The organism is Methylosinus sp. shoA (assembly GCF_059718125.1).
In genome coordinates, this window is the sequence record NZ_AP046091.1 from 2,551,709 (window position 1) to 2,782,394 (window position 230,686).

Sequence of the window (230,686 nt, forward strand, 5' to 3'; positions counted from 1 at the left end):
CGACTCTCGGGCGGTCTGGAGGACAGCGGCTGCAGAATGTCCGCGGCCGACGGCGAGCGCATCGTGCGCCTTGTCGCCCATCATGTCGGCGCGGAGGTCCATCCGGGATCGCCGCGGGTCTCGGCGGAACTGCCCGAGACGGGGGAGAGGTTCGAAGGCCTTCTTCCTCCCGTCGTCGCAGCGCCTGCCTTCGCGATCCGCAAGCCGGCCGTCGCCGTGTTCACGCTCGACGACTATTCCATCGCTGGCGTCATGACGTTCCGACAGGCCGACATTCTGCGAAAGGCCGTCGCGGACCGCAAGAACATACTGGTCGCCGGCGGCACGTCCACCGGCAAGACCACGCTCGCCAATGCGCTGCTCGCCGAGATCGCGCATACATCCGATCGTGTCGTGCTGATCGAGGATACGCGCGAGCTGCAGTGCCGCGCGCCCAACCTCGTCGCTCTGCGCACCAAGGATGGCGTCGTCTCCCTTTCCGATCTCGTGCGCTCGTCGCTTCGACTGCGGCCCGACCGCATTCCGATCGGCGAAGTGCGTGGCGCGGAAGCCCTCGACCTTCTGAAGGCCTGGGGCACCGGACATCCCGGCGGCATCGCCACCATTCACGCCGGCACGGCGCTCGGTGCGCTGCGCCGTCTCGAGCAGCTCATTCAGGAAGCCGTGATCACCGTGCCGCGCGCGCTGATCGCCGAGACCATCGATGTCATCGCCGTTCTGCAGGGCCGCGGCGGCGAGCGGCGCCTCGCCGAGCTCGCGACCGTCGACGGACTCGATCCATCCACCGGCGATTACCGAGTCCTTTCGATCGCTGCACATGTCGCAGGAGACCAATCATGACGCCCATTGCACCAAATAGCCGATTTGGCCGACGCATCGTCACTCTTACCGCCATCGTCGCCTGCGCAGTGATCTTCTCATCGTCGGCCCGAGCCTCGGGCTCTTCGATGCCCTGGGAGACGCCACTCAATCAGATTCTGGAATCGATTCAGGGGCCGGTCGCCAAGATCATCTCGGTCATCATCATTACGGTGACCGGCCTCACGCTCGCCTTCGGCGACACATCGGGCGGCTTCCGCCGCCTGATCCAGATCGTCTTCGGACTGTCGATCGCTTTCGCGGCCAGCTCCTTCTTCCTCTCCTTCTTCTCCTTTTCCGGCGGAGCGCTGATCTGATGAGCGGATTCAACAGCGCCGAGGACGTCCCCGGCTTCTTCGTCCCCGTGCATCGGGCGCTGACCGATCCGATCCTGCTCGGCGGAGCGCCGCGGGCGGTCGCGATCGCCAATGGCACGCTCGCCGCGGCGATCGCGCTCGGACTCCGGCTCTGGCTTCCCGGCGCTCTCTTCTGGGCCGTCAGCCACAGCGCCGCGGTCTGGGCGGCGAAGCGCGATCCGCTATTCGTCGAGGTCGTGCGCCGCCACCTGCGCTATCCCGCCTATTTCGGCGTGTGAGGCCGCCATGCTGAACCTCGCCGAATATCGCGGCCGCCCGACGAGCCTCGCCGATTTCCTGCCCTGGGCCGCCCTCGTCGCCGAAGGCGTCGTCCTCAACAAGGACGGCTCGTTTCAGCGCTCGGCGCGCTTCCGCGGCCCCGATCTCGACAGCGCGACGCCGGCCGAGCTCGTCGGCGTGACCGCCCGCCTCAACAATGCGCTGCGCCGCCTCGGCTCCGGCTGGACGATCTTCGTCGAAGCCGATCGGGCGCCGGCGCAGCATTATCCGCACGACCGCTTTCCCGACGCGGCCTCGGCGCTCGTCGACCTCGAACGACAGAACGCGTTCGAGGAGGCGGGCGCGCATTTCGAGAGCCGGTATTTCCTGACGCTCCTCTGGCTACCGCCGGAGGAGGACGCGTCTCGCGCCGAGAGTTGGCTCTATGAAGGCCGCGCGCAGGACGGTGTCGATCCATGGGAGCTGCTGCGCGGCTTCATCGATCGCACCAATCGCGTGCTGCAATTGGTCGGGAGCTTTATGCCGGAGGCGGAATGGCTCGACGACGGTGAGACGCTGACCTTTCTGCATTCGACGATCTCGACACGCCGGCAGCGTGTCCGTGTTCCCGAAACGCCGATGCATCTCGACGCGCTGCTCGCCGACGAGCCGCTCACCGGCGGGCTGGAGCCGCGGCTCGGAAACGCACATCTGCGCATTCTGACCATCGTCGGCTTTCCGAGCGTGACCCATCCCGGCATACTCGACGAGCTCAATCGTCTCGCCTTCCCCTATCGCTGGTCGACGCGCGCCATACTGCTCGACAAGACGGAAGCCGTTCGGCTGCTGACGAAGATCAGGCGGCAGTGGTTCGCCAAGCGCAAATCCGTCGCCGCCATCATCAAGGAGGTGATGACCAACGAAGCCTCGACCCTCGTCGACTCCGATGCGGCGAACAAGGCCGCCGACGCCGATGTCGCGCTGCAGGAGCTCGGCGCCGACGATGTCGGCGAAGCCTATGTCACCGCCACCGTCGCCGTCTGGGACGAAGACCCGGCGATTGCGACCGAAAGGCTGCGTCTCGTCGAGAAGACGATCCAGGGCCGCGACTTCACCTGCATAGCCGAAGGCGTGAATGCGGTCGAAGCCTGGCTCGGCTCACTTCCCGGTCACGCCTACGCCAATGTCCGCCAGCCGCCGATCTCGACGCTCAATCTCGCCCATATCATTCCACTCTCCGCCATCTGGGCGGGAGCAGACGGAGACGAGCATCTTCGTGGCTCTCCCTTGCTCTTCGGCAAGACCGAGGGATCGACGCCCTTCCGCTTCTCGATGCACGTCGGCGACGTCGGCCATACGCTGATCGTCGGTCCGACCGGCGCCGGCAAATCCGTGCTGCTGTCGCTGATGGCGATGCAGTTTCGTCGCTATGCGCGCGCGCAAATCTTTGCCTTCGATTTCGGCGGCTCGATCCGCGCGGCGGCGCTCGCCTGCGGCGGCGATTGGCACGATCTCGGCGGCGGCCTGTCGGCCGGCTCCGAGGACAGCGTGTCGCTGCAGCCGCTCGCCCGCATCGATGACGCGGCCGAGCGCGCCTGGGCGGCGGAATGGGCAGCCGCGATCCTCGCCAAGGAAGGCGCCGCCATCGACCCGAAGGCGAAAGAGCATATCTGGTCGGCGCTCACGTCACTCGCCTCGTCACCGCCCGGTGAACGCACGCTCACCGGTCTCGCCGTCCTGCTCCAATCGACCGCCCTGAAGCAGGCGCTTCAGCCCTATTGCGTCGGCGGTCCGTTCGGGCGGCTGCTCGACGCCGAAGAAGAGCGCCTCGGCTATTCCAATTTCCAGGTCTTCGAGACGGAAGGCCTCATCGGCGCGGGCGCTGCCGCAGCCGTCCTCACCTATCTCTTTCATCGCCTCGAACAGCGCCTCGACGGAAGGCCGACCTTGCTCATCATCGACGAGGGCTGGCTCGTCCTCGACGATCCCGCCTTCGCGCGCCAGCTGCGGGAATGGCTGAAGACCTTGCGGAAGAAGAACGCCTCCGTCGTCTTCGCCACGCAGTCGCTCTCCGACATCGACAACAGCCCGATCGCGCCGGCGATCGTCGAGAGCTGTCCGACCCGCATCTTCCTCCCGAATGAGCGGGCGATCGAGCCGCAGATCACCGCGATCTATCGCCGCTTCGGCCTCAACGATCGCCAGATCGAGATCATCGCTCGCGCGACGCCCAAGCGCGACTATTACTGCCAATCGCGACGCGGCAATCGCCTCTTCGAATTGGGACTGGGGCCGATCGGCCTCGCCTTCTGCGCCGCGTCCTCCAAGGCCGATCACGCCGCGATCGAGCGCATTCGCGCCGAGCACGGGCCGGACGGCTTTCTCCACACGTGGCTGATCGAGCGCGGCCTCGAATGGGCCGCCGATCTCATCCCCGACCTCACCAATCTGGAGTTCTCCTGATGGCTGCTCGCTCTTTTCGCCGCGCGGGCCTGTTCTCCGCCGTGGCTTTCTCGCTCTCTCTTGTCGCGAGCCCAGCGCCCGCACAGCTCGTCGTATACGATCCGAGTAATTTCTCGCAGAACGTGCTCACCGCCGCGCGCGAGCTGCAGCAGGTCAATAATCAGATTCAGAGCCTCGCCAATGAGGCGCAGATGCTGACCAATCAGGCGCGCAATCTCGCGAGCCTGCCGCTCTCGACGCTGAGCCAGCTCCAGACGTCGATCCAGAAGACGCAATCGCTGCTCGCCCAGGCGCAGCGCATCGCCTTCGACGTTCAGCAGATCGAATCCGCCTTTGCGACGACCTATGGTTCGGCGTCGACCAGCGCCTCCAGCTCGGGACTGATCGCCACGGCGCAGACGCGCTGGCGGAACTCCGTCGCCGCCTTCGAGGATTCCTTGAAGGTGCAGGCCGGCGTCGTCGGCAACATCTCGAGCAACGGCTCCGCCATGTCGTCGCTGACCTCCGCCAGCCAGACGGCGACGGGCGCGCTGCAGGCGGCGCAGGCCGGGAATCAGCTGCTCGCGCTGCAATCGCAGCAGCTCTCCGACCTCGTCGCCGTCGTCACGGCGAAGAGTCGCGCCGATGCGCTCGAGCAATCGCGCGTCACGGCGACGGAATCTCAAGGGCAGGAGCAATATCGGCGCTTTTCGACCCGCTCTGGCTATCAGCCAGGCAATGTCACCATGTTCCACGGCAATTGAGGCGCGGCCATGGAACGATGGGACATATGGCGCGCCGGCGCGATCCTCGTTCTGATCGCCACATTGATCGCGACGCTCTCGGCGATCGATCTCGACGCCCCTGCGCCGATGATCCATGACGCCGGCCGCGCCTTCGCCATCGCTCCCGACGATCTTTCCGCCGAGCTGCGCCGCTGCGGCGCGCTCGGTCTCCAGGATGCCGAAGACCAGCGCTGCGAGGCGGTCTGGACGGAGAACCGCCGCCGCTTCTTCGGCAGGCCGGCGCGGCCGACGCCTCCCACGGCCGCGCCGGCCGCAGCTAAATCGAAAGGCGCCGCGCCATGAACAATGTCGGCGTCATCGACACATTACTCAACACTTTCACGACCTATATCGATTCCGGTTTCGGCCTGCTGAAGGGCGATGTCGCCTATCTCTCCTCCACGCTGATCGCGATCGACATCACGCTCGCCGGCCTGTTCTGGGCCTGGGGCGCCGACGAGGACGTGATCCAGAGGCTCGTCAGGAAGACGCTCTATATCGGCTTCTTCGCTTTCCTCATCACCAATTTCAACAAGCTCTCGGGAGTGGTCTTCAACAGCTTCGCCGGCGTCGGCCTGAAGGCCGGCGGCTCTTCGGTGTCGACCGCCGATTTCCTGCGGCCCGGCCGTCTCGCCCAGGTCGGCCTCGACGCCGGCCAGCCGCTGCTCGACGCCGCGAGCCAGATGATGGGCTTTGCGTCCTTCTTCGCCAATTTCGTTCAGATCGCCGTGCTGATGATCTCCTGGCTGCTGATCATCATCGCCTTCTTCATTCTCTCCGTGCAGCTCTTCGTCACGCTCATCGAGTTCAAGCTGACGACGCTCGCCGGCTTCGTGCTCATTCCCTTCGCGCTCTTCAACAAGACCGCTTTTCTCGCCGAGAAAGTGCTCGGCAATATCGTCGCCTCGGGCGTGAAGGTAATGACGCTCGCCGTCATCGTCGGCGTCGGCTCGGGACTCTTCTCGCAATTCACGACGAGCTATGGCGGCGAGCAGCCGACGATCGAGCAGACGCTCTCCGTCGTGCTCGCCGCGCTCGCCATGCTCGGCCTCGGCATATTCGGTCCCGGCATCGCGACCGGCCTCGTCTCCGGCGCGCCGCAGCTCGGCGCGGGCGCCGCAGTCGGAACCGGCGTCGCCGTCGCGGGCGCCGGAATGGTCGGAGGCGCCGCGCTCGGCCTCGCCGGAAGGGGAGCGACGGCCGCCGCCTCGGGAGCCGCCGCCACCGCACGCGGCGGCGCGAGGCTCGCCGGCGGAGCGACGTCGGCCTATGCGCTCGGCTCGGCCGGCGAGTCCGGGCCGTCGGCTGTCGCCGCCGGACTCGCCGGCGTCGGCCGAGCGGCGGGCGCCGGCGTGGCGGCTCCGTTCCGGCGCGCGGCCGCACGCGCGACGAGTTCCTTGGCCGAGAACTATTCCGCCGGCGCGCGCGCCGCCTTCGCGGCGACGGGCGGCTCGTCGACCACAGGCGCGGCCAGCGACGGCGCAACCAGCGCTTCGCCAGGGAATGCGCCGCCCGCCTGGGCGCGGCGCATGAAGCGCAATCAACTCGCGAGCCACGGCGCGGCGACCGCCGCGCATGTCATTCAGTCCGGCGACAGCCACGGCGGCGGCCATTCCGTCGATCTCTCACAGGAGGAATAGACCATGTTCCGACGCGCCTCGGTGCGCTATGGCCGCACGCCCGAACCGGAGACACCCTATCAGCGAGCCGCCCAGGCCTGGGACGAGCGCATCGGCTCCGCGCGCGTCCAGGCGAAGAATTGGCGCCTGATGGCTTTCGGCTCGCTGCTCTTATCCTGCGGCCTCGCGGCAGGTCTCGTTTGGCAGTCGACGCATGGGATCGTCGTCCCCTGGGTCGTGGAAATCGACCGGCTCGGCGAGGCGCGCGCCATCGCGCCGGCGACCGCCGATTACGCGCCATCCGACCCGCAAATCGCCTGGTATCTCGCTCGCTTCATCAAGGATGTGCGCGCCGCTCCGGCCGATCCGGTCGTGGTCCGGCAGAGTTGGTTGCAGGCCTACGACTTCACGACGACGGCGGGCGCCGCGGCGCTCAACGACTACGCGCGCGCCAACGATCCCTTTACCAAGCTCGGCAAACAGCAGATCGCTGTCGACGTCTCCAGCGTCATCCGCGCCTCGGCCGACTCGTTCCGCGTCGCCTGGATCGAGCGCCGCTATCAGGACGGCGCGCTCGCCGACACGACGCGATGGACGGCGATTCTCACCATCGTCATCCAGCCGCCGACCGACGCCGACCGCCTCCGCAAGAATCCTCTCGGCGTCTACGTCAACGCCATCAACTGGTCCAAGGAGCTCGGACAGTGACCCGGCCGAATTTCCTGAAAGCCGGCGATCCGGCTTCGCACATTGCCGTGAACATGCAGTTCCGGAAAGACGGAAGAGCGTCTTTCCGTAAAGCCGGCTTTGCTGCTCTGCTTTTCTCCGCCGCGTCGCTCGCGGGATGCACGAAATTCATTCCGCCCGACATCGATTACGACGACGCCGCGCCGGCGCGACTCTCCGCCGATCCGCCGGCGCCGGTGAAAATCGTCACCCTCGCCAAGCCGCTTCCCTTGCCTGGGCAATTGAAACCGCTGCACGCCGGCAAGGCGCCGCCCGAACCCGCCGATCCCGCCCTGCGCGTCAATCAGGCCAACGCCGCCGCCCGCGTGCAGCCGGTGCGCGATGGATTCATCAATGCCGTGCAGGTCTATCCTTTCTCGGGCGGCGCGCTCTATCAGGTCTATGCCGCGCCGGGACAGATCACGGACGTCGCACTGCAGGAGGGCGAGCAGCTCGTCGGCTCCGGACCGGTCGCGGCCGGCGACACCGTGCGCTGGATCATCGGCGATACGGAGAGCGGCGCCGGCGCGACGAAAAAGATTCACATCCTCGTCAAGCCGACGCGGCCCGACCTCGTCACCAATCTCGTCGTCAACACCGATCGGCGCACCTATCTGCTCGAGCTGCGATCGACCGAGAAGACCTATATGGCCTCTGTCTCCTGGCAATATCCCGAGGACCAGCTCATCGCCTTGCGCCGTCAGAACGCGGTCGCGGAATCCGCCGCGCCGATCGCGACGGGCGTGGACGTCTCCGCGCTGAATTTCCGCTACGCGATCCAGGGCGACAGTCCGGCCTGGCGGCCGCTGCGCGCCTTCGACGACGGATCGAAGGTCTATATCGAATTCCCGACCGGCATTCGCCAGGGCGAGACGCCGCCGCTCTTCGTCATCGGCCCGGCCGGCGGCTCGGAGCTCGTCAATTATCGCGTCAGCCGCAATTACTACATCGTCGATCGCCTCTTCGCCGCCGCCGAGCTCCGCCTCGGCGACGCGGATAGCGAGCGGCGTGTGCGCATCGTCCGCACTGACGGAAGGCCGCGGTCATGACGCCGGACGCGAATGACGAGCGGTTCGTCGCATCGTCGCCGATCACGCCGGACCTTCGGCTCCGAGGCGAACGCCCGCGCGTGACGCGGCTGTCGCGCAAGGTGCTGATCGGCATGGCGAGCGTCGCCGCCCTCGCGATCGCCGCCGCGCTCGGCTACGCCCTGCAGCCCCGCGACAGGACCGGCGCGGCGCAGGAACTCTACAACACGCAAAACCGTCCTGCCGCCGACGGCCTCGCGAGCCTCCCGAAGGACTATACCGGAATGCCGCGCCCGGCGCCGCCGCTCGGGCCGCCGCTCCCGGGCGATCTCGGGCGGCCGATTTTGAATGCTGGCGCGGCTGGCAACACGACGATCGTCGGCGCGTCGGCGTCCGATCCCGAGGCGCAGCGTCGCGCGCAGGAAATCGAGGCCGCGCGCGTGAGCCGGCTCTTCGCTCAGACGACCGAGCGCGAGAGGCCGATCACGCCGATCGCTCCGACCGCGATTTCCGCGGCCGACGCTGGCGCCGCCGCTCCGCCCTCCGTAGACGCCGGCTCTGCTCAGAACATGCAGGATCGCAAGACAGCTTTTCTGACCGCTGCGACCGATCGGCGCACTGTTAGTTCCGATCGGCTCGCCAAGCCTGCGTCGCCTTACGTCGTTCAGGCGGGAACGGTCATCCCGGCGGCGCTCATCACCGGCCTCCGCTCCGATCTGCCGGGACAGATCACCGCCCAGGTGATCGAGGCGGTCTACGACAGCCCCACGGGGAAATTTCTGCTCATCCCGCAGGGCGCGAAGCTCATCGGCCAATACGAAAGCTCCGTCGCCTATGGGCAAAAGCGCGTGCTCCTCGCCTGGACCCGGCTCATCATGCCTAATGGCGCCTCGATCGTGCTGGAGCGGCAACCCGGCGCCGACGCGGCCGGCTATGCCGGCCTCGAGGACGAGGTCGACAATCATTGGGACATGCTGCTCGAGGGAGCCGCGCTCTCGACGCTTCTCAGCATCGGCGCCGAAGCGGGAACGACGGGCAGCGAGAACAGCCTCATCCAGGCGATCCGCCGCGGCGGCTCCAACAGCGCAAGTCAGACCGGGCAGCTGCTCGTTCAGCGCCAGCTCAATGTCCAGCCCACTCTCACCATCCGGCCGGGCTTCCCCGTCCGTGTGCTCGTGATACGAGATCTCATGATGGCTCCTTACAAAGAAGGGACGGCGCCGTGACGAAACTGAAGCTCGGTCCGCTCGCCGACGACAAGCCAGTCAAGATCACTGTCGAGCTTCCCGCCTCTCTGCATCGCGATCTCGTCGCCTATGCGGAGGCGCTCGGCCGAGCCAATGGACAGACCATCGCGGAGCCGGGCAAGCTCATCGTTCCGATGCTTCAACGCTTCATCGCGACCGACCGCGGCTTTTCCAAAGCGCGATCCAAGCCGAAAGCTCAACCCGGGGCCGCGGAAACGGAGAGGTCAGGATAGCGATCACGGAGCAGATCGAGGAACGGCGCCAGGGTCGGGTTGCTGTTCCCGTCCCGCCAATAGGCCGCGAAGTGAAGCCGGGTCGGCCCACCGTCGTCATGCAGCTCACGATAGACGACTCCCGCATAAGAAGCCCCCGTCGCGCCTTCGAGCACGGGCGATACGCCGTAGCCCGCGCCGACCAGGCTCAACAATCGATCGAAGCCGGCATCCTGATAGGAGACTCGTGGACCGGCGCTCAGGATTTTCGCTCTCAGAAGCTGTTCGAGTTCCGGATCAACGCCGCGTTGTGTCAGCAATATGCGTTCGTTCGACAGCTGCGGCCAGCGGAGCACCGGATGCGCGCTCAACGGATGTTGCTCCGGCAAGGCGACGATCACCCTTTCGCTCCATAGCGGAAGCACGCGGTCGGGCCATTCGATAGGGTGGGCGGCCGTCATGATTGCGACATCCAGCGCGTCGGCGATCAATTCTCCGAGAAGACTATCGCTCGCGCCGTCGACGATACGGAGCTCGACTCCTTGGAAGCGTTGTCGGTGGTCGATGAGCGTCGCGCGCAGATTGCCTGCGGAAAGCGATGCGTGGACGCCTATTCTCAATTCCCCATTCTCACCGCGCCCCCGTGTTCGCAACCGGCCGAAGGCGCGATCGGCTTCTTCGAGAAGGCGTTGCGCCGCTCCGATAAACTCTCGACCGATCGGAGTCGGTTGCGTGCCGCCATTGGTGCGGTCGAACAACGCAGCTCCGACGTGGTATTCGAGATCGCGAAGACAGCGGCTCAATGACGATTGACGGATGTTCAACGTTTCCGCTGCCCTGCGGAGGCTACGATGTCGAGAAGCTGTTATCGCCCATTTCAAATGCCGAAGCTCGATGTTCATCGTGTCGCTCGCAATCTCGCATAGCGTTTCGAATGCGACGCTGCCTACGTGGGAGCGGCGTCATGAAAGCAGCCCGGAGCGGAGCCAAGAGGTTCGTCAGCAGACAACAAACATTCGAATAGGTTTGAATATCACTCGTTTCGACGAACCTCTTTCCGCTCCTCACTCCGACTCAAATCGCACAGTTCTGTTCCGCCAGGGCCTCCAGCCGCCAGGGAAACCGAACAGGCTACACTTCGCGCTCTTCATCTCCTGAGATCGAAAGAGATGATGACGCTGTCGCAGAAATGTCCGCATCGAACGCGTAGAGCCGCCTTCTTCATCGCGGCCGGCGCCCGGCGGGCGCTCGGATCTCTCCCGCGTCCTCGACCGTAGGCGGCGCGACGTCGGGCAAGGCCGCGCTTTCTCGAGATCATTCATCACGCCCTCCCTGCTTCGCTCTGGCTTCGACCGCGAAGGGCGTGCCGCGTGGCGCCAGCACCGGCGCCACAGTCTCGAACCTCCCGCCCTGATGATCGAAGGCGATGCGTTTCAGCGGTACGCTATAGAGCTGCGTCAGATTTTCTTCAGTCAGCATCTCCGCCGCCGGTCCCCTGAGATAGTCGTTCGCGCCGCACATCAGCAGGACGTCGTCGACGACGGCGAGCGCATGATGGGGATGATGCGTTGTCATGACGACCGTCAGGCCGTCGTCGCGCGACAGCGACGCAATGCGCTCGAGCACGATAGCCTGGTTCTCGAGGTCGAGCGCCGACGTCGGCTCGTCGAGGATCAGAATCTCTGCTTCCGCCGCGAGCGCCCGCGCAAAGATGACGAGCTGCCGCTGACCGCCCGACATCGTGTGGAACGGCCGCCCGGCGAAATCCGCCATGCCGAAGCGATCCAGAGCGGCGAGCGCCGCCTTCTCGTCCTCGCGCGAGGGTTGCGAGAACAGGCCGATCCGCCGCGCGCGGCCCATCAGCACCATGTCGAGCGCGGAATAGTCGAAGCTCACCTGGAAGAGCTGCGGCACAAAGGCCGTTCGCCCGTTCACCCTCACCTTGCCCTCGCGCGGCTTCAGCGTGCCGATGAGCAGATGCAGCAGCGTCGTCTTGCCGCGGCCGTTGGGCCCGAGCAGGGCGAACACGTGTCCCCGCGAAATGGACGCTTCGAACCCGCGCAGCACCCATGCGTCCGGCTGGTAGAAATAGCCGAGGTCGGAGAAGGAGATCGCCGGCTCACTCACGCGCCCAGCCTTTCGATTGTGTTTTCCAGAACAGGAGGGCGAAGATCGGCGTGCCGACGGCGCTGGTCAAAAGGCCGATGGGGATTTCCTGCTCGGTGAGGCTGCGGGCGATGTCGTCCATGGCGAGGAGATAAATCCCGCCGAGGAAGGCCGCCGTCGGCAAGAGCCGCGTGTGTTCCGGGCCGACCATCATGCGGGCGAGATGCGGCACGATGAGGCCGACCCAGCCGACGCCGCCGCTGACCGACACCTGCGCGGCGACGAGGACGGCGACCAGACCCATCAGGACCCAGCGTAACAGCTCAACGTTGACACCAAGAGCCTTGGCGTCGGTCTCACCGAGCGAAAGGAGATTGATGCGCCAGCGCAGGGCGAGCAACAGCGTGCCCGCGACGAGCGTCACGCCAGCGACGATCGCGACTTTTTCATAGGTTGCGCCGGCGAAGCTGCCGAGTAGCCAATAGACGATGGAGGGCAGTTTCACCGTCGGATCGGCTAGTATCTGCAAGAGGCCGACGAGCGCGCCGCAGAAGCCGCCGATGATGACGCCCGAGAGCACGAGGGCGAGTGTGCTGCCGTGCCCGGAGATCCGCGCCAGCGCGAACGTGGCTGCGAGCGCGAACAATCCCGAGCCGAAGGCGAGGCTGACGATGGCGAGCGGCGGCCAGGAGAGCATGATGGCGGCGACGCCGCCGAGGGATGCCCCGGAGGAGACGCCGGCGATCTCCGGCCCGACGAGCGGATTGCGAAACACGCCTTGCATGGCGGCACCCGATATCGCCAGCCCCATGCCACACAAGGTCACGAGCAGAATGCGCGGCATGCGCACGATCTCGACGACGACCCAGGACGCGTTCTCGTAGTCGCCGACCGCATTGACAGGGAAGGTCGTGAGGACGATGCGTGCGACATCCACCAAGGGTACTGGATAGCGCCCCAGCGTCAGCGAAAACAGCATAAGAAGAATAAGGACGGCGAAGAGAAGAACGGATAGGATGTCGGCAATGCTGCGACGAGCTGTGCCCATGCTATCGAGAGAGATCGTAGGCAAAATTCTCAATCCCTGCTCATCATCGAGTAGGCATCTGGACGCTCTGAATCTCTGCTTGAAAAGCGTGCATATCCCGACGAATTTCGGTTTTCGACGACGAATAGAATCTTATCGATTTCTTGTTCCGTCATATCGTAGTGGTACGCTTTCTTATAGAGGTCTTGATAGGCGGCTCGCGTCGTCCACGGCATCGCGGCGGGATGGAGAACTTCCGATAGCCACGTCGCGAGCAGCGGCTCGTCGACAGCCGGATTGTTGATGAAATACCTGGGTACGGTGTACACACGGTGATCGCGAACGGCGCGCAGCGATCGCCAGGCCGGTGAGTCGTAAAGGGTCTGCGGCACGGGGCTGCGAGTGTCCGTTGGAGGATCTAACAGAATGACCTCCGGATCATAGCGAATGATCTGCTCTATGCCGGCGTTCAGATCGAAAGCCGCGCTGCCGGCGAGATTGACGCCGCCCGCCGATCTAATGAGATCGTTCAGATTATTTCTGGCCGACACGAAGGCCCAGCGGTTGTCGCCGTAGCTCCATGCCCAGAGGACACTCGTCGGTCTCTCGTCGATCTTCAAAGGATTTTCCGGCGTTCCCAACGCAACCGACCGAAGCGAGAGTAGTTCTTCGGCTCGTTCGCTCTTGCCGACGACGGTTCCGAGGAGACGCCACATTCGCAGCTGCGCGATTTTATAATCTTTATCCGAGTAGTCGATCTCGACGACGCCTTGAACGCCGATTTTCTTGAGAGCACTGCCGGTCGACTTCCATAGGATGGTTGCCTCCGAATGCAAGAGCAAGGATTGTTCAGGCTCTGGGAAAACGAAGCGCCCGCTAGAGGGCAAGCTCTCCAATTGAGGAAAAATCCGCGCCATCGCAGACTTCCGTATCTCCGAACGAATATAGTCGGGTATGGATGCGAGCCGATCCACCGTTCCGTCGATCGCAGCGAAAGCGATTTGAAAGGGTGGGTAGATTGTCACGCTCTCGGGACGGCGTGCGAAGCCCACTTTGCGACCACTCATGTCTTCGATGACCAGCGCGTTCGGCGTCGGCGTAATCCTTTCGGCGACCCTGGCAGGATATAGGCCTAAAGCGAGCGCGGCGAATGCGAAGCCGCCACACAGCCAGATCGGCAGACACCTCATTCGTGGGCTCCCAAGTGTATGCCAGAGAATCCTTCCTGGCGCGCCTGCTTTTCCCGGCCCCACGTTCTCTGCTGGAGACGACCTTATCGTCTGACGCCACGGTTGACGATGGCGTAGAGCTGCGCCAACGGCGTCGGCTCGTCGAGGACGACCTGCGAGCCGTGATCACGCAACCAACGATTCGCCGTATTTGTCGAGAGCGCGCCGAACTCCATTTCGGACAGGCAGCGGCCCGGACGAATAACCGCGGGATGCATAGCGCTGAGCGGCTCGTTGGTCGTGATTAGCACCATGACCCTCAGACCCTGACCCATCAACCCGTCGGTCAAATTCAGCAGTCGGGACAGACCTTGGCCTGACGTCGCACGTGCTTCCGTCGTCATCAGCTCACCGGCGTCCTCGAGGATGATAAGTTTGCTGCGCTTGTTTGCCTCGCTCGCTGTTCGGCCGCTTCTGAAATTTGCAACCTCGAAGAGATACCGCGGCGAGCCTCCAATGAATCGCTCCGCATCTGTGATAAACCCTGCGTCGCACCAGCTCTGCCATTCACGCAGGAGTGCGCGTAGCGCATGCGTCTTTCCGGTCCCTGCTGGCCCGTGCCAGAGGATCAGACGTTCTTTCGGACATTTGTCGAGCGTAAAGAGCCGTTCCATCCCTTCCACGACAGACGTGTCATAATTTCCCGACAATTCAGCCCATCGCGGCGCTTCGAGCTTACGCACCATCGGCACCGGGATTTTCTCAGGATCGGTCGCCCAGAATGTGATCGGCACGACGTCCGTGTTGTCTGTGGCGACCTGCTTGGCGATCGCAAAACAGGTCTCCTCCACGGCTGCATAATCTCTTCCGGCCGTAACGACCTCCACCAGGCCGTCCACCAGCTCGACCAGAGAGATAAGGTATTCGTCGTGTCGCAACAGCCACGACTTGCGGTATCCTTCTTGACTTTCGCTGGCCTCAAGCTGCCGGCCGAAATGGCCGAGGAGATCGAGCGACCAACCGCTGGCCGTCACCTTCTCACGAATGATATGTCGGAGCAGCTTTCCTTGCACTTCACGAAAAAAGAATGCAACCGGACTATCGTGAAGCCAAGGCAAGTTGCGTACGTAGACACCAGCTCCAGCCATTTGATTGTGGCCGCCGATGCCTTGTTCTGTCTGTTGCATAGTTTTCCTTTCCTGTTCGGGGGTTTTTGTGCTTAGAACTTGATCGTCGCGGAGAAGCTGACTGCTCTCGGTAGGCCCATCGTCACGTTCGTGTTTTGGCCGATCCAATAATGCTCGTCGGAGACGTTCGACACGTTCAGACGAGCAATGAAGTTCTTGTCGTAGACCTTGGTCTCGTATCGTAATCCGATATCTCCGATGAGGAACGCCGGCGCGATATGCTCGTTGGTCGTATCAAGAAAGACGCTCCCGGTGTAGCTTGCTCCGCCGGTCAGATAGAGGCCGTCCAAAAACGGCAGACGATATTCCGCATAGATCGACGCCTTATTTCTCGCTACTGCAGTCGGGGTTTTTCCTTCTGCTGCAGAAGTATTGCTCTTCTTGATTTGTGCATTGAGGAAAGTGGCACCACCGACGACTGTCACATCGTCGGTGATCTTACCAGTGGCGGTCAACTCGATCCCTTTGTGGACCTGCCGTCCGTCCTGCGTCATCGTGCGCGTGCCGTCTGCATTATATTTGTCGTAGTTGTTCGCCTTATCGATTTGAAATATCGCTGCGGTGAGAAGGGTGCCGCCGATCTCCCCTTTCGCTCCGAACTCGATCTGCTTACTGATCGTCGGCGACAATATCTGGCCGCCATTCGTATAGGCAGGGGTCACGCTGTCCGACACGATCGGCCCTTGCTCCATGGATTCCATATAGGTGCCATAGGTCGAAATATTGCTCCAAGGCTTGTAGATGAGCGAAAACGACGGAGTGAACGCCGATTTGTCATATTTGCTCGTCAGGTCACCGGTCGCCGTGTACGATTTCGCGCTCATATTCGAATAGTTCACACCGACAAGAGCGGACAGCTGGTCGTTGATTCTGATATCGTCTCCAATGACGACGTTCGTGTTATCGAACTTGCTTTGCAGGTAGCGAGGTTTGACGCCGACGGTCGGCCAAGCGTACTCGGGAGCGTTCATGGCCGCCTGAATGCTCGGATAAAAATCTTCAAAATAGACGCTGTTGTCCTTGTGGGGCCAGAGTTCATAGCCACCAAAATTCGTTCCCACTGTAAGTTTATGGTTGATAGAAAACGTCTCGAATGTCCTATCTAGATAAACGTATCCTCCTGTGGTGTGGCTCAACGCATCGACTATTTTTTGATTTCCGAGCCACACCGTTCCGTCTGCCTGAAGCCATAGCGCAGTTGGAATCGCTGTGCTCCTTCTCTCTTCGAGATAGAGAAAGCCGCCGCGCAGGGCTGTCGAATGATCGATATCCCATCGAGCGGTGGCGCCTGCACGGTTGGCATCGATCGACTGATGCCCCCAGCTTGGAGTCAACGACCTCTTGTTATCGAAGTCGGATGCAGATGGATACTGTTGTATGCCCCACAACGCGAATGAGCCCGACGATCCAAACAGCTTATACTCGCTATGTGCCGCATTGACCTGGAAAAGGAGATTTTCTGTTACGTGCCAATCAAATGCGCCGCTCGCAAGCTTTCTGTTAAGCGACTGATTGACCACAGCCAAGCTTCCATCAGTATTCAGAAAATTCAATCTGTAAGCAAACTTTCCTTCCTTATCTATAGGTCCGCCCAGATCGGCATGCACGAAATACTGGCTACCGCCGTAGTTTCCTCCGGTCAAATTGGCCAACGGCTCCTTCGTCGGACGTTTGCTGACTTGATTGATCAATCCGCCGACATTGCCGGACCCGTACAAGAAGCCCGAAAGCCCGGTCAGGACTTCGATACGCTCAAGGTCCTCAACATCCGTGCTGATCCAGGAGTAACGGACCGGAATGCCGTCGCGCGTCACGTCTGTGGCAACAAATCCCCTCAATGAGGTCGACAGATAACCCCCTACGGTGGACGGCAATCCCGCCTTGATGAGCGGGTTGAATTTGAGGAACTGATCCGTCGAGCCGGATATCATATTCTCTAGCAATTCCGACGATGTGGAATGGACTGAATAGGGAGTATCAAGAATCGACTTGTCACCCCAGAGACCCGTCGTCTTTGCAGTCTCGGGCTTGTAGCCTGCTTCGGCGCTTCCTTCCTTCGGATTTGCGTTCTTGTCGGATGCCGGCTCACGACCGGCGGCTACGTCGATCGGCGGCAGCGGCGTCGGATCTTCCGCGCGAGCCGTTTCGGAGATCGCGAGCAGCGCGATCGACCCGCATCCCATGCGAAGGAGAATAGAGATCGCACTCGTGTTCAGGAGTAGATGTTTCATCGTCACGTTCCGTCTGTCTTATTACTGTAGAGTACGAGAACCGCATCGCAGCGGCCTTGGAAGCGCACGCAACCCATCGCTCTCGCCGACTCGTGTCGACGGCGCGCAATTCTGGGCAATGTCTGAAAATTGGTGGACGCGTCAGATGTTCATCATCCGCCTCCGGTCGCCCAGGGCGGCTTGACGAGCTTCGACCATGGCGCGTTGATCGTTCGATCGAGCATCGCGGCCAAACAGGCAAAGCCGTCATATGTCCAAAAGGCGTTACCCCATCGATCAGAGAGAGGCGTCAGGGCTGGAGTTCTCTGTCCGCGCTTGCGCCAATCGAATTCGTCCCTGCCACTGCCGAGGACGAGATCCGGCCGGGCTTCGGCGACGTATGAGTCCAAGGCTTTGTCGCTCGGAGAGCTAGAATCGCAGACGAGGCGCGGCTTGCGCCAAATACCGGATTTGCTCGGCCATCCGCTGACATTGCCGATCCTGAAGCCTAGCAGACGATAAGGCTCAAGCTCCTCCTCTGTCATATAATAGAAGTGAACGACAAGCTTGCCTTGCAGGAGAGGTCGATAGCGCTCGATGACTTCCGCGATCCGTTGACGATTGGTTGCAATCGTCCGTTCGGCGCGAATTCTTATTGTGGGGTCGAAATGAGCGGCGATAGCTCGTAGAGAAGCGTCGGTCGACGAAGGCCCAACGAAGCAGGCCCATTCGAGCGGGATATCGAACCACGCCTTCAGGAGACGCGCGTGTCCGCCTCGAAGAAAATCAGCGGGTACATCGAGCACGCTGGCGAAGCCCACGACGATCTTACATCCACGGATGCGCGCCATGTCGTTCGTAGAAGAGCCGGTCAACTCATGAATCGGATTGAGCCCAATGTCGCGCAAGAGCTTGTCGATGAGCCAGACTAGACCGGTAGCTTCTCGACAATAGGGCAAAGCGACATCGTAGCGCGTTGCGTTTGTCGGCTTCTCGGTCTGCCATGCAGTCTTCAGCGCGCCAGCGACACCGACGGCGGTCCACGATACTCGTATCGATTCGCATGAGCAGGAAACAATCAGTTGCTGGAGTTCTTTGGTCTTCATCTTCGCGAAACCATTCACGTTCGCATCGATGATCGCGATCGGGTCCTCGCTCAGAATTGTGACGCCACGCGCGAGCGGGAAGAGTTCCAGACATTCTTCGAACGCGCGTGCGAGCCTCGCGTCCCCGCCGTCCTCGAGATCGTCTTCCGTTAAATTCGTGCATGCGTGAAGTGCGGTAAAGATCTCGACGCCCTGCGCGAATCCGGGCGCGTTCCAACGCGACGCCTGCGTGAACACGCCGCAACCGACGGGACCATGTGCGAGAGCCAACATATCGAGATTGCTGCCCCACCCTGAATTGGACTCCATGAAGAACGAGCCGATTTCATGGCTCAAGATTCCCGCATTCGCACACTCTCGCGGAGGCCGCATTCGACGTGATCCCGAGGGGTAACGCTCGCTTCGCGCAGCTTGAGGATTTTGGCTTTTGGGCTTCCGTCCACGCGGATCCTTCGTATAGCCGGATTGTCCGCTCTGAGAGATTGCGCTCGAAGCGTTCAAGTCTTCGGCGACCTTGACTTCGGGCACGCCGACAGTGCCGGCTGCGGAGCCCACTCGCCAACGGATCGACGAGGTCTTCGGCAGGAAGGGATTGACCGCGGGCTTACGCAAAGCAGAGACCCCATCATCATGTAGGTATCGTATATAACGATATCTAAGCACCTGAATGTCAATGATTTTTTATTTGTCCGTTTCTATACAAATTATTGTTATTATAACGACGTCGTTTTGAGCATTTCGTCCAGTCCCTTGCGTCCAATCGTTGGGCGCAGATGCAATCCGGAGTGTGCAGAGAGCGCCTTCGAACGTCCGACATTGCATATCGAGCTGGCATATTTTGGCATCGGTGCCCGATCGAACGGCAATCCCGCATGTGATGCCTCTGGGACGTAGCGTCGCGAAAAACGCGGGGGCCCAGCGCGAACGCCCGTTTAGCGTCGATAATCGAAAAGGCTTCGGCGGTCATCGATCTTGCACAGAAGCAAACGGGCCTTCACAAGAGCGACCTTCCGTCGCGCTGATCTACGCGCACTGTAGGTTTGCTACATGGCGTTGGCTTCTCCTCGCTCTACCGAGCCGGTGTCGCCGACGCCGCTTCGGATGTTCGCTTCGTGAGCGATATCGCCGCTCTCCGGCGCCCGAAATTTTCGAAGGCATGGTCACATGATGTGTTCAAATATCAGAAGGTCGCTCGTCATCACAGCGATGGTGGCGACCGTCGCGCAGTCCCTGGCCGCGGCGGACAACGACGAAGAAAGAATCCGCGTCTTCGAAACCTCGCTGCGCCCGGCGGTGAGCGTAGAAGGGAGGCCAGAAGATCGCTGGACACTGCAAGAGCGAATGGCGCACTGGAAAGTGCCCGGCCTCAGCATCGCGGTGATCCGCAATGGCGCGCTGGCCTGGGCGCGCGGCTATGGCGTGCTGCAGGCCGGCCGCGAGGAGAAAGTCGACACGCAGACCGTCTTTTCCGTCGGCTCGGTGAGCAAGGTTGGAGCCGCCGCAGTGACATTGCGCTTGATCGACGCCGGGCGATTCGACCTCGATCGGGACGTGAATCGCTATCTACAGGGATGGAAGATTCCCGATAATCCCTACACAGCCGCCAGTCCTGTAACATTGCGCGAAATATTGTCTCATACGGCCGGCCTTTCCGTGCATGGATTCGCGGATTTTCAGCCGGACGAGGCGCTGCCCACCACCAAGGAGGTGCTGCAGGGCCGTCCGCCGGCGAAGAACGAGCCGATCCGCGTGATCTATACGCCGGGCGCGCGCGTTCAGTATTCGGGCGGAGGTACGATGGTCGAGCAGTTGATCGTCGAGGAAGCGACGGGCCTCGATTTTCCAACCGCCGCGCAGCATTATCTCTTCGAGCCGCTCGGCATGACGCGCAGCACCTATCGCAATCCTCTCCCGCGCTCTCACGGCAATATCGCAAAGGCGCATGGGCCGGACGGACGGCCCCGCGCCCTCCCGCGCGGCTATGAGAGCATGCCTGAAACGGCTCCCTCCGGGCTTTGGACCACGCCGTCGGATTACGCACGGCTGGTGATCGCGCTCATTCGATCCTATCGCGGCGAACAGGGCGCCTTCCTCAGCGGTCCGCTCGCGCGGCAGATGATGAGCGAAGTCGATCCCGGCGACTTCGGACTGGGCCCGATGCTGAGCGGCCAAGGTCGGGCGCGCCGCTTTTCGCATGACGGCGCGAATGATTCCTATATGGCCTTGATGGAAGGCCATCTCGCCACGGGCGATGGCGTGGTCATTTTCTCAAATGGCAGCAATGGCTCGGCGCTCAACGCCGAAGCTCGCCGTGCAGTGGCGTTGGCCGAGGGATGGAGCGACGGCTTCGCCGATCACGTCAGCGTTCCGGCGATAGAGCTGACAACCGCTGAACTGGACGAACGCGCCGGCGTCTATGTCGTGCAGGATTCTTTCACGGTGTCGGGCGCCCGATACGGCAGCGACGAAGAGCCTCCGTTTCGGATCGTGCGGCGAGACAATGGCCTGTACCGGCTCCGGCGGCGCGGCGACGGCGACCCTGTTCCTCTGATGCCGATGGATACGATGCACTTCATCGACGACTCCGGCAATGTCATCGAGTTCATTCGCGACCATACGGGCGTCATACAGAGTTTGCTCATCGAGGGGCTCCGAGGCAAGAAGAGCATCCTGCGGGCGCGGAAAATCATGAGCGGCTAGAGCCCTCCATATCCGTTGGTCTGAAGGACGCCATGAATCCTTCGAGAATCCGCTCGGCTGCGCCTCGTTGCTGCGGCGATGATAGATCACGATGTATGTACAGGGCTCAGCGGTAATCCGCGTCCCTCCGCGACCGCGACAAACGCCGCCTCGCGTCGGCGTCCGAATCTGCTCGAAATAAGCCAGGAACGAGCGCTCGTCGAGCGCGTCATCGATAGTCATCTGCGCGTCGATCCGGTCGACGCGCAGAGCGTCGGCCTCGACTGATCGGCGGACCTTGCGCCATTGCGTCTTGGCGGCGTCTTCGTCGTCCTGCACGAAGGCTGTGGCGGTCGGCGCTGAAACGACGCGCCTGCCGCTTTTGCTAGCTTGGGCAAGCGCGCCGCGCATGAAATGCACGCGGCGGCGCTTCATCACCTTGGCGATAGCGGCCTTCAACCCCCACGTGGGCGTCGGAAAGAGATATTCGCTGATCTACCTCGAAGCGCTTCCTCGGCCGCTCCGCCCAGTCAGCCTGAAGCACGCGAATGGAATTCACTCGATCAACGATGTTGCCAAAATGTTCTTGCAAGAGTACGCTCCTAACGCTGCAATTTGATGAGCAGCGGCCGAACGAGATGCTGAGAACATCCCGCCCGGCCTGACCACAACCCAAGCTTACAGGAGCCTGGATCATGGCTGATTCTAAAGATAGCACGACTCCGCCTGCCGTTAGCTGGCGCGCAATCTTGCGAGGAACCGGCGCCTTGCCGTCCGGGAAGAAGACGGGAGGGGCACCGTCCGACCCTGCGCTGCAACTCTGGCGGAGCTGGCAAGCCAATCACGCGCAGGTCGTCGCGCTGACGCGCCAGTGGCAGAGCATCGAGACACAACTCGTTCATTCGGTCGGCTTCCCCGAGGTCACGATCCGCCTTTCCGGCGAGGAGGAGCCGAAAGTCGCTCATTCGGTCGACGAGATCGAGGATCTGCTCGCAGACGAGCCAGAAACCGAGAGAGAAACGCTGATCGCGGCATTCGACGAGCAGCAAAAGCGATGGGACGAGGCGGCGGCAGCGCTCGGCTTCGACGCCGTCGACGCGGAACTCGAATCCGCTCTCGATAAGGAGCGCGATTTCACGGCTTCAGTCCCGATGACGAAAGCCGCCAGCCTGCCGGGCGTTGCGGCCAAGCTCTCCATCGTCATTCAGCTCGGCGAGCCGAGCCCGAAAGACACGGAATTTCCTTGGCCGGAACTGCGTTCGGCCCTGGCGGATATCGTCCGGCTGGCGTCGCCAGAAGCGGCGGTCTCGCCGATGTGACGCTCGTGCTCGGGTCCATGGTCGCTCGGCTATGGACCCGGCTTCTTTCGAGCAGCCCGCCTTTGCGCAGGCCGCTGGCCTTTTCGAGCTGGCTTTACGTCGTTTCGGGCCGGCGACATCGCGCTGGCGCCTTTCCCGGACGCGGAAGACGACGACTTCGCCTCCGCACTATCGTTCGAAGGCGTCAGAAGCTCGAGCGCCGGGATGCCGAGAGCAGCCGCGAGACGCTCGACGGCATCGACCGTCGCCGAATAAACGCAGCGTTCGAGCGAACTGATGTAGGTGCGATCCAGCTCCGCCCGATGTCCGAGCTCCTCCTGCGACAGGCCCTGAGCCCGCCGATATTTCCTCAGATTGCGCGCCAGCGTCTCTCGCATTTCCATGACGAGAGCCAGCCAGCTTGAAGAGTATATATCTACGGAGTATACTCTACAGATTGTTGCCTCTGGCCCGAGGATAGGGAAGCGGCAGCGCGGCAGAAGGGCCGAAGTTGTTCGACGGACGTCGAGCATCGACGCAAACCGACCGAAAGCGCGAACATGCGTGAGAAGCACCTGGGCGACGCGGTTTCATTGGCGAGGATACTGTTGAGCACACGCGAGCAGTTCGCTCGCGCGCTACGTGACGCTGCGATGGCGAGCATCAGAGCGAGATCGAAAGGCGCTCGTTCCGACCAGCCTGTCATTTCCCATAATTTCCTGGAGTCGCACATCGACGACGCTCTTTACCTGATCGGAAGAGACGGGCCCGACTCGCTCGAAAGCACAGTCCGATTTGCGGTCGACGAAATGATACGAGAGGTTTTGGAAAACGTCAGAATGCCCCGAGCGGACAATTAGTCGGCGGCCCCGCGAAACTCTGCCCGTCCAGCCGAGGGGCATCACGAAATGATCGCATTCGCGTTCCCGCTTCGTCGGTTGCGGCGTGCGGACGTGCGACCGCGCCGTAGCTGGGCCGACTACGCCATCGCCGTCGCCTCCGTACAGGAGCTGAAATTCCCGTCCGGCAGCACGATTGGCATCGGTCACATTTCAACGAATTTTGTTTTGGGAGCGATTGTCGTGGAAAGACGAATAACTCTTACTGATGTAGACCACCCTGGAGAGGCGCTCGAAGTCGCCATCATCGCCGCCGACGAGACGTCACTGACGCTGGCGGTGCCGAACACGTACGTGCAATTTCAATTATTCCGCCGTAGCCGCGGAGCTCCCTATAAAGGATCATTGGGTGGGCGAAGCTTTTGCTTCGTTCCGCTTGCTGTCGAGGCTAAAAGGACCGTCGGGAAAAGTAGAAAATAGAGAACCTTGATTGCCGTGCAATCAGTCGCGGCGGGCATCACAATCCTCAATCGATCGTGCTGATTGCAAGAAAAAAGGCCTCGGCGCCGCAAAGGCGATCAAGGGTTCGGCGAGACCACGCTCGCAGCCCGATGGTCGGCGAAGCTTCGAACCCTCAGCGAGATATGGCGATTGGTCGGATAGACCGTGAATCGCAAGATCCGGCCAATCTGTGTTCTTGGCTCACTGCCGCCGAAACGCTTCTTTGCCTCCTCGGTGGCGGGCGTGTAGAGCGAGAAGGCAAAGAGGCGTTTCACTTCCTGAGCGCAGCGATACTCGTGGCCAAAAACTCCGCCACCGCCTTCACCTTTGCCGATGGTTGAGGCCCCTGCGGAAACACGGCGTGCACGTCGACCGACGCCAGAGCATGATCGGGCAATAAGCGGACGAGCGCGCCGCTCTTCAACGCCGCCTCGGCGGCGACGTCAGAACTGAGCGCGACGCCGAGCCCTGCGATCGCCGACGCGATCACGCCCGGCCCCGAAAGCGTTTGCATGCGCCCACGCACCTCGACCGATGTCACAGCCGTGTTCCTCGTGAACACCCAGGCGTCTCGGCCAAATCCACCGGGACCGAGGATGGCGTCGTGTTCGGCCAGATCAGCGGCGCGCTTGGGCGCGCCACGCTTCTCGATGTAGCTCGGCGCAGCCACCACGTAACGCTGCATGACTTCGAGCTTCCGCGCGCCCATAGCGGAATCCGCGAGTTTGCCCGTGCGCACGGCGATGTCGACGCCGTCGGCGACGAGATCCTGGAAATGATCCGCGATGATGAGGTCGATGCGGAGATCGGGGTGCCTGTCCATCAGCGCGGGGAGCACCGGAATGATGCGCACCGTGCTGTAAAGCGTCGGCGCCGCGATCCGCACCGAGCCCTGCAGCGAGTCCACGCCGCGCGCGGCGTGCTCGGCTTCATCGAGATCGGCCAGAATGCGCCGTGCGCGTTCGAGGAAAATGCCGCCGGCGTCCGTGAGCATGACCTGCCGCGTCGTGCGCAACAGCAGCTTTACGCCGAGCCGATCCTCCAATTCGCTCACGATGCGCGAAACAGAGGGTTGAGACAGCGAAAGCTCCCGACCAGCGCGCGAGAAGCTGCCGCTCTCTGCCGCGCGCACGAAAACCTGAAGCTCCTGGACCCGGTCACTCATTTGCTATTCAAATAAGTCTTCTTCGACTTTGCTGTCTACTGCTCAAGCAGCGAATAGACAAATCTCCGGGCGTGACCAGCCGCTGGAGACGCCCATGGCCCTGCAAGACCGCCTCGACGCCCTGAAAGCCGACTTTGAAGCCGGCCGCTTTCCGCTCGTGCCTACCCCCGAACAACTCGCCGTCATGGCCCGTAGCAGCCAAGCCCTGATCGATGGCGGCCAGGCCCAACGCGCGCTCGAGGCCGGCGACCGCGCCCCCGACTTCACGCTGCATGATGGCGATGACCGCCGCGTCAGCTCCCGCGACCTGCTTGCGCGCGGCCCGCTCGTCGTCTCGTTCTATCGCGGCGTCTGGTGTCCCTACTGCAATCTCGAACTGCAGGCCCTGCAAGAGGCGCTGCCCGAGATCAGAGCGCGCGGCGCGGACCTCGTCGCCGTCTCCCCACAAATGCCGGCCAACAGCCGCAAGTCCCAGCGCGACAATAAGCTGGCCTTCCCGATCCTGAGCGACATCGGCAGCCAAGTCGCTGACACGTTCGGCGTCAAATTCGCGCTGAGCGACGAGTTGATCGCGCTCTACAAAAGCCTCGGCAACGACCTGCAGGGCTTCAACAACGATCGCGCCTGGGTGTTGCCGATGCCGGCGCGCTACGTGATCGGCCGCGATGGCGTGATCGCCTACGCCGAAATCAATCCCGACTACACGCGCCGTCCCGATCCCACCGAGCTCCTGCCGGTGCTCGACCGGCTGAACGCCCGCACGGCGGCGTAACGCCCGCACGTCTCGCCTTCCTCAACCCCTTCAAACCAAGGAGAAAGATCATGTCCCGTAAACTCGAAAACAAGATCGCCGTCGTGTTGGGCGGCAGCGCCGGCATCGGCTTCGCCGCCGCCAGGCAGTTCGTCGACGAAGGCGCTCATGTCTTCATCGTCGGCCGCCGCCAGGCGGAACTGGAGAAGGCCAAGGCCGAACTCGGACCGAACGCAACCGCCTTGCAGGCGGATGTCTCCAATCTCGCCGACATCGACCGTCTCTATACGCAGGTCGAAGCCCAGAAGGGGCGGATCGACGCGCTGGTGCTGAATGCCGGCTTCGTCGAAATCGTCACGCTGGCGGACGCCACGCCCGAGCATTTCGACAAGACCTTCGGGCTCAATGCGCGCGGCGTCTTCTTCAGCATGCAGCGCGCGCTGCCGCTGCTCGCCGATGGCGCCTCCGTCGTGATCATATCGTCGGGCGCGCATCTGAAGGGCATTCCCTTCTACACGACGTATTCGGCGACCAAAGCAGCACAGCGCTCGTTCGCGCGATCCTGGGCCGCCGAACTCGCGCCGCGCGGCATCCGCGTCAACACCCTGTCGCCGGGAGCGACCGACACCACGATCATCGACGGGCAGGTCGGCTTCGACAAGGAGAAGGCGGACTCTCTCCGGGCGAGTTTCGCCTCCGGCACGCCGCTCCAGCGCATCGGCCGGCCGGAAGAGATCGCCAAGGCCATTCTGTTCCTGGCCTCGAGCGACGCGAGCTACGTCACCGGCGCCGATCTCGTCGTCGACGGCGGCCTCACTCAGATTTGAAACCCCAGCGCCGCGTCGCCGCTCAGGCGGCGCGGCCTCCCCAGCCAGGCGGCGACTTCGACGGCCCGCGCGAGCCCGGGCGTGTCGCGCATCCGCTTCGCGGATCGGCGATCATGCTCAGCATGCGAATATAGGCCGCCCGCGCCACATGGACGAAGCCAGTGGCGTCATGCACAGGACGTTTTATGGCTTGGACAGAATTTACTCGTGAGGGGGCGAGCGCTGCATTGGCTACAGCTGCCGATCTGCCTGCCTGGGAACCCGCACTTGGCGACTTTCGTCCGAGCGCATAGATTTTGCTTGGAGTGGTGAGCGGTCCCGTGCTCTAAGCAGAAACGGCTCCCGAAGAGCCGTTTCTATCTACCTGAATTTACCTGAGATTTTTTGGAGCGGGCGAAGGGATTCGAACCCTCGACCCCAACCTTGGCAAGGTCAAGATGAAACTTCTCCAGGGTATCCGGCAGCGCGCATGAGTGCGATATCTATATGAAATAATGTCAATAATCTAGGCGTTTCGTTCTCCATCCTATCCGGCCATGCGCCAATTTGCCATTTCGCGTGCTTACAAGCTGCTTACAATTCGTCGTTGGCGTGCTAGTGTAAGCATGTCTCCAATTGACGATGAGCTGGCCGTGAGCAAATTGACGAAACGGGCGGTCGACGGCCTCATTCCGCCGCCAAAGGGGCAGGCGTTTCTATGGGATGGGGAGCTCCGCGGCTTTGGCGTGCGTGTGATCCCCTCCGGACTGAGAACTTTCATTCTTCAGTATCGAAACGGCGAAGGACGCAGCCGACGCATCGTCATAGGCCGCTACGGCGTGCTGACGGTCGAAAACGCTCGGGAGCAGGCGCGCATCAGATTGGGCCAAGTGGCCGCGGGCGCCGATCCGGCAGAGGAAAGCTCTGCCTCTCGCGGATCCATGACCGTCGACGAAGTCTGCGATTGGTATCTGCGTGAAGCGGAAGCCGGCCGTATACTGGGTAGGCGTCATCGGCCGATCAAGAAGTCGACGCTCGAAATGGACCGGAGCCGGATCGAGACGCATATCAAGCCGTTGATCGGCCGCCGGCAGATTCGTGCGCTCAAGCTCGCCGACGTTGAAGCCATGCAATCGGATATCGCCGCAGGCAAGACAGCCAAGGTGAGACGCGCCGGCCGTGGCGGAGCGACCACTGGGGGCCGTGGCGTCGCTGCACGGACAATCTCCACCCTACGAAGTCTATTGGCGCATGCGGCGCGGCTCGAAATAATCGCTCACAATCCGGCCGAGGGTGTTCGAAAGCTCGCCGGAAAGAAGAAAGAACGCAGGCTGAGTGTCGCTGAGATCAAGAAACTCGGCATGGCGATGCGATCGGCAGAGCAGAGCGGAGAGAATCCGGTCGGGCTTGCTGTCGTGCGTTTCCTGCTCCTGACGGGGTTTCGGATTTCGGAGGGGCAAGGCCTGATGAAAAGCTGGCTTCACGCTGATCTCGGCTACGTCCATTTTCCGGATACCAAGAGCGACGATCAAGTGCGGGCGATCGGACCCTCCGCAGCCAAGCTCGCAGCCGGCCAAAAAGGGAGCAGGGCTTCACCTTATGTTTTCCCGGCCGATGTCGGCGCCGGCCATTTCACGGCCGCGAAGGGGTGTCTGACCCGCCTATGCGCCTCGGCAAACATCGAAGGCGTCACGCCCCATACGCTGCGGCACACTTTCGGCAGCGTCGCAGGCGACCTCGGCTTTTCCGAACTGACGATCGCCGCGTTGCTCGGCCATGCAGCCAGAAGCGTTACTCAGGGTTACGTTCACATCGACGAGGCGCTCAAACTTGCCGCGACGCGGACCTGCGAAGAGATCGTCTCTTTGCTGAACGCTGGCTTGGAAGATACGACAAGCCAGAAGGATGCTGCATGACTCATGCTGCACCATAGACGCTTTGCTCCGATAGACCTCGGCCTGCGGGGGCGTGAACTTTCGTTCGCGCCTCGACTTCGAGGTGCGAACTTGAATATTTGCGGCCCAGACTCTGAAGACATCAATACCAGACCAATTGCCTTGATCTGTCAGCGGTCCTGCCCGACAACGATGTACTTCGGCGATGCACCATAGCGTATGTGAAATAGCCATTTGGGTAGGTCTTTCAGGCTCATGAATAGCTCAACATTTGGCTCGCTCATGCGTTGTTTTAACTTCGAGGGCCAGTACCAAGTCATGCAGACGGTCCACTGCGGCCTTCCAGTTCACGAACGTCGGATAGGAATTGATAAACCACGAGAGAGTGCCTTCGACTGCGACAAATGTCGCAGAGATTTGCATAACAGCACCTAGAGTAATAGAGTTCGAGAAGTATTGTGGAGCGGTCAGGATATACGCCACAATCGCTCCAAACTGGCCGTATGTGCTCGTGAATGAACCAAGTAAAGCTTGTCGAAGAATGAGCTGTTTCCAGTTGCTTGTGATAAGCATAAATTTACGATCGAGGAGTAGTAAGTTATGTTGTTCGTCATTGGTGTTCTCATTTACAAGAGCACCGTCGTAAACTCGCATCAACACCGATCGGAAATCCGCTTCACGCCCCTGCCTTGTTACGTTCAAAGAAATAAGCGTCCGCCCTATCAAGTGCGTTGAGAATGAGCCGACGACAGCGTATAAGACGGCAGCAAAAGCCATAAACGCAGGAATCGTAACAGATCCAATTGTTACGGAGGTCGACAGAGACAAGAGTAGGGAGCCGAATGTCAGTAATGTGAGTGTTGCATTGAACAAGCTGACCGCCAATTCTAATGTCAGCCCCGTTGCGCTATCAACGTCCTCGGACAGGCGCTGATCGGGGTTGTCGAGTTGACGAGAAATAGCGCGCAAGGCTTTGGTCTTGCCGTCGGAGACCCACTCTCGGTAGAGTTTTGCACTGAGCCAAGCGCGCCATTTGATATGAAGCAACCGGCGGAAGTAGGTGGAGATCGATGAAGAAAGACACCAAAATATAACTAGCAAGGAAAAGCGCGCCAGCTGTTCGGTGAATGCCACGATATTCCGATCCTGAAATGCGTTGAAGAATTTTTCTCTCCAGTCATTCAGCTGAAAATTCAAATAAAGCGTTGCGAAGGATAATACTCCTATGGAGAGCACGAGAACCCAGGCGTTTCGGCTTTCGTAGGACTGCCAGAATTGCGACAGCACGAAGGTTGGATTAGGGATTGCTCGAAACTTGGGGTGCGCCATCACCTCAGATTCCTTCTGCGCCGCCGCGGAACGATACTTGTTCAACGGCGGCGAGTTCTTCAACAGTCAGGCGACTTGGCGGAGCAACCCAGTGAGTCGCGAGGTCACGAAGGACCTACGAGTTTCCAGGTTGCGCGTCAGACGGTCGAGATTGGGAAACCGGCTCCGCCACGTGGAATCCGCTGATCGAAGTTCGAACCATGACAAGACGCACACGATCGCTATGTCTGCGAGCGAGAATTCGTTATTCACGAGATACTGGTTGTCGCCGAGATTTGCGGACATCCAATCGATGGAATCAACCGTGCGTTTTTTGAGGGTTTTTGCGTGCGATTCATCGAAGCTCGCGGAAATTTGAATATCCGCGAAACCGTCGGCGAGCGCTTCCCACGTGCGGATGGCGGCCCGTTCCTCGACACCGCGGCCGAGCAGCCGTGGAGTCGGATATTTCGCTTCGAGGTATTCGACGATCACATTGGAATCGAATAGCGAACGCGAATTCTCGAGAACCAGCACAGGCGTTTTGCCCAATGGCGTTGCAGCTTCCGGCGCAGCCAAAGCACGCCCGTCCTCGGCCAGGACTTGCTCGCAGGCGACGCCCTTTTCGACCATCGCAATCTTGACCTTTCGCGTCCACGGGGAACCGAGCGAGCCATAAAGCGTAAGCGTCATCTGTTGTCTCCTCTTTGAGTGTCAAAACTTTCGAAGACATAAGAGAGGCTATTCAAGATCGACTTGGAGAGATGCTTTGACCGTCAAAGGATCTCCGAGCTGATACATGTAAGCCCAGTATTTCCGGTCGAAGGCGTTTGAAATATTGATGCGACCGACAGCTCGTCGATCGAACAGCTTCGACTCGTATTTCACTCCCAGATCGACGGTCGCGTAGGGCTTGATCACCGAGACAGGGTCTATTGTATATTTTGCCGGGGTGACCACGATGTCTCCTGTGTAATAAATTCCTCCATTCAAGGTTAGTCCAGGAATCTGTGGCACGTCATATTCAACGAAAAGTCTTGCAGTTCTGTCGGGTATCCCTTGCGCTCTGCTGCCATCGTAAGAGGATCCTTTGTATACAGCTGAGTGTAGGAACATAAAGCCACCGAATATTTTCAGGTTGTCCGTGATCTTTCCGGCGACAGTCACCTCAAGCCCCTCGTTCTTTTGCTGCCCATCTTCTGTGGCGGTATATGTGAGCCCAGCGGGCTTCTTGTAAAAATTTGGCTGTCTCATTTGGAAGACTGCCGCTGTTGCTTCCAGGCTGGACCCGATTTCAGCTTTTACACCGACTTCGTATTGCGTGCTCACATAGGGAGATAGAAACTGGCCATAATTGGTGGCAGCTGGGTCGTTGATAAACGGGCCTGCCTGATAGGATTGGACATAGCTCGCATAAAGCATGAGGGGTTTTATCGGACGAACGTAAACGCCGACCTGCGGTGCCCATTTCTTGCCGCCGGCGAAACTGCCCGGGTTGGTCGGGCTCACCGTTTGATAGGAGTGTTGGTATACGGTCGGGCGAGCGATACCTGCCACAACTCCGACGGTGTCATCGAAGAGCTTGATGAAGTCACTAAAGAGTGTATTTGTAATGTAATAATGCGTAACGTTGAGGCCGGTCTGCCAATTTCGTGCAAAATAGGGTTCTGCACTGTAGAGCGGCGCATACAGCGAGGAAAAACGCGCGGGCACGCTGGAGAAGAAGTTGTTCGCCGGATCGTAAATGAAGTCTGAAAAGCTTTCGCCGACGCTCAAGCGATGTTCGCTGGGGCCGATTTGAAATTTTCGTGTCAACATCGAATCGACGCTGCCTATATTGTACGGTTGAGGCAGAGAAGATATCGGTGTATACTTTAGGCTTCCGTCCAAGCTGAGCGCAGAGCCTCCAGTGATCTCGTAGCTGTATGTCGTCTTGCTCGTTGCGCCGGTCGCGCGAAACTCCCAGTCCTTGTCTTTATATTCGACGCCGAGTTTTCCTATGAGATTTTCGCTCGTATAGTAGAACCAGGGCTGTCCGTAGTTTCTCGTCAGGCTAGGCGGCGAAGGTATCGTTCCCTGCAATGCGCTGAGGGTGATAATGGACTGAGGTCCGTCCAGCCGGCGATAGGCATGCGAGAAATCTCCCCAAAATTTGAGTTCGTTTATGGGCCTCCACTCGATCGACAAGCCCTCTACATTACGAGTAATTTTTTGATTTTCGATCGGAAAATTGCCATTCTCCGCTCCAATGTTAATCCGGACGCCAATCCGATCTTCCGGACCGAACCGCCGATTGAAGTCGATCGCCTGTCCGAATGCGGATTTGCTCGTGTAGCCCAGAGTCAGCCGGGTGAAGGGGCTGTCCAGTGGCTTTTTCGTTACAAAATTAACGACGCCGCCAGGACTTACGAATCCGTAGAGGAAGCCGTCGAGACCTTTATAGAGGTCTACCCGTTCCAGCAGCTCCGGAGGGGTCGGCCCATTGTAGCGAAACACGGCGCCATCCTGCCGATATCCCCAGTTGAAATCGACCGGCCATCCACGAATATATATGGCGTCTGTCTGCGAGTTGTTTGTCGTATAGGCGCTGATAGCGGCGTCATTGCGCGTGATCTCGTACAGGCCTTTGGCCTGTTGATCCTGGATGATCGTTTGAGAGATCGAATTTAGCGAGAACGGAATATCTTTGGCAGGAAGGGCCCCAAGCGGTCCAAAGCTCTGATTGGGAACATACATCCCGCCGCTGGCCTGAGAAGCGGTTCCGAGGTCCGCGGAGCCGGCTCGCGCCGGCCCGTCGGCATCCGACGCAGTCTCCTCTTTCAGCCGGTCTGCTTCGACTTGAACGTCTGGAACGGGAGTGGCCGATCCGGATTGCGCTCGAGCGACGTTCCCATCGATCGCAACCATGAAAACGAGCCCGCTCAATAGCGCTGTTCCGTATGAGACATCGCGTCCAGTCATTGGGTTTCCCTCTTTGGTTCCTATCTGATCTCAGGATGCAGGAGCTCCACTCGTACGCCAGCCGGGATCTGTGGCGCGGAAGGAAGCCCGTTCGGAAAGGTGTTTCGTGAACCGATCCAGATTCGGATACCATTTCCGCCATTTATATTCTGGATTTCGAGCCTCTATCCAAAGAAGAACGCAGCATACAGCTACATCTGCCAATGAGAAGACATTGCCATATATATATGTTTTGCCATTCAAACCTGATGAAATCGAGAGGAGAGTATTGGATGCGAGGCTATGAAAGCGGGAGGCGATCTTAACGTTTGTTCTCGGCGCCACAATGATGTCCGCCAAGCCATCGGCAAGGGCCTCCCAGCGGCGCACGACTGCGCGCGCTAACGGTGTTCGAGGAACCATTTCAGGCTCCGGCCACACATTTTCTATGTAATCCGTTATGACAGACGAGTCATAAAGAGGCTCTCCGCAGTCTGTCACAAGCACCGGCGTCTTAGAGAGCGGGTTTACTTCCTTTGGCAAAGGACGCCCCGCTTGACCCTCGCTATCATACTGGGATTCGATAGTTTCGAAGTGAATACATTTTTCTAATAGGACGATAGTTACTTTTCTCGTCCAAGGCGAGTGGTTTAACCCATATAGAGTCATGGATACAGCCTCTTAACCCAACAGTCAAAACCGTTAGGTGTCTGCTACACAGTACGTAATGACTTTATGGACGCTATCTAGAGAGTCAAGGGACAAAATGAACAAAATGTTATGTAATATAATATACAAAAATGTTATCTAACAAACAAAAGCTTTTATTTTAAGCAGATATATGTGAATTCAGCCTACTAACAAGGCATTTGTGAAAGGCTATGTGATACGATCTGAACAAATTGTTTATCGTCAGTCCGCGCAATCTCAAGGCTCTTGGGACATCGAGCGCGAGGTCGGGCATATCTCGAGGAGAGATCTCTCGATCGTCAGCTAGACAATATGCCGATTTGTTGGGCACATACGAAAAAGTACTTGGACATGTAAGTGACTTATATGGAAACGATGGAAAGTTTTCGTGGGGCCGATGTGCGCCTGCCCCGACGAGATTTTCGCGCTTGCGTGTCCGGCCCAATCGCGCCAGCAGCGAAGGCGTCACCGCGAACGGTAACGCTCACGACTCGCAGGTCTGAGGTGAGACGACCCGCCCTCCTGGCTCTTTTATTATTATTGCGCCTTCGCACGGCAGCGGCCTTTATGTGTCATTTCCAATAATTACTGATTATTAGAATTGGCGCATATGAGAGAGTTATGTGTCACTTCCAATATTGACGAATTATCGGGACTGACGCATGGTCCGGCCAGGAAACAAGATGTCCGACCTTGCCCGCACCCCGAACCAGCTCGGCGCCATTATCCGTCGCAACCGCAAGCGGCTCGGCCTGAGCCAGAGCGAGCTGGGCGATCGGGCGGGCCTGCGACAGGAGACGATCTCGCTGATCGAAACCGGCAATCCGGCAACCCGATTGGACACCATGCTGGCCGTGCTGGCCGCGCTCGATCTGGAGTTTCAGATCGCGGCGCGCAGTCGCAAGCGCGATATCGAGGGCCTGATCGGATATGGCCAGAACCCGCCGACACCCGCCCCTGCGGGTCTATCAGAACAACCGGTTGGTCGGACATCTGCTCAAGGAGCCGAGCGGCGCTATCGAGTTCCGCTATGACGAGGATTGGCTGAGCCGAGAAACGGCCTTCCCCGTTTCGCTCTCGTTGCCGTTGCGCGAAGACGCGTGGCGCGGTGAGCGGGTCATAGCCGTGTTCGAGAACCTATTGCCCGACACAGACGCCCTACGAAAGCGCGTGGCCGACAGGGTGGGCGCCGCAGGGTACGACGCCTATAGCCTGCTGGCGGCAATCGGCAGAGATTGCATCGGCGCATTGCAGTTCATCGCCGGTGACGCCGAGGCGCCGGACGACAGCACAGCGATTTTGGGGGAGCCGGTCGACGAGGCGGCCATCGAAAAACTGCTCGAGAACTTGGCCCAAGCCCCGCTCGGACTTTCCCGTGACGACGATTTCAGAATCTCCGTGGCCGGCGCTCAGGAAAAAACCGCCTTGCTTCAGGTCGACGGCCAATGGTTCAAGCCGCACGGCGCGACACCGACCACCCATATTTTCAAGACGCAAATCGGAGAGCTGCCCAACGGCATCGACCTCTCGAACAGCGTCGAGAACGAGTTTTATTGCCTGCGGCTGCTCGAGCTTCTCGGCCTGCCGGTCAATCATGCGCAGATCATGACGTTTGGTCGGATCAAGGCGCTGGTCGTGGAACGGTTCGACAGGGCGTGGAGCAATGGCCGCTTGATCCGCCTTCCCCAAGAAGACTGCTGCCAAGCGCTGTCGGTCCCGCCCGCTCGCAAATATCAGAGCGACGGCGGCCCCGGCATGCTGGATAGCAGACCTGCTCAAGGGCAGCGACACGCCAGCGGACGACCACAGCACACTGTTCCAGGCGCAGCTGCTCTTCTGGCTGATCGGAGCAACAGACGGGCACGCTAAGAATTTCAGCATATTCCTGCATCCAGGTGGCGGCTATGCCCTCACACCGCTGTATGACGTGATGACCGCCCAGCCGAGTCTCGAAGCGCGCCAAATCGAACGTAAGCAGATGAAGCTCGCCATGTCGGTCGGGGATAACAGGCACTACCGCATCGATGAAATCACGCCACGGCACTTTTTCCAGACGGGCGAAAAGGCGGGCCTGTCAAAATCTCTGTAAGCGCCGTTGCGACCCCATTGATTCTTCGGGTTCGGAAGGATTTTCGGATGTGAGATTCTTCTGAGGGACAGCCATGTCTCTGGAAGGATCCGAAGATGAACGAGAATGCGACGATCGAAACGGCTTTTGGCGCAGGATTTGTCGGACGTGTGGATTTTCGTCGTTCACGTTCGGGCAATCGGCTGTGGTCGAAGGAGCTGAAGGGCCGGATCGTACGAGAGAGTCTCGCGCCTGGAGCGCGCGTCGCCGACGTGGCCCGCAAATATCGGATATGCGCGCAGCAATTGACGCAGTGGCGCCGCCAGGCGCGCACCGGGCGGCTCGCGCTGGTGACCGACGGTCCCGCGGAGTTCGTGGAGATCGAGCTCGAGCAGCCCTCCGTTCGTAACGAGAGCGATGCGAAGATCGAGATCGTCGTCGGCAAGGTCGTGTTACGGCTGGATCAGGACACCGCGTCGACGCGCATCGCCGAGATCATGACGGCGCTGGAGCGCGGCGCGTGATCATTCCGTCGCAAGGGTTGCGGATCGTGCTCGCCGTGCGTCCCGTCGATTTCCGCTGCGGGCATGACGCGCTGGCCGCTCTCGTGCAAAACAAGCTCGGACTCGATCCGCATTCCGGGCTCATCGTCGTGTTCCGCTCGAAGCGAATGGATCGCTTGAAGATTTTGCTGTGGGACGGAACCGGACTCGTGCTCGTCTACAAGCGTCTCGGCGATAGCCGCTTTTCTTGGCCGCAGATCAGCGACGGCGTCCTGCAATTGAGCCGGGTGCAATTCGAAGCTCTATTCGACGGGCTCAACTGGAAGCGCGTCGGCGAGCGGATCGTGGCGACGCCGACCGCGGCGAACTGATCGCAACTTCGGCTTCATTCGGCGCCTCGCTTGCGATAGATTCGCCGACGTGACGCCGAGCTTCGATCCCTCCAGACTCGCAGAGCTGCCTGCCGAACTACGCGCATTGTTCGAAGCTCAGCGCGCCATGCTCGAAGCCGAACGCATCCGCGCCGATCATGAGCTCGCCGCGCGCCTTCACACCGAGAGCGAGCTCGCAGCGTCGAAGGAGACGGTCGAACGTCTGCAATTGCTCGTCAAGGAATATGAACGCGCGCGTTTCGGCAAGCGTTCGGAGAAACTCGATCCCGATCAGTTACAGCTCGTTCTGGAAGATATCGAGATCGCCATTGCCGAAGTCCAGGAGCGGGAAGACGATCGCGCGCGCCGCTCGGGGCGCCCGGCGACCAGGGAGCGCGCCGCCCGCGCCGCGCGCGCCTTTCCTGCTCATCTGCCGCGCGTCGAGCGCGTGATCGAGCCAGAAAGCCTCGCCTGTCCCTGCGGCTGCGGCCTGATGGTTCGGATCGGCGAGGACCGCTCCAGCCGCCTCGACGTGACGCCGGCGCAATATCGCGTCATCGAGACCGTGCGGCCCCGCTACGCCTGTCCGACAGGATGCGCGGGCGTCGCCCAGGCGCCGGCTCCTGCGCATCTGATCGAGGGCGGCGTTCCCACCGAGGCGCTGCTGGCGCAAGTGGCGGTCGCCAAGTTCAGCGAGCACATGCCGCTCTACCGTCAATCGCAGGTCTTCGCGCGCCACAGGATCATGCTCGACCGCGCCGTTCTGGCCGATTGGATGGGAACGACGGCCTTCCACCTCGCGCCGATCGTCGAGCGCATGAGCGCGCTGATGAAGCTGTCCGGCCGTCTATTCATGGACGAGACTCGGGCGCCGGTTCTCGATCCCGGCCGCGGCCGGACGAAAACTGGCTATCTCTGGGCGGTTCTGCGCGACGACCGCGGGCACGGCGGCGCCGATCCGCCGATCGTGGTCTATCATTACGCGCCGGGTCGCAGCGGCGAGCACGCCGAGCGGATGCTCGAAGGATTCGACGGCGTTCTCCAGGTCGACGGCTATGGCGGCTATCATCGTCTGGCGCGCGCCGAGCGCAAAGGTGGCGCCCCACTGCGGCTCGCCTGGTGTTGGAGCCATGGCAGGCGCGAGATCATCGCCGCCACGCCGAAAGCGGGCTCGCCCATCGCCGAGGCGATCCTGGCGCGCATCGCCGCGCTCTATGCGATCGAGGCGGACATCCGGGGCAAAGAGGCGCCGATCCGGCAGAGCGTTCGCGCCGAGCGGTCGCGGCCTCTTGTCGTCGAGCTCGAAGAGTTTTTGCGCGCCCAGGCCGCTCGCCTCTCCGGCCGCAGCGACATGGGCAAGGCGGTCGCCTATCTTCTGAATCATTGGGCCGGGCTGACCCTGTTCCTCGACGATGGACGCGTCGAGATGGACACCAACCTCGTCGAAAATCAGATTCGGCCGCTGACTCTCACGCGCAAGAATGCGTTATTCGCGGGGCACGATGAAGGTGGACGTTCCTGGTCACGTCTCGCTTCGCTCATTGCGACATGCAAGTTGAACAGCGTCGATCCCTATGCCTGGATGAAGGCGACGCTCGAGGCGATCGCCGATGGCCATCCGCAGTCGCGCATCGACGAGCTGATGCCCTGGGCCTTCAAATCCTCGTCGCCGACGCCAGCCGCCTGATCGCTCACCATTGCGCTGAACCAATCGCTGACAAAGCTTTGCGCCAAAGGCTTGCAATGCCTTGTCGCAACGAATTGCAAGCTATTCTTCCATTCCAGCGGCAATGGGACGACAACGGCGCTTACAAATCTCTCATCGGCAAAGCCGTCGAGACGATTGCCGCCAACATGGACGAGGCGATTGCCGCACTCGAAACCGAATTGCCCGCCAACTTCCCGCAAGAGCTGCATGAGGCCGTGAAAGCCGGCATTCGAGGCCGCATGCGGGCGCTCGAAGGAGGGCTTCACAAATAGCACTTCGAGCGCCTCAGATTTCTGATTTCTGCTACACGGCAGCCGCCGTTGGTCTAGCATGTGAATAGGCTCGACGAGGTGACCCAATCTGCTTCGACTTCATCAACAAGATGGCACGCATATCGGCGTCGGCACCCCACGCCGATTTTCACTCGGTCATTGCCGGAATTCGATTTTGAGGCTTGGATCGGTTTCGAATTCTTCGACAATCTCGTTGTATCGGTTGACGATCGCCGCAACTGCGATGCGCCGCCCGTCGGCAGCGAATTTGCCGAGTTCGTAGAGGTTGAGCGCCACAAACTGTTCGATCTCGAAAACGTCGATACGGTCACCGATTCCTGCGTTTTCGGCCAGCGCTTCCGCGACCGTGAGTCCGCGTTGCATCGTGACCAGCATCGGCCGAAAGCCGTCATTCAAATTTTCCCGACACCGTTCGATCACGGCTTCGCCGGGCGAGGTCGTCACATGGATGGCCACGTCGCCGATAAAGAAATCCCCGGCGCGGCCCGTCTGGGCGTCGGAGGTCGAAAAGCTGTTGTGCTCCACCGATCCGGCCCCGAGGGCACATTCCAGCTTGGCCCCGACCAGATGCTGAAGAACGCCGCCGACGTAATTCATGCCCGGCGTGTTTTTCTGCCGTTCCTCGGCTTGTTCGAGCACGTCGCGCACCACGGTGCGCAGGCTGCGCGACGCATCAAGTTTGATCTTGAAAGGCTTTGCTGCGAAAAACGCGTGCACCCGCTCGATCCAATAGTTCTCGACCGCTTCGAGATCGACAGTCCCCGATCCCGCGAGCGCATTCAGGAAGCTCACATATTCGCGCATGTTGCCGATGCTGCCGCGGCTTGTCCTTCCACCTTCCGACGCGAGAACGCGGGTAATGCCATGCTTGCTGAGGATGGTTTGGACGGCGCTTTTTCCCAGACCCAGAACCTGCCCGCCGCCCTCGGTCAGGAGACCGCCGGAATCGAGCGGCAGGCCGGAGTCACGCGCCGTCCGCGTGATTACCAGGGCAACGCAGAGCGGCCCCTTTCCGATAAATTTTTTCTCTTTGGTGAAAGCGTCGAGCCGGTCGCGCAGGCTGTGGTTCATTTACGCCGCCGTCTTCTCCGCTGCGAATATCGGCGCAAGGATCGGCTCAAAAATATTCTCGGCCAGGAAGCGAACCACGGGGACCGCGACGCCGTCGCCAGTCAAGTGATACGCTTCATTGTAGTTCTCGGGCAAAATGTAATCGTCCGCCAACCCCATCACGCGCGCCGTCTCGCGGCTGGAAATCAACCGGCTACGCACCTTGTTCCCCTCGACAACGATAATCAGTTGACGACTTGACCCTCCTGCAGGCGTCCGCAGGCAACCGGCGACCTCGTCGAAGCGCACTTCCGCGCGCTGCGCCTTGCAGCCATGCTCGTCGACGCGCGTGCGCCTGTAGACCGTTCCGACCATCCGCCGCCCGGCTTTTTTCGCCGTATCGACCTTTGCGAGATTAACCGGGCTCATCATGCCGAGCAGTTCACGAGTCTTGGACGGCGCATGCCAAGCCACATCCGCCGGATCATCTTCCAGGACATCCGCGAAAGTCGAATTCCGCAGCGGGGTCGAAGGAAGACGCCACCATATCCAGTTCTCCTGGCATTTGTGCGAAAGCCCTTTCTGCGCCTGCACCAATGCCGTGGTATGCCAGTCCGCAACAGGCCCGGCGACGCGCATCGCCTGCGGAATCGGAACATCTTCCCGGATGCCGACGATGAAGAGCCTCGGTCTCGACTGTGGCAGGAAGCGCGCCGCGTCGATCACCACCGCGCCGAAGCGATAGCCTTCGCCCGAAAGCGCCGCCGCGATAGCCGCAAAATCCTTTCCACCATGGGAGGTCAACGCGCCGCAAACATTTTCCAGCGCCACGATCTTCGGCGCCCGGCGTTCGGCGGCGAGGCTCTTTACGAGATTCCAGAACGGCCAGAACGTCCCCGAGCGTTTCCCCTCGAGTCCAGCGCCCGCTCCTGCGAGCGACAAATCCTGGCAGGGAAACGAAGCCCACGCCAAGTCGGCGTGATCCGACAACTCGGCGGTGGTCACATCGGCGACATCGCCAATCTTGAGGCGCTGGCTTCCCCAGTTCGCGGCATAGGTCGCGGCCTTTTTCGGATCAAAGTCGTTTGCAAACAAGCACGACCACGTGGGGCCTAGTCCTGCCCGGACCATGCCGCCACCTGCGAAAAATTCGTAATATCCGCCTGAACTCATCACCGTCCTCTCGCCGCCATTGTCGTGGAACAGCGGCCAAATGCAGACCCCGAACTTTCAAGCTTGCGTGGTTATCCACGCCTTAGAGCGTCGGCCACAACCTTCCCATGCGAATCGGGAAAGCGAAGCATGCCCCGCGAACCGTTTTACAAAGCTTGCCACAGCCCAAGAATGTTCTCAATATGTTCCTACGCGAGCTTGTCGCGCCCAAATCTGGTCCGGCAAGATTGCATCGATTGGCGTTCCCTGCGAAAAGCGCCCAGAAACTCGTAGAGTGTACGGGCCTATTTCGGCAACGCCCGCCACGCCTCTGGCTGCAGTTGAAGCGCGTCCTCCAGTGGCGGCCTTATTGTGAAGATTCGTGGCGTCTGCAAAAACAGGTGTACTCGATATATCCGCCAATCTGAGGCGCGCGCTTTGGCCGTTTCGTATTCGTTGCGGGTGAGGAAAAAAGGGGTTCGCGCAGCTCCGTTCGTGGTCTTAACTTCGATAAGCCGTTCCCGTCCGCTCGATTCGAACGACAGGACATCGTAGCCTGCACCGTCGCCATCCTCCATCGCGACCCAGCGAACTTTCCTCGCAAGATCGGGGCGTTCGGCTTTCGTGAGCTTCCACCGCTCAACATCGAGGACAAATTTCTCTCCGGCCTTGCCGAGTTCCCGATTGCGAAAGTCCCTCTCCACGGGATCGAACTTGCGCGCGAGTCGCTCAAGCTGCCAAGGTCTCTCCGGCGCAGGCGATAAATTCGGCGGGTCGGTGAAAACTGCTCCATCGTCGGCCACATGAAGGACAGGGCTCGGAGCTTGCTGGTAGGCAGTATCTCCGTGTGCTGAGAGATAGCGATCGATCGCGCCGAAGATCGCGGCCTGATAGTTGCGTTTGGGCTTGTAGCCCGGAATCCAAGGCAAGCCTAATTCCTCAAGCACAGCGGATATGTTCTGGTGCTTGAATTCGACGGAGAGATGGGTCCGCCCGATTTGCTCCATGAGCGCGGCGCTGTGGTGCGATTTCACATAAGGTCGACGCGCCAGCTCGTCAGCGAGCATCGCGAAGTAGTCCGCCACGATGGCGTCGAGCTCATCGTCGTTCCAAGGCGTGCCTATCTTTGCTTCGTCCGCCAATGCTCCCTCCATTTACAATTCTCGGGGAATTGTCCGGACTTGTCAGCGAAATTCCGCTTGGCGGAGACTTGCCTTTCAATGCCTCGAGCGCGTCGGCCCGGCGGGCCGGCCAGGTCCTTATGAGCCATCGGCATCGAATGATGTGCCGGAGCCGTTCGGGCTGATCGAGGTGATAGAGCGCGAACAACGAGAATCCGCGCTGCTCATTCCGCATCGGCTTGTGACCCCGCGCATTCGGCTTAAATGAAGATGCGTGACGGCACAAACGTGCCTCGGCGCCGATGTCAGATCACATCGGCTGCTGGCCATCCGAGCCGGCGTCGACTGAGCCAACCTTGATCGCCGCAGTCATCCACGCAGGTGACAGTCGATCCTCGCCGGCGTCGCCGACTTTGGCTGCGTGTTCGCGGCGGGATTTGCATTCGGCATGGAAGGACCGGCAATTCTTCTCGGCGAGACCGTCGCCGAGGCGATAGCGTTTCTTGTCGCAAAACTACGAAAAACAAATTCAATTTCGATTTATGGCTCGCGCTCGATTGCGAGCCGCTTCGTTCCGCCGCCCGGCCGCCGGCCGATCCGTGTCGTCGGCGGGAGCCGGCTCGAATCCGAACACGCTCCGGCCGGCGTATTCATGCGAGCGCCGCATCTCCTCGGCCACGAATTCCGGCAGTGACGGACCCGTGACGCTCCGCTCGACGCGCCTCGCTTGCTCGTCGAGCCGACGGAGCGCCTCGAGCCTGTCCTCGTTTCCGAGCTTGGCCCTCGCGACCGCGCTCTTCAGAACGTCGATCGTCTTGTCGTACACATCGAGAGGAACCGGGTAGGGATGCCGGTCCTTGCCGCCGTGAGCGAGCGAGAAGCGCGCCGGATCAGCGAAGCGGCAAGGGGCGCCATGCACGACCTCCGCCACCATGGCGAGCGACCGAACCGTGCGGGCGCCGACGCCCGGCGCGAGCAGCAGATCGGAGAAGTCTTTCGGACCACGGTCCGCCGCGGCCGCGAGCGCGCCATGCAGCCGGCGCAGCATCACATCCTTCGGGCGCACGTCGTGATGGGCGGGCATGACGAGATGCGGGAGCAAGGGCTGCGCGGACGGAGCGTCGGTCTTCCCCTTGATCGCGGCCGTCTCGCGAACGATCCCGTCCGGCCCGACATCGCGCAGAAGATCGAGCTGACGCAGACGCGACGTTCGCGCCCGGCGGTTGGTCAGATTGACGATCTCGCCCTGGTTTTCGCCGTCGATCGCCGTGTGCGGCGCTTCGACGAAGTCCTTCAGTCCTTCCGAGAGCCAATGATAGCGGCGGGCGAATCGCGTCTCGCCGTTCATGCCCTGCTGAACGACGACCCATTTGCCGTCGTCCGTCACGATGAAGCCATGCAGATAGAGATCGAAGCCGTCCTGCACGGCGGCGCTGTCGACTTTGGCGACCAGCCGGCTCGCTTGCGCGAGCGCGTCTCCATCGAAGCCGACGCGCTCGCCGATGGCCGTCAACTCCTGCGGCGTTCGGAGGGAATGCCGGCCGCGGCCGCCGCAGACATGGACGCCGAGTTCGCCCGAGAGCGGCTCGAGGCCACGTTTGAGCGCGCCGATCACGCTCGTGGTGACGCCCGAGGAATGCCAGTCCATCCCCATGACGGCGCCGAAGGACTGGAACCAGAAAGGATGGGCGAGACGGCGGAGGAGCTCGTCGCGGCCGTAATGATGTGCGATCGCTTCGGCGATCACCGCGCCGAGCGTCGCCATGCGCCGGCCGAGCCATGCGGGAACCCGGCCGTTGTGAAGGGGCAGATCGGCGCTGCCTGACCGTCGAGCCACGAAGCCTCTCCAAAAGCGGATCGCCAACCAAAATGCGCCCGCGCTGGCGGGCATGCAACTATTGTGGGGATTCGCCCCTTCATCGCGCCGTCTTGACTCTGGTTTTTCCGAGCTTCTTCTGCGGAGAATTCGCGCGCCTCGCCGTGCTCAGCACGCCATAGCCCGTCTTCTCCGTCTTCACTTCGGATTTCAGTTTTTGTTGCTGCTTCCAACTTTCCGGGTCCTCCAGCCGCGTCCAGCGGTCGATGGGTGGCGGAGAAGCCGGATCGTCGCCGGCGAGTTCTTCGAGCCTCGCGAGCTCCTTGGCGCAGACGCGATAAAGCTCGCTCTCGATCTTGCGATAGAGCCGCAACACCTCTTCCCCTCTCGGCGTGAGCTGCGAGCCGCCAGAGTGCCGCCCGCGCTTCGTCGTGTAGAGTTCGCCGAATTGCTCATTCATGGCCTGCGCCGCCGACCAGACCTGCTGAAACGACAAGCCCATCGCTTCCGCTGTCGTCGTGATCGATCGGTATCTGGCAATGCCTTCCAGAAAGGTCGCACGAGAATTGCCTATATTGGCCCCGTTGGCGGCGGTAAGATTGATAAAGGCCCATATGGCCATGTCGCCTCCCCCTTCGAAACAGTGACATATCGGCAGGCCGATGAAATCCTGTTCGGCCCGTTGGCCGACATCATCGCTCTTGTGGTGATGGAACTCGGTCGATGAAGCCGACGCAGCTCAGAAGCAAGTGAGATCGGCCACTGTGGATCGCCAAGAAGCATGATGCGTGTTCAGCTCTTCATGCAACGTCGCCTTCATTGGGCCATTTGATGACCGTGAGATGGGACTCGGCAATCCGTGTTTCGACGCGAGATCCCAGGAGATCGATCTTCGCGCTCATGGCGTCGATCTTGGCGCTCAACTCGGCATGGACGGCGTCGATCTTCGCGTCGAGCTTCCCTTCCACGGCTTCGATCTTCGCGTCGAGCCGTCCTTCGATGGCGGCCAAGGCCGGACGGCGGCAAGATCGGATGACGTCGCCACGGATTACGTGAGCGCCGCGCCGAGGGCTTCGGCGGAAGCGCGCGCTTGCTCATCCGTGAAGCCGCCCGCCTTGAGCCGATCCGAATAAGCGAACTGATTGAAGAGAATCTGCGTGGTCATAAGATGAAAATATCACAAAGCCGTCCCCGCTGCGTGAGCCCTTATTGGAGGGGAAGGATGAGCGCGCCAGCCCTTTCTCTCGCGTGCGGGAAAAACATGGCTTGGCTCGCGCCTTTTGCCTTTCTCGGCTTGGCGGCGATCGCACTCTTACGATCAGGGCCACAATTTCCACCGCCGGCGGATAGCCGCATCGTGCGTGACGCAAGTGCCAAAGAGGTCGCGATTCCAATTCCGCTGCCCGGGGTGATTGGCTGGCCGACAAGCTTTCTGCCGATGACTCATACACCTGAAACGCTGACTCGGATTGTCGACATAGACCGAGAGAGCTTTGGCCATTCGACACTCGGCAGGATTTATCCTCAGCTGAAAAGCAAGAACAGCCTTTGGAATATGCCATCCAATCCCGAGGCTCTCCTGGCGGAAGATGTCAGAGGCGTCTATTTCCACCGTGGCGAGGGCGACAGCCGATTTGGAATGATGGTCCTCGTGATGTCGTGGGCGCCGGGTCGATCGCAAGACCAGATGGTCGAAACGATGGCGCATGTGATGACCGATGTCATCGGCCGGCAAGACAGAGGCGAGACGTTTCTTGCCAACTATCGTCGAGCCTGGACAGACCTCGAGCAGGCGCTTCGATCCAAGAATTCGGGTTCACGACCGCGTGGCATATTTCTCGTGTGTGACAACGAGAATTGGTCTCGGCTTTCCGCTCAAAGCCCCGATAGACTCGTAGATGTCAATAGAATTGGCGTATCGGACGGCACGGACGGCTTCATGGCGATGGGTCGCGAAGGCGATTCTGAGCGCCTCCTGGCGATGAATCCAGACTTCATCCTTCTTGTGGGGAGCGTCAAAGGCTTTTTCAGCGACCCGCGTTTTGGAGCATTGAAAGCTGTCCAGACGAGGCAAGTGTATGGCGTCCTCGATCGTTCGATGACTTGGCCATGGGACATCGACAATGTGCCTCTGGTGGCGCGATGGGTGGCCGAGATCGCACACCCGGAACGCCTGCAGCCGAAGCTGCGCGAGCTGATGCGCGATCATTATCTGGAGGCCTATGGCTATCGCCTGAGCGACGACGAGATCGACGATCTGCTGAGCGTCGCCAGCAATTCAGATTCGGCAGGCTACGAACGATTCACACGCGAGGCGATCACAAAAGACGCGCCCCTTCTCCCGCTTGCGGGAGAAGGTGGCCCGGCGGAGCCGGGTCGGATGAGGGATCGCTGATGCTGCAACAGTCCCTCGCCAGTCGCACCCTCACCCGTCTCGCTTCGCGATCCACCCTCTCCCGCGAGCGGGAGAGGGGGAGCGCCACCAGCTCGCCGGCTCTGCTTCTTCTGGTGCTGGCCTTCATTGCGGCCATCATCGGCTCGCTCTGCATCGGCGCCTTTCCAATGTCCTTCTTTCAGGCGGGACGGATCGTGCTGCATCTCGGCGCGCCGTTTCCCTTGCCCGACGATCCGCCCTGGACCTTGAAGGAGCAGGCGGTCGTCGAGATCATCCGCCTGCCGCGCGTTTTGCTCGCAAGTTTCGCAGGACTGGCGCTCGGCATGTCCGGCGCGGCGCTGCAAGGGATGATGCGCAATCCGCTCGTCGGCCCTGATCTCGTCGGCGTGTCATCGGGCGCGGCCGGCGGCTGCATGCCGGCGATTCTGTTCAATCTGTCGCCTGCCGGCGTCATCGCCGTCGCCTTCTGCGGCGGCCTGCTTGCTATGATCTGCACTTTTGGACTGACCAGGGCCGCCGGAGGCCGCACGGACGGAATCGCGCTCATCATGGCGGGCATATTCGTCGGCACCTTCTTCATGGCCTGCGTGAGCCTCGCGCTCTTCCTCGCGAACGACGACCAGCTCGGAAACATGATGTTCTGGCTCTACGGCAATTTCGCCCGCGCCGAGCCGAAGACTGTGTGGATGATCGCGATCCCGACGCTCGTCGGCGGCTCCGTGCTGATGCTGCTGCGATGGCGGATCAATCTTCTCTCGCTCGGCGAGCTCGACGCGACATCGCTCGGCGTCAATGCCCATGCGCTGCGCTGGTTCCTCATCGCCATCGTCTCGCTGATCGTCGCGTCGCAGGTCGCGGTCTCCGGCATGATCGGCTGGATCGGCCTCGTCATCCCGCATTGCGCCCGCATGCTCGTCGGGCCGGATCACCGCAAGCTGCTGCCGGCTTCGGCGCTGCTCGGCGCGCTGTTCACGCTCGGCATCGACGATTTCACGCGGGTCGTTATCCGGTCCGATGTCCCGATCGGCGTCATGACAGCGCTCATCGGCACGCCGATCATGTGCTTCCTGTTCTGGAAGACGCAGACGAAAGGCTGGAGCGATGACTGACTCCGTCATCCACGCCGCGCCGGAGGCGCCCGGATCGCAGCCGAATGGAAAGCGGCTTCGAGAGGCGGCTCCTTTCGTGCTGGTGGTCGTCCTCTGCGTGGCCGTGGTCGCCTCGCTGCTGATCGGCGCCTATCCCATGTCGATCGGCCGCGCCGCCGATATTCTGTTTCACCTCGTCTGGCCCTTCTCCTGGCCGTCGCATCCGGAGTGGGACCTTCGCGAGGTGACGGTCATGGCGATCATCCGGCCGCCGCGCGTGCTGGTCGCGACATTCGCCGGCGTCGCGCTCGGCATGTCGGGCGCGGCGCTGCAGGGCATGATGCGCAATCCGCTCGTCGGCCCCGATCTCGTCGGCGTGTCGTCCGGCGCGGCGTTCGGCGCCGTGCTGGCGATGGTCCTGGGTTGGCCATCGGTCGGGACGATCGGGCTCGCGTTCGGCTTCGGGCTCATCGCCGCGGTCTGCGCCTTCACGCTCGCTCGGGCGGTTCAGGTTCGAACGGACGGGATCGCTGTGATCCTCGCCGGCTTCTTCGTCGGGTCCTTCTTCCTGGCCGGGATCGGGTTGCTCGAATATGGCGACAAAGGCCGCGCGCCCGGCATCACCTACTGGGTCCTCGGCGTGTTTCGCGGCGCCGATCCCGCCAAGGCCTCGATCATCGCCGTCTCGACGCTCGCCGGCGGCGTGGTTCTCATGGGCCTGCGCTGGCGGCTCAATCTGCTGTCGCTCGGCGATCTCGACGCGGCCTCGCTCGGCGTCGACGTCCGCTTCCTGCGCTGGGCGATCATCGCGACCGTGTCGCTGATGGTCGCGTCGCAAGTCGCGGTCTCGGGAATCGTCGGCTGGGTGGGGCTCATCGTCCCGCATTGCGCGCGCATGCTCGTCGGGCCGGATCATCGCCACCTGCTGCCGGCCTCCGCGCTGCTCGGCGGGCTCTTCACGCTCGGCCTCGACGATCTCACCCGCACGGTGGTCTGGGCCGAATTCCCGGTCGGCGTGCTGACCGCCCTCGTCGGCACGCCGCTTCTCTGCTTCCTGTTCTGGAAGACGCAATCGAGGGGGTGGACCGATCGCTGAAGACGACATGGAAGCGGACCTCGCTCGCGGTCCTTTCGGAAGAGACGAAACTCACAGTTCAGTCAGTCACGGAGACATGATGATGAAGAAGACGCTGCTCTCGACAATGGCGATCCTGCCCCTGGCCACCTGCGCATGGGCCGCCGATCTGCCGCCCAAGCTCGCTCCGGTCGTTCCCCCGCCGCCGCCCTTCACCTGGAGCGGGCTCTATGTCGGTGGCCAGGTCGGCTATCAGTGGACGACCGATTCCTCCGGCTCGGTCTATGTGCTCGCGCCCGGCGCCGTCGTGGGCGCGCAGCCGAATTTCAACCAGGCGGGCGTGCTGGGTGGCGGCCATCTCGGCTATAATTATCAGCTCGGCTCGGTGGTGCTGGGTCTCGAGGGCGATATCGAAGGCTCGACCTTCACGGGCCAGGGTCCCTATGCCGGCGGCGCCTTCCCGGTTCAAGACCGAGAGCAACATCCAGGAGTCGATCAGGGCGCGTCTGGGCTTCGCCTGGGATCGGCTGCTGTTTTACGGCACCGGCGGCGTCGCCTTCGCGTCGATCGACAATTCCTATACGGCCTATCCCGGAGGCACTGCGGCGGGCTACGACAAGCTGTCGTCGGACCGCACGGGCTGGACGGCCGGCGGCGGGTTCGAATATGCGTTCCGGCCCGACTGGTCCGTCCGGCTGGAGTATCGCTACAGCGATCTCGGCACGAAGGACGAGATTCTCGTCGCCTCCTCGTCCGGGAGGCTCGGCGCGCACCGGCCTGCGACATGGAGCGCGGTGCGGGCCGGGGTGAGCTATCACATCAACCTGTTCGCGCCGGGACCATTCCTCGCGAAATATTGAGTGAGGGACGAAGCGCCGGGGCCGGCCGCCGTCGCGGCCGGCGCGCCGGGCTCTTTCGCGGATGAGCAGGCTCGGACGATCACGCCACGACAGGACGTCCTCGCCGGGACTGCGGGAGCGCCTCGGCGCATTGCGCTATCTGCTCCGGCTCTTTCGCGAGGTCTGGACGACGAGTCCCGCGCTCGTGTCGGCGGCGTTGGGGCTGCGGCTGGTCTCGGCGTTTCAGGCGGTCGTGACCTTCTATGTGGGAAAGCTGATCGTCGATGAGATCGTGTCTCTCACCCAAGCGCCGGGCGCCGGTCAGGACTTCGCCGAATGGCTGCCGTCCGGACGGCTGGACCGGCTCTTGCTCTATGTCGGATCGGAGCTCGCCCTCACGCTCTGCTTCGACGCCATCGGCCGCGTCGTGGCCGTCGCCGACGGGCTGCTGTCCCAGAAACATGCCAATCGAATGAGCGTCGCGCTGATGGTTCACGCTTCGAGCCTCGATCTGCGGCATCTCGAAAGCAGCGATCACCAGGATCGGCTGGAAAGGGCGCGTGGCCAAGCCGGCTGGAGCAGCAATCTGCTGTCGAATGTCTTCGGGCAGTTCCAGAACCTCGCGACGCTCGTGACCTTGGTCGCCGGATTGGTCGCCTATGCGCCGATCCTGATGCTGCTCCTCCTCGTCGCCTTGCTGCCTGTCCTGTGGATCGAAGCGCGCTTCAACGCGATCTCCTACAGAATCGAGTTCGATCGCGTCGAGGACCGCCGCCAGCTCGACTATCTCCGCCATATCGGCATCAATGCGGAGACGGCGAAGGAGATCAAGCTGTTCGGGCTCGCCGATTTCCTGATCGACCGTTTCGCGAGACTTTCCGGCGCATTCTACGCCGTCGATCAGAGGCTCGCGGTCGAGCGCAGCCTCTGGACCGCGCTCTTCTTCGCCGTGAGCACGATCGCCTATTACGTCGCCTACGCCATCATCACCTGGCGAACGGTGTCGGGCGCCTTGTCGCTCGGCGACCTGACCTTCCTCACGGGATCGTTCATGCGGCTGCGCCAGCTCGTCCAGACCGTGCTGGTCAGCGCCGCGTGGATATCGGCGCGCGCCATCGAGCTCAAAGACCTGTTCGGATTCTTCGATGTCGAGCCGAGCATCACATCGCCGGAACATCCCATCCCCTTCCCGAAGATCGAACGGCTGGGCATCGAATTTCGAAATGTCGGATTCCGCTACCCAGGGTCCGATCGTTGGGCCGTCCGCAATCTGAGCTTCACATTGCGCCCTTCCGAGGCGATCGCGCTCGTCGGCGAGAACGGAGCGGGCAAGACGACGATCGTCAAATTGCTGACCCGGCTCTACGACCCCGACGAGGGCTGCATCCTGGTCGAAGGCGTCGACCTGAAGTGCTTCGATCTCGCGGAGCTTCACCGGCACATCGGCGTCATCTTCCAGGATTTCATCCGCTACGAAATGACGGCGCACGAGAACATCGCGGTGGGGCGGATCGATCTCGCCGGCGACATATCGAAGGTCGCGGCCGCTGCGAGCCGCAGCCTGGCCTCTGAAGTCATCGAGACGCTGCCCTTGGGCTATGAGCAGCCGCTCGGCAAGAGGTTCAGCCATGGGCGCGATCTGTCGGGCGGCGAGTGGCAGAAGATCGCGCTCGCCCGCGCCTATATGCGCGACGCAGACTGCCTGATCCTCGATGAGCCGACCGCGGCGATCGATGCGCGGGCGGAGGCCCAGGTTTTCGAGCGGTTCAGGCAGATCTGCGAGGGCCGCTCCGCGCTCCTGATCTCGCATCGCTTTTCGACGGTCCGCATGGCCGACCGCATCCTCGTCCTCGAGCATGGACGCGTCATCGAGCAGGGTCGCCATGGCGAGTTGCTCCGACAACGGGGACGCTATGCCGAGCTCTTCGAGATGCAGGCGAGAGCCTACAGATAGGCGACGCCGAAAGGGAAAGGCCATGAGACCATTCGCCACGATATCGATCGTGATCCTCGCGGTCCTGGCGCCGACAGGAGCCTTTGCCGATGTGACCGTTCGCTTCATCCATCCCGAAACCTACAGGGACTTCCGATCCGAACCTGTCTTACAGCGCGACGAGATGTTGGGCGAGCTCCGGAAGACGCTCGAGACAGTCGGCGCTCGATATCTCGAGCCCGGGCAGAGCTTGAGCATAGACGTGCTCGACGTGCAGCGCGCAGGGATTTTCAGGGACGCCACGCCTTCGCACACAGCAATCCTGACGCCGAACACGCCGCCACGATTCGAGGTTCGCTACGCGCTGCGTGAAAAAGGCAAGATCCTTTCGCAGGCTCGCGAGACAGTGACGGATATCGATTATTTCATCGATCCGACCTCGCATCTCTCGAGCGATCGCCTCGTCTATGAGAAGCAGGTCCTGACGGATTGGCTCCGGAAACGTTTTCACGACAAGGCGCCGTCGCCCGATCAATGATCCGGCGGACGCCAAGGCATCACCTCCCGCTGCTGGATTCGAGCGCCCTCGAGACAGCCACACAGACTCGAGAGAAAAGGCAATGCTCGATCAACCAATGAACGGAACCGTCATCTCCCTTTCGGGAGTCGGCCATGCCTACCGGCCGGGCGTCTGGGTCTTCCGCGACTATTCCGCTTCCATCAAAAAGGGCCGGGTCTTTGCGCTCCTCGGACCGAACGGACGGGGAAAGACCACGCTGCTCAAGATTCTGCTCGGCGCGTTGAAGCCGACGGAAGGAGGACTTTCCGTCGAGGGACAGACCTCCTTCGTGCCGCAGCTCTTTCAGGTGAGCTTCGACTATTCGGCGCTCGACATGGTGCTGATGGGCAGAGCCAAGAAGGTCGGGCTCTTCTCACAGCCTTCGCTCCAGGACGAGGAGGTGGCGCTCGCCGCGCTCGATCGATTCGGCATGGCCGATATGGCGCATCGGCCCTTTCACGAGATGTCCGGCGGACAGCGCCAGCTCGTGATCTTCGCCCGCGCGCTCGTGGCCGAGGCGGACATTCTCATCCTCGACGAGCCGACCTCCGCGCTCGACCTGAAAAACCAGGCGCAGGTGCTCGGCTGGATCGAAGCGCTCTCGCGCAAGGACGGGCTCACGGTGATCTTGACCACACACCATCCGCATCATGCGCTGGCGGTCGCCGACGACGCGCTCTTGATGCTGGGCGAGCGCGACTACGTCGCCGGACGGGCCGAAGACGTGCTGACGGAAGAGAATCTCTCCTTGCTCTATGGCGTGCCGTTGAAGCGCATCGCCTATGAGCATGACGGCTCGCAACACGAGACGATTGCGCCCGTGATGATCGCGCGAGGGCCGCGTGATGCCTCCCACGACCTCGGGACAAAAATCAGCGGAGCCGGCTGATGGATGCAGCCGCGACGAAGGAGGCGGAGCTCGATCCTCTGTCCGGTTCGGCGGAACTCCCGGCGCTCGATGTCTCGGAGCCGCCAGGAGAACTTCGAGGCGTGCGCGCCGAGCGTTGCGGCGAGGCGCGGCCTCCGTGGCTGCGGCCGGCGGCGACGATTCTCGCGACCGGCGCGCATGTGGCGGCGATCGCCGCATTCCTGATCACCGCTCAGGCGGTGACGCCGCTCGACGAGATACGTGTCGAGATCATTCCGCAAGGCGAAACGGTGACGGAGACCAGCGTCACGCCGACGCCGGAAGCGGCCCCGACCGTCAGCGACGATCCGGCGCTCGCCGCGTCGCCCGACCCGACAGTCCGCGAAGACCCCGATGTGTCCAAGCCGATGGAGCAAGTGGCGCGAGCCGCGACGGCGAGCGAGCTCGCGGCGCCGCTGCCCAAAATGCAGTCGCCCGACGCCCCGCCGCTCGCGGTGGAGCGTCCAGCGCGGGAGACATTGGAAAAGAGCCTACGCCAGGAAGAGGAGCGCAAGAAAAAGAAGCGTCAGCTCCAAGAGGCGCGGCGCATGGCGGCGCAGCGTGTGGCGGAGAAATGGGAGAAGGCGCGGGCGCGCCAGCAGGCGGCGTATAGCCAGATGGGCGCCGCCGCGGTTCGAGCGGGCGTGCGGGAAGGCGCCGGAGACGCGCCGCGCATGTCCAACGCCGCCTATGCGGCGCTGGTCTCGGCGGAAATTCACCGCCACAAGCATTATCCGACGAGCGCTCAGCAGTCGGGGACGACTGGCTCGGTCAGCGTCTTTTTTTCGGTCGGCCCGTCGGGGGCGATCGTCAGCCATTCCATTACGCGCTCGTCCGGCAACAGCGCGATCGACGCCATCGTGCATCAAATGCTCGCCGCTTCGCATGCGCCGCCGCCGCCGGGCGGATATTTCCAGGGGAGCATCGTCATTTCGTTCGATCTGACGAGGTGATGCTCGATGCGCCATTTGTCCTGGCTTTTTCGAGAAGCGCTCGAAATTCGGCCAGGACTGAGACAATTGACGAGATGTGGATATGCGCGTTGCGTTTCATAGCGTTTGGCGAAGAGGCCGCCGGAATTCGTCGTCGGGAATGGACCCGCTCGACAGCTTCATCTCGGTGTCCCAGGCGCTCGTCGTCGCCGATCATGGAAGCATCAGTCACGCAGCCCGGCTTCTCGGCGTCCGCCAGTCCGCGGTCAGTCGACGCATTCAGACGCTGGAGAACGAGATCGGCGTCTCGCTGTTCGAGCGTCACTCGAACGGCGTTCGGCCGACGAACGCCGGCAGGCGCTTTTTCGAGCTCATCCGCGCCGCATTCGCGGACATGGATTACGCGTTCGCGAATGCGGCGGCCGCGGGACGCGGCGTCGACGGCCTGATCTGTGTCGGCGTTCTTCCGTCGGTGTTTCCAGGCTTTCTGTGTCGTCTCGTCGGCGCATTCCACGAGGCGCATCCGGGCATCGTGTTCGAATGCTTCGAGAACGATCCGCAAAGGCTGATTTCCTGTATCATGGACCGTCGCCTCGATGTCGCCTTCATCGTCGCCGGAACACCGGCGAAAGGCTGCGATTCCGAAATCCTCTGGAGTTCCGACGTGTGCGTCGCCCTATCCGCCGGCCATCCACTTTCGGGCTGTGAAGCGATCGACTGGGAGTTGCTGAAAGACACACATTTCATTTTCGGCCGGGAAGCGACGGCGGCGGGATACGACCGGCATGCGAGCGAGAGATTGTCGATGATCGGCGCGCGTCTGTCGTCGGCGAGATATGATCTTTCGCAGGAGTCGGTCATGCAATTCGTCGCGCTCGACTTCGGCTTCAGCCTGTTGAACGGCTCGTCGACCGGAATTTCCTATCCGGGCGTGGTGTTCAGGCCGCTCGCGGGAGACAATCGATTGTCGTATAGCGCGGTCTGGCTTCCCGGCAACGACAATCCGGCTTTGCGGCGCTTCCTCAGTCTGGCGCGCTCGATGTCGGCAGAGAAGCCGGCGCCGAAGCCGTAGCCTTCCTGCAGGAGCCTCGCGCTTTCGCAAAGCCGCGGTCGCCGGCGATGAATTTTTCCAGCATCGGCGCGATCAGCTTCGTGGGCTCGATCTTCTGTGCGCTTTCGCGCTCGAGAATTTCCGCATTATTCGGACTCTTTGTCCGTGTCTCATCTCCGGCAGCCCACGTCGAACTATTTGGCGGCGTCCCAGTTTTCCATTCTCAGCGGTTCGGGAACACGAGAGAACGCCTTGTCCTTCGTAACCAGTACGGCGCTCGCGGCGACGGCATGGCCGGCGATCATCATGTCGAGCGGCGCGAGCGACACGCCCTTCGCTTCGCACGACGCTCGAAGATCGGCGTAGGCCCGCGTGACATCGCTATCCCAGGCCAACACATCGACCCGCAACAGAAACTGCCTGACGCGCTCGGTCAGGACAGCAGGGTAGTTTCGCCTGGCGAGGCCATAGAACAGTTCGCCTTGCGTCACGGCGGATATGGCGATCTCCTCCATCGGGAGCGAAGCCAGCCGAAGGCTTATTTCCAGCCGGTCTCCCTTGATGACATGGCTCGCGATATTGGTGTCGAGCAGATATAAGCTCATTCCTTCCAGCCCTCGAAGGGATCGCGGACGGAATCACGATCCTGGCGCGGCTGGTCGCGGTCGGCCGGTCCCATGAAGTCGCCGGGCACGTCGCCTTTGCCGTAGAGCTCGAACAGGCCGTCCCATGAATCCGGCTTGCTGGAGAGGATCACGTCGCCCGTCTTCGGATCACGGCGCACGAAGACCTCGCTCCCCTCGAAACGGAATTCCATTGGAAGCCGCACGGCTTGGCTGCGTCCTGTCATGAAGAGTTTGGCGGTTTTCGTTCCCATCGTCGCCTCTCACATATCTGATAGCTACCATGATATATGGCAATAGGCGGTAGACATCAAGATAGGCGCCGATCGGCCGCCGCCCATTCTGGCGGAACAATGAACTCGACGACACAGCCCCGAGCAATGCGTCCCAAGTGATGTTCGACCGCCGTTTTCAGGCCGGCTTGTCGGGGTCCGGACGTCCTGCGCCGCTCGTCGGGCGGGCTGGTTCGACGGCGCCTTGCCGACGGGGTTTTCCACGCTCGGATTGTGCGCGCCGGCTGCGGTAGCCGCGGTCCGAGCGGATGAAGGATTCGAGCATATGAGGGATCAACGTCGCTGCGTCGACCGGCCCATAGAGCCGGCTGTGCTCGGCCGCATAGTGCTCGAGCTCTTCCTTCAGAGGCTCCGAGATGCTGATCGTCATGCGGACGAGACCAACTTTCGGCAAGCGGCCGAGTTTCAGGCCGGCCATGCGCTGCCTCCCTCGGCAAATGCGACAGAGACATGTCGACTGTTCAGATAATTGGCTAGGCGACCAGATCGCCGTGGAGCGCCGCCGGCAGGGCGACAGTGAGTCTCACGGGTTCGTCGTCGGGGGACGGAGGCAAGTTTCAGCTTGGTCATTGGTCGAGCTCGCTCGTTTTGATTGCAGCGGGCGACGGATAGGTCGAGAGAACCAAGTCGAGGGTAATGATGACTCGCACCGGAAAGCCGGGACGGATGGTGAGCGTCGGCTGGATGTTGAGATTGCGGCCGACGATTTGCTGGCCTGTCTGGTTGAAGCTCTGGGTGCCGCCGCGGCGCAGCGCCTGCATGAGCGCGCTCTCGTCGCCGGTCGTCCCGAGCTGTGTTCCGACGCCGAGAATGGTCGAGAGCGCGGCGGCTCCGGCCAGTCTCAACCAATGATGGTCGACCTCGTCCTCGAGGCCCGAGAAGCCGGCGGAGTCGGCGCCGGGCTGGCGTTCGAGCACGATGGAGCGGCCGTCGGGCAGGATGAGGCGATTCCAGACCAGCAGCACGCGTGACTGGCCGAAAGCAATCTGCGAATCATAGACGCCGATGAGTTTCGATCCCTGCGGGACGAGCAGAAAGCGGCCGGTCGGGCTGTCGTAGACATTCTCTGTCACCTGCGCGGTGATCTGGCCGGGAAGATCGGAACGAATGCCGGTGACGAGCGCCGCGGAAATGACGGCCCCGGCCTGTAGGACATAGCGCGACGCCGGAGGCGCGAGACGATCAGAGCTCACCGTGCGGCGATCGATCGGCGCGTTGACGAAGGCGAGCTTGCGGTCCTGCATGTTCTGGATGGCGTTCGGGTCGATCGGCGGCGCTTCTCCCGCTGGCGGCACGATGGACGGAGAAGTGGATAGCGAAGCACCTTCGCTCGGCGCCGGCCGTTCGCGCGCATTCGTCATCGCGAAGAGCTTCGCCGTGCGCGCGGCCTCGCGCTCCTGGCCGATGCGCTGTTCCTCCGGATCGACGGGCGCGGGCGCCGGAAATTGCCCTTGCGCGGCGAGGATCGGCCGTCCGAGATCGCCGGGTAGCGGCGGCCCGAGCTTCGGGACGTTTTTGGGCAGAGCCGTGTAGTCGCGCGGCAGCGACGCGAGCCCGTCGGCGGTGGTTTTGGCCTCCGTACTATAGAGTTCCGACGGAGGCGAGGCGCGCCCTCTCGATTGGAGGGCGTAGACGGTGAGGCCAAGAATAGTGGCGGCGGACGCGACGGAAAGTGCGATCAGCGCGCGGCGCGAGAGGCGCGTCACCGGCGTGCGCTCGGGATGGAGCCGCAGTTGCTCGGCGAGCTTCTTCTCGTGCTCCGGCGGGCTCATATCGACGGTCTCCCGTCGCTGCGCACGATCCGCACGACCTTTTGCGGATCGGCGCCGAAGCGCAGCTCCGCAGCGGCGAACAGCCGATCGACGATCATGTGATGGCCGCGCACGCGGTAGTTGACAAGCTGGCTGTCTCCGGCGGTGCCGGTGACGAACAGCGGCGGCATTTCTCCTTGCGAGATTCCGCGCGGAAATTCGATATAGACCTTGCGGCCGTCGTCGAAGGCGCGCAGTGGTCGCCACGGCGCGGCGTCGCCCTCGACCGTGTAGCGGAAGTTCAGACGGGAGATGTCGAGACCCGTGTCGACCGGGGCGACCGCCTCGGCGACGACATTCTGCCGACGCAGCGCGATGAGCGTGTCCTGCGGATATTGCCAGGACACCGAGGCCATATAGGTCTTCTCGGTCGAACGCAGCTCGAGATGATAGGTGCGTCGGTCGGTGTTGATGACGAGATTGGTCATCAGATCGGCGCGCGTCGGCTTGACCATGATGTGGGTTTTCTTCGTCACGCCGGAGCCGCTCTCCGTATCGCCGATGACCCAGCGCACCGTGTCGCCGGCGGCGACCGGGCCGGAGCCGACGAGCTGTTCGCCCTCCTGCAAGGCGATGTCGGTGATCTCGCCCGGCGCGGCGTAGAGCTGATAGAGCGCGCCTTCCGTGAAGGGATAGATCTGGACCGCGTTGATGTAGCCGGCGCGCCGTGGCTCCATGCGCGCCGCGGCGTTGGCCTGCTCGATGCGCGCCTTCGGGTCACTCGGCTCCGGCGGCTCTCCTTTGCCGCGCGCCAAGGGCTTGAGCTGGCCGGGAAGCGGCAGGACCTTGGGAACCTCGACGATCCTGACGGGCGCCGGCGGCTCGCTCTGCAGCGCGGCCGGCGCGGGGAAATCGTCATAGTCGATGTCCGGCGGCTTGAAGCTCGAGCAGGCGCAGAGGTTCGACGAGCCGAGAATAGTGAACGCGAGCGCGTGAATGGAATGAGGTCTCATTGTCCGAGCTCCTTCGACCAGTTGACGGCATGGATGAACAGGCCGAGCGGGTTTTTGCGCAGGCGCTCGGGATCGCGCGGCGGCTGCACGACGATCGAGAAGATCGCGGTCCAGCGCTCGGTCGCGGCGAGACTGGCGTTCTCGTAGCGGCGTTCGGTCCAGGCGATGCGGAAGGAATCGTCGGAGGCGCGGATGACGCTCGATACTTCGACCGCGACCTGAACCAGGCCGATCTTGGCGAAGGGATCGTCGGCGCGGGCGTAATCGTTCAGCGCCAGCGCGCCCTTGTCGGTCACGAAATCATAGGCCTTCAGCCAGTTCTGGCGGACGATGATCGGATCGGCGGGGATGGAGCGCACATATTCGATGAAGCGCGCGAGGTGCCAGGCGATCTGCGGATCAGTCGGCTTGTAGTCGGCGACGGCCGGCGCGATCGCCTGGGCTTCGCCGAGCTTGTCGATCTCGACCACAAAGGGGACGATCGAGCCGCGGGCGCTCTGCCAGACGAGCGCGGCGGCGAAACCGCCGGCGAGAAGCAGATTACCGAAGGCGATCAGCCGCCAATTATAGGCCTGCACGCGAGCCGAGCCGATGCGCTCGTCCCAGACCTGCGCGGCTTTCTGATAGGGCGTTTCGGGCTCGGGCGTGCGCCCGTAACGGATGGAAGAGCGTTTGAACATCAGCGCGCCTCGGAAAGGTTGATGGAAGCTCCGCCGCCATGCGAGTCGCCAGAGCGGAGCGCATGGGCGGCGAGCGACAGGCCGTGCGCGACGCCTTGACGGTTTTTCAGGCGTCGCGCCCATGCGGGCGCCTCGGACGAGGAGGAGACGGGACGCGCGGCAGCGGCGGCGGAGACGCTTGACGCGGCGGCGCCCGTTCCGGGGCCGATCGGCGCGCTCGCTCCGCCTCCCGGCCCTCCGTTACCTCCGGACGACGGCGATCCGACCGCTGACGGGTCGGGAGATCCGGGACCCGGCCCCGGCGGGATCGTCGTGGCGGCGACAGTGTCGCGGCGGACGGCGAGGCTCGAGATCGCTCCGCCGGCGAGGCGCGCGGCGCCGAGGCCGACGGCGCCCGCGCCGGCCACCACGAGGCCGGTTCCGACTACGGCTCCGGCGCCGAGCTGCGGGCCGCCGGAGATAATGCCGTTGGCGATGCCCGGGCCGAATATGCCGAGTCCGAGCAGGGAAAGAGCCGCGAGGGCGAGCGACATCGCGTCTTCGATCATCGGCTGCGCGCCGCCGGCGCCCTGCGTGAACTGACTGAACAGCGTCGAGCCGATGCCGACGATGACGGCGAGCACCAGCACCTTCACGCCCGACGAGACGACATTGCCGAGCACGCGCTCGGCGAGGAAGGCGGTCTTGCCGAGAAGGCCGAAGGGAATGAGCACGAAGCCCGCAAGCGTCGTCAGCTTGAATTCGATCAGCGTGATGAAGAGCTGGATCGCGAGGACGAAGAAGCTCAGGACAACGACGAGCCAGGCGAAGGACAGCACCGCGATCTGCACGAAGTTCACGACGACGGACACATATCCCATCAACCCGGAAATGGCGTCGAGCAGCGGACGGCCGGCGTCGAAGCCGACCTGCGCGACGCGACCGGGCCGCAGAAAGTCGGCGGTCGACAGGCTGCTGCCGGCGGCTTTCAGGCCGAGGCCGGAAAAGCTCTGAAAGACGATGCGGGCGAGCGAGTTCCAATTGCCGATGAGCCAGGCGAAGACGCCGACGAACATCGTCTTCTTCACGAGCCGGGCGATGATGTCCTCGTCGGGCCCCATGCTCCAGAAGAGCGCGGCGAGCGTGACGTCGATGACGACGAGGGTGGAAGCGAGGAAGCTCACCTCGCCGCCGAGCAGGCCGAAGCCCGAATCGATATAGGAGGTGAAGGTCTCCAGGAATCGATCGATGACGCCGGTTCCGCCCATGGCTCATTCGTCCTTCGGAATTTGCGCGCCCGGCGGCGTGATCATTTCCGGCGCCTCGCGACGCAGCGAGAATGCGTCGAGCGGCGAGTTCGCGTGTTCGACCAGATTTCCCGGTGCCGCAGCCCTGCGACATTCCGGCGCCGACAAGTCCCGGCAGCTGTCGGCGCGCGCTCTTTCGACGATCACGGCTCCGCGTCGCGACAGCGCTTCGTCGTTCGGCGCGAACGGAAACGACATGGATGCGGGCGTCGCGACAGTCGTTCGCGCGCGGGCTTCCAGCTCGCAAGAGCTCGACGCCTGAAACGCGAGAATGGCGACGGCCCCGATCGCGACGCCGAGCGCCACGAAGGCCAGATCTTCGGAGTCGACCCAGCGCTCGATCTTCATGGCGGCCCCCCTCAATTGTGAAACATGGAGACATTGCCGGGCTGATAGCCCTGTCCCGGCGCAATGAAGCGGCGCAGCTGCTCGCGCGCCTGCTCTTGGGCTGCAGCGTTTCGCGCTGTTTCGAGGGACTGCGCGCGGCCCTGGGAAGCGAGCAGCGCCGCCACATCGGCGAGCTGCTTGCTTTGCAGGGCGAGAAGCTGATTTCCGGCCTGGGAGGCCTGCAAGGCGCCGACGGCGGACTGGCTCGAGGAAACGAGCGCGCCGGCCTCCGAGCGCGTCGTGTCGATCGCCTGCACGATTCCGGCCTGCACACGAAGCGCGTCCTGCAGCGCCGCGACGGAATTCTGCCAGCGCTGCTGCGCGCCGGCGATCAGATCCGCGGAACTGGCTGAAGGGCTCGCCGCGCCATAGTGCGTGGCGAAGGCGCGATCGATCTGCTGGACGTCATAGGCGATGCGCTGCGCCTGTTGCAAAAGCTGCTGGGTCTGCGCGATCGACTGCTGGATCGTCTGCAAAGAGGAATAAGGAAGATTGGCGAGGTTCTTCGCCTGATTGAGCAGCGAACGCGCTTGGTTCTGCAGGCCGGTGATCTGATTGTTGATCTGCTGCAGCGTGTTCGCCGCCGTCATGACGTTCTGGGCGTAATTCGTCGGATCGAACACGACGAATTGCGCACGCGCCGACGGCGACGACAGGGAGACCGGAGACGAGAACGATTTCGTCCGTGGTGGGGAGCTGCATGATTTCGCCGGGCGTCAACAGCGGCCGTGCGGTTTCCTGGCGCGACACCATCAAATGACCAAGCCAAGGGCTGAGCCTATGACCGGCGTAGTTCTGCATCGCGCGCAGCTCGGTCGCCGTGCCGAGCGCATCGGAGACGCGCTTCGCCGTGCGCTCGTCATTGCTCGCGAAGGATACGCGCACATGGCAATTGTCGAGAATGGCGTTGTTCGGCCCATAGGCCTTCTCGATCTGATTGAGCGATTGGGCGATGAGGAAGCTTTTGATCCCATAGCCCGCCATGAAGGCGAGCGCGGACTCGAAAAAATCTAGCCGGCCGAGGGCTGGAAATTCATCGAGCATCAGCAATAGGCGATGGTGGCGATTCGTGGAGTCGAGCTCCTCGGTCATCGCGAACAGTCGGCGTGCGGATTCGGGTGAGCCTCTCGACGCAGGCGACAGTCGGAGCTGGCGAGATTCGGGAGCCGGTTCGAAACGCGGCAGGGCGAGGAAGCGTCGCGCCTCGTCGGCGACATCGCGGAAATTGGAGAGGCGACAGCTCGCGCGGATAATGTCGAGCAGATCGCCATGTTCTGCCGATTCCGCGTCGACCCATTTCCCTGCTGCGCCTTTGCCGCTTTCGGTTCCGGTCAGCCGTACGAAGAGGCTGCGTCCCGGCATGTTCCGGACGTCGCCGACCAGCCAATAGCGGCCTTCGCGCCGTCCATTGGAGAGATAATGGCGACACACTGCCTCGGCGTCACACGCGAGACGCCGCGCCAGCTCGGCCGGTGAATCGAACATCGGCGTTCTCCGAAAGAAAAGGGACCCGCCATTTCTGGCGAGTCCCTCGGTCGGCCCTTGGGAGGTCTATTCGGCGGAGGTCTCTGGATCGTCCGTCGACGCGCCCTCAGCGTCGCTCTGCACCGTGTCTTCGTCGATAGCCGTTTCGCTTTCGATCGCCGCCATTTCTTCGATCGGCGCTTCGTCTTGGGGAACCGCGTCCACCATGTCAGACTGCTGGAACATTCGGCCGGGCGTGCGCAAGGGCTCGGGAAGCCAGCCCGTTCCGACGAGAAGCTGCTCGGCCTGCATCGCCAAGTCGCCTTTCTTCAGATGCTCGATCTGTCGCGCCGAGGCCTCGCCCTTCGCCTCGCGAACGGCGCCCAGGATGCGAGCCTTGGTCACGCGGCCGAGAAAATTATCGACGGTCGGCGTCCAGCCCGTCGCGGCGATGTCGAGCGACAAGGCCTGCGCGAGACGATCGGCGTGGGCGACGGCTCTGGGCCGCCGGTTCCAGGCCTCGTGAACAGCGTTGACGGTGAGCGAGACGCAATGAGCGAAAAGAGCCTGCCGCGCCTCGACATCGAACGTCGTCAGCGTGTCCCACAGATCTCCGGGTTCCGCGGGCAGTTGCGAAGACCAAACGCGATGCCGGGCGTCGACGGCGGCAGCGAGCGATGTGTCGCCGAGGCCCGGCGCCAGGCTGCCGAAGGCGACGTTCTTCGGCTCGATCTCCAGGCAGGAGTCCGAGCCGTAGCGGTAGAACAGCTTAAGGCAGAGAACATGCAGCGCGGCGAGAAAGGCGATGCCGGGATCGTCGCCGATGGCCCGGCGCAGCGCGAGCGTACGATGGGCGGTGAGCTCGGTCAAAAGCTTGTCGGGAAGAGGCCGAAGTCTTTCGTCCTCTTCCTCCGCCGGCTCCGATCGAACCATATTGCCGCCGTCGGACTCGGTCGCCCTGGATGCGGCCGACGTTACTACCGCAGAAGCGTCGGCGTCGGTCTCGTCGTCCGAATCGCCGACGGTCGGCTCGGCCAACTGTACGTCGTCTTCGGGACGAACATAACCTCGCTCGACGCGCAGCCGGCCGGAGCCGTCGATGCTGACGAAGGCGCCCGCTCGGGAGACATCGTCAGGATCATAAGCCGCCGGACGGCCTTCGATCTCCGCGATGGCGGTTTCGATCTCGCCGAGACGACGATCCGCATCCTCGGGAATCTGATCCTCGTCCGCGAAAGCGGCTTCGATTTGCTCGGCTTCGGTCCGCAGGGATTCGAGCGCGGCTTCTCCCTCCGGCGTCAGCGGCGGACGTTCGCCTTGGATGCAACGCAGCCCGTAGGTGTGGCCGTAAGGAAAATCGGTTGCGACCTCCACCCACTTCCAACCCTCGGCGCGGACGGTCTCCGCCTCGCGCTCGAGCTTCTCGGCGACGAGACGATCAAGAAGGCCGACATCTTGCAGCCAGCCGCCATCGTCGCTCTGGAACAAGTCGCGCATGACGGCGCCGCCGGCCGCGGCATAATCGTCGCCAGCAAATTGCGCGCGCTTGTCCGAAGCGCGGACAGCGCCTTCGGTCAGCAATCGGCGAATCTGGTACGCCTCTTTATTGTAGGAACGCTGAATGGCGTCCCAGACCTGCTCCTGCCGCTCGTGATCGGGGCTCACGGTGAAACCCATGAGCTGATCGAGCGTTATGCCGTCTTCGGCATAGACATCGAGCAGCTTCGGCGACACGGAAGCGAGCCGCAGGCGCTGCTTGACGATGGGAACGCCGACGAAGAAGGCGGCGGCGATCTCCTCCTCGCTCTGGCCTTTCTCGCGCAGGCTGAGGAAGGCGCGGAACTGGTCGAGGGGATGCAGCGGCGCGCGCTGGACATTCTCGGCGAGACTGTCCTCCACGGCCGTCCCATCGGTGCGCACGACGCAGGGGATCGGAGCGGTGCGCGCGAGGCGCTTCTGCTTCACCAGCAGCTCAAGCGCTCGATAGCGTCGGCCGCCGGCCGGAATCTCGAACATGCCGGTCTCCGAGCCGTTATCATCGAGCACCGGCCGGACGGTGATGCTCTGCAGCAGCGTGCGGCGTGCGATGTCCTCGGCGAGCTCTTCGATGGAGACGCCGGCCTTGATCCGGCGGACATTCGATTGAGAGAGGACGAGCTTGTTGAAGGGAATATCGCGCGAGGCGCTCAGACGGATTTTCTGAACCGCGGTTGCCATGGGAGTGAACTCCGCGACGAGCGGCCGAGAGCCTTTTTCTCGATCCTACGACTCGTCACGAAGAGCGGCGCAGCCCTCTACCTCTCGGATTCGGGCCGCGCCAGCAATGTCGTCGAGGCGCTGCGCCGAAAACGTCCGGCGCAGCGATATCGGCTCGTTAGGCGGCGCGCGCCAGAAGCGCCTTAGCCCGGCCTTCGAGCTCGAGGCGCGCGTCCTGATGCGGCTTGGCGCGGGCGACAGCCGTGATCCCCTGCACAAAATCGAAAATGCTCTCCGGAGGCCGCCCTTCCTCCTCGAGAACCGTCGCGATCACTTTCGCCGTTTCCGTCTTGCTGAATCCGCGCTTGCGCAGGAATGTCTCCCGTTCCTCGTCGCTGCGGGCGACGATGCGTTCGCGCGCCGCCTTCACGCCTGCAATGAAAGGAGCGGGCGACGAGCGCGCGAAATTCTCGAGCGCCGGCGCCGCCTCATGGGCGAAGCGCTGCGCCGCGAATTTGCTGTGCCGGATGCTGATCTCCTCGAAGTCTTCGACGCCAAAAATGTTGCGATTCATGCAAACCGCCCGAAGATAGAAGGAGGCGATGCCGAGCGTCTTCGATCCGACTTCGCTGTTCCAGCAGAAAAAGCCGCGGAAAAATAAATCCGGGTCGCCGTTCGCCAAACGGCCGGCCTCGATCGGATGAGTGTCGTCCACGAGGAAGAGAAAAACGTCACGGTCGCTGGCGTAGAGCGTCGTCGTCTCCTTGGCGACGTCCACGAATGGATTATAGGTCATGGTCGTCCAGTCGAGAACGCCGGGAACTTTCCAACGTGTGTCGCCCGTGCCGTTTCCGGCGATTTTCATCACGGCGGCGACAAGTTCGTGGTCCCATATCCGGCCATAGTCCGGGCCGGTGACCGCGCGAAGCTCGATCCGGCCGTCATCGGCTTCGAGCGTCTTGACCAGCTCGGCGCGATGCGACAACAGGCCGTGCTGGAGATTGACGCCGGCAAGCGGCGGCGGCAGCTCGCGCAGATAGCCCGCTGGCGCGCCGACCAATGAGCAGAGCTGACCGAAACTCCAATGCGTCGGCGCCACCGGCGCAGTCGCGCCGGGCAGCACGAGCGTCAGGCGCTCGGCGTCGGCGCGGCGCGCTTCCACTCGGATCGCTGCGCTCTCCGCCGTGCGGGTCCGGCTGCGCTCGGCGCGACCGCGAACGGCGGCGAGAAGATCGGACAGCGACAGGAAGCGCTCGTCATCCGGCCGGGAGAACCATTCGGATGAGACGCGGCCGACACGAGCGCCGCGAGACAGGTCGACCTTGAAACCCGAGGAGACGCCAAACTCGGAAGCGCCGCCCACATCGGCCGTAGCCTTCGAAACTTCGGTGTTCATGATCCAGGACTCCGCGACGGGTGCCGCGAGACTCTCTCTCGGCCATCGACCCGTCGACGCGCCAAGGCCGATCTCTACCTCTTCGAACAGCATGGGGATCGCGAGCGGGCCCGCTGAAATTGCGACCGCGCCTTATCCTATCGCCTTCTCGCCCGCGAAAGGCGGCTCGCTCCACGATCGCGGATAACAAAGGAGCATTGCCTGCTTGGATTCTTCAAACCGGCGCTGTCGCGCCTCAATGGCGCGGCCTGCGGAATTGGGACCGCGGCCGCGCGACGCCTCGCCGAGCAGGGCGCGACATCGGTCTTGTCAGATGGATATGGCCAATGCGTCAGCAGGTGACTGTCACATCCATGCCCGGGCAAGCGGCTGGATCGCCACGTGACGCTCCCGCCTTCGCGAGCCGCAGCTCACACGGCGATGGTCCAGGGGTCGATCACAGCGAGGCCGGCAGCCGTGAACGCGCTGGTGTCGCGAGATGCGATCATGAAGTCGTGCGAGGCGGCGATCGCGGCGATATAGCCGTCGGGCGTGGGAAAGCCCTTTCCCGCGGCGCGCGCCTTTACGGCCAGATCGGCATAGCGGCGCGCCGCGCTGGTGTCGAACGGCAGGATTCGTTCCACGAACAGCCCCAGCGCGCCATCGAGCGCGGCGCTCAGCTTGTCCTTGCGCTTGCCGTCGGGAAGCGCGCCGATGCCGAACAACAGCTCGGCGACGGTGACGCTGGAGAGGTAGAGCGTCTCCGCCACCTGTTCATCGAGCCATTTGCGGACTGCCGGATGCGGCTCGGGCTTCATCGCCTCGGAGACGACATTGGTGTCGAGCAGGATCATTCGAAACGCAGCGGCTCGGCGGGCTTGTTGCTGCGCGCCTGTTCGAGGGCCTCGACATCGGCGTTGGTGAGCCCGATCTTCCGGCTCATGTCCGCCAGCGCGCTACCGAGGCGGAGACGATCGGCTGGGCGCACAGCGGCTTCCAGAATGTCACGCATTTCCGCTTCTGTGCTGCGGCCGTGCTGCGCCGCTCGGACCTTCAGGGCGCGATGCGTCTCTTCGGAGAGGTTGCGGATGGTGACGGCGGGCATGATGGCGATCCCCTGCTGGATGATAGCATTGCCATCAATATAGCGCGCGTGATAGCCATAAACAAGGATGGTGGCGCTTACACGCCGCCGCAGCTCTTTGCCTCCGAGAAAATCACCATGCGCCACCTCGGCGGTTCCGAGCCGCCCATTGCCGAGCCGCTGACTTGCGGGGATACTCGGGCGCTGTGACGGTCGGCTACGTGTCGTAACTGGGGCCCAGGGCCAAACGCCCCGCGGGCGAGGCATCGCTCAGCCGCGATCCGCTCCGCGAAAACAGACCGGCCGCGATCAAGAGGAGCGCCAGTCCTTCCAGGAGCTTCTCCGAAATCTCGGAAAGATCAAAGACGGTTTCTTTTGAATGTTCCTCGTCATCGGGGAGTGCGATCAAAGCCTGCGAAGGGCAATCGAATCGCCCGAGATCGAGTGTGTGACCGCCGATTTGGTCGAACACCAGATACGGTTCCTGCTTTTTTCCGTCGTGCCGTGCAAAAAAGGCTCTGCGTCCATCCAATTCGTTCCGTCCACCGACAGCAACGAAAATATTGTCACAAAGTCCGGCCCAAGACTGGAACGGGATACCGACCTCCGCAATGAACGCCTCGAGCGCTGTAGGAGTCGACAACGCGCTCTTGAGCGTCTCCCAATCGGCGAGTCGGGCGCGGGCTCCGTATTCGGCCGCGATCTTCTCCTGCACATCGGGCGTGGGTTCATAGGGCTTGGGCGTCAAGACGTATTTCATTCCACCATAGTGAAAACCGGGACCGGGCGGGATGAGCGCGCATTGCGACGAAGCGGGAAGGCTCGATCCGAGAAGGATGAGAAAAGCGATGCGAGCGATTGTGATGCTCGTCCAAATCCGTCGCACGCCTGCTTTGTCCATCGCCTCATCCTTCAATCTCGCGCTCTCGCGCGGTAACGTAGTCCGGGCGGCATCTCGGCGGCCATCTTTGCCGCGAGGGCCTTCACGATCTGCCCGGCGCCTGGCTCGCGCCGCCGGCTTGCGGCGCTCGACGCGCGTCCCGGGCTTCGGAGCCGCTGCGACCTTCTGCGCCGAGGGCGACGGGCAGAAGACCGAGAGGAAGCTGCAGAACAAGGTCGGCGAATGGCTTCATTCTTCCCGCATGCACCCGGCCGCCAGAAGAGGTGGACGTCGAAGCAGTTGGAAATCCACGAGTTATCCTCCACCGAGGCCTCGAAATATATTCGAATGATATAATCTTGCCTATTTCAAAAACGCAAGAAGCCTGCCTGGGACGCTGGCCGGTTCCGCGATCTCCCTCCGCAATCGCGGGCCGCGTTTTTTGCGGCTCGCTGTCCGTTCACGCGGGAACGTGGCGCAGGTGCGCTCGGCAGGGTCGACGATTGGCGCGGGGTCGAGGCGATCAATTCCCTGAGCTGCGAAATAGGACTCGGCTCTCAGCGGAAATCTCGCGTTTTCACCTTGATTTCTTTGATGCGCCCGTCGGCGCCGACGAGATTGCCCGCCTGGAACGTCCTCGGCGGCAGATCGCGCGGGTCAGGATCGGAGCCGCCGTTGCGGACCTGATCGCCGCGCCCGTGCGGGGCCGAAAAATTTGCGTCGCGGCCGCCGACGCTGGCGAGATCGGCGGACAGACCCGTCACCCGCCGGGCGACAAGATGAACAACGTCGCCCTCGCGCTGAATGCGGCCGTGTGCGGACATCATGCTGGCCGACAGGATGGTCCGTCGGTTCTGCTCGAACACTCGGGGCCAGACGACGAGGTTGGCGATGCCGGTCTCGTCCTCGAGCGTGATGAACATGACGCCCTTGGCCGAACCGGGCCGTTGTCGGACGAGGACGATGCCGGCGACTTCCAGCCAGCGGCCGTCGCGGGCGTCGATCGCTTCGGCGCATGAGGCGATCCGCCGACGCTGGAGATCCTGACGCAGGAAGGACGGATCAATGGACAAGCCTCGGAGGCGAGCGATGCGAAATTTGGTTTTAGCTTTGGGATCGGTTCTCATGGCGGCAGCGCCCGCATTGGCGGATCGGCCATTGACGGAAGAGGAGAAGGTCAAACTTCAGTCCGCGGTCTCGGCTCAGGGATGCTCGGGCGGCAAGCTGGAATTCGACGATGGCCATTATGAGGTGGACGACGCCAAATGCGATGATGGAAAAACATATGATTTGAAGTTCGACGCAGAATTCTCACTGATCAGGAAGAAGCTGGAACGCTTAGGGGAAAGCGCGTCAACCTTGCCACTCTAGCTCGACTATTCCCTGCAGATGGGCGAGTTCTCGGAGCGCCTGAGGCATGGGATCTTCCGCCGCGAGGGGACGGTGGGTGACAGAGCAGCGGAGTTCCTGGGTTTGCTCAACATTGTCGTATTTGACGGCTATCTTCGATGCTTTCAGACGCGACGCCGAAATCGCGGCCAAAATCTTGTCTTCGCTCGTCGTGTCGCCTTTCCATTTGACGTATAGATTGAAAACGCGCTCCTGCCTCATGCGCGCCTCGAGCCGTCTCAGCCCCGGCAGAACGACAACGCCCAAAATACTGCCGACGACTCCCAATTCGATCTGGCCGCCGCCAAAGCAGAGGCCGATCACGGTCACATACCAGAGCGTCGCGGCCGTCGTGACGCCGACGATGAGATCGTCTTTTCTCAAAATGGCGCCCGCGCCGATGAAGCCGACCCCCGACAAAATACCCAACGGCAGTCGCATGAGGTCGATGACGACAAAGGAATCGGAGGCTTTGCCGCCTGTATTCATCAGCCAGTTCGCCTGGAGCATGGCGAGGCAGGCGGCGAGCGCGACCAGCAGCGTCGTTCTCAAGCCGGCGGCGTGTCCGGTCTCGCCCCGTTCGAATCCGATCACCGCTCCGGCAATTATCGTCAGAGCGAGACGCAACGCGACATCCGACCATGTCAAGGTGATCGTCATTTCTTACCCTCGATTTCGTATTTGACGCGAACTCATGAAGGCTGGATTTTCGCGAGAAGCAGTGGAACTCGTTCGCCGGCTAGCCGGGGGGCAGCCGATCCGGATATATGGATCGCACGGTCGCGGCCTTCGCGACGCTCCGGTTCGAAAAAAGGGAACTCACCGGTCGATGAAGTCTCGATTTTGTCTCAAAAGTGGAAGCTATCGCATATATGGAGCGGCGTGGATAATTGCTCTTTCGATGCTTGCGCCCTCGCTGGTTCCGCGATCGTTCGCTGATGATGCGAGAACCCGAGCGAGCTTGCAGCGTCTCGATCTGCAGATGCGCCTGGAGCAGGTCTGCGATCTCGAAGCGATGGAGAGGATTGGTCACGAAACGAGCCTGTATCGGCCCGATCGCGCCAAGAGCGACGTGATTTCTCATCCGAAGCATCTCGGGGATATTCTCAGCGCTTCCGGAGCGGCCTTTTGCAGCGGAGGACGCTGGTATGCTCTTTCGTTCATCTGCAAGGCGTCCGCCGACCATTTGAAAGTGCTGACGTTCGATTACAGAATTGGCGATGTGATCCCGGAAGCCAAGTGGACAGACTACGGGCTTTGGCGATGACTTCAACGATCGACACGCGCCAGCGGCTAGTTCTGTTCGCAATACCTGCTGGCGGCCCGTGGACCGCATCACTCTCCCGACTTTTCGGGCGACTCGGACGCTGTGTGCGAACTGCCGAAAGGCTGGCGTGACGGCGCGACTTTTTGCTTCGTCGGACTGTGCAGCGCCGAACGATACGAAGTTCGGTCGAAGGAAAGCCGCGTGTTATGCAACTTGATGACGTTCTTGCACGCGCGCAATGGAGGCTGTCATAGAGCCACTCCGCCGCGCCGTGCGGGAATTGGTGACGACGACGCGGATGTCGAGGCCGAGCTGCGTCGCCTCGATGCCTGCGATCGACCTCAGCGCCACTTTTTTGCAAGCCGATGGGGACACAGAAACGATGTGCGACATGCACGAGAAGCTTGCGTCACAGCAAAGTTCATGTAGGTGTCGTCATCCTGATTCGGGAGTGAACCGATGGCGCTCAGCAAACGTCAAGTTAGCCAGCTGCAAAAGATAGTCGAAACCGTGCAGTCGATCCTCGCCACGGAAGAGAAGCAGAGTTCCCAGCCGAGCAAGAGCAAAGCGGCATCACGCGGCGTTGCCGGTACGACGAGTTCCCGACGATCCGGAAAAGAACTCGCGGCTTTCCGCAAGGCGCTACGCGCGGAACGCAAGAGCGGCGTTCCTGTCGCCGAAATCGCCAAGCGACACAAGGTCAGCAAGTCCTATATCTATCAGCTATAACTGGGATCAGGCGCGCCTCGACGGACCACGATTCTGAGTGGAGCGCGACTGTTCTCGTATTTCGAACGCCACCCTTCTCGTCGGTGTAATTCGCCCTATGTGACGTCCCGCTTCCCGTCATCTTCGTGAGAGGCCGACGTGACGTCGTGCGACGGAAATCGAGAATGTTGGCCGGAACTCCCATACGAGCTGTGGCGAGACACCTGCTCGACTCTCCAGCTGAAATCCCAGATCATAGGCAAAATTCGACTTTCGAATACGCCATGGCTCAATCACTCCTGGCATGTGACGCTCTATGTAACGGGGCGCGGCCTGACGACATCTCCGATTCCGCTTCGCGAGGGCGTATTTCAAATCGACTTCGATTTCGTCGATCATCTGCTGCGTCTCGAAACCAGTGACGCGCGCCGTCTCGACATTCCTCTTCGGGAGCAGTCGGTCGCCGAATTTTTCGCAACCGTGATGGCGGCGTTGGCCGATCTCGGCATCGGCACGAAAATCAACGAATGGCCGAACGAGATTCCGGACCGGATTCGTTTCAGTGAGGATCGAATGCATTCGGCCTGGATCAGGACACCGCGTCGACGCGCATCGCCGAGATCATGACGGCGCTGGAGCGCGGCGCGTGATCATTCCGTCGCAAGGGTTGCGGATCGTGCTCGCCGTGCGTCCCGTCGATTTCCGCTGCGGGCATGACGCGCTGGCCGCTCTCGTGCAAAACAAGCTCGGACTCGATCCGCATTCCGGGCTCATCGTCGTGTTCCGCTCGAAGCGAATGGATCGCTTGAAGATTTTGCTGTGGGACGGAACCGGACTCGTGCTCGTCTACAAGCGTCTCGGCGATAGCCGCTTTTCTTGGCCGCAGATCAGCGACGGCGTCCTGCAATTGAGCCGGGTGCAATTCGAAGCTCTATTCGACGGGCTCAACTGGAAGCGCGTCGGCGAGCGGATCGTGGCGACGCCGACCGCGGCGAACTGATCGCAACTTCGGCTTCATTCGGCGCCTCGCTTGCGATAGATTCGCCGACGTGACGCCGAGCTTCGATCCCTCCAGACTCGCAGAGCTGCCTGCCGAACTACGCGCATTGTTCGAAGCTCAGCGCGCCATGCTCGAAGCCGAACGCATCCGCGCCGATCATGAGCTCGCCGCGCGCCTTCACACCGAGAGCGAGCTCGCAGCGTCGAAGGAGACGGTCGAACGTCTGCAATTGCTCGTCAAGGAATATGAACGCGCGCGTTTCGGCAAGCGTTCGGAGAAACTCGATCCCGATCAGTTACAGCTCGTTCTGGAAGATATCGAGATCGCCATTGCCGAAGTCCAGGAGCGGGAAGACGATCGCGCGCGCCGCTCGGGGCGCCCGGCGACCAGGGAGCGCGCCGCCCGCGCCGCGCGCGCCTTTCCTGCTCATCTGCCGCGCGTCGAGCGCGTGATCGAGCCAGAAAGCCTCGCCTGTCCCTGCGGCTGCGGCCTGATGGTTCGGATCGGCGAGGACCGCTCCAGCCGCCTCGACGTGACGCCGGCGCAATATCGCGTCATCGAGACCGTGCGGCCCCGCTACGCCTGTCCGACAGGATGCGCGGGCGTCGCCCAGGCGCCGGCTCCTGCGCATCTGATCGAGGGCGGCGTTCCCACCGAGGCGCTGCTGGCGCAAGTGGCGGTCGCCAAGTTCAGCGAGCACATGCCGCTCTACCGTCAATCGCAGGTCTTCGCGCGCCACAGGATCATGCTCGACCGCGCCGTTCTGGCCGATTGGATGGGAACGACGGCCTTCCACCTCGCGCCGATCGTCGAGCGCATGAGCGCGCTGATGAAGCTGTCCGGCCGTCTATTCATGGACGAGACTCGGGCGCCGGTTCTCGATCCCGGCCGCGGCCGGACGAAAACTGGCTATCTCTGGGCGGTTCTGCGCGACGACCGCGGGCACGGCGGCGCCGATCCGCCGATCGTGGTCTATCATTACGCGCCGGGTCGCAGCGGCGAGCACGCCGAGCGGATGCTCGAAGGATTCGACGGCGTTCTCCAGGTCGACGGCTATGGCGGCTATCATCGTCTGGCGCGCGCCGAGCGCAAAGGTGGCGCCCCACTGCGGCTCGCCTGGTGTTGGAGCCATGGCAGGCGCGAGATCATCGCCGCCACGCCGAAAGCGGGCTCGCCCATCGCCGAGGCGATCCTGGCGCGCATCGCCGCGCTCTATGCGATCGAGGCGGACATCCGGGGCAAAGAGGCGCCGATCCGGCAGAGCGTTCGCGCCGAGCGGTCGCGGCCTCTTGTCGTCGAGCTCGAAGAGTTTTTGCGCGCCCAGGCCGCTCGCCTCTCCGGCCGCAGCGACATGGGCAAGGCGGTCGCCTATCTTCTGAATCATTGGGCCGGGCTGACCCTGTTCCTCGACGATGGACGCGTCGAGATGGACACCAACCTCGTCGAAAATCAGATTCGGCCGCTGACTCTCACGCGCAAGAATGCGTTATTCGCGGGGCACGATGAAGGTGGACGTTCCTGGTCACGTCTCGCTTCGCTCATTGCGACATGCAAGTTGAACAGCGTCGATCCCTATGCCTGGATGAAGGCGACGCTCGAGGCGATCGCCGATGGCCATCCGCAGTCGCGCATCGACGAGCTGATGCCCTGGGCCTTCAAATCCTCGTCGCCGACGCCAGCCGCCTGATCGCTCACCATTGCGCTGAACCAATCGCTGACAAAGCTTTGCGCCAAAGGCTTGCAATGCCTTGTCGCAACGAATTGCAAGCTATTCTTCCATTCCAGCGGCAATGGGACGACAACGGCGCTTACGGTTCATTTCTTCTGGGGCAGCTTCGACCTCGCAGTGACCCGATTTTCCGGCCGCCGTGCGCCCCTTCATCCGGGCGGCGTTCCAAATCTTCCGGACAAAGTCACGCGCGAAGCTTATTCCCACGAGGTGAGCAGCGCCGGCTTTTGGCCGGGCGGCGGCGGACCCGTCGAATATCCGGCGTTTTATTCTTACGCCTATCCAGAGCCAGAGAGATTTCGTGACGCCGTCGTCCGGCCGGAGGGCGCATTCTACAGCGAACAGCTACGAGAGTTCATCCTGCCCTATGAGGTCGTGCGAACCTCCGAATCGGTCGGAGGTCTATGAATCACGCCAGATTCAGGCTGGGAATCTTGAAAGTGCGCCTGCTTTCAATTCGTCCACACGTCCTAGTATGGACAATCTATTCCCGGTCGGAGAACGCCTTCGGCTGTGACGCGACCGTTGGCGACCTCTTCGCCCTTGGGGAGAAGACTGACAACAACAAGTTCTTCGGTCTTCGAAGTTCGGACCAATCCGAGCTTCTCAATCCGTTCGAGATCGTTGCGTACCTGTTGACGAGAGCAGGCGAGACCGATTTTCTCGAAAAGCAAATTGATAATGCACTCATTTGATACATTTGCGGGTTGCCGATCGAGAAAACGTAGCAATGCTAAGGCGCGATGTTCAGACTTGTGGTGCTCAAGCGTGTCAACTTGATTTGGTCGGTAATCGCCCATTTATCTTACTTCCCAGAAGAATCCATCGCATGGTGGAACGAAGATAGGCCATTAGCTTGAGCTTTTCGGATTCTTAAGTTCGCGCAGCTCTGGAAGGATTGCCTCAAGATGGGCTATCACTTCGTCGGCAATGCCTGGAGAGTTTATATGGACGCCGATATCACCCCATGGGAAATCAGGGTTGGTGGTTGCCGAAGCCCAGTTAAGGCTGGTAACGACAATGTCGTCACTGTCCCAGGTCGCGAATTTGCCATGGAGCGGAGGCTTGTTAGTTCTACGCAGGACCAAACCATTTTCATCGGCTTCCTCTTCAAGTGCTCGAGTATGGCGATTTTTCAAAGGCCCACTTGGCTGAGTATAAAGGACCACTGCCTTAACGCCCTTCCGGCCGGCAGCTGCTTCACCTTGCATGATCGCGCCAGGACGCGCGGTCGAACCGAGGCGATGACTTCCCACCAAAAATCGATGAGATGCTCCGCTCGCGGTTCTGATCAGTTGATCGTGAGCCTCACCAATAACGATTGAAACCTTGGCTTGGCCCTGCGAACTCGCGTGCTTTCGGAGATCGCGGGTGAGGTCGCCCGCGTTCGACGCCGGAGCCATGACTGGTCGAACTGACATGCGGAAAGTCAACAACAACGACCGGCGATTGCGGCAATGAGTCAAGCTGGATGAGGAGTGATTCTTCTGTCTCGGCAGAAAGTTTGCGTCCAGCTTCAGTTTCCAGCCGACCGCCGTAAAAAGCCTTGGAAACGATTTCGGCAATGGCCGGATCCATGCGGCGTTGCTCCGTCAAGGTGGCAGCCAGCGAGCGATGATAGGGATTTGACGCAGACCGTCGTTCATCTTCCTGGACGACCGTTTGGAACGGCTCAAGCAAACGCAACGCCGTTCCGGCTATCTCGCGCAGTGCGGCCGGATCGGCCTTCAAGGGCTCGAGCTCATCGAGTTCTCCGTCCCGCATAAGAGGTCCCACAAGCTGCTCAGCAAGCCCGAGCGCCTCGACCACAAGGCTGTGGTCGCTAAGAATCTTTATAAGGCGATTTGCGTCGAATGGCGGAAGTTGGTAATGATCGCCAATCAAAAGTCGGTGCCCGGAAAGCATCAGCGGCCCAATCAGTTCCGGGCCAATTGCCTTAGCGGCCTCTTCGACGATCACCCAATCAAACTGTTCGTGCGCCTCCACGAGACGCTCGATATCTGGTGAGTTCGCAGTTGAAATCACGACATTTGCTGCGTCGAGCACGAGATGCGAGATCGCGCCTAGGCCGGAGCGCTCTTGACGGTCGACGGTGTCTTTTGCTTGTTCAAGACGGCCTGCCGCTTGCTTTAGAGCGACAACGCGACTTCGGATCGACAATGGGAGATCGCCCATGATCCGACTGTCTGCGAGACGTTCGAGATATTCCAGTCCTGCCCGGTGAACTTCCTCGTCAGTGGTCGTACGTTTCTCTGGAGTCGTCGAACGAATAACGAGCACGTCGCCAAGCCGGGCCTTGGCGAAAGTCTCTTTGACCTTATCCTGCAGATTGTCGAGCGCGTCGTGACCTTGTGCACTGATCAGCATACGCGTCGCGCCATCAGCTGCAAACCTACGCCGAACAATTTCGGTCGCGAGTTTGGTCTTGCCTACGCCAGGCGGTCCAACGACGAAAAATGACGGCAAGGTGGACCATGAGCCGATAAGCGCCTCTCGCTTTGGCTTGTCCAGATCAAGGAAATGTTCGTCTTTCTGCTCGGCCTCTGTCAGCGCCTCGCGGCTGGCACGTCTGACACGCCAGGGGTCCGCCAGCATCTCGGTAAGATCGACGCGCGTGTCCAGTGCTTTAATGTTTCGCAATCGGCGGCCGATCACTTGTTCGGTGCCGGTGTCGCGCTCTGTTCGAAGGAAAAGGCGCTCATCACTCTGTAATTCTTCATCTATTTCAAATCGATATCCGCGTCGCCCGCGATGATCTACAGGCTCGACGAAGCTTGCCGTGACATCGTTACTTCTCGATGCACCCAAGCTTGCTGCCTGACTCAAACGCCATTTTGCTTCGGCATCGCGATGGTCGTCTTCAAATAGCCTCTTCAGTGCAGCGGTACTTTCCAATAGGCCGATCAACTTTGCGATCCTGTCGCGATCGTTATCTGGTTCAGCGCGAACGATCACAAATCTGCGACCCTCGCGGCGTCCGGTCTCCAATACCTCGACAGGATAGACATCCAGCGCCTTGGTAACCGCTTCAATAATTTGGGCCAGAAGTAGCGCTCGTCTGATTGCGACGTTTTCATTGTTTGGTCCAGCATCACGAATAGGTGTCGAGTATGAGCTCCAATCCAGAATGTCGGGTCCGAGCCGTCCGCGGAATTCCTGCGCTGTTCGCGATGACGTGGCGACGGTAATCGGCTGAATGATGGCGTGTTCGTCATGATCTCCAAGGTTGAACACGTTATCTCGAACATCGACGCCCTGACACACTGCTATGTCCCAGACAGGTGTCCCTTCGTTACGAAACGCGCGTAGTCGATAGATCATCGTATCTGTAACGAGCCGCAACCAACTGGTTGCCGGATCGAATTCGCGGGGAATGAGGAGGGTCGCGCCTTGATCGAAGTCGCCTCGAACCCAATCAAGCTGCCGACGATATTCGTCAACGGGAATCGCACCAGAGGTAGCGACATAAACCGCCTCGCCTAGCTTCGACTGAGTGTCGAAAAACAAAATAAATGTGCCAGCTCGCGCAGATGATGCCCGCGATATGCTTGCAACCAGATCGCTGATCGAACGGCCGATTGAATCCGCGTCGAGATGGTCCATTCGGGCCGGTGCAATAAAGCGGCGTAGCAGTACTCGCTCCGGAACATCCAACGCAATCAGCGACCCCGCTTTTGGATATACCACGCCGGTCTTTTCAATGGTTGTCTCAAGGCAGTCAGCGATCATCAGTCCAAGCGCGCGCCAGTCGTCGGCGAAGGAATAGCTCTCGGCCCTTTTGACCGCCGCAGTGGGTCCGAGCTTCGCTTGTGATTTTTCAACCAGATCGGAAGTTAGCCAAAGACTCCACTCGAATCCACCGAGCTGGAAATCCGGCTCGTCCGAGCCTTCTGTCATAACGACATCCGCATTAATGCGCCCGTGAACTAGGCTTTGCTTATGGATAATGCCAAGTGCAGTGACAAGGTGCGCAATATTACGCCAAAACAAAATTCGGAAGCGGGGAGCATTGAGATTTCTTAACCAATGCTGACGAGCGACTCGTTTTCGCTTCTCGCTGAGTGGCTGGCCTACGCGCTCCAAAACGACGCCAAAATTCTCGTCATCCTCAACGAATTCTAGGACGTCGACGATGACATTACGGGCTCCTGAATAGGACATGACGCGCTGCACCTGTCGCATCTCGTGCAGCCAAAGCTGTCGAAGATCTTCGTCGACCGGAGTTCCGGTCTTGCGCCACAGCTTTAGACAGCGTTCGGCGCCGGAGAGTCGATCCTCTACCTCGAATATCGCCGATCGGAGCGCTTCACGATCACTAGGCGCGACAGCGTCGCCGACAAAGCTGAAGCGTGTCTCCAGCGTCGGTTTCGCAATCTTGGGGTTCCTCCCGGTTACCATGTGGGGCGATGTCCGAATCGAAAATTAAACATCACGGCTAAAGCTTCCATATTCCAGTTTCGTTCGCAATCAAACCAGGACCTCAACGTTGCCGAGGTTGTGTGCTTTCGTTTACTGCATGGGCCGACGCCGCTTGTGGGCCAGATTTTACGCGCGGCCGGACTCCGACCTATTAGCCTTGATATGGCCGGGCATTGGCCGTACATTATAGGGTAGGGAGAAAGTGCCATGACCGATGCAGCGCCCAAATCTCACGCGAGCCGTACCCGAGCGGAGCGGTTGGAGGCCCGTGTCACGGCCGAGCAAAAGAGCCTGATCGAGCGGGCGGCCGCCCTGCAAGGGCGCAGTGTGACCGATTTCGTGCTGACCAGCGTGCAGGACGCGGCCCGGCGCGCCATTGAGGAACACAATCGGCTCTCGCTCTCGGTTCGCGATAGCGAAGCATTCGTTGATGCGCTGCTCAACCCGAAGCCAGTCAATGACCGCCTTCGCGACACGGTGCGCCGCTATCGCGAGCGAACCGGCGTTTGACGCGTGCTTGCCGGAAGAGACGAGAAGCTTTGCGTCGAGCCGCTGGCGTCAGGCCATGATCGATCGAAATTCGAGTGCGGCGTAGAGCCGCTCGACCGATATTTTCGGACGCAGGCCGGTCAGGACGCTCGAAAGAACATGGCCGCGCCCTTCGTTCTGGTGCTGCCCGACGGGGCGATCGCGGGCTACTACACGCTCTCGGCGGCCTCCGTGCAACTCGCCGAACTGCCGGAACCGACCCTGCGAAAGCTGCCGAAATATCCGCGCGTGCCGGCTACGCTCCTGGGCCGGCTCGCAGTCGATCGGCGGCTACAAGGGAAGGGATACGGCCGGTTTCTGCTCGCCGACGCTCTCTACCGATCCGCCCGGAGCGAGATCGCCTCGTTCGCGCTGATCGTGGATGCGAAGGACGACAGCGGCCGCCGCTTCTACGAGCGAGAGAGTTTTCTGCCGTTCCCCGAACAGCCCATGAAGCTGTTTCGGACGATGGCGGACATAAAGCAGCTCTTCAAGTGACGGGCGCAGGGGAGGGGTCGTCGACGGGGGCGCAATCACCTGCTGATGGGCGCCTGGAAGTTCGCAGTACCCAGGTGCCCCTTGAGAGCGGCCGAGGGTTCTGACGCGAGGCAATGCAGTGACTTGGATGGGAGATGGGGATTGACGTCGTGGACACCATGTGGACACCAAGCCAAATAAGCGAAGGGCCGCCCTTCGGCGGCCCGTTCATAACGCTCTAATTTTCTTGAGTGATTTTGGAGCGGGCGAAGGGATTCGAACCCTCGACCCCAACCTTGGCAAGGTGCCCCAGAGCCTTCGCTCCTCCGCGATCCGCTTCGCCGGTCTACGAAATATGACTATAAAACAATCTATTGTATGAACGCTAGGCCGCCGTGTTTACGCCCGAGTGGCCTCCGACTTGCTCCGAACTGCTTGGAATCGGCTCCGATCAGGGGTATGATCCGATCATTCTAAGCAGATTTGCAGCAGGCGATTGATATGGCTTCTGAAAAGCTCACAAAACGGATTATCGACGCCCTCAAAGCTCCCAAACCTTCGAAGGTTGGGGTCAAGGTTCGGGAGCATTTCGTCTGGGATCGGGAGCTGCGCGGCTTCGGCGTTCAGGTCATGCCGTCCGGTCTCAAGAGCTTCGTCATCCATTACCGCACACCCCACGGCAGGCCGCGCCGCGCGGTCATCGGCCGGTTCGGTTTGATGACAGTCGAGGAAGCCCGCGATCTCGCGCACGAAAAACTGGTCGCGGTGTCCAAGGGACTCGACCCTTTTGCCGCAGAAGCGGAGGCCGAAGGACGCGTCACCGTCGCAGAGGTCTGTGACTGGTATCTCGCCGAGGCCGAAGCCGGCCGCATCCTCGGCCGGCGCCGGCGGCCGATCAAAGCTTCCACCTTGGCGATGGACCGCAGCCGGATCGACTCCCACATCAAGCCATTGCTAGGCCGGCGGCAGGTCGGCTCCCTGAAGCTCGGCGATATCGAAGCCGCCCAGGCCGATATCGCCGCCGGGAAGACCGCGAAGGCGCGCAAGGGCAGCCGCGGCGGCGCGACCACCGGGGGCGAAGGGGTGGCTGCCCGAACGCTATCGACGCTGCACGCGATATTCGAACATGCGGTGCGCGTCGGCAAAATCCCGAGCAACCCAGCCAAGGGCGTTCGCCGGCTCGCCAGCGCGCCCCGTGAACGGCGGCTCAGCCGCGCCGAGATCGAGCGTCTCGGCAAGACGCTGCGCGCCGCCGCCGAGGACGGCGAACATCCGACCGCACTGGCCGCCATCCGCTTCCTTCTGATGACCGGCTTCCGCCGCATGGAAGGACTCGGAGTCGAGCGCGGCTGGCTCGACGAGGAAGAGGGCGCGATCCGATTCCCAGACACGAAGAGCGGCGCGCAGACCCGCGTGATCGGACAGGCCGCAATCGACCTGCTCCTCGCTCGGCCCGAAGCAAAGTCGCCATTCTTCTTTCCGGCCGACTGGGGGGAGGGGCATTTCATCGGGGTCGTCCGAGTGCTCGACCGCGTCTGCGAGCGTGCTCGCCTCGCCGACATCACGCCGCACACGCTGCGCCACACATTCGCCAGTCTCGCCGGCGACCTCGGCTTCTCTGAGCTGACCATCGCCGCGCTCCTGGGGCACGCCTCGCGCGGCGTCACCCAGCGCTATGTCCATATCGACGAGGCCGTCCGGCTGGCTGCGGATAACGTCGCGGAGGAGATGGCCGACATCCTCGACGGCAAGGCGGCGATCGTGCGCCCGCAAGGCCGTCGGGAACGCGTGCCGCAGGAATCCTGGGAAGGTCCCGACGACGTCTCGGCGTGACCGAAGCCAAGCAAATCTAGCTGAACGGGCAACTGCGCCGACACGCGAACAATTTTGCGCCTGATGCTCAACCTTGCGCCTATCCTTGATTTTTGCGCATAGTCGCCCCATTCCTGCGCATAGCGCTATGCGCAGGAATGGCAGCCCCTCCGTGCCAATGATGTTGAGACAAACACCCACCGGGAGTTTACCCTTGAGGGCCAAGGTCGAAACATCCCATGGTTATGCGCCCTATCACTGAAGGAAAGACTCTTGCGGCGTCTGGCGCCGAAACTGAGGAAGGCGGGAGGCCGACGATCGTTTCGGCACCAGACGCCGCGCGTCGCCAGAACTCGTCCTTCGCCCACGTCGCCGCACGTTTACGGCCAAAGACAAATTGCGCATCCTCGATGAAGCGGATCGCGCGGTTGGCGTTCCTGGAGGCATCGGGGCGATCTTACGCCGCGAGGGGCTCTATTCGTCGGCCCTGCGGACTGGCGTCGCCAACGCGCCGCAGGCTCCTCGCCGACCCGACTGCTCCGGGCAGGCTGCGCTACATCCCCGTCGGCATCGAGCGTTCCGCTTTCCATCCACTCGAGGCGCCTCAGCTCATCGAAGAAAGCTTCAACCAGATCCTGGCGACAGCAGCAGCGATCAGCGATCCCTTCGAGCAGGCGTTCTTCGTCACGGTGCAGCTTCCTATCTGCAACCCTTCGACGATGTGAATAAGCCCGTATCGCGACTTGCCGCCAACATCCCTCTCATCAAAGGCAATCTGTCGCCGCTGTCGTTCACCGACCTGCCCGGGCAGGCCTACACGGAAGCCATCCTCGGCTGGTATGAGCTGAACAAAGTCGACCTCCACAAAGACGTTTTCATCTGGGCCTACGAGCGATCAGCAGCGCGCTACTTCGCCGTTCGTCAGTCCCTCGGGGAGCCAGATCCCTTTCGGCTTCGCTACCGCGATCAGCTGCGGGAGTTGATCGCCGAGCTCAGGAACATCCCTCCTGCTCTGCAGGCCATGATGGAGCAGTGATTTTTACCATCTTGTCTTCAACAAAGGCAATCTGGGCGACGTGACAAATTTCACGATGCAGCTCAAGCAAGCGAAGCAAAGGTATGAACTCTGGAAGGTAATGCTCCATCATCTCCATGGTCTGCCTGACGTCAACTGTGACGCCAAGTTTGAAGTGACTCGCAACCTCGTTCGGTTCGGGAATGATCCCCTCCCCGCTCATCCTTAAGGATAACCATCCGCGCTTCGGAACGGAAAAGCGATAAATAAGACAACGGTTGCGCCGTCCTCCGCTTTGCTTCGCCCGTCGGGTGATGGTAAACGATCTGCTGGGAAGGTGCAGCCGATCGAGCGGCAACACCACAAAGACCGAGGCGACCGGCGACGAGATCGGCGAAGGAAAAATCCGAGCGTGACCGGGCAGGCGATTCCCACCAAACGTACGCGTCGTTTTGATCCCACATCTGGAGCCGCCACGCTATGATCGATAGAGGAGTTATCGTAATGACGCCTCAAGATGTGCCTTCCGCTCCTCCCAATCCGGCATAACGCTGTCGAGCAAGGCATGCCAACCTTCTCCATGATCGGGGTAAAAGGCGTGCGCCAGTTCGTGCGAGATCACATAGTCAATCAATTGTGGACTAGCCCGCACCAAGTCCACATTAAGCACCAGTCGCCCGCCAGGGGTGAAGCTTCCCCATCGTTTCGACATCGACCGGATCACGAGGGACGGCCGCCTCAGACCTCTGCGAACAAACGGCTCCGCAACGATCTCAAATCGTTGCCGAAACACCTCTCGGGCCGTGAGTGAATAGAATGCCTGAAGGAGACGCCTGCAATGGGGCTGGTCGTCGGCTGTTCGCGCGCTGACCACTAGGCGTCCGCCGTCGAGTCGGACGTGCGGATCATCGGACTGCTCAATCGACAGACGATATTGTCGTCCGAGCAGAAGATGGCTCTCGCCGGAAATGAACCTACGCGTTGGGGTAACGTTCGGCCTTCTGGCAATCGTGTCGATCTGCGCGAATATCCAGGCACCCTTCCGCCGCGCTCTGCCCTGAATTTCGTCGATGTCCTCACCGGCCGGAGCAAAAACGGCGACTTCGCCTGTTGGTCGAACGTCGACCCGGAGAACGCGCCTATTCGTGCGAACGAGTTCAGCGATGACCCGACGCTCCCCCCAGCATATTTCAATCTGCTCAATCGTCGGACGACTGGCCATGATTATCCTCATTGCGCCAACCGCACGCGAGCTGATGCGAGCACATCATCGACGATGCCATCAAGGATAGCAGGATCGACCAAGATGTTTCGCCGGCCACGCAGCTCCTCAAAGAAGAAATCATCGATGTCATTCCGAATAGTGTTCTCGACGTCACGATCATATTGCCAGCCGACCTTGCGGCGCTTCTGCACGATCCGACTGATCTCCATCGCGATGTCGGCGGCCAATTCGGCATCACCAACACCGGCTTTGTCCAGATTACGCTTCGCGACCCCCCAGAAAGCCTGGGCGTGACCATCGTCACGAAGACGCGCTGGGGTCGGATCGGTTTCATCCTGCCGAGTTTGAACCTTGTCGCGCAGCTCCTTGACCTTTGTAAGGTAGGTCAGGTCACTGATGCGCCCTTTGTGGAAATCAGCGATCGTATCGCGAACGAGCTTCGAGAATTTTTCGAAGAAAATTGGGTCTTCGTCCCATTTCTCCTCGATCGAACGGGTCAATTGATGCGCGATCGTGTCGGCAACCGACGCATCGCTTTCCGTCTTTTCCTGCCGGCGCCCCTCAATCGCGATATCGTCGAAGATATTCAGCGGCTCGACCAACGTGACGACGTCGCGCGCGATGACATGCCGGTCCAGCAACTGGCGGATACGTTTCTCATAGTCTCGCCAGTCCACGCGCTCTGCGTAGCGAAGGCTGACTGCTGCGCGCAAGGAAACAAACCGGCCGAGATCCGCCTTCCACCGCTTGAGCAGCTCCGGCTTCGTCGCCTCGACAAAAGCCGGTGAGGCAAGTGCGACGGAGAAGGCACGGGAAAACATGGACAGGCGGGCGTAAAACTCGGCCCTAATCTCCTCGTCGGCCAATAAGCGAGCGTAGGCCTCGGCGTCGAAGCTGTTGGAAACGGATTTGAATACGTCTAGCAAGGCCGCATGGGCGCCTGGCACCTTGTTCGCCTCGTCCCGAATAGCCGTCACGCTACTGGCAATGTCCTCCGGGCTGAACCCCTGGAGCGCATCGTAGCTGGCGAGCGCGTCACCGAGGTCCTTGAGGACACCTGTATAGTCGACGATGAAACCGAAGGGCTTATCCGGCGCACCATCTTCGTCGAAGACGCGGTTGACCCGAGCGATGGCCTGCAGCAGACCATGCTCCCTCAGGCGGCGAGCGACATAGAGCACGGTGTTGCGTGGTGCATCAAAACCGGTGAGCAATTTGTCGACGACGATGATGATGTCCGGATCGGCCGGGCCCGTGAACTGCTCGATGATGGTACGGTTGTAGGCATCCTCGCCACTGTATCGCTCCATCATCTTGCGCCAGAACGTGCGGACGAGATCGTCGTCGGCCTCATCGACCTCATCTTCGCTTTCGCGCATTTCCGGAGCGGAGATTATGACCTCGGTGGTGACGATACCAAATGCGTCGAAGAGCTTCTTGAGTAGGATTGCCGCCCTCTTCGACGAGGCCGCAAGTTGCCCCTTCAGCCCCGTTCCCTTGAAATTTGTCGAGAAATGCTGGCTTACATCGAAGGCGATCGACTGAAGCCTGGAATCGACACCTTCGATTTCACGCGCCCGGCTCATCTTTCGCTTCAGGTCCGAGCGCTGGTCGTCGGAGAGACCGCGCGTGTGGACCTCGAACCAGCGGTCGATTTGTGCATCATCGACGTCGGTGACGACTTCCCTTCCCTCGTAAAGTAGCGGCACGACAGCCTTGTCGGCGACGGCGTCTCGCATGGAGTAAGAGGGCTGAACAAGTTCGCCGAACTTGGCAAAGGTGCTCTTCTCCTTTTTGGCGATCGGCGTGCCGGTAAAGGCAATGAAGCAGGCGTTGGGCAGCACCTCGCGCATGCGGGCGTGCAAGCTGGCGAGGTTGCCGTACTGGCTGCGATGGCTCTCGTCCACCAGGACAAAGATGTCGGACGAAGTGTCGACGACGCGCCGTTTGTTCAGACCCGCCCGAAACTTGTGGATGAGGGTGGTAATGACCGGCGTCATGTCCTCTATCAAGGACAGCAAGTTCTCACCTGTCGCCGCCCGCTTCGGTTCCTGGCCGGTGGCGCGGAAGGTCCTGGTGATCTGATCATCGAGATCGGTCCGATCCGTTACGATGACGATGCGCGCCTGCGGGTGGGACATTATGATGGACTTGGCCAGCATGACCATGGTCAGGCTCTTGCCCGAGCCCTGAGTATGCCAGACGATGCCCCCCTTGCGCCGCCCCGCGGCATCGCGTTCCTCCGTCCGCTTCAGCAGGGTCTCGACCGTTGCCACTTGCTGATAGCGCGCGACCTTCTTGTGCGGCCCGTCGAAGAGCATGTAGCGGCGGACGAGCCGCATGAACCGTTCCGGGCGGCAAAGCCCGACGATCGTTTCATCCAGTCGCGTAGCGAACCGGTGCTCTTCCATCAACCGATCGTGCCGCTTCATGTGTGGCGCAAAATCGAGCCCCACGCGCTTGCCCTCGACGGCATCGAGCGGACGATTGACCACCTCTTCGGCAAAGCCCCGCGGGTCTTCGAGGTCCTTCCACACACTCCAGAGCTTGCGCGGCGTGCCCACCGTGCCATAGCGCGGGTCATTGCTGTTGGCCGACAACAAGAGCTGGGCGGAATAGAATAGCGCCGGAACGCCTTCCCCAATCTTCTGATTGCGGATCTGCTGGCTGATGCCTTGATCGGCCGCGACGTGTGAGGCTTTGACCTCGATGACCGCCAGCGGAATGCCATTGACGAAAAGAACGAGATCGACCCGGATCGTCGGGCCGCCCGGCTCGCTCATAGTCCATTCGCTGGTCACCTGAAAGGTGTTGGCGCGCCAGTCGCTCCAATCGATGAATTTAAACGGCCACTCTCGCGACGTGGTTCCGACGGTTTGCGGCAAGGCGATGCCGAGCATCAGGTCGTCGGTCATCCGTTCGTTGGCGCGCATCACGCCCTCGGGGATACGATCAGCGAGCCGCTGAACCGCAGCGTCGATGTTCGCTTCGGAGAAAGAATGCGTACGCCCATCGACTTGAATGCGGTTGATGCGCGCCAAGTCCGCCCGGAGTTGGGTTTCCAGGAATGGCAGCGTTCGCCGTCCGTCGCGCCACTGATCGGCCTCCGCCCGCGTGACGTAGCGCCAGCCGCAGTTGATCAGCGTATGCACCGCTTGGAGCTGGGCGCTTCCGGCTTCCGAGACGGTGAATTCGGGGGAATGGGTCAATGTACCCCCTTCACAAGGCGAGGAGGATTGATAGTTTCCACAATATTATCAGTGTATTGCTCGTTGTTCAGCGCTTCGCATGATGCGCAGCGCGACCTCAGCCGATCAACAAAATATTGACTTTTGGCGAGTAAGAGACATATGAACGTCCCGAGTTCACTGCCTAGCGGCTTTGAACCTATCGAGGCTTCGGACGCTGAGCCAGCGTAGCAAATCAGCGTCCGCTTCTCCTTCTCAGAGCGCATTGAGGCAATCCTCCTTGTTCCACAGGGGGGATCTGCGGATTTTCCCAATGCTGTTGTTTGCTTCATAGCACGTCACGAAACTCGCCTTCAGTGTGTCGTCGGTCTTCTTGCCGAGACGGATCACCACGACGAAATTGCCGAAGACGACGCTGACGCAGCGTGTCGGGCTATAACGGCCGTTCTTACTGTCCCAGCCTTGAAACCGGTCCGCCGTCGGATCGGCGAGCGTCGCCGCGATCCAGTCCATCCTCTCCGCGCGGACCTGGGACAGTGTCGCGTCCTTTACGCCGTTGCGAAGCGTGCTTTCGAAGAAGGCGTGATCGAAGTCGTCCTTCTTGAAGTAGACGCGAATGCCGTCATGGGTGGTGATCACGCCACGGCAATAATACGCTTCGAAGTGCCGACGATAATCGGCCTCGGTCTCCAAAATCAGAAGCGGGGGCATCACCATCCCCCTTCCAGACGTATCTTAAAGATATTGAACTTCTTTTCCGCAGCTCCGGTGGCTGCGAGCGGTCCGCGCAGATCGAGACGTGCTTCAAGGAGCTTGACGAGGCTCTCTTTTGTCGAGCCAGGCTTCAACGTGTCGTTCAGGCGGCTACTGGCAGCGCCGAGTAGAACGTCGCAGAGCTGCAAGAGCGCGACTTCGGGTGACGGAAGCGACTGCACGTCGGCGATGGTCGCGGATTTGTTGGCGTAGCCGAGGCAGCGCTTCAGCACCAGGAGCCGAGTGCGATCACGATTGGTCTTCAGGTCGCAGAATATGCGGTAATCGTTGAAGTCCAGAATCCAGTGATGCAAGAGTTGATAGTAGAACTTATAGAAGCCGAGCTCCCCGTCGCCGTTGTGCAACGCCAAGTCGACCTGGGTGCGATCCACCGCGATGCAGCGGAAACGCATGTCCATACCATAGCTCATGAACAGATCGGCGAGCTCAAGATAGAAGTCCGCCTTGGCGGGCGAGATCTTGGTCCATTTCGCCTCGCCCCACACGCCATGGCGCTTGCGCAGACGCCCGATCTTTTCCTTGGCGTCCTCACGCAAGTGCGCGGGCAGCCAGAGGCTACCGATCATCAGATAGCGGGCGCGGGGCTTGGCCGACGTAAACAGGTCCGGCAGGGCTTCGTCGCAATAGACCTCGAATTTCATGACCGCCCTCCGGCCTTCAATGCGGGGGGCGTCAACGCTTCCGGATCGAAGCGCTCGTCGAGCCGCCACTCGCCCGTCAGCAGCTTTTGCATCAGGCCGCGCTTTTGGGTGCGGAGGGCGTTGAAATACCTAAGGTACAGAGACTGCTGTTTCTCGCGGGCATCCAACGTAGCGCAAATGGCGATCTGCCTATCCCTATCTGGCAACGGGATTCTGACCTCGGCGAGATCATTCTCATTGATTGCCGGGTAACCGGACCCAGTCAGACGGGCATACACCTGCCGTTCAACTCGATCGGATACGAGAATATGCTTCAGATAGCCAACTAAACAACGATCTAGCGGCTCCAAAATGGAATACCCTGTCGAGTAGACGACATTCGGTCGGCCTTTCGTTGTAAATAGACGCCTTAACAACGGTCGCACAGTCGAATAGACAACCGATTCGTCAGCGACTAGGCGCCGGGCCCGCGACGGCGCATTTTTAAACGAGAGGCGGCCAGAAAGCTCTCTCTCAGACCCGTCTTCTGCGGCAGCGATGTCAAAATAGTCAAATTCAAAGTCAGGGTCGGTGCTGGCCGTAAGGCTGCGAATGTTAATCTGAGCTATTTCGTCCAGGCGAGGAGCATGCACGCGCTCTGATTCTGCAAACGCGTTCAATTCACTGCGGTAGGCAAATCTGTTGCCGGCAATCAAGCGTTCGGCCTGGTCGATGGCCTGATCCCACGCATCGAGCACGTCCACGATGCGGCGTTGTTCGGCGAGCGGAGGGATATCGAACTGCCATTCTAACCAGTTCTCAAGCCGGAACACCAATTTTTCGACATGTACGCCGATGCTCGAATGAAAGCAGGTTTGTTGGAAATAAACCGAGTGAGAGAGGGCATTCAAGAATGCCGGATCGAGAGAGTCCGTCGTGTGGAACGCCGTGTACTCGTTTGAAACGACCGCTCGATTAAGGCTTGCCGGTACAACGCCGCAGGCGCCATGCGAGACTTGCCGGTTGGAAATCAGGAAGTCGCCGGTCTCAACGTAGAACTGGGTCTTCGTTCTGATTTGATCGCCGCGCAGGACTTCGCGCGCGACGATTCCGCCCCGGTTCCGTTTGGCCGTCACGAGTTGATAGGATTCGGAGTCGATCAGCTTCGCGGGCCGGTCAACTTTATATAGCAAATCGTCAAGCTTAAAACGCGTCCAACCCTTCGGCGCTTTTCCGAGCTTCGGAATGCCCGCCTGGATGCTCGGCGGGTAGGCGCTCGGATTTTCTCCCTCAATATCCTCGACGACTTCGCTCATACCCCGCCCCCGTCGCCAATTCGCCGCTTCCGCCACTCGCCATAGGTCTGGCCCGTGGCGGCGTGTTTCCAATAACGATTGCCGCTGACATTGCCGCCATAGACGACGCCCGCCGCGCCGGAGGGTGAGTCGAAGGCAGTATCGGCAGCAAAGCGCAAAAACTTCGCGTCTTCCGCAGGCTGCAAAACGCCATCGGCGATGAGCTGCGCGCGGCGGCGCTTCAGCCCTTCGCCGCAACTGTCCACTTCCTGCCGCTTGGCGAGCGATCCGGCCAGCACCACAAATTCGTCGCTCGCCTCTCGCGCTTTCGCATCTGCGCCGGATTGGGTGAAGGTGAAGAGCGCGTCGGGATCGTCTTTCGCCGGCGCGACGATGCTCTCGCTCGCGTCAGCGCGGGTTGGCGCGCCCGCCTCCTGTCCTGCAGGCCGCAGCACATCGAAGCCCAGCACCGGAAGCAGGATTTCGATTTCGTCCAGCACGCGCTCCATGTCGGCGATTTCCGGCTCGGGCAGGCCACGAAACGGCGGCTCCGTGCCGTTGACCAGCTTCGCCCGCCCCGCCTTGCGGATGGCTGCAATGATGCGGCCTTCGAGATAGCGCCCATGCGCCTTGGTCAGGTTCTCATCCTTGGAGACGACCAGCACCGCACGGGTGAAAAACTCCTTCGCCTCGTCGGCATCATGCGCCGCCAGCCGCGACTTCACATGGTCGCCTTCGCCGACATAGACGAGCTGCCGTCCCGGCAAATCGGGGTCCGGTCCGACCAGAAGGTAGATGCCCGTGCGGCTCGCCTCTTCCCGCCGGATCAAATCGGGCAAGGCGGTGCGCGAAGCGACGGCAGCGCGAACCGAGGAAATGCCGAGTTCGGCCGTGATGACGCCGGACGGCGAGCCATCGACCAGATAGAGCTTCAAGGTGCGTCCTCGCCGGGACGCCGCGCGTGAGGGAGCGTCAGACATCGATGCCGAGCTCCTTCAGATAGAAGTTCATCTTCTTCCGCGTCTCGGCGAGCTGGGCTTCGAGTTCGCGGATTTCGTTCTGCACGGCCTGAAGATCGACCTCGGGCTCGGGCTCGAACGTATCGACGTAGCGCGGGATGTTGAGATTGAAGCCGTTGGCCTCGATCTCCTCGAAGGTCGCCTCATGGGAATAGCGCTCGATCACCGCCCGGCGGCGATAGGTGTCGACGATCTTGTCGACGTTCTCGTCAGTTAGCCGGTTCTGCTTCTTGCCCGGTTCGAAATCACGGCTGGCATCGATGAACAGAATGTTTTGCTCGTGCGACCTGAGGCCGCCGGCTTCGCGCGCCTTATCGAACACCATGATGCAGACCGGGATGCCGGTGGTCGGGAAGAGCTGCGCCGGCAGGCCGATGACGGCATCGAGCAGATTGTCGCGGATCAGCTTCTCGCGGATCTTACCCTCGGCGCCGGAGCGGAACAGGACACCGTGCGGCGCGACGACCGCCATGCGTCCGACCGTCGGCCGAGTGATCGCCAGCATGTGCAGAATGAAGGCATAATCGCCGCGGCTTTTGGGCGGCATATGGGGGGTGAAGCGCTTGTACGGGTCGGGGAGGGCATTGCCCTCCGAGTCCGTATTGCCCCACCACTTGTCCAAGCTGAATGGCGGATTGGCGACCACCACGTCGAAGCGCATCAGATGGTCGCTTTCGATGAGCGTCGGCGAGTTCAGCGTATCGCACCATTCTATGCGTGCGTTGTCCTGTGCGTGCAGCAGCATGTTGAGCCGTGCCAGCGAACGCGTGCTGCCGTTCGACTCTTGGCCAAAGAGTTGGAAGTTGCGGTCAGGTACCTCCTCGCCGGCGCGCAGAAGCAGGGACGCTGACCCGCAGGCAGGATCGCAAATCCGCTCCCCGGACTTCGGATGCGCTAACTTGGCGACGACCTCTGACACTTTTCGCGGCGTGAAGAATTCCCCGGCCTTCTTGCCGGCATCCGATGCGAAACGCTCGATCAGGAAAATATACGCATCGCCCAGGATATCTTCGGAGGTCTCGGACAGGTCGAGGCCCGGCTTGGCAAAATCCTCTAACAGCGTCTTCAGTCGGCGATTGCGATCCTTCGTCTGACCGAGGTTGGTTTCGGAGTTGAAGTCGATTGCACGAAAAAGGCCTCCGAGCTTGCCTTCATTCGCCTTTTCAATCGCATCCAAGACGATGTTGATTAGCTCACCGATATTGTCGCGTCCTCGACGTTCGTGAAGGCTGTAAAAATCGCCGAGAAAGCTCTCCTCAACTTTATTTGTCTTGCTGTTTTTCAGCTCCACCATTGGCAACTTGAAACGTTCGCGATCGAGCCGCCGCTGGATACGAAGCTCGTCGCAACCGTAATCGCGTCGAAACTCTTCAACATGCTTACGACGCACGTCGCTGATATATTTTAGGAACAGCGCGGTCAGGACATAATCCTTGTACTGCGTGGCATCGACGGCCCCGCGAAACGTGTCACAGGCGCGCCAAACCGCAGAGAGAATGTCGTCTCGCTGGAGGGTGGTCACTGAAATCTCCTATGAATTCGTGCTTTTTGCTGCGGCGCGGATAGCACGCGAGAGGGCCTCGCGGCCCAGGGTGGAATTGAGATCGGAAAGCCGCCTCAGCAGGTCGGCTTCATCTCGAAAGCAACAAGCCAACTCGGCAATGACCCGTTGCTGCGACAACTGGGGAAGTGGAATGCACACCGCCTCAAGCGCGTCCTTAGGAAGGCGGGCGAGACCGCTTCCCTGCCTGCTGCCGCCGAAAACCGCCTGCGTGGCAGGCAAATTGAGAAAAGCCGCCAAATATTCAGGATCGACCTTCGTAAGATCAGGCCTCACTAAGTATAGATCTAACGATATATAGGCCCCAACCACAGAACCGCTTGCAAGGCACACATCGGTCGTAGCGCCGCGGGCACCAACTAGCAGATCTCCCTCCTCGATCGCTTGGGCTCTCGCCACGGCGGGCGCCTCACCCGAGATCAACGCTGGCGTGCGTCCGGCCCTCACCTCCGAAAGATCGGCGAGGCGAACGAACCGCGCAGGGCCGCCCTCGGCCTCTTGGACCGCCACCCCTGAGAGCACTCCGGCAATTTCTCTGAGTTCGAGCATGTCTCAGATTGCAAAACTGAGCGCTTCGGTCAACTCAAATTTGAGGGGTGCTCCAATTTTATTTTCGCCACATAGCTTCGACGGAGCGGGCGCGCGGCGCGATGAGGTCAAAAACCCTCCGCAGAGAGTGAGAGTGCTGACGGCCTTCGCCGTGACGGGTTGAAGACGGAGGAGAGACCTCCGGTCCCTGTCCTGGAGATGACTCATGACCCAAGTCGAAATTCTTAACACCGTTCGGGACCCCGCCGGTGGCTACAAAGTGGATGTATCCCGCGGCGAACGAATCGGCCGCGTGTCCTCAGAGTGGTTCTCGCGGCCGCCTGACGAGCGCTTCCTGTCCCTGTCGGACCTCTACGCGGCCGTGCGCGGACGGACCGAGCGCAGCCGGACCCGAACCGTGGAGAGCGCGGCAATCCGGGTGGATGCCAGCCGTGAGGACGCTGAACGCCTGACGCTGGTGCTGCCCGGCGCGGACACGCCGATCGCGCCGACCCATTGGAGTTTCGGTCAGCTCGCGAGCTTGGTCGGCGCGCCGGCGGCCTATCTCCGCCAACTCCCGGCGCCGCTCGCCGGCATTAATCTCCAATACGGCTTGACGTCGAATCGCGCCGAGCAGGTCAAGACGCTGGAGATCGAAGATGGCCGTATCGAGCTCCGCGCCGTCACCGGCCCGGATTATGGCCGCATCTACGACCATGAACTCGTCGAGGCGGTGCAGCGCATCGCCGGCAACGGCACAGGCGATACGCGCTGGAAGGTGCCGGGCGTGCTCGACTGGTCGACCGGCGTCTATCATCCGCGTGTCGATATCACGCAAGACACCACGACCCTCTACGCCTCGGACCGCGACGTTTTTCTCTTCCTTGTTGACGATCTGAATCCGATCGAAGCCGGTCGGCTGCCGGACGGCTCGCCCGATCTTTATTTCCGCGGTTTCTACTGCTGGAATTCTGAAGTCGGCGCGAAGACGCTCGGCATGGCGAGCTTCTATCTCCGCGCGGTCTGTCAAAACAGGAATCTGTGGGGCGTCGAAGATTTCGAGGAAATCACCATCCGCCACTCGAAATACGCCGCCTCCCGCTTCGCACATGAGGCAGCGCCGGCGCTGACGCACTTCGCCGATTCTTCGCCCATGCCATTCGTGAACGGCATCAAGGCCGCGCGGGAGAAGATCGTCGCCCGCACTGATGAGGACCGAGACGACTTCCTGCGACGGCGCGGTTTTTCCAAGAGGGAGACGGCGAAGATCATCGAGACCGTGTTGACCGAGGAAGGCCGCAAGCCCGAGAGCATCTTCGATTTCGTGCAGGGTATTACCGCCGTCGCGCGGAACAAGACCCATCAGGACGCCCGTCTCGATCTGGAGGCGCGCGCCAAGAAGCTCCTCGATCGCGCAGCCTGAATTCCAGAAATCCGGAGACGCGGAAATCCGTGTCTTCGGTTCCGTGCCTTTCCGCATCTGCTGATCCTCTTTCCCGCGGCGCCGTCCTCAGAGTCAGAGGGCGGCGCCGCGCTTCGTGACGGGCTGCGAGCCGAGAGAGAGGCTTTCGGCGGGCTCGTCACGGAGTTCATCCCCATGGCTACTGCCGTTCAGAAGATCACACTGTCGTCCTCGCGCGACATCCCATTCAACAAGCTCGTCCTCTCCCAGGCGAATGTCCGGCGGGTGAAGGCCGGCGTCTCGATCGAGGAGCTCGCCGAGGACATCGCGCGCCGCACGCTACTCCAGAGCCTGAACGTCCGGCCGGTGCTCGACGCAGACGGCGCCGAGACCGGCATGTTCGAAATTCCCGCGGGCGGTCGCCGCTATCGGGCGCTCGAGCTTCTGATCAAACAGAAGCGGCTCGCCAAAACGGCGCCCGTCCCCTGCGTCGTCCGGAATCCCGCGAGCGACATCCTCGCGGAAGACGACTCGCTCGCCGAGAATGTCCAGCGCGCGCCGCTGCACCCGCTCGATCAGTTCCGCGCCTTCCAGGCGATGCGCGCCAGGGGAAAGTCGGAGGAGGACATCGCCGCGGCCTTTTTCATCGGCGTCAATGTCGTGAAGCAGCGCCTGCGGCTGACCACCGTGTCGGAGAAGCTCCTCGACATCTATGCCGAGGACGGAATGTCGCTGGAGCAGTTGATGGCCTTCGCCGTTTCGTCGGACCACGCTCGGCAGGAGCAGGTCTGGACAGCGCTGGAAAAGTCCTGGTCGAAGGAACCTTACCAGATCCGTCGCATGCTGACGGAAAAAGCGGTGCGCGCCGCTGATCGGCGAGCCGTCTTCGTCAGTCTCGACGCCTATGAAGCGGCTGGGGGAATCGTCATGCGCGACTTGTTCCAGCACGATGACGGCGGCTGGCTGGAAAATGTCGCGTTGCTCGACAGCCTCGTCATCGAAAAGTTGAAGGTGGCGGCCGAAACAGTCGCCGCCGAAGGCTGGAAATGGGTCGAGGTCGCGGTCTCGTTCCCGTTCGGACATACGAATGGGCTGAGAGAACTCGTCGGCGCGTCCACCGAGTTGACCGACGACGAACAGGCGACGATCGATTCGCTCGAGGCCGAACATGAGAGCCTGGAGACCGAATATGAGAAAGTCGACGAACTGCCGGAGGATATCGACAGGCGCCTGGGCGAGATCGAGACTGCGCTCGCCGAGCTGCAAAATCGACCGCGGAGCTTCGACCCGTCCGATGTCGCTCGCGCCGGAGCATTCGTCAGCATCGACGCCGAAGGCCTTCTATCTATTGATCGCGGCCATGTGCGGCACGAGGACGAGGCGCCCGCTCATGAGGAGAACACGAACGAGGATGCGGGCACAGTCGAATCGTCACCAGCCATTGCTCCCGCCGTGCAGCAGACCGTCATCACCATCGAAGGCCACCCGGTCGACTCGGAGGAAGATGAAACCGACACGCTCGCGCCATTGCCCGAGCGGCTGATGATCGAGCTAACGGCGTACAGAACATTGGCGCTACAGAACGCGGTCGCGAATAGTCCGCGTGTCGCCATTACGGCCCTGCTGCATAAGCTCGTCGCCGACACCTTCCATTACGCGGCGACTTCGGCCGCCGGCTTGGAAATCTCCTTGCGGCAGATATCCTTTCCGATCCAGCCCACGGATTTGAAGAATAGCGCCAGCTCGCATGCGATCGCAGAGCGGCAGGACGCATGGAAATCGAGCATTCCCGGAGACGACCAGGAGCTCTGGGATTGGCTTGTCGGCCTCGACGACACGCATCGCCTCGCGCTGCTTGCGCATTGCGTCAGCCATGGCGTCAACGCCCTCCATGAGAAGACGGACCGCTATGGCGGCGGCGCGGTCACGGCGCATTCAGTGCAGCAGCGCCTGAAGAATGCCGATCGGCTCGCTCGCGCGGTCGGCTTGAACATGGTCGACGCCGGTTGGAAACCGACCGTCGACAATTATCTCGGTCGCGTGCCGAAGCGACGAATTCTCGATGCCGTCCGCGAAGCCAAGGGCGAACGGGCGGTTCAGCTCATCGAACATTTGAAAAAGGGCGAGATGGCGGTCGAAGCCGAACGCCTGCTCGCCGGCTCCGGCTGGCTGCCTGAGCCTTTGAGGCTCGACGATTTCGAACAGGCTGATCTCGAAGTGGGCGAAACAGCCGGCGAATCCGGAGAGCTGCCTGAGTTTCTCTCGGACGATGAAGCGAATGAGAGCGCCAATTCCGATTGCGGCTGAATGATCTATCGGCGGAGCGCTGCAAAGCACTCCGCCATTTTTCATGCCGGCGATCGAGAGCTCCATAATCAAGCGCATGTGACCCCGCCATCATGCGATCCCGATGACACCGCTCGTACGCGGCCCGTTGGAGACGCCGTGAGAGGAAGAGTTTGGCCGGGAGGAGCGAGCCCGGCTGGTTCGAGAGAGAGCGCCCGCCGGCTCGTCCGCTCCCGCTCTCCCGAGACCTCTTCCATGTCCAAGATGTCTGCACCCGCAGCCGCCGATGCGGCTGCGTCGACTCTGGCCCGCCGCTCTTCTACCGGCTCCGCGATCGCCGACGCGGCTCGCCGTCTTCTTCCCCATCTCGAACATGGCCGACGCCTCGACGCCGCCATTCTTCGCGCGGCGATGGAGTCCGCCTTCGGCGCGTCGGACGCCTCCGGCTCCTGGGACTGGAAGATGGGCTATGACTCCTGCGAGGCGGCGACGGCTCTGTTCCTGCGCAAATACGGAAAGGCGATTTTCCGCAAAACCGGCTCTCCGGCCGCCGCACTTCCGATGCTGTCGAAGATCGCAGACCTCTCGCCGACGCATACGCGCCGATCGGAGGAGAGCGAGACGTTCCAGCAATTCTCGACGCCGATCCCGCTCGGCCTCGCGGTTCTCGTCGCAGCCGCGATTTCGCCCGCCGACCGCATTCTCGAACCCTCGGCCGGCACCGGACTGCTCGCCATTCTCGCCGAGATGGCCGGCGCATCCCTCGTTCTCAACGAGCTCGCCGAAACCCGCGCAGAGCTTCTCTCTCTTCTTTTTCCCTCCGTTCCGGTCACCCGCTTCGATGCGGCGCAGATCGACGATCATCTCGATCCGGCGATCACTCCTTCCGTCGTGCTGATGAACCCACCGTTTTCGGCGATGGCGAATGTCTCTGGTCGAATGGCGGACGCCGCCTATCGTCACATCGCCTCCGCCCTGGCGCGGCTGGCCGATGGCGGCCGACTCGTCGCGATCACGGGCGCGAACGTCGCGCCCGACACGCCAGCTTGGCGAGACGCCTTTATCCACCTTCAGCAGCGTGGCCGCGTCGTCTTTTCCGCCGCGATCGATGGCGCTGTCTACGCGAAGCACGGCACGACCATCGAGACGCGGCTTACGATCATCGACAAACTGCCAGCGGACGATCCTAGAGTCTTTCCGGCGTCGCACGGCACAGCGCCCGATGTCGCGACGCTCCTCGCCTGGATCGGCGAGCTGGCGCCGCCGCGCCTGCCGATCGCCTTGCCGGCGCCGGCCAGCGGTCCGCGGCCGCGCACGGAGCCGGCCATTTCCGTTCGAAACGCTCCGGTTCGTCGAGCGACGCTCCCCGGCGCGCCCGAGGGCGTGGGGCTCACCTATGAGACCATCGACTGGGCGCCGCTGGAAGGCGCTCGCCTGACAGATGCGATCTATGAAGAATACGGATTGCAGTCGATCCGTATTCCCGGCTCTCAGGCGCACCCCACTAAGCTGGTGCAATCCGCCGCCATGGCCTCGGTCGCGCCGCCGAAGCCGAGCTATCGGCCGCGGCTGCCGGCGAACATCCTCTCCGACGGACTTTTGTCCGACGCCCAGCTCGAAACGGTGATCTACGCCGGCGACGCCCATTCGGCGTTTCTCGCGGGATCATGGACGGTCGACGAGACCTTCGACGTCACCGCCGCGGCGCGTGACGACGCCGACAGCGCTATTCGCTTCCGGCGCGGCTTCATGCTGGGCGATGGGACCGGCGCCGGCAAGGGCCGCCAGTCGGCCGGGATCATCGTCGACAATTGGATGCATGGCCGCCGCAGGGCGCTGTGGATATCCAAATCCGACAAGCTGCTCGAGGATGCGCAACGCGACTGGTCGGCGCTCGGCATGGAGCGCCTGCTCGTCACACCACTCTCGCGCTTCCCGCAGGGCAAGCCGATCTCGCTGCAGGAAGGCATCCTATTTTTAACCTACGCTACGCTGCGGTCCGATGAACGCGGCGAGAAGGCTTCCCGCGTGCGGCAGATCGTCGAATGGTTGGGCTCCGATTTCGACGGGGTGATCATCTTCGACGAAAGCCACGCCATGCAGAACGCCGCCGGCGGCAAGAGCGAACGCGGCGACCAGGCCGCCTCGCAGCAGGGCCGCGCAGGACTTCGTCTCCAGCACGCTTTGCCGAATGCCCGCATCGTCTATGTTTCGGCGACCGGCGCCACCACGGTCCATAATCTCGCCTACGCCCAGCGCCTCGGCCTCTGGGGCGGCGAGGATTTTCCCTTCGCGACGCGCACCGAATTCGTGGAGGCGATCGAAGCCGGCGGCGTCGCGGCGATGGAGGTGCTCGCCCGCGATCTTCGCGCCCTCGGCCTCTATACGGCGCGCTCGCTCAGCTATGAGGGTGTCGAATATGAGCTGGTCGAGCATCGACTCACGCCGGAGCAAACCCGCATCTACGATTCCTACGCCGAAGCCTTCGCCGTCATCCACAATAATCTCGACGCCGCCATGCAGGCGGCCAACATCACCGGCGCGACCGGCACGCTCAACCGGCAGGCCAAAGCCGCCGCGCGATCCGCGTTCGAATCCGCCAAGCAGCGCTTCTTCGGCCATCTGCTGACGAGCATGAAGACGCCGACGCTGATCCGCTCGATCGAGCACGATCTGAAGGAAGGTCACGCCGCCGTCGTCCAGATCGTCTCGACCGGCGAAGCTTTGATGGAGCGCCGCCTCGCGGAAATTCCGACCGAGGAATGGAACGACATCCAGGTCGACATGACGCCGCGCGAATATGTGCTCGACTATCTCGCTCATTCCTTCCCGGTGCAGCTCTACGAACCCTTTACTGACAGTGAAGGCAATCTGTCGTCGCGACCTGTCTTTCGCGACGGCCAGCCGGTCGAGAGCCGCGAGGCGGTCGCCCGCCGCACTGCGTTGATCGAAAAGCTCTCCTCCTTGCCGCCGGTGCCCGGGGCGCTCGACCAGATCGTCCAGCGTTTCGGGACCGATGTGGTCGCCGAGGTGACGGGGCGCTCGCGGCGCATTGTCCGCAAGGGCGAGCGCCTCGCCGTCGAAAGCCGCGCCGGCTCGGCCAATCTCGCCGAGACCGCCGCCTTCATGGACGATCTTAAACGCATCCTCGTCTTTTCCGACGCCGGCGGCACCGGGCGCAGCTATCATGCCGAGCTCTCCGCCCGGAATCGTCGGCTCCGCGTCCACTACCTGCTCGAGCCGGGGTGGAAGGCCGATACCGCCATCCAGGGCCTCGGGCGCACCAATCGTACCAATCAGGCGCAGCCGCCGCTCTTTCGTCCGATCGCGACCGATGTGAAGGCAGAAAAGCGCTTTCTATCGACCATCGCGCGCCGGCTCGACACGCTCGGCGCGATCACGCGCGGCCAGCGTCAGACGGGCGGCCAGGGCCTGTTTCGTCCCGAGGACAATCTGGAGAGTCATTACGCGCGCGACGCGTTGCGACAGCTCTATCTGCTGCTCGTCCGCGGCAAGATCGAAGGCTGTTCCTTGCAGACCTTCGAAGATGCGACGGGATTGTCGCTGACGGATTCCAATGGGATCAAGGACGAACTGCCGCCGATAACCACCTTCCTCAATCGACTGCTGGCGCTGACCATCGAGCTCCAGGGCGTTCTGTTTACCGCATTCGAGCAATTGCTGAACGCGAAGGTCGAAGGAGCCATCGCCGCTGGCGTCTATGACGTCGGGCTCGAGACGCTGCGGGCCGAGAGTTTCCTCGTCACCAATCGCCGAACCATTTACACCCATCCCGGCACAGGCGCGGAGACGCGCCTGCTGACGATCACACAGCGCGAGCGCAATCTTCCCCTGACGCTCGACCGGACGTTCGATCTTCTCGCCGATCGGCGCGCCGTGCCGCTCGTCAACGAGCGCTCGGGCCGAGCGGCGATCCAACTGCCTGCGCCGTCGCTGATGCTCGACGATGGCGAGATCGAGCAGCGCGTGCGCCTCATCCGGCCGATGGAGCAGCATTATGCGTCTTTGAAGATGATGGAGGAAAGTCACTGGACCGAGGTCGACGGACACGCTTTCGCCGCCGCGTGGGGCGTCGAGGTCGCCGCCGTGCCGGAATTCTCCGACAGCACGATCCATATCGTCGCTGGCCTGCTGCTGCCGATCTGGAAACGCCTGCCGAAGGACTCGACGCGAGTCTATCGCCTTCAAACCGATGACGGCGAGCGCATCATCGGCCGCCGGGTCACGGCCGCCTGGGTCGCGGCAGCGCTCGCAGCTGGCGCCACCGATCTCTCCGCAGAGGATGCGTTCGCTGCCCTGACGGATGGCCGCGCCGTTCTCCACCTCGCCGAGGATCTCCAACTTCGCCGCGTTCGCGTTATGGGCGCGCACCGCATCGAGCTGTCGGGATTCACCGACGCCATGCGTGAAAGACTCTCCGCCTATGGGCTGTTCCACGAAATCATCTCCTGGAAGCTGCGCATGTTCGTGCCCGTCGACGCGAGCGGCCCGGCGGTGCTGGCGAAACTGATGGAGCGCTATCCGCTCCAGCGCGTCAGCGAAAAGGAGGCAGCGTGACATGACTCGTCCCGACGCCTCTGATCTCGCGCGGTGTCTCGGCCGTCAGGCCGAGGCGGTGTGCCATCATTATCTCCACAATGGATATCGCGAAGGCCGATATTGGCTGGTGGGCGATGTTCGGAACACGCCGGGTCGCTCCATGTTCGTCCGGCTGATCGGGACTAAGAGCGGCAAGGGCGCCGCCGGCAAATGGACCGACGCCGCGACCGGCGAGCACGGCGATCTGCTCGATGTCATCCAGGAGAGTTGCGGCTTCACCGATTTCAAGGACACTGTCGATGAGGCGCGCTTGTTCCTGAGACTGCCGCGTCGGGAGTCGCCGCCGATGACGAAGAGGACGAGATCACGTTCGGTGCCTGTCGACTCGCGGGAGTCGGCGAGGCGGCTCTTCGCTATGTCGCAGCCGATTTCCGGGACTCTCGCAGAAGCGTATCTGCGCAATCGCGGCATTACGGCTTTGCACGAAACCGCATCGCTCCGCTTTCATCCACAATGCTATCACCGGCCGGACGAGCATTCCCCGACCGAAATCTGGCCGGCGATGATCGCCTCCGTGACCGACCTCGACGGGCGCCTGACAGGCGTGCATCGCACCTGGCTCGATCCTCGCGGCTTTTCGGAGACGACGCTCGGAAAGGCGCCGATCGAAACGCCGAGGCGGGCGATGGGCGATCTCAATGGCCATGCGGTCCGTTTTGGCGTGGCGGGTGAGGTGATGGCGGCGGGCGAAGGCGTCGAAACCGTTCTGTCGCTGCGATCGGCGCTTCCGACCATGCCGATGGCCGCGGCTCTCTCGGCGGCGCATCTCTCCGCCATCCTCTTCTCCGACACATTGCGCCGGCTCTATATCGCGCGCGACGATGATCCGGCCGGCGACGGCGCGGTGACGGCGCTGATCGACCGGGCGCAGCAGATCGGGATCGAGACGATCGTGCTGTCTCCGGCGCTGGGCGACTTCAACGAAGATCTGCGGTTGCTCGGACTCGATGCGCTCCGGGCGGCCGTACGTGTGCAGATCGCCCCGCAAGACGTCGCGCGCTTCATGGAGCTGACGACATAGGCGCGGGCTGAAGGGATGACGCTCGCTGCCGGCGGATTCACGTCTCGAAGAATGATGACGCTTCCTGAATTATCGGAGAGGTCCGCCCCCACGTCCTTCTTCAGAGGGCGATCGATCGGCAGGCGGCTCGGATCGGCAACGGCTGCTGCCGGCTATTTTCCGGCGCGGCCTGCGGCCGCTTTCCATCGCGAGACAAAATAGCCGGCCTCCGCCGTCCTCCGCTGCGCTCCGGCCCTTCGCTTCGCTGCGGGTGCAGGTCCGCTCCGCCCGCCGCTTTCGTCGCCATGAAGGCCGCGATGGGCGCGGTCGATCCGACGAAAGGAAGCGCCATGATCACCGATCGCGACGACGACCGCAACGAGCCGCACGCGTCATCCCCGACCGACCATATCCTCCAGGAACTCCAGCTCTACGGCTATCGCCCCTTTCAGGACGAACCTGATCCGAGGCCATTGCCAGAAGGGCGCATCGTCTCGGGCGCCGTCGCCGACATCTTCGACGCGCTGATCGCGGCATTGCAGGACACCCGCCTCGAGCCGGATCTCGGCGACTTGCTCTGGTCGACCGTCAATGTCTTTCACCGCGCCGTGGAGCGGATCGAGCGCGAGCTCGACGACAATGAACAGGCGCAACGCCGCTCGCAGCGCAAGCAGGATGGCGGCGAGGTGAAATCCGTCGAGCTGGAGCGACTCACAGCAGAAGGGCAGACTCACCTCGAGCGCCGGGACGCATTCGAGCTGATGCGCGATCACGCCGCCGAGCATTATGAGCGCCACACCGGATCGTCCTGGCGACCGCGCGGCGGATCAATGGTCAATCACCGCAATCTCACTTCGGCGATGATCGACAGCCGAGACTTTCTCGCGGCGAAGAAGCGCTCCGAAAACGAGGTGCTGCTGCCCCCCGGTCCGAAGATCGCCATCACCGGCGGGCTCGACTTCAACGACCATCGCCTGATCTGGGCAAAGCTCGACCAGGTCCACGCCAAGCATCCCGACATGGTGCTGCTGCATGGCGGCAGTCCGAAAGGCGCCGAACGGATCGCCGCCCGCTGGGCCGATCACCGCAAGGTTCCGCAGATCGCCTTCAAGCCCGACTGGGCCAAGCACGCGAAGGCGGCGCCCTTCAAGCGCAACGACGCAATGCTGGAGGTCTTGCCGATCGGCGTCATCGTCTTTCCGGGAACCGGCATCCAGGAAAACCTCGCCGACAAGGCGCGCAAGCTCGGTATTCCGGTTTGGCGCTTCGGCGCAGGCGGCGCGTGAGCGCCGCCGACCATCAGAGCCGGAAATGCGCCGAAACGCAAAAGCGTGTCGCCGCCTTTGCGTAAAGCCTTGTTTCAGTCGGGCGCGCCGAGCACGGCGATCCTCGCCGCGCGCGCGTAATACGCCAATTCCGTATCGTTCTCGATGATCTCATCGAGCAATGCCTTCATGTCGCTCAAATCCGAGCCGGACTGAAACGGCCCCGGCTGCCGCTCGATCGCCAGCGCCGCGATGGCGAGCGCCTTCTTCACGAGATGGAGATCTCGTCCAGTGAACTCCGCCATGCCGACCTCCCGAGCCGTTCGCTCTGCAGATGCACTGTGGTCGGCCGACAATAGACGAGGTTCGCGCGATCCGCGACCGGGCTTCATGATTTCGAAGCAATCGACTCCTGTCGGCGAGCGCCACCCCGCTCTGATCGGCGCTGATCCTCTATCCGCCCGACGGCCTAACGCCATCAACCCACGAGGGGTCGGCTACGCGAGCGTGCCGCCGCTTCGGCTTCACCTGCGCGGTGATCGCGGCCATCGGCCGGACACATCGGGCGCCTGTCGCGCGGGGATGGCCCCCGCCACAGCACAGGAGCCGATCGATGTCTCGAAACCTCACCTTCGCCCACGCTCGCGGTTGGGACCTCGCGAACACCCTCATGATCTGCGTCGTCGTCTTCCATGACGGCGCGGGAGACTACGGCGTCATGCCGTCGACCGAATACGACGGCGATCCCGCCGCAATTGTTTACGAGTTCGATCCCTTCCAATCATGAAGGAATCTGCCACCACGAGCGACGAAAATCCCGCAGGGATTTTCGCTCGCCCTGTCTCATCTTTCCGGCTAGGCTCGCCGCTGCGCTGCGGCGGTGGTGGAAGGCGCGCTCGTCAGACCTTTGTCTCACGGAGACCACCGCTATGATCATCTTCGGACCTCTGCTCGTCATCGCCGGCATCGGCTTCTTCTGCTGGCTGCTGTTCACGCTCGCCGTCTTCGCGCTCCCCTTCTATGCCGGCCTGACGATCGGCGCCTGGGCTTTTCATACTGGCGCCGGCTGGCTCGGCGGCGCCGTCGTTGGCGTCATCACCGCAGGCGTGACATTCGGCGTCGGGCAATTGGCGCTCGCTTTCGTTCCCTGGACCTGGCTCCGACTCGCCGTCGTGCTCGTCTACGCTGCGCCGGCGACGGTCGCCGGCTATTACGCCACGCACGGAATTGCCCAGATGGCTATGCCCTCCACGACATGGCAGATGATTTTTTCGCTCGTCGGCGCGGTCGCGGTCGGCATCAGCGCTTTGATCCGCATCACCGGAACCGCCCCGCCGGGACGGGAAGAAACGCGTCTCGCGCGGGCCTGACGCCGTTGCAGCTGCTCCCATGGGCGCATGTCGATCTGCATATCTCCGAGTTCATCGTCGTGACACGGCGGCTATGATGGCGGCGAATTCGAATTGTCGTGGCGAGCCGGTCGAATTGTGATGCTCATCGGAGCAATCCATTGGCGAGAGCGATCTCATTGTCGTCCGACAATCAGCGGGGCGGGAGGCATTTCGATATGCGCTCGGAAGCGACGACGACGAAATTTTGAAGCCGGACAGAGGATCATCATCATCGTCGGCACTCGTCGCCGAATCTTTGCGGTCGCATGCGGTCGCCGAATTCTCCCCGATGCTCGTCAGGCCGAGCGCTCCATAATGGCCTCTTTGATGGGCGGATCTGGCCGAAGGCCGGCTGCGCCTCGATCGCCTATGCGGCAATGGCGCCGATCGACTTTCTTCCCCTGCCGGCTGCGCCGTCATTCCTCGCGAAACAACAAAGTCGCTCTTGCGCCATCCTCCGCTGACGCTGCGGTCGCAAGCGATGCCGCGTCGATCGCCTCCGGCCCTTCGATCGCCATCGAGGCCGCAATGGCGCGGGCTCGGAACTTCAGATCGAGGAGAATTCCAATGGCGACCATCGGCACCTTCAAGAAGACCGGCAACAACGAGTTCACCGGCGAAATCGTCACCCTTTCCGTCCAGGCCAAGAATGTTCGCATCGTCCCCGAAACTACCCGCTCCGGCGAGAATGCGCCCAGCCACCGCGTCTACGTGGGCCGAGTAGATTATGCGTAGCGCGCGATTATGTGGAGTCTGGCGCCGGGAGTGGCGGCTTTCCGGGGCTTTGGCGGCGATGTCGCTCCGCATAATAACGGGGCGAAGTCCGCGACGCCCTGCAGTGTGGCAGGGCGTCGCGGGCGCCGATCAGCGCGACCAGATCAGCGCGTATTCGCCGTTCTCGCCCTCGAACAGGTTGGCGTAGATGGGGGCGGTGAACGACGGATCGTCGAGCTTGACCGAGTGATAGGTGCGGCCCTCCTTCGAGGTCCGGCGCCATGCGGCGCCGATCTCGACTCCTGAGACGACCACCCGGAGGTCGGGGGCCTTGTCGCTGGTGGAGGCGGGATCGCTGGGGACGAGGCGCGCCTTGGCGTCGATGGCGAGGGTCTTGATCGCGCCGGTGTAGACGCCATCGTTGCTGCGGGTGAACGAGCCGATCTGGGACATGATGTAGCTCCTCTTGCTGTGTTCCAAGCCCGCGACCATCGCGGCCTTGTGGCGATCAGGAGCCCCGGGACGGCCGCCCCGCACCTGCAAGGCCGCAGCGCCAGCGGAGGACGGCGGGAGCCGAGCTTGTTGTCCCGCGAGGAGCCTCCCGCAGGGAGGCGGGGAAGAAGGTTGGCGACGCTGTTGCGGGGACGAGGCCGGGTCGAAGACCGCATCCTGGGGCCGATCCGCCCACACAAAGGCCCGTTGGTCGCGGCGGCGACACCGCGCCCGAGGAGACATCCCCGATCATGCCGTCGCCGCAACAATCGCGGACGCCCGCCGTCCGCACTCATGTCGGCGCCGTGTGCGCATCGGCCATCAGCGATGCGATCAACGCGTCAGGCGCTTTGAACCGACCACGTCGCAACGCGGGCGGGAGCACCGCTTCGACGGCCTCGAGCTTTTCGGAGGGATCCATCCCGAGGTAGATCTCAGTGGTTCGGATATCGGCATGACCGAGCCACAGTGCGACCTTGCGGATATCACGCGTGGCCTGGAGCATCAGCACCGCGCAACTATGCCGCAACAGGTGTGGCGACAGCGCGCGATCAACCAGCGTGGGGCATTGTCGTGCAGCGGCCCGACCATGTTTTTCGAGGATATATTCGAACCCGGCCCGCGTCATCGCCATGCCTTGCGCGTTGACGAACAGCTCGGGCGCTTGCGGCTTCCCACGCACTGCGAGCCAGGCGCGAACGTCACGCGCGGCGTCCTTCCAGAGCGGCAGGCTGCGCTCGCGGCGCCCCTTGCCGAACACGAGGATGCTGGGGCTGGGTTGCAGAATGATGCGACTCATCGTCATCCCGACCAGTTCGGAGACACGCAGGCCGCCGGCGAAGCACAGGTGCAGCATCGCCCGGTCGCGGATCCCCGACCGGGTCGAAGTGTCCGGCGCATCGAGGATGGCGCGCACCTCCTGCATCGTCAGATGCCGGATGAGCTTGTGATCATGGCGCTTGCCCGGGATCGCATCGATCTGCGCGACCTGCGCCAACGCGCTCGGGCGCTGAAGTTCGACGTAGCGCATGAACGCCTTGATCGCGGCGAGCCGCAGGTTGCGCGTCGCCGCGCTGTTGCCGCGATCTTGCTCGATATGAGCGAGGAACGCGAGCACCATCGCGGCGTCGATCGCTTCCAGCGTAAGCCGCGATGGCCGCGTCTTCAGGCGATCGGCGGCGAAGGTCAGCAAGAGTCGGAAGCAAGTCGCATAGGCCTCGCAGCTGTGCGCGCTGTACCCGCGTTGCCGAGGCATGTGCTCGCGGAGGAACACGGTGATGAGCGGTGCGATCGGCGTCATACGATCACCTCCGCAGCCAGCATTTCGGCGGCCGCGGCGATGTCGCCCATCAAGTCGGGCGTCGCCTCCAGATACCAGTAGGTGTGTCGGATATGGCCGTGCCCGAGATAGGTCGAGAGCGCCACAAAGTCGCGGGCGACATCCTCGCGGCGCATGGCGCATCGCGCCAACGCGCGCGTCGCAAAGGTGTGGCGCAAGTCATGGATACGCGGGCGACGTGGTCGATCCGGCGCGATCCCGGCCTTGTCCAGGATCACATGGAAGGCTGCATGTACCGCTCCGAGCCCCATCGGTTTGCCGCCGACCGTCAGGAACACATGATCATCCACACTCGCGACTGTCGCCCGGATGCGCAGATAGGCGTCGAGCGCTGCAACAACGCTTGCGTGCATCGGCACAAGCCTGCTTTTGTTGAACTTCGTCTGGCGGATGTGCAGCACGCCGTCCGGCAGCAGATCGCCGAGTCGCAAATTCAGGGCTTCCGAGACGCGCAGCCCGGTCGCGGCGAGCAGGCCGATCAGCGTCGCGTGGACGTGTCGCCTGAGAGGGCTGGGCTTTTGACGCCGCAGATTTGCGGCGGCGTCGAGCATCCGCGCCAGTTCGTCAGGCGTGTAGATATACGGCGCGGGTCGCGAGCGCGGACGATAATACGGACGATGCCGTGGTATCTCGTGCCTCGAGTCCTCGGCGTGCAGGAACCGCGCGAAGTCGGCTATTTCCTGAAGCCGGCGATAGCGCATGTCCGGCGTTGAAGAGACCGTCGCCGTCCAAGCGAGCGCTGTCGCGGTGCGGATATGGCTGTCGCCATTGGCCACGGCATGGCGGGTGAACGCGTCGAGATGCCGTGCGGTCTTTTCGAGTTTGAAGCCGAGCGACCGGCGCAGCGCGACATAGCGGAGAGCATCGTCGATCAGCATGACGCGTCTCCCGGCCAGGGCTGTGTGATCGTCGCCAACAGCGTCATGTCGACCTTGGCGTAGTGCGCGGTCATCGCGGGTGAGCGGTGGCGTAGCACCGCACCCACGCCAGCAAGGCTAACACCGTGCCGCAGCATCGATGTCGCCGCCGAGTGTCGCAGCACATGCGCGCCTTTGTGTCGGCTCTCGACTCCCGCGCGTCCGAGTGCGCGCCGCACAACGCATTTGATCGTGCCGCGGTCGATGGGCCTGAGCGGCGCATAGTCGGTTAGGAACAGCGCACGTGAGCCTGGGAACGCGGGACGCGCGCGTTTGAGATAGGCGATCAGCGCATCGCCGACCTCCTGACTAAGCGGTAGCAGCTCTTCGCGACGCCCCTTGCCATGCACTCTGATATTGCCCTGTCGCCAGTCGATATCGTCGAAGCAGAGACGCGCGACCTCGCTGGCGCGCATCCCAAGCCGCACGAGCAGCAGGATGATCGTGCGGTCGCGCAGTCGCCGCTCCCCGTCGCACGCGGCGATAACGCGCGCGATGTCATCCTCGGGAAGAAAGCGCGGGATCGAAGCGAGCCGCCACTCCGCCGCGGGTGGCATGGCGTGGTCGAGCCCCAGCGGACAGCGACCGGTCGCGATCAGGAAGCGCACGAATGCGCGGATCGAACCACCAATACAATTGAGGCGTGAGACCGAAACGGAGCCGGCGCGGCCCAACATGTAGCCCCGGATCGCCGCGGCGTCATAGGCGGACGGGTTGTCGCCGAGCGCGGCGACGAACGGGATGATCGCGCCGGCGTATGTGGCGAGTGTCGTTTCGGCCAGCCCCTGCTGTTCACGCGCCCATGTCATATACTCGTCGACGATTGGCGGCCTCGAGAGCGCTGGCATCGGCGGCAGGGCGCCGCGATCTTCGAGATAGGCGATGAACAGCTTGCCCGTCTCGACGGCGTCTCTGTTGACGTCGCCTCGGAAGCGCGGGCGATATCCCGCATTGATCAGCGCGAACGATGCGGCGTGCGCGGCGCGGACCGTGTCGAACGCATAGCCCTTCTCGCGCGCCCAATGTGTCCAACAGGCGAGCAGCCTGATCCGCTCGACGATCGTCTTGTCGGTATAACGTCGTTGTCGTAGCCACGCGGTAAAATCGTCGGCGTGATCGGCGGCAAGTCCCGCCCGCAATCGGTCTTTGACGTCATTCTTCCTTACATAGACACCTGTTGGCACGGTTTGCCTCCTCGTTGGTTGGAGGCGGACTTTGGAGCGTGGGCTTCCACGTCCAAAGCGGCGATCGCGCTGATCGGTGATCGCCATCGAGCGCGGTGCCTGATCGATGCTGGGGGCGTTCTCCTCGGGCGCGGTGTCGCCGCCGCGACCAACGGGCCTTTGTGTGGGCGGATCGGCCCCAGGATGCGGTCTTCGACCCGGCCTCGTCCCCGCAACAGCGTCGACGACCTTCTTCCCCGCCTCCCTGCGGGAGGCTCCTCGCGGGACAACAAGCTCGGCTCCCGCCGTCCTCCGCTGGCGCTGCGGCCTTGCAGGTGCGGGGCGGCCGTCCCGGGGCTCCTGATCGCCACAAGGCCGCGATGGTCGCGGGCTTGGAACACAGCAAGAGGAGCTACATCATGTCCCAGATCGGCTCGTTCACCCGCAGCAACGATGGCGTCTACACCGGCGCGATCAAGACCCTCGCCATCGACGCCAAGGCGCGCCTCGTCCCCAGCGATCCCGCCTCCACCAGCGACAAGGCCCCCGACCTCCGGGTGGTCGTCTCAGGAGTCGAGATCGGCGCCGCATGGCGCCGGACCTCGAAGGAGGGCCGCACCTATCACTCGGTCAAGCTCGACGATCCGTCGTTCACCGCCCCCATCTACGCCAACCTGTTCGAGGGCGAGAACGGCGAATACGCGCTGATCTGGTCGCGCTGATCGGCGCCCGCGACGCCCTGCCACACTGCAGGGCGTCGCGGACTTCGCCCCGTTATTATGCGGAGCGACATCGCCGCCAAAGCCCCGGAAAGCCGCCACTCCCGGCGCCAGACTCCGCATAATCGCGCGCTACGCATAATCGATTTTATGCGGTGCACCGCATAAAATCGAGATCGGCGCCGCCTGGTCCAAGCGCTCCAACGAGGGCCGCGATTATCTCGGCCTCAAGCTGGACGATCCCAGCTTCACCGCTCCGATCTTCGCCAATCTGTTCGACGACGAGAGCGGCGAAGGCTACAGCCTCATCTGGTCCCGCCCGAGCCGCCGCAACGGCGACTGACCAGCACCGCCGCGCCCCGCCCAACCCAGGTGGGGCGCTCACCTTGCAAATTCCCAATATTGCTCATCGAGCACGGCCACGATCCACGAACACGGAAAATGACTCGAAGCACCGTTCGAAGACCCGCTCACGCGAGGGCGCGCTAGCCACTTTCGATAAGTTCTACCTATGGTCGAGGCTGGATCACCCGCTGATTGGAGCAGATCACGAGACGCTTCGAGCCGCGTGTTATCGCAACGTAGAGGTGCCTTGAATCCATCAGTTCCGGGTTCAGCACCACACAGATTTCAGCTTCCAGCCCCTTGAGCAACAAGGTGCTCCCAACCGTGCGCTTCGCCAGAGGTCGGCCGATAAGACGCGATTGCTCGCGCACCATAGTTGCGGCATCCGAGGGAGACATCTCTGGGGAAGCACCGCATGTTTTGAGCATGCTGTGAGCGGCTCTCAGGATCGCCGGTCGGTGCGCTCGCACACCTCCCTGCTCGGAAATCGCGCCCAGCAATGCGGCTGCGCCACGATAACATGGCGCTTCCGCAAATTGGATCGCGACTTGTTCGGCATTTGAAGCTTCACGCCGTGCACGACCGCTTCGGAGGGATTCGACACGGGTGAGCAGGTCTGCCGCGCCGACATTTGTCATCACCGAACCGGCGAATTCAACAAGCTGGCGCAGTGAATTGGGAGAACCGAGATCGAACCCGTCGGCGAAGGCGATAAGATCTGTAAGGTCGACGTTTTCGACGGTCACCGCGCCGGGGATGTGCTTCGCAAAATCTCTCTGGGCTGCCGGCCGCGTGTCGGCGATGAGAATGACCTTCTCATCAGCTCGCGCCGCGATGCGACCCGCGCCAAGCCGTAATTCGTGGTCGCGGTCGTCGCCGTGGAGTTGGACCCATGTCACGTTTCGAGGCAGCGCGCCCAGATCGAGCGCGCCACCAACCGCTAGGTGCTGGCGCATATGAAGCAACCAGACGCCAAAGGCGTCTTCACCGACGCGAACCCATCGCTGGGGAATTTGAAGCTGCCCTGCTAGCGGAAAATGCTGCAGGACATGGTCGGTCCAACTCGCCAACGGATCTCCGAACCCAAAGATCGCTTGCATGGGATCACCTAGCACGCAGGTGCGTAGGGCACTGGCGGCGTAATAAACGATTGCGTGCTGCCGAAGAGAGCAGTCTTGGTATTCGTCAACGAACAGCCGATCATAGGTCGCGGTTAATATGTCGTTGACGTGACCCGCCTTGAGCAGGCGTCCGGCAGCGTTCCGGATTTCCCGGTAGTCACGGCCTCTGTCTCGAAGCTCCAGATTTATCGGGTTGATGCCCGATCGCGTCGGAAATGCGTTGACGAGCCGGATGGCCCATCCGTCGATCGTCGCCAGGCGGTAACGCGAGACAGGCACCCGTTCGCGCTCGAGCTTCGCGCGGAGCGATGCCACGCCCGCGTTGGTATGCGTCAAAACCAGCACCGGCTTGGAGCCGGTATGCCGGGACAAAGCATGGGCGATGAGGTGCGTCTTGCCGCACCCTGCCGGCGCGGTGATCGTGCCCCGATCGATTGTGAGAAGTTCGATCTCAACCGACAACGGTCATCCAATTCCAAAGCCCGTCGATCACGGCGCGGAACGCGGGATCGGCCAAATGAAGGTTTGGCCCGACGATGTCGCGACCGATTTCCTCATATCTGCTGACCGACTTGAACCAGTCGTTCTGTTTGCTCTTCGATGCGACTGTCATGGCAACACGGCTCTGAGGCGAGACCACTGCCTGACAGTGGGCAAGTCCTAACAAATTGCTAGAGGCATTGCGGAGCTGCGCGTCGACGATGTCGGGTCCGAGCCATTCAACGGCTTTGCTCAAGAGTGCCAGAACAGCCGCATCGTTCATGCTGGCGAACAACTCGTCCTCCAGCGCCCGGCTTGGCCGCCAACAGAAGACCGAACCGCCGGCGACTCTAAACGCTGCTTCGTCGGCGGCACCAGGCTGGACATCGTCATCGCGCAGGGAGGCTACTCGATAGGCAAGCGATATGAAGGGGCGCGCTCTGCCGTAAATTTTGGAGACGCCCTTTGCGTCGACTAGGCTGACGCCGAAGGCATGAATCGAAAGATGCCCATTGGTCTCGCAATATAGGTCGAGCCCGCGGATCAGCCCGACCTCACTCGCGCCTTCGCAGACCAGCACCTTTGGTGCCAGGAACGCTTCTGGATGGGTCCGAATGGTCCCCTGCACCTCGTCGGCCAATCCGACACGGTTGGCTTGATGCACGCCGTCTCGCTTTCGTAGAATGATGAGTTGGTCCCCGGTCAGTTCTCTCAGAGCGATGGGAGAATGGGTGGTCAGGAATGCTTGAAGTGGGGGCGGCATTTCCTTGGCTCCGATCGACCCGAGCAGCCGCACGATGCGATGCGGTTCCAGCCCGAATTCCAGTTCGTCGATCAGAATGACAGTGGCTTCAGCAGCTGCCTTCCGCTGCAAACCAGCCAACAGGAGACGAGTCGAGCCGATACCAAGAGCGCGGAGGGGAACCCCGTCCGGGCCATGCAAGGCGATAGTCCCGCCGCTGAACGATACCGAGTGAGCGTCGAGCATGGCTTTGAGCTTGCCGCCCGTGGCAATACCAAGCTCATTGGCCGTATCAGTGACGATCTGAAGGGTCTCGCCGAGCTTCTCTTCCGCCGCATCACCAAACGCCGCTCGCGCATCACGGGCAGCCTTCGCAAGCGCGGCGGAGTTATCGGCGCGTTCATCTGAGAGTCGGTTGAGCACCGACCCCCGACGCCAAGCCAGATTATAGTCGGCCAGCGCTCCGATGCGGTTGGGGGCCAAGCGGATGCGATCTGCCCACGTTAAAAATCGGCTCTGACCTTGAGCTTGAGCACGGTCTGACACGAGCGTCCAGATGGGTTCCAGATCGCTTCCAATCGCCATGTTGACCGTGAGAACCGTCTCACTAGCCACTTCGGGCTCATCTTCGATTGTACCGGTCTGGGCGTCGAAGCTACGCAAATAGAGGCCGTAAGCCTCCATACTCTTCAATGCATCATCCAACTCGCCAATGGTAATCGAGATCGAGATGGGCTGTTCGACATCTAGCCGGTAAAAATCGGCATCCGTAATCGTGATGCTGCGTCGTGCGCCGAGACAGTAATCTATGGCATCTAGCACGGAAGACTTACCGGAATCCCCCGGGCCAATTAGGCAGTTGACACCAGGCGACGGCATCCAATCCAGCGACTGGATGCACCGAAAATTCCTGATCGCTATGTGACGTATGCGGGCCACCCATGCCCTCCTGTGAAAATTAGAGCATAGTTATCGCTGTTTTCATCTGGGCACTACTGAAAGTTGGTCGCCATCCACAACGAACCGTTGAGAAAGTGGCGCACTCGAACTTGGGTTTGCTCAGGGTGTCGACGGCAGCTAATCCGTCACTTCTGATTCAGACACGGTTTGTCCTCGTCCCGACACGGGACGCGCCGATGCGGCCCCGGACGTCCTTCAGCTCCACTTAGATAACGCCGAGGTCGGAGCCGTTCGACGGCGGCGCTTCGATGATCACCGGCGAAAATCCGCTGGCGCCCACGTTCGGTGTCCGCCGCGTCTCTCGGCGCCATTTATACACGAGGCCCGTGCAGATATCCTCGTGACGCGCCGCCTCCGCGACTACCGCGCCGGGCTCCGCGAACGCCGCCAGAATCCGAACCCGGTCTTCTTCGCTCCATCGACGACGCCGCTCGTCACCCTTGCTCAATGTCGTCCGACTCATGCTGTGCAGCTAGCCTCGCTCATAAAGCCTACTTAGCTGCGCAGCATCACACTTCCCCCGATTTGAAAACGCGGCCCACGGCGGAGGGATACACGTCAGTCGTCCTCTGAGTTAGTCATCCGTTCGGCTCGTAGGGCTTCTTCAAGCCGGCTCCGCAAATCACCATCACTGACGAAATCCCTTAGGCGATCGGACACGAACGCCTGTGTGCGCGTGACGATCGCGCTGTCGAACGATGCCCATCCCAACGGGACAGCGTACCCGAACGAAGCGCCGATTGGCGCATGGACCAGAGCCGCGGCCGCGACGTTTGGGATGACAAGAAGCTCCAGCGCCGCGGGTATATCGCTGGTGTCGGCAAGTTGAACCGCGTCGAAAGTCTTTTCGATGTACCATCCGACTTTGCCGGTAAATAGGCACACCGTCGCAATCTCGACCGCGCTCGAGGGAGCTGCTGCCGCGATCCTTTGGCGTAGATAGGAAAGCGTGTCCCGCTGTTGCGTGGTCGCTCCCCAAAGCCCGGTCTGCGGAGCAACGGATAGGACGAACTCCGGCGGCTTAGCGCTGCTCCGCAATCCGTAGTCCACGACATCGATCAGCCGTTTGGCGTTGCTTTCGCTGTAGAGCGGGCCAACGACGGGGACTGTCTTACGGTCTGCGCGCGGCTCACCGGCCCGGCCCACCGCCTCTCGCCAGTAGCGGTTCACATTTAGGCCACTGCGTATGACAAACTCCTTTAGAAAATCGGGTGCCAACTCGGTAAGAAGGTCGTAGGCGAGTGGTGCATTAACCTGACTGGCATTGATCCTGAGGTCATCGACCATTTTTGCCGCCGCACTCTCGATATGCGGGCGGTCGGCCATCTCATGCTCGTCGCGCCACGAATTCAGGTCGACTTCGGGAAGGCTCGGGGCGGATGCCTGCGCAAAGGTTCGTATGCGCATCGGTACCTGGAAACGGTCCTTGGGGATTACGCGGTCTACCGAATACAGGTCTCGCTGCTGGGTTTGCTCTTTGTCGCGGCGTTCGGACAACTCGTGGAAAAATCGGCCAAAGCGCTCGAACACGCGGTCCGCCACTTTTGCGGTTGCTGCCGCGTCCATGATGGGAATTTCGGGAAGAGCTTGCTCCACAGTATCGAGAGAGCGAGGTGACTGCGGCGCAATAGCAAGCAGGTCAAATCCAAAATCGCGAAGGCGCGCCTCGACGCTGAAAATGGCCGGATCGTCAGCGCCGTCATGGAAAAGCGCTTCGCCCGCTGAGGTAAGGTAAAGGCGGCTGTCCCGGCGCTCCACGAAGCCTGGGCCTGTCGCCTCGTTAAGGACATAGCCGATCTCTGTTTGCGCGTAACCGAAGAACGCCGCAGCGGACTCTTCCGCGATCCCCGGCACGGCCTTCACGAGCCGCAGGAGGAACTCGAGGCTCTGGCTGACTTTGCCGAGAATTGCGACCTTGTAAGCCACCTCGTATCTTCGGCACGGCAGGAGCACGTCAAATACGCCGATTTCAACCTTGCGGTCTTCGTCGGCTGAGACAAGTTCATGTCCCTTCAGGCGTAATATCGGCCGCGCTTGATTAGCCATGCGAATCTCCGTCGGCGCGCGTTTTCCGCTTACGGCTGCCGGCTTCGTCGGTTTTGGGCGCCACTGTGCGTCCGATGATTTCCTGGGCGTCGAGCACGCGCGCTGTACCCTTCGCAACTTGGCTTTCAAACGCCTTGGTCATCCGTCCCATCGGCCCATGCGGCGACCAGCGCCCACGCAGGCCCACGACCACCAAGCGGTCCATCGCGCGACTGGCCGCTACGTTGATCCGGTTTGGTATGTTTAGGAATCCTTCGCGCACGCGTTGCACACCGTCCTCCATCGGCCCTTCTTCGTTGTTCCTCACCAGAGACAGAAGGATGATCGGGTTCTCCTTGCCCTGATAGCTATCCACCGTTCCCACCTTAAGATGGCGATCGAGAAGGTAAGCGAGCGCAGATTGGAGGATTTTCCTGCGGATCAGGTCGCGCTGAGCCGCATACATGCAAATCACGCCAATACCTGCGGGATGTTTCTGCTGTGTAGTGAGCCAGTTTCGGAACGGGTCGTGTCCGTGCCAATCCTCCAGCATCGCGACGATTGCGTCAGCTTCGGCGCGATTGATGCGACTGTTGCCGTTATCTTCCGGGCGCTCCGCTGCAGCCTCGCCCATGCCGTCGGTCTCGACCCATAACAAGGGAATATCGAGGCCTGGAGGAAGCAAAGCGGGCTCGATTTCCGGGGCTTCGCGTCCGGGTTCTAAGCGCAGATCGCGATAAAACGCCTCGGAGACGACCTGCCCAATTGGGGCAAGCATCCGGTACTGTGTTTTGAGCCGCGCACCCGCGGCTCGACCATAAGGCGTGGTGAACACCCGTTCGAAATCGCTGCGCTTGATTTCGCGTTTCGAGATACCGGTACGCTTGGCGACCTCTTTTACAACTTCGGCCTTATGTTGAGGCTCTAGCTGGGCGTGATCGCCGACGAGCACCGCCCACCGCGCCGCCTGTAAGGGCACCAGCAGTTCGCTTGCAGTACAGCGCGCGGCCTCGTCGATGATCACGAGATCAAAGGCGGTGGTTGTGATGCCAAGCGACGTGCGGCCGAGGCCGACGCATGTGCCGGCGACGATCTGTCGCGTGCCGGCAAGGAAGCTTTCAAAGCTGCGTTGTGTCCGCGAAACGCTGCCGACAAAATCGCGGCCTATGTTTGCGGCGCGATAGAGTCGGCTGATGCGGTCGGCGCCGGCGCCGGCCGCGTTTGCATGGCGGCGCATGATCGCTTGGGCGACGTCATCAGGAAAAGAGAGCCATTCTCGTTCGGCGTCTTCCTCAAGCAGGTCCGCGATCTCAAGTATTTCCAGATGCTGCCGCAATGTATCGAGGAGGCTATGCAGGCGTTGCTGGTCGTTGTCCGCCTGCTGAACCAGTTCAGCGATCTTTTCCGTCAGCGGCCGGACGGTTGTTTCGATTGCGGTAATCTCGTCCGCCGCAGTCTCTGGGAGTCCAAGGGCGCGCGCAATCTCCGCCAGTCTGTCGCGGAAGGAAGCGCGGAATCGATCTTTGAACGCCTGTTCGACCTTGGGCGTGTGATATGCGCGCAGCGGTAGGGAAACTTGGTTTTCATCCCTGCCGATACGCAGCAGACTTGGCTGCGTTCCGCCGTTGCGAAACAGGGTAAGCACTGCTTCTGCCGCCGTGTTTACAGCCTCGTGAGACTGGCTCGCCAGCAATACGTTGCGCGCGAGCCCTTCTGTAAGAGCGTAGTGGGCAAGCGCCGCGATGAAGCGTGTCTTGCCAGTCCCGGGCGGACCCTGCAACATGCCGACCGGTCTGTTTGAAACGATGCGGCGGAAGGCGGCCTTTTGATCGTCATTTAGTTCATACTTGTCCAAAGTGTCGGGGCCAGGTTGATGGGCGACAGTATGTGGTACCATTTGAGTGCGGGGGTCGAATACGCCGAGAAGATCGCGTGATCGTCCGTTGCCCGCCAAAATCCGATCCACTGCGTCGGTTCTGCGCTTCAGGCTTTGTTTTTCCAGATGGCTCCAGAAACGCAGGCGTTGACCAGCATCGATAAGCCGCGACTGGCGGCCGGCGTTGGTATCGCTGGCGTCTATGACGACGATGTCAGAGCGCGAAGCCTGGAGATCTAGCTGCCCGATTCGCCGCCATCTTCCCTTTCTGTCCTGTCGTTCAACGCCGACCGTATCATGACGCGCGAACTCGAAAGCGCCGCTTTCCAGTTCGATGGGCACTTTTTGACGATTGGACGCGCGATCGAATACACTGTCGAGCTGCGCGATACCTTCGATCGTAAGTTCGTTTTCAACATCGACCAGCGCGCGCCATAGGGTCGGGACGTCGATGGACGCTGGTGCAACGACCGGGCTCGCGGCGATCTCTTCTGCGAGCTTGTCCTCGGCGATCTCTTCAGCGACCCTGATGTCGGACTGATCCTCTGGATCAGATGTCGCAGGAAGTGCGCCGGCGCGTTCGGAATCGATTCGCGCCTTAACTTCGGGCAGCGCGAGTAGCGGTGCCAGGTTGGACAGGTCCGTTACGACGCTGCTGGCCACCGTTAGGCTGGCCTTGATCATGTGGAATTCATGGGCGGAGTTGCGTTTGATTTGACGCTGCTCCAGTTTCCGCCGCCAGGCGGAAATCATCTGTCCGCGATTGTCCAGCCGCACCTCGAGTTCCTCGAAGGCGCCCCGGAGAATCAGCGAGAGCGTGCCGCGCGCAGTATCGTTGCGAACGCGCAGGAAGATGTAGCCTTCATCAGGGTCGATCGGACCAATGGTCACCCCGACAACACTGACCGTAAATGCGATTAGCGCATCGGCCTCTAGAGTTGCTTCCGAGGTTAGGGTCTTGGCCAGAGCAGCCTCGATCGCGTCCAGAAGCGGTAGCAACGTAGAGAGACATGGCTCCTTTTCACGACAGGTAACTACAGCCTTGGCGATAGCAAGGCTATCCTGTTCACTGAGCTCCGCGTGAGCCACCACTTCTTCCGCAATCTTTGTAACGGCAAAGCGATCGCGTTCAAAAAGGCCTCCGGACGGCGGAGCGTAAGCCGATGAGAGGCGCTCACCATCGGAGTGCGGCGAAAAATCAATCGCGTCGATGAGGACGGGAATGGAATTTGCCGTTATTACGATGTTGTCCGGCTTGATATCGCCGTGTCCCTGGCCGGACGCGTGAAGCGCCTCCACGGTAAGGATCAGGCTCTCAGCGAACGTCAGGGCGTCCGTGGGCAAACGGAAGGTGTCTGGTGTATTGGTGAGGACCTCGGTCAAGGTCGGACCGGCGATCCAGTCTTGGACGAGGGCGATTGCATCGCCCAGCCATAATATTTCCCGCACGGTTGGCAGGCCTGCTGGGCGATCGGCTTTGGCGGCGGCCGCTTTTTCCAGGAAGGCCAGGATAGCCGCACCTTCGCGCGCTGTATCGCCCCATGAGGCTTGTTTCCATAGCTTGACGACCACCGGTTCATCACCGCTCTGGCTTTGCCAGATCTCGACTTGGTCGTTCTCGACAATGAGATTCCCTTTCTCGGGATAGGCCGACATTAGTTGTCGAATCGACTTGGTCGAGCTGCGATGACGTTCAAGTCCGGTGATGACTTCCTGCGGTGTTGGGCGCTGGGCTGTGGCTTGGTTGAAGGCGCGCAGAGCTGTGATGGCGTCGGGAAACCGACGCGCGCCGTCAATCTCCAGCGCTTCGGAGAACCAGTCATGCAGCAGCTGGAAGACGCCTTTGACGTCAACGTTCGAGTTCCATTCCGGAGGGCTGTCGTCGGGTATTTTCCCAAACAACAGCTGATGAATAGCGACTGCAATGAGAAACACGTCGCGGCATTTTGGGCCGTGATCGACGTTCAGATGGTCCTCGGGTACGTCGACGCTCGCGAGAAATTGGTAGCGCGATTCTCCCAGCGATTTCATCTCTGGGAAACGAGCAGCCATAAGATGCGAGAACTTGGCGGTCGTCGGCGTCTCCAGCCAGATACTGTGACTGCCGAGGTCGAGATGGGCTACACCCTGAGTATGGAGGCTCGCCGCAGAAGCCAGGATTTGACGCGCAAGCTCAATCTTTTCGCTTGGCGCAAGACGCTTTGCTTCTGTCGTGGCGAATACAGCTAGCCGCTGTAATCGACGTCGGCGGTCATAGACCTCCCAGTAATAAACTCCCTTTTCAGGGTCGTCTACCTTGGGCGGCAGAAGTATTTGTTCTGTTTCGCTGCTGCGATCTTTCAGCCAGTGGTAGATAAGGTGTTCGCGCCCTGCGATTTCGAGCCGTCCTTCTTCATTTTGGAACCGGGTATCCTGGCATTTTGTAAAATCCCATAGGCGTAAGGTGCCAAGATTGTTTTTATTGCCTTCTTCCTCTGCATCGTATTCGCAGTAAATGTTCTTTGGGTGCGTGAAGGTCGGTGCATCGTCCGCAGTAAAACGTTCGAATCGCCGGCGCCCCGGCTTAAACGGCGAGGCAGGACCTGCGTTGAAAAAACTAAATAAGTATTGCCTCCAAAATGGGTCGGTGAGAGGCCGGGACAGAAATTCAGTAGGGACGTTTCCGAAAGCTTCTCTCTCGCTGCGATCGTCTTTCAAGAAGCTTAGGAACTCGGTCGTGGTAATGACCTTCGCTCTCTCGGTTTCGGCTATGTCACGACGATCCGCCTGACCCGTTAGGACCACCAAACCTACTAACCACGGGACAGGAAGCCCCTTTGTCTCTGGCTGACGACGCAGCGCTTGCTTCAGCAGCGGATGTAGGTCGTGCACAATCCCGTTGATCTTTGCGACGGGCGAAAGATCTTTATCGACGCCGTTGAGGTGCCATCGACCGTCCACACTCGCGATTTTTCCGTGCCAATCTTTTAGATCGATTAGGAAAATGCGGCGGTTCGAGACAATGACGAGGTCGACCTCGCGAGCTTTTCCGACCCCAAGTACCAAGTCCAAATTCGTGAATGCATACCAGTCGTCTGGCAGTTTCCGTAATTGGTCGATGCCCTTGATCTCTCGTTTGTGAACGCCACGACCGGCATTGGTGATCTTCATAAGCCCGGCCCATAAGCTCTACTAACAATCATGAACATCCTACTCTCGGTTCGATGGACACCACGTCAAACTAACGAACTCAAGTAAACACGCCCTTAGCCGACATTCGCCGGATGAACTACGATTTTGAGCCTATCCTGACCCGACTGATGGGTTTCGGCAAGCCCATAGCGCCGGCAAGCCGCGTGAACGGGGCTGCGGCTCGGCGAATGCCACGCCGAGCGGCGGAAATTGTCGAGTTTCCGTTCATCGGGACGCATCTTTCCGGTCGTTTTCAATCAGACACGCGAACACGCTACGCCGTTGAATGCGATCGGCGGCGGCCGAAGTTCGGCGATCATTTGAAGAATCTCCGCGAGCAGGGTTTTCGGAACCGCGGCCTCCGCGATTTGAACGGCGACGTGGCGGGCGTGGCTCACTACCTTCGCGCCGATTTTTATCAGCTTTTCCTTGATCGTCGTCAGCGACCATTCCTTGATCGGCTCCGGCGTCGCCAGCGTGCGCAGGAAATTGCCGAGATTGTAGGCGAGCGCATGAAGCTAAAGGCGCGCGGCGTTGGCGGCGAAAGACCGGCATGACAGCCGTGTCCATTTGATCGCGCCCTTGCCTTCCTTGATGTATTGCTCGCACGTCCCGCGCTTGTTGTAGAAACCGACGACGCGCTCGGCGCGGCGCACCATGTTGGTGACGATGAAGCCGACGCGCGGACAAAGTTCGCCCGGATGCCAGACGAGATCAACCGCGAGCTTTCGGCTTGCTTCGCTTGAGAAGATCGGCGGGCTCGACGCCGAATGCGTCAGCGATCCGACCTATAATACTCACCCTAGCCGACACATTGGCGCGCTCGATCGCACCGACATAGCGAGAACTCAGCTGCGCCTTCTCGGCGAGCGCTTCCTGCGTCCATTTCCTGGCGTTACGCAGGCGACGCACATTCGTCGCTATGACCTCCTCGATTTCCATCGTGGCATGGAAGCCGAGTCAAGAACGTTCATTCCAGGAACGAACATTCCGATTCGTCGGCAACCATGCTACGTTTGGCCTCCGCCGATCCGGTGGGTCTTCCACCCCAGCGAACAACGCGATGCGCCGATTGCATCACTGTCGGAATAGAACCCCAACCAATCCTGGGATATAATCCCGCTGTCTCGCCATGAATTCGCCGGCATAGAGCGACAGGCAGTTCCGCAATGAGCGCGCCAGCCTTCGAAGATCGTCCGCCGCTCACCGAGCATGTGAACGCCTACGACCAGCGCCACCTCGCGACCTACCTGCGACTGCTGGACGCCGACGAAGAACGCGCCGATTGGCGCGAGGTCGTCGCGGTGATTTTCGGGATCGATTCGGAGCGCGAGCCGGGACGGGCGAAGATCATCCATGAAAGCCATTTGGCCAGAACGAGATGGATGTCCGCAGCCGGCTATCGGCAGCTTTTGGGCACGCGCGCGCAATAGTCTCTCTTCCCGCCTGCCATAAAAAGGTCACGGGCGCTCGCGGCACGCGATGCAACCCTTTGGGCTAGTTTTGGTTCTGCCATTCCGGAATCGTCGAAGTCGCCGCTCGAGCTACGAGGCCAAGCCGAGGAGCGCTTCATGCCAACGAATTTTTGGAAATCTCCTGATTCCGTCAAGCAATTGAACGACCTGGACCCTTCCGGTTTCGCGCTCGAATTCCTGCGCCGGAATCCGGAATATCGCCAGGATTATCGTGAGACGCTGAGACGGATCGAACGCGGCGCCGTCGACGAAGCGACCGCCCTTTCGACCCTCGCGCGTCGCTGGGGGTTGCAGTTTCGCCCACGACCCGGAATCGCCGGCAGGAAGGGAGCCAGCGCTCTGGCTCCCTGAGGTCGACCCCGCTACGCTGATCATCGCTTCGGCGCCGCCCCGCTTCACGGCGGATGGGACCTTCGATCCGACCGCCTTCGGCAAGGTCGTCGCCGACAGGTCCGATGAGGGGGACAGGCGAGTCGTAATCAGCGACGCCCGAGGCGAGTTTCATGTCTGGATGAACGAAGGCGCGCCGCGCCGTCCCGCGATCATCTTGCCGCTCGACGCGTCGCTCGAAATCCGGCTCGAAGTCGCGTCGCGATTCGTCCGCCGCCTTCAGGGTGGCGCCGCAGGGCCGCTTCCTCGCGCGCTGCAATTGACCGCGCAGCGACGCGCGCGTCTCATCCTGTTGCTGCACGCGCTGGATTTCCGACTCGGCGGCGCGGGGCCACGCGACATCGCCGCGGCCCTGATCGACGCCGAGGACGCTACGCTTCCCGCGCTCGAGTGGAAGAGTTCGGCGACGCGCCGCAAGGCGAACCGTCTCATCCATGATTCCATGGCACTGATGAACGGCGGCTACAAGCGGCTGCTGCGCGGCGGCTGATGAACCTTCCGCATTCTCCGTTTCCTAGGACATCCCAGCGTGCGCCTCGCGGAAGGGGGGACACGGACCGGCCTCAAAACTTCGTCCTCCCCCTGCGCTTCTCTTCTCCGCCACGGTGATCTCGAAGCGTCGCGACCTCCCTGCGGCGCACCTCACCGCTACGGAGGCGTCTCTTGCGCGACAAATCACCCGAGGGCGCCACGCGCTTCGTCCGGACGCATGAAGCCGCGCGAATGCTCAGCCTCTCCGCGCGCACGCTCGAAAAATACCGATGTCACGGCGCCGGCCCGACGTTCCGCAAGCTCGGCGGGCGCGTCGTCTATGCGATCGAGGATCTGCAGGCCTGGGCCGATGGGGCCGCCTGCCGCTCCACGTCCGATCCGCAATATGTCGAAGCGCGCGACGCCGTCCGCGTCGATGCCGGCGTGCGCATCGCCCGCCTGAACTCCCACCGCTGAGGCGACGCCGCCATGTCGCGCCGCCTCCCCGTCATCTCGAGCGAGCGAAGCCGGCTCCACCCCTTCGTCATCGCGACGGGGGACGCATCACCCCGCGATCAGCGCGATCTCATGGAGCGGCCGTTCTTCTCGCTCGCCAAGGCGAAGCGCACGACGCCGATCCTCTACGAGGCGGCCGGCGCGCGCGTGGAAGTCTTCGCCATGCCCGAGCATGGCATGGCGACCATATGGGACGCCGACGTGCTCATCTGGGCGGCGAGCCAGATCGTCGAGGCCGAGAACCAGGGCCTCACGACCTCCCGCTTCCTGCGCTTCACGCCCTATCAGCTCCTCAAGGCCGTCGGACGGGCGACCGGCGCTCGTGACTACAAGCTGCTGAAAGGCGCGCTCACCCGCCTGCAATCGACGGCCGTCTGCACCACCATTCGCAACGGCGAGCATTGGCGTCGAAGCCAGTTCTCCTGGATCAACGAATGGGAGGAGTGCGTGACGCGCGACGGCCGCGTCGAAGGCATGGAATTCGTTCTCCCGGAATGGTTCTACCGCGGCGTCGTCGACCGCTCGCTCGTGCTCGCCATCGACCCAGCTTATTTCCGGCTGACGGGCGGCGTCGAGCGCTGGCTCTATCGCGTCGCCCGCAAGCACGCCGGTCGGCAGAGGTTGGGCTGGACCTTCGACATCCCGCATCTGCATCAAAAATCCGGCAGCCTCGCGACGCTCAGAAGTTTCGCCTTCGACATCCGACTCATCGTCCACCGGCAACCGCTCCCCGGTTATCGCCTACGGATCGAGCGCGAAGGTCGGCGCGAGCTGCTTCGCATCCTGCCGATCGACTTATCCACAGCCCCTGTGGATAAGCCTGTGGAAACGCTCGGGACTTCGGGAACACATGGTATCGGGATTTCGGGAGCAGCCCTATCGGGACTTCGGGAACGCGAAGGCCAGCTAACCCTATGGCCTGAAGGAAAAATCCGCGCTGCTAACTTGGAATCTAACATAGACTCTAACTTTTGTTTGCGCCCGGCGAATGTGGAAAACTCATCGGAGCATTCCCGCACACCGAAACTTCCGTCTGAAAAGACTACACCTGATACGACTTTCCGTAAATCCGGCTTTACGGACGATGCGACTTTCGAAGCGCCTGTTCCCTTCGGCGAAAGGGAAGGAGGCGCGTCATGATCGTCGCGCTACTCAACCAAAAGGGCGGCGTCGGCAAGACGACGCTCGCTTTGCATCTCGCCGGCGAATGGGCTCGGCAGGGAAAGCGCGTCACGCTGATCGACGCCGATCCTCAGGGCTCGGCGCTGGACTGGTCACAGCAGAGGGCGCGTGAGAACCTCGCGCGGCTGTTCACCGTCGTCGGCCTGCCGCGCGACACGCTCCACCGTGAGGCGCCCGAGCTGGCGCGCGGCGTCGACCATCTCGTCATCGATGGTCCGCCGCGCGTCGCCGGATTGATGCGCTCGGCGCTGCTCGCCGCCGATCTAGCGCTGATCCCGGTGCAGCCGTCGCCCTTCGACGGCTGGGCGTCTGCCGAGATGCTGGCTCTGCTCGGCGAGGCGCGCATCTATCGCCCGCAGCTCGCCGCCCGCTTCGTCCTGAATCGCTACGCCGCGCGCACCGTCATCGCGCGCGAAACGGTCGAAACGCTCGCCGATCATGATCCGCCGGCGCTCTCCGCCACCATCGGTCAGCGCATCGCCTTCGCCGACGCGGCGCAGACCGGCCGTCTCGTCTCAGAGCTCGCCGACGACACGCCCGCCGCGCGTGAGATCGTCGCGCTCGTCGCAGAGGTCGGGAGGATCGCGCCATGACGATCTTCGCGAACGTGGTGCACGATCCCTCGTCAGTTGTTGACGGACGCGCCGCATGAGCGAGCGCCCTGCAAAGCGCGGATTCGCGGCGCGTCCCGGCGACGCCGAGGGCTGGATCAGATCGGCCGACGCTCCCGCCCGACGCGCGAATGACTCCAGCGCTTTCAGCGCACGCCTGACGATCGACATCACGTCAGCGCTCCGCGGCCGCATCAAGATTGCCGCCTTTCGGCGCGGCGTCACCGTCGCCGACATGCTGCGCGACCTGCTCGCGCGCGAATTCCCCGACGATCCTGGAGAGACATCATGAACGACAACGAGCCACAATCCGCTCGCGTCGAAATGCCACGGCATCCCAGCGCTGCGCCTCTCACCCATGTCGAGCTGACCTGGATCGAGAAGAAGATCGAGTTCCGGATTCGCTTCGGCCATCGCGCCGCCGACAAGATTATCGATCGCCGACGCCGCATCGCCAGCTTTGCCCCCGGCAGCATCTTCTGCTTCGTCCGATGGGCGTCAAATGACTACGGCACGGTGATTTCGCGGATCGACGTCGTGCGCGCCGTCGGAGCCGGAGAGCGCTATCAGACGCTTCCTTTCGTGCGGCTCGGCGGCGAGATACTGCTACGCGTCGACGCCTGGCCGAGGGTCGAACGAGCGCTCCAGGCGATCGACGCCATAGAGGCGATCGACGTCGATCCGGCCGACGCGTCGCCGGACTATTGGCGGCATTTGCACAACCGTCTGGCCGTCGGCGACGAGCCGCGCGCCTACACGCGCGCGCAGCATGACGCGTGGCTGAAGCGCCGGAGCGTCGCGCCATGATCCGCCTCGGCTATGTCACGGCGACGCTCTCCTCTGTGCTGCTGATCGGAGGCCAGTCCTTCGTTCCTGTCACCCCATGGCTCATCTGGAACGCCACCGCGAGCACGCCGACGGGACTCTATGAGCTGCGACCTGCTCGCCTCCGCACCTTGGAACTGGTCGCGGTCCGGCCACCGGAGCCCATCGCGAGCTTCCTCGCCGACGGCGGCTTCCTGCCGAAGGGCGCGCTGCTCTTGAAGCATGTCTTGGCGCTCCCGGGACAGACCATATGCCGCGCCGGCCCCGTCGTCACTGTCGATGGCGTCGACGTTGGCGCAGCGCGAGATCGTGATCGTCTCGGCCGTCCGCTGCCGAGTTGGAGCGGCTGCCGGACGCTTCGGCCCGACGAGGTCTTTCTCATGAATCCGACCGTCCAGGACAGCCTCGACGGCCGTTACTTCGGTCCATTCCCCGTCACGTCGATCGTCGCTCGCGCGGTTCCGATCTGGACCGACGAAGAAGGCGACGGGCGCTTCATCTGGCGCGCCGCGGTCGACTGACACCCACAGGACTTTACCAATCATGGAGAGTTCCGATGACGCAGATCGGTCGATTCACCCGCACCAAGTTAGGCTATTCTGGCTCCATCCACACGCTGTGGCTCGGCGCCCAGATCGTTCTCGTTCCCTCCGACCATGGCGGCGCGGAGAACGCGCCGGACTACCGCATCCTGCTCGGCAACGACGAAGGACCAGAGATCGGAGCGGCATGGAAACGCGTCGGCGAGAAGGCCGGCGACTACGTCTCGCTGCTCCTCGACGATCCTGCCCTGGCGCAGCCGATCCGCGCCAATCTGTTCCAGTCGAACGAAGACAAGTCGAGCTGGATTCTGCACTGGACCCGATTTCAACAGCGCAACGAGCGGGACTGACAACATGCGTCCCGCACTCCCGCTCATGCGCAAATCGGACCGCCCAAACCGTGCCTGCACGCGCGCGCGATTCACGCTCGTCCTTCTTATCGGCCTCGCCCCGACCTGCACACTGGGCGGAGTGCTGCCTGCAGAGGCAGCGCCGATCGAGCGCCCGACGGATGGCGATACCTATGCCATCCATGTCGCAGAGGCGGCGCGTCGCTTCGGCATTCCCGCGGCATGGATCCGGGCCGTCATGAAGTTCGAAAGCCACGGCGAGCGAGATGCCGTCTCGCCCAAGGGTGCGGTGGGACTCATGCAGATCATGCCCGACACCTGGACGGAGCTGCGCGCCCGTTACGCTCTTGCCGGCGATCCGTTCGACCCGCACGACAACATTCTCGCCGGCACGGCCTATCTCCGCGAGCTGTATGAGCGCTACGGCTCGCCGGGCTTTCTCGCGGCCTATAATGCGGGACCGCGCCGCTACGAGGATTATCGCGACGGGCGCCGTTCATTGCCATCCGAGACCGTCGCCTATGTCACGTCGCTCCTCCCTTTTATCGAAGGAAACGACAGCGCTCGATCCACCATTCGCGAGGTATCCGGTCCGTCGCGCTGGACGAAGGCGCCGCTGTTCGTCGAGCAGAACGACAGCACACACACCGCCAATCGTCCCTCGGCAGACACGGACGTTATCGCTTCCACGCGCGATCTGTCCGCCATCGCGCCTCGCTCCGACGGCCTGTTCGTCGCGCTCTCGTCGACGGAGCACGCGCAATGAACCAACATCGCGGTTGCGGTCGGACTGCCGACATTCGCGCACTGAGGGCCCTCCGCGCCGCCATTTCCTCGGCGCAGAACGCGTGCAGACCCATTGCGAGCGCGGTTTGTCACCACTTCGCACTCCAACGTTTCCGAGTGCAATATGGCGAAGCGAGAACCGCGGAAAGCAAATCAGCGCAGAACACGACCGGGCTAAGGCGAGATAAAAGCGCCTGCCACGCCGGCAGACAAGTCGCTATCGCGACTCGCCTTTCGTCGGGCAGGCCGGTCGGTCGTTGGCAGGTTTCGGCAAATCCTCGTGGAGTTACAAGGCTTCGGCTTGCACACTGCGTTCTGGCGTCTGCCGTTCGCCTCGGCGAGGCGCTCCGATGAGCCGGGAGGAGAACGATTTCCGCATCCGGCCGGGCCACGTCCGCTCGACCCGGGGGCCGAAGCCGAAGAGCTTCGTCGCTCAGGTTCTGAAAGCCGCGCGCAAGGCCGGCCCTGCGATGCCGCAGAACGGCGCGCGATCCTCTGCCGCCGGCTCGGGCTTCGGGCGCGGGCGCGCCGCCTTCGGCCGCGCCCGCCTCTTCGATCCTGGCCGCCGCGTCGTCGTCAAGGCGCGCGTCGTTCGCCACAAGGGCCGCAGCTTTCGATCGGTGCCGCTGTCCGCACATTTTTCCTATCTGAACCGCGAGGGCGTCAGCCGCGACGCAGAGAAAGGCGTGATGTTCGACGCGGCCAGCGACCGCGCCGACGATCGCGCCTTTGCCGAGCGATGCGAAGAAGACCGACATCATTTCCGCTTCATCGTCTCGCCCGAGGACGCCGGCGAGATGACCGACCTCAAAGCGTTCACTCGCGATCTCGCCGGCCGGATGGAGGCCGACCTCGGAACGAAGCTCGACTGGGTCGCCGTCGATCACTGGAACACCGACAATCCGCATGTCCATCTGCTGGTGCGCGGCGTCGACGAGGTAGGCGGCGATCTCGTCATCGCCCGCGACTATATCAGCCGTGGCCTGCGATCGCGCGCGGAAGACCTCGTCGCCGTTGAACTCGGCCCACGCCCCGAACATGCGATCCGCTCGGCGCTCGTGCGCGAGGTCGACGCCGATCGCTGGACGCGGCTTGACGCCGCCATCCGCTTCGCCGCCGACGAAACGGGTCTGGTCGATCTGCGCCCAGCGAATCCTGGTCCAGACGATCCTGAATTGCGCCGCCTGATGGTCGGCCGCGCGCAGAAGCTCGAACGAATGGGTCTCGCCGCCTCCGTCGGTCCCGGCCGATGGATGATCGGACTGGAAGCCGAAGGAACGCTGCGCGACCTCGGAATTCGCGGCGACATCATCAAGACCATGCACCGCGCCTTCACCGAGCGCGGCCAGGACCGCGGCGTCGGTGATTATGCCATCGATGCTGCGCCTTGGGAGTCGCCGATCGTCGGGCGGCTGGTCGACAAGGGACTGCACGACGAGCTGAGCGGAGAAGTCTATGCCGTGATCGACGGGACCGACGGCCGCGCCCATCACGTCCGCTTCCGCGGCGTCGAGGCGTTCGATCATGCTCCGCCGATCGGCGGCGTCGTCGAGGTGCGGCGCTTCGGCGGCGCCGACGATCCGAAGCCGACGCTCGTCCTGGCGACGCGCTCGGACTTCGATCTCGATCGCCAGATCGGCGCGTCGGGGGCGACCTGGCTCGATCACCGCCTCATCGAGCGCACGCCGACGCCATTGGCGATGGGCGGATTCGGCGGCGAGGTCCGCGATGCCATGAAGGCGCGCGCCGAGCATCTCATCGCCGATGGACTGGCTCAGCGCCGAGGGGGCCAAGTCATTTTCCAGCGCGACCTGCTCGCGACGCTGCGCGGCCGCGAGCTGAATGACGCCGCCACGAAGCTCTCGGCCGAGACTGGCCTTCCGCGCACACAGGCCGCGGCCGGCAATCAGATCTCCGGCGTTTATCGCCAGCGCCTCATGCTCGCCTCCGGGCGCTTCGCCATGATCGACGACGGTCTCGGCTTTCAGCTCGTGCCCTGGTCGCCGACGCTCGAGAAAAAGCTCGGCCAGCATGTCGCCGGGACAGCGCGAGACGATGGCGGCATCGAATGGAGCATCGGTCGAAAGCGTGGATTGGGCTTATGACGATCGACCAGCGTCGATCGCCGGTTCACGCGCCAGTATTTTTTCGTCTCGGTTCGCCACGCTGCGATCGCGACGCGAACACGCTTGAACCCGCTCGAACCGCGTATTTTGTCTCGACGCCTCGCTCTATTCGAATGGAGGCGTCCATGTCCGCGACCAGGATTCTCTGGGGCCAGATCCTCGTCGTATCGCTCATCGTGCTGACGACGATATGGGCGGCGACTGAATGGACCGCCTGGCGCCTCGGCTTCCAGCCGCAGCTCGGACATCCCTGGTTCGAGCTCGCCCATTTCCCCTTCTATCCGCCGCCCGCCTTCTTCTGGTGGTGGTGGTGGTACGCCTTCGACGCCTATGCGCCCGCGATCTTCGTCGAAGGCGGCTATATCGCAGCCTCGGCCGGGCCACTCTCGATCGCGGCGGCGATCGCCATGTCGATTTGGCGCGCCCGCGAGGCCGACGACGCCGAGACCTATGGCTCCGCCCGCTGGGCGCGGCCCGGCGAAATGAAGGCCGCCGGCCTGCTCGATCCCGACGGCGTCGTGCTCGGTCAGCATGAGGGCTCATATCTGCGGCACGACGGACCGGAGCATGTCCTCTGCTTCGCCCCGACGCGCTCCGGAAAAGGCGTAGGGCTGGTGGTGCCGACGCTGCTCACCTGGCCGGGTTCCGCCATCGTCCACGACATCAAGGGCGAGAACTGGCAGCTCACCGCTGGCTTTCGCGCGCGGCATGGCCGCGCCATGCTGTTCGATCCGACCAACGGCGCCTCTGCCGCCTACAATCCCCTGCTCGAAGTGCGCAAGGGCGAGTGGGAAGTCCGCGACGTGCAGAACGTTGCCGACGTTCTCGTCGACCCGGAAGGATCGCTCGAGCGCCGGAACCATTGGGAGAAGACCAGCCATTCCCTGCTGGTCGGCGCCATCCTCCACGTCCTCTACGCCGAAGCCGACAAGACGCTCGCCGGCGTCGCCGCCTTCCTCTCCGATCCGAACCGGCCAATCGAGACGACCTTGCTAGCGATGATGACCACGCGCCATCTCGGCGAGGCCGGCCCACATCCCGTCGTCGCATCGGCCGCGCGCGAGCTTCTCAACAAATCCGACAATGAGCGTTCGGGCGTCCTCAGCACCGCCATGTCGTTCCTCGGATTGTATCGCGATCCGGTCGTGGCGAGAGTGACCCGCCAATGCGACTGGCGGATCGCCGATCTCGTCTCCGAGCCACGTCCGGCCACGCTCTACCTCGTGGTGCCGCCCTCCGACATCAGCCGCACCAAGCCGCTGATCCGACTCGTGCTCAATCAGATCGGACGACGCCTGACCGAGGAATTGCGCCCGACGGGCCGCCGCCATCGAATGCTGCTCATGCTCGACGAATTCCCGGCGCTCGGACGGCTCGACTTCTTCGAAAGCGCCCTGGCGTTCATGGCGGGCTACGGGCTGAAGAGTTTCCTGATCGCGCAATCGCTGAACCAGATCGAGAAGGCCTATGGGGCGAATAATTCCGTCCTCGATAATTGCCATGTGCGCGTGTCCTTCGCGACCAATGACGAGCGCACGGCGAAGCGGGTGAGCGACGCGCTCGGCGCCGCGACCGAGATGAAGGCGATGAAGAACTATGCCGGGCATCGACTTTCGCCCTGGCTCGGTCATTTGATGGTGTCGCGCTCCGAGACGGCGCGCCCGCTGCTCACCCCCGGCGAGATCATGCAGCTTCCGCCTTCCGACGAGATCGTCATGATGTCGGGCCTGCATCCGATCCGGGCGAAGAAGGCGCGCTATTATGAGGATAGCCGCTTCGTCGAGCGGATTTTGCCGCCGCCGAAAGACACGCCTCACGCGCCCCGACCAGACGACTGGTCGGCTCTCCCGGTCCAACGCCCGGCAACCGATCTCCTCGCGCGGTCGACAGCAGAGGACGAGGCCAATGGCGGGTTGAGGCGCGAGCCGGAGCTCCCCGATCATGTGGCGATCGTGAAGGAGACGACGCCATCGCGTCGGGACAGAAACGAATTCGCCATCATCGACGATACGCCCGAGCAGGCCGCGCGCCGGCAAGAGATTGTCCGCCAGCGCATAGGCGGCCTCGCGTGCCAAGGCGCGATGGACCCGGCCGACGGCCTCGATCTGTAGGAAATTATGATGCGCGACCGCCTCAATGTCTCGCTTCCCGTCGAGATGATCGCGAGGATCAACGAGCTCGCCGCGCAAAAGCGTCTGACGCGCTCCGCCATCGTCGAGGCCGCCGTCGCGTCATTCCTTTCGCCGGACGGCGCGGATCGGATGGAGGCCGCTTTCACACGCCGGCTCGACAGACTGACCCGTCAAGTTCAACGCCTCGAACGCAACAGTGGCCTCACGACCGAAGCGCTCGCACTGTTCGTTCGGTTCTGGCTGACCGTCACGCCTCCCTTGCCGCCAGAGGCGCAAGCGGCCGCCCAGGTGAAAGGGCGCGAGCGCTACGAGGGCTTCATCGAGGCGCTGGGGCGGCGACTTAATCAGGGGCGGACGCTGCTCGACGAGATTCCGAAAGACATGCTCCGCACCGAACGAGCCGACGAGACCGCCAACTCGCGCGAATAGGAAGCAAGTATTTTTTCGCTGGCCTACGATGGGCTGCTACGACGACCAGACCCTTGTTGATTACTCCGGTTCCTTGCCTTTTCTAATCATCCCCGCAGCCGTTCGCCCTACCGCGATCGACTGAAGCGGGGGCGGATTTGGCGGCTTCTCTTCTCCATTCGCAGGCTCATGCGCGCGGCGCGCGTATGCTGCGCACCGCGCTCGGACCAGCGGTCGCGAGCTTTCTCGAAGATCCGTCCGTCGTCGAAGTGATGCTCAATCCCGACGGCCGGCTCTGGATCGACAGATTGTCGACCGGTCTGGAGGACAGCGGCAGCAAGATGTCAGCGGCCGACGGCGAGCGCATCGTGCGCCTCGTCGCCCATCATGTCGGCGCCGAGGTTCATCCAGGCTCGCCGCGAGTGTCGGCAGAACTGCCCGAGACGGGGGAGAGGTTCGAAGGCCTTCTTCCTCCCGTCGTGGCAGCGCCTGCCTTTGCGATCCGCAAACCGGCCGTCGCTGTCTTCACGCTCGACGACTATTCCATCGCCGGCGTCATGACGTTCGGTCAGGCCGACATTCTGCGAAAGGCCGTCGCGGACCGCAAGAACATACTGGTCGCCGGCGGCACGTCGACCGGCAAGACGACGCTCGCCAACGCGCTGCTCGCCGAGATCGCGCACACATCCGACCGTGTCGTGCTGATCGAGGATACGCGCGAGCTGCAATGCCGAGCGCCGAACCTCGTCGCCTTGCGCACCAAGGACGGCGTTGCTTCGCTCGCCGATCTCGTGCGCTCGTCGCTTCGGCTACGCCCAGACCGAATCCCGATCGGCGAGGTCCGCGGCGCGGAAGCCCTCGACCTGCTGAAGGCCTGGGGCACCGGACATCCCGGCGGCATTGGCACCATTCACGCCGGCACGGCGCTCGGGGCGCTGCGGCGTCTCGAACAGCTCGTCCAGGAAGCCGTGATCACCGTGCCGCGGGCGCTGATCGCCGAAACGATCGATCTCATCGCGGTCCTGTGGGGCCGCGGGAATGAGCGGCGCCTCGCCGAGCTCACGACCGTCGCCGGCCTCGATCCCTCCACCGGCGACTACCGTCTGGGCGCCGTCACGACGCTTGGCGAATCCTATTTCGCAGGAGACCAATCATGATCCGCCGTCATCATCCCGTTCGCCGACGTGTCGCTCGCCTTGTCACAGTCGGCGTCTTCTCTCTGTTCTCGGCTACGACGGCCCTAGCCTCGGGCTCGTCGATGCCCTGGGAGACGCCGCTCAATCAGATTTTGGAGTCCATCCAGGGCCCGGTCGCCAAGATCATCTCGGTCATCATCATCACGGTGACCGGCCTCACGCTCGCCTTCGGCGACACCTCGGGCGGCTTCCGCCGTCTGATCCAGATCGTCTTCGGCCTCTCGATCGCTTTCGCCGCCAGCTCCTTCTTCCTCTCCTTCTTCTCCTTCTCCGGCGGAGCGCTGATCTGATGAGCGGGTTCAACAGCGCCGAGGACGTCCCCAGCTTTTTCGTTCCCGTGCATCGGGCGCTGACCGATCCGATCCTGCTCGGCGGCGCGCCGCGGGCGGTCGCCATCGCCAATGGCACGCTCGCCGCGGCCATCGCGCTCGGACTCCGCCTCTGGCTTCCCGGCGCGCTGTTCTGGGCTGTCAGCCACAGCGCCGCGGTCTGGGCGGCGAAACGCGATCCGCAATTCGTCGAGGTCGTGCGCCGACACCTGCACTATCCCGCTTATCTCGGTGTGTGAGGCCGCCATGCTGAACCTCGCCGAATATCGTAGCCGCCCGACGAGCCTCGCGGACTTCCTGCCCTGGGCCGCCCTCGTCGCCGCGGGCGTGGTCCTGAACAAGGACGGCTCGTTTCAGCGCACCGCGCGCTTCCGAGGACCCGATCTCGACAGCGCGACGCCGGCCGAGCTCGTCGGCGTGACCGCACGCCTCAACAATGCGCTGCGACGTCTCGGCTCCGGCTGGGCCATTTTCGTCGAAGCCGATCGGGCGCCGGCGCAGCATTATCCGCACGACCGCTTTCCCGACGCGGCTTCCGCGCTCGTCGATCTCGAGCGACAGAACGCCTTCGAGGAGGCGGGCGCGCATTTCGAGAGCCGATACTTTTTCACGCTCCTCTGGCTGCCGCCGGAGGAAGATGCGTCGCGCGCCGAGAGCTGGCTCTACGAAGGCCGCGCCCAGGACGGCGTCGATCCGTGGGAGCTGCTGCGCGGCTTCATCGATCGCACGAACCGCGTGCTGCAATTGGTCGAGAGCTTCATGCCCGAGGCCGAATGGCTCGACGACGGCGAGACGCTGACCTTTCTGCATTCGACGATCTCGACGCGCCGGCAGCGCGTCCGTGTCCCGGAAACGCCGATGCATCTCGACGCTCTGCTCGCCGACGAGCCGCTCACAGGCGGCCTGGAGCCACGGCTCGGAAACGCGCATCTGCGCATTCTGACCATCGTCGGCTTTCCGAGCGTGACCCACCCCGGCATTCTGGATGAGCTCAATCGTCTCGCCTTTCCTTATCGCTGGTCGACGCGCGCCATCTTGCTCGACAAGACGGAAGCCGTTCGGCTGCTGACCAAGATCCGGCGGCAGTGGTTCGCCAAGCGCAAATCTGTCGCCACGATCATCAAGGAGGTGATGACCAACGAGGCATCGACCCTCGTCGATTCCGATGCGGCGAACAAGGCCGCCGACGCCGATGTCGCGCTGCAAGAGCTCGGCGCCGATGATGTCGGCGAAGCCTATGTGACCGCCACCGTCGCCGTCTGGGACGACGACCCGGCGATCGCAACCGAAAGGCTGCGTCTCGTCGAGAAGGCGATCCAGGGCCGCGATTTCACCTGCATAGCGGAAGGCGTGAATGCGGTCGAAGCCTGGCTCGGCTCTCTTCCCGGTCACGCCTACGCCAATGTCCGCCAGCCGCCGATCTCGACGCTCAATCTCGCCCATATGATTCCGCTCTCCGCCGTCTGGGCGGGAGCTGACAGAGACGAGCATCTTCGTGGCTCTCCCTTGCTCTTCGGCAAGACCGAGGGCTCGACGCCGTTCCGTTTCTCGCTCCATGTCGGCGACGTCGGCCATACGCTGATCGTCGGTCCGACCGGCGCCGGAAAATCGGTGCTGCTGTCGCTGATGGCGATGCAGTTTCGTCGCTATGCGCGCGCGCAAATCTTCGCCTTCGATTTCGGCGGCTCGATCCGCGCGGCGGCGCTCGCCTGCGGCGGCGATTGGCACGATCTCGGCGGCGGCCTGTCGGCCGGCTCCGAGGACAGCGTGTCGCTGCAGCCGCTCGCCCGCGTCAACGACGCGGCCGAGCGCGCCTGGGCGGCGGAATGGGCAGCCGCGATCCTCGCCAAGGAAGGCGCCGCCATCGACCCGACAGCCAAAGAGCATATCTGGTCAGCGCTTACCTCGCTCGCCTCGTCGCCGCCCGGTGAACGCACGCTCACTGGCCTCGCCGTCCTGCTCCAATCGACGGCCCTGAAGCAGGCGCTTCAGCCCTATTGCGTCGGCGGTCCGTTCGGGCGGCTGCTCGACGCCGAAGAGGAGCGCCTCGGCTATTCCAACTTCCAGGCCTTCGAAACGGAAGGACTCATCGGCGCGGGCGCCGCCGCGGCCGTCCTCACCTATCTCTTCCACCGCCTCGAGCAGCGCCTCGACGGAAGGCCGACCTTGCTCGTCATCGACGAGGGTTGGCTCGTGCTCGACGATCCCGCTTTCGCGCGTCAGCTGCGCGAATGGCTGAAGACCTTGCGGAAGAAGAACGCTTCCGTCGTCTTCGCCACGCAGTCGCTCTCCGACATCGACAATAGCCCGATCGCGCCGGCGATCATCGAGAGCTGTCCGACCCGCATCCTCCTCCCGAACGAACGGGCGATCGAGCCGCAGATCACCGCGATCTATCGCCGCTTCAGCCTCAACAATCGCCAGATCGAGATCATCGCCCGCGCGACGCCCAAGCGCGACTATTATTGCCAATCGCGACAAGGCAATCGCCTGTTCGACTTGGGGCTCGGACCGATCGGCCTCGCCTTTTGCGCCGCTTCCTCCAAAGCCGATCACGCCGCGATCGAGCGCATTCTCGCCGAGCATGGGCCGGATGGATTTCTGCGTGCCTGGCTGATCGAGCGCGGCCTCGAATGGGCCGCCGATCTCATCCCCGACCTCACCAATCTGGAGTTCTCCTGATGGCCGCTCGGTCTCTTCGCCACGCTGCCCTGTTTTGCGCCGCGGCTCTATCCCTCTCGCTCGTCGCCGATCCGACGCCCGCGCAGATCGTCGTCTACGATCCGAGCAATTTCTCGCAGAATGTGCTCACCGCCGCGCGCGAGCTGCAGCAGATCAACAATCAGATCCAGAGCCTCGCCAATGAGGCGCAGATGCTGACCAATCAGGCGCGCAATCTCGCGAGCCTGCCGCTCTCGACGCTGAGCCAGCTCCAGACGACGATTCAGAAGACGCAATCGCTGCTGTCCCAGGCGCAGCACATCGCCTTCGATGTCCAGCAGATCGAATCCGTCTTCGCGACGACCTATGGTTCGGCGTCGACCAGCGCCTCCAGCTCGGGCCTGATCGGCACCGCGCAGACGCGTTGGCGCAATTCGGTCGCGGCCTTCGAGGATTCCTTGAAGGTCCAGGCCGGCGTCGTCGGCAACATCTCGAGCAACGGCTCCGCCATGTCTTCGCTGACCTCCGCCAGCCAGACGGCGACGGGCGTGCTGCAGGCGGCGCAGGCCGGCAATCAGCTGCTCGCGCTGCAATCGCAGCAGCTCTCCGATCTCGTCGCCGTGGTCGCGGCGAAGAGCCGCGCCGATGCGCTCGAACAATCGCGCATCACGGCGACCGAGTCGCAGGGACAGGAGCAATATCGCCGCTTTTCGACGCATTCCGGCTATGAGCCGGGCAATGTCACCATGTTCCACGGCAATTGAGGCGCGCCGATGGGACGATGGGACATATGGCGCGCCGGCGCGATCCTCATTCTGATCGCCACATTGGTCGCGACGCTCTCGGCAATCGACCTCGATGCGCCTGCGCCAGTCGTCCCTGACACCGGCGTCGCCTTTGCCAATGAACCAGACGATCTTTCCGCCGAGTTGCGCCGCTGCGGCGCGCTCGAACTCCAGGATGCCGAAGACCAGCGCTGCGAGGCGGTCTGGACGGAGAACCGCCGCCGCTTCTTCGGCAGGCCGGCGCGGCCGACGCCTCCCACGGCCGCGCCGGCCGCAGCTATATCGAAAGGCGTCGCGCCATGAACAATGTCGGCGTCATCGATTCCTTCCTGAACACTTTCACGACCTATATCGATTCCGGCTTCGGCCTGCTGAAGGGCGACGTCGCCTATCTCTCCTCCACGCTGATCGCGATCGACATCACGCTCGCCGGCCTGTTCTGGGCCTGGGGCGCCGACGAGAACGTGGTCCAGAGGCTCGTCAGGAAGACGCTCTACATCGGCTTCTTCGCCTTCCTCATCACCAATTTCAACAGGCTCTCGGGCGTAATCTTCAATAGCTTCGCCGCCGTTGGCCTCGAGGCCGGCGGCTCTTCGGTGTCGACCGCCGAATTCCTGAGGCCCGGCCGTCTCGCCCAGGTCGGTCTCGACGCCGGTCAGCCGCTGCTCGACGCGGCGAGCCAGATGATGGGCTTTGCGTCCTTCTTCGCCAATTTCATTCAGATCGCTGTGCTGATGATCTCCTGGCTGCTGATCGTCATCGCCTTCTTCATTCTCTCCGTGCAGCTTTTCGTGACACTGATCGAGTTCAAGCTGACGACGCTCGCCGGCTTCGTGCTCATTCCTTTCGCGCTCTTCAACAAGACCGCCTTTCTCGCCGAGAAGGTGCTCGGCAACATCGTCGCGTCGGGAGTGAAGGTGATGACGCTCGCCGTCATTGTCGGAATCGGCTCGGGACTCTTCTCGCAATTCACGACGAGCTACGGCGGCGAGCAGCCGACGATCGAGCAGACGCTCTCCGTCGTGCTCGCCGCGCTCGCCATGCTCGGACTCGGCATATTCGGTCCCGGCATCGCGACCGGTCTCGTCTCCGGCGCTCCGCAGCTCGGCGCCGGCGCGGCGGTCGGAACCGGCGTCGCCGTCGCGGGCGCCGGAATGGTCGGAGGCGCGGCGCTCGGCCTCGCCGGAAGGGGAGCGACGGCCGCCGCCTCGGGAGCCGCCGCCACCGCGCGTGGCGGCGCGAGGCTCGCCGGCGGAGCGGCGTCGGCCTATGCGCTCGGCTCGGCCGGCGAGGCTGGGCCTTCGGCTGTCGCCGCCGGACTCGCCGGCGTCAGCCGTGCCGCGGGGGCCGTCGCAGCGGCTCCCTTCCGCCGCGCGGCCGCCCGGGCGACGAGTTCCCTGGCCGAGAACTATTCCGCCGGCGCTCGCGCCGCCTTCGCGGCAACGGGCGGCTCGTCGACCACAGGCGCAGTCGGCGACGGCGCAACCGGCGATCCACCAGGGAATGCGCCGCCCGCCTGGGCGCGGCGCATGAAGCGCAATCAGCTCGCGAGCCACGGCGCGACGACCGCCGCGCATGTCATCCAGTCCGGCGACAGCCACGGCGGCGGCCATTCCGTCGATCTCTCACAAGAGGAATAGACCATGTTCCGACGCGTGTCGGTGCGCTATGGGCGCACTCCCGAACCGGAGACGCCCTATCAGAGAGCCGCGCAGGTCTGGGACGAGCGCATCGGCTCTGCGCGCGTCCAGGCGAAGAACTGGCGCCTGATGGCTTTCGGCTCTCTGCTCTTGTCCTGCGGGCTCGCGGCCGGTCTCGTCTGGCAGTCGACGCATGGAACCGTCGTCCCCTGGGTCGTGGAAGTCGACAAGTTCGGCGAGGCGCGCGCCGTCGCTCCGGCGACGGCGGATTACACGCCGTCCGATCCGCAGATCGCCTGGTATCTCGCCCGCTTCATCAACGATGTGCGCGCCGCTCCGGCCGACCCTGTCGTCGTCCGGCAGAACTGGCTGCAGGCCTACGACTTCACGACGACGGCGGGCGCCGCGGCGCTCAACGATTACGCCCGCGCCAACGATCCCTTCGCCAGGCTCGGCAAGCAGCAGATCGCCGTCGACGTCTCCAGCGTCATCCGCGCCTCGACCGACTCGTTCCGCGTCGCCTGGATCGAGCGCCGCTATCAGGAAGGCGCGCTCGCCGACACCACGCGATGGACAGCGATCCTCACCATCGTCATCCAGCCGCCGACCGACGCCGATCGTCTCCGCAAGAATCCGCTCGGCGTCTACGTCAACGCCATCAACTGGTCCAAGGAGCTCGGACAATGACCCGGCCGAATTTCTTGAATGCCGGCGATCCGGCTTCGCACATTGCCGTGAACATGCGGTTCCGGAAAGATGGAAACGTGTCTTTCCGTAGAGCCGGCTTTGCGATTCTGCTCATCTCCATGCCGTCGCTCGCTGGATGCGCGAAATTCATTCCGCCGGACATCGATTATGACGACGCCGCGCCGGCGCGGCTCTCCGCCGATCCGCCGGCGCCGGTGAAAATCGTCACGCTCGCCAAGCCGCTTCCTTTACCCGGCCAATTGAAGCCGCTGCACGCGGGCAAGGCGCCGCCCGAGCCCGCCGATCCGGCCGTGCGCGTCAATCAGGCCAACGCCGCCGCCCGCGTGCAGCCGGTCCGCGACGGCTTCATCAACGCCGTGCAAGTCTATCCCTTCTCGGGTGGGGCGCTCTATCAGGTCTATGCCGCGCCCGGACAGATCACCGATGTCGCCCTGCAGGAGGGCGAGCAGCTCGTCGGCTCGGGGCCGGTTGCGGCCGGCGACACCGTGCGCTGGATCATCGGCGACACGGAGAGCGGCGCCGGCGCGACCAAGAAGATCCACATCCTCGTCAAGCCGACGCGGCCCGACCTCGTCACCAATCTCGTCGTCAACACCGATCGGCGCACCTATCTGCTCGAGCTGCGATCGACCGACAAGACCTATATGGCCTCGGTCTCCTGGCAATATCCCGAGGACCAGCTCATCGCCTTGCGTCGTCAGAACGCCACCGCCGAATCCGCTGCGCCGATCGCTGCCGGCGTCGATATCTCATCGCTGAATTTTCGCTACGCGATCCAGGGCGACAGTCCCGCCTGGCGGCCGCTGCGCGCCTTCGACGATGGGTCGAAGGTCTATATCGAATTCCCGAGCGGCATTCGGCAAGGCGAGACGCCGCCGCTCTTCGTCATCGGTCCGGCCGGCGGCTCGGAGCTCGTCAATTATCGCGTCAGTCGTAACTATTACATCGTCGATCGCCTCTTCGCCGCCGCAGAGCTCCGTCTCGGTGACGCGGACAGCGAGCGGCGCGTGCGCATCGTCCGCACCGACGGAAGGCCGCGGTCATGACGCCGGACGCGAATGATGAGAAATTCGGCTCGCCGCCGCCGATCACGCCGGACCTTCGGCTCCGAGGCGAACGCCCGCGCGTGACGCGGCTGTCGCGCAAGGTGCTGATCGGCATGGCGAGCGTCGCGGCCCTCGCGATCGCCGGCGCGCTCGGCTACGCGCTGCAGCCGCGCGACAGAAGCGGCGCGGCCCAGGAACTCTACAACACGCAGAACCGTCCTGCCGCCGACGGCCTCGCGAACCTGCCCAAGGACTATACCGGAATACCGCGTCCGGCGCCGCCGCTCGGGCCGCCTCTCCCGGGTGATCTCGGGCGACCCATTCTGAATGCTGGCGCGGCCAGCAATACGACGATTGTCGGCGCATCGGCCTCCGATCCCGAGGCGCAGCGCCGTGCGCAGGAAGGCGAGGCCGCGCGCGTGAGCCGGCTCTTTGCTCAGACGAATGAGCGCGAGAGGCCGATCACGCCGATCTCTCCGACCGCGATCTTCGCGGCCGACGCAGGCGCCGTAGCGACGCCATCTGTCGACGCCGGCTCCGCTCAGAACATGCAGGATCGCAAGACGGCTTTTCTGACGGCTTCCACCGATCGGCGAACCGTCAGTCCCGATCGGCTCGTCAAGCCTGCATCGCCGTACATCGTTCAGGCCGGAACGGTCATCCCAGCCGCACTCATCACCGGCCTCCGCTCCGATCTGCCGGGACAGATCACGGCCCAGGTGACCGAAGCGGTCTACGACAGTCCCACGGGGAAATTTCTGCTCATTCCTCAGGGCGCGAAGCTGATCGGCCAATACGACAGCTCCGTCGCCTATGGGCAAAAGCGCGTGCTCCTCGCCTGGACCCGGCTCATCATGCCCAATGGAGCCTCGATCGTGCTGGAACGGCAGCCCGGCGCCGACGCCGCCGGCTATGCCGGTCTCGAGGACGAGGTCGACAATCATTGGGACATGCTGATCAAAGGCGCGGCGCCCTCGACGCTCCTCAGCGTCGGCTCCGAAGCGGGAACGACGGGCAGCGAGAATAGCCTCATCCAAGCGATCCGTCGCGGCGGATCCAACAGCGCGAGCCAGACCGGGCAATTGCTCGTTCAACGCCAGCTCAATGTCCAGCCCACTCTCACCATTCGCCCGGGCTTTCCTGTTCGCGTGCTCGTAACGCGGGATCTCCTATTGGCTCCATACAAGGAAGGAATGGCGCCGTGACGAAACTGAAGCTCGGTCCGCTCGCCGACGACAAGCCCGTCAAAATCACCGTCGAGATTCCCGCCTCTCTGCATCGCGATCTCGTCGCCTATGCGGACGCACTCGGCAGAGCCAATGGGCAAAAGATCGGCGATCCGGCGAAGCTGATCGTTCCGATGCTCCAGCGCTTCATAGCGACCGACAGAGCCTTCGCGAAGACTCGGGCAGGGCCGAAGCCTCAACCCGATGTCGCGGAAACCGAAAGGTCGGGATAGCGAGCGCGCAGCAGATCGAGAAATGGCTGCAGCATCGGACTGCTGTTTGTCCCTTTCCAATAGGCCGCGAACTGAAGCCGCATTTGCCCACAGTCGTCATGCAGCTCGCGATGGGTCACTCCGGGGCAGCCAAATCCGGCGGCGCCTTCGAGCAGTGGCGAGACGCCATAGCCGGCGCCGACGAGGCTCAGCAGCCTGTCGAGGCTAACGTCCTGATAGCTGACACGCAAAGAACCCGAGCCGCCGGCCTTCACGCTCAGCAATTGCTCGAGCTCGGAATCGACGCCGCGCTGCGTCAGCAATATCCGATCGTCGCAAAGCTCCCGCCATTTGATCGCTTGCCGATCATAGAGCGGGTGATGTTCCGGAAGGGCCACGACCACCCTTTCATTCCAGAGCGGCAAAACGCGATCATTCCACCTCCCGCCGCCGGAAGTCAGTATGGCGACGTCGATCGCGCTGGCGACGAGCTCGCCGAGCAATCCCTCCTTGGCGCCATCGACCAAGAGAATATCCGCATCCGCGATCTGTCGACGGAACTCCGCAAGCGTCTCCCGCAGATTGCCGGCCGAGAGGGACGAGCAAATCCCTATTCGCAATGGCCTGTTTCCGCCATCGCGTCGCGTTTTGAATCGGAGGAACACGCGATCCGCTTCGTCGACGATGCGCTGCGCCGCTTCCAGAAATTCGCGGCCGACCGGCGTCGGCTTCGTTCCGCCGGTGGTGCGCTCGAACAAGTCCAGGCCGAGCTCACATTCGAGATCGCGCAATCGCCGGCTGAGGGTGGATTGACGGGTGTTCAACGTCTCCGCCGCTTGCCGGAGGCTTCGATGCCGCGAGGCGACAATGGCCCATCTCAGATCTCGAAGCTCCGGACTCACCTGAAATACCCGGTTTCACAAACTGATTTCCAGAATCGGATATGCCGACGACAGGGCTGCCATCGACCGCGCTAACGCTCTCTATTTCATTGAAAATAAATGGCCTTTTCAAGACCATCGAATGAACGGCTATCGCTTTGCAAGCTATGGTTTTTGGCGAAGGGACCCGATTCCTCCGCAATCGATGCGCCGTCCCGAGCAACCCGACGCTCTGCGGCGCAACGCTATGGACTCCTGCGTTTCCAATATGCGTTGCTAAAACGTTCTATGCGGCTTACCTTCTCTCGGCTGCAATTTGGCGAGCAGCGGCCGAACGAGATGCTGCGAACATCCCGCCCGGCCTGACCACAACCCACGCTTCGAAGGAGCATGGATCATGGCTGATTCTGAAGATAGCACGACTCCGCCTGCCGTTAGCTGGCGCGCCATTCTGCGAGGAACCGGCGCCTTGCCGTCCGGGAAGAGGACAGGAGGGGAGCCGTCCGACCCTGCGCTGCAACTCTGGCAAAGCTGGCAAGCCAATCACGCGCGGGTCGTCACGCTGACGCGCCAGTGGCAGCGCATCGAGACGCAGCTCATTCACTCGATCGGCTTCCCCGAGGTCACGATCTGTCTTTCTGGCGAGAAGGAGCCGAAAATCGCTCATTCTGTTGACGAGATCGAAGAGCTGCTCGCAGACGAGCCGGAGATCGAGAGAGAAACGCTGATCGCGGCGTTCGACGCGCAGCAAAAGCGATGGGACGAGGCGGCGGCGACGCTCGGCTTCGACACCGTCGACGCGGAACTCGAATCCGCTCTCGATAAGGAGCGCGATTTCACGGCTTCGGTCCCGGTGACGAAAGCCGCCAGCCTGCCGGGCATTGCGGCCAAGCTCTCCATCGTCATTCAGCTCGGCGAGCCGAGCCCGAAAGACACGGAATTTCCTTGGCCGGAACTGCGCTCGGCCCTGGCGGATATCGCCCGGCTGGCGTCGCCGGAAGCGGCGATCTCGCCGTTGTGATGCTCGCGCTCGGGTCCGTGGTCGCTCGACTACGGACCCGGCTTCTTTCCAACGGCTGCGCGCCTTTGCGCTGGACGATGGTCGAGTCGATCATGACATATTCGAAGTCGGAGTCGTCGGCCAGCGCCGTGAACAGCCGATCCCAGACGTCCTTCGACCATCGTGAGAAGCGTACAAACACACTGTTCCAGTTGCCGAACACTTTCGGCAGATCGCGCCATGGCGAACCGGTCCGCGCAAGCCAGAGGACCGCCTCGACGAAAAGGCGATTGTCGACCGCGCTCCGGCCCGGATCGCCGATCTTGCCGGGCAGATGCGGCGCCATCCGCGCCCATTGATCCGGACTTCCGACATGCTCGGCTCCCGAGCGAAAGGAGCTTGAATCAGATTTGCCGGTCTCCGGGAATCCTGAATGTCAACGCGCTCTAAACGACGATAAGACTTAGATAGTCGTATAAATTCGTCGATGGTGGACAAGCCGCTCAAGCGTGATCGCGACCAGTTGGCGCGGCTTTTTCGACTCGTACAGCAGCGCCTGCATCGAACAACAAACGATAAGTAATCAATGGACTGGACTATCGTCGACTGCGCCGCAAGAGCTCATCCCAACGCCGTCGTTGCCGCCCGAACCGCCACACGCCCAGCGGCTCGAGAAGATGGGCGTCAATATCTGAACGACAATGTTGCGGAGATGGAGCGAGGTTCGCCGCGATAGAGCGCGCCGCTCGAGGTGAAATTCGGCCGGTCGGTGAGATTGCTCGCGCTCACATCGAGCTTCCAATGCTCGTCGAAACGATAGCCGAGCGAGGCGCCGAGCATCTGCTGCGGCGCGAGGGTGAATCCATAGGCGTTGGGCAGGGTCGCCTCCGCGGCGCTCGCGTAATAATAGCTCGCGCCGAGCTCCAATCCGCGCAGGACCTCCCACTCCGGCTTGTAGTCGAGGCTGACGCTGAACACGCGGCGCGGCGCGCCGAGGAGATCGCTGCCCGCCTGCGAAGGGACATTGGAGTCCTTGGCGACGACGGCGTGCAGAAAGGTGGCCGCGCCGCTCGCATTCAGCCCGGGAAGAATTTCGCCGGAGAGGTTGAGCTCGACGCCATGGCTGTGTTGGCGGCCGGTGACGAGGGCGAAAAATCCGCCCGGATTCGCGGGATCGGTGATGGCGACATGGTCGCGTGTCACATCGAACAGGCCGATCTCGAAGCGCGCATTATATTCCGAAAAGCGCCGTTCGAAGCCGATCTCATATTGCGTGTCCTGCTGCGGCGGCGGCGCGTCGCCGCCTCTCACTCGCACGGAAATATTGGGGATGAGCGAGCGCCCGAAGGCCGCGAAGAGATGTGTCTGCTCGTCAGGATGGAACAATATGCCGGCGCGCGGGCTGAAATAGCCCCTGGTTCCTTTGCCGACCGTGGAGGAGGATGCCCCGGAGAGCGCGCCGAAAGGATCGAAGGTGGTTTCACGCTGCGCCAAGAGATCATAGCGGCCGCCGAAGAGAATGCGCCATTGCGGCGAAAGGTCGACGAGATCCTGCGTGTAGACGGAACGGCTCCAGGCGCGCGCCGCGCCATTGGCCCACTGCGCGCCAGAATAATCGACTCCGAGCGGATAGAGCGGCGCGCCTACGTCGATGTTCGGCAGCGCGTCGCGCGCGAATAATTCGTCATGGCCGTAGAAGTAATCCCAATGCTCGAGGCCGAGAACGACGCTGTGCCCGATGTCGCCCGTCGTGAAGCGTCCGCTCAGCCGCAACTGCGCGTCGAAATTTCGGGACGCCTGATGCGTCTGCGCCGGGCGGCCGAGCGTCAGCGAATGGACGCCGTCATAGCCCCAGTTCAGGAACCAGCCGTATTTGTTGCCGGTCAGCGAATAATCGACGACTGACGTCAACGACCAGTCGGCGTCGAAGGCGTGCTCATAGGTGAAGGTGAAATCAGCCGAATTCGGCTTTTCGTGCTCATTGACCGGCGCGCCCGCGTAGAAGGGGCGCGGCACGTGCAGAAAGAGCGGCGACGCCGGGGCGCCGTCGCGATAGACCAAGCGCGCCGCTTGATATTCGGTGCGCAGCGTCGCCTTGTCGCCATTGTCGAAGACGAGAGTCGCCGCCGGAGCGACGAGAAAGCCACGAGAGCGCACATAGTCCACGAAGCTGCCGACGCTCTGCGCGAAGCCTGTCATGCGGAACAGCAGCGTCTGCGTATCGTTCAGCGGCGTACCGACGTCGAAGGTCGTGCGATAGACGTCAAAGGAGCCGATCGTCGTCGTTCCGCGCGCGAAGCGCTCGGCGACCGGTGCCTTGCGGATGTAGTTTGCCGAGCCGCCATAGCCGCCGAGCGCCTTGCCGAACAACATGGCGCTCGGGCCCTTGTAGAATTCGACGTGATCAATCGTCGAGAGATTGACGTCCTGCGCGGTGAAGCCATGCGCGGCGCCGTCGAAGAGCGTGAGGCCGCCGGGAAAGCCGCGCATCACGAAGCTCGGCGAATAGCCGGAGTCGCCGATCGAAGCATTGACGAAGACGCCCGCGACATCCTTGCCGAGACCCTTCGCCTTCGGGGCCTCGTCCTTCTTTTCCTCCTCCATTGCTCGGGGTTGCGGGATATTTGACCTCCCATCGACGGTCGTTTCGACGCAAAGAGCGGGTGCGGGCAGGGCGAAAATCGACATCATCGCTATGTCGCGTAGGTTTCGACGATAGGGAGTAAGTGCGCTCGATAGCCTCGCGAGTCGCTCGCGTGGACATAAGAAAAATGAGGAGACTGCGAGAGGCGGGCGACGCTCGGCGCGCCACGCCCGAGAATATGCGTCGGGACAAAACATCACATGACTCTCACAGCGAAACTCGCCCCCAAACGGAGCCGAGGCCGTCAGGTGCAACACGCCATTCTTTTATATTGCTCTCCATTGGAGCTGCAATCGAGCAATTAAAACGTCGACGAATATTTTTCGATCTCGCAAACGTTTCGTGAGATTCTCGAAGGCCGCATCGTCGAACGCGACTTGCGCGCCGCGCCTTCTTCCACCAAACGTAGACGCCGGTGACCGACAGCATGGCGGTGACAAGGCCGAACGCATTCGCCATATGTAGAGCGACAAGCAGGGCGGCGAAGTAGTTTGCGCATTGAGCGGGCTCGAAGATGTCGGCGCAGGCTTCGAGGGTGCGCATCAGAGCGCCGGTGTGCGCTCGGCGATTTTGCTCAGATGCCTTTCAGCTTGGAAAACGCCTTCTCGATCGGGTTCATGTTGGGGCTATAGGGCGGGAGATTGTGCAGCTTTGCGCCCGCGGCCTCGATCATCTCCTCGACGCGCGGGCCCTTGTCGTCGCACACCTTTGTTCCGCCATCGTGCGGAGGCAATGCAGGTGAATGGCGATGGCCGAGCGGTGGAAAAATAGGGATGGGACGGGATTGCGGACTGCGGAGAGGGAAATACAGCCAGACGGCGTGGGCGATGATCTGTGGTAGGAAGCGATGGCGCCTGTCGCTCGGAGTCGGTCGGTTCATGATGCCAAAGTGACTCACCGCAACCTACTTGTCGGTTAACGTGATATCAACCCGGCAGGTGTGAGCAAGTCCCCTAGGAGCCGTTTTGCTTCACGTAAATTGAAGCATTTGGTCAGCTATCGTGCCGGCTTCAAGAGCATCGTGTTGCGTGTGTCAGATATGCGGAACGGCCGCGAACGCCCGGCAACCCAATCCGCTTCCTGATCCGCGTAATGGGGGGAACCGAGTTGCCCAGATTGACCGGCCGCCATCTGCATTAACCCCTCCGTCTCATGCCCTGGCGCTACGACCATCCGCGCGTTGGCTCCGGAGCTCTTGCCTTCTTCTGAAAAATAAAATCTGACACATTGCGCGCATCCAGAAACGGGTGCGCGCGGCATGTTCAGGAAAGGGGCAAGCACGGGCGCGGCGACCGCGAGCGGGTGACGAATCTCGACCCGATTTGTTTCTCCCCAGCTGAGTTCGCTTGCGGCGCGCCCTCCATTGAACTGTGCCACGCGCCGCGCGCTTTCCACCAGCATGGCGCGCAGAAAATGCATCCAATCACGATGCTTGCTGCGGTCCGGAAGCAATTCGGGAAGCTTGGTGTCGACGATGCGCTGGAGCGGGACATCGACATTGGCCCAGTCATAGGCGAAGCCCGGGTCGAGCGCGCGGCATCTCGCCAGCAAGGGTGACAGAACGGCATCGATCAGCGACTTGCGGAACTCGATAAGCAACGGGAGCCCGAGGCTCGCGCTTTCCGCGCGCCCGTCCCAGGCTTCGAGCGCGCGGATCGAGTTAGCGGAGTCTTTGTCGCTCTCGCTGTCGGCGCCCTCCAAGGCTCGCAACGCGACGATCTGATAATATCGGTAGAACTCGGTCGAGGCGTCTAGCTGAAGTGCTGCCATATCGTTCTCGTTGACGTGCGACAGCTCGCTCAGGCGCCGGCTGATCCGCCAGGCGCGAAACCCTCCAGAATAGTCATGGCCGATCTTTGGCGCGAGCTCGGAAGCGCCGAGCATGCGCTGATTGGCGTTGACGATATAGCCCGATGCGGGATTCTCGATGCTGGGAAGTTCATCCTTCGAATAGTAACCGTCCCATCCGACACTGCCATCGTCCCAAAATTCGGCGAAAAGGCCGGTGAAACCGCGTCGTTTCGGAATACGCCCCATCAAGGTCCAGGCGATCGCACCGGAGCTGTCCGCAAGGAGAGCATTGAGCGGAGGAACGCCCGTATCGCGCAAGAGCGGCATCGCGTCCGCGACGGTCGCGACTCCGTCCATTTCCATCAGATCGAGATTTGTCGCCGCGGGATCGAGCATCGTCCAGCGGATGGCGATCTCATCGCCGAGCAGCGGCTCGGGCAGAATCGGGCCCCAGATCGTATCTTTGACTCGCAGCTCGACCGAAGCCCCGCCCCGCACGTCTATGCGCTCCTCACGGACCGAAAAGTGTCGTGCGCCCTCGGGCGTGCGATATTTCTCAGGCTCGCCCGAGTCCCTATGCAGTCGAACCAGATCGACGAAGTCGCCCTCGACGCTCGTGAGCCCCCAGGCGACGCGCCCGTTCGACCCCGCGATGACCAGCGGCAGTCCCGGCAGCGTCAAGCCTTCGATCCGAGACGCGCCGTAGGCGAGGTCGGCCTGATACCAGATGTTCGGGGTTTCGAGCCGCAGATGCATGTCATTGGCGAGAAGCGCACGGCCATCTCGGGTCCTGCCGGGCGAAACGATCCACCCGTTGGAGCCGCGCGGCGTCCGTTCGCTCTGGACGAGGCCCGCGCTGCGCGGACGCTCTCCCGCTTCCCGCATGAGCTGCGCGAGTTCCAGAACCGGAAGTGCGCCCGGCGCGCAGCGCTCGGGCGCTCGCGGCGCGAGCTCTTCGTTGTAGCAGTCGCCGTCCGGCGTCAGGAATTCGACGACCGGCGCCGGAAGAGCCGCGCGCATGACGCTGGCCGTGCGTTCTTGATCCGCCGAAAAGGACAGATTCGCCAGATTGAAGGCGACCAGGATGCTGTCGCGCGGACGCCATGGCTCCGGCGCATAGGCCAGCACGGTGAATTCCCACGGCCATATGGGGGCGTCCCGCATCGCTTGATTGACGCCTGCCGCATATGCGTCCAGCGCCGCTCGCTGCGCGGCCGGAAGCTGTCGCAGGACCGCGTCGGCGAGGCGTTCGAAGCCCATTGTGCGGCTCCAGGCGTCCTCCTTGACCAATGCTGAGCCGAAGAGCTCCGCCAATCTTCCGCCTGTCTTGCGGCGGAGCATGTCCAGCTGGAACAGCCGGTCCCGCGCCGTCGCATAGCCCAGAGCGGCATAGGCGTCCGTTCGGCTTTGAGCGCGGATATGCGGCACGCCGATCGCATCGAACTCCACCACGACCGATTGTTCGAGACCGGACACGACATGGGAGCCGTGCTCCTCTGAAACCGGCAGGCGCACGATCGCATATAGCGCCGCCGCCACCGTCAGGAGAGCGCCGCCGGCGAAGCGGCCGAGGCAAAGCATCATCTTACGCATGTTCGATCTGTCCGGCGGTCATTTGCAGGACGTAATCGGCCAAATGAAAATAGCGGTCGTCGTGCGTGATCACTATGACCGTCTTTCCTCGTGCTTTCAGGTCCGGCAGAAGCTTACGGTAGAAGATCTCGCGGTACTGCGGATCCTGCTCGGCGGCCCATTCGTCGAAGAGATAGAACGGCCGATCCTCCACATAGGCGGTGAGCAGCGCCAGCCTCTTGCGCTGCCCGCGCGATAGGTCGACCGTCGAGAAGCGGCCGTCTTCGATGCGAAGCTTCTTGTCGAGTTTGAGAAGCGCGAGCAGCTCTTCGGCGCGCGCTTGCGCTTCGGCGCCTGCGTAACCGAGAAGGGAGTCGAAGATGAACGCGTCGGCGAAGACGGCGGAAAAATTCTGTCGATAGGCTTCCCGATTCTCATCGACGACGCATTCGCCGCCGAGCCGGATATCACCGCCGCCCGGGGGAAACAAGCCCAGGATGAGCATGGCCAAGGTCGTCTTGCCGCTGCCGTTGCCCCCCGTCACGAACACCAGCTCCCCGGGCTCGATACGAAGATCAATCGGCCCCAATCGATAGCCGACCTCGTCATTGTCCCCTTGATATTGATGCGTTACGCCAACGAGCTCCAACTGGCTCGGTCGTGACCGGCAGAAGGCCGGCGGCGCCTCGGCGGCGGCATCGGCCTCCACCGCCAGCTTCAGTCCCATCGCTTCGATATTGCGAAGCGCCACGACGCCTTTGCTGATATTCGGAAGCCAGCTTCCCACCATCGACAGCGGCCCTCCGAGGAACAGAACGGCGAGCGCGAAGCCGATCGACGTCTCCGAGGAAATCGTCAGAAAATTCGGGACAACAAACAAAATCAAGCCGATTAACAAGTAGAACAGCGCATCCACCCAGCGATCGACCAGAATCAGGATCGCCAGCGCCTTGATTTTTTGGCTCTTGAGAGTGCGCGCTGTACCGCGCAGTTCGTCGTCCAGAAAGGCCTGCCGACGTCGCGCGTCGATCTTCAGCTCCTTGCCGCCTTCGGTCGCGGCACGGAAATGTCCAAACATCGAGTTCTCCGTTCGCCGGGCCTGCTCGAACCACCGCAGAGCCCATTTCTGCGGGACTTGCAGCCCGACGAAACACAGGGTCACATAGATCGCCGAAGCGAGACAGAGAGACGGGGACAGCAGGCAGAGATAGACGAACACGGCGATGACCTTCGAGCCTTCGATGAAAAACGAAGGCAAGGATTCCTGAGCAACTACGACGCTCTCGACATCGCTGGTGAGGGCGGCCATGAGCCGATGCGCCCCCAACGCCTGCACCTGCCGCATCGGGGCCGCGAGAATGCACCGGCTGAGCCAGAGGCGAAGGCTGTAGAGATTTTCTTGGGCGATCCTAGATAACAGGATCTGCGACACGGCGCTCGTTGCGACCGCAATCGCGCAGAGGACGAAAAAGCCGATGGCGGCCTCCGCTGTTCTCTGCCCTCCGCTCTCGAGCGCGCGCGCGATGAAGGTGAGAAGGCAGGCGCTGCTTGCACCGGCGATCACGCCTGTGGCGACCGAGAACGCCACGGTGGTTTTCGACGCAGCGAAAACGCGCCACAAACGCCAAGCCGTGACACGCGGTCCATTCATATCCGTGCTCGCGTCGCTCATGGTCAGCTCCGAAATCTTTCGCTCTTCCTCAGCGACGGCGCCCGGGGCGCCGGCGCTTTCCGACGCGGCATGCGAATCCTTCGGCGCACGCCACGGCGCAGCCTCGTTTCCTTCCGTGTCATTCGGGCGCCCACAGCGCATCGACGATTTCCTGGTGCACGCGTTCGTCGACCACGATTTCCTCGTGCGTCGCATCAACCCATCGCGTCTCGACGGCGCCTCGTGCAAAGCGCGTCAAGGCCACGGGGCCGGCGTTCGACGCCCCGCGCGCCTTGGAAGCTCGCCAGACGCTCAGATTTGCGAGCACTGAATCGAATTGCAGGCGGTCGAGCATGTCTTCGAACGCCATGCTGTCGTCGAAGAGCATGTCCAGGACCTCGGTCGACACATCCGTCCAGAGGCCGCGCTCCTGTCCCCAGATGCCTGCATATACGAAGCGTTCGCGATCGCTGTCTCCCGGCCGATTTCCGAGAAGATGACGCCGATCTTCCTCCGTCAGCGCCGTCTCTATATCCACGTCCTGAAAGTCGGCGAACTGCTCGACATAGTCCAAGGCGGTCGAACGTTCTCGGGACGAGCTCGCAGAGAGGCTTGGATCGAGCAAGCCGAGGAAGGCGACGCGTTCTCCCTCGGCTTCGAGCAGCGAAGCCATATTGAGAGCGATCGCTCCGCCTGCGCTCCAGCCGAGCAGAAGATAGGGGCCGTGCGGCTGATTGTTCCTTATCAAGCGGACATAGTCGGCGGCCATCTCCGCGATCGACAAGGCTCGGTACCCGGGCTCAAGCAGATGTCGCGATTGAATGCCGTGAACAGGCCGTACGGCTCCGACTCTTCTGGCGAGATCCTGATAGCGAATGACCGATCCGCCCGCCGGATGAATGCAATAGAGCGGGGTTCGGGCCGGGCCGGCGCTGAGCCGGACCAGCGGCGTCTGCATTTTCTCGTCGTCGGAAGAGATCAGCCGCGCGAGCTGCGAGACGGTCGGCGCGCGAAAAATCGCGGCCACGAACAATGTGCTGCAGACCGATCGGCGAATCCTCTCCACGAGCTTCAGGCCGAGAATCGAATTTCCGCCGAGGTCGAAGAAATTGTCGTCGACGCCGATACGTTCGAGGCCGAGAACCTCCTTGAACTCGCGAAGGAGAAGCCATTCCGTCACGCTCTTCGGCGGGGCATGGGCGTCTTGCGCATATTCGTCGAGGTCGCGGTCCGGCAACGCCTTGCGGTCGAGCTTGCCATTGGATGTGAGCGGCAGCGCCGCGAGTCGCACGAACAGCTGCGGGACCATGTAGTCCGGCAATTCGCGTCGCAGCGCCGCCTTCAGCAAAGCGAAATCCATTTCCCCTTCGCCCGTCACATATGCGACGAGCCGTTTGTCGCCGAAAATGTCCGGACGCGCCGCCACTAGCGTCTCGCGCACCTCGGGCAGGCGCCGCAGCGCCGTCTCGATCTCGCCGAGCTCGATGCGGAAGCCCCGGATCTTCACCTGATGATCGAGCCGTCCGAGGAACTCGATGTTCCCGTCTACCCGGAAGCGCGCCATATCCCCGGTGCGATACATTCGATCGCCGGACGCGTCGAACGGGTTGGGAACGAAGCGCTCCGCGGTCAGATCGGCGCGGCAGAGATAGCCGCGCGCGAGGCCGACGCCGCCGATATGGAGCTCGCCCGCGACGCCGATCGGAACAGGCTCCGCATTCGCGTCGAGAATGTAGGCTCGGGCATTGCTCACCGGGCGGCCGATCGGAATGTCGCACAACAAATCGGCGTCCCTGTTCGAACGGAAATAGGTTGCATTGACCGTGGCCTCGGTCGGCCCGTAGGTGTTTGTCCAGCCGATCTCGGCGCCGGACAGCGCACGCCACTGGCGCAGCGTCTCGACGTCTGCTTTCTCCCCACCCACCGAGATCGCGCGCAGGCTTCCCGGAAGCGTCGCATTCGCTTCGGCCAGCCATTGCGTCAAATGACGCCAGACCGCTGTGGAGGCGTTCAGGAATGTCACATGCGCCTTCTCCAGCATGGCGACGAAGCTCGACCAGGACTCTCCCAGCCGCGCCGGCGCCAGGACGAGCCTGGCTCCGCTCGATAGAGCCGGAAAGATTTCTTCCACGGCCATATCGAAGCCGAGCGAGGCGAGTTGGAGAACGCGGTCGTCCGATCCGAGACTGAAAAGATCGATTTGGCCGAGTGTCAGATTGACCACGCCGCGGTGGGGCACGGCGACGCCTTTGGGCTTTCCGGTGGAGCCGGAGGTGTAGATGACATAGGCGAGGTTCTGCGGCGCGGCGCGCCTGCCGAGCGGCTCGGCGCTCTCGCGGGCGAGCGCCTCGCGCTCCGCGTCGAGAAGCAGCACGGGCGTTCCAGAGGGGAGCCGCTCCGCGAAACGCTCCTGCGCCAGCACGAGCCGCGGCGACGCGTCGGCGATCATATAGGCGAGGCGCTCATCCGGATAATCGGGGTCGAGCGGAAGATAGGCTCCGCCGGCCTTCAGCACGCCGAGCAGACCCACCACCATGTCGAGCGAGCGCTCGACGCACAGGGCGACGATCGTCTCCGGCCCGACGCCGAGCCGGACGAGGCGCCGCGCCAGCCGATTGGCGCGCGCCTCCAGCTCGCCATAGGACAATTCCTCCGCCCCGAACACTGCCGCCGTCGCCTCCGGCCGCCGCCGGGCCTGCGCCTCGAACAGCTCGTGGATGCAAGCCTCGCGCGGAAAATCCGACGCCGTGTCGTTCCACTCCACCACCAGCCGATGACGCTCCGCGGCGGTCGTCATCGGAAGCGCGTCGGCGCGCCGCATCGGATCGGCCGCGATCCCCTCCAGCAGCGTGAGGTAATGCGACGCCATCCGCTCGATCGTCGCAGGCTCGAACAGCGCCGTCGCATATTCGAGCGACGCGATCATGCCTTTCCCCGCATCGCCCCCCTCCGCCTCGGCGAGTTCCAGCGTCAGATCGAACTTCGAGGTTCCGCTGTCCGTCTCCAGCGCCTCGATCCGCAGCCCCGGAAGGGCAAACGCCCGCTCCGGCGCGTTCTGATAAGCGAACATCGCCTGGAACAGCGAGCTGCGACTCATGTCCCGCGCGGGCTGCAGTTCCTCCACCAGCCGCTCGAACGGCAGGTCCTGATGCTCTTGCGCGCCGAGCGCCGCCTCGCGAACCCGTTCCAGAAGCTCGACGAAGCTCGGCTCCCCCGAAAGGTCCGCCCGCAGGGCCAGCGTGTTGACGAAAAACCCGATCAGCCCTTCGAGTTCGACCCGCCGCCGGTTCGCCACCGGCGCGCCGACGCAGAAGTCCTTCTGTCCGCTGTAGCGCGACAGCAGTAGTTGAAACGTCGCCAGGAACGCCATGAACGGCGTCGCGCCCCGCTCGCGCGCCAGCTCCTTCACCCGCGCCGCCAGCCGCGCCGGAATCTCGAAACGATGCACGGCTCCCGCATGATCCTGCACGGGCGGGCGCGCATGGTCTGTCGGAAGCTCGAGAACGAAGGATGCTCCGCTCAGAGCCTGCCGCCAATAAGAAAGCTGCCGCTCCAGGACTTCCCCCTGCAGCCATTCCCGCTGCCACGCCGCGTAATCGGCGTATTGAATCGCGAGCGGCGCGAGCGGCGACGCCAGCCCCTGAATCCGAGCCTCGTAGAGCGCCGCGAACTCGCGCATCAGCACATCCGTCGACCAGCCGTCGGAGACGATGTGATGCAGAGTGAAGGCGACGACATGCTCGCGGGCTTTGGTCTCTTCGCCGATTCCGAGATCGACCACGAGCACGCGCAAGAGCGGGCCGCGGGCCAGATCGAAGGGTCGTCGCGCCTCCGCCTCGACGAGGCGCCGCGCCTCCCTCTCCCGCTCGTCGCGCGGCAGCTCGCTCAGATCGACGACGGGACAGGCGATCACGAGCGACGGCGCCACGATCTGCGTCGCCTCTCCATCCGACCCTCCGAAGCTCGTCCGCAATGCCTCGTGGCGAGCCACGATCTCGTTCACGCTCCAGCAAACTACCGAAATATCCAGCGCGCCCACGATCCTCAGCGCCGTGGGAATGACATAGGACGCCTCGCCCGGACGAAGCTGCTCCAGAAACCACAGGCGCTGCTGCGCGAACGACAGCGGCATGGGCGCGCCGCGCAACACGCGAGCGATGGGCGAAGCGGCGTCCGATTCCGCATATGCGTCGAATTCGAGCGCCGCCGCATATTTCGCGACAGTCGAACGCTCGAACAACATTCGCAGCGACACCGGCCACTGCGTTTCGCTTTTGATTCGCGCCGTCGCTTTGACAGCCTTCAGGGAATGTCCGCCGAGCGCAAAAAAATCGTCATCGACCCCGATGCGTTCGAGGCCGAGCACTTCGGCGAATATTCGGCACAGTGTCTCTTCCATCGGCGTCTGTGGGGCGACGAAGTCGCCGCGCGTCGCCTCCGAGAAACCGGGCTCGGGTAACGCCTTGCGGTCGAGCTTGCCGCTCGACGTGAGCGGCATCGCCTCGAGCCGCACGAACAGCGGCGGGATCATGTAGTCCGGCAATTCGCGTCGCAGCGCCGCCTTCAGCAAAGCGAAATCCATTTCCCCTTCGCCCGTCACATATGCGACGAGCCGTTTGTCGCCGAAAACGTCCGGACGCGCCGCCACTAGCGTCTCGCGCACCTCGGGCAGGCGCCGCAGCGCCGTCTCGATCTCGCCGAGCTCGATGCGGAAGCCCCGGATCTTCACCTGATGATCGAGCCGTCCGAGGAACTCGATGTTCCCGTCTACCCGGAAGCGCGCCATATCCCCGGTGCGATACATTCGATCGCCGGACGCGTCGAACGGGTTGGGAACGAAGCGCTCCGCGGTCAGATCGGCGCGGCAGAGATAGCCGCGCGCGAGGCCGACGCCGCCGATATGGAGCTCGCCCGCGACGCCGATCGGAACAGGCTCCGCATTCGCGTCGAGAACATAGAGCTGGATATTCGCGATCGGACGGCCGATCGGCACGCTCTGCGAGCCGTCGTCGCGTAGGCATTCATATGCGCTGACGTCGATCGACGCCTCGGTCGGGCCATAGAAATTATGAAGCTCCGCCCGCGACGAGGCGTGAAAATTGCGCACTGCCGTCACCGGTAGGTCCTCGCCGCCGCAGAACGTCCGCCGCAGCGACGGCAGCGCCGAGAGATTCACAACGCTCATGAACGCCTGCAGCATCGACGGCACGAAATGCAGCGTGGTGACGCGGCGCCGCTCGATCAGCTCGGCGAGCCGCGCCGGCTCGCGATGGTCGTTCGGCGCCGCGAACACGAGCCGGGCTCCCGCCTGCAGCGGCCAGAAGAACTCCCACACCGAGACGTCGAAGCCGAATGGGGTCTTTTGCAAGAGCGTGTCGTCGGCCTCGAGCCCGTAGCGCTTCTGCATGCAGTCGATGCGGTTGACCACGCCGCGGTGGGGCACGGCGACGCCTTTGGGCTTTCCGGTGGAGCCGGAGGTGTAGATGACATAGGCGAGGTTCTGCGGCGCGGCGCGCCTGCCGAGCGGCTCGGCGCTCTCGCGGGCGAGCGCCTCGCGCTCCGCGTCGAGAAGCAGCACGGGCGTTCCAGAGGGGAGCCGCTCCGCGAAACGCTCCTGCGCCAGCACGAGCCGCGGCGACGCGTCGGCGATCATATAGGCGAGGCGCTCATCCGGATAATCGGGGTCGAGCGGAAGATAGGCTCCGCCGGCCTTCAGCACGCCGAGCAGACCCACCACCATGTCGAGCGAGCGCTCGACGCACAGGGCGACGATCGTCTCCGGCCCGACGCCGAGCCGGACGAGGCGCCGCGCCAGCCGATTGGCGCGCGCCTCCAGCTCGCCATAGGACAATTCCTCCGCCCCGAACACTGCCGCCGTCGCCTCCGGCCGCCGCCGGGCCTGCGCCTCGAACAGCTCGTGGATGCAAGCCTCGCGCGGAAAATCCGACGCCGTGTCGTTCCACTCCACCACCAGCCGATGACGCTCCGCGGCGGTCGTCATCGGAAGCGCGTCGGCGCGCCGCATCGGATCGGCCGCGATCCCCTCCAGCAGCGTGAGGTAATGCGACGCCATCCGCTCGATCGTCGCAGGCTCGAACAGCGCCGTCGCATATTCGAGCGACGCGATCATGCCTTTCCCCGCATCGCCCCCCTCCGCCTCGGCGAGTTCCAGCGTCAGATCGAACTTCGAGGTTCCGCTGTCCGTCTCCAGCGCCTCGATCCGCAGCCCCGGAAGGGCAAACGCCCGCTCCGGCGCGTTCTGATAAGCGAACATCGCCTGGAACAGCGAGCTGCGACTCATGTCCCGCGCGGGCTGCAGTTCCTCCACCAGCCGCTCGAACGGCAGGTCCTGATGCTCTTGCGCGCCGAGCGCCGCCTCGCGAACCCGTTCCAGAAGCTCGACGAAGCTCGGCTCCCCCGAAAGGTCCGCCCGCAGGGCCAGCGTGTTGACGAAAAACCCGATCAGCCCTTCGAGTTCGACCCGCCGCCGGTTCGCCACCGGCGCGCCGACGCAGAAGTCCTTCTGTCCGCTGTAGCGCGACAGCAGTAGTTGAAACGTCGCCAGGAACGCCATGAACGGCGTCGCGCCCCGCTCGCGCGCCAGCTCCTTCACCCGCGCCGCCAGCCGCGCCGGAATCTCGAAACGATGCACGGCTCCCGCATGATCCTGCACGGGCGGGCGCGCATGGTCTGTCGGAAGCTCGAGAACGAAGGATGCTCCGCTCAGAGCCTGCCGCCAATAAGAAAGCTGCCGCTCCAGGACTTCCCCCTGCAGCCATTCCCGCTGCCACGCCGCATAATCGGCGTATTGAATCGCGAGCGGCGCGAGCGGCGACGCCAGCCCCTGAATCCGAGCCTCGTAGAGCGCCGCGAACTCGCGCATCAGCACATCCGTCGACCAGCCGTCGGAGACGATGTGATGCAGAGTGAAGGCGACGACATGCTCGCGGGCTTTGGTCTCTTCGCCGATTCCGAGATCGACCACGAGCACGCGCAAGAGCGGGCCGCGGGCCAGATCGAAGGGTCGTCGCGCCTCCGCCTCGACGAGGCGCCGCGCCTCTCTCTCCCGCTCGTCGCGCGGCAGCTCGCTCAGATCGACGACGGGACAGGCGATCACGAGCGACGGCGCCACGATCTGCGTCGCCTCTCCATCCGACCCTCCGAAGCTCGTCCGCAATGCCTCGTGGCGAGCCACGATCTCGTTCACGCTCCAGCAAACTACCGAAATATCCAGCGCGCCCACGATCCTCAGCGCCGCGGGAATGACATAGGACGCTTCGCCCGGACGAAGCTGCTCCAGAAAAAGCAGGCGCTGCTGCGCGAATGACAGTGGCATAGGCGTGGCGCGCGACACGCGAGTGATCGATCCGATCGAATATCCGCTCTCCGGTCGCGACAGAGCAGCCACCAGGCTAACTTTGTGCTTCGTCAGAGCTCGTTTGATCTCATCCGTCAACGCGCCCATCGGCGCTTTGAGCTGCAGGCGGCCTTCATCGAGAGAGACGCTTATTCGACGAGAACGGATCTCGTTCATGAGTTCGATTGCGTTCATATCGCAAAATCCTCGAAAACGGCGTCTGCGGGCTGAAGCTCGTCCTGTCTCAGGGATTCGAGTGCCTTTCTCATGTCCAGCGCGTCCGCCAAGTCCGAAACTTTGTCGAACTGATAGAGCTGAGAGAGCGGCAGATCGACTCCGAGCACGTTCGATACGCGTGCGGCGAGCTGCATCGCCTTCAGCGAATGCCCGCCGAGCTCGAAGAAGCTGTCGTGGACGCCGACGCGCTCGAGGCCGAGCACTTCGGCGAATATCTCGCAGAGCGTCGCCTCCGTCGACGTGCGGGGCGCGACATAGACGCTGTGCGCGAGCGCCGTGGAATCCGGTTCGGGCAACGCCTTGCGGTCGAGCTTGCCATTGGATGTAAGCGGCAGAGCCTCGAGCCGCACGAACAGCGGCGGGACCATATAGTCCGGCAATTCCCGCCCCAGCGCGGCCTTCAGGGCGCTGAAATCCATTTCCCCTTCGCCCGCGACATAAGCGACGAGCCGCTTGTCGCCGAACGTGTCCGCCCGCGCCGCCACTGCGGCCTCGCGCACCTCGGGCAGGCGCCGCAGCGCCGCCTCGATCTCGCCGAGCTCGATGCGGAAGCCCCGGATCTTCACCTGATGATCGAGCCGCCCGAGGAACTCGATGTTCCCGTCCGCCCGGAAGCGCGCCAGATCCCCGGTGCGATACATTCGATCGCCGAATGCGTCGAACGGGTTCGGAACGAAGCGCTCCGCGGTCAGATCGGCCCGGCCGAGATAGCCGCGCGCCACTCCTGCCCCGCCGATATAAAGCTCTCCGGCTACTCCGACCGGAACAGGCTCCAGCCCGTCGCCCAGAAGATAAATCTGCGTGTTCGCGATCGGACGGCCGATCGGCGGATTTCGCCAGTCACGCTCGCTCAGCCGGATGAAGCTCGAATAGGTCGTGCATTCCGAAGGCCCGTAGAGATTGAACACGCTCCCGACCCCTTCGCGTCGCCCCAGCGCCTCGGCCAGGGTCGGCGGAAACGGCTCTCCCGCGAGGTTCACGATCCGAACGCAGGAGGGAAGCGCGTCGAGCCGCAGGAGATTCGCCATGGCCGAGGGCACGGTGTTGACGACATGCGGCGGATGGCGCCCGTCCAGCCCGGCGAGGTCGAACGCATTCTCGACGACGATGACGCTGCCGCCGAAGCAGAGCGGCAGGAACAGCTCGAACACTGCCAGATCGAAGCACAAGGACGTGGACGCCAGCGTCGTCGACACGTCGGATCGAAGGAAGATGTCCTTCGCCCAGTGCAGCATCGCCACCGTGTTGACATGCGCGATGGCGACGCCTTTGGGCTTTCCGGTGGAGCCGGAGGTGTAGATGACATAGGCGAGGTTCTGCGGCGCGGCGCGCCTGCCGAGCGGCTCGGCGCTCTCGCGGGCGAGCGCCTCGCGCTCCGCGTCGAGAAGCAGCACGGGCGTTCCAGAGGGGAGCCGCTCCGCGAAACGCTCCTGCGCCAGCACGAGCCGCGGCGACGCGTCGGCGATCATATAGGCGAGGCGCTCATCCGGATAATCGGGGTCGAGCGGAAGATAGGCTCCGCCGGCCTTCAGCACGCCGAGCAGACCCACCACCATGTCGAGCGAGCGCTCGACGCACAGGGCGACGATCGTCTCCGGCCCGACGCCGAGCCGGACGAGGCGCCGCGCCAGCCGATTGGCGCGCGCCTCCAGCTCGCCATAGGACAATTCCTCCGCCCCGAACACTGCCGCCGTCGCCTCCGGCCGCCGCCGGGCCTGCGCCTCGAACAGCTCGTGGATGCAAGCCTCGCGCGGAAAATCCGACGCCGTGTCGTTCCACTCCACCACCAGCCGATGACGCTCCGCGGCGGAAAGAATGTCGAGAGCTCTGACCGCCGTCTCGGGCGCCTTCTCCAAAGCGCTCACGAGACCATGCAGAGTGGATCGCATGTAGTCGCATATGCAGGCTGGATCGATCGGCCGCCGTGTCTGCGCGGTCACCAGAAAGCCATTTCCGAAATCATCGATCGAGAGCGTCAGAGGATAGTTGGTCCGTTCTTCCGCGAACAGCAGCTCGACCCCGTCCATCGGCGTCACAACGGACTCCGCTCGATCCGAATCGTCTGCGCTGTGACGATAGTTCAGCAATGCGGAGAATAGCGGCACCGGCGCGGCGACCTTGCTGCACCGTTGTGCCAATGAGAGCGATGCGTGTTCATGCGCGAGCAGATCGGAGAGCGCCTCGTGCGTGCTTCGCACGCCGACGACGCTCGAGCAGTTCAGGCGAATTCGAATCGGCAGGGTGTTGATGAAGACGCCGAGCGCCCGCGCAACGTCGGCCCCGCCGCTCAGGCGGCCGAGCAACACCGTGCCGAATACAACGTCCTGTCGCCCCGACAGCTCGCCGATCACCCGTGCGAAGGCCAAATGAAACAGGCACGCGGCGCCGACGCCGTATCGTTTTGCGCACTCCCTCAGCCGAATTGCGAGGCGCGCGTCCAGAGGGAGCCTCGCCTCCTCGATGGAAGAGGCGTCGCCGAGGATGTCCAAGACCCCGTAAGGCGCTGTCGGCTCGCTGACATCTCCGAGCATTGCGGTGAAGAATGCTTCATGCTCCCTGCGGCTCACGCCGAAACGCGATTGCGCCACGAAATTCCGGAAGGGCGTCGTCTCGTGCAGCGACGACATCGCTTCGCCAGCGAGTCGGGCTCTCGCTTCTTCGACGACGAGTTCGAGCGTCGTGTGGTCCAGAGCCAAATGATGCGCCAAAATAAGAAGGAGCCAGCGGCGTTTTGCGGCGTCATGCGCGACGAACGCGCGCATCAGCGGCGCGTTGCGAATATCCAGGCGAATTCGCCGCGGATTGAAGCGCTCGAGCATCTCTTCGGCAGATTCGACAGTCGCATTTTCGACGCACAAGGGAGCATTGCGCAGAACCACTTGCATCGGCTCCGGCAGCCCCTCCCACGCGATAGCGGTGCGCAGCACATCGTTTCGCTCGATGATTCCTCGGAGCGCTGCGACGAAGCTCTCCAACATCTCCCGTGAGGCGAATGCAAGCTGTATCGGCAGGAGATAGGAATCGCCGTCGACGCTTGCCAAGTGATGATACAGAATCCCTTCTTGCAGCGGCGCCAATGGATAGATGTCTTGAATGTTGGCGGCGCCGCCGGGCACGGATCGAGCGATGCGATCGATGTCCGCCTGAGAGAGTTTTACGAGCGTCAGCATTTCCGGCATAATGCAGAATTCGTCGGCGGGGATGAGATTGGGCGGGACTACCACCTCACGCCGCCTCGCCAAAGCGCCTGCCAGAGTCGCCGGTGTCGGCGCAACGAAGATCGTCCGAGCGTCTGCAGGCACGCCGCGCCGCTGCAGCAGGTCAATCGCCCTGATCGCCTTCAGCGAATGCCCGCCGAGCTCGAAGAAGCTGTCGTGGACGCCGACGCGCTCGAGGCCGAGCACTTCGGCGAATATCTCGCAGAGCGTCGCCTCCGTCGACGTGCGGGGCGCGACATAGACGCTGTGCGCGAGCGCCGTGGAATCCGGTTCGGGCAACGCCTTGCGGTCGAGCTTGCCATTGGATGTAAGCGGCAGAGCCTCGAGCCGCACGAACAGCGGCGGGACCATATAGTCCGGCAATTCCCGCCCCAGCGCGGCCTTCAGGGCGCTGAAATCCATTTCCCCTTCGCCCGCGACATAAGCGACGAGCCGCTTGTCGCCGAACGTGTCCGCCCGCGCCGCCACTGCGGCCTCGCGCACCTCGGGCAGGCGCCGCAGCGCCGCCTCGATCTCGCCGAGCTCGATGCGGAAGCCCCGGATCTTCACCTGATGATCGAGCCGCCCGAGGAACTCGATGTTCCCGTCCGCCCGGAAGCGCGCCAGATCCCCGGTGCGATACATTCGATCGCCGAATGCGTCGAACGGGTTCGGAACGAAGCGCTCCGCGGTCAGATCGGCCCGGCCGAGATAGCCGCGCGCCACTCCTGCCCCGCCGATATAAAGCTCTCCGGCTACTCCGACCGGAACAGGCTCCAGCCCGTCGCCCAGAAGATAAATCTGCGTGTTCGCGATCGGACGGCCGATCGGCGGATTTCGCCAGTCACGCTCGCTCAGCCGGATGAAGCTCGAATAGGTCGTGCATTCCGAAGGCCCGTAGAGATTGAACACGCTCCCGACCCCTTCGCGTCGCCCCAGCGCCTCGGCCAGGGTCGGCGGAAACGGCTCTCCCGCGAGGTTCACGATCCGAACGCAGGAGGGAAGCGCGTCGAGCCGCAGGAGATTCGCCATGGCCGAGGGCACGGTGTTGACGACATGCGGCGGATGGCGCCCGTCCAGCCCGGCGAGGTCGAACGCATTCTCGACGACGATGACGCTGCCGCCGAAGCAGAGCGGCAGGAACAGCTCGAACACTGCCAGATCGAAGCACAAGGACGTGGACGCCAGCGTCGTCGACACGTCGGATCGAAGGAAGATGTCCTTCGCCCAGTGCAGCATCGCCACCGTGTTGACATGCGCGATGGCGACGCCTTTGGGCTTTCCGGTGGAGCCGGAGGTGTAGATGACATAGGCGAGGTTCTGCGGCGCGGCGCGCCTGCCGAGCGGCTCGGCGCTCTCGCGGGCGAGCGCCTCGCGCTCCGCGTCGAGAAGCAGCACGGGCGTTCCAGAGGGGAGCCGCTCCGCGAAACGCTCCTGCGCCAGCACGAGCCGCGGCGACGCGTCGGCGATCATATAGGCGAGGCGCTCATCCGGATAATCGGGGTCGAGCGGAAGATAGGCTCCGCCGGCCTTCAGCACGCCGAGCAGACCCACCACCATGTCGAGCGAGCGCTCGACGCACAGGGCGACGATCGTCTCCGGCCCGACGCCGAGCCGGACGAGGCGCCGCGCCAGCCGATTGGCGCGCGCCTCCAGCTCGCCATAGGACAATTCCTCCGCCCCGAACACTGCCGCCGTCGCCTCCGGCCGCCGCCGGGCCTGCGCCTCGAACAGCTCGTGGATGCAAGCCTCGCGCGGAAAATCCGACGCCGTGTCGTTCCACTCCACCACCAGCCGATGACGCTCCGCGGCGGTCGTCATCGGAAGCGCGTCGGCGCGCCGCATCGGATCGGCCGCGATCCCCTCCAGCAGCGTGAGGTAATGCGACGCCATCCGCTCGATCGTCGCAGGCTCGAACAGCGCCGTCGCATATTCGAGCGACGCGATCATGCCTTTCCCCGCATCGCCCCCCTCCGCCTCGGCGAGTTCCAGCGTCAGATCGAACTTCGAGGTTCCGCTGTCCGTCTCCAGCGCCTCGATCCGCAGCCCCGGAAGGGCAAACGCCCGCTCCGGCGCGTTCTGATAAGCGAACATCGCCTGGAACAGCGAGCTGCGACTCATGTCCCGCGCGGGCTGCAGTTCCTCCACCAGCCGCTCGAACGGCAGGTCCTGATGCTCTTGCGCGCCGAGCGCCGCCTCGCGAACCCGTTCCAGAAGCTCGACGAAGCTCGGCTCCCCCGAAAGGTCCGCCCGCAGGGCCAGCGTGTTGACGAAAAACCCGATCAGCCCTTCGAGTTCGACCCGCCGCCGGTTCGCCACCGGCGCGCCGACGCAGAAGTCCTTCTGTCCGCTGTAGCGCGACAGCAGTAGTTGAAACGTCGCCAGGAACGCCATGAACGGCGTCGCGCCCCGCTCGCGCGCCAGCTCCTTCACCCGCGCCGCCAGCCGCGCCGGAATCTCGAAACGATGCACGGCTCCCGCATGATCCTGCACGGGCGGGCGCGCATGGTCTGTCGGAAGCTCGAGAACGAAGGATGCTCCGCTCAGAGCCTGCCGCCAATAAGAAAGCTGCCGCTCCAGGACTTCCCCCTGCAGCCATTCCCGCTGCCACGCCGCGTAATCGGCGTATTGAATCGCGAGCGGCGCGAGCGGCGACGCCAGCCCCTGAATCCGAGCCTCGTAGAGCGCCGCGAACTCGCGCATCAGCACATCCGTCGACCAGCCGTCGGAGACGATGTGATGCAGAGTGAAGGCGACGACATGCTCGCGGGCTTTGGTCTCTTCGCCGATTCCGAGATCGACCACGAGCACGCGCAAGAGCGGGCCGCGGGCCAGATCGAAGGGTCGTCGCGCCTCCGCCTCGACGAGGCGCCGCGCCTCCCTCTCCCGCTCGTCGCGCGGCAGCTCGCTCAGATCGACGACGGGACAGGCGATCACGAGCGACGGCGCCACGATCTGCGTCGCCTCTCCATCCGACCCTCCGAAGCTCGTCCGCAATGCCTCGTGGCGAGCCACGATCTCGTTCACGCTCCAGCAAACTACCGAAATATCCAGCGCGCCCATAAAGCGGAAAGCGCCGGCATTGTTGTAGATGGCGCGCTCGCGCTCGATGAGGTCGAGCAGCCACAGGCGTTGTTGTCCGAAAGAAAGCAATTTTCTCGCGCCGCTCGAGGGCTCGAGCGGACTCTCCGGAACCGCCCGCGTCTCGAGCCGCGTACGCAGCGTCGTCAATTTTTCGGGAGAGAGACGCGACAGACGCTCGACTAGATTAGCCATAATCGTCCTTCCTGGCTCTTGGATTCCTGTCGGTCAGATCATGATCTCTGCTCTGCCGAAGAGAAGTTGCGCGGAGACGCCGAGTTCGTCGCGGAGCGATCGGATGAATTTCGAGATCTCCGCCATGTACACATCGTCCTCGGCCGGAGTCAGCGCGAGCAGATAGCGAACCCAGGGCTCGCGCCCGACCGCATAGACGAACGCCTGCCGGCAGCGAACGGCGCGAGCCAGCTCCTTCGCGGCATCTGCGTTGCATCCGTTCGAGCGCCGCCCCTGGCTATGCCGGTTGTCGGGCTTGTTGGGCAGGATCGGCCCATAGACCCACGTCAGGGGCGCGCCGACGCACTCCATCCCGACGAAGAGCGCGTCGATGGCGCCCGTCTCGCGCGTAAGATGCGTATAGATGCCGGGATCGAGACAGTTCGAGTCCGCTGCGAAGAGGACGCTGCGCGTCCCCGCACAGATGAGGTAGGCGGCCTTCGCGCTGGGGAGATCATTGTGTTCGCCGAGAAATGGAACCGCGATGATCCGGCCGCCGGGAATCGCGATCTCATCCATCACGTCGACCTCCCGCACGTCCTCGAAGCCGAGCCGGCGTGCGAGCAACATCAGCGACGGATCCGCATAGAAGGCGCCGGAATTCTTCGGGATGACGATCGCGCCGATCTTGTGCCTCAATCGAAGCAGCGTTTCGATCACGAAATGGTCGTGATGCCCGTGTGTGATGAGCACATAGTCTATTCGTTCGGGCAGATCGCCGAAGCTGAAGCGCTCGACGTCATGCTGCTCGGGCCGAGCGGCGATCAGCGGATCGACGAGGATCGAGACGCCTGCGCCCTCGACGAGCGCGCAAGCATGGCCGAAATAGCGAATGCGAATTCCTTCGCCGCTCCACGGCGCCCGGATCGCGCCTTCGGCCTCACGCAGCAGCGCTCGTAGCCGCGCAGCCCGCGACTCTGGAACGTCCAGCATGAATCTGATTTCGTCGAACGGCTTCGGCTCCCGATCCAGCCGGAACAGCTCGTCGATCTTCGGATCGTCGAAGGCCACGTCCCAATCCACCGACTCCTCGCTCGAAAGCCTCGGCGTGCTCATGTAATAGGGACGTTCGAGATCGGCGTCGAGGCGGAACAATCGCAGCGATTGCGCCTCCTTCTTATACGATCCGCTCTTGTAGAGAAGCCCCTCGAGTGGCCGAACGATCGGCCGGTCATAGTAGTCATAGAGGAGCTCGACATAGCCCCGCAGCGGCGGCGGAAGACGCTGATAGTACGCTTCCAGGCTTTCGCCCTTCGCTTCGGATACGAGCTGGTTATGAAAGGCGATCAGCGCACGCGCGAATGCGAGGCTGTCCGCGAAGACAGTCTCGGTCTGCTGCGCAAACGCTTGCACCTCCGGCAGCCGAGTCGCCGGCACGTCGACGAAGGCGCCGCCCAGAAGCTTGGGATTACGGCACGACGCTTCGTGAATAGCGGGGGCGCCGAGATATGAATGCAGCGTTTTCAGCTGATAGTTCAAGAGATGCATGCCGTGAGTCACGGGAGCCATCACATGCGGCCACGCCACCCAACGTCCGATCAGCGGTTCCACACATGTGCTCTCTGCGAGAGCGTAACGCGCCTCAACCGACATGCCGCCGTCCCCCGTCGTCAGCAAACAGCCTCGCCGTCGCGTCTGCATCGGACATCGGCTCGATCTCCTCAAGAAGCGCTTTCAGCTTCTCGTCGATGACATCCGCGCCCACCGCCCGCTCGATCTGTGCGGCGAACTCTGCGAGAGTGCCGCCTTCGAACAACGTCGTGATTGGGATATCCTTGCCGAACAGCTGCTGCACGCGTGCGACCACTTGAATGCCCGACAATGAGTTGCCGCCCCGATCGAAGAAATTGTCGTTTCGATCGATTTCCTCTGTCGAGAGAACTGTGCGCCAGATATCGGCGAGGAGAAATTCGATCGCGTTCGCGCAACCTTCGCTTTCGGCAATCGGGCGCGATATCGCGGACTCCGGCTCGACCAGCGCCGAGCGATCGACCTTTCCGTTCGGAAGCTGCGGCAGAGCAGTGAGCGCGACGATGGCGTCGGGCGTCATGAACGCGGGCAGATTTTGCGCGATATGCTGCCGAACCGCGTCTTCGGTCGCGCGAAGGTCGCCTTCGGCGGCGACGTAGGCGATCAGCCTTGCGTCGTCTCCTCCACGCGTGCGCACTACGACGACCGCATCCGACACCGACGGATGCGCGACGAGAACGTCCTCGATTTCCCCAGGATCGACGCGGTAGCCGCGAAGCTTGATCTGTTCGTCGAAACGTCCGAGAAATTCGAGCCGGCCGTCTCGCAGGCGCTTCACGCGATCGCCTGTCCGATAGAGGCGCTCGCCTGGCTCGCCGAAAGGGTCGGGCACGAATTTCTCCGCCGTCAGATCGGGACGGCCGCGATAGCCTCGCGTCACGCCTGAGCCGCCGATGTAGAGTTCGCCGACGACGCCGATGGGCGCGAGATCCCCGTCCAGCCCGACAACGAAGGCTCTCGCGCCCGGAATCGCGCGCCCGATGCTCACTGGCCTCATTTTGTCATCGCTTCTCTCGATCTCGTGAATCGTGCTCCAAACCGTGCACTCCGTCGGACCGTATTCATTGAACAGGGCGGTGTCCGGCAGCACCGTAAAATGGGCCTCCGCGATTTCACGCTTGCAGGCCTCGCCCGCGACGATGCAGCATCGAAGCGATGCGCCGCCTTTGGGGTTCGTCACCTTCAGCAGCGCGGAATAGAGCGAAGGGAGACAGAGGAGATGAGAGATGGACTCGTCTTCGATCAGACGCACGAGCGCGCCGGGATCACGCCGCGTCGCCTCCGAGGGGATTCGCAGACGCCCGCACTGGAACAAGGTCCAGAAAAGGCCGGCCAACGAGCTGTCGAATGAAGTCGACGACAACAGCAGGAAGCTTTCCACGGGGGCGGCATAGCGCCGAATGCGCGCTCTCGTGGATGCGACGGCGTTGCGATGGGTCGCCATCACGCCTTTCGCGCGTCCCGTGGAGCCCGACGTATATATGATGTAGGCGATATTGTCCGGCCTGACGCGCGAGACGACGGGAGTGGCCGGCATAGCGTCGAGAACCTCCGCCTCGAGCAGCACGATGGGCGTGGTCGCTGTCATGTCGCCGAGGTTCGCAGCGAGCTCTCTCGTTGTGATCACCGCGACGGCGTTCGCATCCGACAGAATGTAATCGATCCGGCCGGATGGATAGGCCGGATCGATTGGAAGAAAGGCCCCTCCTGCCCCGAGAACGCCGACGATCGCCGCCACCAGATCGACCGACGGCTCCAGAAGCACGGCCACCGGCGCATCCGGGCCGACTCCGAGGCGTTGGAGCCAATGCGCGATCTGATAGGCGCGGCGAGACAGTTCGTCGAAGGACAGTGAGGCGTCGTCCGCCGATACGGCCACTTCGTCGCCACGAGCGTTTTTGCCGATCCAATGATGGAGCAGCTCGGATTCCGCCTGCTCGAGCGGATCGCCTTCCGAAAGAGCGGAGATTCGCGACCTCTCGACAGAATCGAACAGTCGCAGCGCGCCGATGCGTCGCGCGGGCGCCGCCAATATGTCTCGAACGAGGAGGGTAAAATGCTCCGCCATACTTTCGATGCTCGCTTCATCGAAGAGATCCGCGTTGTATTCGAATCGCAGCCGCAGACCCGGCGCCTCGTTGAACACATGCAGCACGAGATCGAACGCCGCCGAATCCGTGCTCATCTCGTCGACTTCGATCGTGAGATCTGCAAGCGACAGTCGTTCAATCGGAATATTGTGGTGAACGAAAGCCACCTGGAACAGCGGATTGTGGCTCAAGCCTCGCTTGTTCGCGAGTCTCTCGACGAGCGCCTCGAACGGCGCATCCTGATTCGCTTGAGCGCCGACCGCGGCTACATGCACGCGCTGGAGCAAGTCCTCGAATGTCGGATCATCGTCGACGGTTGTGCGCAGCACCAGAGCATTTGCAAAAAAACCGACCAGCCGCTCCAACTCGGGATGCGTGCGATATGCGATAGTGGTTCCGACGGCGAGGTCGGTTTGGCCGCTGTAATGATAGAGCAGGGTTTTGAACGCGGAGAGCAAAACGACGAATAGCGTCGTGTTCGCCCTTCGAGCGAGCTCCGTCAAGCCGGCGAGCGCGTCTCGCGAAAGCATCCATGAATGCCGTGCGCCGCGATTGGCTTGCTTTGCGGCGCGGGGCCGGTCAGTCGGCAGAGCGAGCAAATCCGGCAGGCCGGCAAGCCTCTTCGTCCAATAGTCCAACTGCTTCGCGCCGACTTCGCTCGTCATCAGCCGGCGATGCCAATACGCGAAGTCGCCATATTGCGCGGACAATGGCGTGAGCGGACGAGATATGTCGGTGGTCGCCGTTTCGTAGAGCTGCGCAATTTCCTTTACGAGAAGCCCGCTCGACCATCCGTCCCAGATGATGTGATGAATGGTCAGAAGAAGGACGTGGCGATCGGGAGCCAAGAGCAGCAGCGTCGCTCGCATCAGAGGTGGCGCATCGAGATCGAAAGGCTTGCGCGCTTCGATGTAGGAGAGCTCGTGAGATCTCGCCTGTTGCTCCGCTTCGTCGAGATGTCGCAGGTCGATCCGGTCTATGGGGAAATCGACAGCCGTCGAATAGAACAGCCGAGGAACGCCGCCGTCATTCGCAAAGCCCGAGCGCAGCACCTCGTGGCGACGAAGGATCTCGCTCAGGCTTCTCGACAGGGCTGCGTGGTCCAGATAGCCGCCGATGCGCGCCATCAATGCGATGTTGAACAATGCCGGATTGGGCGACACCTGGCACTGAAACCAGATCCGCTCCTGCCCATAGGACAGCGGATTCTCCCCCTCCGGGCGGGGTCCGATCTCTGCGCCGGAAAGCTGTGGCGCCGAGCGTCCACGCAAGCGGAGCTCGAGCAGACGCCGCTTCTCCGGCGAGAGGTCCGCCTTCTTGTCCTGTCGTTCTCGGCTGGTCTCGATAATGTCCATCGGCGGTCACTCTCCTTTCGAGAACGGTCTCGGCGTCAGGCGCGGGCCGGCGCCAGTTCTTCCGCTCGGAAGGACGCCTCCGTGTCGCTCAACGCTTCGATGTCTGCGAGGACCATATCCTCCACGCGTTCCGCGAGCGCGGCGATGGTCGCTGCGTCGAATAGGACGGGCAGCGGCATCTCGATCGCGAAGGCGCCGCGAATGCGAGATCGCAATTGGATCGCGAGAAGCGAATGTCCTCCGAGCTCGAAGAAATTGTCTTCGACGCCGACCTGCGCCACGCCGAGAACATCCGACCAGATCGCGACGAGAGTGTTCTCGGTCGCGGTGCGCGGCGCCACATAGGCGCGCGACAGATGCGCTGAGGCGTCGACGTCGGGAAGTCGCTTGCGGTCGACCTTGCCGTTGGAAGTGAGCGGAAGCTTCTCCATGAAGACAAATGCGCTCGGGACCATGAACTCCGGCAGTGTCTGCAGCAGATGCGCGCGAAGCTCGTCTGTTTCGAGCCGCGGCGTGACCAAATAGGCCGCCAGGCCGAACACGTTCTTCGAGACCTCCCGAGCGATCACGCAGGCCTCCTCCACGAGCGGGTGGGCGACCAGGCAAGCTTCTATTTCGCCCGGCTCAATTCGATGGCCGCGAATCTTGACCTGATGGTCGACACGCCCGAGGAACTCGATGACACCGTCGGAGCGGCGACGACCGAGGTCGCCCGTGCGGTAGAGAACCGACCCTGGGGGACCGAAGGGATCGGGAACGAAGGATTGCGCGGTCAGCTCCGGGCGATTGATATACCCCCGGCCGACCTGGATTCCGGCGACGCAGATTTCGCCTGCTACGCCGACAGGCGTCAGCTCGAGCTGCCGATCCACGACATAGAGCCGCGTGTTGTCGACGGGACGCCCGATCGGAACACTCAGGTCGTCGCCTTCCGGCGGCTTCTCGATGGGATAGTAGGAGACGTCGTCCGAGCATTCCGCCGGTCCATATGCGTTCAGCAGGCGGACGCTCGGGAAACGCGCCATGAAGCGCCGACATAGTTCCGGCGTGAAGGCCTCGCCGCAAGGCAGCAGCCATCGAAGCCCGGTCAATCGTTCATCGTCTTCCGCCGCATCGAGCAGCGCCTTGATCATCGACGGCACCGCCTCGAGAATCGTTACCTGTCGCCGGTCGATCTCCTCGAGCATCCGCTGCGGATCGCGAGAAATGTCGTCTGGAAAGACTTCGACCCTCGCGCCGATGGCGATCGCCGTGAGAAATTGCCAAACGGAAATGTCGAAGCATTGCGACGCGGTCTGCGCAATGACGTCGTCGGCCGTCAAATCGAGCACGCGTTTCTTGGTGATGAGATTGTTGAACATGCCTCGATGCTCGACCATCACGCCTTTCGGCTTACCGGTGGAGCCGGATGTAAAGATGACAAAAGCCAGGTTGCGTGGTCTGTGTCGCGGCGATGGATTGCTCGCTGCGTCGTCGCCGTCGCTTCGCGCGTCTGGTTCGATCAGGCGCGGACGCGCGCCTTCATCCAACGCGGCGCAGAGAGCGGCTGCGCGGGAGCGTTGATCCGCTCCGGCGACGAGCCATGCCACTTCGGCCTCCTCGAGCACCTGAAGTATGCGCCTGTCGGGATAGGTAGGATCAATGGGCAGATAGCCAGCGCCCGCTTTGAACACGCCGAGGATCATCGCGAGAAAGTCGAGCCCTCGCGCGTCCCACAATGCGACGAGATCGTCCTGCGCGACGCCTGCTTCGATCAACGCGCGCGCGATGCGGTTCGCGCGTTCGTCGAGCGTGCGATAGGTGATGGTTTCACCCTTGCAGGCGGCCGCGACGGATTCGGGACGCGCTTCGGCCTGTGCTTCGAACCGTTGCACGAGATCGAGCGGACCGTCGTAATCGTAATCCGTCTCGTTCCATTCCACTGCGATGCGACGTCGCTCGTCTTTGGTCAGGAGCTGCACGTCTGCGACGAGACGATCGCTCTTTGCGATCAGCTCTTCGAGCGCATGCTTGAAGTGCGCAGCCATGCGCTCGATCGTCGCGCTGTCAAACCGCTCTCGATCATAGGTCAGGCGGAGCGTGAGCGTTTCGCTCGGAATGGCGACGAACGTCAGCGGATAATTCGTATGGACGCGCAGCTGCAGCAGATCGATGTCGAGAATGCTCTTGTCGCCCCGCAAGCTGGGGTCGATAGGCGCATTCTCGAAAGTGAGGAGGTGCTGGAAGAGGAGCGCGTTTGCGCGTGGAATAGCGCTCCAGCTCTGAATCATCGATTGCGATACGAATTCATGTTGACGCATTTCCAGATTGTCGGACATCACGTCGCGCAGCCAGTCGACGACGGGCTGATCGGGTCTGATGCGCACACGCAGCGGCAACCCATTGATGAACAGGCCCAACGCCGATTCCGCGCCGGGAAGGTCGGTCGGACGGCCCGCGACCGTGACGCCGAAAACGACCTCGTCGATGCCGGCGTATCGGCCGAGCAGCAGCGCGAGCGCGCCCTGCACATAAGTGTTGACGGTCAGGCGATGCCGGCGAGCGAGCGCCTCGAGCTTTCGCCAATCATCCGTCGACAAGGTCAAGATCACGTCGTCGACATCAACAGCGGCGTCGGCGGAATTGTCCGCGATCTCGGCGCCCACGAGCGGGGTCGGCTCCGAGAAGCCGTCGAGGTAGCGCCGCCAAAAGCTCTCGGCGGCCGTCATGTCCTTGGTGCGCAGCCACGCGATATAGTCCCTGAATTGCCCAGCCGGCTCGAATTCGACGGATTCTTCCGCCAATCCGGCAGCGTAATGCTTGCGAACGTCGAGCAATAGCGGGGAGGTGCACCAGTCGTCCATGATGATGTGGTGAAAGCTCCGCACGCAGATGTGGCGATCGTCGGCGACTCGAACGAGTCGAATGCGCATCAATGGCGCTCGAGAGAGATCGAACCCTCGCTCGCGCTCTGCGTCAAGGAGAGCGTCGATGTGCGTCGACTGCTCGATAGACGACAAATGTCGCAGGTCGAGCAGATCGATAGGCAATGAAGCGCGACGATGAACCACTTGATGAGCGCGGCCCTGCACGTCCCACTCGAAGGATGTGCGCAAGTTGGCGTGACGACCGACGACGTCGCGCCATGCGGACGAAAAGGCGGCGACGTCGAGCGGTCCCTTGATTTCGTAACGCTCCTGCATGTGGTAAAGGCCGGATCCCGTCTGGGACAGGGCATGAAACAGCATGCCTTCCTGCATCGGCGTGAGCGGATAGACGTCCTCGACGTCGGCATGCCGACGCAAGACGCGTTCGAGATCCTCGGCGTCCAGTTGCGCTAGAGCGAAGGGCGCCGCGAATTCCGCGACAGCGCGCGCGACGTCCGATAGCGACGACACGTCCTCGGGCGCCGTCAATGCCGGCGCCAGCCGCCCCACGGTCGGATGCTGGAACAATTGGCGCGGCGTCAGTTCATGACCGGCTTGCCGGAGCCGGCTCGTGACCTGTATCGCGCGAATCGAGTCGCCGCCGAGTGCGAAAAAATCATCGTCGACTCCGACGCGCTCGAGGCCGAGCACCTCGGCGAAAATGTTGCATAGTGTCGCTTCCGTCGGCGTGCGGGGCGCGACATAGACGCCGCGCGCGATCGTCGCAAGGTCGGGCTCGGGCAACGCCTTGCGGTCGAGCTTGCCGCTCGACGTGAGCGGCAGAGCCTCGAGCCGCACGAACAGTGGCGGGATCATGTAGTCCGGCAATTCCCGCCCCAGCGCCGCCTTCAGGGCGGAGAAATCCATTTGCTCTTCGCCTATCACATAAGCGACGAGCCGCTTGTCGCCGAACGTGTCCGGACGCGCCGCCACTGCGGCCTCGCGCACCTCGGGCAGGCGCCGCAGCGCCGCCTCGATCTCGCCGAGCTCGATGCGGAAGCCTCGGATCTTCACCTGATGATCGAGCCGTCCGAGGAACTCGATGTTCCCGTCCGCCCGGAAGCGCGCCAGATCCCCGGTGCGATACATTCGCTCGCCGAATGCGTCGAACGGGTTCGGAACGAAACGCTCCGCGGTCAGATCGGCCCGGCCGAGATAGCCGCGCGCGAGGCCGACGCCGGCGACGCAGAGTTCCCCGGCGACGCCGACCGGAACAGGCTCCGCATTCGCGTCGAGAATATAGAGCTGGATATTCGCGATCGGACGGCCGATCGGCACGCTCTGCGAGCCGTCGTCGCGTAGGCATTCATATGCGCTGACATCGATCGACGCCTCGGTCGGACCATAGAGATTGTGAAGCTCCGCCCGCGACGCGGCATGAAAGCGCCGGGCGGCGGCCGCGTGCAACTCCTCGCCGCTGCAGATCGTCCGCCGCAGCGACGGCAGCGCCGAGAGATTCACGACGCTCATGAACGCCTGCAGCATCGACGGCACGAAATGCAGCGTGGTGACGCGGCGCCGCTCGATCAGCTCGGCGAGCCGCGCCGGCTCGCGATGGTCGTTCGGCGCCGCGAACACGAGCCGGGCTCCCGCCTGCAGCGGCCAGAAGAACTCCCACACCGAGACGTCGAAGCCGAATGGGGTCTTTTGCAAGAGCGTGTCGTCGGCCTCGAGCCCATAGCGCTTCTGCATCCAGTCGATGCGGTTGACCACGCCGCAGTGGGGCACGGCGACGCCTTTGGGCTTTCCGGTTGAGCCTGAGGTGTAGATGACATAGGCGAGGTTCTGCGGCGCGGCGCGGCGGCCGAGCGGCGCGGCGCTCTCGCGAGCGAGCGCCTCGCGCTCCGCGTCGAGAAGCAGCACGGGCGTTCCAGAGGGGAGCCGGTCCGCGAAACGCTCCTGCGCCAGCACGAGCCGCGGCGACGCGTCGGCGATCATATAGGCGAGGCGCTCATCCGGATAATCGGGGTCGAGCGGAAGATAGGCTCCGCCGGCCTTCAGCACGCCGAGCAGACCCACCACCATGTCGAGCGAGCGCTCGACGCACAGGGCGACGATCGTCTCCGGCCCGACGCCGAGCCGGACGAGGCGCCGCGCCAGCCGATTGGCGCGCGCCTCCAGCTCGCCATAGGACAATTCCTCCGCCCCGAACACTGTCGCCGTCGCCTCCGGCCGCCGCCGGGCCTGCGCCTCGAACAGCTCGTGGATGCAAGCCTCGCGCGGAAAATCCGACGCCGTATCGTTCCACTCCGCCACCAGCCGATGACGCTCGGCGGCTTCCAAGAAAGGGAGGTGGCCGACACGCGTCCGCGGATTTTCGAGAACTCCCTCGAGAAGCAGGCGATAGCGCCGCGCCAAGCCTTCGACGCTGGCTGCGGCGAACAGCTGCGTCTTGTACTGGAATGAGAGGACCAATTCTTCGCCGACCTCGGCCGCCATCACTTTGAGGTCGAACATCTCGACGCGCTCGACGAGGCTCGAGGATCTCGCCGATCGGCCGCAGAACGAGAATGGCGCGCCGTCCTCGCCGAGCGCGAGCGCGGCGTAATCCGCCGGCGCGCTCGATTGCGCCTGCTGCAGCACGAACCATGTCTGGTAGATTGGCCACTCGTCTTCACGACGCTCGGGGCGCAATCGCTCGACGATGAGCGGAAACGGGAATCTCTGATGTTCGAGCGCGCCCTTGACCTTCGCCTGTGTCCGGCGCAGCAGATCGTCGAAATTGTTCTCGATTCGAGCATGCACCCGCAAGGCGACCGGATTGACGCAGTTTGCGACGAGGTCGACGGTCTCCACCGCCATTCGCCCGCTCGTCGGCGCGCCGACGACGAGATCGGATTGTCCAGTCACGCGATGAAGAAGGGCGAAATAGGCGGCGAGCAGAAGCGAAAAGAGACTGACGCCTTCGCTCTCGGCCAGGCCTTTCAGCCGGCGTGTCGTCTCGGCGTCGAGCCGCAGAGGCGCCGATCTTCCTCTATAGTCGGGAACGGAAGGCCTAGGAAAATCGGTAGGCAATTCGAGCGCCGGCGTTTCGGCTCCAAGCTCTTCGCTCCAATAAGTCCAATCCCGCTCCGCGACGGGGGAGGCGAGATAATCGATCTCGCGGCGAATGAAATCGCCATGGTCGCCGCTCGCAGGCGGCGTGACACCGCTGCGCGCCTCGGGCGAGAGATAGTCGGCGTCGAGCTGGGAGATGAGAAGCAGCAGCGACCAAAGATCGACTGCGATGTGGTGCGCGACGAAAAGAAGGATTGGACCGCGCTCGCTTCTACTATAGACAGCGACGCGAAACGGAGCCTGCATTTCGAGATCAAACGGGCGCCGCGCGTCCCGAGACAGCGCGTCGTTCAACTGCGCCGCTGTCCAGCTCGTCGCGTCCACCTCACAAAACCATCTGTCCAATGCGTCTGCCGGAAGCGTTTCCTGCCCGACGCCGTCGGGGCCGGAGCGATAGCGAGTCCGAAGCAAAGCGTGTCGCTCGATCAGTTGCGCCAGCGCGCGCCGAAAGCGTTCGGTGTCGAGGTTTTCGTCTAAATCGAGGGCGAGATGCAAATTATAGGCGCTGCTCGACGTGTCGAGCTGATGCACCGTCCACATTGCCCTCTGGCTATGCGACAAAGCATGCGGATCCAGGGCGCCTCGAGCCTCGCGCACGGACGAAGCCTCATCGGACGTGGCCCGAGCGATGGCGACGGCGGCCTCCGCAAAGCTCATCTCCGACAGAAGAACGCTGATCGGCGTTTCCGCTCCGAGCACGGAATCTAGCGCGTGCTTCACCTCGATAGCGCGCAAGGAGGAGAGCCCGCTGCGAGAGAGCGGCGTCGCGGGGCTGAAATCACTTTCCGGCGCCTTCAACGCGCGCGCGACGGCGGAGATCAGAAAACGGGTGAGAAGAGCCGTCTTTTGTGAGAGATCGAGATAGGAGAGCGCCTCACGCAACAAGGGATCGAACTGCTTAGGAACGGGCCGCGACGATGCATCCGAGGTAGAGCGTTCAACGGCAGACGCGCACACGAGCGTCCGCAGCGCTCCCGAAGCATAGTTTCTCCGGCACTCCATCCGCCGAAGCTTTCCACTCGACGTTTTCGGGATGGAGCCCGGCTCCACAAGCACGATCTCCCACGGCTCGACATCCGCCTCATTGGCGACGCAAGCGCGAATTTTGTGAATCAACGCTTGGCCGTCGCCCTTTTCCAATGCCACGAGGAGAGAGCGATCCGGCTCCGTGACGATGACGAGATCCTCTCGATCCTCGACGGTCACTGAAAAGGCGGCGGTGCAACCACGCCGCAAACCGGGGATCTGCTCCTCGATCGCACTCTCGATGTCCTGCGGATAGACGTTTCGGCCGGCGATGATGATCAGATCCTTGAGTCGGCCGGTGACGAACGCCTCGCTATTCTGGATGAACCCGAGGTCGCCGGTGCGCAGATAGGCGCGGCCGTCCTCGTCTCCTGCGATCGTCGCCTGAAAGACGCGCGCGCTTTCCTCCGGCCTGTTCCAATAGCCGCGCGCGACACCAGGCCCGGCAACCCAGATCTCGCCGATTTCATTGGGAGCGCATGGCATCCTGGACGAAGGGTCGATGATGCGCACGTCATATCCGGGCCATGCATGCCCGCAACCGACAATGCTCGCAGACTTCTTACCCTGCGGCAACGCGACACGTCCCGCCTCCAGCGCCTGCCGATCGACATCCTTCACCGAAAACGGTCGACCTCGCGTCGGCGCGGTCGCCACCAATGTGGCTTCCGCCAGGCCGTAGCAAGGCAGGTAGCTGTCTCGCCGAAAGCCGCAGTCCGCGAATGCTCGGGCGAAACGATCCAGAGTAGATGCGCGCACCGGCTCCGCGCCGCTGAAGGCGATGCGCCAGCTACTCAAATCGAGATGACGCTTGTCCTCGTCCTTGATCTTCCGCACGCAGAGATCGAAGCCGAAGTTCGGCCCGCCGCTGGTATGCGCCCGATAGGTCGAGATTGCGTTAAGCCAACGCAGCGGCCTTTCCAAGAAGGCCATCGGCGACATCAGATACGCGGTCGCGCCGACATAGAGTGGTTGAAGCACGTTCCCGATCAGTCCCATGTCGTGATACAGGGGAAGCCATCCGACGAGATCGGAATTCTCGTCATGCATAAAGCTTTCACGGATGAGCGCCTGATTGCTGAGCAGATTGGCGTGAGTGACCATGACGCCGCGAGGATCGCCGGTCGATCCAGATGTATATTGTAGAAACGCGATCTGATCCGGCTCGGGCGCGTAGGCATGCCAGGAGTCGGCATCCTCCGACGCGATCTGGTCCGTCGCGACCCATCGACAGGGAATACGCAGCAATTCGTTGCTTGCCTCTCTTTCGAAGCGCTCACGCAAGGAATGCGTCGTCATGACCACGGCGGGCGATGCATCTCCGAATATCGATTGTAGCCTCTGTACATGGCGGCCGGACGGGGGATAGGCCGGCACGGCGATGACGCCGGCATAGAGGCAACCGAAGAAAGCCGCGATGTAATCGAGCCCGGGCGGATAGAGCAGCAGCGCGCGCTCACCGCTCAGTCCGAGCGTGCTCAAATGCGCCGCGATCGCCCGCGCTCTGCGATCGAGATCCGCATAGCTGAGACGCGCTCCTTCCCTCTCGCCGTGGTCGAGAAAAACATAAGCCGGCTTCGTGGCCTGCGCGGCCGCGCGCATGCGCAGAAGATCGACGAGATTCGGAGCGGAAAAGGGAAAGTCCGTCCGCTGGACGCCGGCGAGAGCGAGTGACATTATGCGTCGTTCCTTTTGTGTTTTTGTCCGATCATGCGCGCGGTGCGATCGGTCAGGACACATAGTTGAGATAGGATTTGTAGTAGGGCATGATTCGTTTCGACGGGACGCCGGTCCATATCGCGAAGGCAATTAGCGCATTGTAGTAAGCGGTCTTGAGCGGCATGCCGCGTGCGACCGCCAGTACCCCATTCACGGAGCTGCCCTTCGTGTGCCAATCGACATTGAAGGACAGCGCACAATCGAGGCTTCTGACATGATGCAGCGTCCCGGGCGGCATGTAGAGAAGGTCGCCAGGACCGACGATGACTTCGACTTTTCGCGCCTCGCGGTAGAGCGGAAAACGCTCGTAGTCTGGCGCTTCGACGTCGACCTTGCACCAGCGCCAATTATAGGGATAGCACCGCCAAAGCTCCTCTTGCGGCAAAAGCGTGAAGCGCTTTCTTCCCGAAATTTGAAAAAACAGATTGTGCGTCAGCAGGCAGTCGAAATGGAGCGGTGTGAAGCTGTTCGACGGGCCGAGAAACATCTGGGCGAATTTCGGCCAGTCGGCGCCGTACCATGATGGAAAGAAGTCTCGCGGAAAAGTCTCGAGCTCGGTGTCGGCGTAGCGAAATAGGCTGGTCAGTGGAATGTCGTGCAGGTAGGCGGGCTGTTCCATGTCGTCCCGTCCTCCTTCTCGATTCTTTTCATAAAGCTCGAGACTTTCCAGATACTCCGTCAAAGGCTGGTGGAACACATGAATTCCCAGGTCCGTCCACTTCTTGAGCGGAACATTCGAACAGCCGGCAAGGTTGCGCAGATAATTGAATGTCCAACCCGAGTAGGCCGCGCATTCCTTCAAAGCGCCCCTCACGATGACTGGCCTTGCGCGGCGCACGTAGGACTCGGCGAAATCGTGCGCCGCCAGACGGTCCAGCTCGTCGACACTGTATACTTTCGACATTCGAGCCTCGAACTCTCGATCCGCCCCGCACAGAGATTCGCGTGCCGCACGAAAACATATCGTCCCGACCTGGATCACTGCGAGCGATCGATCCGTCGCCACTCGCCCGAAAACTGGCGTTGACAAGCCGAGATTTCGATGCGGCGGGCAGCTTCCGCCGTTCGCATCCGAACATCGTTTGCAACATCGCGTGGAGCCGACGTCTGGTATGTTCTTTCCGGAAAGGCCATGCCGGCTTCTAGGCCTCAAGAAGCGGCCGACTCTTCCTCCGCGACCTGTCGGCGCAGACTCAATGGGCGCATGTCCGTCCAGACTTCTTTGATATGAGCGAGGCACTCGGCCTTCGTCCCGGTCTTTCCGACGGCTCGCCAGCCCCCAGGAATATCCTTGTATTCGGGCCAAATCGAGTATTGCTCTTCATGATTGACGACCACTCTGTAGATCGTTTGATCTTCGTCGGTCCAAGCCATGGTTGTCCCTCAACTGTGTTTGGGTTTTTCGAATTCCGCTTCCGCCAGACAGAGCGCTAGTCGCATGCGAACATGGCTGGTGCGCGCTCCGCGGCTTTCACCGCTGCGTGAAGCCTGTCGAGAATGGTGTCGATCACGCCGGCGCTCACGATGAGCGGCGGGAGGAGTCGCACGACGCAGCCGAATCGTCCGCCCAACTCCAGGATCAAGCCTCGGCGCAAACACTCATGCTGGATGCGTCGCGCCAAGTTGGAAGCGGAAGCCAGCGAATATCCGCCGGGCTCGTCTCTGTCGACGATTTCGACGCCAGCCATGAGCCCGCGCCCACGCACATGGCCGATGCAACGCACGTCCACGGCAATTGCCTCGAGCCCTTTGCGCAAGCGTTGGCCCATCTCCGCCGCATGGGCGTCGAGCCTCTCGCTCACGACATGGCGGATAGTCGCCGCGCCGGCAGCAAAGGCCAGCTGATTGCCGCGAAATGTGCCTGCGTGCGCGCCGGGTTCCCACCTGTCCAGATCGCGTCGATAAATGACTACTGACAGCGGAAGCCCGCCGCCGATCGCCTTCGACAGGACGAGCACGTCGGGCGTCACACCAGAATGCTCGAAGGCATAGAGCTGCCCGGTGCGCCCGAGCCCGGTCTGCACCTCGTCGATAATGAGAGGAACATTGCGCCGTTTGGTGATGTCGCGAATACGCCGCAGCCAATCATCCGGGGCGGGATTGACGCCACCTTCACCTTGAACGACCTCCAGGATCATGCCCGCGGGAAGGAGAACCCCGCTGTTGGGATCCTCGAGCAATGTTTCGATGTATCGCGCTCCCATAGCAGCGCCCGCTTCGCCGCCGAGGCCGAAAGGGCACCGATAATCGGAAGGAAAGGGCAGAAATTGAACCTCGCCTCCCAGCCCTCCGATGGCTTGTCGGGGAGTCGGCTCGCCGGTCACGCCGAGCGTCGCGTGCGTCATGCCGTGATAGGCGCCGTGAAACGAGACAATCCCTCGACGTCCTGTCGCTGTCTTGACCAGTTTCAGAGCGGCCTCGATCGCATCCGCCCCGGACGGCCCGCAAAACTGGATCTTGAAATCTCGCGAAAACTCGGCGGGAAGGCTGTCGAACAATTCGCGAGTGAAGCGATCTTTCAGAGGCGTTGGCAAATCTAGCGTCTGGAAAGGCACCTCTTCGCCGAGCGCAGAACGAATGGCTTCGACGACCACCGGATGGCTATGACCCAGCGCCAACGAGCCCGCGCCTGCGAGGCAATCGATATACTCGCGGCCTTCTGTATCCTGCACGATGACGCCACGGCCAAACCGCAAGGCCACGGGCAAGTGCCGCGGGTAGGTCCTCGCATTCGATTCGATGTTCTCTTGCCGCATCAGATATGGATTGCCGAAAGGCCCGTAGAGAGGATGAGGCGCGCGCTGATCGGCGATCACCTCCTCATCATGCAGGATAGGTTCGATCGGGCTCACAGCGGCGAGCGCTACGACCAAACCGGCTTCCGTATCGGACTGCGCGACGTACGAGACGCCGATGCCGCTCGAATTTGATCGCGTCGCCTCTGATGACATCTTGCGTGCTCCCCTGTCACGATTCGCGCGATAGCGGCGACCGGTTCGGTCTTCGCTGAGTAATACGAATGAGGCCGTCGAAAGATGCCAATATTTTTTTGCTAACGTTTTCGTCTGCCGCGAACGTTGTGCTTCTGATCGGCTCGTCGAGCACGGAAGGTGCGGTCGGCTCCGAAACCGATAGGCGGGCGACGCATGTCGTTGTCCGCCCGCTTCGTGCAGGTCGACGCGCAGCAGCTCGATGCGCGCTCCTTCCTGCGCGCCAAGTCGTGGACGAGCTGGTTCCGCGGCGGTTCGCGCTTCTTTCTTTTGTCCGGGATGCGCTTGCTCGCTCGAATAAACATTCGGCCGCGCTTCTGCGCAGCGTTCTCCTCGATCTGTCGACGATGTGCGTTCGACATGGACGCAGGTCTCGTTTCGCCAGCGTCCATGTCGAGTCGGAACAGGCCAAGTTCGAGAATGTTCGAAAATTCAATCAGAGCGCGGCGTGAAGACGCTCGACGGCCCTCGCCATGTTGCGATTGACCGTCCGCAGCGATATGCCTAGACGCTCCGCGATTTCGGGATAGGTCATTCCATAGATTCGGCTGAGCAGAAACGTCTCGCGGCAGCAACGAGGGAGTCGTGCGAGACAGAGCTGCAAGGCGTATATCGTGGCGACATTCCCGGGAGCGGTGGCATGTGCGCCTTCCTCGGAGCCGACACCGTCGAATTTGATATTGTCGACGAAATAGGCGAAACGGGTTTTCCGCTTCCGCATGCAGTCGATCGATACGCTCGAAGCGAGGCGAAAGAGGTAGGCCCGCGCTTGTGCCGGCTCAACATCGTTTTCGAGCTGGAGCAGCCGGAGATATGCGTCCTGGACGACATCTTCCGCGTCTTCCCGTCCGACCCGGCGACGCGCGAAGCTGTTGATCGAACGGTTGCAGGTTCGAAATAGGTCCTCGATCGTTTTTTCTGAGATGGACATTAGTGGCTCCCAAGACTGATTGGACGTTCTTCGCTCGTTCGGGAGGGCCCGCCAGCTGACGCTGGCCTAGATCCGATGCTCGACGGATTGCGCCCGAAGTCGCCGGAAATTTGCGAGAGGCCAACAGCTGGAAATGCGAAGGCAGTTGGATTGTCGAAAGTGATTTCTCTGGGATCGTGAGGCACATCTCTCTCCCGTCGCCGCGCAAGCGGGCATGAAATTGACAACAATGCTGAGCGCCTCCGCCCGTCGAGGCGGAAGAGAAATAATCAGCAGCGAATATTCAAAATTAAGACCGCTCAGACTGGGGGAGCGCGCGTACGATAAGCGCAGCAGCGCGTAGTGCTATGGGAGTTGATCCAATCTCGTTCGAGCCGCGTCGATACAGAAAGCTCGAATTTAGAAGCGTGAAAGGCGACGACGACAAACCAAAACCCATCGCATCCGAAATCGCAGGTAAAGCAATATTCGCACAGCGGGCACGGGATCTCGGGCGCGTGATGATTTGCGGGCAGGCCGTCGCGGATGCAGATTTGGGTGGACGAGCCATGATTGAACGGCGCGCCAAAAGCGTCCATATGTCCGCTCGAGGGCGCGAGCAGTGGAAGAAAAGCGGCGAGGATGACGAGTAGACGACAAAGCACGCTGAAACGAGTCCTGTCTTGCCGACTGTCTATCTATTTCGGAACATGGTCGCGGAGGAAGACCTACGAGCTGGAACGGTGAGGCGTGCTCGAAACCGGCGGGCGCTTCGCTTCTTCCACCAGATATAGACGCCTGTCGCCGACAGCATGACGAGCGCGAGGCCGAGCGCGCAGACGAATAATCGATAGGGTGTCCCGAAGACGCGCGCCATGTGGAGCGCGTAGAGCCAGCTCTCGATCGTATTGCCCACATGCTCTCCGGTCGGCTGCGACAGGGCAATGAGCCTGCCATCGTCACCGTCGAAGATCACCGAGGTGCCGCCGCCTTTAGGCGAGCGCTCGAAGAGGTCGTGGCTGCCGCGCACCTCGTACATGTAGGCATTGGCGTCCTGCATATAGGAAAGCGCCAACGCTCGGTCGAAGGTGAATCCGAGCTGTGCCGACTGCTCCGCCAGGATTCGCTCGCCGGTGGCCTGCGCTGCGCGCCAGTCGAGCTTGGGGATCCGATAATCGGCGTGTTTCGGCAGGCCGTCGTAGAATTCGGCCACGGAGCGAAAATCGAACAGCGCCTTCATGATCGGTTCATATACATAGGGACGCAAATTCATCATCACGCTCGACCAGGCGAAGACGAAGAGTGCCACCCATAGCCAGAGTCCGCCTGCACGATGGAGGTCGAAATTGAGGCGATAAGAGCCGGCGCGGAGCTTGACGAGCCAAGCGGGCTTCCAGCGCCTGAGAAAGGAATTCGTCGTCGGCGGAAACGTCAGGTAGAAAGCGATGAGACAATCGATCGTCCAGATCGTCGCGACAATGCCCAGAATCGATTGGCCGAGGCCGCCGAGCGCGAGCCGCCAATGGAGCTCATAGAGAAAAGGCATGAGATTCACGAGGCCTTCGGAGAGGTCAGCGCGACGGCGCCGCCCGAGCTCCGCGCCGATCCAGGGGTCGACGAAGAACTCGGTGAAGCCGAGCTCGAATGCCTCGTTCGTCTGCGGATCGTGCCGCGGCGCGAAGGTGACTGCGACTTGATCCGGCTCCGCATAGGTCACTGAGAGGACTCGGCCCCGCGGAACGAGCGCCTCGGCTCGAACGGCGAGCGTTGCCAGATCGAGCGGGGCTCCGGCTCGCGGCGTCGCGAAGAGCTGCGGCGCACAGAGGCGCTCCAGCTCCTTGTTGAAGGCGAGCAGGCTGCCAGTAAGGCCGACGCTGACAAGGAACGCCGCCATTGCGAGCCCCGCCCAGCGATGCAGAAACACGAAGACGCCGCGCAAATTTCCCCTCCTCTCGCCGGAAGGCCGCGGCGGCCGGCGTTTTCGAGCCGACCGCCTTTGCTTTGTCGGGCGCCTTCAGAACTCCACGCGAATGGATGCGAGGAACGTTCGCGGCGCGCCGGGCGCTATGCTGAGACGATTGTAGGAATGGAGATAATAGGTCGTGTCGAGGAGATTCTTCACGTTGAGCTGGAGAGACGCTTTGTTTGCGAAGGGCGTCAGATACGATGGAATCTGATAGAGAATCATCGTATCGACTCGCGCGTAGGCCGGCAGCTGGAAATCATTTTGATTGTCGCCCTGTCTCTCGCCGACCGCGAAGACGCCGGCGCCGAGGCTGAGGCCGGCGAAGTCCCCGACGGCGTCATATTTGAGCCAGAGGCTGCCGGCGTGTTTCGGCACATTCTGAAGACGGTTGCCGAGCTGGCCGCCCGTGCGTGGCGATCCATTGGCGTCGGCGATGATTCGTGCGTCGTCATAAGTATAATTGCCGATCACGCTCCAATTTTCGTCGATGCGGCCTGACACGTCGAGCTCGATGCCGCTGCTTTCAACGAGGCCGACGGGCCGCGAAAACTGGGTGCCTGGGATCGATTGGACGACGCCGGATTTGGTGATGTCGTAATAAGCGAGCGTCGCGACGAGGCGATTGTCGAAGAGTTCCGCCTTGACGCCCCCTTCCCATTGCAGGCCGCGCTCCGACGGGAAGGGAGGATTGCCGGGGACGGGGATGCCGTTGCTCGCGCCGAGGGAGCGTGTGTAATTGGCATAGAAGGACAACCAGGGCTCCGGCTGGAGCACGAGGCCGACACGCGGGCTCCAGGCGTGATCTATAGCGTTCTGGAAACCGGCGCCAGTGTCGGGGTCATAGGGCCCGCGCGCCTCTGGGTACGAATTGGAACTGTATCCATAGCCATAAGACGCCCAGTCGTGACGCCCGCCGAGCAGAAGATGCACACGATCGTCCAAGAAGGAGATCATGTCCTGGCCGTAAATGCCCTTCCAGGACTGGCGGAGATCCCAGTAGAAATTGTTCGACGGCTTGGTGTAGCCCGTCGTCGCATAGGCCGGTAGATAGGCGTTGAGCGCAGGCAGAAACGAGCCGTCGCAGCAATAGCCGAAGTCGTGATTTGCGTCGTAGCGATAGTCGCTGCCGAGCAGGATTTGATGGTGGAACGGCCCCGTCTCGAATCGGCCTTTCAAATCGAGATTGGTGTTGAGCAGGTTGCGATGAGCGTTGACGTCCCAGAGGGACATTTGAACGTCGCCTGTCGAAGGCTCGAAAGACGACGTGTCGGTGATCCGCTGCGCCCATTGCAGATCGGAATACATGAAGCGGTTGGTGAGGCTCCAGTCCTGGTCGAAGTCGAAGGTCCAGTCATACGCGACGAGGCCTCGTTCCATGCGGCTCGGATTGGCGCTGGTGACGGCAGGATTCTGCAGATAGCGGCTGACGGGGAGCCGCGCGGGCCGGGAGCCGATCGCCGGCAACGCGGTGTCGGCGTCGGCGACGAAGATCGTGTTCTGATATTCGATGTCGAGATTGAATCGCAATTGCTCGGTCGGGCGCCAGCTCAGGGTGGGTGCGACGAATGCGTCCTGGTTGGTCACGAAATTTCGAAACGAGTCGCTGCGGTTGAACGAAAGGTTCACCCTGTAGAGCCAAGTCTTGTCGTCGGTCAGCGGGCCGGTCGCGTCGACGCTCGTACGCGTGAGGCCCCAGGAGCCGGCCTGCTGCTCCAAGGAGAAGTAGCGATAGTCGAGCGGGCGCTTGACGATCAGATTGACGGCGCCGCCCGGCTCGAGACGGCCGTAGAGCATGGCGGCCGGCCCTTTCAGCACTTCGATCGCCTGCAGATTCGATGTCTGCAAATGGGTGATGTTGGGGGTCGCGAGATTATTGCGGAAGATGCTCGAGCTGTCGAACCCGCGAATGGTGAAGCCGTCATACCAGGTATTGCCGGCCGGCTGCACGCCCGAGACGTTGCCTACGATGGAGTCCTGGACTGAGATGGCCTGCTGATCATCCAGCACTTGGCGCGGAACGACCTGCACCGAGATCGGGTTCCGCATGATCGCGATGCCGTCCTTGGTCGAGCTCGCCGGCCGATCCGCCCCGGAGGCGTAGCCTGTGAAGCGGTCGCCCGGCCCTTCGTCGCGCCGCGCCGGACCACGCTGTCTGGACGCGTCGGCCGCGATGTCGATCGTCGGGAGAGCCTCCTGCGCGAGGGCGGCGAAGCCGGAAAGGGTGACGGCAATAGCGGCGGGAACGCCCCGCAAAAGGGTCGTGTTTATCATATGCGGATTCTCCTGGCGCGACGCAGGTGGCCGCGCGAAAGCCATGGAAAGAGTGACGCGGCGCAGCGACCGCTCGGGGCTTCAGGAGAAAAAGGGCGGTGCGCGCGGCGACCAGGAGCTCTTCCAGCCGATCGGACGGTCGCCACGCTTGCCAGCGGCGGCTTCCAGACATTGGCCCGTCGGGTAAAATTCCGGCCATTCGGCGAGGGACGCGACGATTAGCCCGAACCCTGCCTGGGCCGCGTGGCAATTGCAGGCGCCGAAGAACAGACAGCAAGACTCTCCCTCGTCGTGGTCGGGGACCGACGAACGATGGCCTGTTCTCTGCTCGGCGCAGGAGAGGAATGACGACGGCGCGTCGATCACGGTCGACGCCGAGTGTTTGGACGCCACGCCGAACGCGACGAGGCTCTGAAGAATGAAGGACAACGCCGCTACGCTGATGAGGAGCGGTCGGAGCCACCGTGTTCTATGCCTGTGCTGCCCCCAGGACGCCGCCACCGCCCGTCACTCCCACATCGTTCGTCGCCCTGGCCGAGTCACCGTTCGGATAATTTAAGCAGAATGCGCGCAGATGCTCCCCTTAGTCTCACGTCCGGACGTATGGGCCCCAAAATCGTATCACTGTAGCTTCCGAGCAACAGGTGCAGGTTCAAGTCTGAGATCATCGACGATTTATCGACCTGTCGGCATCGGTGACACGCGGTCGGTTCACGTGAGGAAGGTGCGACAGTTTCCATGGACGCCCGGGGGCGCAGACGGCCATAGGAACGCGCATCATCGAGGAGGACGCCCGATCATGTGCTTTCGCCGAAAAGCCGATCAGGCGAGCCCGCACGACGCGCCCGGCTGCTATTCGCGGATACCGCCGCCGCCTGTCGGCCCTCTATTGGGCGAGGGATGGGGGCGCTATTTGCGCGTCTTATTGATCTCTCGTAGAGTTTTCGCTCGCGCGCGAGAGCGGCGCGTTTCGTCTTTGGACAACCGCCGATTGAGGCAGCTTTCTTTTACGCGGAGTATGTCGCGCCATGCGTATTCTCCTGGTCGAGGACGAGTTGGACATGGGACAACTCGTCGCCTCGCTCGTCGCGGGGGCCGGCTTCGTCGTCGATCGCAGCAGCTTGCTCGAGGAGACGATCGAAGCCGCCACTCTGGTCGATTACGATCTGATCCTTCTCGATCGTCGCCTGCCCGACGGCGATGGTCTTTCTATCATTGCCGATCTCCGCAGGCTCCGGCCCGGCGTACGAATCATGATGTTGACGGCGCTGGATTCGTTGGATGATACGGTCTCCGGACTCGAGGGCGGAGCCGACGACTATCTCGCCAAGCCGTTCCGAGGCCCGGAGCTGATCGCTCGGATCAGGGCCTGCCTGAGGCGTCCGGGACCCGAGCCGCAGCCAGCGCTCGCTGTCGCCGATCTCGCCATGGACCTCGTCAGACGCGAGGTGACGATCAGCGGACGGCCCGTGTCCTTGCATCGGCGCGAACTCGCGCTACTCGAAGCGCTGATGCGGCGCGCCAATCGCGTCGTCGCGCGCGAAGCGTTGCTGGAGGAGGTTTATGGCTCCCAGGTCGAAATCTCGCCTCATACGCTCGACACTCTCGTCTGGCGGTTGCGCAAGCGGCTCGAATCCTTCGACGCCTGCGTGACGATTCACCTCGCGCGCGGCATCGGCTACATGCTGAGGGAAAGCGCGCAGTGAGCCGAGATCGTTCGCTGGCGTTTCGGGTCGCGCTCTATCTCCTGGTCGCACAGTTCGTCGCGATCGCCGCCGGATGGGGTTGCGCGCTCGTTCTCGGCCTGCTCAAATTCGAAGGGTTCGCGACCTCCCTGGATGAAGTCGCGCTTCCTCGCACGCGCGCGCTGATCATCGCGGCTGTCACGCGCGGCGCGGACGGGGTGTTGCGCGTCGAGCCCACGCAAGCGCTGCGCGACGAATTGACGCATAATTCCAGGTTGAAATATGCGGTGTTCGAGCCCGCGGAGATGCGGCCCTTGCCGGGCTCCTCCCCCGAGCTCGTGACGGCTTTGGCGGGCGCCCGCGCCATTCATCCGAGCTGGATTGCATTCTCTCTCGAGCGGGAGCCACAGGACCGACCGACTGGCATTCTTCAATTGCGCGAGACGCCCTATGGCCTCCTGTCGATCGGCGTCCACGGCTTTGCTTTTCATTGGCAGGACATATTTCTCTCCCTCTTCGACGATGCGAAATGGATGAGCGCCTACTTCGGTCCGGCCGTTCTGATTTCGATCTGCACGAGCTGGTTCGCGGTGCGCCGCGGGCTCGCCCCCCTGCGGGACGTCGTCGACAAGGCCGCGCGGATCGACGTAGACTCACTCGAACAGCGTCTTCCCGCCGCCGAGGCGCCCTCTGAGGTCCGGCCGCTGGTCGTCAGTTTCAATCAAGTGCTGGCGCGCCTCGACGCAGGGGCCGCACAGCTGCGCCGATTTACCGCCAACGCCGCACATGAGTTACGCACTCCTGTCGCCATTTTGACGGCGCGCCTCGACGCGCCCAAGCAACCGAACTTCTTGATCGATCTACAAAGCGACGCTCAACGTATTCGCAATATCGTCGAGCAATTGCTCGCCACGACCCGCCTTTCGGAACGCCCCGCGGACGCCGTCGATGAGGTCGATCTCGTGGCGTCGAGCCGGCGCGTCGCGGCCGATGCGCTGCTGCTTGCCCTTCAGAAGGGGCGTCAGATCGAATTCGAGGCTCCCGAGTCCGCAGTCTATGTCCACGGAAACCATTCGGCCATCGAATCCGTGGTCTCCAATCTCCTCGACAATGCGCTTCGCGCCGAACCCGACGGTGGAACAGTGATCGTCCGTGTCGGCGTCGACGCGACGGTCGAAGTGATCGACCACGGCGAAGGGATCGCCGAGGCGGATCGCGACCTCATTTTCGAGCCTTTCTGGCGCAAGAACGGATCGACGCCGGGCGCCGGACTGGGCTTGCCGATCGCGAGAGAGTTGATGACGCGTCTCGGCGGCCGAGTCGGCGTCGGCGACACCAGAGGCGGGGGCGCGACTTTCAAGCTTGTCTTTTCGGCAGCCGTGCCAAAAGGGAGTGAGGCAGAACCGGCGAAACGCCTATGAATTCGATGCGAGCGACGTGGCGTGGCTGCGGTTGGGGCGGGGCGCGCTGAGGACGAGCCAGGCGCAGCACCGAAGAGCCTCTCGGTTTTCAAGCCCCCGATCGATGAGCGCAAGGCCGACGCTGGCCGCGTGCGGATTCCGACGAAGGCACCCGTCTGTAACGGGATAATGCCGCCCGGAGTGGCTTGCTACGATTTTTTCTACTTCTAATAAATATTTGTTTTCACACTATAAAATAGATCTGTAATTCGCGACTGAAACCGCGGTTTTCGGCTAATCGGTCATTCCTCGAATCTCAAATCGACAACGTTCTTTGTCTGATCAGCAGAGACAGGCTCGACGCGCTCGAAAGCAATGTCCGATTTTGTGGTCGATGAGACGATACGATACGAGACATGTTGGAAACGGGGGACGTCGCCGAGCGGACGGCTGATGGTCGGCGGCTCCTGATGGCGCTGACCAACTAAATCGCCGCCACCATCGGCGGCGTGGAGCTGGGGCTTCCTGCACGCGGCCCAATGCGCGAACCGCCGACATTACTCGTGGTTTCCGAGGCGATGTGGCCAAAACCCGCGCCCGGCGGTTTTGATCCGAGTGCATAGATGCCGTTTGGAGCAACCGAGAGTTCAAACATTCTAAGCAGAAATGGCCCCGAAGGGCTGTTATCAACTATTTGATTTACATTGTTATTTTCTGGAGCGGGCGAAGGGATTCGAACCCTCGACCCCAACCTTGGCAAGGTCAAGATGAAACTTCTCCAGGGTATCCGGCAGCGCGCATGAGTGCGATATCTATATGAAATAATGTCAATAATCTAGGCGTTTCGTTCTCCATCCTATCCGGCCATGCGCCAATTTGCCATTTCGCGTGCTTACAAGCTGCTTACAATTCGTCGTTGGCGTGCTAGTGTAAGCATGTCTCCAATTGACGATGAGCTGGCCGTGAGCAAATTGACGAAACGGGCGGTCGACGGCCTCATTCCGCCGCCAAAGGGGCAGGCGTTTCTATGGGATGGGGAGCTCCGCGGCTTTGGCGTGCGTGTGATCCCCTCCGGACTGAGAACTTTCATTCTTCAGTATCGAAACGGCGAAGGACGCAGCCGACGCATCGTCATAGGCCGCTACGGCGTGCTGACGGTCGAAAACGCTCGGGAGCAGGCGCGCATCAGATTGGGCCAAGTGGCCGCGGGCGCCGATCCGGCAGAGGAAAGCTCTGCCTCTCGCGGATCCATGACCGTCGACGAAGTCTGCGATTGGTATCTGCGTGAAGCGGAAGCCGGCCGTATACTGGGTAGGCGTCATCGGCCGATCAAGAAGTCGACGCTCGAAATGGACCGGAGCCGGATCGAGACGCATATCAAGCCGTTGATCGGCCGCCGGCAGATTCGTGCGCTCAAGCTCGCCGACGTTGAAGCCATGCAATCGGATATCGCCGCAGGCAAGACAGCCAAGGTGAGACGCGCCGGCCGTGGCGGAGCGACCACTGGGGGCCGTGGCGTCGCTGCACGGACAATCTCCACCCTACGAAGTCTATTGGCGCATGCGGCGCGGCTCGAAATAATCGCTCACAATCCGGCCGAGGGTGTTCGAAAGCTCGCCGGAAAGAAGAAAGAACGCAGGCTGAGTGTCGCTGAGATCAAGAAACTCGGCATGGCGATGCGATCGGCAGAGCAGAGCGGAGAGAATCCGGTCGGGCTTGCTGTCGTGCGTTTCCTGCTCCTGACGGGGTTTCGGATTTCGGAGGGGCAAGGCCTGATGAAAAGCTGGCTTCACGCTGATCTCGGCTACGTCCATTTTCCGGATACCAAGAGCGACGATCAAGTGCGGGCGATCGGACCCTCCGCAGCCAAGCTCGCAGCCGGCCAAAAAGGGAGCAGGGCTTCACCTTATGTTTTCCCGGCCGATGTCGGCGCCGGCCATTTCACGGCCGCGAAGGGGTGCCTGACCCGGCTATGCGCCTCGGCAAACATCGAAGGCGTCACGCCCCATACGCTGCGGCACACTTTCGGCAGCGTCGCAGGCGACCTCGGCTTTTCCGAACTGACGATCGCCGCGCTGCTCGGCCATGCAGCCAGAAGCGTCACTCAGGGTTACGTTCACATCGACGAGGCGCTCAAACTTGCCGCGACGCGGACCTGCGAAGAGATCGCCTCTTTGCTGAACGCCGGCTTGGAGGATGCGACAAGCCGGAAGGATGCTGCGTGACTCATGTTGCGCTCGTAAACGCTTCAATGGCCTTTATGTGTCATTTTCTATAATTACTGATTATGCAACCCAATAGGCTTGGCCGAGCGCGGCCTTGGTGGCGCGGGGGACGGATTGCTCGGCGGCGTGGAGGCAGCAGGCCGCCATGTAAACCTCTACTTCGACAGGATTGATATAGCGCCGCCACCGGAAGCGATCTCAGTCGTCGAGCTGACCGCGTGAGGACTCTCCCCGGTGAGGTCGTCAAAAAAGCTGCTTAGCGCCTGACACCGCCTTGGCAGCGACACGCTCAGTTCGTCCGTGTTGAGGGAACGCTTCTGCAAGAGGAAGCTCCCCGTCTTTTCGCCTATCTCGAAGAACCGGATGGGCCGGTCCCGCATTTCCAGCGCTTTGACGACGGCGTACTTCACTGAGACCGCGCATCGCATTCCGAACACGACTTCCTCTAATTCTAACGGAGAATCCTGTTCGCCGCGTGGCCCGAGGAGCCGCCATTCGCATTCGTAGTTCCAAGGTGTTGCTTTCCTGAGTAGGACCGCTTCATCCACACGGCGCCGCGCAGCATCATCACCGTCGAGCATTGCGGAAACGGCGCTCGCTTCGATCAGTCGGCTGCCGCCATATCGGATTTTCTGCACGGTATCGGCGGCGGCGTCTGGGATCGAGTAACCGAGGCAGAGCCCGCGATGCTGGTCTCCATAGTGGCTCCACATCAACGGGCAGTTTGCATGCTCTGCCAGAGAGAACACCCCTTTGTCGTACCGTCGGAGGAGTTCTTCCTGCACATATTGACGGAGCAGGAACTGTGCGGGATCGGGAACTTTATACTCCGGGTTCGTGGCGTGATAGCGAATGTCGGCCAGCAGGAAATCGGCCGCCTTCCGGCTCTGTCGCGCAATGTGATCGATTGTCTTCGGCCCGAGGTATTTGATCGTTTTCGCCGCAGCGGACATCTCCGCGCTCGTGCGAAGCTCGATAAGACGAGACAGAATGCTCTCAAGCGCGTCGCTGTCGAGATCGATGTCGAGAGTCGGCTTGGTGTCCAGCGGATCATTGAAGGTGGTCGGGTCGGCGAAATACACGACATCCTCGACCAGCATCGTGAGGGTGCGGTTGCTGAAACCACGATATTTATACAGCCGGCTCGGCGGGTCGATTTTGCTCATCAGCTTCGCTCCAGGCTCTTCAACCACGGTGTCGGTGGAACTTCTGCGTGCGCATCAATGTCCCCGTAGCCCGAATTCAGCGATGATCGCCGGGCGCGCAGCCAGCAGCCGCTCTAGGTGGCTTTCTGGCCACATTTCTATACGCGGTGACGCCCCAGATCCATTGTGCTGTTCGATCCATGTTACCGCGTCCGCCGTGAACCGACCGCTGGTGGCGATGATCAGAACGTCGACCCGCGGGTTCGTCCAGAGCGCCATTTGCTCCTTCGTGGAGGAGGCCTCCGGTAGGTTCACGCTCCGGCCGGTCCAGTGCTTGCACTGGATAACCACCCGGAGGCGTAGCGTGCCTGACAACTGATCCTGAATGACGCGTGTTACCGAGAGATCGCGACCTCTATCGGGCGCACGCGTCTGCATGAGCCACTCCGGATTTTCATAGCCCGTCGTGGCGCTAATGAGCGTGAAAATTAGACGCTCGAACGCTTCGTCATTGATGCTCGACCATGCCAGCGCGGTCGTGATCGGCCCCGCTGGTCGCGCGGCAACCAAGGTCGACAAATCCACGACCTGCACCGGGACGGCCTCGTTCACGCCATAGAGGCCCTTCCGAAGAGTGCCCTTTACGTCCGGCCAATCCATGGTTTCGATGTCATGGAGATCACCGACGTAACCAAAGCGCATATGCCTTATCATGTCAGACCAGCGCGCGGGCTTCGTGACGCTCGATCCCAGCAGGACCTCGATCTGCTTCATGTGCTCGCGCATATCGCTCCACACTTCCGTGTCGAGTTGCAGCCTCGGTTCCGGGTCCTCGCCAACCGTTGCCCGTACCGCGCGAATGTCGGCGTCGATCTGGTCGATCAGGCCGACAAGGGCATCACGGATGAGCGCCTTCCGCGCATTGTTGAAGCGAAAGCGATACTCCCGAAGTTCTCGTCCAGGCTCCTCAATCCAGCGCTCCACGGAGACGTGCGCGCTTGGTTCGTCGATTTCCATCGCGTCTAATCTGCTCTGTGCCACACCATCGAGATCCGGCGCGGTCGCCGATGGCTTCCAGCCATCGATCTTCGGAAGGCTCGCGAGAAGCAGGTCAAACGACCGCGACCGATCCTCGTATTCGACGTTCTCGCCGAATGCGATTCCAGATGGGATCATCGCGGCAAGCTCGTCCCAGAGCCTTTCGAGCTTGACCAAATTCGCTTCCGCGGCCTCGAACTGCTCCAAGGCCGCCATAATTGCACTGCTCGACGTGTTAGGAGCCGCCATGATTCCCCCTCACCCAGGGAGATACTACATGATCGAAGTCTAAGTGACCCACACCAAAGTTATCGTTGGTCGCAATAGGGATACCGGTCCTTGCCGCCGTGAGCGAGCGAGAGGCGTGCCGGATCTACGAAACGGCAAGGGGAACCATATGCACGACGACCTCCGCGACCATAGCAAGGGAGTGAACCGTGCTGACGCCGGCGGCCGGCGCCAGCAGAAGATCGGCGAAGTCTTTCGGTCTGCGATTCGCCGCTGCCGCGAGCGCGTCATGCAGCCGGCGCAGCATCACATCCTTAGGGTCGCCTATCTGGCCGGTCAGATGCTCGCGCGACGACTGCGTGTCGAAGCGGCGAGCAACGGGGTCGTATATCCTTCGGTGAGGCGCGCCGGTGGCACATGCCTCGCCGCCTTCCGGCCCGATCTCGTGCAGAACCTGCGGCAAGGCGGGATTTGGCGACTGGAGTGGCAAGGTGCGCCGACGCCGTCGATGACGCGCGTCGCCGAGTGATGTCCGTAGGACACGAGCCATCGTTTCCGATCGAAGCTCGACTGTGGCGCCGATCGCGGTGAGCTATAGGCCGATCCCTCTTTTCCGGCCGAAGCTCCATTCCACGCCGTCGCCGGGTGACATTACGCCTGAGACATGCCTCCCGAGCTCGCGTTCGAGCGAGGGCGTCCAGGGAACGAGGCTGAACCCATGAGCTGGTCTAGCGTCATGCCGTCCTCGGCATAGACATCGAGCAGCTTTGGCGACACGGAAGCGAGACGCAGGCGCTGCTTGACGATAGGGACGCCGACGAAGAAGGCCGCGGCGATCTCCTCCTCGCTCTGACCTTTCTCGCGCAGCGTGAGAAAAGCTCGGAACTGATCGAGCGGATGCAGCGGCGCGCGCTGGACATTCTCGGCGAGACTGTCCTCCTCGGCCGTTCCGTCGGTGCGCACGACGCAGGGGATCGGAGCGGTGCGCGCCAAGCGCCTCTGCTTCACCAGCAGCTCGAGCGCCCGATAGCGCCGGCCGCCGGCCGGGATCTCGAACATGCCGGTCTCCGAGCCGTCGGCGTCGAGCACCGGACGGACGGTGATGCTCTGCAACAGCGTGCGGCGGGCGATGTCCTCGGCGAGCTCCTCGATCGAGACGCCGGCCTTGATCCGCCGGACGTTCGACTGGGAGAGGACGAGCTTGTTGAAAGGAATGTCGCGCGAGGCGCTGAGGTGGATTTTCTGAACCGCGGTTGCCATGGGGATGAACTCCGTGACGAGCGGCCAAGAGATTTTCTCTCGATCCTACGACTCGTCACGAAAATCGGCGCAGCCCTCGATCCTTTCGCCGCAGAAGCGGAGGTCGAAGGACGCGTCACCGTCGCAGAGGTCTGTGACTGGTATCTCGCGGAGGCCGAAGCCGGTCGCATCCTCGGCCGGCGCCGGCGGCCGATCAAAGCCTCCACCTTGGCGATGGACCGCAGCCGGATCGACTCCCACATCAAGCCCTTGCTCGGACGGCGGCAGGTCGGCGCCCTGAAGCTCGGAGATATCGAAGCCGCCCAGGCCGACATCGCCGCCGGGAAGACGGCGAAGGCGCGCAAGGGCAGCCGCGGCGGCGCAACCACCGGCGGCGAAGGGGTCGCCGCTCGAACGCTGTCGACGCTGCACGCGATCTTCGAACATGCGGTACGCGTCGGCAAAATCCCGAGCAACCCGGCCAAAGGCGTTCGCCGGCTCGCCAGCGCGCCTCGCGAACGGCGGCTCAGCCGCGCCGAGATCGAGCGTCTCGGCAAGACGCTGCGCACCGCCGCCGAGGACGGCGAGCATCCGACCGCACTGGCAGCCATCCGGTTCCTTCTGCTGACCGGCTTCCGCCGCATGGAAGGCCTCGGAGTCGAGCGCGGCTGGCTCGACGAAGAAGAGGGGGCGATCCGATTCCCGGACACGAAGAGCGGCGCGCAGACCCGCGTGATCGGACAGGCCGCCATCGACCTGCTCCTCGCTCGGCCCGAAGCAAAGTCGCCGTTCTTCTTTCCGGCAGACTGGGGGGAGGGGCATTTCATCGGCGTCGTCCGGGTGCTCGACCGCATCTGCGAGCGCGCTCGCCTCGCCGACATCACGCCGCACACGCTGCGCCACACATTCGCCAGTCTCGCCGGCGATCTCGGCTTCTCTGAGCTGACCATCGCCGCGCTGTTGGGACATGCCTCGCGAGGCGTGACCCAGCGCTATATCCATATCGACGAAGCCCTGCGGATGGCGGCGGATAAGGTCGCTGACGAGATGGTCGACATCCTCGATGTGCTTTCCTTCTCGGATAGGGAGGTTGATCCAAATGCAAAGAGATCTTGGCCCAGGATCAAAGGCAGTCCGGCTAACTTGCCGCAGGCGTGTGACGGCGGCGACGCGAATTCTGGTTCGATCCGGTTAGTCCGCCGCCTTCAGGGAGATTTCCCCTTTTCGTTCTTCCACATTGACGTCGTCTGCCTTGCAACTTGCACCACGAGCTACCGAGAAGATCATGACAAATGTCCCGGATTATGAGTTTTCTTTCGGAAAGGACCGGCACCTGAAGGGGTGGGGATGGCGTGGCCTGCTGGCGCTTGCATTCCTTCTGACAGCAACAGTTTCGGTATTTTGCGTGGGAGGCCCTGCAATCTGGTGTATAATTACGCTGCTGATAAGCAAAGCAGGGCAACGGATGTTACCCTGATTTGTGGGGTCAGGGTCAGGAGATCCCAACATCTCTCAGAGCTTCTTTTAACCGCCTGAAATGCATTGGAGATGGACGCTGGTATGAATTGTCTTTCAAAGCCGCTACGGTCCGACCACATCATGTTGAACTGGGATGGCTTCGCTGCGCGTAGAACAGCACTCGGCCTGCCGGAAGAATTTGGTCGAAACAGTCGAAGTCCCGGACATTTCGCGTCAGAACCGTCCATCCGCGTTCGAGCGCCTGGAGATAGAGGCTCGCGTCGTTCAACAAGAGCATCCGTTCGCTTCGCTCGAAACGCAGGAGACGCGCGACTAGACCCGCCAGCATCCCCGCTTCTCCCATCGCGGTCTCTGACGGCGATGAGATGCGATGGGTGGGAATATCCTCGATCGTCCGTCGGATCTCGCGCAGCACATCTTTCGTGCCGACATGAGCGGGATCCAGACGGCCGAACAGGTGCGTCATCTCCGCCAAGCAAACGGTGGAGTGGTTGATGATACGCGCCTCGAGCAACTCGTCGACGCTCGCCGGCGTGCGTCCTTGCAGCACGTCGATGTAGACACAGGTATCGAGCAGCAGCTCAGAGCCCGCGGAAACCGGCGTTTCAACAACCGGCAAAGCCTCGAACGGGCGCAACGGGAGCGCGTCCGCCTTGCGCTGCGGCTTGACCCGCCGAAGCGCGCGAGAGAGATCAAAGCTCAAGATCGATATCTTGAGCAATCCGGCCCTTACGACGGACGAGCTTCGTGCCGAAGTCGTCCTCGAGCGCCACTTTCGCCAGCGCGTATTCGAGCAGTTCGGTGTCGGAGTCTATGCCGGACTTCTTTTTCGCGGCCGCCACCAGCTCGCGACGAATCCGCCCGCCGATCCGGCCGTTCTCGCCGCCCAGCAGGCCGAGTTCTCGCGCAGTATCCATGACTGCGCGTCGCCTGACGCTCGACTGAGCCGGGAAATCGGAAGCTTCGTGGATCGGCTTCGGCATGGCGAGTCACCTCGTTAAACAAAATAGAGATTCTGGCCAACAGTTGCAACATCCATGAAGGGCGACGTGATTTTCTTCTGCGGCGCGGGTGTGTCCCAGGCGAATGCACGCCTGCCGAACTTCGAGCGCCTCGGCCGGCATGTCATCCGAATTCTCGGCGCCGCGCTCGACAGCCCGGCCCGGCGGCTGCTCGACAAGGCGCTCGACATAGGGCGGATGGCAGGCGTGGGCGGGCTTCTCGCCACCGATCGGGTGTTCGGCTTGCTCGAACGCGAGTTCGACGTGCGTGACGTTCGCCAAGCCGTTGCCGAAGCGATCCGCCCTCCGGACGGCTATGGATTGGACGCGCACCGTATCCTGCTCGATCTGGCGACCACGCGTGCCGGCGTGACCCGGCTGGTCACGACCAATTTCGATCTCTTGTTCGAAGAGTGCCTGCCGGACCTGCCTCGCTGGGGACCGCCCCGGCTGCCCGATCCTTGCAACGCCCGAGAGTTTCACGGCATCGTCCACCTCCATGGCCGAGTCGACAAGGACTATGTCGGGCCGTTCGACGATGAGTTCGTAGTATCGAGCGCCGATTTCGGGCGCGCCTACCTGTCGTATGGCTGGGCGACGCGCTTCATCCAGTCGCTGCTCAGTCGGTACCAGATCGTGTTCGTCGGCTACTCCGCCGACGATCCGCCGATGCAGTATCTGCTCGAGGCGCTCAACTTGCATTCCGGGACATCGGCGCGCCTCTTCGCCTTCCAGGAGGGAGATGCAGGCGAGGCCGCCGCGCTGTGGGAACATCGCGGCGTGCGGGCCATAGCGTTCGACAACAGCAGCGGCTACGGTCCGCTCTGGGATACACTGGCCACATGGGCTGCACGCGCCCGCGATGTGGACGGCTGGTATAACGAGCTGATCGAGCGCGCCGCCGCCGGACCCGCGGCAACCGACCCGCATTTCCGCGGGGTCATCGCGAAGATGCTGGCGACCCCTGAAGGCGCACGCCGTATAGCCACTGCGGCGGAAACGCTCGACGGTCGCTGGCTGCTGGCGCTCGATCCTGCGCAGCGCTACGCGCCGTCGGGCCGGGTCGAGCCCTATGACGACACGACGGAGATGTTCTTTCCCTTCGACGCTCTCGGCTTGGATTGCGACACGCCGTCGGAACCGTTGAATCCGGATGATCCGTTTCACCGCCGCCCACTCCCGGAAGGCATGTTCGATCCTTTTGCAAGAAACTTCCTCGACGACGAGGATGGCGGACAGGTGGGAGCCGGCGTGCTGCGTGGCCCGAACGTGTCCGCGCTGGCGCCGATGCCCTCGAGGCTCTCCAGTCTCGGCGTCTGGATCCAGCGTGTCGCGCACGAGCCGGTAGCGCTCTGGTGGGCCGCCCATCAGCAAGGACTGCACCCGCATATCCAGCAGCATATCCAGTCCGCTTTGCGCGATTTTCCCGACCGCTTTCCCGAGGCGGTCCGAAAGGGTTGGCAGCGGCTGTTTTCCGCCTGGTCCGACCGCCGCGACGATCCAGACATGATTCGTTACGATCTGGAAGCGCGCGGCCGGCGCGATGGCTGGTCGGCGTCGCTCGTTCGCGACGTAGCGACGATGTACAAGCCGCAGCTGAAGGTGGAGCGCGTGTTGGGCGTTCGCCATCCTTTCCATTGGCAAGCGCCGATCCCCGACGACATGATCCGCGTGCATGTCGACTATCCTCGCCCCCATGTGGCCGTGACGATCCCCGACGCTTTTGTGCCCTATGCCGTCAGCCAGTTCCGCGGAAATCTCGAGCTGGCGATCGCGCTCGAGCATGAGATCACCGGCGACAATGATCTCTACCTGCAGACAACCCGAGCCAATGATGACGGTCCGGAACTGGACGAGGACAGCTACGGGCTGACCGGCCCGATGATCGTCTTCCAGAAGCTGATGGCGCGTTTCGCCGAGTTCGACCGAGATGGCGCGCGCGCAGAGGTCTCCCGCTGGCCTGTCGCCGATGAGCATGTCTTCGCGCGCCTCCGAATCTGGGCCGCCGGTCGGCGCGATCTGCTCGACGGCCCCGAGGCCGCATCGGTCTTCCTCGGCTTGCCGGAGCAAGTTTTCTGGGGATCGCAGCACGAGCGCGATGTGCTGTATGCGCTGCGCGACCGCTGGCCTGATTTTTCGGCCACGGAGAGTGAACGTCTCGAGGCGCGCTTGCGCGAGAGCTCGTTTCCTTGGTCCGACGATGTTCGCGGCGGTCCCACCCGCGCCGCGGCATTCGAACGTCTCAACCGAATCTTCTGGTTGTCGGGGCAGGGAGTTGCGTTCGGGTTCGATCTGGACGCCGAGATGACTGCGCTGCGTAAGCTCGCGCCTGAATGGACGCCCGCCGCCGGCGCCGAGGCTGCAGCGTCGAACGCTCCCGAAGTGTCTAGCATCGACACCGACGATACGCCCGACTCGCTCATGGATGTGCCGATCGCGGAGATCCTTCCCAGCGCGCGCGAGGCCGGCCGGATGGATATCCGCGACCGCGTCCAACGCGCGCCGTTTTCGGGTCTGGTCAAGCGCCGCCCCGTCCGCGCCCTCATGGCGCTCGCCCATGCGGCCCGATGTGGAGAGGCGCCTGGTCATCCATGGGCCGACTTTCTTCGCCTGGAAGAGCGCGACGCCAATCGTCCACGGATGATCCGCGCGATCGCGGCGAGGCTGTGCCGTCTACCGATCGATCAGTTTCGTGAAATCGCCTATCCGGTCGCCGATTGGATGGAGCGCAATGCCGCGTGGCTCTTCGAGGACGCCGCCTATGCACTGACCCCGCTGTGGAAACGAATGATCGAGGCGCTGACGATGGGATCGACCAATCCGCCCCATCGACCAGGTCGCAGCTGGGCCGACGACGCGTTGAATGCGCCGGTCGGCAAGCTGGTCAGTTTGCTGATGAAGGATCCGGCGAAAAACGGCCTCGAAATCGGCGTCGGCTTCCCTCCTGTGTGGAGCGGCCGTATCGACGAGTTGCTCGGCTTGCCGGGCGACCTGCGACGACAGGCGCTGGTGCTGATCGCGTTCCAGGTCACGTGGCTGTATACTATCGATCCGAGATGGACCGAAAAGGCGCTGCTTCCTGCCGTTGAGGACGACGGCGAGGATGGCGATGCCTTCTGGGGCGGGTTCCTCTGGGCGGCGCGCATCCCTAGCCGGGAACTCTTTGTTCGGCTGAAGCCTTGTCTGATGGCAAGGGCGTTGCGGTCCCCCGTCCGCGAAGCCCATGACAGCACCCTTGCGGCGATATTGCTCGCCCGCTGGGGCGACGACGCTGACGCCGACGAGCCCGAGCGGTTGATCAGCGATATCGAGCTTCGGGAGGTGCTGATCCATTCTGACAATCAGCTGCGGCGCCAGATGCTCAGAACTCTCGAGCGCTGGTCGAGCGGCAACCAGGGCCGTTGGCGAGAGCGCGTCATTCCATTCATTTCAGAAGTGTGGCCAAAACAGCGCGCGCTGAAAATCCCCGAAATTTCTGGGCGGCTAGCGGAGTTCGCGATGGCGAGCGGCGACCTGATGCCCGAGGTGGTGGCGCTCATCCTGCCGCGTCTTGTACCTGTGCGCGATGGCAGCTTCTTCACCATGGCGCTCAACAGCGACGATCCGAACTTTTCGGCGCGCCGGCATCCGCGTGCGATGCTCGATTTGCTCCAGGCGGTTCTGCCCGAGGATCCGCGAGGATGGCCCTACAAGTTCGAGAAGGTGCTGGAGATTCTCGAGCAGTCGCCCGAGAGCAGCGCCGACCCCCGCCTCGCCGATTTGCGGCGGCGGCGGGAACGGTAGGTTTCAACCGGAATTCCGGCGGGCGAGGACAGCGCCATCGTCTATCTCGATCGAACGCATGGATCGCGCTCATCGACAGATTCTCATGCGCGCGCCGTCGGGCCGCGCGGACACCGGCGGACGCATCGCCAGCCCGAATTCTCATCGCTGAGGCGACGCTCCGATGTCGCGCCGCTTTCCCGTCACCTGGAGCAAGCGAAGCCGGATCATGTTCCGCCAGGGCCTCTGGCGGACAGGGAAAAAGAAGAGAGAGAAGCTCCGCACGGGTTTCGGCGAGCTCGTTGAGAATGACCGATGCACCGACCGTCTCGGCGAGAACGGCGAGCAGTCCCGTGCCGGCCGAAGGTTCGAGGACGTGGTCGGCGGGCGAAATCGCCGCCGCGGTGAGAACCGCGAGGCCGAGCGGAATCGGCGTCGAGAATTGCTGGAAGGTCTCGCTTTCCTCGGACCGGCGCGTATGCGTCGGCAAGAGGTCCGCGATCTTCGACAGCATCGAAAGTGCGGCGGCCGGAGAGCCGGCTCTGCGGAAAAGCGGCTTTCCGTATTTGCGCAGGAACAGAACCGTCGCCGCCTCGCAGGCGTCATAGCCCATCTTCCAGTCCCAGGCACCGGAGGCGTCCGATGCGCCGAAGGCGGATTCCATCGCCGAGCGAAGAATGGCGGTGTCGATGCGTCGGCCATGTTCGAGATGGGGAAGCAGGCGGCGAGACGCATCGGCGATCGCGGCGCTCGACGCCTATCTGCGCATCCGGGCGACAGTCGCGAGTGTGGATGATCATGTGTTCCTGACCGTCGGCGGCAAACCGATGGGGCTCGGAGCGGTACATGCAGCCTTCCATGTGATCCTGGACAAGGCCGGGATCGCGCCGGATCGACCACGTCGCCCGCGTATCCATGACTTGCGCCACACCTTTGCGACGCGCGCGTTGGCGCGATGCGCCATGCGCCGCGAGGATGTCGCCCGCGACTTCGTGGCGCTCTCGACCTATCTCGGGCACGGCCATATCCGACACACCTACTGGTATCTGGAGGCGACGCCCGACTTGATGGGCGACATCGCCGCGGCCGCCGGAATGCTGGCTGCGGAGGTGATCGTATGACGCCGATCGCACCGCTCATCACCGTGTTCCTGTGCGAGCACATGCCTCGGCAGCGCGGGTATAGCGCACATAGCTGCGAGGCCTATGCGACCTGCTTCCGCCTCTTGCTGACCTTCGCCGCCGATCGCCTGAAGACGCGGCCATCGCGGCTTACGCTGGAAGCGATCGACGCCGCGATGGTGCTCGCGTTCCTCGCTCATATCGAGCAAGACCGCGGCAACAGCGCGGCGACGCGCAACTTGCGGCTCGCCGCGATCAAGGCGTTCATGCGCTATGTCGAACTTCAGCGCCCGAGCGCGTTGGCGCAGGTCGCGCAGATCGATGCGATCCCCGGCAAGCGCCACGACCACAAGCTCATCCGGCATCTGACGATGCAGGAGGTCCGCGCCATCCTCGATGCGCCGGACACTTCGACCAGGTGGGGAATCCGCGACCGAGCGATGCTGCACCTGTGCTTCGCTGGTGGCCTGCGTGTCTCCGAGCTTGTGGGAATGACGATGAGCCGCATCACTCTGCAACCCAGCCCCAGCATTCTCGTGTTCGGCAAGGGTCGCCGCGAGCGCAGCCTGCCGCTCTGGAAGGATGCCGCGCGCGACGTTCGCGCCTGGCTCGCAGTGCGTGGGAAGCCGCAAGCGCCCGAACTGTTCGTCAACGCGCAAGGCATGGCGATGACGCGGGCCGGGTTCGAATATATCCTCGAAAAGCACGGTCGGGCCGCCGCGCGACAATGCCCGACGCTGGTTGACCGCACGCTGTCGCCGCACCTGTTGCGGCATAGTTGCGCGGTGCTGATGCTCCAGGCCACGCGTGATATCCGCAAGGTCGCACTCTGGCTCGGTCATGCGGATATCCGGACCACCGAGATCTACCTCGGGATGGATCCCTCCGAAAAGCTCGAGGCCGTCGAAGCGGTGCTCCCGCCCGCGCTGCGACGTGGTCGGTTCAAAGCGCCTGACGCGTTGATCGCATCGCTGATGGCCGATGCGCACACGGCGCCGACGTGAGTGGCGGGCGCCGGACGTCCGCGATCGTTGCGGGGATGGCTCGATCCGGGTGCGGATGTTCTCCTCGGGCGCGGTGTCGCCGCCGCGACCAACGGGCCTTTGTGTGGGCGGATCGGCCCCAGGATGCGGTCTTCGACCCGGCCTCGTCCCCGCAACAGCGTCGCCGACCTTCTTCCCCGCCTCCCTGCGGGAGGCTCCTCGCGGGACAACAAGCTCGGCTCCCGCCGTCCTCCGCTGGCGCTGCGGCCTTGCAGGTGCGGGGCGGCCGTCCCGGGGCTCCTGATCGCCACAAGGCCGCGATGGTCGCGGGCTTGGAACACAGCAAGAGGAGCTACATCATGTCCCAGATCGGCTCGTTCACCCGCAGCAACGATGGCGTCTACACCGGCGCGATCAAGACCCTCGCCATCGACGCCAAGGCGCGCCTCGTCCCCAGCGATCCCGCCTCCACCAGCGACAAGGCCTCCGACCTCCGGGTGGTCGTCTCAGGAGTCGAGATCGGCGCCGCATGGCGCCGGACCTCGAAGGAGGGCCGCACCTATCACTCGGTCAAGCTCGACGATCCGTCGTTCACCGCCCCCATCTACACCAACCTGTTCGAGGGCGAGAACGGCGAATACGCGCTGATCTGGTCGCGCTGATCGGCGCCCGCGACGCCCTGCCACACTGCAGGGCGTCGCGGACTTCGCCCCGTTATTATGCGGAGCGACATCGCCGCCAAAGTCCCGGAAAACCGCCACTCCCCGCGCCAGACTCCGCATAATCGCGCGCTACGCATAATCGACTTTATGCGGTGCACCGCATAAAATCGACATAGGCGCCGCCTGGTCCAAGCGCTCCAACGAGGGTCGCGATTATCTCGGCCTCAAGCTCGACGATCCGAGCTTCAACGCCCCGATTTTCGCCAACCTGTTCGACGACGATAGCGGCGAGGGCTACAGCCTGATCTGGTCCCGCCCGAGCCGCCGCAACGGCGACTGACTGACCGATTTCGCGCCCCGCCAACCGGCGGGGCGCGTCCCGTGCAATCGAGCATGCTTTGCGCTCCACGAAAGCGAAAAATGACCCCAAACGGACATTGACCTTTAATGTCGTGAAGGTCCGGAAGGAAAACGCCGCTGAGCCAAGGCGCCTGAATTCCAAGGCTGCTAAAGTGAATCGTCCATATCGATTTCGTCTTGATTGCGAGGCGCATTCTCGTCGATCGAAAGACCGAACTTCGAGAGAAATTGTTGCTCAGCCTCAAGAATCGCTGTTTCTCTAAATGAGATAAACTGTTCAAATTCATCGTTGATAAGCGCCTTTAAGGCTTCGGCCGAAACATAGTGCGACGAAAGCCTTGCGGCCCCGTCAATGGCTTCAGCTGCCGCGATAAAGGTTGACCGTGCGTTTCGCGGATAACCTTCCGGCAATATGACTCGGTTTGCCGGATTAGAAACGATTGGACGTCGGTGGTTCGGAAAGAAGTAAGGAATGTCTCTCGCCGCGACGTCGGCAAAAATAGCAAAGCCGTCTAGCGACGTGCCATCACGCGGGTCCCGAGGCTGTCCCGACAATATCTGCACGAGCAGAGAAGCCCGCACGCGCGCCGATCGTCGATCGTAAGACCGCGGGAACGGCCGTATCGGACGGTTGAAAAAGACTTTAGAAAATGTTTCGACTGCCCCTGGAGTTTCTTTCGCGAGAGCCCTCATGACATCGCCAGCCTGCCGAATGTCAGTGGTGTTGGCACCAGCAAACCAGCCGTTAAACGATGTCGCCCAAAACCACTTTTGGAGCAGTGCCTCCCGATCGACTGGCATGGGACGGGACGTATCACTGGCCTGCTCGCCGAAATAGATCGAAAGCATCACAATAATGTTGGCATAGGGCAATAGACGACTGGACTTTAATCCGATTTTGTCCCGCAAGAACTTGACGCCGAGAATCACCGCTGCGCTGGCGCGCTCGACCGCCGGCCGTAGTTTTTCGTGAGATGTACGATTGACGATTCGCTCATACGAAGGACGTGTGAAATCTAGACCTGCGAGAGCTAAAATAATCTGTAGTACAATCTGCCTCTGGAGGTCGCCAAAGCTGACCTCTCTTAGGTTACCCAAGATGCTATCGATCGAACTTGCGAGATCAAAAGCGCCTTCGCTAACGTCACGGAAAGTGAGCGCTGAGACCATCTGGTCAGGCGTCATCTCGCGGCCGCGCTGGTTCACCCGTGCAAAAATTGTCACAGCGTCATCTAGCGAACCAGATCGTATTACTGTCATAGGAATACGATATTCGCGAATGGCGCGTTGAACAGCGTCGGCGCGATCGAGAAGCTGTATGCTTTCCCCTTCCGTAAAGAGGGACGAGCTAACGATTTCCCGCGTGCGGCGGGCAAAATCGGCAGTGCGAAGGACACTTCGAAGCGGCAGCTGGTAGAGCGGGATTTCGGATGGATCCTTCTTGTGCTCGAACTGCTCAGAGCGGAGGTCATAAACGATCCACCACCGCCAATCGTCGACGCGCTCGCGCGGATAGTTCTCGGGCAGGCGAAGAACGCCAAGTAGCGTTGCTAGTCGCTGATGGCCATCAACCACGTAGGACCGCATTGCGGGCCCTTCTGAGGGAAGCAGTATCGGGCCAATTGCTTCAAGGCTCGAAATATCAGTCCGATCCGTCTGCCAGATGAGGAGAGATCCGATCGGATAGCCCTTGAGCACGCTGTCGAAAAGCTGGATCATGTCATCGGGCGCCCAAATATAAGGGCGCTGGAACCGCGGTACGCGAACCTCGCCGGATACGACATTCTCAAGAAGGTCGCTCACGGGCACGATTGCTGGGCTTGCGCTTGTTGCAGGTAAGCTCGCCACGGCTATATCCTCATATAGATTGCTTCGAGAATACCTAGTATCTCGGCTTTGTCTTTTTTGCTGGTCAGCATTTTATCGTTCCAGTTGGGTCGATGCCGTGTTTCCACATAGGCATCTGCGAGCCTTCGTCCAAAGCCACCGCGAAGCTGAATCCAGTCATTGTCATCGACGCTTTGAAAAAGGCTCTTCTCACCATTCGAAATGTCGTTGCTTGCAAGATATTCCCCTTTTTCAGGCGATAGGTTTCCGCCGAACCTGAATCCTCTCTTCATATGATAGTGTGCCCGTTGGTCCTCCGTTAATCGGAAAAGCGCGCCAATGCGCAGATGGAATTCGGTCGAGGAATCGACATTGCGCATCGCAGCTTCAGGAAGATAACTCTCTATAGACCTGCGGCGAAGTTGCCTGACGAAAGCGACGTGCGGCTCAGCCTCCGCACGAATGGAAGCGTTGGGATCATCGCCTGGAAATCGGGCGTCGTTGTCCATCACGATACAGGCCCAGAGCCGTCGCGCATAGGTATGAGCACCGTCGTCCCTAGGCCACACGCCCTGCGAGATAATCTTGGCCGATCGCACCAGGGAGTCTTTGCCGCCCGCGTGCCGGAATTGTAAGCGGCGCTCTCGGTGTGCCGCGAGGAATCGGTTGAAACCGAGCGCCTTCGCCATCCAAAGGAGAAAACTACCATCATACCATTCATTCTCGACGATCACGCTGAATGGAAGCGACAGGAACATGATCGCATCGAGCGGATGAAGACAGGTATCTGCCTTTGCGACGTCGACTCTGCCGCCCCTCGAACAACTCGCGTCAATCGTGACCGAGTTCTTGTCTGCGAGCGAATCCTTCGACTGGCGAACGGTGTCGTGTCTAACCAAGTCTCGGTCGGCTCTTGCGCGCCCGCGCAGCCAGTCGCTTGCCAAAAGATCGGGAATGCCCTCGGGGGCGATTGCGTGACGCTTGTCCTCAACGAAGAGAAGCAGCACGTCGAAGATTGGGTACCATTTAGGATCTCCGAGTGTCTTTGTTTCTATGATGATCCTCATAGGCCCCGCGCTCGGCTCGCTCTCCGCATTTCGGTAAGATCGTTTAGTGCTTCCTCGAATACGCCAATCGGCCATGCGTCGGGGTTGCCGGCGCGATCAAAATTAATCACGCGCAGCGGCTCTGGTTCCTGCTCTTGCGTTTCGCGGTGATTGAGCGACCATAAGGTCACCTTATTGTGGTCTAGGCCTTCCGCAATTCGGCGACGAATCCGCATGATAAACTGTTCGGAATGCGTCTCGGCGATGCAGGTTAACTGCTCGTGCTGTGCATCCGGATTCGTAGTATCAATTAATAGGTCGGCGAGTTCGCCATGCGCGGCTGGATGTAGGTGAAGCTCCGGCTGTTCGACGATGAGAATCGAGGAGTGAAGACGTCCAATCCGGTGTGCAAAATGCTGCACGACGACCGGAAGCGCTTGGGAAAAGCCAGCACCCGTATCCGCGAAGCTGACTTCAAGGTCTGAGATTATGTCCTTGACGAATATCTTGGATTGGTCACTTGAAACATCGACCGCGATTCTCTGCCCCATCGCCTTGGCAAACCAGGCGCTAACTTCGTTGGTCAATTGTCCGGCGTGACGGAGGCGATCGTCGGCGAGCAGTTCGAGCGCCCGCTCCCCGCGTGGGCCGAGTGCACGGATGCTCTGGCTTGGAAGACGCGAGAACCGCATTGGCTCGGCCCGGAATGGCCCCAGATAAGATGGCATGGGTAAGGCAGACTGGAAGACGCCTTGAATGGTCGCGATGCGCTCTCCCAATTCTCCCCCAGCCGCCGAGGGAAATAGGCCTGCAAATCTCAAGGCGCGGGAAATAGGGGCAAGCTCGTGTCCGGTAAGGCTGTAAACTGGATCGGTCGCGGTAAATTGCTCCTCGTTTGCGATCTCAGCGACGATCATTTCTGTCCCGTCTTGAATGATTACGAAACGCTCTATCACGAGCGAGCGCGTCTCTGCGACGTGTCGCAGAGTAGCCTCGAAACCGAAAGTTTCGTCGTTGTCCCTGACCTCCAAGCCGACGGAAAAGGGTAGTGCGCCTCTCATATTCACAAGGTCCTGGAACGAGGAGGCGTGATCGACCCCGCCGGCGGTCAAGTCAAGCGGCCCGTTTGGATCCTTTGATATGGCGCTCGCGAGGAGGAGCGGCAGACGGGAAATGATGCTCTTGCCACTGCCATTACGACCGATAATGATCGTTATCGGCGCAAGCTCGACGCGCTGCCGTTCCTTGAAGGCTCGATACCGGCTCCATGTCAGCGCACTTACTCGAAACATCTTTTTGTGACCTCTCAATTGCAACGGCGTCACACGCGCTCGGCACAACGACATCTTGGCCTGTGCGTCACCCGAGCATTAGCCAAGATATAGTTCAACGCCGGGACTTTGGCTTCACCGTAGTCGTCCAACCAGCTCGAACATCTTTTTGGCATGGATGTCTGGACGGCCGACGCGGCGATGATCCAGAATGGATCTACGTCACTGTCAAAGGCAGCTTCGTTTCAGTGAGGACCCTAGAAGCAGCTACCATGAATGACTACTAGGGTCGACTTCGGTCATCGGGCGGGCAAGATCGCTGGGACCGCTCTTGGCGCCTCATGGACATTTTCGGCAAACCCGCTATCGCTCAAGTCGTGTCGTGAGCCTTTTGCAGCTCAAGCGTCTCTCCGCTTGGCCTCTCGCCTTTCCTCCGCGCGAGGCTGCTCGGGGGTCCAGCCAAGCGACGCGAGGAAGGCTGACCTCTGCCCCCCTGATCGTGTTCCTCACAATGTCTACGACACGACCCTCGCGCTTGGAGGGCAGACAAGTGGCGGCGGCGCGGCGCCATCCTTCCGTTCGAAACGAGTGTCGATTTGGTCATCAAACATCCTTTCGGCGATCGCGTCGGCGCTCACCATAGCCGCAGAATGATGGGCGACGCCAGTGCGTCGGCCCTGCGTCGCGCGCTACCCCGCCCTTGTCGACGAACTGCGCGGGCGCGGGCAAACGCCGCCGAAGCAGAACCGACCATGCGCAATTCCAGAAAATTTCGGCCGCCTGAAACGGGAGAAGCCCCCGCCATTCCGCAGCGTCTCATCGCCGACGTGGCCATGCGCACCGGCGTCATGGCGAAGCGGAGGTTTTTGGCGGAAGTTGCGCCGGTTCCGACCGGTCTCGAGTCGTCCGCCGACCTCAACCGCGAGCTTTCGGCCTGTTCCGCTTGAAAAGATCGGCGGGCTCGACGCCGAATGCGTCAGCGATTCGACCTATAATAGCCACCCTCGCTGACACATTGGCGCGCTCGATCGCACCGACATAGCGAGAACTCAGTTGCGCCTTCTCGGCAAGCGCTTCCTGCGTCCATTTCCTTGCGTGACGCAGGCGACGCACATTCGCCGCTATGACCTCCTCGATCTCCATCGTCGCATGGAAGCCGAGTCGAGAACGTTCATTCCAGGAACGAACGTTCCTATTCGTCCGCGACCATGCTACGTTGGGCTTCCGCCGATCCGGTGGGTCCTGCATCCCAGCGCGTAACGCGATGCGCCGATTGCATCACCGTCGGAATAGAACCGCAATCAATCTCGAGATATAATCCTGCCTACTCGCCATGAATTCGCCGGCATAGAGCGACAGGCAAGTCCGCAATGAGCACGCCAGCCTTCGAAGATCGTCCGCCCCTCACCGATCACGTGAACGCCTACGACGAACGTCACCTCACGACCTACCTGCGACTGCTGGACGCCGCCGAAGAAGGCGCCGACTGGCGCGAGGTCGTCGCGGTGATATTCGGGATCGATCCGGAGCGCGAGCCGGAACGGGCGAAGGTCATCCATAAGAGCCATTTGGCCAGGGCGAGATGGATGTCCGCAGCCGGCTACCGGCAGCTCTTGGGCACGCGCCCGCAATAGTCTCTCTTCTCGCCTGCCATAAAAAGGTCATGGGCGCTCGCGGCACGCGATGCAACCCTTTGGGCTAGTTTTGGTTCTGCCATTCCGGGATCGTCGAAGTCGCCGCTCGAGCTACGAGGCCAAGCCGAGGAGCGCTTCATGCCGACGAATTTTTGGAAATCTCCTGACTCTATCAAGCAATTGAACGAGCTCGCCCCTTCCGGATTCGCCCTCGAATTCCTGCGCCGGAATCCGGAATATCGCCAGGATCATCGCGAGACGCTGAGGCGGATCGAACACGGCGCCGTCGACGAAGCGACCGCCCTTTCGAGCCTCGCGCGTCGCTGGGGGTTGCAGTTTCGCTCATGACCCGGAAACTCCCGCAGGAAGGGAGCCAGCGCTCTGGCTCCCTGAGATCGACCCCGGCACGCTGATCATCGCTTCGGCGCCGCCCCGCTTCGCGGCGGATGCGACCTTCGCTCCGACCGCCTTTGGCAACGTCGTCGCCGACAGGTCCGACGACGGCGACAGGCGAGTCGTGATTCACAACGCCCGAGGCGAGATTCATCTTTGGATGAATGACGGCGCGCCGAGCCGTCCAGCGATCATCCTACCGCTCGACGCGTCGCTCGAAATCCGGCTCGAAAGCGCGTCGCGGTTCGCACGCCTCCTTCAAGGTGGCGCCGCGGGGCCCCTTCCTCGCGCTCTGCAATTGACCGCGCAACGACGCGCGCGTCTCATCCTGTTGCTGCATGTGCTCGACTTTCGGCTCGGCGGCGCGGGGCCACGCGATATCGCCGCGTCCCTGATCGACGCCGAGGATGCCACACTTCCCGCCATCGAGTGGAAGAACTCGCCGACGCGCCGCAAGGCGAACCGTCTCATCCACGATTCCATCGCGCTGATGAACGGCGGCTACAAGCGGCTGCTCCGTGGGGGCTAACCGCACCACGCCATTCTCCCCACGTCGCTGACGTTCGAGCACGAGGAAACTCCGCGTCGAAGGGGGACACGGACCGGCCTCAAAACTTCGTCCTCCCCCTGCGCTTCTCTTCTCCGCCACGGTGATCTCGAAACGCCGCGGCGTCCCTGCGGCGCACCTCACCGCTACGGAGGCGTCTCTTGCGCGACAAATCACCCGAAGGCGCCACGCGCTTCGTCCGGACGCATGAAGCCGCGCGAATGCTCAGCCTCCCTGCGAGCAGTTTTCGATCGCCGTCCTGCTTGACGATGAACTCGGGCATTAGCGGCAGGGCCACGTTGTGGCGGGGCAAGACGATCGTCGCCGCCAGCATGGAGTGATAGAAATTGGTCTTGCCGTTAGAGCGCTTGCGCGTCTGGCGGTGCAGAAAGCCGAGCTTCTGCGAGCAGAAAGATTCGGTTCGGTCGAGCTCGATGAGGGCGCTGTCGTCGAGGCGCTCGAACGCCTTCATGCCGGCGGTCTCGCGCAGGACCGGGGTGCCTGATCGAACGAGGATTGTAGGCAGTAGGGCGGTACGGGATCGAGCATCGAGCGGAGGTGATTGTCGGTCGGAATCTTCGTCATGCCGAAGCGTCTGGCAATTGCAGACTTGCGTCCCTCCTTGAGCGAGCGCTGATAGGCGAGGAACGACTCCGATTTGCCTGAAGAACAAGGAAAAGGCCGACAGGCCGATATCGGCCATCGAATAGTCTCCTGCGCCCTTCCGCTTGTCGGGAAAGGCGGCGCAGGCGTCAGGCAGCCCGGCGGGGAGGCGGTCGAGAATCCGCACCCCACCTTGATCAGAAAGCCAAGCCTACGAAAACCGAAAAAGCGCAACCCGGCCAGGGCAATTTAGAATTGCTGGTTTTCGATGTGCCAGCTTGCCCGCTGAGCGGTCTTCTCTCACACGGCCGCACCTCTCCTATTATTGGGATTCGGAGGTGCCGCGCCGGACGACGGACCAGCGCGCTTTACGTCACGGCGGCAGGCCACGGGTCGTGGCGCATTTCCGCTATGCCGTACACCAGGGAAGGGTGCTGATTGGGAGCTTTTCCCTACGCTGCGCCATAGGTCCGACGATGTAGGGAGAGACATCCCACCCCTAAACGGCTGTCGCATTTTCCGTGCTTACAATACGCTTACAGCAGCCGATAAGAACCGGAATGTAAGCAAGAGCGTCGTGAATAGAGACTACTCTTGTCATTGATACAACACGTAAATTTTGGAGCGGGCGAAGGGATTCGAACCCTCGACCCCAACCTTGGCAAGGTTGTGCTCTACCCCTGAGCTACACCCGCATCCTTGATCGCGCCGTAGCGCGACCGTGCGCCCTTATGCCGTAAACGAAATGTCATTGCAACAGTCTTCCTTCGATAGCCCAGATTCCATGGGGACGAGCGACGGCCGAGACGGGGTAGGGTTCGGTTTGTCGTTCGAACCGAAAGGAATCCCGAAGATGCGCCCGATTGTGGATCGAGCGCTTGCGGCCGCCGCTCTGGATTATGATAGCACGCTGATCGGAGCATTGGAGCCGAGCTCGAAGAAATGGGTTGTCGCGGTCCAAGTCCCTGGCTCGCGCAAGCACACGAAATATGTCGTCGAGCCGAACGGGCCGGCTCTGGCGACACTGCTCGAGACGTTGAAGACGTGCAGCGCCGCGGCCGGCAAGCCGATCGCGCGGGTGGTCGTGACGCACGAGGCGGGTCGGGACGGCTTCTGGCTGGCGCGCTTCCTGATGCGGCGCGGGGCCGAGGTCCATGTGATGCAGGCGTCGAGCCTGCCGGTGGATCGGCGGGCGCGGCGGGCGCATCGGGAGCGGGAGGATCTGATCGGCGAGCGCCGGTCGATCCTGAACGAGATCGACGGCATTCTGGCAACCGTGGGGATTTGCGGCTTCAAGGGGCTGCGGCGCGACCGGCGCAAGCAGCTGGCCGAGCTTCGGCAGCCGGACGGGGCGGCGCTTCCAGAGGCGGCGCTGTCGCGGATCGAGCGGCTGCTCGATCGGCTGGAATTGGTCGTGATGCAGATCAAGACGATAGAGACGGCGTGCGACGCGGTGGTGAAGAAGGATGAGCCGGCGTATGCGAGCGAGCGGATGATCCGCGACTTGTGCGGCCTGCGCGGGATCGGCGTCGAGAGCGCGACGCTGCTGGTTCGCGAGGCGTTCTCTCGAAGCTTTTCCAATCGGCGCGCGCTCGGCTCCTATGCCGGTCTGACGGGGACGCCTTTTGCGAGTGGCGGCATGGCGCGCGAGCAGGGCATCAGCAAGGACGGCAACCGGCGGCTGCGGGCGTGCCTGGTGGAGCTCGCCTGGTTCTGGCTGCGCTTCCAGCCGGAGAGCGTTCTGGCGCGGTGGTTTCATGGGCGGGTGAACGGCGCGAAAGATCGCTTTTCATGTTGAACCAGTCGACATCTTCTGATTCGGGCGGGAGAGTGGAGCGATCGAGAGCAGATTGCGCGGCCTCGGCGATATCTTCGCCATGCTCGACGCCGAGGCGTTCCAGCGCTGCTTCGTCGCCTGGAACGCCGCGCCGACCAAGGCGCTCCGCCGAGGTCATCGCTATCGACGCAAGTCCACGCCCTCGTCGAACGACATTTGCCATAGTCCGGGCCGTTTTGCTCCCACGGCCATCTTCTAAATGCGCCGAAGCCGCCCGAGATCCGTCGCGCTATCGGTCTCCGCCAAGTCCACGTTGGACGGACGGCGCCGAAACGACGGCTCGACCGCCGAGCCGATCGGCGCCGGGCAAGCGTAAGCCTTTGACGAGCGCATAGATCGCGGGAATGACGACGAGCGTCAGCGCCGTCGAGGACGCCATGCCGCCGATCATCGGCGCGGCGATCCGCTGCATGACCTCCGAGCCCGCGCCGACGCTCCAGAGGATCGGCAGCAGGCCGGCGATGATGGCCGTGACCGTCATCATCTTCGGCCGCACGCGCTCGACGGCGCCGAGCATGATCGCCTCGTGCAGATCGGCGCGCGTGAAGGCGCGCCCTTGCGCGGCGCGCTCGGCGGCGATCTCCCTCATCGCCTGATCGAGATAGATCAGCATGACGACGCCGGTCTCGGCCGCGACGCCGGCCAGCGCGATGAAGCCGACCGACGCCGCCACGGAGACGTCGAAGCCTACGAGCCACATCGCCCATACGCCGCCGACGAGCGCGAAAGGCAAGGACGCCATCACGATCAGCGTTTCCGTCAAGCGGCGGAAATTGAGATAGAGCAGCAGGAAGATGATCGCGAGCGTCAGAGGAACGACGATCTTCAGTCGCGCCTCGGCGCGCCGCATATACTCGAATTGCCCGCTCCAGGTCACATAGGAGCCGGCGGGAAGAGCGATCGATTGCGCGACGGCCTTCTGCGCCTCCGCGACATAGGAGCCGAGATCGCGGTCGCGGACGTCGACGAAGACATAGACCGCGAGCTGGCCGTTCTCCGTGCGGATCGACGTCGGCCCGCGCATGAGATCGATCGTCGCGACTTCGCCCAGCGGCACGGCGCCGCCGCGCGGCAGCGGAACGAGCACCTCCCTCGCGATCGTCTGCGGGTCGGAGCGGAACTCGCGCGGATAGCGGATGTTGACGCCATAGCGCTCGCGCCCTTCGACCGTCGTCGTGATCGTCTCGCCGCCGAGCGCGGTCGCGATCACCTCCTGCACGTCGCCGATCATCAGATTATAGCGCGCGAGCGCCGGATGGTCGGGAACGATATCCAGAAAATAGCCGCCGTTGACGCGCTCGGCATAGGCGCTCGCCGTGCCGGGAACGCGCTTCAGCACGGCCTCGACCTGCCGCGCGAGACCTTCCATCTGCACGAGATCGCGGCCGAATATCTTCACGCCGATCGGCGTGCGAATGCCCGTCGCGAGCATGTCGACGCGCGCCTTGATCGGCATCGTCCAAGCGTTGGAGACGCCGGGAAATTGCAGGGCGGCGTCGAGCTCGGCGATGAGCTTGCCCGTCGTCATTCCCGCTCGCCATTGGTCCTTCGGCTTCAGATTGACGATCGTCTCGAACATTTCGAGCGGCGCCGGGTCGGTCGCCGTCGCGGCGCGGCCCGCCTTGCCGTAGACGGACGCGACCTCGGGGAAAGATTTGATGATGCGGTCCTGCGTCTGCAACAACTCGGCGGCCTTGGTGACGGAGAGGCCGGGCAGCGTCGTCGGCATATAGAGCAGAGCGCCCTCGTTCAGCGTCGGCATGAACTCGCCGCCGAGCTCGCGCGCCGGGACGATCGTCGCGACGACCGCGACTATGGCGAGGAGGATCGTCGCGCTCTTCGCCTTCAGCACACGGGCGATGATCGGGCGATAGAGAAAAATCAGCACGCGATTGATCGGATTTTTCGCCTCCGGCGCGATGTTTCCGCGCACGAAGACCACCATCAGGGCGGGAACGAGCGTCACCGAGAGCAGAGCCGCCGCCGCCATGGCGAAGGTCTTCGTGAAGGCCAGCGGTGCGAACAGCTTTCCCTCCTGCGCCTCGAGCGTGAAGATCGGCAGGAAGGACACGGTGATGACGAGCAGGCTGAAGAACAAAGCCGGCCCGACCTCGCTCGCGGCCTCGATCAATATGTCGGCGCGGGGCTTTTCGGGCGGCGCGCGCTCCAGATGCTTGTGGGCGTTCTCGATCATCACGATCGCCGCATCGACCATCGCGCCGATGGCGATGGCGACGCCGCCTAGGCTCATGATGTTCGAGCCGACGCCGATCGCCCTCATCGCCGCGAAAGCGATGAGCACGCCGATGGGCAGCATGACGACCGCGACGAGCGCGCTGCGCAGATGCAGCAGGAACGCTGCGCAGACGAAAGCGACGATGACGCTCTCCTCGACGAGCGTTCCGCGCAATGTCTCGATCGCCGCGTGAATGAGCTCGGAGCGATCATAGACGGTCGCGATCTCCACGCCCTTCGGCAGGGCGGGCGCGAGCCGGGCGAGCGCGGCTTTCACATTGTCGATCACGCTCAGCGCATTGACGCCGTAGCGCTGCAAGGCGATTCCGCTCGCCACCTCGCCCTCGCCGTCGAGCTCGGCGACGCCGCGCCGCTCGTCCGGCCCGAGCTCCACGCGCGCGACATCGCGCAGCAGCAGCGGCGTGCCGTTATCGGCTCGCAGGCCGATATGCTCTATGTCCGCGGCGCTCTTCAAATAGCCGCGGCCGCGCACGATGAACTCGAATTCCGAGAGCTCCACCGTGCGGCCGCCGACATCCGTATTGCTGGCGCGGATCGCCTCGCGGAGCTGCTTCAGCGAGACGCCGAGCGCGCGCAGGCGGTTCGGATCGACGACGACATTATATTGCTTGACGAAGCCGCCGACGCTCGCGACTTCCGCCACGCCTTCGGCCTTGGAGAGACCGTAGCGCAGCGTCCAATCCTGGAGCGAGCGCAGCTCGGCGAGCGTCATCTCCTCGGCGATGAGCGCATATTGATAGACCCAGCCGACGCCCGTGGCGTCCGGTCCGAGGGCGGGCGTCACGCCCTGCGGCAGCTTCTTCGCCGCGGCGCTCAAATATTCGAGCACGCGCGAGCGCGCCCAATAGAGATCGACGCCGTCCTCGAAGATCACATAGACGAAAGAGACGCCGAAGAAGGAGAAGCCGCGCACCACCTTGGAGCGCGGCACGGTCAGCATCGCGCTCGTCAGCGGATAGGTGACCTGATCCTCCACCACCTGCGGCGCCTGGCCGGGATATTCCGTGTAGACGATCGCCTGCACGTCGGAGAGATCGGGCAGCGCGTCGAGCGGCAGCGTGCGCAATGCGTAAGCTCCCGCCCCGACAGCGAATGCGGCGCCGAGGAAGACGAGGACGAGATTGCGCGCCGACCAGGCGATCAGGCGGGAGATCATCGCGCCGGCTCCGCTCCCGCGAGCGTCTGCAGCGCCGCCCGCAGATTGCTCTCCGAGTCGATGAGAAAATTGGCCGCCGTCACCACGCGGTCCGTCTCGTCGAGACCGCTCCGCACCTCGACGAATCCCTCGCCGCGCCGGCCGAGCGTCACCTCGCGCGGCTCGAAGCGGCCGTCGCCCTTGTCGAGGAGGACGAGCGAGCGCTTGCCGGTCTCGATCACTGCGCTCTCGGGCGCGGTCACGACCGCCTCCGGTTCGCCGGCCAGAATCTCCGCCTCGACATACATGTCCGGCCGCAAGGTGAGATCGGCGTTGGGCAGCTCGATGCGCACGCGCGCCGTGCGCGTCTCGCGATTGATCTGCGGATAGACCACCGTCACTCGGCCCGCGAAGACGCGATCGGGGAGGCCGCGCGCTCTGATCTCGACAGACTGGCCGACGCGCAGCCGCGCATAATCCTGCTCGGCGACATCCACGAGCGCCCACACGACCGAGAGATCGGCGATGCGGAACAGCACTTGGCCGGCCTCGGCCTTCATTCCGTCGACGGCGGCGCGTTCGAGAATGACGCCGTCGCGCGGCGCGGGCCAGGAAACGCTCGCCGGCACGCGCCGGCTGCGCGAAATTTCCGTGATGAATTCCGGCGGAGCGCTCAGCGTCTCGAGCTTGCGGCGCAAACCGTCGAGCAGGGCCGCGTCGCCGCCGTTCCGACCGTTCGTGAAAGCGAGATAATCTGCCGCCGCCGCGGCGATGGCGGGCGAATAGAGGCGCGCGAGCGGCTGGCCTTTCGAGACGCGCGCGCCGGTCGTGATGTCGGCGACCTTCTCGACGAAGGCCTCGGAACGCGTGGCGACCACGGCGACGCGCCGTTCGTCGACCTGCACTGCGCCAGGGACTCGAATCTTGGCGACGAGCGGCCGACGCCGGACGAGCTCCGAGCGCACGCCCGTGCGCTGGATCTTTCCGGGCGCGATGCGCACAGCGCCATCGGCCTCGACGTCCTCGCCCTCATAGACGGGCGTATAATCCATGCCCATCGGATCCTTCTTCGGAGCCGGCGATACGTCCGGCAGGCCCATCGGATTGCGGTAGTAGAGGATTCGTTTCGCGCGCGGCTTCGCGGAGAGCCCGGAGAGGATCGCGCGCAGATCGGCCGGCCGGACCGGCAGATAGTCCATCCCCATGCCGTCCTTTCGCGGGCCTGCGGAAATATCGTCGCCGCCCATCGGATCGCGATAGAAGAGCGGCTCGTCGCGCGATGCTGCGGGCGGATCGGGAAGCTTTGCGAGCAGCGGCGCGATCTGCGATCGGCGCACCGGCAGAAAATCCATTCCCATCCCGTCCTTGCGCGGGTGCCGCGAGACCTCGGCGCCGCCCATCGGATCTCGATAGAAGAGAATGGGATCGTCGAGCGCGGCGGCCGTCATCGGATGGTCCGACCGGACCGCGTCGGAACGGGAAGCGTGAAGCATGGACGCGGTCACGCTCGCGGCGAGCGCGAGCGCGCCGAACAGAGGCGCGTAAGGAGGCATGATCTCGATCTCCGGCCGCAGCGACGGCGGATTGCATTGAAGCTCATGAAGCCGTTCCGCCGCATCGGCGGCGGAGCCGGCGAACGCGGCTTCAGGCGATCGGAGGTCGAAGGTCGGGAGGACCGATGAGGGAGGCGGGATCGGCGTCGCTCGTGGCGACGATCGCCGCCGCCACGGGGACGACGGGCAGGCGGAAGAATTCATCGATCGGGCCGGCGATGGCGGAGACCTGGGCGCAAGACACTGCCGCGCAATCGTCGGCGACGTGGGAACCGTGATCTCCGACGGCCTTGTAGCAGTCGTCCATGGCCATGGCGCTCATGCCGTCGCATCCGTGACCGGCGCGCGGAGCCGGCCCGCCGCCGACCAGCAGGGAGGCCAGCGCGAGCATGGGAAAAATCGCCTGGAGCAGACGAAACATGATGCTTTCTATCACGGCCGAACGAAAGCGTAAACCTGACGCCTTCCACGGTAGTGTCTCAGTTTCATTTTCAGCGAATCAAACCGCGATTCGCTGAACGCCGTCCGCATAGTCAAGAAATTTATTTGCATCTAGCAGTGGTGGAGGCCACAGACACGCCTCTTGCGCGATGCGCCCCGTCTTGTCAGATTCAGCCCGTCCGATGCTTTCGGCGTCGGAACGAAAAGGGCGAGCGGAGCACCACCTCCAACTCGCCCGGATCGTAGGTCAACCAAACCAGCCAGTTCCGCCGACCTCGATGGCTTCGAACACTGCGGGTATTCTCAGACATGAGAAAAGTACCATGCTCGGACTCACTGAGCAAGCGGAACTGCCTGGGATTGTACGGACGATTCCAGCATGGCAGAAAACAATATCGTCACATTCCCAAAGCGCCCTCGTTCCAAGAGAGTCGCGCCGCCGCTAACAGTAGAACTGGCGTCGAAGATTAAGACGCTTGTTCTTGTCTGCGGCTTCGCTCCACAGGTCGCTGCCGCGAAGCTCGGGCTGAATCAGGGCAGGGCAAGCGAAGTCTTGAACGGGCATAGATTCCCGGATGCGCCGTTCGCGCCGATTGGCGACGTGATCAATCTTTAAACAAATCCCCGGCCTATCGGCCGGAGATACAATTTTCAACGGAGTCAGCGATGGTTAAAATTGACTACGCGCGCCACGCCTACTTCCCCGCACTGCGTTCAGACTTTTCTGAGCATCTTGGCTATCGACAATTGGACGACGTAGATAAGTATGCGTTCATGCCAATTTTTGAACTTGGCCAATGGAAAGACTCCGGCTCTATTGAGTTATCCTGCAACGAAACGGAGATTTCTGTAGGATCGCGCAGCTTCATTTTGGATATTAGCAAAGAGCCGGCCCCGCCGCCATATATTCCTAAAGAACAAAACAAGGATGATCTTGAGCGGATTAGGAAGGAGGCTGAAATTCAATATAAATACAACGACGCTCTAGAGCGTATATTTTCACCAAATGACGGATTTTGTTATTGGAGAGAAATAGTAGGACGATTCCCAAACGCGACTCCCGTCATACAATTCAGCGATCCTGCGAAAGAGGCCCGACACATTCTTCGGCAAGCGTCACTGCTCTCGAAGCATAGAGAGTCAATAGCTATTCGCATATCAGAAGGGGTCGACGAATGTATTTACGGAATCATATCTCAAATAATATCGATTTTAGACTCTCCAGATAGCCTTCTTATAATATTTGATTGTGGCCAGTCCCGACAGCACATCAACAGAAGGTCCGGGTGGGTATCAAGTAGTATTTACAAAATACTACAAGAGCTAGAAATATCTGAACGTGCGGCCGTAAGAGCTGTTTGTATGAGCAATTCATTTACTCAGCCGCAACATGATGGACTGAAGGACTATGAAAATCTGGATTGGAGGTTATGGAGTCAGGCGCGCGAAACATTTCCGTTCCTATTCGGAGACTATGCTGGTGTCTATAGGATCAAGCGCCAGAGCACTTTTATTCCGCCCGACTGGCGCGCTAGCGTCGTATACTCTCTAGATGACAAATGGCTCGTCTATAGGCACCCACACAGCAGAGATGACCGTGGATGGGTTGAGGGGTCTAAGAATATAATTTCACAAATAGGGATAGAAACAATGCCAGACATTTATGGAGCTAATATAATGAGAAGAGCCGCGCACGGTGATTTGCGAGACGCTAATTCATCTCGATTTTGGCATGCTGCTAAAGTTAACGTCCATCTATTTAATCAGTCGAATAGAGCTCCAGGCGCTGTAGCGCTTCTTGAAGATGATGAATAACGATACGCCCGCGCCTTTAATAGGCGACGAACACCCGCCCTAAGCGCATCTTCTTGGATTTCCTTAATGGCAATCTCAACAACAAGGTTACGGCACGTTGACCGCCGCAACTTGTATCCATGCTCACGCAAGAGTTCGTCTATTTCACGGACTGTAAGAATACTGACGATGGCATGAAGTTCAGACGATGGATTTAGCATCGCCTCTCTGTTCTTATTAAGCATGCCATGCTCATCTACTAGCAACACGCCCCACCATTGAGGAATTAATTGTACGGCAATGTCTATGTGTCTGATAGTTGTTACAACTGATACGCGATCAAACACGTTTGTAAATGCGATTTGCTGGCGCTTCAGTCGATATAACGTGTCGACATCGCTTTTAATTTCGAAGCCGCATATTTCGCCGTTTATAACGGCGATATCGATGCGCGCAGACTGACGAGGAATCTTCAGCTCGTGAATTATAGCGGTATCTTGGCAATGGCAATGCGCTTCGCGCAGCCACTTGTGTAGTGGGCTCCGAATGTCACCATCTCGCAGTTTGGCGTTCCCCGGCTCTTGCAAGAACTCGCTCCCTTAAAATCGATATATAAATATGTCTTTATGTCAGGTAAAGCCCGCAAAGTGGGCTCATTCTGACTTGCGCTTGAGCGTGCGCCGGCTCGCGTCGACCTCATCGATAATTGCGATGATATCTTCCCACGACCATACGCGATCGGTGATCCCGGCCGCCATAGCTGGCGTCACGCGCAGGGTCTTGTGAATGCGCATGAAGTTGTAGTGAACGAAATAGAGCGCCAGCGCATGGCAGTGGTTCTCTAGCTTCTTCGAAAAGCCATTCGTCAGGCGCGTAAATCGACGCATCGACATGCGCATCGCTAGGTTCTGGCGCTCGACGTAGCTCGTTGAAATGTGTTTCGGGTCCGGCTTGCCTTCGATCGCGATTTTCTTAATCCCCGTACATTCGGCGGGGCTGTAGCGGCCTTTCGCGCTCTCGGTCGTCGCACCATAGAGCTTCACAAGCTGCGCAAAATCCACGTCACAGCCGAATGCGCCTTCGACCGCTTCCAGATACGACTTCAAGCCGTCCGTCGTCATCTGAACGCGGGTCGCGAGGCGCGACGCCAGATCGTTCATGAACGCCTGCGCATAATCTGCGTCACGATCGCCGACGAGCCATGAAACGATCAGCTTCGAGTCCGCGTCGATACCCGTCCAAGTCCAAGTGTCGCCGGCGCCCTCTGGCGCAGCCTTCGCAGATGCGACGTTCTTCTGCTTGGCGTAAGTGAATGACCAAATCTCATCGCATTGCACGCGCTTTGCGCGAACGCCGCGGACCTTCTCGTCGTGGAAGGCGTCGCAGACATGGCCTGCGTCCACCATGAGCTTCGTCACGGTGTTAATCGAAACATCCGCCACGCGGGAGATAGACCGCAGGGACGATCCCTCAACCAGCATGTTGAGGATTTGAATGCGCTTGGCGAGAGGGAGCTTGTTCATAAAACTGAACATAGTCCTTGCTACTCGCAATAGCAAGCATATTATTCACTATGAAGCCGAGAACGGCAAGCCAATTTGTGTGGGGGCGGGACGATGCTCAATTACTTTCAACACTGTATGCTCTGTTTTAAGGCCGTCTCGTGATTGTGACTGAACAGTTCTAACCTCACACAAAAGAATATCCCCCTTTGCGAAGCGCACAAGATTTGAATCCACGCGGTCAATAAATTCGCGATCCTCAATTGAGGCCGTTATCGTATTTTGCCCATCGAACAGCCTCCACTTATTCCCCTCTTGAAATGCTAAACTCCGTATTGATAGCGCGACCCGCCGCGTGTCGTCGGTCACAACCGACGGCGGCGGCTCTTCAATCAAAAAATTAGGCCTGTCGCTTCGGTCTAGCGTCAGCGTCTTCGCTTCCTTTGGCGCGCCATCTGGCCTAAATTCAATCTTGTTAATATTATCGCTATCGACGGCTGACAGAAGCTCATTGAACGCCTTATTTACAGCTACATCTTGATATAGACGCATGACTTCCAACGGAACGTGTAAAACCCTTCCATCAACCTCTAACCGAAAAATATTACCTTCGGCCCTCGCGACGCGCGCCGGGCGCTTGCCCTTAAGAAAACGGCATACTCCAACAAGACCGGCCGTTGCCGGGGTGCCGATAATACCAATCCATTCTAAGATCAATTTTGCGTGCTGGGCATCAGCCCCATCCAAAAACGAAGTAAACACGTTCCAATTTGTGATTACAGCATCGATTGATACCTCGAACGACCCTATTGAAACTGCTTTAGCCTCAACTCTTATTTGCGACTTTTCTCCATAAATCGCCAAATTTGCCGCATCGATGACCTTCCCAAGCGACAATAGAGCCGGGGCCAATTCCCTTACATCAATGCGCCCCTCTTCAACTCCAGGGCCATCAAAAGAGACTATGAATCCAGCGCGATGCGCCATCATCCCCAACGGCGCGCCGCCGCCTTTTTGGCGATGGCCGACCGTTCCTCCTGTGAGAGTTTCGCCGCACGCGCCTCGGCACCAGCCTTCCCCGAGCGGACCTTGCCGGACGGCTGCTTCAATTCCTCGGTCATCTCGCCCGTGGCGATCTTAGCGACCATGACGGCGCAGCCGATCGCATCGGCCGGACGTTTCTGTCCCTGCGGACCCTTCGGCATAATCCCCTCCTTTGGAGCATATAAAGAAATCTTTATATACCGACTCGTATGCTACCACGCACACCGCCTTTTGGCGACATCCTCCTGACATAGGAATCGGCAGCGCGGTTTTGAGGGGAGGCGCTCATGCCGAAAATCGAAACTGAGACACTACCCCTTCCACATGCCGCAAGAGGCGGTGGAGCGATGTGGGCGGCATGGTGGAGGGGCTCGTCGACGATCTGCGCCTGGCGCGCGACCACACGGACCGCCTGACCCATCGAGACGCCGGCGGAACTCGGGCCGGACCGCGACGCCGAAGCGCGAGAGGCTTGCGGCGCGCGAGTTGGGCGACAAGGAACCTTTGGACCGCCGAGGGGTTACGTTCGGTCGGGTCCCTCGCGAATTCTACTCGGCGGTCCGAAGTGCAACGCTCTGGAGCGACGCGAGATGCCGGAATACCCCAATCCGCCCTTTCCGAAGCAGCGACAGGACATGCCGGGCCTCACCCGAAAGATGACGCCGCGGCCCGATCATGGCGAAGCGACATATGAGGGGGCGGGGCGCCTCGCGGGGAAAACCGCCGTCATCACCGGGGGAGACAGCGGCATCGGCAGAGCCGTCGCGCTCGCCTTCGCCCGCGAGGGCGCAGATATCCTGATCTCCTATCTGAACGAGGACGAAGACGCCGAAGAGACGAAGCGTCTGGTGCAATCGGAAGGCCGCCGAGCGATTCTATTCCCCGGCGATATTCAAGGCTCCGCCCATTGTCGAGAGCTGGTGAGCGAGGTCGTTCGGGAGTTCGGCCGCATCGATATTCTCGTCAACAATGCGGCCCATCAAGCCGCCTTCGACGATATCGCGGATATTTCCGATGAAGAATGGGAGTTGACCTTTCGGGTGAATCTGCATGCGATGTTCTATCTGACGAAAGCCGCGGTTCCGCACATGAAGCCCGGAAGCTCGATCATCAACACGGCCTCGATCAATTCCGACGCGCCCAATCCCATGCTGCTCGCCTATGCGACGTCGAAGGGCGCCATCCAGAACTTCACCGCAGGGCTGGCGCAGATGCTCGCCAGTCGAGACATTCGCGTGAACGCGGTGGCTCCCGGTCCCGTCTGGACTCCGCTCATTCCCTCCACGCTGCCCGAGGAGTCCGTCGAAAGCTTCGGCAGCGGGACGCCGATGAAACGACCCGGGCAGCCGGCGGAGCTCGCGACCGCCTATGTGATGCTGGCGGATCCTCTCTCGAGCTATGTCTCCGGCGCGACCATCGCAGTGACGGGCGGCCGCCCATTCTTGTGACGGGACCGAATCGATTTTCGCCCTCTTCGGTTTCGCCTTCATGCGGAGGGACATCGACCATGTCCGACAAGTCGACCATCGAGAAGGCCCGAAGGGCCGAGCGCGAGGGAAAGGCTCCGACCACGCAAGCCGGGGCGTTCGTGCACGAAGAGATCGAGAAGGTCCGCCGCGGCGAACACGGAGCCCGTTCGCCGCGACAAGCGATCGCTATCGGGCTTTCCAAGGCGAGGCGGGCGGGCGTCGACCTGCCCCCGCCCGAGAAGGGCGAGGCCGAGGAGAGCACGCGGAAGAGCGCCGAATATGCGTATGAGGTCGGCCGGGGCGAACGCAAAACGAAGCGCCGCCCGCGGGTCTCGCGCGCCGTTTCGGACGCCCTCGACCGCGAACCGAAGAACACGGCGTCGCACGAGGCGCTCTCGCGACAGGCCAAACGCGCCGCCGCACGCCGGTCCAGCGAGGACCGCGCCGCCGCCTCCGAGAAAGCCGCCGAGACGAAAGGCCCCGCCGGCCGTTCCGCCGCCGCGCGGAAGGCGGCGCAGACCAAGGGCGCGCGCGGGAGAAAGAAGGCCGCGCAAAAGGCGGCGAGAACGCGCGCACGAAGCACTGCACACGCCCGCTCGTCGTGACTTGGACGACTATTCGGCTCGCTGCCCGTTCGTTTTCGCTGTCGCCATCCAATCGCGAACTCCTCCGGATTTGAGAGACGACGGAGCGTCGCCATGAGCGTCGGGAGCCCGCCGAGCGAGATACGGCAGCCTGGTTCGTCCTCCGACGACGAAACGTCGATGAAAAGGATGCAACTCGCCCTCGAGGAAGCGCGGGTGGTCACCCCCGGGCTGCAAGCGCTTTTCGGCTTTCAAATGATAGCCGTGTTCAATCAGCGTTTCGATCGGCTGTCCGACTTCGGCCAGCTCTTGCATTTGTCTGCTGTTCTCCTGACCACGCTGTCGATCGCGCTCATCATGGCCCCGGCGGTCTACCATCGCATTGTCGAGCCGGAAGCGGGGTCGCAATTCTTCATCCGCTTCACCTCGAAAATGATTGCCGGCGCAATGGCTCCGCTATCGGTCTCGTTGACGTTCGACGTGTATATCGTGGCCAGCGTCATTCTTGCCGACACGGTTGCGAGCGCCTCGATTGCAGCTGTGCTATTCCTCGTTCTCGCCGGTCTGTGGTTCGCCTATCCGCTCGTAAAGCGGAGACGAACATCGGGATGAGCCGATTGCTAGCGTCGCTTCGCTCCCGGCAATGACCCCGGGAGATCAGCGCTCGCCGGCGACCCAGGTCGCGATGACCTCGACAGTCTCCGGGACGAAAGCGACGATATCCGCACGATAGCCCGGCGCGAGACGGCCGAGCCGATCGCCGAGCCCCAGGAACTGCGCCGGCTCGCGTGCGGCGAAAGCGAGCGCGCGTGCGAGCGGCTGGCCGAGCAGCGCGACGCAATTGCGCACGGCGCTCGCCATGTCGAGCGCGGCGCCGGCCAAAACCCCTTCCTCCGTCACGCAGCGTCCCCCGCGCGCAAGAATGCGGCGACCTTGAAGGGCGAACTCGCCCATGCTTCCGCCGACTGGCGGCATGGCGTCGGTGACGAGCATCGGATGGCCGGCGCCGGCGCGTAGCGCGAGCCGCAGCACGGCGGGATGCACATGCTCGCCGTCGACGATCAAGCCGTAATGGGCGCCCGGGGATTCCAGCGCCGCGGCGATCGGGCCGCCCTCGCGGCTCGCGAGCGGGCGCATGGCGTTGAACAAGTGAGTGAAGCCCGAAAGCCCTTCCCGCATCGCCGCGCGTGTTTGCTCATAAGTCGCCATGGAATGGCCGAGCGCGACCTTGCAGCCGGCGTGAACGAGCGACCCGATGAACCCTTCCGGGGTCTCCTCGGGAGCGAGCGTCACCAGCGAGACGCCGCCCGGCGGCGGCGCCAGCAGGGCGAGATGATGCGGCTCCGGGCGCCGAACGAGATCGCCGCGATGCACGCCGAGCCGCTGCGGCGAGAGGAACGGTCCTTCGAAATGCACGCCGAGCACGCCCGGCTCGCGCGCGATGCTCGCCGCGACGGCGCGCGCTGCGGCGCGCATCTTCTCGTCCGTGTCGGTGATGAGCGTCGGCAGCAGCGACGTCGTGCCGAATTTGCGATGCGCGTGCAGAATAGCCGAAATCGCCTCGGGCGTCGGCTCGTCGTTGAAGAGAATGTCGCCGCCGCCATTGACCTGAATGTCGATGAAGCCCGGCGCGAGCCAGGCGCCCGCGGGCAGCGCGACGACCTCCGCTCGCGTGGCGGCGCGGCGCGGCGCCAGCGCGGCGATCGCTCCATCTTCGATCAGAACGGCGGCGTCGCGACGGATGCGGTCGCCGTCGAAGACGACATCCGCGGCGATCGCAAATCGATCGTTCATCGCGTGCGCGTGACCTTCTGCAAATGGCGCGGACGGTCGACGTCGGCGCCGCGCGCGGCCGCGAGGCGGGCGACGACGCCGTAGAAGCTCTGGATCAGGCAGATGGCGTCGAGCTCGCTGTGATCGGGCGCGAGAGTCGGCAGATGCGCCGTGGCTTCGCTTTCACGATCGGCCGCAAACAGCGCGGCGCCCTTGTGGCGAAGATCGGCGGCGAGCGCGCGCATGCCGGGCGCGGCCTCGTCCTGCGGCGTGAGCAACAGCACCGGATAAAGCGGCGACACCAGCGACACCGGCCCGTGCAGAAACTCCGCCGAGCTGAAGGCCTCGGCGTGGAGGTTGGAGGTTTCCTTGAGCTTCAACGCCGCTTCGCGCGCAATGGCGAGCGTCGGCCCGCGGCCGATCGTCACGAGGCTGTCGGCGCGAGTGAAAACGTCGACGAGCGCGCTCCAGTCGAGCTCAGCCGCCGCCGCGAGCCGGTCCGGCAGACGCGCCAGCGCCGCCGTCGAGGCCTCGTCCTCGGACCAGAGCGCGACGAGCCGGGCGAGCGCGGCGAGCGAAGCGATGAAGGTCTTCGTCGCCGGCACGGCGATCTCTGGTCCGGCGTCCATCGGCAGCACGAATTCGCATTGCGCGGCGAGTTCGCTGCGCGTCTCGTTGACGAGGCAGGCCGTCACCGCGCCCGCGCCGCGCGCCGCCGACGCGAGCGCGATGAGATCATTGCTGCCGCCCGACTGCGAGATCGCCAGGAACAGCTGGCCTTTCAGGCGAAGGCTTCGGTGATAGACGCTGGCGATGCTCGGCGCCGCCGCCGCCACGGGCAAGCCGATATGGCGCTCGATCATATGCTTGCCGAAGGTCGCGGCATGGGCGGAGCTGCCGCGCGCGCAGGTGACGGCGACGTGCGGCGGCCGTTCGCGGAGCCGCGCGACGAGACGCGCGAGCGGTTCGGCGAGCAGGCGTTCCTGTCGCGCCACCGCTCGAGGCGCTTCGCGCGCTTCTGCAGCCATCTGATTGTCTGGCGTCGTCATCGGCGGCTCTGCTCGTGCGCGCCCCCCGGCGGCGCCCTTATCTCACAATGGCGCGGAGGGCGCGAGAAGCAAATCACGAAACGCTTCCGCTCGCGCTTGTGATTCGCCCGTGCGGACCAAAACTCTGTCGCCAGGAGAAGCAAACATGGAAACCGAACGTCCGAGCCCACGCTATTCGCGCATCGACGCATGGGAGCCGGGAGAAATCCTCGATGCGATGATCGAAGGGCAGCTCGCGGCCGTCGCCGCCGTGCGTGCGGCGCGGGAGTCGCTGGAAAGCGCGGCGCTCGCGATCGAGCGGCGGCTCGGCGAAGGCGGGCGGCTCGTCTATGTCGGCGCCGGAACCTCGGGGCGACTCGCGGTGCAGGACGGCGCCGAGCTCACGCCGACCTTCGGCTGGCCGCAGGAAAGACTGCTCTTGCTCATCGCCGGCGGCGAGGATGCTCTGCTGAAGGCGGTGGAAGGCGCCGAGGACGAGAGCGCGCGCGCCGTCGAGCTCATGCGGCGGCACGGAGTGCGCGGTCCCGATGTGCTCATCGCACTCGCCGCGAGCGGCACGACGCCCTTCACTCTCGCATGCTTGCGGGAGGCCAAGCGCGCCGGCGCCCTCGCGATCGGCATCGCCAATAATCGCGATGCGCCGCTGCTCGCCGAAGCCGATCATGCGATTTTTCTCGATACGGGGCCGGAAGCGATCGCCGGCTCGACGCGCATGAAGGCGGGCACCGCGCAGCGCATCGCGCTGCTGCTGCTGTCGTCCCTCGTGATGATCCTGCTCGGCCGCGTCTATGAGGGGCTGATGGTGGATGTGCAGGCGTCGAACACGAAGCTCGTTCGCCGCAGCGAGAAAATCCTCGCGCGGCTGACCGGCCGCGGAGCCGAAGAGATCGACGAGGCGTTGCGTCGCGCCGGCGGCAGCGTGAAGCTCGCCTTGCTCCTACTGCATGGGGTTGGCCGCGCCGAGGCGGAGGCTGCGCTCGGCGCGGCCCATGGGCATCTGCGCCGCGCCTTCGAGATGCTGGACTCGATTCGTGACGCGCCCGCGGCTCGAACGCCCCGCCGGTCGACGGCCTCGACGAAGCCGACGCCGGGTGGTTGAATGAGCGCGCCGCCGACGATATCGGGCTCGCGAATGTGCGGTCGACCACCGTCCGCGGCGTCGCATCGTAGGCGCGGCGACGGTCATGCTCGAGCGCCTTTCCCCGCGTGGCGGGCCGAGAGCTCGGCGGGGGATGCGACGCTTCGCTTCCTCGCCGAGACAAATCTCGCGAGAAACTCCTTGGCAAAGGCCGTAAGGATCGTTAAATAGGCCGTTCCGGGGTCGGTCAGCGTTCGCGACCCCGCTTTCAAACAGAGCTTCCGTCGGACCAATCTCCTATCGAGGAGAGAGGCGAGGCGGTGGATAGGCCGGCGGACCCGGGGAAGTTTCCTCGCGTCCCGTCCGGCCATGTCCTGTCCGAGACTGCCGGCGCTCCTCTTCGGGTCTCGTCCCGAGGAGGAGCTCAATCGGCTCGGGCGACAGACGGAGCCATCCGTCTTTCGCGCGGGCGGCCTGCATAGACGGGGAAGACCGGAATTGTAGGGCCGGCGGGTCGCTTTGCAAAGCGGCCGGCGCGCGGTCTTTCGAATTTGGTTGGCGCCCCTCTGATCCGAAGCGCGGCCCGCCCGGGCCGCCGCCGAGGGGACAGGATCTACGGGGCCGTTCCTCCGCCGCGCCCGCGGGGGAGGGCGGTTTTTCGCAGCCGGCGGGGCCTCGCGCCCCGCTCGAGGAGAGAGCAACCGTGGACAGAGCGGAGAAGAAGCAAGCCGTCGCGGCGCTGAACGAGGTCTTTTCGAAGACCCCGGTCGTCGTCGTGGCGCATTACTCCGGCCTG

General features: G+C 62.5%; 195 protein-coding genes, 1 tRNA gene and 13 pseudogenes (2 of these 209 cut by a window edge). 106 read left to right on the forward strand and 103 right to left on the reverse strand.

The features are described from left to right. The 11 genes in view from trbB (AC6IW9_RS11600) to AC6IW9_RS11650 are tightly spaced (at most 9 nt apart) and all read left to right on the forward strand, a layout consistent with a single transcriptional unit that may run on beyond the window. Positions 1-840 carry the 3' portion of a P-type conjugative transfer ATPase TrbB gene (trbB, locus tag AC6IW9_RS11600; RefSeq protein WP_497763902.1) on the forward strand. 147 nt of this gene lie to the left of the window's left edge, so only the last 840 of its 987 coding nucleotides appear in the window; the start codon falls outside the window, past its left edge; the stop codon is at positions 838-840. Further along, a complete protein-coding gene (locus AC6IW9_RS11605) occupies positions 837-1,175 on the forward strand; it encodes a TrbC/VirB2 family type IV secretion system protein (RefSeq protein ID WP_497763903.1) in 339 nt (112 codons plus the stop codon). Before trbB (AC6IW9_RS11600) ends, AC6IW9_RS11605 begins: the two co-directional genes overlap by 4 nt. After that, positions 1,175-1,453, forward strand: a complete 279-nt coding sequence (locus AC6IW9_RS11610) for a VirB3 family type IV secretion system protein (RefSeq protein WP_497763904.1) — start codon at positions 1,175-1,177, stop codon at positions 1,451-1,453. Before AC6IW9_RS11605 ends, AC6IW9_RS11610 begins: the two co-directional genes overlap by 1 nt. Before the next feature lie 7 nt (positions 1,454-1,460). Further along, the gene (trbE, locus tag AC6IW9_RS11615) at positions 1,461-3,896 is read left to right on the forward strand and encodes a conjugal transfer protein TrbE (RefSeq protein WP_497763905.1); all 2,436 of its coding nucleotides are present in this window, start codon (positions 1,461-1,463) and stop codon (positions 3,894-3,896) included. Continuing rightward, complete coding sequence (trbJ, locus tag AC6IW9_RS11620; RefSeq protein ID WP_497763906.1) at positions 3,896-4,639, forward strand: P-type conjugative transfer protein TrbJ; 744 nt, start codon at positions 3,896-3,898, stop codon at positions 4,637-4,639. The genes trbE (AC6IW9_RS11615) and trbJ (AC6IW9_RS11620) overlap by 1 nt, the downstream gene beginning before the upstream one ends. A 9-nt stretch (positions 4,640-4,648) precedes the next feature. Beyond that, positions 4,649-4,963 carry a putative entry exclusion protein TrbK-alt gene (trbK-alt, locus tag AC6IW9_RS11625; RefSeq protein WP_497763907.1) on the forward strand — a complete coding sequence of 105 codons (315 nt, stop codon included), beginning with the start codon at positions 4,649-4,651 and terminating at the stop codon, positions 4,961-4,963. Continuing rightward, positions 4,960-6,300: a P-type conjugative transfer protein TrbL gene (gene trbL, locus AC6IW9_RS11630; RefSeq protein WP_497763908.1), complete on the forward strand. Its 1,341-nt coding sequence runs from the start codon at positions 4,960-4,962 to the stop codon at positions 6,298-6,300. Before trbK-alt (AC6IW9_RS11625) ends, trbL (AC6IW9_RS11630) begins: the two co-directional genes overlap by 4 nt. A gap of 3 nt (positions 6,301-6,303) precedes the next feature. Continuing rightward, complete coding sequence (gene trbF / locus AC6IW9_RS11635) at positions 6,304-6,987, forward strand: conjugal transfer protein TrbF (RefSeq protein WP_497763909.1); 684 nt, start codon at positions 6,304-6,306, stop codon at positions 6,985-6,987. Then, positions 6,984-8,054 carry a P-type conjugative transfer protein TrbG gene (gene trbG, locus AC6IW9_RS11640; protein WP_497763910.1) on the forward strand — a complete coding sequence of 357 codons (1,071 nt, stop codon included), beginning with the start codon at positions 6,984-6,986 and terminating at the stop codon, positions 8,052-8,054. The genes trbF (AC6IW9_RS11635) and trbG (AC6IW9_RS11640) overlap by 4 nt, the downstream gene beginning before the upstream one ends. Beyond that, positions 8,051-9,259 carry a TraB/TrbI/VirB10 family type IV secretion system protein gene (locus AC6IW9_RS11645; protein ID WP_497763911.1) on the forward strand — a complete coding sequence of 403 codons (1,209 nt, stop codon included), beginning with the start codon at positions 8,051-8,053 and terminating at the stop codon, positions 9,257-9,259. Before trbG (AC6IW9_RS11640) ends, AC6IW9_RS11645 begins: the two co-directional genes overlap by 4 nt. After that, positions 9,256-9,513, forward strand: coding sequence for a DUF2274 domain-containing protein (locus AC6IW9_RS11650; RefSeq protein ID WP_497763912.1), 258 nt, complete (start codon positions 9,256-9,258; stop codon positions 9,511-9,513). Before AC6IW9_RS11645 ends, AC6IW9_RS11650 begins: the two co-directional genes overlap by 4 nt. Here the strand turns inward: AC6IW9_RS11650 and AC6IW9_RS11655 are convergent. From AC6IW9_RS11655 to AC6IW9_RS11685, 7 genes are all read right to left on the reverse strand, one after another. Beyond that, positions 9,477-10,394 (reverse strand): LysR family transcriptional regulator, encoded by a 918-nt coding sequence (locus tag AC6IW9_RS11655; RefSeq protein WP_497763913.1) that lies wholly within the window; start codon positions 10,392-10,394, stop codon positions 9,477-9,479. The genes AC6IW9_RS11650 and AC6IW9_RS11655 overlap by 37 nt on opposite strands. 412 nt (positions 10,395-10,806) lie before the next feature. Further along, entirely contained in the window at positions 10,807-11,619 is an 813-nt protein-coding gene (locus AC6IW9_RS11660) for an ABC transporter ATP-binding protein (protein ID WP_497763914.1), read from the reverse strand. After that, a complete protein-coding gene (locus AC6IW9_RS11665; RefSeq protein ID WP_497763915.1) occupies positions 11,612-12,646 on the reverse strand; it encodes a FecCD family ABC transporter permease in 1,035 nt (344 codons plus the stop codon). Before AC6IW9_RS11665 ends, AC6IW9_RS11660 begins: the two co-directional genes overlap by 8 nt. Positions 12,647-12,675: 29 nt before the next feature. Next, on the reverse strand, positions 12,676-13,815 hold the full coding sequence (locus AC6IW9_RS11670) for an ABC transporter substrate-binding protein (RefSeq protein WP_497763916.1): 1,140 nt from the start codon (positions 13,813-13,815) through the stop codon (positions 12,676-12,678). Positions 13,816-13,898: 83 nt separating this feature from the next. Further along, complete coding sequence (locus AC6IW9_RS11675; protein ID WP_497763917.1) at positions 13,899-14,981, reverse strand: AAA family ATPase; 1,083 nt, start codon at positions 14,979-14,981, stop codon at positions 13,899-13,901. A 32-nt stretch (positions 14,982-15,013) separates the two neighbouring features. After that, complete coding sequence (locus AC6IW9_RS11680; protein ID WP_497763918.1) at positions 15,014-17,212, reverse strand: TonB-dependent siderophore receptor; 2,199 nt, start codon at positions 17,210-17,212, stop codon at positions 15,014-15,016. Between the two features lie 152 nt (positions 17,213-17,364). Beyond that, positions 17,365-18,633 carry a nitrogenase component 1 gene (locus AC6IW9_RS11685; RefSeq protein ID WP_497763919.1) on the reverse strand — a complete coding sequence of 423 codons (1,269 nt, stop codon included), beginning with the start codon at positions 18,631-18,633 and terminating at the stop codon, positions 17,365-17,367. An 828-nt stretch (positions 18,634-19,461) separates the two neighbouring features. Between AC6IW9_RS11685 and AC6IW9_RS11690 the strand changes: the two genes are divergently transcribed. Together AC6IW9_RS11690 and AC6IW9_RS11695 are read left to right on the forward strand one after the other, a co-directional pair. Beyond that, positions 19,462-20,997: a serine hydrolase domain-containing protein gene (locus AC6IW9_RS11690; RefSeq protein ID WP_497763920.1), complete on the forward strand. Its 1,536-nt coding sequence runs from the start codon at positions 19,462-19,464 to the stop codon at positions 20,995-20,997. Positions 20,998-21,743: 746 nt separating this feature from the next. Continuing rightward, positions 21,744-22,295 carry a hypothetical protein gene (locus AC6IW9_RS11695; protein ID WP_497763921.1) on the forward strand — a complete coding sequence of 184 codons (552 nt, stop codon included), beginning with the start codon at positions 21,744-21,746 and terminating at the stop codon, positions 22,293-22,295. Between the two features lie 29 nt (positions 22,296-22,324). On the opposite strand, the gene AC6IW9_RS11700 is transcribed toward AC6IW9_RS11695, so the two are convergent. Then, positions 22,325-22,807: a helix-turn-helix domain-containing protein gene (locus tag AC6IW9_RS11700; protein WP_497763922.1), complete on the reverse strand. Its 483-nt coding sequence runs from the start codon at positions 22,805-22,807 to the stop codon at positions 22,325-22,327. 375 nt (positions 22,808-23,182) lie between these two features. On the opposite strand from AC6IW9_RS11700, the gene AC6IW9_RS11705 reads away from it, so the two are divergent. Then, positions 23,183-23,593 carry a hypothetical protein gene (locus tag AC6IW9_RS11705; protein WP_497763923.1) on the forward strand — a complete coding sequence of 137 codons (411 nt, stop codon included), beginning with the start codon at positions 23,183-23,185 and terminating at the stop codon, positions 23,591-23,593. Between the two features lie 292 nt (positions 23,594-23,885). Here AC6IW9_RS11705 and AC6IW9_RS11710 read toward each other — a convergent pair whose 3' ends face one another. Then, entirely contained in the window at positions 23,886-24,779 is an 894-nt protein-coding gene (locus AC6IW9_RS11710) for a LysR family transcriptional regulator (protein ID WP_497763924.1), read from the reverse strand. Between the two features lie 94 nt (positions 24,780-24,873). On the opposite strand from AC6IW9_RS11710, the gene AC6IW9_RS11715 reads away from it, so the two are divergent. The 3 genes from AC6IW9_RS11715 (at position 24,874) to AC6IW9_RS11725 (ending at position 28,252) form a co-directional block, all read left to right on the forward strand. Beyond that, the gene (locus tag AC6IW9_RS11715) at positions 24,874-25,551 is read left to right on the forward strand and encodes a peroxiredoxin-like family protein (RefSeq protein ID WP_497763925.1); all 678 of its coding nucleotides are present in this window, start codon (positions 24,874-24,876) and stop codon (positions 25,549-25,551) included. Positions 25,552-25,601: 50 nt separating this feature from the next. Further along, positions 25,602-26,357, forward strand: a complete 756-nt coding sequence (locus AC6IW9_RS11720) for an SDR family NAD(P)-dependent oxidoreductase (protein WP_497763926.1) — start codon at positions 25,602-25,604, stop codon at positions 26,355-26,357. A gap of 632 nt (positions 26,358-26,989) precedes the next feature. Beyond that, positions 26,990-28,252, forward strand: a complete 1,263-nt coding sequence (locus AC6IW9_RS11725; RefSeq protein WP_497763927.1) for a tyrosine-type recombinase/integrase — start codon at positions 26,990-26,992, stop codon at positions 28,250-28,252. Positions 28,253-28,495: 243 nt separating this feature from the next. Here AC6IW9_RS11725 and AC6IW9_RS11730 read toward each other — a convergent pair whose 3' ends face one another. The 4 genes from AC6IW9_RS11730 to AC6IW9_RS11745 are packed head-to-tail and all read right to left on the reverse strand — an operon-like array spanning position 28,496 to position 33,148. Continuing rightward, a complete protein-coding gene (locus tag AC6IW9_RS11730) occupies positions 28,496-29,605 on the reverse strand; it encodes an SbmA/BacA-like family transporter (protein ID WP_497763928.1) in 1,110 nt (369 codons plus the stop codon). A 21-nt stretch (positions 29,606-29,626) separates the two neighbouring features. After that, positions 29,627-30,232, reverse strand: coding sequence for a glutathione S-transferase family protein (locus AC6IW9_RS11735; RefSeq protein ID WP_497763929.1), 606 nt, complete (start codon positions 30,230-30,232; stop codon positions 29,627-29,629). Between the two features lie 48 nt (positions 30,233-30,280). Next, complete coding sequence (locus tag AC6IW9_RS11740; protein ID WP_497763930.1) at positions 30,281-32,500, reverse strand: TonB-dependent receptor; 2,220 nt, start codon at positions 32,498-32,500, stop codon at positions 30,281-30,283. Between the two features lie 30 nt (positions 32,501-32,530). Then, positions 32,531-33,148: a glutathione S-transferase family protein gene (locus tag AC6IW9_RS11745; RefSeq protein ID WP_497763931.1), complete on the reverse strand. Its 618-nt coding sequence runs from the start codon at positions 33,146-33,148 to the stop codon at positions 32,531-32,533. Positions 33,149-33,852: 704 nt separating this feature from the next. On the opposite strand from AC6IW9_RS11745, the gene AC6IW9_RS11750 reads away from it, so the two are divergent. The 7 genes from AC6IW9_RS11750 to AC6IW9_RS11780 all read left to right on the forward strand — a co-directional run bounded on the left by AC6IW9_RS11750 (position 33,853) and on the right by AC6IW9_RS11780 (position 38,091). Next, on the forward strand, positions 33,853-34,203 hold the full coding sequence (locus AC6IW9_RS11750; protein ID WP_497763932.1) for a helix-turn-helix domain-containing protein: 351 nt from the start codon (positions 33,853-33,855) through the stop codon (positions 34,201-34,203). Beyond that, positions 34,151-35,038: a HipA domain-containing protein gene (locus AC6IW9_RS11755; RefSeq protein ID WP_497763933.1), complete on the forward strand. Its 888-nt coding sequence runs from the start codon at positions 34,151-34,153 to the stop codon at positions 35,036-35,038. Before AC6IW9_RS11750 ends, AC6IW9_RS11755 begins: the two co-directional genes overlap by 53 nt. After that, entirely contained in the window at positions 34,983-35,258 is a 276-nt protein-coding gene (locus AC6IW9_RS11760) for a HipA domain-containing protein (protein WP_497772505.1), read from the forward strand. The genes AC6IW9_RS11755 and AC6IW9_RS11760 overlap by 56 nt, the downstream gene beginning before the upstream one ends. Positions 35,259-35,353: 95 nt before the next feature. Then, the gene (gene tnpA / locus AC6IW9_RS11765) at positions 35,354-35,761 is read left to right on the forward strand and encodes an IS66-like element accessory protein TnpA (protein ID WP_497763764.1); all 408 of its coding nucleotides are present in this window, start codon (positions 35,354-35,356) and stop codon (positions 35,759-35,761) included. Further along, positions 35,758-36,111 carry an IS66 family insertion sequence element accessory protein TnpB gene (gene tnpB, locus AC6IW9_RS11770; protein ID WP_497763765.1) on the forward strand — a complete coding sequence of 118 codons (354 nt, stop codon included), beginning with the start codon at positions 35,758-35,760 and terminating at the stop codon, positions 36,109-36,111. The genes tnpA and tnpB (AC6IW9_RS11770) overlap by 4 nt, the downstream gene beginning before the upstream one ends. Before the next feature lie 49 nt (positions 36,112-36,160). Then, a complete protein-coding gene (tnpC, locus tag AC6IW9_RS11775; protein ID WP_497763766.1) occupies positions 36,161-37,798 on the forward strand; it encodes an IS66 family transposase in 1,638 nt (545 codons plus the stop codon). A 56-nt stretch (positions 37,799-37,854) separates the two neighbouring features. Beyond that, positions 37,855-38,091: a hypothetical protein gene (locus tag AC6IW9_RS11780; protein WP_497763934.1), complete on the forward strand. Its 237-nt coding sequence runs from the start codon at positions 37,855-37,857 to the stop codon at positions 38,089-38,091. 156 nt (positions 38,092-38,247) lie between these two features. On the opposite strand, the gene AC6IW9_RS11785 is transcribed toward AC6IW9_RS11780, so the two are convergent. From AC6IW9_RS11785 to AC6IW9_RS11805, 5 genes are all read right to left on the reverse strand, one after another. Further along, positions 38,248-39,183, reverse strand: a complete 936-nt coding sequence (locus tag AC6IW9_RS11785; protein WP_497763935.1) for a DUF4928 family protein — start codon at positions 39,181-39,183, stop codon at positions 38,248-38,250. Then, complete coding sequence (locus tag AC6IW9_RS11790; RefSeq protein WP_497772506.1) at positions 39,184-40,335, reverse strand: DNA cytosine methyltransferase; 1,152 nt, start codon at positions 40,333-40,335, stop codon at positions 39,184-39,186. It abuts the gene before it with no gap. Between the two features lie 284 nt (positions 40,336-40,619). Further along, positions 40,620-41,456, reverse strand: coding sequence for a protein NO VEIN domain-containing protein (locus AC6IW9_RS11795; protein ID WP_497763936.1), 837 nt, complete (start codon positions 41,454-41,456; stop codon positions 40,620-40,622). A 508-nt stretch (positions 41,457-41,964) separates the two neighbouring features. Next, a complete protein-coding gene (locus AC6IW9_RS11800; protein ID WP_497763937.1) occupies positions 41,965-43,272 on the reverse strand; it encodes a DUF763 domain-containing protein in 1,308 nt (435 codons plus the stop codon). 79 nt (positions 43,273-43,351) lie between these two features. Then, complete coding sequence (locus tag AC6IW9_RS11805; protein ID WP_497763938.1) at positions 43,352-43,711, reverse strand: winged helix-turn-helix domain-containing protein; 360 nt, start codon at positions 43,709-43,711, stop codon at positions 43,352-43,354. On the opposite strand from AC6IW9_RS11805, the gene AC6IW9_RS11810 reads away from it, so the two are divergent. Further along, complete coding sequence (locus AC6IW9_RS11810) at positions 43,700-43,978, forward strand: hypothetical protein (RefSeq protein WP_497763939.1); 279 nt, start codon at positions 43,700-43,702, stop codon at positions 43,976-43,978. The genes AC6IW9_RS11805 and AC6IW9_RS11810 overlap by 12 nt on opposite strands. A gap of 73 nt (positions 43,979-44,051) precedes the next feature. Here AC6IW9_RS11810 and AC6IW9_RS11815 read toward each other — a convergent pair whose 3' ends face one another. Next, on the reverse strand, positions 44,052-44,261 hold the full coding sequence (locus tag AC6IW9_RS11815) for a hypothetical protein (protein ID WP_497763940.1): 210 nt from the start codon (positions 44,259-44,261) through the stop codon (positions 44,052-44,054). Between the two features lie 212 nt (positions 44,262-44,473). Here AC6IW9_RS11815 and AC6IW9_RS11820 point away from each other — a divergent pair, with 212 nt between their 5' ends. The 9 genes from AC6IW9_RS11820 to AC6IW9_RS11860 all read left to right on the forward strand — a co-directional run bounded on the left by AC6IW9_RS11820 (position 44,474) and on the right by AC6IW9_RS11860 (position 54,051). Then, entirely contained in the window at positions 44,474-45,646 is a 1,173-nt protein-coding gene (locus AC6IW9_RS11820; protein WP_497763941.1) for an ABC transporter substrate-binding protein, read from the forward strand. Continuing rightward, positions 45,646-46,755 (forward strand): FecCD family ABC transporter permease, encoded by a 1,110-nt coding sequence (locus tag AC6IW9_RS11825; RefSeq protein WP_497763942.1) that lies wholly within the window; start codon positions 45,646-45,648, stop codon positions 46,753-46,755. Before AC6IW9_RS11820 ends, AC6IW9_RS11825 begins: the two co-directional genes overlap by 1 nt. Further along, positions 46,748-47,830: a FecCD family ABC transporter permease gene (locus AC6IW9_RS11830; protein WP_497763943.1), complete on the forward strand. Its 1,083-nt coding sequence runs from the start codon at positions 46,748-46,750 to the stop codon at positions 47,828-47,830. The genes AC6IW9_RS11825 and AC6IW9_RS11830 overlap by 8 nt, the downstream gene beginning before the upstream one ends. A 422-nt stretch (positions 47,831-48,252) precedes the next feature. Further along, entirely contained in the window at positions 48,253-48,669 is a 417-nt protein-coding gene (locus AC6IW9_RS11835; RefSeq protein WP_497763944.1) for an outer membrane protein, read from the forward strand. 61 nt (positions 48,670-48,730) lie between these two features. After that, complete coding sequence (locus tag AC6IW9_RS11840) at positions 48,731-50,602, forward strand: ABC transporter ATP-binding protein (protein ID WP_497763945.1); 1,872 nt, start codon at positions 48,731-48,733, stop codon at positions 50,600-50,602. Positions 50,603-50,624: 22 nt separating this feature from the next. Then, positions 50,625-51,119, forward strand: a complete 495-nt coding sequence (locus AC6IW9_RS11845) for a DUF3016 domain-containing protein (protein WP_497763946.1) — start codon at positions 50,625-50,627, stop codon at positions 51,117-51,119. 82 nt (positions 51,120-51,201) lie between these two features. Beyond that, a complete protein-coding gene (locus AC6IW9_RS11850; protein WP_497763947.1) occupies positions 51,202-52,029 on the forward strand; it encodes an ABC transporter ATP-binding protein in 828 nt (275 codons plus the stop codon). Then, positions 52,029-53,000 (forward strand): TonB family protein, encoded by a 972-nt coding sequence (locus AC6IW9_RS11855; protein ID WP_497763948.1) that lies wholly within the window; start codon positions 52,029-52,031, stop codon positions 52,998-53,000. The genes AC6IW9_RS11850 and AC6IW9_RS11855 overlap by 1 nt, the downstream gene beginning before the upstream one ends. Before the next feature lie 139 nt (positions 53,001-53,139). Further along, positions 53,140-54,051, forward strand: a complete 912-nt coding sequence (locus AC6IW9_RS11860) for a LysR family transcriptional regulator (protein ID WP_497763949.1) — start codon at positions 53,140-53,142, stop codon at positions 54,049-54,051. Here the strand turns inward: AC6IW9_RS11860 and AC6IW9_RS11865 are convergent. The 18 genes and pseudogenes from AC6IW9_RS11865 to AC6IW9_RS11950 form a co-directional block, all read right to left on the reverse strand. After that, the gene (locus tag AC6IW9_RS11865; RefSeq protein ID WP_497772507.1) at positions 54,002-54,169 is read right to left on the reverse strand and encodes a DUF2274 domain-containing protein; all 168 of its coding nucleotides are present in this window, start codon (positions 54,167-54,169) and stop codon (positions 54,002-54,004) included. The genes AC6IW9_RS11860 and AC6IW9_RS11865 overlap by 50 nt on opposite strands. A gap of 55 nt (positions 54,170-54,224) precedes the next feature. Continuing rightward, positions 54,225-54,635, reverse strand: coding sequence for a type II toxin-antitoxin system VapC family toxin (locus AC6IW9_RS11870; RefSeq protein WP_497763950.1), 411 nt, complete (start codon positions 54,633-54,635; stop codon positions 54,225-54,227). Further along, the gene (locus tag AC6IW9_RS11875; RefSeq protein WP_497763951.1) at positions 54,632-54,907 is read right to left on the reverse strand and encodes an antitoxin; all 276 of its coding nucleotides are present in this window, start codon (positions 54,905-54,907) and stop codon (positions 54,632-54,634) included. The genes AC6IW9_RS11870 and AC6IW9_RS11875 overlap by 4 nt, the downstream gene beginning before the upstream one ends. A gap of 157 nt (positions 54,908-55,064) precedes the next feature. Next, positions 55,065-55,364: a DUF2274 domain-containing protein gene (locus AC6IW9_RS11880; protein ID WP_497763952.1), complete on the reverse strand. Its 300-nt coding sequence runs from the start codon at positions 55,362-55,364 to the stop codon at positions 55,065-55,067. 55 nt (positions 55,365-55,419) lie between these two features. After that, a complete protein-coding gene (locus AC6IW9_RS11885) occupies positions 55,420-55,473 on the reverse strand; it encodes a hypothetical protein (protein ID WP_497772508.1) in 54 nt (17 codons plus the stop codon). 39 nt (positions 55,474-55,512) lie between these two features. Beyond that, on the reverse strand, positions 55,513-56,718 hold the full coding sequence (locus AC6IW9_RS11890; RefSeq protein WP_497763953.1) for a TraB/TrbI/VirB10 family type IV secretion system protein: 1,206 nt from the start codon (positions 56,716-56,718) through the stop codon (positions 55,513-55,515). Then, positions 56,715-57,710 (reverse strand): P-type conjugative transfer protein TrbG, encoded by a 996-nt coding sequence (trbG, locus tag AC6IW9_RS11895; RefSeq protein ID WP_497763954.1) that lies wholly within the window; start codon positions 57,708-57,710, stop codon positions 56,715-56,717. The genes AC6IW9_RS11890 and trbG (AC6IW9_RS11895) overlap by 4 nt, the downstream gene beginning before the upstream one ends. Beyond that, on the reverse strand, positions 57,707-58,390 hold the full coding sequence (gene trbF / locus AC6IW9_RS11900) for a conjugal transfer protein TrbF (RefSeq protein WP_497763955.1): 684 nt from the start codon (positions 58,388-58,390) through the stop codon (positions 57,707-57,709). The genes trbG (AC6IW9_RS11895) and trbF (AC6IW9_RS11900) overlap by 4 nt, the downstream gene beginning before the upstream one ends. After that, positions 58,390-59,637: a P-type conjugative transfer protein TrbL gene (gene trbL / locus AC6IW9_RS11905; protein WP_497763956.1), complete on the reverse strand. Its 1,248-nt coding sequence runs from the start codon at positions 59,635-59,637 to the stop codon at positions 58,390-58,392. The genes trbF (AC6IW9_RS11900) and trbL (AC6IW9_RS11905) overlap by 1 nt, the downstream gene beginning before the upstream one ends. Before the next feature lie 3 nt (positions 59,638-59,640). Continuing rightward, entirely contained in the window at positions 59,641-60,024 is a 384-nt protein-coding gene (locus tag AC6IW9_RS11910; protein ID WP_497763957.1) for a hypothetical protein, read from the reverse strand. A gap of 11 nt (positions 60,025-60,035) precedes the next feature. Beyond that, positions 60,036-60,719, reverse strand: coding sequence for a P-type conjugative transfer protein TrbJ (gene trbJ / locus AC6IW9_RS11915; RefSeq protein WP_497772509.1), 684 nt, complete (start codon positions 60,717-60,719; stop codon positions 60,036-60,038). Beyond that, positions 60,712-61,128 (reverse strand): annotated as a pseudogene (locus tag AC6IW9_RS11920) (type IV secretory system conjugative DNA transfer family protein); the annotation flags it as partial. The gene trbJ (AC6IW9_RS11915) and the pseudogene AC6IW9_RS11920, both read right to left, overlap by 8 nt. Positions 61,129-61,614: 486 nt before the next feature. Further along, on the reverse strand, positions 61,615-63,744 hold the full coding sequence (locus tag AC6IW9_RS11925; RefSeq protein WP_497763958.1) for a ParB/RepB/Spo0J family partition protein: 2,130 nt from the start codon (positions 63,742-63,744) through the stop codon (positions 61,615-61,617). Between the two features lie 157 nt (positions 63,745-63,901). Beyond that, positions 63,902-65,119: a DUF932 domain-containing protein gene (locus AC6IW9_RS11930; RefSeq protein WP_497763959.1), complete on the reverse strand. Its 1,218-nt coding sequence runs from the start codon at positions 65,117-65,119 to the stop codon at positions 63,902-63,904. Between the two features lie 410 nt (positions 65,120-65,529). Then, complete coding sequence (locus tag AC6IW9_RS11935) at positions 65,530-65,952, reverse strand: type II toxin-antitoxin system VapC family toxin (RefSeq protein ID WP_497763960.1); 423 nt, start codon at positions 65,950-65,952, stop codon at positions 65,530-65,532. Further along, positions 65,949-66,203, reverse strand: coding sequence for a FitA-like ribbon-helix-helix domain-containing protein (locus AC6IW9_RS11940; RefSeq protein ID WP_497772510.1), 255 nt, complete (start codon positions 66,201-66,203; stop codon positions 65,949-65,951). Before AC6IW9_RS11940 ends, AC6IW9_RS11935 begins: the two co-directional genes overlap by 4 nt. A 196-nt stretch (positions 66,204-66,399) precedes the next feature. Then, entirely contained in the window at positions 66,400-67,083 is a 684-nt protein-coding gene (locus AC6IW9_RS11945) for a hypothetical protein (RefSeq protein WP_497763961.1), read from the reverse strand. A 536-nt stretch (positions 67,084-67,619) separates the two neighbouring features. Further along, positions 67,620-68,135: an OB-fold nucleic acid binding domain-containing protein gene (locus tag AC6IW9_RS11950; protein WP_497763962.1), complete on the reverse strand. Its 516-nt coding sequence runs from the start codon at positions 68,133-68,135 to the stop codon at positions 67,620-67,622. A 52-nt stretch (positions 68,136-68,187) separates the two neighbouring features. On the opposite strand from AC6IW9_RS11950, the gene AC6IW9_RS11955 reads away from it, so the two are divergent. Next, positions 68,188-68,433, forward strand: a complete 246-nt coding sequence (locus AC6IW9_RS11955; RefSeq protein ID WP_497763963.1) for a PepSY domain-containing protein — start codon at positions 68,188-68,190, stop codon at positions 68,431-68,433. Here AC6IW9_RS11955 and AC6IW9_RS11960 read toward each other — a convergent pair. Then, positions 68,416-69,111: an MgtC/SapB family protein gene (locus AC6IW9_RS11960; RefSeq protein ID WP_497763964.1), complete on the reverse strand. Its 696-nt coding sequence runs from the start codon at positions 69,109-69,111 to the stop codon at positions 68,416-68,418. The genes AC6IW9_RS11955 and AC6IW9_RS11960 overlap by 18 nt on opposite strands. A gap of 301 nt (positions 69,112-69,412) precedes the next feature. Here AC6IW9_RS11960 and AC6IW9_RS11965 point away from each other — a divergent pair, with 301 nt between their 5' ends. The 6 genes and pseudogenes from AC6IW9_RS11965 to AC6IW9_RS11990 form a co-directional block, all read left to right on the forward strand. Then, positions 69,413-69,718 carry a DUF930 domain-containing protein gene (locus AC6IW9_RS11965; protein ID WP_497763965.1) on the forward strand — a complete coding sequence of 102 codons (306 nt, stop codon included), beginning with the start codon at positions 69,413-69,415 and terminating at the stop codon, positions 69,716-69,718. A gap of 459 nt (positions 69,719-70,177) precedes the next feature. Beyond that, complete coding sequence (locus AC6IW9_RS11970; RefSeq protein WP_497763966.1) at positions 70,178-70,447, forward strand: hypothetical protein; 270 nt, start codon at positions 70,178-70,180, stop codon at positions 70,445-70,447. A gap of 138 nt (positions 70,448-70,585) precedes the next feature. Further along, a complete protein-coding gene (locus tag AC6IW9_RS11975; protein ID WP_497763967.1) occupies positions 70,586-71,053 on the forward strand; it encodes a DUF5996 family protein in 468 nt (155 codons plus the stop codon). A gap of 19 nt (positions 71,054-71,072) precedes the next feature. Further along, complete coding sequence (tnpB, locus tag AC6IW9_RS11980) at positions 71,073-71,426, forward strand: IS66 family insertion sequence element accessory protein TnpB (RefSeq protein WP_497763765.1); 354 nt, start codon at positions 71,073-71,075, stop codon at positions 71,424-71,426. Positions 71,427-71,475: 49 nt separating this feature from the next. Further along, positions 71,476-73,113 (forward strand): IS66 family transposase, encoded by a 1,638-nt coding sequence (tnpC, locus tag AC6IW9_RS11985; RefSeq protein ID WP_497763766.1) that lies wholly within the window; start codon positions 71,476-71,478, stop codon positions 73,111-73,113. Between the two features lie 126 nt (positions 73,114-73,239). Next, a pseudogene (locus AC6IW9_RS11990) lies at positions 73,240-73,545 on the forward strand (DUF5996 family protein); the annotation flags it as partial. 80 nt (positions 73,546-73,625) lie between these two features. Here AC6IW9_RS11990 and AC6IW9_RS11995 read toward each other — a convergent pair. The 3 genes from AC6IW9_RS11995 to AC6IW9_RS12005 form a co-directional block, all read right to left on the reverse strand. Further along, the gene (locus AC6IW9_RS11995; protein WP_497763968.1) at positions 73,626-73,955 is read right to left on the reverse strand and encodes a VpaChn25_0724 family phage protein; all 330 of its coding nucleotides are present in this window, start codon (positions 73,953-73,955) and stop codon (positions 73,626-73,628) included. 51 nt (positions 73,956-74,006) lie between these two features. Further along, positions 74,007-74,366, reverse strand: coding sequence for a phospholipase D-like domain-containing protein (locus AC6IW9_RS12000; RefSeq protein WP_497763969.1), 360 nt, complete (start codon positions 74,364-74,366; stop codon positions 74,007-74,009). Between the two features lie 97 nt (positions 74,367-74,463). Further along, a complete protein-coding gene (locus tag AC6IW9_RS12005) occupies positions 74,464-77,553 on the reverse strand; it encodes an AAA domain-containing protein (protein WP_497763970.1) in 3,090 nt (1,029 codons plus the stop codon). A 228-nt stretch (positions 77,554-77,781) separates the two neighbouring features. Here AC6IW9_RS12005 and AC6IW9_RS12010 point away from each other — a divergent pair, with 228 nt between their 5' ends. The 5 genes from AC6IW9_RS12010 to AC6IW9_RS12030 all read left to right on the forward strand — a co-directional run bounded on the left by AC6IW9_RS12010 (position 77,782) and on the right by AC6IW9_RS12030 (position 81,427). Then, positions 77,782-78,084, forward strand: a complete 303-nt coding sequence (locus AC6IW9_RS12010; protein ID WP_497763971.1) for a type II toxin-antitoxin system TacA family antitoxin — start codon at positions 77,782-77,784, stop codon at positions 78,082-78,084. Positions 78,085-78,087: 3 nt separating this feature from the next. Further along, positions 78,088-78,600, forward strand: a complete 513-nt coding sequence (locus AC6IW9_RS12015; protein WP_497763972.1) for a GNAT family N-acetyltransferase — start codon at positions 78,088-78,090, stop codon at positions 78,598-78,600. Positions 78,601-79,080: 480 nt separating this feature from the next. Continuing rightward, the gene (locus tag AC6IW9_RS12020; RefSeq protein WP_497763973.1) at positions 79,081-80,412 is read left to right on the forward strand and encodes a site-specific integrase; all 1,332 of its coding nucleotides are present in this window, start codon (positions 79,081-79,083) and stop codon (positions 80,410-80,412) included. 389 nt (positions 80,413-80,801) lie between these two features. Continuing rightward, positions 80,802-81,116 (forward strand): hypothetical protein, encoded by a 315-nt coding sequence (locus AC6IW9_RS12025; protein WP_497763974.1) that lies wholly within the window; start codon positions 80,802-80,804, stop codon positions 81,114-81,116. Beyond that, positions 81,113-81,427: a hypothetical protein gene (locus tag AC6IW9_RS12030; protein ID WP_497763975.1), complete on the forward strand. Its 315-nt coding sequence runs from the start codon at positions 81,113-81,115 to the stop codon at positions 81,425-81,427. Before AC6IW9_RS12025 ends, AC6IW9_RS12030 begins: the two co-directional genes overlap by 4 nt. 475 nt (positions 81,428-81,902) lie before the next feature. Here the strand turns inward: AC6IW9_RS12030 and AC6IW9_RS12035 are convergent, their stop codons facing one another. From AC6IW9_RS12035 to AC6IW9_RS12070, 8 genes are all read right to left on the reverse strand, one after another. Then, positions 81,903-82,628 (reverse strand): M48 family metallopeptidase, encoded by a 726-nt coding sequence (locus AC6IW9_RS12035; RefSeq protein ID WP_497763976.1) that lies wholly within the window; start codon positions 82,626-82,628, stop codon positions 81,903-81,905. A gap of 8 nt (positions 82,629-82,636) precedes the next feature. Beyond that, positions 82,637-85,840, reverse strand: a complete 3,204-nt coding sequence (locus AC6IW9_RS12040; protein ID WP_497763977.1) for a type I restriction endonuclease subunit R — start codon at positions 85,838-85,840, stop codon at positions 82,637-82,639. A gap of 234 nt (positions 85,841-86,074) precedes the next feature. Beyond that, the gene (locus AC6IW9_RS12045) at positions 86,075-86,530 is read right to left on the reverse strand and encodes a hypothetical protein (protein WP_497763978.1); all 456 of its coding nucleotides are present in this window, start codon (positions 86,528-86,530) and stop codon (positions 86,075-86,077) included. Next, complete coding sequence (locus AC6IW9_RS12050; RefSeq protein ID WP_497763979.1) at positions 86,530-87,234, reverse strand: DUF3800 domain-containing protein; 705 nt, start codon at positions 87,232-87,234, stop codon at positions 86,530-86,532. The genes AC6IW9_RS12045 and AC6IW9_RS12050 overlap by 1 nt, the downstream gene beginning before the upstream one ends. Further along, positions 87,231-88,529 (reverse strand): restriction endonuclease subunit S, encoded by a 1,299-nt coding sequence (locus AC6IW9_RS12055; RefSeq protein ID WP_497763980.1) that lies wholly within the window; start codon positions 88,527-88,529, stop codon positions 87,231-87,233. Before AC6IW9_RS12055 ends, AC6IW9_RS12050 begins: the two co-directional genes overlap by 4 nt. Next, the gene (locus AC6IW9_RS12060) at positions 88,526-89,233 is read right to left on the reverse strand and encodes a GIY-YIG nuclease family protein (RefSeq protein WP_497763981.1); all 708 of its coding nucleotides are present in this window, start codon (positions 89,231-89,233) and stop codon (positions 88,526-88,528) included. Before AC6IW9_RS12060 ends, AC6IW9_RS12055 begins: the two co-directional genes overlap by 4 nt. A gap of 247 nt (positions 89,234-89,480) precedes the next feature. Then, positions 89,481-91,049 (reverse strand): type I restriction-modification system subunit M, encoded by a 1,569-nt coding sequence (locus AC6IW9_RS12065; protein WP_497763982.1) that lies wholly within the window; start codon positions 91,047-91,049, stop codon positions 89,481-89,483. 9 nt (positions 91,050-91,058) lie between these two features. Further along, a complete protein-coding gene (locus AC6IW9_RS12070) occupies positions 91,059-91,637 on the reverse strand; it encodes a restriction endonuclease subunit S (protein WP_497763983.1) in 579 nt (192 codons plus the stop codon). 205 nt (positions 91,638-91,842) lie between these two features. Between AC6IW9_RS12070 and AC6IW9_RS12075 the strand changes: the two genes are divergently transcribed. The 5 genes from AC6IW9_RS12075 (at position 91,843) to AC6IW9_RS12095 (ending at position 102,210) form a co-directional block, all read left to right on the forward strand. After that, positions 91,843-93,039, forward strand: a complete 1,197-nt coding sequence (locus AC6IW9_RS12075; protein WP_497763984.1) for a DUF932 domain-containing protein — start codon at positions 91,843-91,845, stop codon at positions 93,037-93,039. Between the two features lie 174 nt (positions 93,040-93,213). Beyond that, positions 93,214-95,325 carry a ParB/RepB/Spo0J family partition protein gene (locus tag AC6IW9_RS12080; protein WP_497763985.1) on the forward strand — a complete coding sequence of 704 codons (2,112 nt, stop codon included), beginning with the start codon at positions 93,214-93,216 and terminating at the stop codon, positions 95,323-95,325. A gap of 234 nt (positions 95,326-95,559) precedes the next feature. After that, positions 95,560-99,882, forward strand: coding sequence for a strawberry notch-like NTP hydrolase domain-containing protein (locus AC6IW9_RS12085; RefSeq protein ID WP_497763986.1), 4,323 nt, complete (start codon positions 95,560-95,562; stop codon positions 99,880-99,882). 1 nt (position 99,883) lies between these two features. Continuing rightward, a complete protein-coding gene (locus tag AC6IW9_RS12090) occupies positions 99,884-100,945 on the forward strand; it encodes a DUF7146 domain-containing protein (protein ID WP_497763987.1) in 1,062 nt (353 codons plus the stop codon). Positions 100,946-101,274: 329 nt separating this feature from the next. Next, positions 101,275-102,210, forward strand: a complete 936-nt coding sequence (locus AC6IW9_RS12095) for a DUF2493 domain-containing protein (protein ID WP_497763988.1) — start codon at positions 101,275-101,277, stop codon at positions 102,208-102,210. Between the two features lie 74 nt (positions 102,211-102,284). Here AC6IW9_RS12095 and AC6IW9_RS12100 read toward each other — a convergent pair whose 3' ends face one another. Then, on the reverse strand, positions 102,285-102,494 hold the full coding sequence (locus AC6IW9_RS12100; protein ID WP_497763989.1) for a hypothetical protein: 210 nt from the start codon (positions 102,492-102,494) through the stop codon (positions 102,285-102,287). Positions 102,495-102,802: 308 nt separating this feature from the next. Here AC6IW9_RS12100 and AC6IW9_RS12105 point away from each other — a divergent pair, with 308 nt between their 5' ends. The 3 genes and pseudogenes from AC6IW9_RS12105 to AC6IW9_RS12115 all read left to right on the forward strand — a co-directional run. Further along, entirely contained in the window at positions 102,803-102,976 is a 174-nt protein-coding gene (locus AC6IW9_RS12105) for a hypothetical protein (protein WP_497763990.1), read from the forward strand. Positions 102,977-103,118: 142 nt separating this feature from the next. Continuing rightward, positions 103,119-103,559 carry a hypothetical protein gene (locus AC6IW9_RS12110; RefSeq protein ID WP_497763991.1) on the forward strand — a complete coding sequence of 147 codons (441 nt, stop codon included), beginning with the start codon at positions 103,119-103,121 and terminating at the stop codon, positions 103,557-103,559. A 588-nt stretch (positions 103,560-104,147) separates the two neighbouring features. Next, positions 104,148-104,306, forward strand: a pseudogene (locus AC6IW9_RS12115) (DUF736 family protein); the annotation flags it as partial. A 138-nt stretch (positions 104,307-104,444) separates the two neighbouring features. On the opposite strand, the gene AC6IW9_RS12120 reads toward AC6IW9_RS12115, so the two are convergent. The 4 genes from AC6IW9_RS12120 to AC6IW9_RS12135 all read right to left on the reverse strand — a co-directional run bounded on the left by AC6IW9_RS12120 (position 104,445) and on the right by AC6IW9_RS12135 (position 108,226). Beyond that, on the reverse strand, positions 104,445-104,747 hold the full coding sequence (locus tag AC6IW9_RS12120) for a DUF736 domain-containing protein (RefSeq protein WP_476160615.1): 303 nt from the start codon (positions 104,745-104,747) through the stop codon (positions 104,445-104,447). Between the two features lie 331 nt (positions 104,748-105,078). Further along, entirely contained in the window at positions 105,079-106,086 is a 1,008-nt protein-coding gene (locus tag AC6IW9_RS12125; RefSeq protein ID WP_497763867.1) for a tyrosine-type recombinase/integrase, read from the reverse strand. Then, positions 106,083-107,003 (reverse strand): tyrosine-type recombinase/integrase, encoded by a 921-nt coding sequence (locus tag AC6IW9_RS12130; RefSeq protein WP_497763866.1) that lies wholly within the window; start codon positions 107,001-107,003, stop codon positions 106,083-106,085. Before AC6IW9_RS12130 ends, AC6IW9_RS12125 begins: the two co-directional genes overlap by 4 nt. Beyond that, positions 106,997-108,226 (reverse strand): tyrosine-type recombinase/integrase, encoded by a 1,230-nt coding sequence (locus AC6IW9_RS12135; protein WP_497763865.1) that lies wholly within the window; start codon positions 108,224-108,226, stop codon positions 106,997-106,999. The genes AC6IW9_RS12130 and AC6IW9_RS12135 overlap by 7 nt, the downstream gene beginning before the upstream one ends. Before the next feature lie 398 nt (positions 108,227-108,624). Between AC6IW9_RS12135 and AC6IW9_RS12140 the strand changes: the two genes are divergently transcribed. After that, on the forward strand, positions 108,625-108,927 hold the full coding sequence (locus tag AC6IW9_RS12140) for a DUF736 domain-containing protein (protein ID WP_476160615.1): 303 nt from the start codon (positions 108,625-108,627) through the stop codon (positions 108,925-108,927). A 163-nt stretch (positions 108,928-109,090) separates the two neighbouring features. Then, positions 109,091-109,267 (forward strand): annotated as a pseudogene (locus AC6IW9_RS12145) (DUF736 domain-containing protein); the annotation flags it as partial. A gap of 166 nt (positions 109,268-109,433) precedes the next feature. Here AC6IW9_RS12145 and AC6IW9_RS12150 read toward each other — a convergent pair. The 7 genes and pseudogenes from AC6IW9_RS12150 to AC6IW9_RS12180 form a co-directional block, all read right to left on the reverse strand. Next, positions 109,434-110,852, reverse strand: a complete 1,419-nt coding sequence (locus tag AC6IW9_RS12150) for a UvrD-helicase domain-containing protein (protein WP_497763992.1) — start codon at positions 110,850-110,852, stop codon at positions 109,434-109,436. Then, positions 110,842-112,551 (reverse strand): ATP-dependent nuclease, encoded by a 1,710-nt coding sequence (locus AC6IW9_RS12155; protein ID WP_497763993.1) that lies wholly within the window; start codon positions 112,549-112,551, stop codon positions 110,842-110,844. Before AC6IW9_RS12155 ends, AC6IW9_RS12150 begins: the two co-directional genes overlap by 11 nt. 226 nt (positions 112,552-112,777) lie before the next feature. Further along, positions 112,778-113,035, reverse strand: coding sequence for a transposase (locus AC6IW9_RS12160; protein WP_497763994.1), 258 nt, complete (start codon positions 113,033-113,035; stop codon positions 112,778-112,780). A 95-nt stretch (positions 113,036-113,130) separates the two neighbouring features. Then, positions 113,131-114,618 carry a hypothetical protein gene (locus AC6IW9_RS12165; RefSeq protein ID WP_497763995.1) on the reverse strand — a complete coding sequence of 496 codons (1,488 nt, stop codon included), beginning with the start codon at positions 114,616-114,618 and terminating at the stop codon, positions 113,131-113,133. Beyond that, positions 114,611-119,623, reverse strand: a complete 5,013-nt coding sequence (locus AC6IW9_RS12170) for an AAA domain-containing protein (protein WP_497763996.1) — start codon at positions 119,621-119,623, stop codon at positions 114,611-114,613. Before AC6IW9_RS12170 ends, AC6IW9_RS12165 begins: the two co-directional genes overlap by 8 nt. 278 nt (positions 119,624-119,901) lie before the next feature. Further along, positions 119,902-120,351: pseudogene (locus AC6IW9_RS12175) on the reverse strand (transposase); the annotation flags it as partial. A gap of 7 nt (positions 120,352-120,358) precedes the next feature. Continuing rightward, the gene (locus tag AC6IW9_RS12180; RefSeq protein ID WP_497763997.1) at positions 120,359-120,586 is read right to left on the reverse strand and encodes a helix-turn-helix domain-containing protein; all 228 of its coding nucleotides are present in this window, start codon (positions 120,584-120,586) and stop codon (positions 120,359-120,361) included. 227 nt (positions 120,587-120,813) lie between these two features. On the opposite strand from AC6IW9_RS12180, the gene AC6IW9_RS12185 reads away from it, so the two are divergent. From AC6IW9_RS12185 to AC6IW9_RS12305, 25 genes are all read left to right on the forward strand, one after another. Next, positions 120,814-121,077, forward strand: coding sequence for a DNA -binding domain-containing protein (locus tag AC6IW9_RS12185; protein ID WP_497763998.1), 264 nt, complete (start codon positions 120,814-120,816; stop codon positions 121,075-121,077). Between the two features lie 138 nt (positions 121,078-121,215). Further along, positions 121,216-121,470, forward strand: a complete 255-nt coding sequence (locus tag AC6IW9_RS12190) for a transcriptional regulator domain-containing protein (protein ID WP_497763999.1) — start codon at positions 121,216-121,218, stop codon at positions 121,468-121,470. A gap of 22 nt (positions 121,471-121,492) precedes the next feature. Then, positions 121,493-121,999, forward strand: a complete 507-nt coding sequence (locus tag AC6IW9_RS12195; protein ID WP_497772511.1) for a DUF2285 domain-containing protein — start codon at positions 121,493-121,495, stop codon at positions 121,997-121,999. Between the two features lie 233 nt (positions 122,000-122,232). Then, positions 122,233-122,457 carry a DNA-binding protein gene (locus tag AC6IW9_RS12200; RefSeq protein WP_497772512.1) on the forward strand — a complete coding sequence of 75 codons (225 nt, stop codon included), beginning with the start codon at positions 122,233-122,235 and terminating at the stop codon, positions 122,455-122,457. Positions 122,458-122,469: 12 nt separating this feature from the next. Next, on the forward strand, positions 122,470-123,636 hold the full coding sequence (locus AC6IW9_RS12205; protein ID WP_497764000.1) for a replication initiator protein A: 1,167 nt from the start codon (positions 122,470-122,472) through the stop codon (positions 123,634-123,636). Then, the gene (gene parA, locus AC6IW9_RS12210; RefSeq protein ID WP_497764001.1) at positions 123,633-124,271 is read left to right on the forward strand and encodes a ParA family partition ATPase; all 639 of its coding nucleotides are present in this window, start codon (positions 123,633-123,635) and stop codon (positions 124,269-124,271) included. Before AC6IW9_RS12205 ends, parA begins: the two co-directional genes overlap by 4 nt. 55 nt (positions 124,272-124,326) lie before the next feature. After that, a complete protein-coding gene (locus tag AC6IW9_RS12215) occupies positions 124,327-124,581 on the forward strand; it encodes a hypothetical protein (protein ID WP_497764002.1) in 255 nt (84 codons plus the stop codon). Then, on the forward strand, positions 124,578-125,096 hold the full coding sequence (locus AC6IW9_RS12220; RefSeq protein ID WP_497764003.1) for a DUF2840 domain-containing protein: 519 nt from the start codon (positions 124,578-124,580) through the stop codon (positions 125,094-125,096). Before AC6IW9_RS12215 ends, AC6IW9_RS12220 begins: the two co-directional genes overlap by 4 nt. Beyond that, a complete protein-coding gene (locus tag AC6IW9_RS12225; protein WP_497764004.1) occupies positions 125,093-125,635 on the forward strand; it encodes a S26 family signal peptidase in 543 nt (180 codons plus the stop codon). Before AC6IW9_RS12220 ends, AC6IW9_RS12225 begins: the two co-directional genes overlap by 4 nt. 35 nt (positions 125,636-125,670) lie before the next feature. Next, positions 125,671-126,006, forward strand: a complete 336-nt coding sequence (locus tag AC6IW9_RS12230) for a DUF736 domain-containing protein (RefSeq protein ID WP_497764005.1) — start codon at positions 125,671-125,673, stop codon at positions 126,004-126,006. A gap of 238 nt (positions 126,007-126,244) precedes the next feature. Beyond that, positions 126,245-126,772: a lytic transglycosylase domain-containing protein gene (locus tag AC6IW9_RS12235; protein WP_497764006.1), complete on the forward strand. Its 528-nt coding sequence runs from the start codon at positions 126,245-126,247 to the stop codon at positions 126,770-126,772. A 370-nt stretch (positions 126,773-127,142) separates the two neighbouring features. After that, positions 127,143-128,897: a relaxase/mobilization nuclease domain-containing protein gene (locus AC6IW9_RS12240; protein ID WP_497764007.1), complete on the forward strand. Its 1,755-nt coding sequence runs from the start codon at positions 127,143-127,145 to the stop codon at positions 128,895-128,897. 146 nt (positions 128,898-129,043) lie between these two features. Next, complete coding sequence (locus AC6IW9_RS12245; protein WP_497764008.1) at positions 129,044-131,029, forward strand: conjugal transfer protein TraG; 1,986 nt, start codon at positions 129,044-129,046, stop codon at positions 131,027-131,029. Positions 131,030-131,038: 9 nt separating this feature from the next. Next, entirely contained in the window at positions 131,039-131,479 is a 441-nt protein-coding gene (locus AC6IW9_RS12250; RefSeq protein ID WP_497764009.1) for a ribbon-helix-helix domain-containing protein, read from the forward strand. Between the two features lie 185 nt (positions 131,480-131,664). Continuing rightward, positions 131,665-132,615, forward strand: a complete 951-nt coding sequence (trbB, locus tag AC6IW9_RS12255; protein ID WP_497764010.1) for a P-type conjugative transfer ATPase TrbB — start codon at positions 131,665-131,667, stop codon at positions 132,613-132,615. Further along, entirely contained in the window at positions 132,612-132,944 is a 333-nt protein-coding gene (locus AC6IW9_RS12260; RefSeq protein ID WP_497764011.1) for a TrbC/VirB2 family type IV secretion system protein, read from the forward strand. The genes trbB (AC6IW9_RS12255) and AC6IW9_RS12260 overlap by 4 nt, the downstream gene beginning before the upstream one ends. After that, positions 132,944-133,222 carry a VirB3 family type IV secretion system protein gene (locus tag AC6IW9_RS12265; RefSeq protein WP_497764012.1) on the forward strand — a complete coding sequence of 93 codons (279 nt, stop codon included), beginning with the start codon at positions 132,944-132,946 and terminating at the stop codon, positions 133,220-133,222. Before AC6IW9_RS12260 ends, AC6IW9_RS12265 begins: the two co-directional genes overlap by 1 nt. A 7-nt stretch (positions 133,223-133,229) precedes the next feature. Then, positions 133,230-135,665 (forward strand): conjugal transfer protein TrbE, encoded by a 2,436-nt coding sequence (gene trbE, locus AC6IW9_RS12270; RefSeq protein ID WP_497764013.1) that lies wholly within the window; start codon positions 133,230-133,232, stop codon positions 135,663-135,665. Further along, positions 135,665-136,408, forward strand: a complete 744-nt coding sequence (trbJ, locus tag AC6IW9_RS12275) for a P-type conjugative transfer protein TrbJ (RefSeq protein ID WP_497763825.1) — start codon at positions 135,665-135,667, stop codon at positions 136,406-136,408. Before trbE (AC6IW9_RS12270) ends, trbJ (AC6IW9_RS12275) begins: the two co-directional genes overlap by 1 nt. 9 nt (positions 136,409-136,417) lie before the next feature. Further along, complete coding sequence (gene trbK-alt / locus AC6IW9_RS12280) at positions 136,418-136,732, forward strand: putative entry exclusion protein TrbK-alt (protein ID WP_497763824.1); 315 nt, start codon at positions 136,418-136,420, stop codon at positions 136,730-136,732. Then, positions 136,729-138,069, forward strand: coding sequence for a P-type conjugative transfer protein TrbL (gene trbL, locus AC6IW9_RS12285; protein ID WP_497763823.1), 1,341 nt, complete (start codon positions 136,729-136,731; stop codon positions 138,067-138,069). Before trbK-alt (AC6IW9_RS12280) ends, trbL (AC6IW9_RS12285) begins: the two co-directional genes overlap by 4 nt. Positions 138,070-138,072: 3 nt before the next feature. After that, positions 138,073-138,756: a conjugal transfer protein TrbF gene (trbF, locus tag AC6IW9_RS12290; protein WP_497763822.1), complete on the forward strand. Its 684-nt coding sequence runs from the start codon at positions 138,073-138,075 to the stop codon at positions 138,754-138,756. Next, complete coding sequence (gene trbG, locus AC6IW9_RS12295; RefSeq protein WP_497763821.1) at positions 138,753-139,823, forward strand: P-type conjugative transfer protein TrbG; 1,071 nt, start codon at positions 138,753-138,755, stop codon at positions 139,821-139,823. Before trbF (AC6IW9_RS12290) ends, trbG (AC6IW9_RS12295) begins: the two co-directional genes overlap by 4 nt. Continuing rightward, a complete protein-coding gene (locus AC6IW9_RS12300; protein WP_497763820.1) occupies positions 139,820-141,028 on the forward strand; it encodes a TraB/TrbI/VirB10 family type IV secretion system protein in 1,209 nt (402 codons plus the stop codon). Before trbG (AC6IW9_RS12295) ends, AC6IW9_RS12300 begins: the two co-directional genes overlap by 4 nt. Further along, positions 141,025-141,282, forward strand: a complete 258-nt coding sequence (locus AC6IW9_RS12305; protein WP_497763819.1) for a DUF2274 domain-containing protein — start codon at positions 141,025-141,027, stop codon at positions 141,280-141,282. Before AC6IW9_RS12300 ends, AC6IW9_RS12305 begins: the two co-directional genes overlap by 4 nt. Here AC6IW9_RS12305 and AC6IW9_RS12310 read toward each other — a convergent pair. Next, complete coding sequence (locus AC6IW9_RS12310; protein ID WP_497764014.1) at positions 141,246-142,163, reverse strand: LysR family transcriptional regulator; 918 nt, start codon at positions 142,161-142,163, stop codon at positions 141,246-141,248. The genes AC6IW9_RS12305 and AC6IW9_RS12310 overlap by 37 nt on opposite strands. A gap of 376 nt (positions 142,164-142,539) precedes the next feature. Here AC6IW9_RS12310 and AC6IW9_RS12315 point away from each other — a divergent pair, with 376 nt between their 5' ends. Continuing rightward, positions 142,540-143,163: a hypothetical protein gene (locus AC6IW9_RS12315; RefSeq protein ID WP_497764015.1), complete on the forward strand. Its 624-nt coding sequence runs from the start codon at positions 142,540-142,542 to the stop codon at positions 143,161-143,163. A 37-nt stretch (positions 143,164-143,200) separates the two neighbouring features. Here the strand turns inward: AC6IW9_RS12315 and AC6IW9_RS12320 are convergent. From AC6IW9_RS12320 to AC6IW9_RS12385, 14 genes and pseudogenes are all read right to left on the reverse strand, one after another. Further along, positions 143,201-143,503, reverse strand: a pseudogene (locus AC6IW9_RS12320) (transposase); the annotation flags it as partial. A 323-nt stretch (positions 143,504-143,826) separates the two neighbouring features. Continuing rightward, positions 143,827-145,746, reverse strand: coding sequence for a TonB-dependent receptor (locus AC6IW9_RS12325; protein WP_497764016.1), 1,920 nt, complete (start codon positions 145,744-145,746; stop codon positions 143,827-143,829). Positions 145,747-146,158: 412 nt separating this feature from the next. Further along, positions 146,159-146,480: pseudogene (locus AC6IW9_RS12330) on the reverse strand (transposase); the annotation flags it as partial. A 302-nt stretch (positions 146,481-146,782) separates the two neighbouring features. Continuing rightward, entirely contained in the window at positions 146,783-149,170 is a 2,388-nt protein-coding gene (locus AC6IW9_RS12335; protein WP_497764017.1) for a penicillin acylase family protein, read from the reverse strand. Next, a complete protein-coding gene (locus AC6IW9_RS12340; protein ID WP_497764018.1) occupies positions 149,163-150,821 on the reverse strand; it encodes a cyclic peptide export ABC transporter in 1,659 nt (552 codons plus the stop codon). The genes AC6IW9_RS12335 and AC6IW9_RS12340 overlap by 8 nt, the downstream gene beginning before the upstream one ends. 118 nt (positions 150,822-150,939) lie before the next feature. Beyond that, a complete protein-coding gene (locus AC6IW9_RS12345; protein ID WP_497772513.1) occupies positions 150,940-158,136 on the reverse strand; it encodes an amino acid adenylation domain-containing protein in 7,197 nt (2,398 codons plus the stop codon). Between the two features lie 72 nt (positions 158,137-158,208). Next, positions 158,209-158,352, reverse strand: a pseudogene (locus AC6IW9_RS12350) (TubC N-terminal docking domain-related protein); the annotation flags it as partial. Continuing rightward, positions 158,349-164,867 (reverse strand): amino acid adenylation domain-containing protein, encoded by a 6,519-nt coding sequence (locus AC6IW9_RS12355; RefSeq protein ID WP_497764019.1) that lies wholly within the window; start codon positions 164,865-164,867, stop codon positions 158,349-158,351. The gene AC6IW9_RS12355 and the pseudogene AC6IW9_RS12350, both read right to left, overlap by 4 nt. A gap of 33 nt (positions 164,868-164,900) precedes the next feature. After that, positions 164,901-166,547, reverse strand: a complete 1,647-nt coding sequence (locus AC6IW9_RS12360; protein WP_497764020.1) for an MBL fold metallo-hydrolase — start codon at positions 166,545-166,547, stop codon at positions 164,901-164,903. Continuing rightward, the gene (locus tag AC6IW9_RS12365) at positions 166,489-169,881 is read right to left on the reverse strand and encodes a non-ribosomal peptide synthetase (RefSeq protein WP_497764021.1); all 3,393 of its coding nucleotides are present in this window, start codon (positions 169,879-169,881) and stop codon (positions 166,489-166,491) included. Before AC6IW9_RS12365 ends, AC6IW9_RS12360 begins: the two co-directional genes overlap by 59 nt. Positions 169,882-169,916: 35 nt before the next feature. Then, positions 169,917-178,547, reverse strand: a complete 8,631-nt coding sequence (locus AC6IW9_RS12370; RefSeq protein WP_497764022.1) for an amino acid adenylation domain-containing protein — start codon at positions 178,545-178,547, stop codon at positions 169,917-169,919. A gap of 52 nt (positions 178,548-178,599) precedes the next feature. Beyond that, complete coding sequence (locus AC6IW9_RS12375; RefSeq protein ID WP_497764023.1) at positions 178,600-179,493, reverse strand: cupin-like domain-containing protein; 894 nt, start codon at positions 179,491-179,493, stop codon at positions 178,600-178,602. Positions 179,494-179,738: 245 nt separating this feature from the next. After that, positions 179,739-179,963 carry an MbtH family protein gene (locus AC6IW9_RS12380; RefSeq protein ID WP_497764024.1) on the reverse strand — a complete coding sequence of 75 codons (225 nt, stop codon included), beginning with the start codon at positions 179,961-179,963 and terminating at the stop codon, positions 179,739-179,741. A 56-nt stretch (positions 179,964-180,019) separates the two neighbouring features. Next, positions 180,020-181,540 carry a diaminobutyrate--2-oxoglutarate transaminase gene (locus AC6IW9_RS12385; protein ID WP_497764025.1) on the reverse strand — a complete coding sequence of 507 codons (1,521 nt, stop codon included), beginning with the start codon at positions 181,538-181,540 and terminating at the stop codon, positions 180,020-180,022. A 269-nt stretch (positions 181,541-181,809) separates the two neighbouring features. Between AC6IW9_RS12385 and AC6IW9_RS12390 the strand changes: the two genes are divergently transcribed. Then, positions 181,810-182,031: a hypothetical protein gene (locus tag AC6IW9_RS12390; protein ID WP_497764026.1), complete on the forward strand. Its 222-nt coding sequence runs from the start codon at positions 181,810-181,812 to the stop codon at positions 182,029-182,031. Here the strand turns inward: AC6IW9_RS12390 and AC6IW9_RS12395 are convergent. Further along, a complete protein-coding gene (locus AC6IW9_RS12395; protein WP_497764027.1) occupies positions 182,016-182,510 on the reverse strand; it encodes an RNA polymerase sigma factor in 495 nt (164 codons plus the stop codon). The two genes, AC6IW9_RS12390 and AC6IW9_RS12395, sit on opposite strands and share 16 nt — an antisense overlap. A gap of 407 nt (positions 182,511-182,917) precedes the next feature. Between AC6IW9_RS12395 and AC6IW9_RS12400 the strand changes: the two genes are divergently transcribed. Next, a complete protein-coding gene (locus AC6IW9_RS12400; RefSeq protein ID WP_497764028.1) occupies positions 182,918-183,142 on the forward strand; it encodes a hypothetical protein in 225 nt (74 codons plus the stop codon). 41 nt (positions 183,143-183,183) lie between these two features. Here the strand turns inward: AC6IW9_RS12400 and AC6IW9_RS12405 are convergent, their stop codons facing one another. From AC6IW9_RS12405 to AC6IW9_RS12415, 3 genes are all read right to left on the reverse strand, one after another. Further along, positions 183,184-184,428 carry a PepSY-associated TM helix domain-containing protein gene (locus tag AC6IW9_RS12405; protein ID WP_497764029.1) on the reverse strand — a complete coding sequence of 415 codons (1,245 nt, stop codon included), beginning with the start codon at positions 184,426-184,428 and terminating at the stop codon, positions 183,184-183,186. 75 nt (positions 184,429-184,503) lie between these two features. Beyond that, positions 184,504-186,726, reverse strand: coding sequence for a TonB-dependent siderophore receptor (locus AC6IW9_RS12410; RefSeq protein ID WP_497764030.1), 2,223 nt, complete (start codon positions 186,724-186,726; stop codon positions 184,504-184,506). Positions 186,727-186,807: 81 nt separating this feature from the next. Beyond that, entirely contained in the window at positions 186,808-187,092 is a 285-nt protein-coding gene (locus AC6IW9_RS12415) for a hypothetical protein (protein ID WP_497764031.1), read from the reverse strand. A gap of 662 nt (positions 187,093-187,754) precedes the next feature. Between AC6IW9_RS12415 and AC6IW9_RS12420 the strand changes: the two genes are divergently transcribed. The 3 genes from AC6IW9_RS12420 (at position 187,755) to AC6IW9_RS12430 (ending at position 192,036) form a co-directional block, all read left to right on the forward strand. Beyond that, a complete protein-coding gene (locus AC6IW9_RS12420; protein ID WP_497764032.1) occupies positions 187,755-188,432 on the forward strand; it encodes a response regulator transcription factor in 678 nt (225 codons plus the stop codon). Continuing rightward, the gene (locus tag AC6IW9_RS12425; protein WP_497764033.1) at positions 188,429-189,832 is read left to right on the forward strand and encodes a sensor histidine kinase; all 1,404 of its coding nucleotides are present in this window, start codon (positions 188,429-188,431) and stop codon (positions 189,830-189,832) included. The genes AC6IW9_RS12420 and AC6IW9_RS12425 overlap by 4 nt, the downstream gene beginning before the upstream one ends. A gap of 845 nt (positions 189,833-190,677) precedes the next feature. Continuing rightward, positions 190,678-192,036, forward strand: a complete 1,359-nt coding sequence (locus tag AC6IW9_RS12430; protein ID WP_497764034.1) for a tyrosine-type recombinase/integrase — start codon at positions 190,678-190,680, stop codon at positions 192,034-192,036. Between the two features lie 155 nt (positions 192,037-192,191). On the opposite strand, the gene AC6IW9_RS12435 is transcribed toward AC6IW9_RS12430, so the two are convergent. The 3 genes and pseudogenes from AC6IW9_RS12435 to AC6IW9_RS12445 all read right to left on the reverse strand — a co-directional run. Next, positions 192,192-193,202, reverse strand: coding sequence for a DUF2971 domain-containing protein (locus tag AC6IW9_RS12435; RefSeq protein WP_497764035.1), 1,011 nt, complete (start codon positions 193,200-193,202; stop codon positions 192,192-192,194). Positions 193,203-193,256: 54 nt separating this feature from the next. After that, positions 193,257-194,435: a restriction endonuclease gene (locus AC6IW9_RS12440; RefSeq protein WP_497764036.1), complete on the reverse strand. Its 1,179-nt coding sequence runs from the start codon at positions 194,433-194,435 to the stop codon at positions 193,257-193,259. Positions 194,436-194,542: 107 nt separating this feature from the next. Then, positions 194,543-194,760, reverse strand: a pseudogene (locus tag AC6IW9_RS12445) (DUF763 domain-containing protein); the annotation flags it as partial. A 27-nt stretch (positions 194,761-194,787) separates the two neighbouring features. On the opposite strand from AC6IW9_RS12445, the gene AC6IW9_RS12450 reads away from it, so the two are divergent. Further along, complete coding sequence (locus AC6IW9_RS12450; protein ID WP_497764037.1) at positions 194,788-194,976, forward strand: RES family NAD+ phosphorylase; 189 nt, start codon at positions 194,788-194,790, stop codon at positions 194,974-194,976. A gap of 63 nt (positions 194,977-195,039) precedes the next feature. Here AC6IW9_RS12450 and AC6IW9_RS12455 read toward each other — a convergent pair. Together AC6IW9_RS12455 and AC6IW9_RS12460 are read right to left on the reverse strand one after the other, a co-directional pair. Further along, positions 195,040-195,165, reverse strand: a pseudogene (locus AC6IW9_RS12455) (DUF3363 domain-containing protein); the annotation flags it as partial. Further along, a pseudogene (locus AC6IW9_RS12460) lies at positions 195,162-195,707 on the reverse strand (ParB/RepB/Spo0J family partition protein); the annotation flags it as partial. The pseudogenes AC6IW9_RS12455 and AC6IW9_RS12460, both read right to left, overlap by 4 nt. Positions 195,708-195,920: 213 nt before the next feature. On the opposite strand from AC6IW9_RS12460, the gene AC6IW9_RS12465 reads away from it, so the two are divergent. Next, a complete protein-coding gene (locus AC6IW9_RS12465; protein ID WP_497772514.1) occupies positions 195,921-196,994 on the forward strand; it encodes a tyrosine-type recombinase/integrase in 1,074 nt (357 codons plus the stop codon). A gap of 289 nt (positions 196,995-197,283) precedes the next feature. Here the strand turns inward: AC6IW9_RS12465 and AC6IW9_RS12470 are convergent, their stop codons facing one another. Together AC6IW9_RS12470 and AC6IW9_RS12475 are read right to left on the reverse strand one after the other, a co-directional pair. Further along, positions 197,284-197,868 (reverse strand): type II toxin-antitoxin system VapC family toxin, encoded by a 585-nt coding sequence (locus tag AC6IW9_RS12470; RefSeq protein WP_497764038.1) that lies wholly within the window; start codon positions 197,866-197,868, stop codon positions 197,284-197,286. Further along, positions 197,858-198,148: a hypothetical protein gene (locus AC6IW9_RS12475; RefSeq protein WP_497764039.1), complete on the reverse strand. Its 291-nt coding sequence runs from the start codon at positions 198,146-198,148 to the stop codon at positions 197,858-197,860. The genes AC6IW9_RS12470 and AC6IW9_RS12475 overlap by 11 nt, the downstream gene beginning before the upstream one ends. Positions 198,149-198,202: 54 nt before the next feature. Here AC6IW9_RS12475 and AC6IW9_RS12480 point away from each other — a divergent pair, with 54 nt between their 5' ends. Next, on the forward strand, positions 198,203-201,949 hold the full coding sequence (locus tag AC6IW9_RS12480) for an SIR2 family protein (protein ID WP_497764040.1): 3,747 nt from the start codon (positions 198,203-198,205) through the stop codon (positions 201,947-201,949). A gap of 235 nt (positions 201,950-202,184) precedes the next feature. Here AC6IW9_RS12480 and AC6IW9_RS12485 read toward each other — a convergent pair. After that, a pseudogene (locus AC6IW9_RS12485) lies at positions 202,185-202,670 on the reverse strand (methylase); the annotation flags it as partial. Between AC6IW9_RS12485 and AC6IW9_RS12490 the strand changes: the two are divergent. From AC6IW9_RS12490 to AC6IW9_RS12505, 4 genes and pseudogenes are all read left to right on the forward strand, one after another. Continuing rightward, entirely contained in the window at positions 202,618-203,049 is a 432-nt protein-coding gene (locus AC6IW9_RS12490) for a tyrosine-type recombinase/integrase (RefSeq protein ID WP_497764041.1), read from the forward strand. The pseudogene AC6IW9_RS12485 and the gene AC6IW9_RS12490 overlap by 53 nt on opposite strands. Continuing rightward, positions 203,046-204,053: a tyrosine-type recombinase/integrase gene (locus tag AC6IW9_RS12495; RefSeq protein ID WP_497764042.1), complete on the forward strand. Its 1,008-nt coding sequence runs from the start codon at positions 203,046-203,048 to the stop codon at positions 204,051-204,053. The genes AC6IW9_RS12490 and AC6IW9_RS12495 overlap by 4 nt, the downstream gene beginning before the upstream one ends. Positions 204,054-204,391: 338 nt before the next feature. After that, positions 204,392-204,694, forward strand: coding sequence for a DUF736 domain-containing protein (locus AC6IW9_RS12500; protein ID WP_497764043.1), 303 nt, complete (start codon positions 204,392-204,394; stop codon positions 204,692-204,694). Between the two features lie 163 nt (positions 204,695-204,857). Beyond that, a pseudogene (locus AC6IW9_RS12505) lies at positions 204,858-205,034 on the forward strand (DUF736 domain-containing protein); the annotation flags it as partial. A 167-nt stretch (positions 205,035-205,201) separates the two neighbouring features. Here AC6IW9_RS12505 and AC6IW9_RS12510 read toward each other — a convergent pair. The 4 genes from AC6IW9_RS12510 to AC6IW9_RS12525 all read right to left on the reverse strand — a co-directional run bounded on the left by AC6IW9_RS12510 (position 205,202) and on the right by AC6IW9_RS12525 (position 210,446). Beyond that, complete coding sequence (locus tag AC6IW9_RS12510; RefSeq protein WP_497764044.1) at positions 205,202-206,902, reverse strand: GmrSD restriction endonuclease domain-containing protein; 1,701 nt, start codon at positions 206,900-206,902, stop codon at positions 205,202-205,204. A 2-nt stretch (positions 206,903-206,904) separates the two neighbouring features. Continuing rightward, the gene (locus tag AC6IW9_RS12515) at positions 206,905-207,948 is read right to left on the reverse strand and encodes a hypothetical protein (protein WP_497764045.1); all 1,044 of its coding nucleotides are present in this window, start codon (positions 207,946-207,948) and stop codon (positions 206,905-206,907) included. Continuing rightward, complete coding sequence (locus AC6IW9_RS12520; protein WP_497764046.1) at positions 207,945-209,252, reverse strand: AAA family ATPase; 1,308 nt, start codon at positions 209,250-209,252, stop codon at positions 207,945-207,947. Before AC6IW9_RS12520 ends, AC6IW9_RS12515 begins: the two co-directional genes overlap by 4 nt. Before the next feature lie 861 nt (positions 209,253-210,113). Continuing rightward, the gene (locus AC6IW9_RS12525; RefSeq protein ID WP_497764047.1) at positions 210,114-210,446 is read right to left on the reverse strand and encodes a helix-turn-helix domain-containing protein; all 333 of its coding nucleotides are present in this window, start codon (positions 210,444-210,446) and stop codon (positions 210,114-210,116) included. Positions 210,447-210,568: 122 nt separating this feature from the next. Between AC6IW9_RS12525 and AC6IW9_RS12530 the strand changes: the two genes are divergently transcribed. The 3 genes from AC6IW9_RS12530 (at position 210,569) to AC6IW9_RS12540 (ending at position 211,754) form a co-directional block, all read left to right on the forward strand. Continuing rightward, on the forward strand, positions 210,569-210,832 hold the full coding sequence (locus tag AC6IW9_RS12530) for a DNA -binding domain-containing protein (RefSeq protein ID WP_497764048.1): 264 nt from the start codon (positions 210,569-210,571) through the stop codon (positions 210,830-210,832). Between the two features lie 138 nt (positions 210,833-210,970). Next, a complete protein-coding gene (locus AC6IW9_RS12535; protein WP_497764049.1) occupies positions 210,971-211,180 on the forward strand; it encodes a transcriptional regulator domain-containing protein in 210 nt (69 codons plus the stop codon). A gap of 67 nt (positions 211,181-211,247) precedes the next feature. Further along, positions 211,248-211,754, forward strand: a complete 507-nt coding sequence (locus tag AC6IW9_RS12540) for a DUF2285 domain-containing protein (RefSeq protein WP_497772515.1) — start codon at positions 211,248-211,250, stop codon at positions 211,752-211,754. Between the two features lie 79 nt (positions 211,755-211,833). Here the strand turns inward: AC6IW9_RS12540 and AC6IW9_RS12545 are convergent, their stop codons facing one another. Continuing rightward, positions 211,834-212,475, reverse strand: coding sequence for a hypothetical protein (locus AC6IW9_RS12545; protein WP_497764050.1), 642 nt, complete (start codon positions 212,473-212,475; stop codon positions 211,834-211,836). Between the two features lie 520 nt (positions 212,476-212,995). Beyond that, positions 212,996-213,070, reverse strand: a tRNA-Gly gene (locus tag AC6IW9_RS12550). A gap of 158 nt (positions 213,071-213,228) precedes the next feature. On the opposite strand from AC6IW9_RS12550, the gene AC6IW9_RS12555 reads away from it, so the two are divergent. Both AC6IW9_RS12555 and AC6IW9_RS12560 read left to right on the forward strand, forming a co-directional pair. Next, a complete protein-coding gene (locus AC6IW9_RS12555; RefSeq protein WP_497764051.1) occupies positions 213,229-214,173 on the forward strand; it encodes a transposase in 945 nt (314 codons plus the stop codon). A 79-nt stretch (positions 214,174-214,252) separates the two neighbouring features. Further along, positions 214,253-214,411, forward strand: coding sequence for a hypothetical protein (locus AC6IW9_RS12560; protein WP_497764052.1), 159 nt, complete (start codon positions 214,253-214,255; stop codon positions 214,409-214,411). A 30-nt stretch (positions 214,412-214,441) separates the two neighbouring features. Here AC6IW9_RS12560 and AC6IW9_RS12565 read toward each other — a convergent pair whose 3' ends face one another. The 3 genes from AC6IW9_RS12565 to AC6IW9_RS12575 form a co-directional block, all read right to left on the reverse strand. Continuing rightward, the gene (locus AC6IW9_RS12565) at positions 214,442-217,624 is read right to left on the reverse strand and encodes an efflux RND transporter permease subunit (RefSeq protein ID WP_497764053.1); all 3,183 of its coding nucleotides are present in this window, start codon (positions 217,622-217,624) and stop codon (positions 214,442-214,444) included. Beyond that, positions 217,621-219,156 carry an efflux RND transporter periplasmic adaptor subunit gene (locus AC6IW9_RS12570; protein ID WP_497764054.1) on the reverse strand — a complete coding sequence of 512 codons (1,536 nt, stop codon included), beginning with the start codon at positions 219,154-219,156 and terminating at the stop codon, positions 217,621-217,623. The genes AC6IW9_RS12565 and AC6IW9_RS12570 overlap by 4 nt, the downstream gene beginning before the upstream one ends. A gap of 91 nt (positions 219,157-219,247) precedes the next feature. Then, positions 219,248-219,577: a hypothetical protein gene (locus AC6IW9_RS12575; protein ID WP_497764055.1), complete on the reverse strand. Its 330-nt coding sequence runs from the start codon at positions 219,575-219,577 to the stop codon at positions 219,248-219,250. A 399-nt stretch (positions 219,578-219,976) separates the two neighbouring features. On the opposite strand from AC6IW9_RS12575, the gene AC6IW9_RS12580 reads away from it, so the two are divergent. Together AC6IW9_RS12580 and AC6IW9_RS12585 are read left to right on the forward strand one after the other, a co-directional pair. Then, a complete protein-coding gene (locus AC6IW9_RS12580; RefSeq protein WP_497764056.1) occupies positions 219,977-220,213 on the forward strand; it encodes a hypothetical protein in 237 nt (78 codons plus the stop codon). Positions 220,214-220,263: 50 nt separating this feature from the next. Further along, positions 220,264-221,412 (forward strand): beta family protein, encoded by a 1,149-nt coding sequence (locus AC6IW9_RS12585; protein ID WP_497764057.1) that lies wholly within the window; start codon positions 220,264-220,266, stop codon positions 221,410-221,412. On the opposite strand, the gene AC6IW9_RS12590 is transcribed toward AC6IW9_RS12585, so the two are convergent. The 4 genes from AC6IW9_RS12590 to AC6IW9_RS12605 all read right to left on the reverse strand — a co-directional run bounded on the left by AC6IW9_RS12590 (position 221,361) and on the right by AC6IW9_RS12605 (position 224,098). Beyond that, a complete protein-coding gene (locus AC6IW9_RS12590; protein WP_497764058.1) occupies positions 221,361-221,978 on the reverse strand; it encodes a sce7726 family protein in 618 nt (205 codons plus the stop codon). The genes AC6IW9_RS12585 and AC6IW9_RS12590 overlap by 52 nt on opposite strands. Positions 221,979-222,044: 66 nt before the next feature. Then, positions 222,045-222,914, reverse strand: a complete 870-nt coding sequence (locus tag AC6IW9_RS12595; RefSeq protein WP_497764059.1) for an IS1 family transposase — start codon at positions 222,912-222,914, stop codon at positions 222,045-222,047. Between the two features lie 48 nt (positions 222,915-222,962). Further along, positions 222,963-223,883 carry an LAPAL motif-containing putative phage structural protein gene (locus AC6IW9_RS12600; protein WP_497764060.1) on the reverse strand — a complete coding sequence of 307 codons (921 nt, stop codon included), beginning with the start codon at positions 223,881-223,883 and terminating at the stop codon, positions 222,963-222,965. After that, positions 223,880-224,098 carry an RNA-binding protein gene (locus tag AC6IW9_RS12605; protein ID WP_497764061.1) on the reverse strand — a complete coding sequence of 73 codons (219 nt, stop codon included), beginning with the start codon at positions 224,096-224,098 and terminating at the stop codon, positions 223,880-223,882. The genes AC6IW9_RS12600 and AC6IW9_RS12605 overlap by 4 nt, the downstream gene beginning before the upstream one ends. Positions 224,099-224,527: 429 nt before the next feature. Here AC6IW9_RS12605 and AC6IW9_RS12610 point away from each other — a divergent pair, with 429 nt between their 5' ends. From AC6IW9_RS12610 to AC6IW9_RS12620, 3 genes are all read left to right on the forward strand, one after another. After that, the gene (locus tag AC6IW9_RS12610; protein WP_497764062.1) at positions 224,528-225,385 is read left to right on the forward strand and encodes a glucose 1-dehydrogenase; all 858 of its coding nucleotides are present in this window, start codon (positions 224,528-224,530) and stop codon (positions 225,383-225,385) included. Positions 225,386-225,444: 59 nt separating this feature from the next. Next, positions 225,445-226,011, forward strand: a complete 567-nt coding sequence (locus AC6IW9_RS12615; RefSeq protein WP_497764063.1) for a DNA-binding protein — start codon at positions 225,445-225,447, stop codon at positions 226,009-226,011. Positions 226,012-226,104: 93 nt separating this feature from the next. Beyond that, on the forward strand, positions 226,105-226,602 hold the full coding sequence (locus AC6IW9_RS12620; RefSeq protein WP_497764064.1) for a DUF6328 family protein: 498 nt from the start codon (positions 226,105-226,107) through the stop codon (positions 226,600-226,602). Positions 226,603-226,647: 45 nt separating this feature from the next. Here the strand turns inward: AC6IW9_RS12620 and nagA are convergent, their stop codons facing one another. Both nagA and AC6IW9_RS12630 read right to left on the reverse strand, forming a co-directional pair. Further along, complete coding sequence (gene nagA, locus AC6IW9_RS12625; RefSeq protein WP_497764065.1) at positions 226,648-227,784, reverse strand: N-acetylglucosamine-6-phosphate deacetylase; 1,137 nt, start codon at positions 227,782-227,784, stop codon at positions 226,648-226,650. Beyond that, on the reverse strand, positions 227,781-228,812 hold the full coding sequence (locus AC6IW9_RS12630) for an SIS domain-containing protein (RefSeq protein WP_497764066.1): 1,032 nt from the start codon (positions 228,810-228,812) through the stop codon (positions 227,781-227,783). The genes nagA and AC6IW9_RS12630 overlap by 4 nt, the downstream gene beginning before the upstream one ends. Positions 228,813-228,957: 145 nt before the next feature. Here AC6IW9_RS12630 and AC6IW9_RS12635 point away from each other — a divergent pair, with 145 nt between their 5' ends. Beyond that, positions 228,958-229,911, forward strand: a complete 954-nt coding sequence (locus AC6IW9_RS12635; protein WP_497764067.1) for an N-acetylmuramic acid 6-phosphate etherase — start codon at positions 228,958-228,960, stop codon at positions 229,909-229,911. A 682-nt stretch (positions 229,912-230,593) separates the two neighbouring features. Next, a protein-coding gene (gene rplJ, locus AC6IW9_RS12640) for a 50S ribosomal protein L10 (RefSeq protein ID WP_497764068.1) crosses the window boundary here: on the forward strand, positions 230,594-230,686 show its beginning. 429 nt of this gene lie beyond the right edge of the window; only the first 93 of its 522 coding nucleotides appear in the window; its start codon is at positions 230,594-230,596; its stop codon lies off the right edge, out of view.

Bases quoted from the DNA above. Each gene is read 5' to 3' on its own strand.
- AC6IW9_RS12430 (WP_497764034.1), top strand. From the start codon at position 190,678: ATGCGCCAATTTGCCATTTCGCGTGCTTACAAGCTGCTTACAATTCGT.
- AC6IW9_RS12515 (WP_497764045.1), bottom strand. From the start codon at position 207,948: ATGAGGATCATCATAGAAACAAAGACACTCGGAGATCCTAAATGGTAC.
- trbB (WP_497764010.1), top strand. From the start codon at position 131,665: ATGCTGCGCACCGCGCTCGGACCAGCGGTCGCGAGCTTTCTCGAAGAT.
- AC6IW9_RS12070 (WP_497763983.1), bottom strand. From the start codon at position 91,637: ATGCTCGAACTCAGAGAAATTGCCGGAGTGCTCTCAGGGGTGGCGGTC.
- AC6IW9_RS12360 (WP_497764020.1), bottom strand. From the start codon at position 166,547: ATGCAGACGCGACGGCGAGGCTGTTTGCTGACGACGGGGGACGGCGGC.
- AC6IW9_RS11845 (WP_497763946.1), top strand. From the start codon at position 50,625: ATGAGACCATTCGCCACGATATCGATCGTGATCCTCGCGGTCCTGGCG.
- AC6IW9_RS12170 (WP_497763996.1), bottom strand. From the start codon at position 119,623: ATGAAGATCACCAATGCCGGTCGTGGCGTTCACAAACGAGAGATCAAG.
- AC6IW9_RS12345 (WP_497772513.1), bottom strand. From the start codon at position 158,136: ATGCCACTGTCATTCGCGCAGCAGCGCCTGCTTTTTCTGGAGCAGCTT.
- AC6IW9_RS11925 (WP_497763958.1), bottom strand. From the start codon at position 63,744: ATGGCAACCGCGGTTCAGAAAATCCGTCTGAGCGCCTCGCGCGATATT.
- AC6IW9_RS12555 (WP_497764051.1), top strand. From the start codon at position 213,229: ATGCGCCCGATTGTGGATCGAGCGCTTGCGGCCGCCGCTCTGGATTAT.
- AC6IW9_RS12340 (WP_497764018.1), bottom strand. From the start codon at position 150,821: ATGAGCGACGCGAGCACGGATATGAATGGACCGCGTGTCACGGCTTGG.
- AC6IW9_RS12045 (WP_497763978.1), bottom strand. From the start codon at position 86,530: ATGCCCCCGCTTCTGATTTTGGAGACCGAGGCCGATTATCGTCGGCAC.
- AC6IW9_RS12090 (WP_497763987.1), top strand. From the start codon at position 99,884: ATGACTCGTCCCGACGCCTCTGATCTCGCGCGGTGTCTCGGCCGTCAG.
- AC6IW9_RS12370 (WP_497764022.1), bottom strand. From the start codon at position 178,547: ATGTCACTCGCTCTCGCCGGCGTCCAGCGGACGGACTTTCCCTTTTCC.
- trbF (WP_497763822.1), top strand. From the start codon at position 138,073: ATGTTCCGACGCGTGTCGGTGCGCTATGGGCGCACTCCCGAACCGGAG.
- AC6IW9_RS11720 (WP_497763926.1), top strand. From the start codon at position 25,602: ATGTCCCGTAAACTCGAAAACAAGATCGCCGTCGTGTTGGGCGGCAGC.
- AC6IW9_RS11740 (WP_497763930.1), bottom strand. From the start codon at position 32,500: ATGACTGGACGCGATGTCTCATACGGAACAGCGCTATTGAGCGGGCTC.
- AC6IW9_RS12010 (WP_497763971.1), top strand. From the start codon at position 77,782: ATGACCGATGCAGCGCCCAAATCTCACGCGAGCCGTACCCGAGCGGAG.
- AC6IW9_RS11940 (WP_497772510.1), bottom strand. From the start codon at position 66,203: ATGCCCGCCGTCACCATCCGCAACCTCTCCGAAGAGACGCATCGCGCC.
- AC6IW9_RS11645 (WP_497763911.1), top strand. From the start codon at position 8,051: ATGACGCCGGACGCGAATGACGAGCGGTTCGTCGCATCGTCGCCGATC.
- AC6IW9_RS12580 (WP_497764056.1), top strand. From the start codon at position 219,977: ATGGCAGAAAACAATATCGTCACATTCCCAAAGCGCCCTCGTTCCAAG.
- AC6IW9_RS12205 (WP_497764000.1), top strand. From the start codon at position 122,470: ATGTCGCGCCGCCTCCCCGTCATCTCGAGCGAGCGAAGCCGGCTCCAC.
- AC6IW9_RS11750 (WP_497763932.1), top strand. From the start codon at position 33,853: ATGTCCGACCTTGCCCGCACCCCGAACCAGCTCGGCGCCATTATCCGT.
- AC6IW9_RS11665 (WP_497763915.1), bottom strand. From the start codon at position 12,646: ATGGGCACAGCTCGTCGCAGCATTGCCGACATCCTATCCGTTCTTCTC.
- AC6IW9_RS12525 (WP_497764047.1), bottom strand. From the start codon at position 210,446: ATGCAGGACCCACCGGATCGGCGGAAGCCCAACGTAGCATGGTCGCGG.
- AC6IW9_RS12225 (WP_497764004.1), top strand. From the start codon at position 125,093: ATGATCCGCCTCGGCTATGTCACGGCGACGCTCTCCTCTGTGCTGCTG.
- trbJ (WP_497763825.1), top strand. From the start codon at position 135,665: ATGGCCGCTCGGTCTCTTCGCCACGCTGCCCTGTTTTGCGCCGCGGCT.
- AC6IW9_RS12380 (WP_497764024.1), bottom strand. From the start codon at position 179,963: ATGGCTTGGACCGACGAAGATCAAACGATCTACAGAGTGGTCGTCAAT.
- AC6IW9_RS11960 (WP_497763964.1), bottom strand. From the start codon at position 69,111: ATGACGATCACCTTGACATGGTCGGATGTCGCGTTGCGTCTCGCTCTG.
- AC6IW9_RS12620 (WP_497764064.1), top strand. From the start codon at position 226,105: ATGAGCGTCGGGAGCCCGCCGAGCGAGATACGGCAGCCTGGTTCGTCC.
- trbE (WP_497763905.1), top strand. From the start codon at position 1,461: ATGCTGAACCTCGCCGAATATCGCGGCCGCCCGACGAGCCTCGCCGAT.
- AC6IW9_RS11735 (WP_497763929.1), bottom strand. From the start codon at position 30,232: ATGACGCTTACGCTTTATGGCTCGCTCGGTTCCCCGTGGACGCGAAAG.
- trbK-alt (WP_497763907.1), top strand. From the start codon at position 4,649: ATGGAACGATGGGACATATGGCGCGCCGGCGCGATCCTCGTTCTGATC.
- AC6IW9_RS12410 (WP_497764030.1), bottom strand. From the start codon at position 186,726: ATGATAAACACGACCCTTTTGCGGGGCGTTCCCGCCGCTATTGCCGTC.
- AC6IW9_RS12480 (WP_497764040.1), top strand. From the start codon at position 198,203: ATGAAGGGCGACGTGATTTTCTTCTGCGGCGCGGGTGTGTCCCAGGCG.
- AC6IW9_RS12130 (WP_497763866.1), bottom strand. From the start codon at position 107,003: ATGCTGATCGACGATGCTCTCCGCTATGTCGCGCTGCGCCGGTCGCTC.
- AC6IW9_RS12450 (WP_497764037.1), top strand. From the start codon at position 194,788: ATGCTCGCGCGACGACTGCGTGTCGAAGCGGCGAGCAACGGGGTCGTA.
- parA (WP_497764001.1), top strand. From the start codon at position 123,633: ATGATCGTCGCGCTACTCAACCAAAAGGGCGGCGTCGGCAAGACGACG.
- AC6IW9_RS11930 (WP_497763959.1), bottom strand. From the start codon at position 65,119: ATGAACACCGAAGTTTCGAAGGCTACGGCCGATGTGGGCGGCGCTTCC.
- AC6IW9_RS12325 (WP_497764016.1), bottom strand. From the start codon at position 145,746: ATGGAGGAGGAAAAGAAGGACGAGGCCCCGAAGGCGAAGGGTCTCGGC.
- AC6IW9_RS11705 (WP_497763923.1), top strand. From the start codon at position 23,183: ATGATCGCATTCGCGTTCCCGCTTCGTCGGTTGCGGCGTGCGGACGTG.
- AC6IW9_RS11840 (WP_497763945.1), top strand. From the start codon at position 48,731: ATGAGCAGGCTCGGACGATCACGCCACGACAGGACGTCCTCGCCGGGA.
- tnpA (WP_497763764.1), top strand. From the start codon at position 35,354: ATGAACGAGAATGCGACGATCGAAACGGCTTTTGGCGCAGGATTTGTC.
- AC6IW9_RS12630 (WP_497764066.1), bottom strand. From the start codon at position 228,812: ATGACGACGCCAGACAATCAGATGGCTGCAGAAGCGCGCGAAGCGCCT.
- AC6IW9_RS12565 (WP_497764053.1), bottom strand. From the start codon at position 217,624: ATGATCTCCCGCCTGATCGCCTGGTCGGCGCGCAATCTCGTCCTCGTC.
- AC6IW9_RS11745 (WP_497763931.1), bottom strand. From the start codon at position 33,148: ATGACTCTATATGGGTTAAACCACTCGCCTTGGACGAGAAAAGTAACT.
- AC6IW9_RS11875 (WP_497763951.1), bottom strand. From the start codon at position 54,907: ATGGGAACGAAAACCGCCAAACTCTTCATGACAGGACGCAGCCAAGCC.
- AC6IW9_RS12490 (WP_497764041.1), top strand. From the start codon at position 202,618: ATGCGTCGGCCATGTTCGAGATGGGGAAGCAGGCGGCGAGACGCATCG.
- trbG (WP_497763821.1), top strand. From the start codon at position 138,753: ATGACCCGGCCGAATTTCTTGAATGCCGGCGATCCGGCTTCGCACATT.
- AC6IW9_RS12185 (WP_497763998.1), top strand. From the start codon at position 120,814: ATGAGCGCGCCAGCCTTCGAAGATCGTCCGCCGCTCACCGAGCATGTG.
- AC6IW9_RS11825 (WP_497763942.1), top strand. From the start codon at position 45,646: ATGCTGCAACAGTCCCTCGCCAGTCGCACCCTCACCCGTCTCGCTTCG.
- AC6IW9_RS12055 (WP_497763980.1), bottom strand. From the start codon at position 88,529: ATGAGCGAAGTCGTCGAGGATATTGAGGGAGAAAATCCGAGCGCCTAC.
- AC6IW9_RS11970 (WP_497763966.1), top strand. From the start codon at position 70,178: ATGGCGCTCAGCAAACGTCAAGTTAGCCAGCTGCAAAAGATAGTCGAA.
- AC6IW9_RS11855 (WP_497763948.1), top strand. From the start codon at position 52,029: ATGGATGCAGCCGCGACGAAGGAGGCGGAGCTCGATCCTCTGTCCGGT.
- AC6IW9_RS11670 (WP_497763916.1), bottom strand. From the start codon at position 13,815: ATGAGGTGTCTGCCGATCTGGCTGTGTGGCGGCTTCGCATTCGCCGCG.
- AC6IW9_RS12000 (WP_497763969.1), bottom strand. From the start codon at position 74,366: ATGCAAGGTGAAGCAGCTGCCGGCCGGAAGGGCGTTAAGGCAGTGGTC.
- AC6IW9_RS12180 (WP_497763997.1), bottom strand. From the start codon at position 120,586: ATGGAAATCGAGGAGGTCATAGCGACGAATGTGCGTCGCCTGCGTAAC.
- AC6IW9_RS12220 (WP_497764003.1), top strand. From the start codon at position 124,578: ATGAACGACAACGAGCCACAATCCGCTCGCGTCGAAATGCCACGGCAT.
- AC6IW9_RS12035 (WP_497763976.1), bottom strand. From the start codon at position 82,628: ATGGCCAGTCGTCCGACGATTGAGCAGATTGAAATATGCTGGGGGGAG.
- AC6IW9_RS11870 (WP_497763950.1), bottom strand. From the start codon at position 54,635: ATGAGCTTATATCTGCTCGACACCAATATCGCGAGCCATGTCATCAAG.
- AC6IW9_RS12160 (WP_497763994.1), bottom strand. From the start codon at position 113,035: ATGAGTCGGACGACATTGAGCAAGGGTGACGAGCGGCGTCGTCGATGG.
- AC6IW9_RS12085 (WP_497763986.1), top strand. From the start codon at position 95,560: ATGTCCAAGATGTCTGCACCCGCAGCCGCCGATGCGGCTGCGTCGACT.
- AC6IW9_RS12315 (WP_497764015.1), top strand. From the start codon at position 142,540: ATGGCTGATTCTGAAGATAGCACGACTCCGCCTGCCGTTAGCTGGCGC.
- AC6IW9_RS11655 (WP_497763913.1), bottom strand. From the start codon at position 10,394: ATGAACATCGAGCTTCGGCATTTGAAATGGGCGATAACAGCTTCTCGA.
- AC6IW9_RS11890 (WP_497763953.1), bottom strand. From the start codon at position 56,718: ATGAGCCCGCCGGAGCACGAGAAGAAGCTCGCCGAGCAACTGCGGCTC.
- AC6IW9_RS12250 (WP_497764009.1), top strand. From the start codon at position 131,039: ATGCGCGACCGCCTCAATGTCTCGCTTCCCGTCGAGATGATCGCGAGG.
- AC6IW9_RS12385 (WP_497764025.1), bottom strand. From the start codon at position 181,540: ATGTCATCAGAGGCGACGCGATCAAATTCGAGCGGCATCGGCGTCTCG.
- AC6IW9_RS12245 (WP_497764008.1), top strand. From the start codon at position 129,044: ATGTCCGCGACCAGGATTCTCTGGGGCCAGATCCTCGTCGTATCGCTC.
- AC6IW9_RS11880 (WP_497763952.1), bottom strand. From the start codon at position 55,364: ATGGCCGGCCTGAAACTCGGCCGCTTGCCGAAAGTTGGTCTCGTCCGC.
- AC6IW9_RS12095 (WP_497763988.1), top strand. From the start codon at position 101,275: ATGATCACCGATCGCGACGACGACCGCAACGAGCCGCACGCGTCATCC.
- AC6IW9_RS12495 (WP_497764042.1), top strand. From the start codon at position 203,046: ATGACGCCGATCGCACCGCTCATCACCGTGTTCCTGTGCGAGCACATG.
- AC6IW9_RS12605 (WP_497764061.1), bottom strand. From the start codon at position 224,098: ATGCCGAAGGGTCCGCAGGGACAGAAACGTCCGGCCGATGCGATCGGC.
- trbG (WP_497763954.1), bottom strand. From the start codon at position 57,710: ATGAGACCTCATTCCATTCACGCGCTCGCGTTCACTATTCTCGGCTCG.
- AC6IW9_RS12535 (WP_497764049.1), top strand. From the start codon at position 210,971: ATGCCGACGAATTTTTGGAAATCTCCTGACTCTATCAAGCAATTGAAC.
- AC6IW9_RS12075 (WP_497763984.1), top strand. From the start codon at position 91,843: ATGACCCAAGTCGAAATTCTTAACACCGTTCGGGACCCCGCCGGTGGC.
- AC6IW9_RS12440 (WP_497764036.1), bottom strand. From the start codon at position 194,435: ATGGCGGCCTTGGAGCAGTTCGAGGCCGCGGAAGCGAATTTGGTCAAG.
- AC6IW9_RS11850 (WP_497763947.1), top strand. From the start codon at position 51,202: ATGCTCGATCAACCAATGAACGGAACCGTCATCTCCCTTTCGGGAGTC.
- AC6IW9_RS11700 (WP_497763922.1), bottom strand. From the start codon at position 22,807: ATGCTCGACGTCCGTCGAACAACTTCGGCCCTTCTGCCGCGCTGCCGC.
- AC6IW9_RS11935 (WP_497763960.1), bottom strand. From the start codon at position 65,952: ATGATCCTGCTCGACACCAATGTCGTCTCCGAGGCGATGAAGCCCGAG.
- AC6IW9_RS12165 (WP_497763995.1), bottom strand. From the start codon at position 114,618: ATGGCTAATCAAGCGCGGCCGATATTACGCCTGAAGGGACATGAACTT.
- AC6IW9_RS11910 (WP_497763957.1), bottom strand. From the start codon at position 60,024: ATGAAGATCGAGCGCTGGGTCGACTCCGAAGATCTGGCCTTCGTGGCG.
- AC6IW9_RS11955 (WP_497763963.1), top strand. From the start codon at position 68,188: ATGGCGGCAGCGCCCGCATTGGCGGATCGGCCATTGACGGAAGAGGAG.
- AC6IW9_RS12335 (WP_497764017.1), bottom strand. From the start codon at position 149,170: ATGCGTAAGATGATGCTTTGCCTCGGCCGCTTCGCCGGCGGCGCTCTC.
- AC6IW9_RS12125 (WP_497763867.1), bottom strand. From the start codon at position 106,086: ATGACGCCGATCGCACCGCTCATCACCGTGTTCCTCCGCGAGCACATG.
- AC6IW9_RS12420 (WP_497764032.1), top strand. From the start codon at position 187,755: ATGCGTATTCTCCTGGTCGAGGACGAGTTGGACATGGGACAACTCGTC.
- AC6IW9_RS12545 (WP_497764050.1), bottom strand. From the start codon at position 212,475: ATGGCCGATATCGGCCTGTCGGCCTTTTCCTTGTTCTTCAGGCAAATC.
- AC6IW9_RS12610 (WP_497764062.1), top strand. From the start codon at position 224,528: ATGCCGGAATACCCCAATCCGCCCTTTCCGAAGCAGCGACAGGACATG.
- AC6IW9_RS12110 (WP_497763991.1), top strand. From the start codon at position 103,119: ATGATCATCTTCGGACCTCTGCTCGTCATCGCCGGCATCGGCTTCTTC.
- AC6IW9_RS12435 (WP_497764035.1), bottom strand. From the start codon at position 193,202: ATGAGCAAAATCGACCCGCCGAGCCGGCTGTATAAATATCGTGGTTTC.
- AC6IW9_RS12585 (WP_497764057.1), top strand. From the start codon at position 220,264: ATGGTTAAAATTGACTACGCGCGCCACGCCTACTTCCCCGCACTGCGT.
- trbJ (WP_497763906.1), top strand. From the start codon at position 3,896: ATGGCTGCTCGCTCTTTTCGCCGCGCGGGCCTGTTCTCCGCCGTGGCT.
- AC6IW9_RS11710 (WP_497763924.1), bottom strand. From the start codon at position 24,779: ATGAGTGACCGGGTCCAGGAGCTTCAGGTTTTCGTGCGCGCGGCAGAG.
- AC6IW9_RS12465 (WP_497772514.1), top strand. From the start codon at position 195,921: ATGGACCGCAGCCGGATCGACTCCCACATCAAGCCCTTGCTCGGACGG.
- AC6IW9_RS12615 (WP_497764063.1), top strand. From the start codon at position 225,445: ATGTCCGACAAGTCGACCATCGAGAAGGCCCGAAGGGCCGAGCGCGAG.
- AC6IW9_RS12230 (WP_497764005.1), top strand. From the start codon at position 125,671: ATGACGCAGATCGGTCGATTCACCCGCACCAAGTTAGGCTATTCTGGC.
- AC6IW9_RS12240 (WP_497764007.1), top strand. From the start codon at position 127,143: ATGAGCCGGGAGGAGAACGATTTCCGCATCCGGCCGGGCCACGTCCGC.
- trbL (WP_497763823.1), top strand. From the start codon at position 136,729: ATGAACAATGTCGGCGTCATCGATTCCTTCCTGAACACTTTCACGACC.
- AC6IW9_RS12025 (WP_497763974.1), top strand. From the start codon at position 80,802: ATGAAGCGGATCGCGCGGTTGGCGTTCCTGGAGGCATCGGGGCGATCT.
- AC6IW9_RS12300 (WP_497763820.1), top strand. From the start codon at position 139,820: ATGACGCCGGACGCGAATGATGAGAAATTCGGCTCGCCGCCGCCGATC.
- AC6IW9_RS12105 (WP_497763990.1), top strand. From the start codon at position 102,803: ATGTCTCGAAACCTCACCTTCGCCCACGCTCGCGGTTGGGACCTCGCG.
- AC6IW9_RS12575 (WP_497764055.1), bottom strand. From the start codon at position 219,577: ATGTTTCGTCTGCTCCAGGCGATTTTTCCCATGCTCGCGCTGGCCTCC.
- AC6IW9_RS12500 (WP_497764043.1), top strand. From the start codon at position 204,392: ATGTCCCAGATCGGCTCGTTCACCCGCAGCAACGATGGCGTCTACACC.
- AC6IW9_RS11860 (WP_497763949.1), top strand. From the start codon at position 53,140: ATGGACCCGCTCGACAGCTTCATCTCGGTGTCCCAGGCGCTCGTCGTC.
- AC6IW9_RS12355 (WP_497764019.1), bottom strand. From the start codon at position 164,867: ATGGCTAATCTAGTCGAGCGTCTGTCGCGTCTCTCTCCCGAAAAATTG.
- AC6IW9_RS12200 (WP_497772512.1), top strand. From the start codon at position 122,233: ATGCTCAGCCTCTCCGCGCGCACGCTCGAAAAATACCGATGTCACGGC.
- AC6IW9_RS12595 (WP_497764059.1), bottom strand. From the start codon at position 222,914: ATGAACAAGCTCCCTCTCGCCAAGCGCATTCAAATCCTCAACATGCTG.
- AC6IW9_RS11830 (WP_497763943.1), top strand. From the start codon at position 46,748: ATGACTGACTCCGTCATCCACGCCGCGCCGGAGGCGCCCGGATCGCAG.
- AC6IW9_RS11610 (WP_497763904.1), top strand. From the start codon at position 1,175: ATGAGCGGATTCAACAGCGCCGAGGACGTCCCCGGCTTCTTCGTCCCC.
- AC6IW9_RS11605 (WP_497763903.1), top strand. From the start codon at position 837: ATGACGCCCATTGCACCAAATAGCCGATTTGGCCGACGCATCGTCACT.
- AC6IW9_RS12005 (WP_497763970.1), bottom strand. From the start codon at position 77,553: ATGGTAACCGGGAGGAACCCCAAGATTGCGAAACCGACGCTGGAGACA.
- AC6IW9_RS11675 (WP_497763917.1), bottom strand. From the start codon at position 14,981: ATGCAACAGACAGAACAAGGCATCGGCGGCCACAATCAAATGGCTGGA.
- AC6IW9_RS11790 (WP_497772506.1), bottom strand. From the start codon at position 40,335: ATGAGTTCAGGCGGATATTACGAATTTTTCGCAGGTGGCGGCATGGTC.
- AC6IW9_RS12635 (WP_497764067.1), top strand. From the start codon at position 228,958: ATGGAAACCGAACGTCCGAGCCCACGCTATTCGCGCATCGACGCATGG.
- nagA (WP_497764065.1), bottom strand. From the start codon at position 227,784: ATGAACGATCGATTTGCGATCGCCGCGGATGTCGTCTTCGACGGCGAC.
- AC6IW9_RS11680 (WP_497763918.1), bottom strand. From the start codon at position 17,212: ATGAAACATCTACTCCTGAACACGAGTGCGATCTCTATTCTCCTTCGC.
- AC6IW9_RS11945 (WP_497763961.1), bottom strand. From the start codon at position 67,083: ATGGACAAAGCAGGCGTGCGACGGATTTGGACGAGCATCACAATCGCT.
- AC6IW9_RS11715 (WP_497763925.1), top strand. From the start codon at position 24,874: ATGGCCCTGCAAGACCGCCTCGACGCCCTGAAAGCCGACTTTGAAGCC.
- AC6IW9_RS12395 (WP_497764027.1), bottom strand. From the start codon at position 182,510: ATGTCCATCTCAGAAAAAACGATCGAGGACCTATTTCGAACCTGCAAC.
- AC6IW9_RS11805 (WP_497763938.1), bottom strand. From the start codon at position 43,711: ATGAATGAGCAATTCGGCGAACTCTACACGACGAAGCGCGGGCGGCAC.
- AC6IW9_RS12120 (WP_476160615.1), bottom strand. From the start codon at position 104,747: ATGTCCCAGATCGGCTCGTTCACCCGCAGCAACGATGGCGTCTACACC.
- AC6IW9_RS11780 (WP_497763934.1), top strand. From the start codon at position 37,855: ATGCCTTGTCGCAACGAATTGCAAGCTATTCTTCCATTCCAGCGGCAA.
- trbL (WP_497763908.1), top strand. From the start codon at position 4,960: ATGAACAATGTCGGCGTCATCGACACATTACTCAACACTTTCACGACC.
- AC6IW9_RS11835 (WP_497763944.1), top strand. From the start codon at position 48,253: ATGCCGGCGGCGCCTTCCCGGTTCAAGACCGAGAGCAACATCCAGGAG.
- trbL (WP_497763956.1), bottom strand. From the start codon at position 59,637: ATGGGCGGAACCGGCGTCATCGATCGATTCCTGGAGACCTTCACCTCC.
- AC6IW9_RS12265 (WP_497764012.1), top strand. From the start codon at position 132,944: ATGAGCGGGTTCAACAGCGCCGAGGACGTCCCCAGCTTTTTCGTTCCC.
- AC6IW9_RS11820 (WP_497763941.1), top strand. From the start codon at position 44,474: ATGAGCGCGCCAGCCCTTTCTCTCGCGTGCGGGAAAAACATGGCTTGG.
- AC6IW9_RS11785 (WP_497763935.1), bottom strand. From the start codon at position 39,183: ATGAACCACAGCCTGCGCGACCGGCTCGACGCTTTCACCAAAGAGAAA.
- AC6IW9_RS12080 (WP_497763985.1), top strand. From the start codon at position 93,214: ATGGCTACTGCCGTTCAGAAGATCACACTGTCGTCCTCGCGCGACATC.
- AC6IW9_RS12600 (WP_497764060.1), bottom strand. From the start codon at position 223,883: ATGATGGCGCATCGCGCTGGATTCATAGTCTCTTTTGATGGCCCTGGA.
- trbF (WP_497763909.1), top strand. From the start codon at position 6,304: ATGTTCCGACGCGCCTCGGTGCGCTATGGCCGCACGCCCGAACCGGAG.
- AC6IW9_RS12530 (WP_497764048.1), top strand. From the start codon at position 210,569: ATGAGCACGCCAGCCTTCGAAGATCGTCCGCCCCTCACCGATCACGTG.
- AC6IW9_RS12235 (WP_497764006.1), top strand. From the start codon at position 126,245: ATGAAGTTCGAAAGCCACGGCGAGCGAGATGCCGTCTCGCCCAAGGGT.
- AC6IW9_RS12190 (WP_497763999.1), top strand. From the start codon at position 121,216: ATGCCAACGAATTTTTGGAAATCTCCTGATTCCGTCAAGCAATTGAAC.
- AC6IW9_RS12050 (WP_497763979.1), bottom strand. From the start codon at position 87,234: ATGAAATTCGAGGTCTATTGCGACGAAGCCCTGCCGGACCTGTTTACG.
- AC6IW9_RS12100 (WP_497763989.1), bottom strand. From the start codon at position 102,494: ATGGCGGAGTTCACTGGACGAGATCTCCATCTCGTGAAGAAGGCGCTC.
- AC6IW9_RS12570 (WP_497764054.1), bottom strand. From the start codon at position 219,156: ATGCCTCCTTACGCGCCTCTGTTCGGCGCGCTCGCGCTCGCCGCGAGC.
- AC6IW9_RS12140 (WP_476160615.1), top strand. From the start codon at position 108,625: ATGTCCCAGATCGGCTCGTTCACCCGCAGCAACGATGGCGTCTACACC.
- AC6IW9_RS12215 (WP_497764002.1), top strand. From the start codon at position 124,327: ATGAGCGAGCGCCCTGCAAAGCGCGGATTCGCGGCGCGTCCCGGCGAC.
- trbF (WP_497763955.1), bottom strand. From the start codon at position 58,390: ATGTTCAAACGCTCTTCCATCCGTTACGGGCGCACGCCCGAGCCCGAA.
- AC6IW9_RS11995 (WP_497763968.1), bottom strand. From the start codon at position 73,955: ATGGGCGATTACCGACCAAATCAAGTTGACACGCTTGAGCACCACAAG.
- AC6IW9_RS12560 (WP_497764052.1), top strand. From the start codon at position 214,253: ATGCTCGACGCCGAGGCGTTCCAGCGCTGCTTCGTCGCCTGGAACGCC.
- AC6IW9_RS11690 (WP_497763920.1), top strand. From the start codon at position 19,462: ATGATGTGTTCAAATATCAGAAGGTCGCTCGTCATCACAGCGATGGTG.
- AC6IW9_RS12375 (WP_497764023.1), bottom strand. From the start codon at position 179,493: ATGTCGAAAGTATACAGTGTCGACGAGCTGGACCGTCTGGCGGCGCAC.
- trbE (WP_497764013.1), top strand. From the start codon at position 133,230: ATGCTGAACCTCGCCGAATATCGTAGCCGCCCGACGAGCCTCGCGGAC.
- AC6IW9_RS12260 (WP_497764011.1), top strand. From the start codon at position 132,612: ATGATCCGCCGTCATCATCCCGTTCGCCGACGTGTCGCTCGCCTTGTC.
- AC6IW9_RS12475 (WP_497764039.1), bottom strand. From the start codon at position 198,148: ATGCCGAAGCCGATCCACGAAGCTTCCGATTTCCCGGCTCAGTCGAGC.
- AC6IW9_RS12365 (WP_497764021.1), bottom strand. From the start codon at position 169,881: ATGGACATTATCGAGACCAGCCGAGAACGACAGGACAAGAAGGCGGAC.
- AC6IW9_RS12020 (WP_497763973.1), top strand. From the start codon at position 79,081: ATGGCTTCTGAAAAGCTCACAAAACGGATTATCGACGCCCTCAAAGCT.
- trbK-alt (WP_497763824.1), top strand. From the start codon at position 136,418: ATGGGACGATGGGACATATGGCGCGCCGGCGCGATCCTCATTCTGATC.